The sequence below is a fragment of the Enterococcus sp. DIV1726a genome, assembly GCF_051710985.1.
Classification (GTDB): domain Bacteria; phylum Bacillota; class Bacilli; order Lactobacillales; family Enterococcaceae; genus Enterococcus_B; species Enterococcus_B hirae.
This window is the reverse complement of sequence record NZ_JBIOLS010000001.1, coordinates 1,157,402-1,388,087: the sequence shown is the minus strand read 5'-3', so window position 1 is coordinate 1,388,087 and position 230,686 is coordinate 1,157,402. Positions and strand designations below refer to the sequence as shown.

General features: G+C 36.8%; 192 protein-coding genes, 1 tRNA gene, 1 other RNA gene, 4 pseudogenes and 1 other annotated feature (2 of these 199 cut by a window edge). Of the genes and pseudogenes, 38 read left to right on the top strand and 160 right to left on the bottom strand.

Annotated features, from left to right (window positions below; genetic code table 11):
* The 6 genes and pseudogenes from IGJ27_RS06250 to IGJ27_RS06225 all read left to right on the top strand — a co-directional run.
* Nucleotides 1-785: the 3' portion of an L-lactate dehydrogenase gene (locus tag IGJ27_RS06250; RefSeq protein WP_063627106.1), read on the top strand. Its footprint begins 160 nt before the window's first position; only the last 785 of its 945 coding nucleotides appear in the window; its start codon lies beyond the left edge, outside the window; it ends in the stop codon at nt 783-785.
* 247 nt (nt 786-1,032) lie between these two features.
* A complete protein-coding gene (locus IGJ27_RS06245; protein WP_256733969.1) occupies nt 1,033-1,848 on the top strand; it encodes a hypothetical protein in 816 nt (271 codons plus the stop codon).
* Nucleotides 1,849-2,308: 460 nt separating this feature from the next.
* Nucleotides 2,309-2,422 (top strand): annotated as a pseudogene (ldh, locus tag IGJ27_RS06240) (L-lactate dehydrogenase); the annotation flags it as partial.
* A 254-nt stretch (nt 2,423-2,676) separates the two neighbouring features.
* Nucleotides 2,677-3,312 (top strand): hypothetical protein, encoded by a 636-nt coding sequence (locus IGJ27_RS06235; protein ID WP_178305968.1) that lies wholly within the window; start codon nt 2,677-2,679, stop codon nt 3,310-3,312.
* Nucleotides 3,313-3,859: 547 nt separating this feature from the next.
* On the top strand, nt 3,860-4,567 hold the full coding sequence (locus tag IGJ27_RS06230) for a hypothetical protein (protein WP_178305969.1): 708 nt from the start codon (nt 3,860-3,862) through the stop codon (nt 4,565-4,567).
* A 214-nt stretch (nt 4,568-4,781) separates the two neighbouring features.
* Entirely contained in the window at nt 4,782-4,979 is a 198-nt protein-coding gene (locus IGJ27_RS06225; protein WP_123874784.1) for a hypothetical protein, read from the top strand.
* An 810-nt stretch (nt 4,980-5,789) separates the two neighbouring features.
* Here the strand turns inward: IGJ27_RS06225 and IGJ27_RS06220 are convergent.
* From IGJ27_RS06220 to IGJ27_RS06170, 11 genes are all read right to left on the bottom strand, one after another.
* Complete coding sequence (locus tag IGJ27_RS06220; protein WP_178305970.1) at nt 5,790-6,776, bottom strand: hypothetical protein; 987 nt, start codon at nt 6,774-6,776, stop codon at nt 5,790-5,792.
* A 514-nt stretch (nt 6,777-7,290) separates the two neighbouring features.
* Complete coding sequence (locus tag IGJ27_RS06215; RefSeq protein WP_178305971.1) at nt 7,291-9,339, bottom strand: hypothetical protein; 2,049 nt, start codon at nt 9,337-9,339, stop codon at nt 7,291-7,293.
* An 88-nt stretch (nt 9,340-9,427) separates the two neighbouring features.
* Nucleotides 9,428-11,113: a hypothetical protein gene (locus tag IGJ27_RS06210; RefSeq protein ID WP_178305972.1), complete on the bottom strand. Its 1,686-nt coding sequence runs from the start codon at nt 11,111-11,113 to the stop codon at nt 9,428-9,430.
* Nucleotides 11,114-11,668: 555 nt separating this feature from the next.
* Entirely contained in the window at nt 11,669-11,953 is a 285-nt protein-coding gene (locus tag IGJ27_RS06205) for a hypothetical protein (protein WP_174270245.1), read from the bottom strand.
* Between the two features lie 114 nt (nt 11,954-12,067).
* Nucleotides 12,068-14,245, bottom strand: a complete 2,178-nt coding sequence (topB, locus tag IGJ27_RS06200) for a type IA DNA topoisomerase (RefSeq protein ID WP_178305973.1) — start codon at nt 14,243-14,245, stop codon at nt 12,068-12,070.
* A 263-nt stretch (nt 14,246-14,508) separates the two neighbouring features.
* The gene (locus tag IGJ27_RS06195; RefSeq protein ID WP_178305974.1) at nt 14,509-15,696 is read right to left on the bottom strand and encodes an LCP family protein; all 1,188 of its coding nucleotides are present in this window, start codon (nt 15,694-15,696) and stop codon (nt 14,509-14,511) included.
* A gap of 127 nt (nt 15,697-15,823) precedes the next feature.
* On the bottom strand, nt 15,824-16,687 hold the full coding sequence (locus tag IGJ27_RS06190; RefSeq protein WP_178305975.1) for a shikimate dehydrogenase: 864 nt from the start codon (nt 16,685-16,687) through the stop codon (nt 15,824-15,826).
* 266 nt (nt 16,688-16,953) lie between these two features.
* Nucleotides 16,954-17,724 carry an ABC transporter ATP-binding protein gene (locus IGJ27_RS06185; protein WP_034697918.1) on the bottom strand — a complete coding sequence of 257 codons (771 nt, stop codon included), beginning with the start codon at nt 17,722-17,724 and terminating at the stop codon, nt 16,954-16,956.
* Nucleotides 17,725-17,726: 2 nt separating this feature from the next.
* The gene (locus IGJ27_RS06180; RefSeq protein WP_178305976.1) at nt 17,727-18,608 is read right to left on the bottom strand and encodes an ABC transporter permease; all 882 of its coding nucleotides are present in this window, start codon (nt 18,606-18,608) and stop codon (nt 17,727-17,729) included.
* Nucleotides 18,605-19,645 carry a tryptophan ABC transporter substrate-binding protein gene (gene trpX / locus IGJ27_RS06175; RefSeq protein WP_373191451.1) on the bottom strand — a complete coding sequence of 347 codons (1,041 nt, stop codon included), beginning with the start codon at nt 19,643-19,645 and terminating at the stop codon, nt 18,605-18,607. The genes IGJ27_RS06180 and trpX overlap by 4 nt, the downstream gene beginning before the upstream one ends.
* 356 nt (nt 19,646-20,001) lie before the next feature.
* Nucleotides 20,002-20,646: a hypothetical protein gene (locus IGJ27_RS06170; RefSeq protein WP_178305977.1), complete on the bottom strand. Its 645-nt coding sequence runs from the start codon at nt 20,644-20,646 to the stop codon at nt 20,002-20,004.
* Nucleotides 20,647-20,848: 202 nt separating this feature from the next.
* Between IGJ27_RS06170 and efbA the strand changes: the two genes are divergently transcribed.
* Nucleotides 20,849-22,558 carry a fibronectin-binding protein EfbA gene (efbA, locus tag IGJ27_RS06165; protein ID WP_178305978.1) on the top strand — a complete coding sequence of 570 codons (1,710 nt, stop codon included), beginning with the start codon at nt 20,849-20,851 and terminating at the stop codon, nt 22,556-22,558.
* 297 nt (nt 22,559-22,855) lie between these two features.
* On the opposite strand, the gene IGJ27_RS06160 is transcribed toward efbA, so the two are convergent.
* From IGJ27_RS06160 to IGJ27_RS06035, 26 genes and pseudogenes are all read right to left on the bottom strand, one after another.
* Nucleotides 22,856-23,668 (bottom strand): MetQ/NlpA family ABC transporter substrate-binding protein, encoded by an 813-nt coding sequence (locus IGJ27_RS06160; protein WP_096710364.1) that lies wholly within the window; start codon nt 23,666-23,668, stop codon nt 22,856-22,858.
* Between the two features lie 11 nt (nt 23,669-23,679).
* On the bottom strand, nt 23,680-24,351 hold the full coding sequence (locus IGJ27_RS06155; protein ID WP_034697902.1) for a methionine ABC transporter permease: 672 nt from the start codon (nt 24,349-24,351) through the stop codon (nt 23,680-23,682).
* Nucleotides 24,348-25,070, bottom strand: a complete 723-nt coding sequence (locus tag IGJ27_RS06150) for an ATP-binding cassette domain-containing protein (RefSeq protein WP_053766050.1) — start codon at nt 25,068-25,070, stop codon at nt 24,348-24,350. The genes IGJ27_RS06155 and IGJ27_RS06150 overlap by 4 nt, the downstream gene beginning before the upstream one ends.
* 405 nt (nt 25,071-25,475) lie before the next feature.
* A pseudogene (locus IGJ27_RS06145) lies at nt 25,476-26,035 on the bottom strand (transposase); the annotation flags it as partial.
* 146 nt (nt 26,036-26,181) lie between these two features.
* Nucleotides 26,182-27,414, bottom strand: coding sequence for a hypothetical protein (locus tag IGJ27_RS06140; RefSeq protein ID WP_178305979.1), 1,233 nt, complete (start codon nt 27,412-27,414; stop codon nt 26,182-26,184).
* Between the two features lie 243 nt (nt 27,415-27,657).
* Complete coding sequence (locus IGJ27_RS06135) at nt 27,658-27,831, bottom strand: hypothetical protein (RefSeq protein ID WP_010719204.1); 174 nt, start codon at nt 27,829-27,831, stop codon at nt 27,658-27,660.
* A gap of 724 nt (nt 27,832-28,555) precedes the next feature.
* Complete coding sequence (locus IGJ27_RS06130; RefSeq protein WP_053766051.1) at nt 28,556-29,464, bottom strand: LysR family transcriptional regulator; 909 nt, start codon at nt 29,462-29,464, stop codon at nt 28,556-28,558.
* Entirely contained in the window at nt 29,461-30,165 is a 705-nt protein-coding gene (locus tag IGJ27_RS06125; protein WP_053766052.1) for a carbonic anhydrase family protein, read from the bottom strand. Before IGJ27_RS06125 ends, IGJ27_RS06130 begins: the two co-directional genes overlap by 4 nt.
* Nucleotides 30,166-30,196: 31 nt before the next feature.
* Nucleotides 30,197-30,838: a YfbR-like 5'-deoxynucleotidase gene (locus IGJ27_RS06120; RefSeq protein WP_010719207.1), complete on the bottom strand. Its 642-nt coding sequence runs from the start codon at nt 30,836-30,838 to the stop codon at nt 30,197-30,199.
* A gap of 591 nt (nt 30,839-31,429) precedes the next feature.
* Nucleotides 31,430-32,080, bottom strand: a complete 651-nt coding sequence (gene pyrE, locus IGJ27_RS06115) for an orotate phosphoribosyltransferase (RefSeq protein ID WP_178305980.1) — start codon at nt 32,078-32,080, stop codon at nt 31,430-31,432.
* Entirely contained in the window at nt 32,062-32,778 is a 717-nt protein-coding gene (pyrF, locus tag IGJ27_RS06110; RefSeq protein ID WP_010719209.1) for an orotidine-5'-phosphate decarboxylase, read from the bottom strand. Before pyrF ends, pyrE begins: the two co-directional genes overlap by 19 nt.
* Nucleotides 32,775-33,704 carry a dihydroorotate dehydrogenase gene (locus IGJ27_RS06105; RefSeq protein WP_034697879.1) on the bottom strand — a complete coding sequence of 310 codons (930 nt, stop codon included), beginning with the start codon at nt 33,702-33,704 and terminating at the stop codon, nt 32,775-32,777. The genes pyrF and IGJ27_RS06105 overlap by 4 nt, the downstream gene beginning before the upstream one ends.
* Entirely contained in the window at nt 33,701-34,477 is a 777-nt protein-coding gene (locus IGJ27_RS06100; protein ID WP_178305981.1) for a dihydroorotate dehydrogenase electron transfer subunit, read from the bottom strand. Before IGJ27_RS06100 ends, IGJ27_RS06105 begins: the two co-directional genes overlap by 4 nt.
* 178 nt (nt 34,478-34,655) lie before the next feature.
* Complete coding sequence (gene carB, locus IGJ27_RS06095; protein WP_178305982.1) at nt 34,656-37,841, bottom strand: carbamoyl-phosphate synthase large subunit; 3,186 nt, start codon at nt 37,839-37,841, stop codon at nt 34,656-34,658.
* Between the two features lie 2 nt (nt 37,842-37,843).
* On the bottom strand, nt 37,844-38,920 hold the full coding sequence (locus IGJ27_RS06090; protein WP_095454260.1) for a carbamoyl phosphate synthase small subunit: 1,077 nt from the start codon (nt 38,918-38,920) through the stop codon (nt 37,844-37,846).
* A 5-nt stretch (nt 38,921-38,925) separates the two neighbouring features.
* Nucleotides 38,926-40,206: a dihydroorotase gene (locus IGJ27_RS06085; protein ID WP_178305983.1), complete on the bottom strand. Its 1,281-nt coding sequence runs from the start codon at nt 40,204-40,206 to the stop codon at nt 38,926-38,928.
* An 18-nt stretch (nt 40,207-40,224) separates the two neighbouring features.
* Nucleotides 40,225-41,151: an aspartate carbamoyltransferase catalytic subunit gene (locus IGJ27_RS06080; RefSeq protein ID WP_010719215.1), complete on the bottom strand. Its 927-nt coding sequence runs from the start codon at nt 41,149-41,151 to the stop codon at nt 40,225-40,227.
* 12 nt (nt 41,152-41,163) lie between these two features.
* The gene (locus tag IGJ27_RS06075) at nt 41,164-42,447 is read right to left on the bottom strand and encodes a solute carrier family 23 protein (protein WP_010719216.1); all 1,284 of its coding nucleotides are present in this window, start codon (nt 42,445-42,447) and stop codon (nt 41,164-41,166) included.
* 13 nt (nt 42,448-42,460) lie between these two features.
* Nucleotides 42,461-43,000, bottom strand: coding sequence for a bifunctional pyr operon transcriptional regulator/uracil phosphoribosyltransferase PyrR (gene pyrR / locus IGJ27_RS06070; protein ID WP_010719217.1), 540 nt, complete (start codon nt 42,998-43,000; stop codon nt 42,461-42,463).
* 238 nt (nt 43,001-43,238) lie between these two features.
* A complete protein-coding gene (locus IGJ27_RS06065; RefSeq protein ID WP_178305984.1) occupies nt 43,239-44,150 on the bottom strand; it encodes an RluA family pseudouridine synthase in 912 nt (303 codons plus the stop codon).
* Nucleotides 44,147-44,611, bottom strand: a complete 465-nt coding sequence (gene lspA / locus IGJ27_RS06060; RefSeq protein ID WP_010719219.1) for a signal peptidase II — start codon at nt 44,609-44,611, stop codon at nt 44,147-44,149. The genes IGJ27_RS06065 and lspA overlap by 4 nt, the downstream gene beginning before the upstream one ends.
* Before the next feature lie 4 nt (nt 44,612-44,615).
* The gene (locus IGJ27_RS06055) at nt 44,616-45,314 is read right to left on the bottom strand and encodes a CBS domain-containing protein (RefSeq protein WP_010719220.1); all 699 of its coding nucleotides are present in this window, start codon (nt 45,312-45,314) and stop codon (nt 44,616-44,618) included.
* Nucleotides 45,301-45,687 carry a hypothetical protein gene (locus IGJ27_RS06050; RefSeq protein WP_010737532.1) on the bottom strand — a complete coding sequence of 129 codons (387 nt, stop codon included), beginning with the start codon at nt 45,685-45,687 and terminating at the stop codon, nt 45,301-45,303. The genes IGJ27_RS06055 and IGJ27_RS06050 overlap by 14 nt, the downstream gene beginning before the upstream one ends.
* Nucleotides 45,688-46,044: 357 nt before the next feature.
* Nucleotides 46,045-46,494 carry a lysostaphin resistance A-like protein gene (locus IGJ27_RS06045; protein ID WP_438791712.1) on the bottom strand — a complete coding sequence of 150 codons (450 nt, stop codon included), beginning with the start codon at nt 46,492-46,494 and terminating at the stop codon, nt 46,045-46,047.
* 146 nt (nt 46,495-46,640) lie between these two features.
* Nucleotides 46,641-47,093: an LMxysn_1693 family intestinal colonization protein gene (locus IGJ27_RS06040; RefSeq protein WP_178305985.1), complete on the bottom strand. Its 453-nt coding sequence runs from the start codon at nt 47,091-47,093 to the stop codon at nt 46,641-46,643.
* A gap of 310 nt (nt 47,094-47,403) precedes the next feature.
* Complete coding sequence (locus IGJ27_RS06035) at nt 47,404-49,074, bottom strand: formate--tetrahydrofolate ligase (protein WP_113792763.1); 1,671 nt, start codon at nt 49,072-49,074, stop codon at nt 47,404-47,406.
* Between the two features lie 182 nt (nt 49,075-49,256).
* Between IGJ27_RS06035 and IGJ27_RS06030 the strand changes: the two genes are divergently transcribed.
* Nucleotides 49,257-49,463: a cold-shock protein gene (locus IGJ27_RS06030; protein ID WP_010719225.1), complete on the top strand. Its 207-nt coding sequence runs from the start codon at nt 49,257-49,259 to the stop codon at nt 49,461-49,463.
* Between the two features lie 852 nt (nt 49,464-50,315).
* Here the strand turns inward: IGJ27_RS06030 and IGJ27_RS06025 are convergent.
* Entirely contained in the window at nt 50,316-50,546 is a 231-nt protein-coding gene (locus IGJ27_RS06025) for a hypothetical protein (protein ID WP_128448498.1), read from the bottom strand.
* 577 nt (nt 50,547-51,123) lie between these two features.
* On the bottom strand, nt 51,124-51,546 hold the full coding sequence (locus IGJ27_RS06020; protein ID WP_034697854.1) for an EbsA family protein: 423 nt from the start codon (nt 51,544-51,546) through the stop codon (nt 51,124-51,126).
* Nucleotides 51,547-51,623: 77 nt separating this feature from the next.
* On the opposite strand from IGJ27_RS06020, the gene IGJ27_RS06015 reads away from it, so the two are divergent.
* Nucleotides 51,624-52,025 (top strand): ribonuclease HI family protein, encoded by a 402-nt coding sequence (locus IGJ27_RS06015; RefSeq protein WP_096710376.1) that lies wholly within the window; start codon nt 51,624-51,626, stop codon nt 52,023-52,025.
* A gap of 51 nt (nt 52,026-52,076) precedes the next feature.
* Here the strand turns inward: IGJ27_RS06015 and IGJ27_RS06010 are convergent, their stop codons facing one another.
* From IGJ27_RS06010 to alaS, 3 genes are all read right to left on the bottom strand, one after another.
* The gene (locus tag IGJ27_RS06010; protein WP_178305986.1) at nt 52,077-53,216 is read right to left on the bottom strand and encodes a cation diffusion facilitator family transporter; all 1,140 of its coding nucleotides are present in this window, start codon (nt 53,214-53,216) and stop codon (nt 52,077-52,079) included.
* Between the two features lie 20 nt (nt 53,217-53,236).
* Nucleotides 53,237-53,833 carry an ECF transporter S component gene (locus tag IGJ27_RS06005; protein ID WP_010737525.1) on the bottom strand — a complete coding sequence of 199 codons (597 nt, stop codon included), beginning with the start codon at nt 53,831-53,833 and terminating at the stop codon, nt 53,237-53,239.
* Nucleotides 53,834-54,321: 488 nt separating this feature from the next.
* On the bottom strand, nt 54,322-56,964 hold the full coding sequence (gene alaS, locus IGJ27_RS06000; protein ID WP_178305987.1) for an alanine--tRNA ligase: 2,643 nt from the start codon (nt 56,962-56,964) through the stop codon (nt 54,322-54,324).
* Between the two features lie 366 nt (nt 56,965-57,330).
* On the opposite strand from alaS, the gene IGJ27_RS05995 reads away from it, so the two are divergent.
* A complete protein-coding gene (locus tag IGJ27_RS05995) occupies nt 57,331-57,759 on the top strand; it encodes a GNAT family N-acetyltransferase (protein WP_014834680.1) in 429 nt (142 codons plus the stop codon).
* A 130-nt stretch (nt 57,760-57,889) separates the two neighbouring features.
* Here the strand turns inward: IGJ27_RS05995 and IGJ27_RS05990 are convergent, their stop codons facing one another.
* Nucleotides 57,890-59,239, bottom strand: a complete 1,350-nt coding sequence (locus tag IGJ27_RS05990; RefSeq protein WP_123874800.1) for a DEAD/DEAH box helicase — start codon at nt 59,237-59,239, stop codon at nt 57,890-57,892.
* A gap of 100 nt (nt 59,240-59,339) precedes the next feature.
* Nucleotides 59,340-60,485 (bottom strand): VanZ family protein, encoded by a 1,146-nt coding sequence (locus tag IGJ27_RS05985; protein ID WP_034697840.1) that lies wholly within the window; start codon nt 60,483-60,485, stop codon nt 59,340-59,342.
* Nucleotides 60,486-60,616: 131 nt separating this feature from the next.
* Between IGJ27_RS05985 and IGJ27_RS05980 the strand changes: the two genes are divergently transcribed.
* On the top strand, nt 60,617-60,943 hold the full coding sequence (locus IGJ27_RS05980) for a hypothetical protein (protein WP_034697837.1): 327 nt from the start codon (nt 60,617-60,619) through the stop codon (nt 60,941-60,943).
* A 92-nt stretch (nt 60,944-61,035) separates the two neighbouring features.
* Here the strand turns inward: IGJ27_RS05980 and IGJ27_RS05975 are convergent, their stop codons facing one another.
* The 9 genes from IGJ27_RS05975 to IGJ27_RS05935 all read right to left on the bottom strand — a co-directional run bounded on the left by IGJ27_RS05975 (nt 61,036) and on the right by IGJ27_RS05935 (nt 70,835).
* Nucleotides 61,036-62,388 carry an APC family permease gene (locus tag IGJ27_RS05975; protein ID WP_178305988.1) on the bottom strand — a complete coding sequence of 451 codons (1,353 nt, stop codon included), beginning with the start codon at nt 62,386-62,388 and terminating at the stop codon, nt 61,036-61,038.
* Nucleotides 62,389-62,454: 66 nt separating this feature from the next.
* Entirely contained in the window at nt 62,455-63,408 is a 954-nt protein-coding gene (locus IGJ27_RS05970) for an L-threonine 3-dehydrogenase (protein WP_178305989.1), read from the bottom strand.
* A 190-nt stretch (nt 63,409-63,598) separates the two neighbouring features.
* A complete protein-coding gene (locus IGJ27_RS05965) occupies nt 63,599-64,789 on the bottom strand; it encodes a glycine C-acetyltransferase (RefSeq protein WP_178305990.1) in 1,191 nt (396 codons plus the stop codon).
* A 973-nt stretch (nt 64,790-65,762) separates the two neighbouring features.
* Complete coding sequence (locus tag IGJ27_RS05960; RefSeq protein WP_081129026.1) at nt 65,763-66,446, bottom strand: HD domain-containing protein; 684 nt, start codon at nt 66,444-66,446, stop codon at nt 65,763-65,765.
* Nucleotides 66,447-67,970, bottom strand: a complete 1,524-nt coding sequence (locus IGJ27_RS05955) for a carboxypeptidase M32 (protein ID WP_178305991.1) — start codon at nt 67,968-67,970, stop codon at nt 66,447-66,449.
* 30 nt (nt 67,971-68,000) lie between these two features.
* Nucleotides 68,001-69,164, bottom strand: a complete 1,164-nt coding sequence (locus tag IGJ27_RS05950) for a THUMP domain-containing class I SAM-dependent RNA methyltransferase (protein ID WP_034697820.1) — start codon at nt 69,162-69,164, stop codon at nt 68,001-68,003.
* A gap of 238 nt (nt 69,165-69,402) precedes the next feature.
* Nucleotides 69,403-69,773, bottom strand: an RNA gene (gene rnpB, locus IGJ27_RS05945) — RNase P RNA component class B.
* An 18-nt stretch (nt 69,774-69,791) separates the two neighbouring features.
* Nucleotides 69,792-70,205 (bottom strand): cell division regulator GpsB, encoded by a 414-nt coding sequence (gene gpsB / locus IGJ27_RS05940; RefSeq protein WP_010719243.1) that lies wholly within the window; start codon nt 70,203-70,205, stop codon nt 69,792-69,794.
* A gap of 90 nt (nt 70,206-70,295) precedes the next feature.
* Nucleotides 70,296-70,835, bottom strand: coding sequence for a DUF1273 domain-containing protein (locus IGJ27_RS05935; RefSeq protein ID WP_135981720.1), 540 nt, complete (start codon nt 70,833-70,835; stop codon nt 70,296-70,298).
* A 62-nt stretch (nt 70,836-70,897) separates the two neighbouring features.
* Between IGJ27_RS05935 and recU the strand changes: the two genes are divergently transcribed.
* Both recU and IGJ27_RS05925 read left to right on the top strand, forming a co-directional pair.
* The gene (gene recU, locus IGJ27_RS05930; protein WP_010737514.1) at nt 70,898-71,545 is read left to right on the top strand and encodes a Holliday junction resolvase RecU; all 648 of its coding nucleotides are present in this window, start codon (nt 70,898-70,900) and stop codon (nt 71,543-71,545) included.
* Entirely contained in the window at nt 71,535-73,916 is a 2,382-nt protein-coding gene (locus tag IGJ27_RS05925; RefSeq protein ID WP_178305992.1) for a PBP1A family penicillin-binding protein, read from the top strand. Before recU ends, IGJ27_RS05925 begins: the two co-directional genes overlap by 11 nt.
* A 45-nt stretch (nt 73,917-73,961) precedes the next feature.
* Here the strand turns inward: IGJ27_RS05925 and nth are convergent, their stop codons facing one another.
* From nth to IGJ27_RS05875, 10 genes are all read right to left on the bottom strand, one after another.
* Nucleotides 73,962-74,624 carry an endonuclease III gene (nth, locus tag IGJ27_RS05920; RefSeq protein ID WP_010737512.1) on the bottom strand — a complete coding sequence of 221 codons (663 nt, stop codon included), beginning with the start codon at nt 74,622-74,624 and terminating at the stop codon, nt 73,962-73,964.
* A 1-nt stretch (nt 74,625) separates the two neighbouring features.
* A complete protein-coding gene (locus IGJ27_RS05915; protein WP_010719248.1) occupies nt 74,626-75,327 on the bottom strand; it encodes a DnaD domain protein in 702 nt (233 codons plus the stop codon).
* A gap of 227 nt (nt 75,328-75,554) precedes the next feature.
* On the bottom strand, nt 75,555-75,842 hold the full coding sequence (locus tag IGJ27_RS05910; RefSeq protein WP_010719249.1) for a DUF5960 family protein: 288 nt from the start codon (nt 75,840-75,842) through the stop codon (nt 75,555-75,557).
* A 314-nt stretch (nt 75,843-76,156) separates the two neighbouring features.
* Nucleotides 76,157-77,365 carry a hypothetical protein gene (locus IGJ27_RS05905; RefSeq protein WP_228011853.1) on the bottom strand — a complete coding sequence of 403 codons (1,209 nt, stop codon included), beginning with the start codon at nt 77,363-77,365 and terminating at the stop codon, nt 76,157-76,159.
* 258 nt (nt 77,366-77,623) lie between these two features.
* Nucleotides 77,624-78,976 (bottom strand): NADH oxidase, encoded by a 1,353-nt coding sequence (locus tag IGJ27_RS05900; RefSeq protein WP_010737508.1) that lies wholly within the window; start codon nt 78,974-78,976, stop codon nt 77,624-77,626.
* Nucleotides 78,977-79,262: 286 nt separating this feature from the next.
* Nucleotides 79,263-79,703: a Fur family transcriptional regulator gene (locus tag IGJ27_RS05895; RefSeq protein ID WP_010719254.1), complete on the bottom strand. Its 441-nt coding sequence runs from the start codon at nt 79,701-79,703 to the stop codon at nt 79,263-79,265.
* A 164-nt stretch (nt 79,704-79,867) separates the two neighbouring features.
* Nucleotides 79,868-80,794 (bottom strand): cysteine synthase A, encoded by a 927-nt coding sequence (gene cysK / locus IGJ27_RS05890; protein WP_010719255.1) that lies wholly within the window; start codon nt 80,792-80,794, stop codon nt 79,868-79,870.
* A gap of 136 nt (nt 80,795-80,930) precedes the next feature.
* A complete protein-coding gene (locus IGJ27_RS05885; protein WP_034697803.1) occupies nt 80,931-81,791 on the bottom strand; it encodes a glucosaminidase domain-containing protein in 861 nt (286 codons plus the stop codon).
* A gap of 273 nt (nt 81,792-82,064) precedes the next feature.
* Nucleotides 82,065-84,059, bottom strand: coding sequence for a transketolase (gene tkt, locus IGJ27_RS05880; protein ID WP_178305994.1), 1,995 nt, complete (start codon nt 84,057-84,059; stop codon nt 82,065-82,067).
* A gap of 98 nt (nt 84,060-84,157) precedes the next feature.
* A complete protein-coding gene (locus tag IGJ27_RS05875; RefSeq protein WP_010719258.1) occupies nt 84,158-84,412 on the bottom strand; it encodes a DUF896 family protein in 255 nt (84 codons plus the stop codon).
* 148 nt (nt 84,413-84,560) lie between these two features.
* Between IGJ27_RS05875 and lexA the strand changes: the two genes are divergently transcribed.
* Nucleotides 84,561-85,184, top strand: a complete 624-nt coding sequence (lexA, locus tag IGJ27_RS05870; RefSeq protein ID WP_010719259.1) for a transcriptional repressor LexA — start codon at nt 84,561-84,563, stop codon at nt 85,182-85,184.
* Nucleotides 85,185-85,691: 507 nt separating this feature from the next.
* The gene (locus tag IGJ27_RS05865; protein WP_010719260.1) at nt 85,692-85,910 is read left to right on the top strand and encodes a hypothetical protein; all 219 of its coding nucleotides are present in this window, start codon (nt 85,692-85,694) and stop codon (nt 85,908-85,910) included.
* A gap of 278 nt (nt 85,911-86,188) precedes the next feature.
* On the opposite strand, the gene IGJ27_RS05860 is transcribed toward IGJ27_RS05865, so the two are convergent.
* From IGJ27_RS05860 to obgE, 7 genes are all read right to left on the bottom strand, one after another.
* Entirely contained in the window at nt 86,189-86,701 is a 513-nt protein-coding gene (locus IGJ27_RS05860) for an adenine phosphoribosyltransferase (protein WP_010719261.1), read from the bottom strand.
* A gap of 13 nt (nt 86,702-86,714) precedes the next feature.
* A complete protein-coding gene (recJ, locus tag IGJ27_RS05855) occupies nt 86,715-89,012 on the bottom strand; it encodes a single-stranded-DNA-specific exonuclease RecJ (protein ID WP_178305995.1) in 2,298 nt (765 codons plus the stop codon).
* Between the two features lie 207 nt (nt 89,013-89,219).
* Nucleotides 89,220-89,657 carry a LapA family protein gene (locus IGJ27_RS05850; protein WP_178305996.1) on the bottom strand — a complete coding sequence of 146 codons (438 nt, stop codon included), beginning with the start codon at nt 89,655-89,657 and terminating at the stop codon, nt 89,220-89,222.
* A 10-nt stretch (nt 89,658-89,667) separates the two neighbouring features.
* A complete protein-coding gene (locus IGJ27_RS05845; RefSeq protein WP_010737503.1) occupies nt 89,668-90,456 on the bottom strand; it encodes an SDR family NAD(P)-dependent oxidoreductase in 789 nt (262 codons plus the stop codon).
* On the bottom strand, nt 90,440-91,393 hold the full coding sequence (gene rnz / locus IGJ27_RS05840; protein WP_010719265.1) for a ribonuclease Z: 954 nt from the start codon (nt 91,391-91,393) through the stop codon (nt 90,440-90,442). Before rnz ends, IGJ27_RS05845 begins: the two co-directional genes overlap by 17 nt.
* Before the next feature lie 164 nt (nt 91,394-91,557).
* On the bottom strand, nt 91,558-92,109 hold the full coding sequence (locus IGJ27_RS05835) for a hypothetical protein (protein WP_010737501.1): 552 nt from the start codon (nt 92,107-92,109) through the stop codon (nt 91,558-91,560).
* A 268-nt stretch (nt 92,110-92,377) separates the two neighbouring features.
* Complete coding sequence (gene obgE, locus IGJ27_RS05830; protein WP_010719267.1) at nt 92,378-93,691, bottom strand: GTPase ObgE; 1,314 nt, start codon at nt 93,689-93,691, stop codon at nt 92,378-92,380.
* A gap of 329 nt (nt 93,692-94,020) precedes the next feature.
* On the opposite strand from obgE, the gene gap reads away from it, so the two are divergent.
* Complete coding sequence (gene gap, locus IGJ27_RS05825; RefSeq protein ID WP_010719268.1) at nt 94,021-95,031, top strand: type I glyceraldehyde-3-phosphate dehydrogenase; 1,011 nt, start codon at nt 94,021-94,023, stop codon at nt 95,029-95,031.
* Nucleotides 95,032-95,162: 131 nt separating this feature from the next.
* Here gap and IGJ27_RS05820 read toward each other — a convergent pair whose 3' ends face one another.
* The 3 genes from IGJ27_RS05820 to IGJ27_RS05810 form a co-directional block, all read right to left on the bottom strand.
* Nucleotides 95,163-97,163, bottom strand: a complete 2,001-nt coding sequence (locus tag IGJ27_RS05820) for a hypothetical protein (RefSeq protein ID WP_256733974.1) — start codon at nt 97,161-97,163, stop codon at nt 95,163-95,165.
* A gap of 355 nt (nt 97,164-97,518) precedes the next feature.
* Nucleotides 97,519-98,454 carry an alpha/beta hydrolase gene (locus IGJ27_RS05815; RefSeq protein WP_053766076.1) on the bottom strand — a complete coding sequence of 312 codons (936 nt, stop codon included), beginning with the start codon at nt 98,452-98,454 and terminating at the stop codon, nt 97,519-97,521.
* Nucleotides 98,455-98,794: 340 nt separating this feature from the next.
* A complete protein-coding gene (locus IGJ27_RS05810; protein ID WP_010719272.1) occupies nt 98,795-99,889 on the bottom strand; it encodes a DUF871 domain-containing protein in 1,095 nt (364 codons plus the stop codon).
* 184 nt (nt 99,890-100,073) lie between these two features.
* On the opposite strand from IGJ27_RS05810, the gene IGJ27_RS05805 reads away from it, so the two are divergent.
* Nucleotides 100,074-100,832 carry a peptidylprolyl isomerase gene (locus IGJ27_RS05805; protein WP_178305997.1) on the top strand — a complete coding sequence of 253 codons (759 nt, stop codon included), beginning with the start codon at nt 100,074-100,076 and terminating at the stop codon, nt 100,830-100,832.
* A gap of 127 nt (nt 100,833-100,959) precedes the next feature.
* Here IGJ27_RS05805 and fabZ read toward each other — a convergent pair whose 3' ends face one another.
* Entirely contained in the window at nt 100,960-101,400 is a 441-nt protein-coding gene (gene fabZ, locus IGJ27_RS05800; RefSeq protein WP_010719274.1) for a 3-hydroxyacyl-ACP dehydratase FabZ, read from the bottom strand.
* A 216-nt stretch (nt 101,401-101,616) separates the two neighbouring features.
* Between fabZ and fabI the strand changes: the two genes are divergently transcribed.
* On the top strand, nt 101,617-102,372 hold the full coding sequence (gene fabI, locus IGJ27_RS05795) for an enoyl-ACP reductase FabI (RefSeq protein ID WP_010719275.1): 756 nt from the start codon (nt 101,617-101,619) through the stop codon (nt 102,370-102,372).
* 452 nt (nt 102,373-102,824) lie between these two features.
* Here fabI and IGJ27_RS05790 read toward each other — a convergent pair whose 3' ends face one another.
* Complete coding sequence (locus IGJ27_RS05790) at nt 102,825-103,838, bottom strand: branched-chain amino acid aminotransferase (protein ID WP_010719277.1); 1,014 nt, start codon at nt 103,836-103,838, stop codon at nt 102,825-102,827.
* A 168-nt stretch (nt 103,839-104,006) separates the two neighbouring features.
* On the opposite strand from IGJ27_RS05790, the gene IGJ27_RS05785 reads away from it, so the two are divergent.
* Nucleotides 104,007-104,921 (top strand): mechanosensitive ion channel family protein, encoded by a 915-nt coding sequence (locus IGJ27_RS05785; protein ID WP_034697771.1) that lies wholly within the window; start codon nt 104,007-104,009, stop codon nt 104,919-104,921.
* Nucleotides 104,922-105,011: 90 nt separating this feature from the next.
* Here the strand turns inward: IGJ27_RS05785 and cbpB are convergent, their stop codons facing one another.
* From cbpB to IGJ27_RS05740, 9 genes are all read right to left on the bottom strand, one after another.
* Nucleotides 105,012-105,512: a cyclic-di-AMP-binding protein CbpB gene (cbpB, locus tag IGJ27_RS05780; protein ID WP_010719279.1), complete on the bottom strand. Its 501-nt coding sequence runs from the start codon at nt 105,510-105,512 to the stop codon at nt 105,012-105,014.
* 107 nt (nt 105,513-105,619) lie between these two features.
* Complete coding sequence (locus IGJ27_RS05775; protein WP_010719280.1) at nt 105,620-106,132, bottom strand: metallophosphoesterase; 513 nt, start codon at nt 106,130-106,132, stop codon at nt 105,620-105,622.
* A complete protein-coding gene (gene rph, locus IGJ27_RS05770; protein WP_010737495.1) occupies nt 106,129-107,478 on the bottom strand; it encodes a ribonuclease PH in 1,350 nt (449 codons plus the stop codon). The genes IGJ27_RS05775 and rph overlap by 4 nt, the downstream gene beginning before the upstream one ends.
* 3 nt (nt 107,479-107,481) lie before the next feature.
* Nucleotides 107,482-108,303 (bottom strand): glutamate racemase, encoded by an 822-nt coding sequence (racE, locus tag IGJ27_RS05765; protein WP_178306413.1) that lies wholly within the window; start codon nt 108,301-108,303, stop codon nt 107,482-107,484.
* Between the two features lie 269 nt (nt 108,304-108,572).
* Nucleotides 108,573-114,542 carry a hypothetical protein gene (locus IGJ27_RS05760; protein WP_438791697.1) on the bottom strand — a complete coding sequence of 1,990 codons (5,970 nt, stop codon included), beginning with the start codon at nt 114,540-114,542 and terminating at the stop codon, nt 108,573-108,575.
* A gap of 715 nt (nt 114,543-115,257) precedes the next feature.
* Entirely contained in the window at nt 115,258-117,699 is a 2,442-nt protein-coding gene (locus tag IGJ27_RS05755) for a hypothetical protein (RefSeq protein ID WP_256733975.1), read from the bottom strand.
* Between the two features lie 604 nt (nt 117,700-118,303).
* A complete protein-coding gene (locus IGJ27_RS05750) occupies nt 118,304-118,702 on the bottom strand; it encodes a DUF4430 domain-containing protein (protein ID WP_373191448.1) in 399 nt (132 codons plus the stop codon).
* A 110-nt stretch (nt 118,703-118,812) separates the two neighbouring features.
* A complete protein-coding gene (locus tag IGJ27_RS05745; RefSeq protein WP_063627055.1) occupies nt 118,813-119,376 on the bottom strand; it encodes a cob(I)yrinic acid a,c-diamide adenosyltransferase in 564 nt (187 codons plus the stop codon).
* Between the two features lie 22 nt (nt 119,377-119,398).
* Entirely contained in the window at nt 119,399-121,897 is a 2,499-nt protein-coding gene (locus IGJ27_RS05740) for a vitamin B12-dependent ribonucleotide reductase (protein WP_438791696.1), read from the bottom strand.
* Between the two features lie 143 nt (nt 121,898-122,040).
* On the opposite strand from IGJ27_RS05740, the gene IGJ27_RS05735 reads away from it, so the two are divergent.
* Nucleotides 122,041-122,592, top strand: a complete 552-nt coding sequence (locus IGJ27_RS05735; RefSeq protein WP_178306000.1) for a DUF6580 family putative transport protein — start codon at nt 122,041-122,043, stop codon at nt 122,590-122,592.
* 190 nt (nt 122,593-122,782) lie between these two features.
* On the opposite strand, the gene IGJ27_RS05730 is transcribed toward IGJ27_RS05735, so the two are convergent.
* Nucleotides 122,783-123,583, bottom strand: a complete 801-nt coding sequence (locus IGJ27_RS05730; protein WP_178306001.1) for a hypothetical protein — start codon at nt 123,581-123,583, stop codon at nt 122,783-122,785.
* 618 nt (nt 123,584-124,201) lie between these two features.
* Between IGJ27_RS05730 and IGJ27_RS05725 the strand changes: the two are divergent.
* Nucleotides 124,202-124,752 (top strand): annotated as a pseudogene (locus tag IGJ27_RS05725) (transposase); the annotation flags it as partial.
* A gap of 386 nt (nt 124,753-125,138) precedes the next feature.
* On the opposite strand, the gene IGJ27_RS05720 reads toward IGJ27_RS05725, so the two are convergent.
* The 7 genes from IGJ27_RS05720 to IGJ27_RS05690 all read right to left on the bottom strand — a co-directional run bounded on the left by IGJ27_RS05720 (nt 125,139) and on the right by IGJ27_RS05690 (nt 133,042).
* Nucleotides 125,139-127,856, bottom strand: coding sequence for a hypothetical protein (locus tag IGJ27_RS05720; protein WP_256733976.1), 2,718 nt, complete (start codon nt 127,854-127,856; stop codon nt 125,139-125,141).
* Between the two features lie 365 nt (nt 127,857-128,221).
* Nucleotides 128,222-129,121: a hypothetical protein gene (locus IGJ27_RS05715; protein ID WP_053766352.1), complete on the bottom strand. Its 900-nt coding sequence runs from the start codon at nt 129,119-129,121 to the stop codon at nt 128,222-128,224.
* A 513-nt stretch (nt 129,122-129,634) separates the two neighbouring features.
* Entirely contained in the window at nt 129,635-129,844 is a 210-nt protein-coding gene (locus tag IGJ27_RS05710; protein ID WP_010737487.1) for a hypothetical protein, read from the bottom strand.
* A gap of 299 nt (nt 129,845-130,143) precedes the next feature.
* The gene (locus tag IGJ27_RS05705; RefSeq protein ID WP_010737486.1) at nt 130,144-130,800 is read right to left on the bottom strand and encodes an amino acid ABC transporter permease; all 657 of its coding nucleotides are present in this window, start codon (nt 130,798-130,800) and stop codon (nt 130,144-130,146) included.
* Nucleotides 130,801-130,815: 15 nt separating this feature from the next.
* Nucleotides 130,816-131,463 carry an amino acid ABC transporter permease gene (locus IGJ27_RS05700; RefSeq protein WP_010719298.1) on the bottom strand — a complete coding sequence of 216 codons (648 nt, stop codon included), beginning with the start codon at nt 131,461-131,463 and terminating at the stop codon, nt 130,816-130,818.
* 12 nt (nt 131,464-131,475) lie between these two features.
* The gene (locus tag IGJ27_RS05695; RefSeq protein ID WP_010719299.1) at nt 131,476-132,291 is read right to left on the bottom strand and encodes a transporter substrate-binding domain-containing protein; all 816 of its coding nucleotides are present in this window, start codon (nt 132,289-132,291) and stop codon (nt 131,476-131,478) included.
* Nucleotides 132,292-132,304: 13 nt separating this feature from the next.
* Nucleotides 132,305-133,042 (bottom strand): amino acid ABC transporter ATP-binding protein, encoded by a 738-nt coding sequence (locus IGJ27_RS05690; protein WP_438791695.1) that lies wholly within the window; start codon nt 133,040-133,042, stop codon nt 132,305-132,307.
* Between the two features lie 250 nt (nt 133,043-133,292).
* Here IGJ27_RS05690 and trpS point away from each other — a divergent pair, with 250 nt between their 5' ends.
* A complete protein-coding gene (gene trpS / locus IGJ27_RS05685) occupies nt 133,293-134,303 on the top strand; it encodes a tryptophan--tRNA ligase (RefSeq protein WP_081129004.1) in 1,011 nt (336 codons plus the stop codon).
* Nucleotides 134,304-134,366: 63 nt separating this feature from the next.
* On the opposite strand, the gene pheT is transcribed toward trpS, so the two are convergent.
* The 6 genes from pheT to IGJ27_RS05655 form a co-directional block, all read right to left on the bottom strand.
* Nucleotides 134,367-136,787 carry a phenylalanine--tRNA ligase subunit beta gene (gene pheT, locus IGJ27_RS05680; protein ID WP_081129003.1) on the bottom strand — a complete coding sequence of 807 codons (2,421 nt, stop codon included), beginning with the start codon at nt 136,785-136,787 and terminating at the stop codon, nt 134,367-134,369.
* A 5-nt stretch (nt 136,788-136,792) separates the two neighbouring features.
* Nucleotides 136,793-137,836 carry a phenylalanine--tRNA ligase subunit alpha gene (gene pheS, locus IGJ27_RS05675; RefSeq protein ID WP_034699979.1) on the bottom strand — a complete coding sequence of 348 codons (1,044 nt, stop codon included), beginning with the start codon at nt 137,834-137,836 and terminating at the stop codon, nt 136,793-136,795.
* A gap of 48 nt (nt 137,837-137,884) precedes the next feature.
* Nucleotides 137,885-138,088 (bottom strand) — a binding site (T-box leader).
* 42 nt (nt 138,089-138,130) lie between these two features.
* Nucleotides 138,131-138,472: a winged helix-turn-helix transcriptional regulator gene (locus IGJ27_RS05670; protein WP_010719304.1), complete on the bottom strand. Its 342-nt coding sequence runs from the start codon at nt 138,470-138,472 to the stop codon at nt 138,131-138,133.
* 70 nt (nt 138,473-138,542) lie between these two features.
* On the bottom strand, nt 138,543-142,259 hold the full coding sequence (gene addA / locus IGJ27_RS05665; protein WP_178306002.1) for a helicase-exonuclease AddAB subunit AddA: 3,717 nt from the start codon (nt 142,257-142,259) through the stop codon (nt 138,543-138,545).
* Nucleotides 142,256-145,786: a PD-(D/E)XK nuclease family protein gene (locus tag IGJ27_RS05660; protein WP_178306003.1), complete on the bottom strand. Its 3,531-nt coding sequence runs from the start codon at nt 145,784-145,786 to the stop codon at nt 142,256-142,258. Before IGJ27_RS05660 ends, addA begins: the two co-directional genes overlap by 4 nt.
* A 276-nt stretch (nt 145,787-146,062) precedes the next feature.
* Nucleotides 146,063-147,529 (bottom strand): peptide MFS transporter, encoded by a 1,467-nt coding sequence (locus tag IGJ27_RS05655; protein ID WP_010719307.1) that lies wholly within the window; start codon nt 147,527-147,529, stop codon nt 146,063-146,065.
* Between the two features lie 364 nt (nt 147,530-147,893).
* On the opposite strand from IGJ27_RS05655, the gene IGJ27_RS05650 reads away from it, so the two are divergent.
* Nucleotides 147,894-148,490 (top strand): nitroreductase family protein, encoded by a 597-nt coding sequence (locus IGJ27_RS05650; protein ID WP_010719308.1) that lies wholly within the window; start codon nt 147,894-147,896, stop codon nt 148,488-148,490.
* A 555-nt stretch (nt 148,491-149,045) separates the two neighbouring features.
* Here IGJ27_RS05650 and IGJ27_RS05645 read toward each other — a convergent pair.
* The 3 genes from IGJ27_RS05645 to IGJ27_RS05635 form a co-directional block, all read right to left on the bottom strand.
* Nucleotides 149,046-151,502 (bottom strand): phosphatidylglycerol lysyltransferase domain-containing protein, encoded by a 2,457-nt coding sequence (locus IGJ27_RS05645; protein WP_230845949.1) that lies wholly within the window; start codon nt 151,500-151,502, stop codon nt 149,046-149,048.
* Nucleotides 151,503-151,897: 395 nt separating this feature from the next.
* Nucleotides 151,898-152,386 (bottom strand): hypothetical protein, encoded by a 489-nt coding sequence (locus IGJ27_RS05640; protein ID WP_010719310.1) that lies wholly within the window; start codon nt 152,384-152,386, stop codon nt 151,898-151,900.
* A gap of 109 nt (nt 152,387-152,495) precedes the next feature.
* On the bottom strand, nt 152,496-152,693 hold the full coding sequence (locus IGJ27_RS05635) for a hypothetical protein (RefSeq protein ID WP_010719311.1): 198 nt from the start codon (nt 152,691-152,693) through the stop codon (nt 152,496-152,498).
* A 346-nt stretch (nt 152,694-153,039) separates the two neighbouring features.
* Here IGJ27_RS05635 and IGJ27_RS05630 point away from each other — a divergent pair, with 346 nt between their 5' ends.
* The 3 genes from IGJ27_RS05630 (at nt 153,040) to IGJ27_RS05620 (ending at nt 154,367) form a co-directional block, all read left to right on the top strand.
* Nucleotides 153,040-153,771, top strand: a complete 732-nt coding sequence (locus tag IGJ27_RS05630; RefSeq protein WP_034700662.1) for a C39 family peptidase — start codon at nt 153,040-153,042, stop codon at nt 153,769-153,771.
* 58 nt (nt 153,772-153,829) lie between these two features.
* The gene (locus IGJ27_RS05625) at nt 153,830-154,249 is read left to right on the top strand and encodes a hypothetical protein (protein ID WP_126344052.1); all 420 of its coding nucleotides are present in this window, start codon (nt 153,830-153,832) and stop codon (nt 154,247-154,249) included.
* Nucleotides 154,250-154,294: 45 nt separating this feature from the next.
* A tRNA-Gln gene (locus IGJ27_RS05620) sits at nt 154,295-154,367 on the top strand.
* Between the two features lie 77 nt (nt 154,368-154,444).
* On the opposite strand, the gene IGJ27_RS05615 is transcribed toward IGJ27_RS05620, so the two are convergent.
* The 3 genes from IGJ27_RS05615 to IGJ27_RS05605 form a co-directional block, all read right to left on the bottom strand.
* Nucleotides 154,445-154,816, bottom strand: a complete 372-nt coding sequence (locus tag IGJ27_RS05615; protein WP_010737476.1) for a YxeA family protein — start codon at nt 154,814-154,816, stop codon at nt 154,445-154,447.
* 226 nt (nt 154,817-155,042) lie between these two features.
* A complete protein-coding gene (locus IGJ27_RS05610) occupies nt 155,043-155,231 on the bottom strand; it encodes a hypothetical protein (RefSeq protein WP_010719315.1) in 189 nt (62 codons plus the stop codon).
* 18 nt (nt 155,232-155,249) lie between these two features.
* Nucleotides 155,250-155,513: a hypothetical protein gene (locus tag IGJ27_RS05605; protein ID WP_010737474.1), complete on the bottom strand. Its 264-nt coding sequence runs from the start codon at nt 155,511-155,513 to the stop codon at nt 155,250-155,252.
* Nucleotides 155,514-155,676: 163 nt separating this feature from the next.
* Here IGJ27_RS05605 and IGJ27_RS05600 point away from each other — a divergent pair, with 163 nt between their 5' ends.
* Nucleotides 155,677-155,934: a hypothetical protein gene (locus IGJ27_RS05600; protein ID WP_010719317.1), complete on the top strand. Its 258-nt coding sequence runs from the start codon at nt 155,677-155,679 to the stop codon at nt 155,932-155,934.
* A gap of 80 nt (nt 155,935-156,014) precedes the next feature.
* Here the strand turns inward: IGJ27_RS05600 and IGJ27_RS05595 are convergent, their stop codons facing one another.
* The 3 genes from IGJ27_RS05595 to IGJ27_RS05585 form a co-directional block, all read right to left on the bottom strand.
* Entirely contained in the window at nt 156,015-156,206 is a 192-nt protein-coding gene (locus IGJ27_RS05595; protein ID WP_010719318.1) for a hypothetical protein, read from the bottom strand.
* Nucleotides 156,207-156,313: 107 nt separating this feature from the next.
* Nucleotides 156,314-156,616, bottom strand: a complete 303-nt coding sequence (locus tag IGJ27_RS05590; RefSeq protein ID WP_010719319.1) for a hypothetical protein — start codon at nt 156,614-156,616, stop codon at nt 156,314-156,316.
* A gap of 12 nt (nt 156,617-156,628) precedes the next feature.
* Complete coding sequence (locus IGJ27_RS05585) at nt 156,629-157,063, bottom strand: universal stress protein (RefSeq protein ID WP_010719320.1); 435 nt, start codon at nt 157,061-157,063, stop codon at nt 156,629-156,631.
* Nucleotides 157,064-157,406: 343 nt separating this feature from the next.
* Here IGJ27_RS05585 and IGJ27_RS05580 point away from each other — a divergent pair, with 343 nt between their 5' ends.
* Nucleotides 157,407-158,024 carry a LysM peptidoglycan-binding domain-containing protein gene (locus tag IGJ27_RS05580; protein WP_178306004.1) on the top strand — a complete coding sequence of 206 codons (618 nt, stop codon included), beginning with the start codon at nt 157,407-157,409 and terminating at the stop codon, nt 158,022-158,024.
* A gap of 66 nt (nt 158,025-158,090) precedes the next feature.
* On the opposite strand, the gene IGJ27_RS05575 is transcribed toward IGJ27_RS05580, so the two are convergent.
* The 6 genes from IGJ27_RS05575 to IGJ27_RS05550 all read right to left on the bottom strand — a co-directional run bounded on the left by IGJ27_RS05575 (nt 158,091) and on the right by IGJ27_RS05550 (nt 162,146).
* Complete coding sequence (locus IGJ27_RS05575; protein ID WP_178306005.1) at nt 158,091-158,627, bottom strand: ClbS/DfsB family four-helix bundle protein; 537 nt, start codon at nt 158,625-158,627, stop codon at nt 158,091-158,093.
* Between the two features lie 83 nt (nt 158,628-158,710).
* A complete protein-coding gene (locus tag IGJ27_RS05570; RefSeq protein WP_010719323.1) occupies nt 158,711-159,472 on the bottom strand; it encodes a class I SAM-dependent methyltransferase in 762 nt (253 codons plus the stop codon).
* Between the two features lie 407 nt (nt 159,473-159,879).
* On the bottom strand, nt 159,880-160,170 hold the full coding sequence (locus tag IGJ27_RS05565; protein ID WP_010719324.1) for a hypothetical protein: 291 nt from the start codon (nt 160,168-160,170) through the stop codon (nt 159,880-159,882).
* Nucleotides 160,163-160,441 (bottom strand): DUF2089 family protein, encoded by a 279-nt coding sequence (locus IGJ27_RS05560; protein WP_010737470.1) that lies wholly within the window; start codon nt 160,439-160,441, stop codon nt 160,163-160,165. The genes IGJ27_RS05565 and IGJ27_RS05560 overlap by 8 nt, the downstream gene beginning before the upstream one ends.
* Before the next feature lie 287 nt (nt 160,442-160,728).
* Nucleotides 160,729-161,073, bottom strand: a complete 345-nt coding sequence (locus IGJ27_RS05555) for a metal-sulfur cluster assembly factor (protein ID WP_010719329.1) — start codon at nt 161,071-161,073, stop codon at nt 160,729-160,731.
* Nucleotides 161,074-161,204: 131 nt separating this feature from the next.
* On the bottom strand, nt 161,205-162,146 hold the full coding sequence (locus IGJ27_RS05550; protein ID WP_010737469.1) for a YitT family protein: 942 nt from the start codon (nt 162,144-162,146) through the stop codon (nt 161,205-161,207).
* Between the two features lie 158 nt (nt 162,147-162,304).
* On the opposite strand from IGJ27_RS05550, the gene IGJ27_RS05545 reads away from it, so the two are divergent.
* Nucleotides 162,305-162,796, top strand: coding sequence for a YajQ family cyclic di-GMP-binding protein (locus IGJ27_RS05545; protein WP_010719331.1), 492 nt, complete (start codon nt 162,305-162,307; stop codon nt 162,794-162,796).
* Between the two features lie 138 nt (nt 162,797-162,934).
* Here the strand turns inward: IGJ27_RS05545 and IGJ27_RS05540 are convergent, their stop codons facing one another.
* Nucleotides 162,935-165,286, bottom strand: a complete 2,352-nt coding sequence (locus tag IGJ27_RS05540) for an ATP-dependent DNA helicase (RefSeq protein WP_178306006.1) — start codon at nt 165,284-165,286, stop codon at nt 162,935-162,937.
* Between the two features lie 638 nt (nt 165,287-165,924).
* Between IGJ27_RS05540 and IGJ27_RS05535 the strand changes: the two genes are divergently transcribed.
* The 8 genes from IGJ27_RS05535 to rpsT all read left to right on the top strand — a co-directional run bounded on the left by IGJ27_RS05535 (nt 165,925) and on the right by rpsT (nt 172,519).
* Nucleotides 165,925-166,551, top strand: coding sequence for an MBL fold metallo-hydrolase (locus tag IGJ27_RS05535; RefSeq protein WP_081129078.1), 627 nt, complete (start codon nt 165,925-165,927; stop codon nt 166,549-166,551).
* Nucleotides 166,552-166,578: 27 nt separating this feature from the next.
* Nucleotides 166,579-167,283 (top strand): histidine phosphatase family protein, encoded by a 705-nt coding sequence (locus IGJ27_RS05530; protein ID WP_053766367.1) that lies wholly within the window; start codon nt 166,579-166,581, stop codon nt 167,281-167,283.
* A 165-nt stretch (nt 167,284-167,448) separates the two neighbouring features.
* Nucleotides 167,449-168,282: an undecaprenyl-diphosphate phosphatase gene (locus IGJ27_RS05525; protein WP_010737464.1), complete on the top strand. Its 834-nt coding sequence runs from the start codon at nt 167,449-167,451 to the stop codon at nt 168,280-168,282.
* A 180-nt stretch (nt 168,283-168,462) separates the two neighbouring features.
* A complete protein-coding gene (locus tag IGJ27_RS05520; protein ID WP_081129080.1) occupies nt 168,463-170,382 on the top strand; it encodes a heavy metal translocating P-type ATPase in 1,920 nt (639 codons plus the stop codon).
* 82 nt (nt 170,383-170,464) lie between these two features.
* Entirely contained in the window at nt 170,465-170,920 is a 456-nt protein-coding gene (locus IGJ27_RS05515; RefSeq protein ID WP_081129081.1) for a DUF441 domain-containing protein, read from the top strand.
* A 77-nt stretch (nt 170,921-170,997) separates the two neighbouring features.
* Nucleotides 170,998-171,129: a hypothetical protein gene (locus IGJ27_RS05510; RefSeq protein WP_010719339.1), complete on the top strand. Its 132-nt coding sequence runs from the start codon at nt 170,998-171,000 to the stop codon at nt 171,127-171,129.
* 464 nt (nt 171,130-171,593) lie between these two features.
* Nucleotides 171,594-171,863 (top strand): hypothetical protein, encoded by a 270-nt coding sequence (locus IGJ27_RS05505; RefSeq protein WP_005878685.1) that lies wholly within the window; start codon nt 171,594-171,596, stop codon nt 171,861-171,863.
* A 401-nt stretch (nt 171,864-172,264) separates the two neighbouring features.
* Nucleotides 172,265-172,519, top strand: coding sequence for a 30S ribosomal protein S20 (gene rpsT / locus IGJ27_RS05500; protein WP_010719340.1), 255 nt, complete (start codon nt 172,265-172,267; stop codon nt 172,517-172,519).
* 212 nt (nt 172,520-172,731) lie between these two features.
* Here rpsT and holA read toward each other — a convergent pair whose 3' ends face one another.
* The 42 genes from holA to purC form a co-directional block, all read right to left on the bottom strand.
* On the bottom strand, nt 172,732-173,775 hold the full coding sequence (gene holA, locus IGJ27_RS05495; RefSeq protein WP_034700673.1) for a DNA polymerase III subunit delta: 1,044 nt from the start codon (nt 173,773-173,775) through the stop codon (nt 172,732-172,734).
* Nucleotides 173,776-173,811: 36 nt separating this feature from the next.
* Nucleotides 173,812-176,082 carry a DNA internalization-related competence protein ComEC/Rec2 gene (locus IGJ27_RS05490; RefSeq protein WP_373191437.1) on the bottom strand — a complete coding sequence of 757 codons (2,271 nt, stop codon included), beginning with the start codon at nt 176,080-176,082 and terminating at the stop codon, nt 173,812-173,814.
* Nucleotides 176,075-176,557 (bottom strand): ComE operon protein 2, encoded by a 483-nt coding sequence (locus IGJ27_RS05485; RefSeq protein WP_010719343.1) that lies wholly within the window; start codon nt 176,555-176,557, stop codon nt 176,075-176,077. Before IGJ27_RS05485 ends, IGJ27_RS05490 begins: the two co-directional genes overlap by 8 nt.
* A gap of 18 nt (nt 176,558-176,575) precedes the next feature.
* Nucleotides 176,576-177,271, bottom strand: coding sequence for a helix-hairpin-helix domain-containing protein (locus IGJ27_RS05480; RefSeq protein WP_178306007.1), 696 nt, complete (start codon nt 177,269-177,271; stop codon nt 176,576-176,578).
* A 566-nt stretch (nt 177,272-177,837) separates the two neighbouring features.
* Complete coding sequence (locus tag IGJ27_RS05475; protein ID WP_232622365.1) at nt 177,838-178,050, bottom strand: hypothetical protein; 213 nt, start codon at nt 178,048-178,050, stop codon at nt 177,838-177,840.
* 670 nt (nt 178,051-178,720) lie between these two features.
* Nucleotides 178,721-179,764 (bottom strand): SepM family pheromone-processing serine protease, encoded by a 1,044-nt coding sequence (locus IGJ27_RS05470; RefSeq protein ID WP_025480486.1) that lies wholly within the window; start codon nt 179,762-179,764, stop codon nt 178,721-178,723.
* Nucleotides 179,754-180,245 carry a pantetheine-phosphate adenylyltransferase gene (coaD, locus tag IGJ27_RS05465; RefSeq protein WP_034700679.1) on the bottom strand — a complete coding sequence of 164 codons (492 nt, stop codon included), beginning with the start codon at nt 180,243-180,245 and terminating at the stop codon, nt 179,754-179,756. The genes IGJ27_RS05470 and coaD overlap by 11 nt, the downstream gene beginning before the upstream one ends.
* Nucleotides 180,242-180,823, bottom strand: coding sequence for a 16S rRNA (guanine(966)-N(2))-methyltransferase RsmD (gene rsmD, locus IGJ27_RS05460; RefSeq protein ID WP_223603477.1), 582 nt, complete (start codon nt 180,821-180,823; stop codon nt 180,242-180,244). Before rsmD ends, coaD begins: the two co-directional genes overlap by 4 nt.
* Nucleotides 180,824-180,945: 122 nt before the next feature.
* Nucleotides 180,946-181,287, bottom strand: a complete 342-nt coding sequence (locus IGJ27_RS05455) for a YlbG family protein (protein ID WP_010719349.1) — start codon at nt 181,285-181,287, stop codon at nt 180,946-180,948.
* Nucleotides 181,280-181,708 (bottom strand): YlbF family regulator, encoded by a 429-nt coding sequence (locus IGJ27_RS05450; RefSeq protein WP_010737456.1) that lies wholly within the window; start codon nt 181,706-181,708, stop codon nt 181,280-181,282. The genes IGJ27_RS05455 and IGJ27_RS05450 overlap by 8 nt, the downstream gene beginning before the upstream one ends.
* Nucleotides 181,695-182,822, bottom strand: a complete 1,128-nt coding sequence (locus IGJ27_RS05445; RefSeq protein WP_063627027.1) for a CAP-associated domain-containing protein — start codon at nt 182,820-182,822, stop codon at nt 181,695-181,697. Before IGJ27_RS05445 ends, IGJ27_RS05450 begins: the two co-directional genes overlap by 14 nt.
* 13 nt (nt 182,823-182,835) lie before the next feature.
* On the bottom strand, nt 182,836-186,264 hold the full coding sequence (locus IGJ27_RS05440; RefSeq protein ID WP_178306008.1) for a pyruvate carboxylase: 3,429 nt from the start codon (nt 186,262-186,264) through the stop codon (nt 182,836-182,838).
* A gap of 20 nt (nt 186,265-186,284) precedes the next feature.
* Nucleotides 186,285-187,451 carry an FtsW/RodA/SpoVE family cell cycle protein gene (locus IGJ27_RS05435; protein ID WP_010719353.1) on the bottom strand — a complete coding sequence of 389 codons (1,167 nt, stop codon included), beginning with the start codon at nt 187,449-187,451 and terminating at the stop codon, nt 186,285-186,287.
* A gap of 2 nt (nt 187,452-187,453) precedes the next feature.
* Nucleotides 187,454-187,756: a DUF1507 family protein gene (locus IGJ27_RS05430; protein ID WP_010719354.1), complete on the bottom strand. Its 303-nt coding sequence runs from the start codon at nt 187,754-187,756 to the stop codon at nt 187,454-187,456.
* Between the two features lie 162 nt (nt 187,757-187,918).
* Nucleotides 187,919-189,670 carry a DNA helicase RecQ gene (recQ, locus tag IGJ27_RS05425; RefSeq protein WP_081129092.1) on the bottom strand — a complete coding sequence of 584 codons (1,752 nt, stop codon included), beginning with the start codon at nt 189,668-189,670 and terminating at the stop codon, nt 187,919-187,921.
* Nucleotides 189,671-190,587: 917 nt separating this feature from the next.
* Complete coding sequence (typA, locus tag IGJ27_RS05420; RefSeq protein ID WP_010737451.1) at nt 190,588-192,417, bottom strand: translational GTPase TypA; 1,830 nt, start codon at nt 192,415-192,417, stop codon at nt 190,588-190,590.
* Between the two features lie 151 nt (nt 192,418-192,568).
* The gene (locus tag IGJ27_RS05415; protein WP_256733980.1) at nt 192,569-193,357 is read right to left on the bottom strand and encodes an inositol monophosphatase family protein; all 789 of its coding nucleotides are present in this window, start codon (nt 193,355-193,357) and stop codon (nt 192,569-192,571) included.
* A 4-nt stretch (nt 193,358-193,361) separates the two neighbouring features.
* Nucleotides 193,362-193,637: a UPF0223 family protein gene (locus tag IGJ27_RS05410; RefSeq protein WP_010719359.1), complete on the bottom strand. Its 276-nt coding sequence runs from the start codon at nt 193,635-193,637 to the stop codon at nt 193,362-193,364.
* Between the two features lie 288 nt (nt 193,638-193,925).
* Complete coding sequence (locus tag IGJ27_RS05405) at nt 193,926-194,825, bottom strand: hypothetical protein (RefSeq protein ID WP_010719360.1); 900 nt, start codon at nt 194,823-194,825, stop codon at nt 193,926-193,928.
* 34 nt (nt 194,826-194,859) lie between these two features.
* Nucleotides 194,860-195,441, bottom strand: coding sequence for a hypothetical protein (locus IGJ27_RS05400; protein ID WP_081129095.1), 582 nt, complete (start codon nt 195,439-195,441; stop codon nt 194,860-194,862).
* 659 nt (nt 195,442-196,100) lie between these two features.
* Nucleotides 196,101-196,628, bottom strand: coding sequence for a hypothetical protein (locus IGJ27_RS05395; RefSeq protein WP_178306010.1), 528 nt, complete (start codon nt 196,626-196,628; stop codon nt 196,101-196,103).
* 471 nt (nt 196,629-197,099) lie between these two features.
* Nucleotides 197,100-198,398, bottom strand: a complete 1,299-nt coding sequence (locus tag IGJ27_RS05390; protein ID WP_178306011.1) for a hypothetical protein — start codon at nt 198,396-198,398, stop codon at nt 197,100-197,102.
* Nucleotides 198,399-198,784: 386 nt separating this feature from the next.
* Nucleotides 198,785-199,315, bottom strand: coding sequence for a hypothetical protein (locus IGJ27_RS05385; RefSeq protein ID WP_128427800.1), 531 nt, complete (start codon nt 199,313-199,315; stop codon nt 198,785-198,787).
* A 479-nt stretch (nt 199,316-199,794) separates the two neighbouring features.
* Nucleotides 199,795-201,648, bottom strand: a complete 1,854-nt coding sequence (locus IGJ27_RS05380; protein WP_081204279.1) for a helix-turn-helix domain-containing protein — start codon at nt 201,646-201,648, stop codon at nt 199,795-199,797.
* A gap of 191 nt (nt 201,649-201,839) precedes the next feature.
* Nucleotides 201,840-206,477, bottom strand: a complete 4,638-nt coding sequence (locus IGJ27_RS05375; protein WP_438791694.1) for a transposase — start codon at nt 206,475-206,477, stop codon at nt 201,840-201,842.
* A 338-nt stretch (nt 206,478-206,815) separates the two neighbouring features.
* Entirely contained in the window at nt 206,816-208,222 is a 1,407-nt protein-coding gene (lpdA, locus tag IGJ27_RS05370) for a dihydrolipoyl dehydrogenase (RefSeq protein WP_010719369.1), read from the bottom strand.
* 7 nt (nt 208,223-208,229) lie between these two features.
* Nucleotides 208,230-209,867: a dihydrolipoyllysine-residue acetyltransferase gene (locus tag IGJ27_RS05365; RefSeq protein WP_063627006.1), complete on the bottom strand. Its 1,638-nt coding sequence runs from the start codon at nt 209,865-209,867 to the stop codon at nt 208,230-208,232.
* A gap of 26 nt (nt 209,868-209,893) precedes the next feature.
* Nucleotides 209,894-210,871 carry an alpha-ketoacid dehydrogenase subunit beta gene (locus IGJ27_RS05360; protein ID WP_010737448.1) on the bottom strand — a complete coding sequence of 326 codons (978 nt, stop codon included), beginning with the start codon at nt 210,869-210,871 and terminating at the stop codon, nt 209,894-209,896.
* A gap of 2 nt (nt 210,872-210,873) precedes the next feature.
* Nucleotides 210,874-211,983, bottom strand: a complete 1,110-nt coding sequence (pdhA, locus tag IGJ27_RS05355; RefSeq protein WP_010719372.1) for a pyruvate dehydrogenase (acetyl-transferring) E1 component subunit alpha — start codon at nt 211,981-211,983, stop codon at nt 210,874-210,876.
* A 458-nt stretch (nt 211,984-212,441) separates the two neighbouring features.
* Nucleotides 212,442-213,869 (bottom strand): PLP-dependent aminotransferase family protein, encoded by a 1,428-nt coding sequence (locus tag IGJ27_RS05350; RefSeq protein WP_373191441.1) that lies wholly within the window; start codon nt 213,867-213,869, stop codon nt 212,442-212,444.
* A gap of 116 nt (nt 213,870-213,985) precedes the next feature.
* Nucleotides 213,986-214,963: a GMP reductase gene (gene guaC, locus IGJ27_RS05345; protein WP_010719374.1), complete on the bottom strand. Its 978-nt coding sequence runs from the start codon at nt 214,961-214,963 to the stop codon at nt 213,986-213,988.
* Between the two features lie 218 nt (nt 214,964-215,181).
* Nucleotides 215,182-215,697, bottom strand: a complete 516-nt coding sequence (locus IGJ27_RS05340) for a hypothetical protein (RefSeq protein ID WP_178306012.1) — start codon at nt 215,695-215,697, stop codon at nt 215,182-215,184.
* Nucleotides 215,698-215,805: 108 nt separating this feature from the next.
* Nucleotides 215,806-216,720 carry an aldo/keto reductase gene (locus IGJ27_RS05335; protein ID WP_178306013.1) on the bottom strand — a complete coding sequence of 305 codons (915 nt, stop codon included), beginning with the start codon at nt 216,718-216,720 and terminating at the stop codon, nt 215,806-215,808.
* Nucleotides 216,721-216,839: 119 nt separating this feature from the next.
* Nucleotides 216,840-218,114, bottom strand: a complete 1,275-nt coding sequence (purD, locus tag IGJ27_RS05330) for a phosphoribosylamine--glycine ligase (protein WP_178306014.1) — start codon at nt 218,112-218,114, stop codon at nt 216,840-216,842.
* 17 nt (nt 218,115-218,131) lie between these two features.
* On the bottom strand, nt 218,132-219,667 hold the full coding sequence (gene purH, locus IGJ27_RS05325) for a bifunctional phosphoribosylaminoimidazolecarboxamide formyltransferase/IMP cyclohydrolase (protein ID WP_053766390.1): 1,536 nt from the start codon (nt 219,665-219,667) through the stop codon (nt 218,132-218,134).
* Nucleotides 219,660-220,253: a phosphoribosylglycinamide formyltransferase gene (gene purN, locus IGJ27_RS05320; RefSeq protein WP_178306015.1), complete on the bottom strand. Its 594-nt coding sequence runs from the start codon at nt 220,251-220,253 to the stop codon at nt 219,660-219,662. The genes purH and purN overlap by 8 nt, the downstream gene beginning before the upstream one ends.
* The gene (gene purM, locus IGJ27_RS05315; RefSeq protein ID WP_096710420.1) at nt 220,250-221,293 is read right to left on the bottom strand and encodes a phosphoribosylformylglycinamidine cyclo-ligase; all 1,044 of its coding nucleotides are present in this window, start codon (nt 221,291-221,293) and stop codon (nt 220,250-220,252) included. Before purM ends, purN begins: the two co-directional genes overlap by 4 nt.
* Nucleotides 221,294-221,306: 13 nt before the next feature.
* Nucleotides 221,307-222,749 (bottom strand): amidophosphoribosyltransferase, encoded by a 1,443-nt coding sequence (gene purF, locus IGJ27_RS05310; protein ID WP_034700370.1) that lies wholly within the window; start codon nt 222,747-222,749, stop codon nt 221,307-221,309.
* Nucleotides 222,734-224,956, bottom strand: coding sequence for a phosphoribosylformylglycinamidine synthase subunit PurL (gene purL, locus IGJ27_RS05305; RefSeq protein ID WP_178306016.1), 2,223 nt, complete (start codon nt 224,954-224,956; stop codon nt 222,734-222,736). The genes purF and purL overlap by 16 nt, the downstream gene beginning before the upstream one ends.
* Before the next feature lies 1 nt (nt 224,957).
* A complete protein-coding gene (gene purQ / locus IGJ27_RS05300; protein WP_178306017.1) occupies nt 224,958-225,629 on the bottom strand; it encodes a phosphoribosylformylglycinamidine synthase subunit PurQ in 672 nt (223 codons plus the stop codon).
* Between the two features lies 1 nt (nt 225,630).
* Nucleotides 225,631-225,885: a phosphoribosylformylglycinamidine synthase subunit PurS gene (gene purS / locus IGJ27_RS05295; protein WP_010719384.1), complete on the bottom strand. Its 255-nt coding sequence runs from the start codon at nt 225,883-225,885 to the stop codon at nt 225,631-225,633.
* Between the two features lie 14 nt (nt 225,886-225,899).
* Nucleotides 225,900-226,616 carry a phosphoribosylaminoimidazolesuccinocarboxamide synthase gene (purC, locus tag IGJ27_RS05290; RefSeq protein WP_178306018.1) on the bottom strand — a complete coding sequence of 239 codons (717 nt, stop codon included), beginning with the start codon at nt 226,614-226,616 and terminating at the stop codon, nt 225,900-225,902.
* A 261-nt stretch (nt 226,617-226,877) separates the two neighbouring features.
* On the opposite strand from purC, the gene IGJ27_RS05285 reads away from it, so the two are divergent.
* A complete protein-coding gene (locus IGJ27_RS05285) occupies nt 226,878-227,255 on the top strand; it encodes a hypothetical protein (RefSeq protein WP_010737435.1) in 378 nt (125 codons plus the stop codon).
* Nucleotides 227,256-227,411: 156 nt separating this feature from the next.
* Here the strand turns inward: IGJ27_RS05285 and purB are convergent, their stop codons facing one another.
* The 4 genes and pseudogenes from purB to IGJ27_RS05265 all read right to left on the bottom strand — a co-directional run.
* Entirely contained in the window at nt 227,412-228,719 is a 1,308-nt protein-coding gene (purB, locus tag IGJ27_RS05280; protein WP_010737434.1) for an adenylosuccinate lyase, read from the bottom strand.
* Between the two features lie 13 nt (nt 228,720-228,732).
* Nucleotides 228,733-229,857, bottom strand: coding sequence for a 5-(carboxyamino)imidazole ribonucleotide synthase (gene purK / locus IGJ27_RS05275; RefSeq protein ID WP_172595681.1), 1,125 nt, complete (start codon nt 229,855-229,857; stop codon nt 228,733-228,735).
* Nucleotides 229,850-230,338 (bottom strand): 5-(carboxyamino)imidazole ribonucleotide mutase, encoded by a 489-nt coding sequence (gene purE, locus IGJ27_RS05270; protein ID WP_010719389.1) that lies wholly within the window; start codon nt 230,336-230,338, stop codon nt 229,850-229,852. The genes purK and purE overlap by 8 nt, the downstream gene beginning before the upstream one ends.
* A 106-nt stretch (nt 230,339-230,444) precedes the next feature.
* Nucleotides 230,445-230,686, bottom strand: a pseudogene (locus tag IGJ27_RS05265) (transposase) (its annotated part continues 644 nt past the right edge of the window); the annotation flags it as partial.

Here is a 230,686-nt window from a genome sequence, read left to right as displayed (position 1 = left end):
TGGCATGGGGCGAAGAGAATGTTGCTGTTTGGTCAGGTGATTATAGCGAATGCAGCGATGCCGATCTAGTAGTAATCACAGCAGGTATCAACCAAAAACCAGGACAAACTCGTTTAGATTTAGTGAAAACAAATGCTGGAATTATGAAGGATATTGTTCGACAAATCATGGGAGCAGGATTCAACGGAATATTAGTTGTTGCTTCTAATCCAGTAGATATTTTGACTTGCATTGCGTGGAAAGAATCAGGGTTACCTTCTTCTCGAGTAATCGGAACAGGAACAACATTAGATACAACTCGTTTTAGAAAAGAAATTGCCTTGAAACTTTCTGTCGATCCTCGTAGCGTTCACGGCTATATTTTAGGTGAACACGGCGACTCTGAAGTAGCAGCTTGGTCCCATACAACAGTTGGCGGAAAACCAATCATGGAATTTGTCGAAAAAGATCATCGAATCGAAGAAAAAGACTTAGATATCATTGCTGATAAAGTTAAAAATGCTGCCTATGAAATCATCGATCGAAAAAAAGCGACTTATTATGGAATTGGTATGAGTACAGCACGAATTGTCAAGGCTGTATTAAACAATGAACAAGCTGTATTACCAGTTTCTGCTTATTTATCTGGTCAATATGGAGTGAAAGATATCTTTACAGGTGTTCCATCCATCGTTGATGAAAAGGGTGTAAGAGAAGTTATTGAATTATCAATTACACCAGAAGAGGAACAAATGTTTAAACAATCTGTCAATGAATTAAGAAACGTATTAAACACCGTGAGATAATTGAATGAAAATAAAAAGGAGAATGAGCGTTTTGCTCGTTGTCCTTTTTATTTTTGTTTTAGAAAAAATAATTCTCTAGGAGAAAGTGAATTGTAATAAAATGATAGCATATTAGGTAAATTTTTTTGGAAATGCATTTGAAACAACAAGAAAAAAATGAAGGAGGTAATTGATTTAGAGCATAATCAGCTTAAAAAGAATAAAAGATGACTGGTAAAATTACTAAATAAACGAAAGGAGATAGTATATGGAAAAGCAGAATGCTAAGGGCTCAAGAAGCGGATTAGAAGAATCTGCAGTTCAACAAGATATTCACTCTATACATACAGAGCAAACCGTATCTGATAGACAACAAAATACTTTTGGCAAAGATCAATCGGAGATGATATATGCAGAGCTGGTAGGCTTGCCTGAAGGAAAATTCAAACAGAAACCGGAAACAACTATTTATTCAACTATCATTCAGTCTCAATTAAGCTCTTCGGAGAAACAAGAAGATCAGTCTCAGCCTCTAAATAATAAAGGAAAGTCCCTTAAAAAGAATAATTTTGACATTGATGAAGATACTGGATGGGTCACCACTTTAAGTTCTGACGATTCACAAAATGATCGCCAACATGAACGAATTAGTAAGTCAACAAAAAATGACAATGATTCATTAGAGATACAATTTGAAAAAACACAACCTAATCCTCAAACTTACAGCAATTACAAATCTTTTTTTAATGAACTTATCCGCAAGGCAGCGGAAAAAAAGAGTGAACAAAATTTAGCTACATCGTCACATTTATCTGGACATCCTATTCCAGCACCACGTTATAGTAAACTAATTATTGTTGAGAACTCCGCAGGAAGGCTGCTTGGGGTGAATGAAAATACTGGATGGGGCACTTTTTTAGGTACTAAAATTCCTCAAAACAAAAAGCCTATTCCATTACCACGTACTATTAAAAATGCACAGTGTACTTTTAAAGATTTAAAAGATAAAACGAGAAATATAAATCAAAATACTATTTCTTCTTCAAATGATTTGAATAATAGCAATAGGTCCCATGCGAGATAGATTTACTGTATAACCAAAAAATAACTGCTCAGGTTTATAGCAGAGAATTGTACAAAAGAACTAACATCTACTTATCGTTTTTTTCGTTTATAATTCAAGACATAAAAGGAAAGGAAGAAATTTAATGCCAAGAGAAAATATCTATACAGAAGATCCAACATAAAAAAAGAAAAATGCACAGTCTAAACAAGGAGTACCTGCTTCACTACATCAGGATATGGAGCCAGCTCAACCTTCACCAGTTCCACCTTCGCCATTTCGAAGTAGTGTACTTCGATATATGAAGCCAGCTCCAACTTTACCACCTCGGGCGTTTGAACAAATAAAAGATAGCGCTATGGGAGTCCCAAAACCACCTGCTCCATTGCCGCGTTCTACCCCTAATATGGATAGACCACCTAGAGCTGGAAGATAGACTTCATACATAAATAAGAAAAAAAGAAACTACTTAGCATAATATATAGAAGAGAAGGGTGTAAGAGAAGTTATTGAATTATCAATTACACCAGAAGAAGAACAAATGTTTAAACAATCTGTCAATGAATTAAGAAACGTATTAAACACCGTGAGATAATTGAATGAAAATAAAAAGGAGAATGAGCGTTTTGCTCGTTTTCCTTTTTAATTTTTTTTTAGAAAAAATAGTTCTTTAGTAGAAAGTGAATTGTAATAAAATGGTAGCATATTAGGTAAATTTTTTGGGAAATGCTTTGAAACAACAAGAAAAAAATGAAGGAGGTGATTGATTTAGAGCAGAATCAGCTTTAAAAGAATAAAAGATGACTGGTAAAATTACTAAATAAATAAATGAATGAAAGGAGATAGTATATGGAAAAGCACAATACTCAGGAGTTAAGAAGCATATCTGATGGGCAGAAAAATACTTTAGCCAAAGATCAATCGAAGATGATAGATGCAGAGCTGGTAGGCTTGCCTGAAGGAAAATTCAAACAGAAACCGGAAACAACTATTTATTCAACTATCATTCAGTCTCAATTAAGCTCTTCGGAGAAACAAGAAGATCAGTCTCAGCCTCTAAATAATAAAGGAAAGTCCCTTAAAAAGAATAATTTTGACATTGATGAAGATACTGGATGGGTCACCACTTTAAGTTCTGACGATTCACAAAATGATCGCCAACATGAACGAATTAGTAAGTCAACAAAAAATGACAATGATTCATTAGAGATACAATTTGAAAAAACACAACCTAATCCCCAAACTAACAGCCATTACAAATCTTTTTTAAATGAACTTATCCGCAAGTCAGCGGAAAGAAAGAGTGTACAAAATTTAGCAAATGTTTTAGAGACTGACAATATCTTGAGCAGCGGGAATTCTCAGTCCGTTATGATAAATAAATCTCTGTATCATTTGAATGGACGAGCAGGCATTATTACAAATGTCACGCCCGAGACAAGACACAATATTGATAAAACTACTGGATCTAATATCAATAGATAACCTGCATGGTCGGTTGATGAGATAAACAATTGAAAAAATAATGTAAAAATTTAAGAAGATGATTTAAATTTAAACGTCATCAGCGCCGTATGAATCAACCAAACGCACTTGAAGGGCGTGGGCCGGATTCTGTATCACGTTGATCATGTATCTTTGATTTTATATGAGGGGATATTACATAGAGCAGACGGTGGATATGTTTCTGGAAAAAACGAATATGAAAAAATTATAGATGAAAATGATTCTAAAAAAAGGCAGAATGTGGACGAACAACAGAGTGAATTTTTATTATGTTAAGGATCTACTTGGCATAATGTATACAATGTAATCAATTTTTAGTGACTCGCTACTTGTATAATAGTGGTGCACTGATCCCTACAGTGTATAATAGAGAAATGCTATATCAGAAATACGATACATTTTTTGTTTCATTTAGATCGGCAGGGATTTAATTTTATGTTAATTTTTCTAATTCAGGGGAAAACAAGAAACCCCATTATTGGTTTTTCTTATTTAAAATTACAAATAAAAATAAAGGAAGAAAAAAATGAAAGAATTACAACCTACAAATCCTGTTAGCGAACAAGAATCTCAAACTGCAAATCCTGTTAACGAACAAGATATCGAAAATCGTATAAATCAATTTTTGCAACAAAATGGTGGGAATCGTCCAATAGTATCAAGCAATATTTTTTCTAGAAATAAAAAAACAAACTTAGATGTCTTAAACAAGATAGAAACGCTTGGAGACGACCAACATAGTAAACGTTTAAAAATGTTGCTTCAGGAAATGAACGAAATGCACAAAAATTTAAATAAAGATAACTTTAAAGGCCTGTTTCTTAGAGATCGAAAAGAAAATTACGAAAACTTTATTAAAGAAGCAGGATCAGATGTTTCAGAAATATTATCTTCTCAAAAAAAAATTCAATATAAAGACGCTCTTAAAATAGCACTAGCAGGACTGTCTTACCAAGATAACTCAAACTCAAAAAAAGAATTGTCTAAAGAAAATAAAGCGTGGGTAAAACTTTTTTCTCTATTCAATGAAACGCAACGTGTTTGGATAAATGGACCTGGTCCAATACAACCTGATCATGACGATAACATTGAAAAAATGCGAAATCAATCAAAAAAGTTTGACGAAATCAGAGCTATGAGGAAAGTCGAGAAACTTTCCGAAAACAAACAGGATAAAGTAATCAATAAAAACCCTTCCAAAGAAAAATCAGAAGGTTCTTTCGTAGAAAGATAGAATTCATACATAAACAATAAAAAATAAAGAAAGAGCGACTAATCTGTATGTCTAGTTGCTCTTTCTTTATTTTTTCTTTTACTCTTTTTATTATTTCTTCGGTAAAACTGTCAAATTAGATTTATTCTCTAAATTAAAGTTGTCAGATGGATTTTGTTTAATAATTCTTCATTGTACAGTTCAAAATCAAAGAAATCTCTCATTGAAATTCCTAATGACGCTTTATAGAACTAAAAACTGGGTAGAAAAACAAGTATCGGTGTCATTAGCGGTCTTAGACGAGTGTTGTAATGATTCAGGTTGTTATGTCGCTGGTTTGATTGCTAACGGACGTAAACGCATGACAAAACAACACAAACAAATGATCGAGAATTATAAGAGTGCTGTTGATCTGATCGTTAGTAAGGAGTGACTTGTATGAAATTGAAATGTAAAGATTGTGATTGTAGTATGGAAAAATGTATCTCTTTGTGGAAAGATCAAAAAAGTGTTGTCCAGATTATGATTGTTTTATTGTAGAGAATGCCACATGTGAATATTGTGGAGTTTTTGTTTCTAATTTTGTAAATTATGGATATGGACTTTATAGACAGATAAAAAATTAAATCGTGTTTAAATCTTGTCAAACACGATTTAATTGATATTTTATAATACAAAATAATTTTAAAATTTTGCAGCGGTTCAAATGAGTCATTTTTTTATCTTTTTAGTTTGATTTCGGTTTGATAGGGGTTTAATTCACTTTGAATCTACTTTGTATAATATATATTATGTAAACTAAAATATAAAATTTTTATCTCCTTCCTTTAAAAATCCGCAAACCCTCTCTTCTTGCTATTTATTCTATTTCTTTTTACCAGATAGTATAAAAACGATTCTTTTCTTGTTCAACTAATCAGTTATATATATACGCATGCATAAACCATTTAGAATTAAAGCTATCTAGAAATCATTCACACCAAAAATAGATTTTGATGTGAATTTATCTATCCATATTTTGTTAGAGCAATGATTGATAGATGTATCCTAGAAAGTAGTGTTTTATCAGTTGATTAATATACCTTTAAAGTGTAAGAACGATTATATGGGGTTATAGACTGTTAAATAAGACTATGATTTATAGCAATCATTCATGCTATATTAAGAATCCATTTGCATCATTATTGTGCAACAATTCAACTTAATTTTTAAAGAAATACTATAATCGAGGAACATTAGTTTTTTATCTGTCTATATTAGTATGGTTTGCTGATGCCAAAGTTAAACTGGGAGATGTTTGTGCATATCTTGCCTTAGCTTGTTCAATATTGTTTTCTAGTTTATTTTCCAAAACTTGTTTTCTTTTAACTATATCCACTACTTTTCGAATCGATTCTAAACATTTTTCATCGACTCTTACGGCTTGATTTTCCCCACATTCTTTCGGTAAATTTTTTAGAAGTGCCACATTGTTCCATACAAAACTTCGATTAATTTCCTGCACTCCTTCAGCAATTAGGGTCGCCCGCCCCTTTTCATGATCAACCTTATATAGGTTATTGTTCCCAAAATAGAGTAATGGCTCGTCTTTGTCATAACCGCTCTTGTTTTTAGCATCTAATGGATAATATACTACCGGTTCATTTTTACTCAGCCATTCCTGAAGTTTACGTTTTGAGTGATCAGTATGTTGTACCTCTCCATCATTTTGGTGATGTTCCTGGTCTTTATCGTTTAAAGAACCAACTATATTTATTAGTTCATTTTCTTTTTCTGTTGTCACCCATATAAACCGTGATTTTTTTCTATTAAACAGTTCGTCCAGACCAAATTTAATTAAGGTTGTTTCTTGATTCTGTTGTTTATTGTCTATGACTAGTTTTCTTGAACCGTCACTAAATTTAACGTTACTCGTAATCAATTTTCCATGACAATTTAAGTAGGACTTTTTTTTATTAACAATTTCCTGGCTTGAAATGATCTTATAAAGCTTCTCCTCTTTATGATCATAATATAATAACTGATTTTTCTCGGTATTTTTCGATTTTTTGGGTAGTTTCATGTGTAGTTGTTCATGAAAGTCGTTCTCGTCTCTCTGCTCAAATTGTTGATGAAATCTTAACCCGTTGTCCTGTGTTAAATGTTGATGTTCTTGGATTTGATCAGCAGAAAATGCCAGAGATAAATATCGTTCCTCTGGTGATAGTTTATCGCTTTTCTTCATCGTCATATTCCCTCTCCTTTTATGGCCTTGTATAAAAGTTCATTTATTTACAGTCGTACTAGTTTTCTTTGCGTTTTTCAAGTAATTACTGAAACAAACAGCTTTTATCCGCTTTCCATTCTATATCTACACTTCAGCTTAAATAAAACTTTTATTTCAAAATGACAAAACAAAAAGGTCGGTGATTCTAATTTTGTTATCTGAAGATAGTCTATTCACCTACATACAAGACGTAATCACATATTTTTGAACGATCATTCGTTGAATCATTCTATATAAAAACTAATAAAAAAACATCAAAGATAGTAGCTACTACTGCCTTTGATGTCCTTAAACACGGTTAGAATATTCTATTTTCTAGTAAATAGCTCAGCATAAAAATAGCAAAAATTAAATAAATAGTAATGGAAATAAAATTCTTTGCACTGATGTTCCCCATTTTAAGGCTACCACATAACAAATAAAGCAAATAAAAATCAGTAGATCTTTTTATTTAATAAATCCGAATGCTATGATTATTTTATCTAGACAGGTCTTCATTACTACCTTTTTGAGGAGTTTGCGGTGCAGGACGCTTTTGAGCGTGTCCAAGAATGTTGCTTTGAGTATTTCTATTAAGTTTGGGTGATGCTTTTGCGGATGTTGTCAAATCAATCAAATTGCTTAATGACTTTCCATCTTGAGCAATGTTACTAGTACTTCGTTCGGGTAATAGTTGTTTGTACTTTGTCAAATCTTCTAACGACTTACTATCTTGAATGATGTGACTAGTGCCAGGTTCGTGTGATGCTTTTGCGTGTGTTGTCAAATCAATCAAATTGCTTAATGAATTTTCACCTTGAGCAATGTTACTAGTACGTCGTTCGGGTAATGGTTGTTTGTACTTTGTCAAATCTTCTAACGACTTACTATCTCGAACGATGTTACTAGCGCCAAGTTCGTGTGATGCTTTTGCGGGTGTTGTCAAATCAATCAAATTTCTACCTTGAACGAAGTTGTTTATATTTGCTATGTCTAAGAATTTCGTGGCATTTTCAGCAGAGAGACTCCATATCATGGCATCTTTATTAGACGTCTTTGGTAATTTGTCTGCAATTACTTTATCCCCTAATTTGAGCTTGCCGTCTTGAAAATGTGCATTATCAGTAATCAGGACAGCCTGTTTTCCTTTATGACTAACTAAATATAAATTGTTCTTATTCAACAAAAGTGTACACGAATTTACATTTCTGTTTTCATGCTCTCGGGGTTTATGTAAATCTCTAGGAGAACGATTTCTAGGAAAATGTTTCTTGGCCTCATTCAAATAATTGATGTTCTTTTCAACTTCTCCTTTATCTATCCATATAAATCCGTTTGACATCTTTGATTTAAGGAATAAATTTATTTTTACATTTGTATCCCAGTCTTGGACTGCAATATGTTTTGCATTTGGTGAATTATAGAGATCCTTATCAGCAAGCAAATAAGCATTTTTGATTTTCACATTCTTACCATCTTGAGATTCAATCTCTAATTTATATAGTTTATCCCTCATGGTCCCTACTTTATAATAAAATAGATCTTTCTGTTTATTGTGACTTTGATTTTTTGGTATTGATAATGATGAAAATGCTCTAACATCCACCTTAATCCATGGTTTACTCTTTATCTGTTGTCTATCTTCCATCATTTTAAACCCATTTAGTCGCTGATTAATCTCTTTTAAAGTAAGTGAATCGACGTACATCGTTGCCGTTCTATCTCTATTTTTACCCTCCCGAGTCCAACGTCTTTGAATGAAATTATTTGTATCAACCGTTGTCACATTGGAAGGCGAGAACAGATCAACTCTCAACCCTTGACTATTTCTTTTATAATATATCCCTTCTTTCTCTTCTATGTTATCTGCGAGGAGTTTCGACTTGCTGCTCTCAGTGTCCAATTGATAAAGTTTGCCTTTATGTACCATTAATTGAACATTTACACTAAGATCGGATGCCGTACGCTGCGGGATTCCTATCTTGAGATTTTCACCAATGTAAGTTGCATCTGGTTCTGTTATTGTACGTGCTGCTCTCTCGGCTTTTTTTGCTTTTTTGTATTCGTTATCCTTTTTTATAATATCGTATACTACACGTGAATGAACAAATAACGATTGAGCGTCCTTTGAGGGATTATTCTCCATTTCTACAGGTCCAATTAAATTTTGGTAGCTATTCTTTTCTTTACTTCCTTGCGTCAATTCACCATTTATATACTCTACATCTTCAGCAATTACATAAGCTTTTTTTTCTCCTTTTTGTGGATCCAAATTTTCTATGAAATAAAGTTTCCCTTGGTATAAACATAATAGTTTATCCATTGAATCACCTTGGTGAATATTATCTATTGTTTTGCTTGGTAATTTTACCTTATTGGGCAATTGGGAAAATTTATTTCTATAGGTTGAAATTATATCAACCAAAAATACATGCTCGTTCACCACAATATTTTCATATGGCTCTTTGTTTTGGTCTTCTGCGATTTGGTCCTTGGAAAAATTCAGATGATTATATAGTTCCTCTTTGCTCATGTTATTTTCTATCATAGAGACCACACCTTTCTATTTATTGTTTTTCTAAAAAGATCATTTGTTTAATATCTGCAAGAAATAATCCTTCAATAAATTTCAATAATTATCTAGATGTTCCAGGTCTTTCTCCGATTGAAACGCATGAACGAGTGTTCATCTTCTGATTCAGGAGTTCTCTTTGAGTTTGGCTTTTTTCTTTTGAGCGTTTTTGCAACTCTACTACATTATTACTTAGTTGAGGAATGTTCCTCGATTGGTTTATTTTTGCTATTTCATAAATTTTAGAAGCTTTGTATGAAGATATAGGCCATTTCATATTTTCATTAGGCGATAAGTTGGATAAGAGTATTTTATTATCTGATTTGATCTTACCATCTTCAAAATTGACATTAGCGGCAACCTTTATAGCCACTTTTGATCTATGATCAACTAAATACAAATTGGTATCTTTCAACAAAAGTGTATATACATCTTTGTTTCTATTTTTACGAGTAATCATTTTTTGGAATTCAATAAAATACGCCACTTTCTTTTCTACTTCCCCTTTTTGTGTCCACGCCAATCCGGAAAACAACTTTGGTACAGGAAATAAATTCAATTTTATATTTTTATTGATATCGTTTAATGCAAGATGGCTTTTATGAAGTTGTCTATCAAGGTGTTTATTAGTAAGCAAATAAGCTTTTTGGACTTTCCCGCGATCGTTAATCTCTAACTTATAAAGAGCACTTTTGTCGTAATCGTAATAGATTGGGTCTTTATCGTTGTGAAGGTTTGGATCTTTTACTATTGTTAACTTCTTTAACGATGATATGCTATCAACATCCACCTCAGGCCAAGGTTTACTTTCTATCTGATCCTTCTTTTCCATATTTTTAAAATATTGTAATCGCTGATTGATGTTCTCTAGGGTATCGGCGCTTACATACTTCGTTTGGGTTTTTTCTCTTTTTTCTTTAGTAAAAAATGATTTTATCAAACCTATATTGTGAGACTCTTTAAGAGTATTAGGACTGAATAGCACCATTCTTAGCCCTTGCTCATTTCTCTTATAGATTGTTCCATATTGAAATTTTACGTTATCTGCGAGTAGTTTTGACTGTTTATTTTGGCGGTCAATTTGATAGAGCTTATCTTCATGCAACATTAATTGAACTTTCATTTCCGGATCCCTAGTTCCATACTTGGGGATCCCTATCTTAAGACGCTCACCAATATATGTTGGATCTGGTTGTGCTACTGTACGAGCTATCCCCTGAGTTTCTTTTGCATTTTCAAAAATTTCATTATTCTTGATAATATTGTACACTAAACTCGGACTAGCAAGTAACGTGCGAGTACCATTTTTCTTATTTTTTGTCATCTTAGTAAAATTAATTAAGGTTTGGTTGATGTTATGCTGAATGCTCGCTTGGAACAATCGTTTTTCTCCATACCATACTTCCTCAGCAATTACATAAGCTTTTTTTTCTCCTTTTTGTGGGTCCAAATTTTCAATATAATAGAGTTTGCCTTTGTGTAAGCATAGTAGTTTATTCATTGGATTATCATCATGAATATTACGTATTTTTTCGCTTGGTATTTTTATATCATCGGGCAATTTAGAGAACTCATTTTGATGGTTTGAAATCATACCATCCAACAATATATGATCATTCACATCAATACGTTCACCTATTTTTTGTTGTTGATCTGTTTTGATTTCTTCTTCAGAAAAATTCAGATGTTCATACAGCTCCTGATCATTCGTTAACGTTGAACCCTCGATTTGATTATTTGTTTCCGGCATAATGATTGCACCTTCCTATTTATGTTATTTTTTGCATAAAAAATAATCATTTGTTTAGTTCTTAACCTTATTAAATATCTGGCATATAAGATTTTGTCGAAACAAAAGATTTTTTAATGCGCTTTTATTTTATAATTATTATTAGTGAGAAATAATCCATTAATTTCCATAAATAGAAATAAAAAGCACCACAAGAAATAACTTGTTATTCTCTAATTTTTTATGAATTGTCGTACCCACTTCTGCGAGCTTTAGCTGTTAACTTGTCTAAAACGACAATTTTCATTCTTAAACATCTAATGTTCAAATCTTATAATCACTAACAAATCAATAACCGACATATTCATTGATGTTATAAGTAAGTGAGCTTAATTCCTTGATAATAAACGGACTTAACCTAGCATTTCCAATAGAAAAAAATCTTAAAACACAAATGTGTTCTAAGATCTTTAGTTATATATTTTACTAATTTATCATGATACTTTTATGATAAAGAAATTTCAAAGTGAATCATCATGCTCTATTATAACTGTGAATGTGGTTTGTTTCCGGTAATCAACCAAAATACTGATGCCATAATTGTGTCAATACGGGTAGAAAGTAAATGATTACTAGTGCTGCGATGACCATCAGTAATTGCTTACGTTGTTTCTTTCGTTTCAACAGACTACTTGTTTTGTGTAAAAAGTATGTGGCACTTTTCGCTCCAGCTGTTAGTGTTGACAGTAGCAGTGTAGGTGAGTAAGCCGTAGGGTCTTTCGTGATAGACAATAATTTCGTACCATATTCTGGATATTTTAATAATGCTTGATAAACAGCAACGATCGTGATCGTTCCCATCAAATAATTTAACAATGAATGAACTTTTTTCAAACGCTTAAACTCCTTATTTATAAATCGTATGTTATTTTTGGATAAATAAACCAACACTTTTCGGAATAATTATTTTTCTTCTTAATTTTTTTCTCCTGATTTTTCCATCCACGGAAAAGAAAAACCGATCGAATAATCTGCTTTTAGTTCTAGTACCGCATCAAACTTCCCTTTTTTGCCAGTCAACCCTTTAACTACTTTACTAGTCTTACCTTTAGACAATAATTCCCGCATCATCGTTTTCGTCAGCTTCTTCTTTGCAATCGTTGGCCAAAGTTTAAAATCACAGGAAGCATTGGTACAAGTTGCTACTTTTGGATACAACATGACGATCCCTTGTTTACACTTTGGACATCTGCCTAGTTGATCATTTTTCTTCTCCAGCGCTTTGATTTGGCGCGTTCCAGTGATTTCTTCAGATAAATCGACTGAAGTCAGTTGTTTTGGCACGGATTCGAGTAAATGAAGGATGAATTTTTTGATATTTGCTAAAAAGACTTCGGGTGTGCCCTCATTGTTACCGATCTTTTTGAGGTATCCTTCCCACTGAGCAGTCATTTCCGCACTAGTCAACAAAGGTTCTTGAGCGACCGCTTTACAAAGAGTGATTCCTTTGGCCGTAACAGTGATTTCATTTTTAGTGACCTCGATATAGTGACGTTGCTTTAGATTTTCAATAATATTGGCTCGAGTCGCTTCTGTTCCGATTCCCTCAACTTCTTTTAAGATTTCCTGTGCTTCTTCATCATCCAATGTTTTCCCTGCCGTTTTCATCGCAGTGATTAGTGTTCCCTCGTTGTATGGTTTTGGTGGTTGGGTTTCTTTTTGAATACTTTTCAGATCAACGCCGACCACCTGACCTTTTACCACATCTGGTAATACTTGGACTTCTTTCTGCTTGCTTTTGGTTGCTAAGATCATTTGCCACCCTTTTTTGATTGGGATTTTCCCTGTACTTTTTAAGCGAAGTTCTTGGACACCAGTATAAATCGTTGTTTCTTCATATACATAATTTTCGGCAAACATTGCCATAGTCGTTTTCGCTACTTGTAAATAGATGGCTTGTTGCAGACGTGATAATTGCGCAAAACGTTCCTTGGAAGGTATCGTTTTTGTTGGAATAATTGCATGGTGTTCTTGGACTTTTGTCGCATCAACATATCTTTTTTTCGACCATGTTTCAGGAGTCTCTACGCTGCTGATCCCTAAAAAATCTTTATAACGTACTAAGTTTTTCACCAAGTAGTGATGTTCATTTTCAGTAATGTAAGTAGAATCTGTCCGAGGATAGCTTAAAAATTTCTTTTCGTAGAGCCCTTGGGCAGCATCTAATGTCGCTTTGGCACTCGCCTTCATCAATTGGTTCATTTTTGTCTGGAGACTAGATAAAGAAAATAAACGTGGACTACTTAGTTGTTTTTCTTTTTTAATGACCGATAAGATCTGTCCTGATTGCTTCCCAAGATGCGCGCCTGATTTTTCAATTGCTTGATGTAGTGCTTCGAGGGTTTTAAAATTCTGCTTGGGATCGATTTTCCCAGTAAACCGTCCATCATCACAACTGATCGTCGCTTCTACTTCAAAGTATGGTTCTTTTTTGAAGTTTTTAATTGTTTCTTGTAACTGATAGATCATATATAAGGTTGGCGTTTGGACACGTCCTAAAGAAAAGCTGCCATCGATCCCTTTTTGTTGCAGTAAGAGACTATATAATGGACTCCCGTTCATCCCGATCAACCAATCCGCATTCTGTCTAGCTTTCGCTTCTTTATATTTAGGAAAATAGCTCTCGCCTGGACGAAGGTTTTTAAAGCCTTCATAAATCGCCTCTTTTTCCAGCGAATTGATCCACAAACGTTGATACTTTTTGCTTTTGGTGAAGGCTTGTGCTTGAATGATAATCGACCAAGCAATGGCTTCTCCTTCACGGTCTCCATCTGTCGCAATAATGATCGTATCCGCTGATTGTAATTCCTTTTTGACGATTGAAAATTGTGCTTGTTTTTCTTTCGGCACTTCATAGCGGAAGGTTTCTGGGAAAATTGGTAAGTTAGCTAAGGACCATTTACTCCAGCGTTCTTCATATGCACTAGGAGGGACCATGTCCACTAAGTGACCGAATCCATAAGTAATCGTTACTTCCCCACTAAACAACGGATCAACGATCTCATAATACCCTTCGTGACGTATTCGTTTCTTAAATGTTTCAGCATAAGCTTTTGCTTGGGAAGGTTTTTCAGCCAGTATAACAGTTTTCATTTTATCCCCTCCATGATTCTCAGTCTTAGAACAGACTTCTTTATTATGGAACAAACATTCGCATATGACAACCCAAAAACTATTTTTTCAAAAGAAAAAAACGACTGAAGACCCTTGTCTAACAGTCGTTTTATGAACTTAGCTTTTACAATTGGTGAAAATCCAAAGTGTTGCATCGCCCACCTATTGCAGATGGAGGACTTTTACTAAACGAAGTGAAATAGATGATTGCAGATAGTAACTTTCTATTTCTTTTCTTCCATTTATTTACTTAAAAAATCACTGATTGCTGCGCGATTCGCGTTGTTGTCGATCACCAAAATACTTCCGGCATAACTGCTGTTTCCGAAGTTCCATGAACCTTCAACAGGCACACTTAAGCGATCCACACCACCGACACCTCGAGCAATCGACAAAAGATTTTTGATAATAAAGAATGATGAAACATCCGTTGAGGTATAACCAATGGCTTTTCCGGCAGCGTAAGGGGCACGAATCAAGTTTAGGGGATTTTTTAGCTGACTAAAAATCGTATTCATGACTTGTTGTTGCCGTCTTACTCGACCAAAATCGCCTTCTTCATCTTTTCTAAAACGTGCATACTGTAAAAGTGTATGGCCATCCATTTTTTGGACACCTTTTTTGATATCGACACCATCCAGATTCAAATCTTTCTCTGCATCGATCTTGATACCATTCATAAACAATGCATCGACCACTTTTTCAAACGATTTAAAATCGACTTTTGCGTAATACTGGCAATCAAGTCCAAAATTTTCTTTGATGGTTTGACGGACCAGATCAGCACCGCCATAAGCATAAGCTGCATTGATCTTATTTTGACCAACTCCTGGAATTGTTACAAAACTATCACGCATAAATGAGATCAATTTTGGTTTATGAGCAGGTCCATCTAACTGTAACACCATGATCGTATCTGCACGACCAGCATCCTCACCTCTAGTGTCACTACCTAATATCAGAATATTATGTGCGCCACTCGAAGACTGTACACCATCAAATGATTCCGTTGTAACACTCGGCAAACTGGTATCATGTTCTGCCATGGATTTCCCGACAAAAAAGGAAATGACTGAAAATAAGAATAAAAATAGAATAATGCCTAGAATGATTTTCCCCCACGAACGTTTCTTTTTTGGACGAACTTCTTTTGGCTCTTTCTTCCTCTTAAAAAAGCTTTTCTTCGTTTGATTAAATCCTTTTTTGTTTCCTGCTTTTGCATAGGAATAAGGGGTTTGATAGTCATTAGCTTGTCCTTCTCTGGAAGAATAAGAAGATTCCTGATCAGGTTGATAGATCCGAGTAGCTTCATCTCTTGGATTATTCAACGCTTTGTCCTTTTGACGTTCACGTCTAAAAAAACCGGTTGATTCTTTTTTTAGTGGTTTTGCTTTTTTATGGATGTTCTTATAACGATCCATCCGACTCATTTTGTTTCCTCCCTGCTATCTGTACAAGTAAATAAAGGATACGCTATCTTCGTGATAAAAACAGCTATTTGAACCACAATTTAATAAAAAATAACGAAATGAGACAAGCCATTACACGTAAAGCTCGTCACACTTCTTGTTCTAATCGTTCTCGTATGTTCTGGACTGGCATTTCTTGATGTGTCCACAGTTCAAAAGCGATTGCTCCTTGATGAATCAACATACCTAAACCATTATAGGCTTTGATTTCCATTTTTTTGGCTTCTTGGATTAATCGTGTCTCACTAGGGGAGTAGATCAAGTCAAAGACGGCTAATTGCGAATGCAACAACTTTACATCAGCAATCGGTAATTGGTCTTTCTTGCTTCCCATTCCGATATCAGTTGCGTTGATCAATAGATTCGCCTGACTTAAATCTAATGCCAGTTGACTTTCGTCCGCATAATCATGTAATCGGATGGGACAACCTGTTTTCTCAGAGACTTTCGCAAAATACTCTTTTAGTGGTAAAAAAGTGGCATTCAAACGTTTGTAGATCGTGATTTCTTGTGCGCCTTCTAGTGCCATTTGTACGACAATTGCTTTTGCTGCACCACCTGCTCCCAGAACAACGATTTTTTGATTTTTGATTGGATGCCCCGTTTCGTTGACGGAACGTACAAATCCCATACCATCTGTATTGTAGCCAATCAAACGTTGCTCCTGGTGAACGATCGTGTTGACCGCTCCGATCAATTCCGCTTCAGGGCTTAACTGATCAAGGTATGCCAAGACAGCCGTTTTATTCGGCATTGAAACATTTACGCCCAACATATCTAATGTGCGGATACTCTCAACGGCTTGTCTTAGGTTCGTTTGATCTACCTCAAAAGCCAGATAAACGGCATCAATACCCCAATGTGAAAATGCCAGATTGTGCATGAGCGGTGAAAGACTATGAGAAGCAGGCTTTGCAAAAAAGCCTGTGAGTTTTGTTTTACCAGAGATCATCTTTTTCCTCCTTAAAAAATAAAACAACCATCCAATCCTCGTAAACATGACACGAGACATCAGATGGTCGATTGTTTAGTTCTGTTTCTTGTGCTTTTTCTTATGTCTATGATTGACGAGTCTTTCTAAGTTTAAAGGAGGTATGAGAAACTTGTCAACATGATTGTCAAACAAGCGGGGCCTCTTTCTCATTCATTTAAAACAAATCAATGTACTATAGGCATACTAGGCACAAAGTAGAAGGAAAAGCAGTCAGTAATCAAAAACTAATCTAACACTTCTTCAAAAAATTGTAATAGATCCGCTAGTGACAATTGCTCTTTTTCTTCTTTAGACAAATCTTTCACGATCCGTCCTTTTTGTAAAACGATCAGACGATTCCCATAATTCAAGGCATCTTCCATCCGGTGGGTGATCATCAAGCACGTCAAGTGTTGTTCAGTAATCCTGCGATTGGTTAATTGCATCAATGATTTGGCAGTTTTAGGATCGAGCGCTGCTGTATGTTCATCTAATAGCAGCAACTCAGGCGCTTCAATTGTCGCCATCAACAAACTCAATGCTTGGCGTTGTCCTCCTGATAATTCCCCAGCTGGCGTATCTAGATGCTGCTCCAACCCATTTCCAACTTCTTGACACAATTGATAAAATGTTTCTCTTTGGTTCTTTAGGTTACGGAGACGAAGGGGTCTTTTCTTTCCTCTTTTTTGAGCCAAAAGCAAGTTCTCTGCTACTGTCATCCTTGGAGCTGTGCCCATCTTAGGATCTTGGAACACCCGAGAAAGAAAAGAAGCCCGTTTTTCTTCTGTTTCTTTCGTGATATTCCGCTCTTTAAAAGCGATCGACCCTTGACTTAATTGTAATGTTCCTGCGATCGTGTTGAACAGCGTACTTTTTCCCGCACCATTTCCACCAAGGACCGTAATAAAATCGCCTTTATTGATTGTCAAATCAATTCCATCTAATAATACTTTTTCTTCATTCATTCCATTGCTAACGACTTTTTTTCCATTTTTAATTGTGATGATCGCTGTCATGGTCAAACCTCCTTCTCAAAACCGGTTTTAAGTTTCAATGCTTGTTTTAACTGAGGAATCATCAAACAAATGGCTAATATAATAGCGGAGAAGAGTTTGAGATATGTTGTGTCAAACCCAAGTTTAATGACGATCAGGATCAATAATTGATAGATGATGCTTCCCACGACAATGGCAATCAAACGTTCTGCTAACGTTAATTCGTGGAAAATCACTTCTCCAATAATGATAGAAGCTAGCCCGATCACGATGACACCAATTCCTTTATTGACATCGGCATACCCATCATTTTGTGCAATCAATGCACCTGATAAAGCAATAACACCATTTGAAATAGTCAATCCTAAGATTTTCATTCGATCTGTTTTGATCCCTAAGGAACGAGCCATCGTTTCGTTGTCTCCTGTCGCGATATACCCTTGACCTAAATCGGTATTGAAAAAGAACAGTAAGACACCAATCAAGAGACTTAATGCAAGCAAGCCAAGTAACACGGTATCAAAATAGTCAGGTAAATGAAGACCATTGAACGTATCTTGTAAAATCGAATGATTCAATAAAGAAAGATTTGGTGTGCGCATCACGAATAAAATCACCGAGTTTAATCCAGACATGACTAAGATTCCGGCAAGGATCACTGGGATCTTTCCTTTGGTATACAACAGCCCCGTAACTAGTCCGGCAAGCATGCCTGCACCAACGCCAAGCAGTGTTGCTAAAACCGGTGAGATCCCATGAGTGATAGCTGTCACACAAACTGCTCCACCTAATGGAAATGATCCTTCAGTCGTCATATCAGGAAAATCCAAAATCCGATAAGTCATAAAGATTCCTAATCCTAAGATTGCCCATAACATCCCTTGTGAAATTGCTGATACGATCATTGTTCATCCCCCTCGTCTTTCGGTTCTTCTGAAACATTTTTAGCTTCTTGCTTTATAGAATCAGGAATCGTGATCCCTAATTTTTCCGCCTGTTTTTCATTGATGATGACATCTCCTTTATCAAAGACGTAAACAGGTGTCGTTGCTGGTTTTTCTTTTCCTATTGCAAGCATCGCAGCCATTTTCCCACTTTGAACACCTAAATCATATTGATTGATCCCAATAGTTGCCAAGCCACCTTGTTCGACCATTGAATCAACTGAAGGGATCACTGGGATCTTCGCTTTATCGGCTTCTTTTACCACTGTCTGCATAGCATTAGCAATTGTATTGTCTAAAGGAACATAAATGAAATCCACTTGTTGACTCATCACTTGGACAGTTTGGGCGATTTCATTCGTAGAAGGTACAGCATATTTTACTGAAGTTAAACCTGCTTTTTGAATCGCTTTTTCTGCTTGGCTTACTTGGTATTTTGAATTATCTTCTGAAGAAGCGTATAAAATCCCGACTTTCTTCGCATTCGGCAACAATTCAGCGCCTAACTTGATTTGCGCTTCAACAGGAGGCTGATCAGATACGCCTGTGATGTTTCCACCTGGTTCTTTTAAAGAGTTCACTAAGCCGGCACCAACTGGATCTGTGACCGCACCTAAGACTAATGGGATCGTATTCGTTACATTAGCTAAAGATTGAGCAGCCGGAGTAGCGATCCCTACTAGGACATCTGGGTCAGCTTGTACTAATTGTTGACTCATAGTAGCTAATTTACTTTGATCTGCTTGCCCGTTTTGAAAGGAGATCGTTAAATTTTTTCCTTCCTCAAGCCCTGATTGTTCGAGACCGTCTTTGATCCCACGGTAAATTTCATCTAATGCCGGATGGCTCACATATTGCAAAACCCCAACGGAAACAGTTTGATCCGTTTCTTTTGGTTTCGATTCAGTAGAAGCAGGCGTTATTTTTTCATAAATAAAGGTTCCTACTAAGTAAAGCATAATAAGTGCAACAACTGTGATCAAACGTTTATTTTTCATTTTTCTTCCCCCTCATTCCTTTAATCATCATTATTCAAGTCTGGTTTCTGACACGAACTGACAAAAAAAGACAATCACCCCAACGGTAATTGTCTTCTTACATACAAAAAACCGCATAGATCGAATCTATGCGGTAGTCAAATTTCTTGTCCAGCATAGATACAAATTTTAGATTTGTACTCTAAAAAGTTGTATCTACGGTCAAAGTTCGCCATCAATACAACTTATCTACGCCAGTTACGCCAAGCTTGAGTTGTTCCTGCTAAAAATTGGTTTGATAAGTTCATTGTGGATCACCCTTTCCTTAATAATTAATCTAAGTCTAATCGAATTTAGCATGTTCGTCAACTGTTTTTTTATTCCGTCTTATTTCCAGCATTAAGATCTGTTCCCAGTTGAGCATTAGTCGAAGTCGTTTGCGTTTCTTTCCCAAGTTCTTCTTCTAATTTTTTGATATTCGCTAATGGCAAACGATTTAATTCGGGAATCAGCTGCGTAGGGAAATCACTTAACTGATTTGCGTTATAGACTAAGCGATTGGTTTCTTTGCCATTTTGGAAAAAGATTACCGTCAAATGCTCTTGCTTTAAATCGTAGCGTTGTTCTAATTCATTGACCTGATAAACCAATGGGTAAAAATAAATAGGGCGATTCAATTCCGCCATTTTTTTTGGATCATGAAAAATGTCCATTAATGCTTGATACATTTCTCCACTTGGCACACTGAACAAAACTGAAATAGCTTTACTTTCTTCAATTGTTTGCGAGGCTTCATTGATATTCAAAGGTTTAAGCTTAGGAGAATCGATGTCTGCATAGACTAAGCTCTCCACCTGTGCTTCTCTAATATTTTTAGGAAAGACAAACATCGTGATCGTAATGACCAGTGAAACAAGGAATACGAACAATAAACGCATAAAATAGCGTTGTGGATGCGTATCGAAATCAGCCAAAAAATGATGGTATTTGACTTTGATGGTCTCACTTATCTCTTTCCACATAGCGATCACCTTCTTTTTCGTTTTCTTTTATTATACCTAAGTTTGAGGTAGATAGAAAAAAATACATTTAAAGAATATCGATTATTTTTCAATCCAGTACTTTTTTACGATCAAATCAGTTGATAACTACTTAGTAAATTGGTCTTTCTACGTTTTTTTCGTTATAATGAAACTACTTATGAAAAGAAATGAGGAATGAACCATGTCCTTTGATGGTGTCTTTACTCATGCAATGATCAATGAATTGCGTGAGACTCTATTATCTGGTCGGATTTCTAAAATCCACCAACCTTACGAAAATGAAGTCGTATTAGTGATTCGCTCACGTGGTAAAAATCAGCGTTTGCTCTTATCTGCACATCCTAGTTATGCTCGAATCCAGATCACTCAGATCGACTATCAAAATCCAGACACACCACCGAACTTTGTGATGATGTTACGCAAGCATCTTGATGGGGCAATTTTGGAGTCGATCGAACAAATCGAAAACGACCGAGTGATCCACTTTCATTTCACGAAACGAGACGAACTAGGAGATCTCCAAAATATCATTTTGATTGTGGAACTCATGGGTCGACATAGCACGATCATCTTAGTGAATAAAGAATCAGGAAAAATCTTAGATGCGATCAAGCATATTGGTAGTTCACAAAACACTTATCGTTCCCTTCTGCCTGGTGTAGACTATATTGCTCCACCTGAACAAAACCAGCTGAATCCCTTTAGTCAGGAAAAAGAAAAAGTCTTCCATCGGCTTTCTCAAATGGACTTGACACCAAAAGGAATCCAACAACAATTTCAAGGAATCGGTTTTGATACTGCGCAAGAATTGGTAGCTCGCTTAACAGAACGCCCCAATGAAAAAATGTTGGTATGGCAAGAATTCTTCACAGCAATCGACACCCAACGCTCCCCTAGCCTTTATGAAGTAGCGGAGAAAGAATATTTTACGCCGATCAACTATCGTTTCTTTGATTCAAATACGCAACAAAAAAAGATGTACCCGACTCTCAGTGCGTTATTAGATGCGTTTTATCAAGAAAAAGCAGAAAAAGACCGTGCCAAACAACAAGGTGGCGAGCTCATCCGCAAGATTGAAAACGAGCTTAAACGAAACAGAAATAAATTGAAAAAACGGGAGCAGACCTTAAAAGAATCGGAAAATGCCGAAGATTATCGTCGAGATGGCGAACTATTAACTACTTTTATGGCTCAAGTACCTCGGGGCGCAAATGAAGTAACATTGCCTAATTATTATGAAGAAGATCGGCCGATCACAATCAAGCTTGATCCAGCATTAACGCCCAATCAAAATGCCCAAAAATATTTCCATCGCTACCAAAAACTAAAAAATGCCGTCAAATTGATTGGTAAACAGATCGAAGAAGCCAAAAATGAGATCGATTATTTAGAATCTGTCTTGTCCCAATTAGAGATTGCTGGTCCTATGGATATCGAAGTGATCAAAGAAGAATTGACAGCAGAAGGTTATTTAAAAAAGAAATCTTCGAAAAAACAAAAACGCAAGAAACCTTCACAGCCAGATCAATATCTTTCTACTGATGGTACGTTGATCTTGGTAGGGAAAAACAATCTTCAAAATGATCAACTTTCCTTAAAAACGGCGAAGAAAACAGACTATTGGCTCCACGCCAAAAATATTCCTGGCTCTCATGTCATTATCAAAAGTGACCAGCCATCTGATGAAACGATAACTGAAGCCGCTGAATTAGCTGCTTATTTCTCAAAATACCGTCATTCCGCCCAAGTACCAGTGGACTTGGTTCAAGTCAAGCATTTGCGCAAACCGAATGGCGCAAAACCAGGCTATGTGATTTATGAAAATCAAAAAACGATCATTGTTACTCCGGAAGAAGAAAAGATCAACAAGATGAAACAGATAACTAACTGATATCGTGGGATTTCACCTCATCAACAGTGTTTCATCTTGCCATCGTTGATGAGTAATCACTCCCCTTTTTATTCCCTAAAATGACAAGTGCCCGTTCCAGAAAATATCGGATGATTTTTCTGGAACAGGCACTTGTTTCTATTATCTAGTCTATTGCTATCTTTGAACGGGTTCATCCAAGCACTTCACTCTTGTCTTTCATGACAGCAAAAAAAACGAGTAAGATGTCGAATGCCACCCTTACTCGTTTGTTAAAAACAGGCGTTTTGTTGATTTCTTCTCACTTTCTTTGTTCTTTTAAAAAGCTGGAATATTTGCGCCTTTAGAATTTTTCTTAATATACTCAGCGACTTCTTTCGTCGTCATTGCTTTTTTCAATACGTTGATTTTCTCGCTGTCTTTTTCCCCTTCTCTCGTTACCAATTGCAAAGCGTAATGTTTGCTGGCAGCTTCATCTTCCAGTAAAATCGCATCTTTGGTCGATAAGCCAGCTGGTTCCAAGTATGCAGGGTAACAAAAGACCATCGCAATGTCCTTTTCATCATAGGCTTTTACTAAATTCAATAAATCGATTCGTTCAAACTGAAGATTTTTAGGATTGTCAACAATATCCGCCACTGTGCCGTTGAACCCGATGTTGTCCTTTAATTTGATGACACCATTTTTATTTAAGATCGCTAATGCCCGACCTTCATTTGTTGGATCGCTTGGAATACCGACTTTAGCATTTTTGGGCAATTGATCTGCATTCTTATAGTTTTTGGAATAAAAGCCCCCTGCAAAATAATAAATGGGTTGAACGGCGACTAAATCTGCTTTTTTTTCTTGATTGAACATTGCCATAAACGGTTCATGCTGTGCAAAATTGGCATCTGCTTCATCATGTTGAACGGCATCATTATAAGCCACATTGTCACTTACTTCCATAATATCAATGGTGTAACCCTGTTTCTCCGCTTCTTTTTTGGCAATCTCCAAAATATCTTTTGATGACTCTAACTGAACAGCCACTTTGATTTCCTTTTTGTCTTTATCCGCTGAATGACCTCCACAAGCTGCTAAAGTTAAGATCGCAATCATTGCGAAACCAATCAAATAAAACTTCTTCATTCTTCTTCCTCCTATTTTCGTTTATCCAGTGTCTGAGCAACAAAGTTTCCCAGCATTTGTAAAATAAAGACTAAAACGATCATGATCACAATGGCGACATACATGACCCCATATTCATAGCGTTGATAACCGACACGAACAGCAAAATCACCAATTCCGCCACCACCAATGACTCCCATGACTGTCGAATAGGAAACCATACTGACAGTCGTCGTCGTATACGCCAAGACTAAACCACTTCTCGCTTCTACTAGTAAAAAATGCCAGATATATTGAAAGCGAGTCGTCCCTAATGAATTGGCCAATGCATAAGTTTCGTCAGAAACATCCAGCAAGACCTGTTCAACTAGCCGGGCAAAGATAGTGATCGCAATGATACTAAGTGGTACAGAAGCTGGTATAGGACCAAAGGCTTTGCCTAATACCGCGCGAGTTACTGGGATCAACGCAATTACAAATAATAGATATGGAAAAGAGCGGATCACTGTGACTAAAAAATTCAAAGTCCAATAAATCCAAGGATAACGACCACGAACTTTAGGATTCGCCAAAAACAACCCTAAACCTAGTGGCAATCCGCCAACCACACACACGCCCATCGAAATAGCCATCATGATGCCCGTTTCTTCGAGACTGGTCAGTAGCGCTGGCCAATACTCCATCATGCTTTGTGAATGAATCATTGCGCTAAGCTCCTTTTTATTTTTTCAAAATACGTCAAGTTTTCTTCCGTATAACGTTGTGGGTGATTTCTTAATTCGCCAATCAACTCGCCATTTTCCATGACCAAAATTCGTTGGCATAAGCTTTTCACGGTTTCTAATTCGTGACTAACAAAGAAAATTGTCGGCTGGAATTCTTCATGGACTTTATGCAATAAACGAATCACACTTTCCGTATTTTCTTCATCTAGTGAGCTGGTGGCTTCATCACACAATAAAATTTCTGGGTCACGTGTCAACGCCCGAGCAATCGACACTCGTTGCTTTTCACCGCCAGATAGTTTTACTGGATAAACAGCAGCTTTATGAGCCATCCCAACAAAATTTAATAAATAATCGATTTTTTCACGATTCTTTTTCTTTTGCAGCTTCAATGGTAATGCCACGTTTTCATACACCTTTAAGTTATCTAATAGATTATGGTTTTGGAAAATCATCCCCATTTTTTGTTTTTGTTGCCTTTTTTCTTTTTTGTTCAACTTTTGAACGGCCACACTATCGATTAGGATTTCCCCACTACTAGGTTCTTCCATTAAGTTCAACAAACGAAGTAACGTGGATTTACCAGAACCGCTTTTCCCAACGATTCCGATGATCTCACCTGGTTCGATTGTCAAATGAATATTCTTTACCGCTTGCGTGCCTTCATAGCTTTTAGTTACATTGATCAATTCAATCATCTGTTCCTCCAATGAAAAATAGTACACCTTATCAAACTGTTTGATAAAAATAGATAAATCAGCTTATTGGTTTTCTATTTAAATAAAAAACGCTTCCTAAATACTAACTGTTTCTATAATGGCGGAGTATTCGTAAAAAAGCAACTTTTTTACTCATCTTCTATCTGTTTTTTAACTGTATTAATAATGGTGTTTTATAAACCGATTTATCTGTATCTTTTAAGAACCCTCACTGTAACAAGCATGTATTCTATCTATTGCCATTAATCACCATAAGCTAACAACGTTGTTATTTCTTTTTTCAACAAATTCAGTTTCTTTTTCATAAAAACGAAAAATAGGAGGAAAAGAAAAAGCGGTCAAACGATCGCTGTTGCCGATCATTCAACCACTTTTTCAATGGCTCTATAATTTGAGAGCGGGACAATAGTTCTTTCTCAAAAAGAAAATAAGTTCGACTTTGATGGCTAGTGTCAAAATCGAACTTATTTTTTCTATTATGTACACTTTCCTCTCCATATATTTTCCTAATTTTCTTAAATTTAATGCCATCAGTGCCAAACCAATATCAATCGTTGCTCCTTGTTTCCCACGTAAATGGAAACGATGGAACGCCAAGTGAGTCTTTAGATGCCCGAACACTGGTTCGACCTCGATTTTCTCCTCTAAAAGCTTTTTTCTGCATTCTGCTTTGAAATAGCGCCCATTATTATTTACTTGAATTTTTCGCTTTTGTTCACTTTTCGCACGCGTACATTAACGACGGACTGGACAGTTCCGACAATCCTCACATTCATAGATTTTGAAATCTTGAATAAAGCCACCTTTATCTTTCGACTATCATTTTTGAACGGTATCGGACGATTCGCTGGGCAAATGTATTCATCTTGTTCTTCAAGGTAGTGCCAGTTTTCCACGTTAAATGGATTCTCCTTGTATTTCTTTTTGTTTTCTTTGTGATAACTTAGGATTTTTTTGATTAATCAATTAATCAACATGAAATAACAAAAAAATCTGAGACAGAATGAGGTTCATTCTGACCCAGATTTGATTTTACACCACTCATCAGTCCTTATTGACAAAGAGCCAAGGTTTACACACTTTTTGTAGACTATCTTGTCATAGATATAGTTGTATTTTGTGCAATAGGTTTCTCTGAATTATTTAAAACTATACTTTCTAGTTTTTTTGAAAGGTTCTGTTTCAATGATATGTCTCTTTTGTTTCTTTCTTTAGCAAAGTTAATATTGAGTTTATTATACTCATTAAGAAACTTTTTTGCTTCAAAAGGACTTATTTTCCCTTGGCCTTCAAGCGAATTTATATGATTTACCTCCTTAATTATTTCAGCTTGAATATGAAATTTTTCCGACTCTAATTTTGGAATTATGTTACGATTTATCTCATTAAGGTCTGCTTTTACGTCACTAATATTACGAGGATTTTCAAATTGAGTCCTATACTGATCCTGTAATAGTAAAAGTAACTCTTTTTCTTGCCTACGGAAAGCATTGATTTCTTGAGTTTTCTCGTTGAACTGGGATATAAGTTTTTTACTTCTTATTAGAATACGTTCTGTTTCTTGTAGAGAAATAGTAGGTTGCTCTGTGCGTGATGTGGTCGTAGGTTGCTCTGTGCGTGATCTTGTCGTAGGTTGCTCTGTGTGTGATGTTGTCATAGTTGATTTACTTGTACTCACAGAATGGGTTTTCTTTGATTCTATAGACTCTTGTAATTGATTTACCATGTCTTTACAATTGGATATAAGATAGTCGATATGCTTTTTATTTGTACTTAAAACTTTTATTTCTTTATAGCATTCTTTAAGCATTTTTTTGTTCTTTATTTTATGCTTTCTTAAATTTACCTTTTGCTGTGTCATTTTACCATATTCAATTACTATATCATTTCTTAGTTTACGGAATTTCGAGCAAAAATTTTGAACCCGCTGGAGATTCGTTTGTAATTGATTAACTTCTATAGAACTTTCAGTAGAAATTCCCTCTTTTAATTTTTTAAAATCTGTCTCTTCTTGCTTAATAAGATTCTTTATTTTTTTATGTAAAATTTTTTTAGCAGAATATGGCTGTCTTGAAACATCATCTTGTATTTTATCTAAATGTTTTAAGTTCCCCTTATTTCTGTGTTTTGAGTGTAGTTTTTTGTGTGGATAAGTTTTATCAGATAAACGGGTGGTTTCATTCCTGTTTTCTAAATCTAGTACTTTTCCTAATCCCCTCCCTTGATTTTGATTGTCTAAACTAGGCAGTGCCCTTGCTCCGCCTATTCCACTTGCTATGCTTAAAGCATTAATAAAAGTAACTATCATTTTGTCTAATCTCATATGCCATCAATCTCCTTTTCATTTAATGATTTTCACTTATCCTACGGAAAATAAAAACTTATACAGAAAAAATTCTGTTTCAAAAGCCATAATGCACCGATCATCAAAAGTTAGACCAAAAATCTAACGTCTGAAACTTTAATTTGCCCAAAGTCAGTTCGAGTCTTTCTAATCAAACCAACTAGTCCTTCACGTTCCTATTTTTGTACCCAACGATAGAGTGCACATAGAGACGCTTCACTTTTAATAGATATTTACCTTAGCTACTACATTTTTATCTAAAAGAGTTAATTCTTGGCTACTATCTGCCACAGTAGATGGTTCATTTATTGTAGAAGCATATCCAGAGATTGTGCTTTCAGATACGCTAATTCCAATAGTTAAAATATCTAAAGATAAGATAAACTTATTTTTCATTTTCTATTACCTCGAAATCCAAAAAAACAGAAAGCGCTTTCTGAATAAATCATAACAGAGAAATCAAATTATATATATAAAAGTCATAAAAAATAGTTTTCATGTCATAATCGTTCATTTTTTCTGTATTGTCCTTTATTTATAAAAAATTATTTCCACATCCACAGTCAATAAGAGCAACGAAATTCAATTCATTTTAGGATATAGATTAAGGTTTTGATATAAAAATTCGAAATTTTTTGCATACAAATAATTTACAATTGTTATTATATTTTATAAAGGTAATTTATAAATTTATTCATTGTTCATTTGTACAGGTTGATCGTATTTTACAAATCAATCAACTAGATAAATTACTATAAGGAGTAGCGAGAGATAATTTAGTGATAGATATCTAAAAAGATACCTTGAAAAATTGGTTTAATTAAACAATTACGGAGGAGTAAATATTAGCGATTATGACGTAAAACACATATTTTATGAAATTTTTTTACATAACTTAAAGTATATAATATATCAGAATAAGAAAGCGTTTTTTTATTGAAAGTGCTATCTAACACCTTTTAAGGAGACTTAAATAATGTGAAGAAAAAAATTTTACTTGGTATTTATTTTGTCTCATTGTCTTTCAAAACACAAAAAAATATCTGAGACAGAATGAGGTTCATTCTGACCCAGATTTGATTTTACACCACTCATCAGCCCTTATTGACAAAGAGCTTTTTCAATTTGTTTTGATTTGACTCAGTAAAACGGTTAGACTTTCCATGAATTTTTGTGCAATTTCGCTTAATTGGCGCTTAGCAGAATAAATCACATACAATTCATTTTGGGGACTATTTGCCAATGGAATCAAACGTAAATACTCTTTGATCTCACCAATGACCAGCCCAGAACCTGAAGCATAAGCATCTGTTTCTAACACGATATTCATCAATGTTCCCCGATCACTCGTATAGATAACCGTTTCTTGATCAGGACTTTCAATCAAGTCTTCATAAAAATAAGGAAAATTATTGCCATCTTGTGTAAATCTCACTTGGGGATAAGGAAGTAATTCTTCTTTAAAAATTTCTTTCTTCTCACTGAGCGGATGTCCCTGACGTAAAAAAATGTGCGTTTGAAATTCTCCTAATGAATGGGCAACAAGCTCCCCTTGCTCTAAGTAGCGCTTGATCCCTGCTTGATTGTGTTCATTCATATAAAGAATCCCAATCTCACTATGTTGATCCTTTACTTCTTCGATCACATTGGCGGTCGTTGTTTCAATGATTCGAAACTGTTTGATCTCACTTTTGAAAGAAGAGATCAACTTTGCTGTTAAAGGACCTAAGAAATCATAATGTTGCGAAGCAATTGAAAAGCTTTCACGCTTCTCATTCGTCAAATAATAATTTTCTAAAGACTCTAACTGTAAGAGAATCCGTTCCGCTCTTTTTAAAAACTCTTGTCCTTCCTCGGTCAGATACGCCCCTCGATTCGTTCGAGTGAACAGCGTGATCCCTAACTCGGTTTCTAATTCTTTGATTCCTGCGGAAAGACTTGGTTGTGCGACATAGAGTTTTTTAGCTGCTTCTCTGAAACTCCCATTGTTCGCTACAGCAATTACATATTTTAATTGTTGGAAGTTCACTGATGATCCCTCACAAAATAACTGATTGGACGATTTTTCAACGGTTGGAGCGGACGGTTGTTTGGTTGTGCATACTGTCCTTTAAAAGGAATCAAGAAATCTTTATTTAGTTTTTGCACTTGATCCATGACAAACCATTGGATTGGTCCACTCGTTGGTGGCGTAGTTAAAGAGCCGACATAATGGTAATGGCTTTTTTGTTCAGGAAAAAGAACCAATGGATTGGTCCAATGTTCATGTTTTTCTACATCCCAACTATCGCCATTGTCTCGATCATACAACCAACCTTCATCCGTCGTTAGCTGAAACATCACACCAACAACTAAATTTTCTTTTTTGGCATTCATATGAACAAAGTGGAACTCGATATCTTCTTGATTACCATTGATCAGATGTTCAGAAGGCATATGAAAATGGATATCTGTGAGATAATATTTCTGACCTTTAAATTCGACATAACTAAGCTGATCATAAGGAACCAAGTGGATCGTATTTTTAAATTCTTTATCTGTAAACCGTTGCTTCTGATAATGAAAAGCAATGGTATCTGATTGATCCTTCGCTGGTTCACAAGTGGTCAATGGAATGGGCGACTGCAATTCAAACGCCGCACCTTTAGCAAACCAGTCGCATAATTCAGCCCAATGTTCTGGTCCTCTTTCTCCCGTATATCCCCATTCAACATCCATATTCTTTTTCACTTTTATTCCTCCTGCATCTTTGCAAAATTTTCTATTGTTGACTATTTTTAACGATCGTGGAAACAGTCGCTAAAAAGTCTTCTTTCCCATAAAATTCTTGATTCAGTAATTCAGGGAAAATCTCGTTGAAGAAATACTTGACAGAAGGACGATGCTCAAACCCTTTGATCGTAGTTACCGCTTCAATAAACATCTCTTTATATACTTTTTCTGGATTGTTCTTGATGATTTCTTCAAATGATTCGTACAATAGATCGACTTTATCAGAGATTGCTAATAACTCACCTTCCACTGTGTCATCTTTTCCTTCAAACAATCGCCGGCGGTATACTTCTTGAAACTCTTCCGGAATCTCTTGGTTGATGAACTCATCCGTCATCTTTTCTTCAACTGTTTGTAACATTCCCCGTAACTCTTTATTTGCATACTTGACCGGTGTTTTGATATCCCCGATAAAACGTTCTGTGTAATCGTGATTTAACGCTTTTTCATAAAGTAATTTCCAATCGATCGCTTGACCATGAACCTCTTCAATGTCACCTAAGACTTGAGCAATCGAAGCCACTCGATAAGAATGAGCGGCTACCGTATGTTCAGTAAATTTAAAGAACCCTGGCGCTCGTGTAATTTTTTCCAAATTATTCAAACCTAAAATAAATTCATTCAATCCCATAAAATAGCCTCCCCTTTACTTTTCCGATGATTTTATCATTAAATAACTATCTTTCGCAAATATCCCGTTTGTAAATCAACGAAAAATTAATCTTTTTGATGAGAATCATGCCATTCTTGCTATAAAAAAATAGAAACCAGAAAAACAACTCTAGTTTCCATCAAAATAATCATAAGATTCAAAACCAACTCTGTGTAAGCTCCTCGCCTTAAAAACGACAAGCGAAGCACAGCAACTATTAGTTCAGAAACATTCAAAACAACATAGCTCTAAAACTTTCAGCGATAAATTTCTTACCTTGTCCGTGTTTTGGAAGCATTCAAAACAACATAGCTCTAAAACAGGTCTTAGCACCTATGATCTCTGCGCAACGTTTTGGAAGCATTCAAAACAACATAGCTCTAAAACCTCGCAGAAATTTTTTTCTTACGAAATTTCGTAATCGCGCTACTCGTCCATAGCAAAACTTTCGTCTTGGATGCTTCCTTTGTTTCATTCAGTTGTTTTGTTTGATCCTAGTATACCATGGATTTTGTTCAACGAAAGCCCTTTTTTGAGTCTTTTGTTTTTGTTCCATCTTCGTATCCTTCGTTACTGTTTTAACCAGTCCGCTGGATTCTTTTTCCATTCTTTTAACAAGGCTAATTCCGCTTCATCAATATATTTTTCGGCTAACGCTGTTTCGATCAAGACAGAATAATTCGTGAGAGTAAATAGTGGTAACTCTGCTTTGGCAAAATTTTCTTCACCTGTTGGTAGTTCATACGTAAAGATCGCTGCTACGCCTAATACATTAGCGCCTTCTCTTTTGGCTGCTTCCGTTGCTTCTAAAACGCTTTGGCCTGTCGAGATCAAATCTTCGATCACAACCATTTTTTGACCTTCAAAAATCCGTCCTTCGATTTGATTGCCTTTACCGTGATCTTTCGCTTTACTACGAATATAAACCATTGGCAAGTCCAAGATTTCTGCCACCCATGCCGCATGGGGGATTCCTGCTGTTGCTGTACCAGCAATGACTTCCACGTCAGGGAATGCTTGCTTGATTTTTTCTGCTAACCCTTGAGCAATTGCTTTTCTGACTTTTGGATAACTCATCGTGATGCGGTTGTCACAATAAATCGGGCTTTTTAGTCCACTTGCCCACGTGAATGGTTCATTTGGGCTTAAGAAAACCGCTTCAATAGCTAACAAATCTTTGGCAATGTTCTTTTCAATCGTATTCAAATTGATCGACTCCATTCTTCTTTGATTGTTTGATAGGCTTGGTAGGGATCTTTCGCTTGAGTGATTGGTCGTCCAACCACGATAAACGTTGAACCAATTCCTCGAGCTTGGGCAGGCGTGACGATCCTCGTTTGATCACCTGCGACGCTTCCTTCTGGTCTGATACCCGGAGAAAGACAAATGAAATCTTGGCGGGTGGCTGCTTTGATGCCACTCACTTCTAAGGCAGAAGAAACAACGCCATCCAGTCCAGCTGCTTCGGCACATTTCGCATAATGGATCACACTTTCTTCTAAGGGAACTTGAATCAATTGATCATGATGCATATCCGCTTCACTCGTTGAAGTAAGCTGAGTGATCGCTAACAACAATGGGCGTTTTTTGCCAGCAGGCGTTCCTTCTTCTAGCCCACGTAGTGCCGCTTGCATCATTTTGATTCCGCCAGCTGCATGGACACAAGTGATATCCACGCCTAGTTTTGCTAACCCACGCATGGCTTTTTCCACCGTATTAGGGATATCATGAAGTTTCAAGTCTAAAAATACTTCATGTCCGGCATCTTTCAACCAACGAACAATAATCGGTCCTTCCTGATAAAATAATTCCATTCCGATTTTTACAAATAATTTTTCCTCTTCAGGGAATAGTTGCATAAATTGTTCCACTTCTTGCCACGTCGAAAAGTCTAAAGCAATAATTGGTCGTTGGTTCATTTCATTCGTTCCTCTCTTACTTCTTTGATTAGTTGTTGGAGGGATTCGATCCCTAATTCTGCCATTCGTACGGGTAGTTCTTCAATCAGTTTCGGACAAATGTACGGATCCGTAAAATTAGCTGTTCCTACTGCCACGGCACTGGCTCCTGCCATGAACATCTCTAAGACATCGTCAACAGTTTGGACACCGCCCATACCAATGATCGGTAACTCGGAAACAGCGGCGACTTGATGGATCAAACGAATCGCCACTGGTTTGATCGCAGGACCAGAAAGACCGCCTGTCTGGTTGGCTAAAATAGGTTGACGTGTTTTCAGATCAATCCGCATACCAAGTAGTGTATTGATCATCGTAAAGCCATCTGCCCCTCCACTTTCGATTGCTTGTGCAATGGGCACGATATCCGTCACATTAGGGGAAAGTTTCACATAAACTGGTACACTTGCAACCTTTTTGACAGCTTGTGTCAATTGAAAGGCAACGTCTGGGTCTGTCCCAAAGGCAATGCCGCCATGTTTGACATTTGGGCAAGAAATATTCAACTCGATCGCTTTGACATTCGGCGCTTCTCCAATTTTACGACAAACCTCGACATAGTCTTCTTCACAGGCACCAGCGACATTCGCAATGATAGGTAAATCTGGATAGACAGCTAATTCTGGTAACAGTTCATTCATGACAACTTCCAGACCGGGATTTTGCAATCCGATCGCATTCAACATACCGGAGGGTGTTTCCGCCACACGTGGGGTGGGATTACCAAACCTTGCATGCGGCGTTGTCGCCTTGACCATGATCGACCCTAATTGATTCAAATCGTAATATTTCCCATATTCTTTCCCAAATCCAAAGCATCCACTGGCTGGCATGATCGGATTTTTCAATTCCAAACCCGGGAGCTTAACTGCTAAGGGATTACTCATAAGACAACCTCTCCTACTTTAAAAATTGGCCCCTCGTCACAAACCTTGACACTTTTTGTTCCAGTTTCATCATCCGGTCGATGACAAACGCACGCATAACAAGCACCGATACCACAAGCCATTCGTGATTCTAATGATAATTGGACATTTGGATGATCCGCAAAAAGTTGTTCGACTGTTTTTAAGAGACCATTCGCACCACAAGCAAAGACAGCTTTTGGTTGCTTGTGAGTACTCATTAGCAGATTTCCGACGTTTCCATGGATCCCATAGGTACCATCATCCGTCGCTACTCTGGTTTCACCTAATTCATGAAACTTTGCTTCATGGTACATGACTTCTTTTGATGCAAATCCTAAAAAATTAGTCACTTTTATGCCACGTGTAGTCAGTTGTTTGGCTAATTCATATAAAGGTGGGATGCCAATTCCTCCCCCTACGATGAACACTTCCTCTCCTGCGGACAACCCAGATAGATCAAAGCCATTGCCTAATGGCCCTAAAACGTCTAAAGAATCGCCAGCTTTCAACGTAGAAAATTCTTTCGTTCCTTCACCTTCGATTCGATAGATGATCTGGCAAGTGTAGTTTTGTTGATCAATCGAATGGATACTGATGGGGCGGCGTAAAAGCAAATCTGCTCTAGGTACTCGAATATGCAAAAACTGCCCAGGTATTGACATTTCTTTGACCAATTCTCCTTTTAAAGTCAATTCATAAATACGTGGTGCTAGTTGTGTTTGTTGAATGATTGTCATGACTTCTTGCTTCATATCTGCTCTCCTCTTTGGGATTTTTTCATTGCCAAACATCTCGACAAAAGTGATCCTTTCAGCCAATGTCAGTAACAAGGCGAACGAAAATGATCACTTTTATCTCTGTTTAGGTGCCTACAAGCTATTTTAACTATTACTTAATCATTATAGGAACTGTCATTTTAGAACATGCTGATCAAATCGCTTGTGTTGAAAAAGCTCGAGACTCCATTACCCGAATGATCGCATCCGCTGTATCTAATGAAGTAAATAAAGGAATACCATGTTCAACTGCTTCTCGGCGAATGATAAATCCGTCTTTCGAGGCATTTCCTCGATCTTTATCGATGGTATTAACAACGACCTGTGCTTTTCCTTCTCGAATCAACTCAACAACATTTTTCTCCGTTGCTTTTTCAGAGATTTTAGCAACAGGCGTGACGATCAGCCCATTTTTTTCAAAATAAGCTGCCGTATGCTTGGTAGCTAATAGGCTGTAACCAATTTCTGAAAAACGTTTAGCTAGCGCTAACGCTTCTTCTTTAGTTTCATCAGCGATCGTGAACAAGACGGCACCATAATCTGGCAGGCGTAGACCTGATGCTTCAAACGCTTTGTATAGTGCTTTATCTAAGTTTTGATCAGAGCCCATGACTTCTCCAGTAGATTTCATTTCAGGACCTAAGTAGGTATCCACTTGTTGCAATTTAGTAAACGAGAACACAGGAGCTTTCACATGGACAGCGTTTGATTCTGGATATAAGCCATTCGTAAAGCCTAAGTCACTTAACTTTTCACCTAAGATCGCTTTTGTGGCGATTTGAGCCATTGGTATTCCTGTAACTTTACTTAAAAACGGAACCGTTCGACTTGCACGAGGATTAACTTCGATCACGTAAACTTGATTGTCGTGGATCACGAATTGGATATTCATCATACCGATACAGTTTAAACCACGAGCTAAGCGAATCGTATAGTCTTCAATGGTTTGTTTGATCTCTGCTGAGAGTGCTTGTGGCGGATAAACAGCCATGGAATCCCCCGAATGGACCCCTGCACGTTCAATGTGTTCCATGATCCCAGGGATTAGAACTGTTTCCCCATCACAAATGGCATCTACTTCACATTCACTTCCAAGCAAATAACGGTCAATCAAAACAGGATGTTCTGGGGAAGCTTTCACTGCATGTTCCATATAATCTTCCAAATCTTGTTGATTTTCAACGATTTCCATTGCTCGACCGCCCAAGACATAACTTGGTCTGACAAGAACAGGATAACCGATTTTTGAAGCGATCCCTACTGCTTCTTCTTTACTAGTTGCAGTATCACCTAGTGGTTGAGGTACTTCCAGGCTTCTTAAGGCTTGTTCAAATAAATCACGGTTTTCAGCTCGATCTAGATCTTCAATTGTAGTACCTAAAATTTTGACGCCCGCTTGAACTAATGGCTCCGCTAAATTGATAGCTGTCTGACCACCAAACTGGACGATTACCCCAATCGGTTGTTCAAGTTCAATGACATTCATCACATCTTCAAAAGTCAGTGGTTCAAAGTACAGTTTATCAGAGATCGAGAAATCGGTTGAAACTGTCTCGGGATTGCTATTCATGATAATGGCTTCATAACCTGCTTGTTGGATCGCTTTAACTGAATGGACCGTTGCATAGTCAAACTCGACCCCTTGACCGATTCGAATGGGTCCAGAGCCTAAGACAAGAACAGAATCTTTTTCGGATCGTTCACTTTCATTTTCAACTTCGTATGAGCTGTAAAAATAAGGCGTCTGTGAAGCAAATTCAGCCGCACACGTATCGACCATTTTGTATACGGGTTTGATGTCGGATTTTTCACGAAGCTCTCTGATCTGCTTTGCTTCAGTTTTCCACAGTTCAGCAATCTTTTGATCCGTAAACCCGTTTTGTTTCACAGTACGTAAGACGTTTTCATCCTGCGGGTGTTCCAACAGTTCAGTTTCTAGTTCAACGATATGGAGCAACTTGTCTAAAAAGAACAAATCGATCTTTGTCAACTCCGCCAATTCTTCAATTGGATAGCCGCGGCGAATCGCCTCTGCGACATAGAATAAGCGATCATCTTGGGCACGGACGACTTTTTCGATCAATTCACTATCATCGATCATGTTTAGTTCTGGTATTTCCAAATGGTGTGTCCCGATCTCTAAAGAGCGGACAGCTTTTAATAGGGATTCTTCAATGTTACGACCAATCGCCATTACTTCGCCAGTTGCTTTCATTTGAGTTCCTAAAACTCGTTCCCCATTCTCAAATTTATCGAATGGCCAACGAGGAATCTTAGCAACGACGTAGTCCAAAGCTGGTTCAAATTCTGCATAAGTCGTTCCAGTTACCGGATTCTTCATTTCATCTAGTGTTAAACCTAAAGCGATCTTAGCCGCTAATTTTGCAATCGGGTAACCAGTTGCTTTACTTGCTAAAGCAGAAGAGCGTGAAACACGTGGGTTAACTTCGATCACATAATAATTGAAGCTATGTGGATCAAGTGCAAGTTGGACATTGCAGCCGCCTTCGATTTTCAATGCACGAATAATCGCTAATGATGCATCACGCAACAGCTGGTATTCATGATCTGAAAGGGTCTGACTTGGGGCGAAGACGATCGAATCGCCTGTGTGGATACCCACTGGGTCAAAATTTTCCATGTTACAAACAACAATGGCATTATCAGCCGAGTCACGCATAACTTCGTATTCAATTTCTTTGAATCCTGCAATACTGCGTTCGATCAAACATTGGGTCACTGGAGAAAGGCTCAGACCATTTTCTGCGATCACTCGAAGTTCTTCTTCATTTTTACACATTCCACCACCCGTTCCACCTAATGTGAAAGCGGGACGAACGATGATTGGATAGCCAATTTTATTAGCAAATTCGACCGCTTCTTCAACAGTTGTGACGATTTCAGATTCGGGGATTGGTTGATTCAGTTCTTCCATCAACTTTTTAAATAAATCACGATCCTCTGCTTGATTGATAGCAGATAATTTTGTCCCTAACAGCTCAATGCCTAGTTCATCTAAAATACCAGATTCTGCTAGTTCCATTGCCATGTTCAAGCCTGTTTGTCCGCCTAATGTCGGTAACAAAGCATCAGGACGTTCTTTTCGCAAGATCCTTGAAACAAATTCTAGTGTGATCGGTTCGATATACACTTGATCGGCAATTTCTTGATCAGTCATGATCGTTGCGGGATTGGAATTTACTAAAACGACCTCATATCCTTCTTCTTTCAAAGCAAGACAAGCTTGGGTTCCGGCATAGTCAAATTCCGCCGCTTGACCAATGATGATCGGACCTGATCCAATCACCATAATTTTTTTGATATCTGTACGTTTTGGCATGTTTATTTCTCCTCTCCTGCATCCATCATTTCCATAAATTCATCAAATAAATGAAGCGCATCATGTGGACCGGGAGCTGCATCAGGATGGAATTGGACGCTAAACGCTGGATAATGACGATGTCTAATTCCTTCCACAGTCCCATCATTTACTTCTACATGGGTGATCAGCAACTGATCTGGATCAACTGTTTTTTCATCCACAGCATAGCCGTGATTTTGAGAAGTAAAATCGATCCTTCCAGTCGCGATTTCTCGGACAGGATGATTCAAGCCACGATGACCAAATTTCATTTTATAGGTATCCGCACCATTAGCTAAGGCAAACAATTGATGCCCTAAACAGATCCCGAAAATTGGTATTTTCCCTTGGATTTCTCGAATCATTTCAATAGCTTCTGGTACGTCTTTTGGATCTCCTGGTCCATTCGTCAGCATGACGCCATCTGGTGCTAGGGAAAGAATTGTTTTTGCATCCGTATTATAAGGTAATACGGTTAAATTGCAGTTTCTTTTACTTAGTTCACGCAAAATACTATGTTTCAAACCAAAATCAATGACAGCCACATTTTTTCCAGTTCCAGGACTTGGATATGGTTTACTCGTTGAGACTTGTTGCACTTGGTTTGTAGCTAAAACGGTCGCTTTCAATTGGTCATAAGCATGTTCAAAGGAATCACCAGCATCCACGATACTCGCTTTCATCGTTCCAACTTGACGGATTTTTCGTGTCAAGGCCCGAGTATCGATCCCTGAAATTCCAGGGATACCTTTTCGTTTCAAAAACTCGTCCAATGTCATTTGACTCCGCCAATTAGAAGCCACTCTCGCATGTTCTTTGACGACTACGCCCTTGCAAGTTGGTGCGATGGATTCATAATCATCACGGTTGACACCGTAATTTCCCACCATCGGATACGTAAAGGTAATGATTTGTCCATTGAAACTTTGGTCTGTGATCGTTTCTTGATAGCCTGTCATGCTGGTAGTAAACACGATCTCGCCAAACACATTATTATTCGCTCCAAATGCTTTTCCTTTAAAAACTGTCCCATCTTCTAAAATCAATAATCGTTCCATTTGCTTCACTCCCCTTTGTGCCACGCCAATTTTCCATCAACGAATGTTCCTAATGTTTCGCCCTTGACGTTCCATCCAACAAAAGGTGTGTTTTCGCCTTTCGATAAGAAATCTTTCTTATCGATTGTACTTGAGTGTTCAATATCGAAAACAGCTACGTCAGCTGGTGCCCCAACTGTCAATGTCCCAGCCTCTAACTTGAAGATTTCCGCTGGCTTGGTAGCCATCCAGTTGATCACTTGTTCGAGTGTGAAACGATTGGTTTCAACAAAGTGCGTATAAATCAGTTGGAAAGCTGTCTCACTTCCTACGATCCCAAATGGTGATTCTAAGAAACTTTTGCTTTTTTCTTCTAATCCGTGTGGCGCGTGGTCAGTCGCAATACAATCAATCGTTCCATCAAGAAGTCCTTCGATTAACGCTTCTCGATCTTCCTTTCCTCTTAATGGGGGATTCATTTTCCAAAAGCCGAAGTCTTCGGGGATATCTTCATCAATCAAGATCAAATGATGGGGAGAAACCTCTGCTGTAACGTGGATACCCGCTTTTTTGGCATCACGAATGACCCGCACGCTTTCCTTGGTAGAAACGTGACAGACGTGATAGTGCACACCTGTTGCTTCAGCTAAAAGGAGATCCCGTGCGATTTGTGAGGATTCAGTTACACTTAAAATACCTGGCAAACCTAGTTCTTTTGCTTTATCACCAGCATGCATCACTCCACCGAATAGTAATGATTCATCTTCCGTATGTGCTACCAGTGCTTTGTTATTTTTTGCTGCTTCTTTCATGGCTTGATACATTGTTCCTGCGGTCTGAACACCCACGCCATCATTCGTAAATGCAAATGCTCCTGCTTTAATCATCGCTTCTTGATCCACTAAGACTTCACTTCGAAGATTTTCAGTGATCGGTGCATATTGCAAGACTTTGACCACAGCATCTCGTTTGATCAAGTCATAGACCTGTTCTAATTTTTCCGGGGTATCAGGTACAGGGTTCAGATTAGGCATGGCACAAACAGTTGTAAAGCCGCCTCTTGCTGCTGCTTTAGTACCAGCTGCAATCGTCTCCTTGTATGTAAATCCTGGCTCTCTTAAATGGACATGGACGTCCACTAAACCAGGTGTGATCAGTTGTCCTTTGGCATCAAACACTTCATCAAATTCAGCCTCGGAAAATCCTTCGCCGATTGCTTTGATTTTTCCGTTTTCGATCCAAATTTCTGCAGGTGTTGTTTCATTCTTTCGTGTATTGATTTGACCGTTTTTAATGAGTGTTTTCATCTTTTCTTCCTCCTAGCTTTACGCTTTTCCGTTTAGTACTGCTTCTAAGATCGCCATTCTAACAAAGACGCCATTGCTCATTTGCTGTACGATTCGTGATTGTAGTCCTTCCACAAGGGAGTCAGCTAATTCGACATCACGATTGACTGGCGCTGGGTGCATGATGATCGCATGCTTTTGTAATTTCTTCGCACGTTCGACTGTTAATCCATACTCTTGGTGATAGGCTTCTTTTGAAAAACTTTCTTTCCCATCATGACGTTCATGTTGTACGCGAAGCATCATCATGACATCCACTTGTTCTAATAATTCATCTAATGGCAGGTAGTGCCCATAGACTTCAAATTCTTCATCGTACCATTCGCGTGGACCTGAAAAGAAGACTTGTGCTCCTAATCGTTTCAGCATTTGCATGTTTGATTTTGCTACTCGTGAGTGTGTGATATCCCCAACGATTGCTACTTTCAATCCCTCAAAGTAACCAAATTCTTCGTAGATCGTCATCAAATCAAGTAAGCATTGTGTTGGATGTTGGCCACTTCCGTCACCACCATTGATAATCGAGCATTGGATCGTTTTACTTTGGATTAATTCATCATAGTAATTTTCATCTCCATGGCGGATTACTGCAACATCCACACCGAGCGCAGACATCGTCAAGACCGTATCATAAAGGGTTTCCCCTTTTTGTACAGAACTCGTACTCGCTTCAAATTCAATCACTTCTAAGCCTAGTTTCTTTTCGGCTACATCGAAGCTCTTATGCGTACGAGTACTATTTTCAAAAAACAGATTCGTCGCAAAGTATTGCGGTTTTTGTGGTGTCCAGTTTGCTCCTTGTTTAAACTCTTGACCTCGTCGGATCAAGCCCATGACTTCTTGATCCGTTAAAGCTTCCACTGTCAATAAATGTTTTAAACTAATGCGTTCTGATTTGATGATCATGATAGTTCCTCCTTATTTTTCTTCGCTACGTGAAGTTTCGGGTAAGATAAGATTCAGAATGATACCAAGTACAGTTGCTAAAGCCATTGCTGATAACGTGAAGGTGCCTACTTCAAAAACCAAGCCGCCGATTCCGACCACTAAGATCACTGAAGCAATCAACAGATTTTTCTTTTTATCAAAATCGATTTTATTTTCGATCAAAATCTTCATTCCACTCGCTGCGATCACTCCGAACAAGATAAAGCTGATTCCGGAAATTACGGGTCCGGGGATACTTAAGATCAAAGCGCTTAATTTGCCCACAAATCCTAAAATCACAGCGAAAACTGCTGCACCACCGATGACGAATACGCTGTGTACACGAGTGATTGCTAACACACCGATATTTTCCCCATAACTTGTAACTGGAGGACCACCGACGAAAGCTGCGACGATCTGCGCTAAGCCATCTCCCATCAATGTTTTGTGTAAACCTGGCTCTTCAAAGAAATTACGTTTGGTTAATTTATTCAAGACCATCAAGTGTCCAATGTGTTCCGTCATCGTAACGAAAGCGATAGGTGCCATCGTCGTGATTGCTCCTAAGTAAAGCTTGGGTTCATATTGAACAAATGGAATCTCGAAGTTTGGTAAAGCGAACCATGCAGCATCAGCGATCGGCTTTGTATCGACGATTCCGAAGAGTAAAGCAACGAGGTAGCCGCAAATGATCCCTAACAAAATTGGAATAAGTCCTAAAAATCCTTTTAGCCACATGTTGAAGAAAATCGTCAATGCTAAAGTGATCAGTGCCACGGCTATATATTTAAAATCATAGTTGCCTTGGTTATACATTGCGTTCGTTGCAGCATTCGCTGCTAACCCCAAACCGATTACCATGATCACGGGACCAACGACAATCGGTGGTAAAATTTTGTCCAACCATGCTGAACCGATCTTTTTGATGATCCATGCGACGATCAAGTAAACCAGACCAGTCGTTACGGCTCCTTGGGCGATCGCTGGGTAACCGTCAGTCTTCATCAGCATTTGCATAGCTGCGATAAAGGCAAAGCTACTACCCAAGTAGGCTGGAATCTTTCCTTTAGTAGTAAAAAGATAAACTAATGTTCCTAATCCTGAGCTGACTAAGGCAATCCCTGGATCGATCCCCACTAAAATCGGCACAAGTACAGTAGCACCAAACATCGTAAAGAGATGTTGTAAACTTAAGCCGATCCAATGTCCTGTTTTTGGGCGATCGTGGATATCTAAAACCGCATCGTGATTATGGAATTTTTTCTGTTCTGACATATCAATTGCTCCTCTATTCTTCCTCTTTCAAAATCATGATTCGATCTTTGCCGTCAAGTTCTTGCATTTCGACTAAGATTTCTTCTGTTTTTGCTGTGGGAATGTTTTTCCCAACATAGTCTGCTCGAATCGGTAACTCTCGATGTCCCCTGTCTACTAAGACAGCCAGAGAAATTTTTCTAGGACGACCATAGTCCATTACTGCGTCCATCGCTGCTCGAATCGTTCGTCCAGTGTAAAGGACGTCATCGATCAAAATCACTTCTTTTCCTTCTAGTGAAACGGGAATATCTGAAGAATGAAGTTCTGCTTCAGCTGGTGTTTCTTTTTTATCATCACGATACAATGTGATATCCAGCTCTCCGACCGGAACTTCGATGCCTTCAAGTTGCTTCAAACGATCGGCAACTCTTGATGCGATGTAAATCCCTCTTGTTTTTATCCCAATTAAGACAACATCTTGAATCGTCTGATTTCTTTCAATGATTTCATACGTGATACGTGTCAATGCCCGCTTCATGGTTACTTGATCCACAACTTCTTTTGCTTGCATGTTTGTTTCCTCCTTTTTTATACACAAAAAAACTCCTGCCCTAAGAGGACAGGAGGAATGTCTAGACTGAGTGTACATTTAGATACACTGATAGTTATACTACGTCATTGAGTAATCGATGTTATGGCGCACCATAGCTCTCTTACCCACACCCTTCTTAGCCTCACGGGACTAAACTTAAAGGAACTGATATGAAGTTTTTATGCTTTCGTTGTTAAATACTATACCGTTATCTAAATCAAAATGCAACACTTTTCCTTAGTTTTTCTAAAGTTTTTTCAAAGATTGTAGGAAGCGGTGCTTCAAAGACCATTTCCTGACCTGTGATTGGATGGGTAAAGCCTAAGAGCTTCGCATGAAGAAATTGTCCATTTCCTTTCAATGTCTTACTTGGTCCGTAAACTGGGTCTCCAGCTAAAGGATAGCCTATATATTTCATATGCACACGGATCTGATGGGTCCTACCTGTTTCTAACGTCAACTCCACCAACGTAAAATCATTGAATCGTTCCAAGACATCAAAATGGGTCACGGCTGGTTTGCCATCTTCTCTGACTGCCTGCATTTTACGGTTCACTTTTGATCGACCGATCGGTGCGTTGATCGTTCCTTTTTCATGAGGAATCACTCCATGGACTAACGCTACGTATTTACGTAAAGAAGTTTTATCTTTTAATTGCTTGGCCAAAGATTCATGTGCTAAATCATTTTTCGCTACCATCAACAAACCTGAAGTATCTTTATCGATTCGATGGACGATCCCTGGACGGATCACACCATTGATCGACGAAAGGTCTTTTACATGATACATTAAAGCATTGACCATCGTACCATTCGGATGACCTGCTGAAGGATGGACGACCATGCCTTGTGGTTTGTTGACAACAGCAACCGCTTCGTCTTCATAAACGATTTCTAATGGAATGTCTTCTGCTTCAATTGAAAGGGTCTCTGGTTCTGGCACAGCGATCACGATTTCATCATTTTTCTTCACTTTATAATTTGCTTTCACCACTTGTCCGTTGACCGAAACGGCACCATCTTTGAGCCAAAGCTGGATTTGTGAACGACTATAATCGTTGAATAAACCTGTGAGTACTTTATCGATCCGTCCTGTTTCTGTTTGAATCGTTGCGTTTAATTCTGTCATTTTTTCCCTTGTTCCTTTTCATCTAAAATAATGTATATCAAAATAAGAATCACACCACAAACAAGTGTCATATCAGCTACATTGAAGATCGGAAAATTCATAAAATCTGTTTGGAACATATCGACGACATATCCCAGTCTTACACGATCAATAAAATTCCCAATAGCTCCTGCTAAAATAAAACTTAACCCTGTCAGCAACCATCGATTGCCCTGTTTGCGATTCTTGACCATCAATGTCACAACAACAATGACAGCAACCACTGTGATTATGACGAAAAACCACATCTTCCCTTCAAGCATACTCCAAGCTGCCCCAGTATTGCGTATATGATTCAACGATAAGACGCCTGGAATCAATGTCTTCGTTTCGCCTAAAGATAAATCATTGACGATCCACCATTTGACCCACTGATCAAGAGCCACTAATAATCCACTGATCATAAAATAAATTGCTAACAAAAAATCATTCCTTTTCTATTTGTTGATAAATATCTCTAGGTCTAATGATCCCCAGTAAGTTGCCGTCAGGATGACCATCTTTGGTAATCAGGACTGCTTCTAGAGTTCCTTGTTCCCGAAACATTGTTTCCACTTCATAAACATAAGTATGTTCAGCTACAAAACGATAATTCGTATATTTGCCATCACTAAAAATCAAATCAGCCGCTTTTTTATCTGTTAAATCAATGGTCCCTTTTTGACTTTCCTTTGCTAGCCAAAAACCAATGACCCGCAATGTCACAAGCGCTACGAATTTCCCTTTATTATATAAAGGAAACTGTGAGTATCGTTTTTTGGCAACCGTTCCTAACAAATCAAGTAAAGGAAGATCTCGTTCAAAACCTGTGACATGTTTCGCAAAGCGAGGTAAAACCTTTGCTGGACGAATCAAGTCTTCTTCAATCTGCTGGATCTTATTGACTGCCCAATCATTGGGTTCAGCAATCACAAAATCCACAGCAATCCGATCGTGAACAATGGCATTTCGTAACTGCGCCAGCTGAAGCAAATCTTCTTCATATTGACGAATCACTGCTTTTTTGCGTTGGGCAAGTCGCCGAACTAACTCAGTAAATCCCATATTGCGGGCGTTACCCATTTCATCTCTCATCCATTTTTCGATCCGATTAAAACTACTTAAAAAAATATCAGAGTTTGCCATCTTTCTCCTCCTTGATTACATAGGCTTGGTTTTTGATGAAAAAAAAGAAGCCAATCATTACAAGTACCACGAACATACTATAAATTAGATTGTGTAACCACAATGCGCTTAATCCACTTCCTAAAAATAAAAAGGGATAAATCTGTAACAATAAGAGATTCATTGTAATGACGTATCCTTTGGACGGATGCGTTATTGTATACACTGGACTTTTTAACCAATAAAACGAAACTTGCATTGTAAAAGGTGCTTCTAACTTAAGTAAAACCGATTGATTATGATTCAATTGTCCTTTTTTCTTTCCATTGATCCGCAGTTGGATCGGACTACCCATGCCATAAAAACCTGTTCGTCTTGTCACTCGTACGTCCATAACGCCCCTCCTCCTGATGCTTTCTTAGTATACCGTAAAACACCCGAACAAGAAAGTAGATGTCTCAAAGTGTTTGAGTTCCCTATATTTAACTAATTTATAGACATTTTTTGCTCAAATGCAGCGAGTACAGTAAAAGTAGCCAACCAGAAAAACTATTAGAAATCTGTTGTAACATCGTTTTCACTCCTTATATATCCATTAAAGATGTTCGCTCGAAAATAAAAGGATGACACAACTATCCGTAATGAATAATTGTGTCATCCTTTTTTACTGTTTAGAAGTATTTTTTTCAACCTCACTTTTTGTAAACCTCCACTTGCTTTAACTACTTTATCGTTCATTGCTTTGCAACAACTAAGTAAAGAATAAAAAAAGAAATATACCCACACCATTATAAAAAACATGGGTCAATATGGCGTACCACACATTAGAAGTTTTTATATAAACGAATCCAAATAGAACGCCGCAGAAAAAAAGGTTGAAATTTCCTCCGTGTACGATTGAAAACAAGAATGAAGAGATTATGAGGAGAGAAGCCTTTGTTTTCCTGTCAGAATGTAAGCTGATTAGACTAAATCTAAAAATTATTTCTTCTAAAAATACACCGTACGTTGTAGCACTTATTATATATTTTTTCAATTCACTATTAGCTAAAGAATTTAGGGGTAAGCTATTTGTATCAGGCAAAGCAGTATTAATGACAATAATACTAACGATACAAAAGACTGCTATAAATATGAGTTTCAGCCATTGTATTTCTACTAATGATTGATAGAGAAGCTGGTGGAACAACACCAAAAACATAAAACTTAGGATCAACGGAAACCAAGAAATCCAATCAAATATGAAATCATATTTGATTGGGATCCCTATATTTGGGATCATAAAATAAATAATAAAGTAACTCAAGCAAAGAATGAATTTCCAATGTTTCTTAGTATTCCTATGTATCATATTGCTACATAATCAATATATTGTGTATTTGCTGTAGCAGTTTGAGTACGAATATATTTATTGTCTACTTTACGATAAACTCGGTAAGTGACCGTTATTCTTGAATTTTGACGATACTTCTTGAATTTTCCGTTTACTGAGTATTCGTTCCCGATTTTAATATTCATTCCGAAGATCGTTGCACCAATTGATAATGTGGTTTTTCTATTGTGGGTTTCTGTACCCGAATATGTACGATTTCCTTTAGAAATACGCCAACTTTGAGGTTGTGACCAAGTTTTTGTCTGAATCGATGGTTCGTCTAATACATAGTACTCATCATCACTACAAATTGCTATGCCAGAACTATTCGTTTCATCGGCTAATACTGGAACACACGGAGTTACAGCAGTTCCTAAAGTCAAAAGTGACGTAGACACCAAAATTGTTCTAAATAAATACTCTTTCAAAAATTTGCACTCCTATTTTAGTATTAAAGAAAACGTTTTCTTCACAATGATTATAAATCATTTTATTTTAGACATATGATTGCTATCATAAAAAGCTGTTTTGAACTCAAAATCATCCGTGAAACCGCCATTATTTACTTGTTGACTAACACAATATGTATAAAAACAAGTCAGCCCTTGTATGAACATATACAAGAGCTGACTTTATCCTTTTTTTGATCGAAAGGGAGCCTTTACCTAATTTTAGGTATTCTCACTAATCATTTTTGATAGATGGCTTTTTTATGGAGCACCCTATCCTCTTTCTTTTTTAGAATAATCCCAGTACTTCCCCATCACTGGTAACATCCATATTCAATGCAGCTGGCTTTTTGGGAAGTCCCGGCATAGTCATGACATCTCCTGTTAGCGCAACGATAAACCCAGCTCCTAATTTGGGAACGAACTCTCTGATGGTAATCGTAAATCCTTCAGGAGCGCCTAGAAGTGTCGGATCGTCAGAAAATGAATATTGGGTTTTCGCCATACAAATTGGCAGTTTATCCCAACCATTAAGGACAAACTCATCGATTTGTTTTTTTGCTTTTTTACTAAAATTGACACCTTTTCCACCATAAATCTCTTGGACGATCGTTGCCACTTTTTCTTCAATAGTCGCTGTCGGTTGATACAGGGGCTGATAATCTGCTTGCTGACTATCAATCGCACGAACGACCGCTTTGGCAAGTTCAATTCCACCGTCTGCGCCATGCTCCCAAACACTTGCTCGTTTTACGATCACCCCTTGATTTTCGCAAAGACGTTCTAACAAAGTAAATTCAGCTTCCGTATCTGTCACGAACTCGTTGATTGCAACAATTACTGGGATATGGTATTTCTCCATATTGTGGATATGACGTTTTAAATTACTGAATCCTTTTTCCAATGCTGCTAAATTTTCCGTTTTCAACTCTTCTTTAGTTGCACCGCCATGCATTTTCAATGCACGAACTGTTGCTACGATCACGATCGCATCAGGCGCCTTTTTCAAATTCGGAACTTTGATATCTAGGAATTTTTCTCCACCTAGATCTGCACCAAATCCAGCTTCAGTCACCACATACTCCCCTAATTTAAGAGCTGTTTGGGTAGCTAAAACACTATTACACCCGTGAGCAATATTGGCAAAAGGACCGCCATGGACAAATGCTGGCGTGCCATAAATCGTTTGTACTAAGTTTGGTTTGATCGCTTCTTTTAATAGCAGTGCCAATGCGCCTTCTGCTTTGAGATCACCAGCTGTCACTGGCTTTTGATCAAAGGTATAACCGACAACAATTCGAGCTAAACGAGCTTTTAAATCATCGATGTCTGTTGCTAAGCATAAAATCGCCATGATTTCACTTGCTACGGTGATGTCAAAGCCATCTTCTCTCGGCACACCTTGAATCGGACCGCCTAAGCCAACAATCACTTTTCGCAGTTCGCGATCATTCAAATCGACGACACGTTTCCAGATCACACGACGTGAATCGATTCTCAGTTCATTCCCTTGATGGATATGATTGTCCAAAAGTGCAGACAATGCGTTATTAGCAGACGTAATCGCATGCATATCGCCAGTAAAGTGTAAATTGATATCTTCCATTGGTAATACTTGTGCATAGCCTCCGCCGGCAGCACCACCCTTGATTCCCATGACTGGACCAAGGGAAGGTTCTCTTAACGCAATCACTGCTTTTTTACCAATTTGATTCAATGCGTCCCCAAGACCTACCGTGATGGTCGATTTACCTTCTCCAGCTGGTGTAGGATTGATGGATGTAACTAAAATCAAGTGACCATCTGGTTTTTTCTTTAATTTCTTGATGGTGGAAAAATCAATTTTCGCTTTATATTTTCCGTAAAGCTCCAGGTCATCTTGTTGGATATCCAATTTTTCCGCAATTTCAATAATCGGTTTTAACTCTGTTTCTTGTGATATTTGTAGATCGCTCTTCATCAAATTACCCCTTTACACGAACTTTATACCCAAAACAAAAGAATTTGTTCAGTTATATCTATTATACCTTTTTTTATTTTAAAACAAAATAGGCAAGATTGCTTTTTTAATTTAATTGACGTATATATAAATACTCTTTATAATGTTAGTTATGATCAGACTTTAGAAAGGTCGTGAGAGCTTTGACCACAGGAACTGTGAAATGGTTTGACAACAAAAAAGGATATGGATTTATTAGTTATGATGAAACAGAAGAAATATTCGTCCATTTTACTGCAATTGAAGAAGAAGGTTTCAAAACCCTTGAAGAAAATCAATCTGTAGAATTTGAAATAATCGAAGGAAACCGTGGGGCACAAGCCGCTCATGTCAAAAAAATGATCTTATAAGAAAGTTTCAACAATAGTAACTTCTCTTCAAAACAGAAGAGATTGCATCAAAAATATTCAATTTAAAGAAAGACCGATACTCCGCAAAATGTTCTTTGCAAAGTATCGGCTTTTTTATAATTTTATAATTGCTTGAACGATAGAAAATCAACTTATGCTGCGTCTCTTCCATACAGTACAACGTTCACTAATATTACAAAATCTCACTTTTCAATAAAAAGATACATATTTCTGTTTGTTTTCTAATCCTATCGAAAGAAGGTTATCTCGAATTTATCAGATGATTTGAAAAAGACTGCTCGACTGTATTGAAAACTTGATTTCTAGCGTTTGCTTTAATATCTTTTACAAATTTCTTTTCTTTTTTCTTCGCTATTATTTCTTATCGTTGTATCTATGCATCCTTCTCACTTATTTCCAAGTGAATGATGTCTTTCGCATCAGATTATTTTCTTTTCAACATTAATTGCCATTTTAAAAGAATCTTTCTAAATTGAGACAACGGATTTAAAGAACCGACAATCCGAGCAAGGGCTTGATTGTTATATAGCCTTGGTTGATAATCTTTTTTGATTGCTTTTATACCATTTTTTTACCGAGCTTTTCTAATAACTAGTTTCAACGATCACTTTCACTATTTATGATTCGTTCATTTATGTATCTTCTTGAACTGGTTCCTGAAGTTATTTCCTGCGAATCAAGCCCAGCCATGATATTTTTAAAGTCCTGAAGGTTATAACCCTGTGTTTTGCTGTTTTCTTTTTAAAAATTGCCAACCATTTATCCCTCCTAATTGCTCAAAACACTGAATCCAACGATTGACATCAAAACTATGTGAACCCATAGAAAGATTCATCTCGTTGAGGTGATAGATGTCTGTTGACTCCTGGAGTAGCCCTTCTGCTGATTCGCAAAATTTCTTGAAATTTGCGCATTTTTCCAACTCGCTTGATTTGTTGCACGGACAGATAGCGAACGTATTTCTTGTTTATTGTTCGAACTACCTTGTTTCACTCTTGATGTCTGTGCTTTTTTCATCTGTGTTCTTTTGCCATTTTCCTTTCTTTTATTTAGCTTTTCCAAGTGCATTCTCCGTAGTTTTGTACCTCTCGTTTTCCATATTCCTTTTATCTTCCTACCGTTCCTCCGCCATAGTCTCACTATCTTCCTACCGTTTCTCCGCCATAGTCTCGATAGCTTCGCACCTCTTTTTCTTCGTATTTCTTTTATCTTCCAAATTCGGTTGAGATCTTCTAACATTTTTTTTATTTCCACGTCCGTTTTTCTCCTTATACTTTTTCTGTAAGTTTTATTATAAATAAGAAAAAATGTTATCTTACTTCTTTTTTTCCTTTAAAAAATATTTAGTGCAATTTTTTTATAATATCCTTTATGTTATTAAGTTATATATCCCTTGGTTGAATGGTCAGGTGTCCATTACTTTATCGAAAGTTACTGGTCGAACATCATATCATCCATTATCCTAAGGTCAAGTTCATACAAACGTCAGCAAGACACAATCAAGCCGAAGAATCTCACCCTGATCATAAAATGATCTTCGGATTCTTCGACTTGTTTTCTCAGAGGTTATATATAGTTATGTTTTTCTCGCAGCTATTTTATATCTGCTGAATCAATTGGTTTAAACAAGTAAAATCAATCAGCTAGTTGTATTTACTTGGTTGTTAGTGCTTTGTTGCTCTTTACCTTCAGAATAGTAGGACAAAAAAGCTGTCTGACTTTTTTTGCGCATCAGATAGAAGGTTGGCTCAGCCTTCCCTACATATTTAATCTTTACACCTCTTTTGACCGGTGTTACAGAGTCAATATCTTGTAGCGGGATATTTTGGTCCTTCCAAAAAGCAGCATATTTAATTTTGATTGCATGGTTTTTCAAAATAAATGACCGACGATACCCAAGAAAAAGAAAAATTAAAAATAGCCCCATCACTAAGTTACTTTTCCAATAGGGTCTAGTGTTTTCAAGTGATAAAATCAAACTAAAAAATAAAATGATCAAAGATAAAGACCAATAGATGATCGTCTGCGCCCATTCCGGCTGCCAGCGAATTATTTTTTTCATTCTTTAACCTCGCATCTATTTGTAATGGTATAATTATAGCATAACACTATTTTTATAAAAAGGAGAGCTTCCTTATTATGATCAAAGTATACATTGATGCTTCCACAAAAGGCAATCCAGGACCTAGTGGTGGAGGCATTTTAATTATCCATAAAAATAAACAAGAACAGCTTACCGTCCCACTTTCGGATGGCTCCAATCATCAAGCTGAATTCGAAGTCTTTTTAAAAACTTTAGAAATTTTAAAGGAAAAAGGCTGGGTCAATGAAACAATTCTCTGTTATTCCGATAGCAAAGTACTTGTTTCTACAATCGACAAAAACCACACGAACAACGAAAGTTTCTCTTCCCTTCTATATGAGATCCAACAATTACTCGCTCAGTTCCATTTACTCATCTTACAATGGATTCCCGAGAGTAAGAATAAAGGGGCGGATAATCTGGCACGCCAAGCGCTTCAAAAACAATTAAATCCATAAAAAAAAAGACTTTTTAGCTACTTACTAAAAAGTCTTTTTAAAGTTTCTGATTTAATAGAGAAGATAATTGTGATCAAAAGTAATATCGAGTTCAAAAGAACCAACCTTTTTCTCAATAGCTTGACGAATCTTTTCTTCTAAAACATCATCTGGTAACTTGAAATTCTGAGGAACTACAATATCGAATTGCAACTCTTTCCCTTTACGTATGATCCGTAAATCGTGCAACCTCAACTCTTCCCCCAACTCTTTGATAATTTGTCTCAATTGTTTCAATATCTTACGGTATTGTTCATTATGGATTGCTACCGGATCTAGATGACAAACTAAATCTACATCCAAAGTCTTTTTAAAGTCTTTTTCGATAATATCAATGATTTTATGTGCTTCATTCAAGTTTAAACTGTCGTCAACTTCAATATGAACAGAAGCAAACTTTTTATTTGGTCCATAATTATGAACCAACAGATCATGAAAACCTAAAATCGATTTATAAGAACTTAATTGTTTTTCCATTGTTTTGATTTCTTCAGCTGTTGGACGGCTACCTAGTAATTCATAGACAAAATCACGTAACATCATGATCCCACTAAAAATAATGTACCCGGCTAAGACAAAACCAACATAGCCATCAATACGCCATCCAGTGAATCTTTCGATACCTGCAGATACTAAAACAGCTAACGTCGTGGATACATCATTGTAACTATCTTTGGCTGTCGCTTTTAGTGCTTCTGACTGAATTGTTTTTGAAAATCTAGTGTACATACGTCCTTGTAAAAGTTTTAACAGAATCGAAAATATCAGGACAAGAAACACGATCGGTGTCAGGACTAAATGTTCCGGCCGAAAAATTTTCCGTATAGAAGCGTCCAAAAATTGAAACCCTACATACGTAATGATGATTGAAACAAATAAGCCACTGATATATTCAAATCGTTCATGTCCAAATGGATGTTCTTGGTCTGCGGGTTTTGCAGCAATCTTAAACCCAACAAGCGTCAAAATGGATGAAGCTGTATCGGATAAACTATTGATAGCATCCGCCATGATCGAAACACTGCCAGAAAAAAGGCCGATCATAAACTTCGCAACAAACAATAACATATTTGAGATAAGACCTAAGATTCCAGCTATAATACCTTTTTTGGTACGTTCTTGCCCACTAATCGTTTTTTGTTCTTTTGACACTTTTTCGCTTCCTTTATTCTTTATTCTGGTTTGAGTGGCGTTGCAGCAAACAGCGCTTTAGCAATCAGTGGCGTAATGATTCCGGCACCTATCGCTTCCGGAATCCCATTGATTGCGGCAACTCCTGCCAAAGTTTTAAATAATAGATCCGCATCTACGCCATACGCATCAGCAGTTGCCCCAGTATAAAACAGTCCCATAAACCCTAGAACTAAAAGTGTATTCACGAGTGAGCCAAATACTCCTGCTAAAACCGAACCAACGACTACAGAATGATAACGTTGATAAATCCAGTGAAAAATGATTCCTGCAACTAAGCCAACTAACACTCTAGGAACAACTGAAATGATCGGATTGGTAAAGACGAGGGTATCAAATGGGGTCGTAGGCATAGCGTAAGCACGAATGATCGTGGCGATCCCCCAAAACAAACCAATGACCATGCCGTCTTTCGGTCCTAATACAACCGCAGCAACGATAACTGTTATGTGAATAATCGTCAAACTAATAAATCCTAAAGGAATAAACCCTAACCATGGAACCATTGCTTGAACGATAATGATTGCTAATAAAATCGCTCGTAAAACTAAACGAAAAGTTTTATTTTTACTATTCAATTTTACCCCCTCCTTTTTGTTCTAATCGTAAAAGGTTTTGCTTTTTTGTCAATTAATTACTCTCAAAGAAAATGCTGATTGGTTGCATTCAGTTCTCATAAAATAAACCGAATTTGTCAACGGGATTTCCGTTTCAAACAAATTCGGTAGAACTTTTCTTTAACAAATAGGAGGATTTAATGCTCCTTGAACAAAAAAGGTCGTTCTTGAGCCCTTTAGCACGTATGAAAATAAATAGTATTATCGGTGCTTCCTTAAGCAATAAGCGATCAGTGTTTAAACTATGAAAAGCTGTTTAAAAAATGACCGCTTACTCGCTTCAATGAAAGCATTCTATTCCCAATTTTTTGCTAAAACCAGGTCAAGTATTCGCTCCTTGAAATAAGTTTTTTCTCTCCCAAACATAAAATACCGTTTCAAAAGGAGGTTATTATCATCTGAGCTATTCGACGCTTTCCCATTTTATTTGGAAAAGTATTTAAAGTTGATTATTGATTAGACAACCATGTTTTAGCTTCTGATAAAGCATCTGGGATACCAGCAGGGTTTTTCCCACCTGCTTGCGCCATATCAGGGCGACCACCACCGCCACCACCAACTTTTGGTGCAATTGCTTTGATCAAGTCACCAGCTTTTAGCCCAGCATCATTTGCTTCTTTCGTCATAGCGACTAACAAACTAACTTTTCCGTCTTGTTCATTTGCCAAGACAAGAATATCGGAAATGTTTTTTTGTTTCCATTGGTCTGCTAATTGACGTAATTGGTTCATATCTTTTACTTTTACTTGTGCAGTAATCATTGAATGACCACTAACTGTTTCCACATTTTTAAAAACATCGCCTGCTTGTTGGTTCGCTAGTTTACTTGCTAATTGTTCATTTTCTTTTTGTAGTTCTTTTAGTTGTTGTTGTAATTGTTCTGTTTTTGATACAACCTCTTTTAATTGAGGTGATTTGACAATTGTGGCAACTTCTTTTAATTGTTTTTCTTCTGCTTCCAATAACTCATAAGCTTCTTTACTTGTTACAGCTTCGATCCGACGAACACCGGCACCGATTCCTGATTCAGAAACGATTTTAAAGATCCCAATATTTTCAGTATTTGCTACATGGGTTCCACCACAAAGTTCGATAGACCATCCACCAATGTTCACTACACGGACTTCTTGACCATATTTTTCACCAAATAAAGCCATAGCCCCCATATTCTTAGCGGTATCGATATCTGTTTCGATGGTTTCTACTGGGATTGCTTCCCATATCTTCTCATTAACGATTCGTTCCATTTTTACTAATTCATCAGCTGTGATTTGTCCAAAATGAGTAAAGTCAAAGCGTAAATGTCCAGGAGCAACTAAAGAACCAGCTTGGTTTGCATGTTCCCCTAAAACTTCTTTTAAAGCTTTATGCAATAAGTGAGTCGCTGTATGGTTTTTGATAATGCGATTTCTCATCGGTACATCGATCAACAAGTGGTAAACTTCGCCTTCAGTCAATGTTGAAAGCACTTCTACGGTGTGCATAAATTGTCCATTCGGTGCTTTTTGAACGTCAACAACTGTCGCAACCGTTTCTCCAGAGGCATTGATGATCCAACCTTGATCAGCCACTTGTCCACCCATTTCTGCATAAAACGGTGTTTGATCAAAAATCAATTGACCTTGTCCAGCAGACAATTCACTCACTAGTTCTTCATCTTTGATAATCACCAATAGTTTGCTGTCTGATTCAACTTGATCATAGCCAATAAATTTACTATCCACTTTGATATCTGTTAATAGGGCAGATTGGACTCCCATTGATTTTTCTGTACTACGAGCAGCACGCGCACGTTGTCTTTGTGCTTCCATTTCTTTTTCAAAGCCTTCATGATCGACTTTCAAGCCTTCATCTTCTGCCACTTCTTCGGTCAACTCCACTGGGAAACCGTAAGTATCATATAATTTGAAGATATCTTTTCCAGCAAGTGTTGTTCCATTTGCTTTTTTGACTTCAGCGATCACTTGATTCAAGATTTCAAGACCTTCGTTGATTGTTTCATTGAAACGTTCTTCTTCGGTACGAACTACTTTTTCAATAAATTCTTTTTGTTGAAGGACTTCCGGATAATAGCTAACCATGATTTCGCCAACTACTGGAACAAGATCATATAAGAAAGCTTTTTCGATCCCTAATTTTTTCCCGTGCATCACTGCTCGGCGTAATAAACGACGAAGAACATAGCCACGACCTTCATTTGAAGGAAGCGCCCCATCTCCAATCGCAAAAGATAATGCTCGGATATGATCCGCAATTACTTTATAAGAAATGTCGGTTGTCGGGTTTTCACCATATTTTACTTGGTTACTTAGTTTTTCTACCGCATGAATGATCGGTAAGAACAAGTCTGTTTCAAAGTTTGTTGGTGCGTCTTGAACGATCGAAACCATCCGTTCCAGCCCCATGCCCGTATCAATATTTTTATGTGGTAAAGGTTCAAATGTATGATCTGGTTTATGGTTGAACTCAGAAAATACTAGATTCCAAATTTCTAAATAGCGTTCGTTTTCTCCACCAGGGTAGTTTTCTGGATCATCTTCTGCGACATCATTGTATGCTTCGCCTCGATCATAGAAGATTTCTGTATCAGGACCACAAGGACCCGCACCAATATCCCAGAAATTATCTTCAACATCTACAATGTGATCAAGTGGTAAGCCGACTTCTTCATGCCAGATTCGTTTTGCTTCTGTGTCTTTTGGATAAACGGTAACATATAATTTTTCCGGATCAAATGCCATCCATTCAGGACTTGTTAAAAATTCCCATGCCCAATGGATTGCTTCATTTTTGAAATAATCACCAATAGAAAAATTCCCAAGCATTTCAAACATTGTGTGGTGCCGTGCTGTCTTCCCTACGTTTTCAATGTCATTCGTACGAATTGATTTTTGAGCGTTTGTGATGCGTGGATTTTCTGGTACGACAGAGCCGTCAAAATATTTTTTTAACGTAGCAACCCCTGAGTTGATCCATAAAAGCGTTGGATCGTTGACTGGAATTAATGATGCGCTAGGTTCAATCGTGTGTCCTTTTGATTGGAAGAAATCTAAAAACATTTGTCGAACTTGTGCACTGCTTAATTGTTTCATTTTATTACCTTCTTTCTTTATTTTAAACGACAAAAAAACACCCTCACAGCCAAGGACGAAAACTCGCGGTACCACCTTGGTTGCAATGATGTTCGATCATTACCTCTTGAACTCGATAACGCTGAGTAGCGTTGATATTTCTATCAATAAAAAAGGGAGCAATTTGTTTTTTTGACTATTCTTTTTTCAGCCTGGAAAGAATTTTCTGTAAGTCAGACTTAAACAAACCATGTCCTTTTCGTACTTTACAAGTATACGTATTCTATTTTATTCTGTCAACCGCTCTTTTCCTTCAACTCTTATTTCTTTCTAGAATATTTTTTGTTAAGCTTGAATTACGCCTATTAATCAAAAGGAGAATCGATGATGCAAGTTTATTTTGGAAACAAGTCCTGGATCAGAGGGGCGAGTTTTTATCTTCGTTATCAGGTATTTGTTCTGGAACAAGGCATTTTGCCAGAATTAGAATTTGACGAAACGGACACTTCTGATAACTACTTTCTGTTAATGGAAAACAATGTTCCAATTGCAACATTACGTTATCAAAAAAAATCGTCCACTTGTCTTAACCCCGATCGTTTTTGCGTCGCCAAAAATTATCGCCAACAAGGTTTCGGTCGTCAGCTGTTGTCCTTAGCTGAACAGAAAGCGAAAAAAGAAGGCTTGCTATCAAGTTACCTAGTAGCAGAAATGACTGCCCTTAGTTTCTATCAGCAACAAGGTTACGAGACTTGTACAGATCCTTTTATCGAGGATGGGATTACCTGCGTAGGGATGCAAAAAGAATTGATTTAAGATCTATTATCACTAGATTATCTGCTAAATGAACACTTAAAAACAGACCAAAGGAATGCAGAAGACATGCAATCCTTTGGTCTTTGAGCTTGAAGTCATGACGTCTCTTTTAAAGGGTCTGGTCATTGACTTACTTATTGGAGTTTTTCTTATTTTTTCTTGCAGTTCTAGTTTGTTGTCTGCGTTCGATTTTACGGTCTTTTTTGTTCTTTTCAGCAATTGCCCAATCGATTTTCTTTTTATATCCAGGTTTGATTTTTTTCTTTTTCTTTTTCACTAAGCCGATCAATGTAGGATCCAGTGTATCTTTGGATTTTTCCCGTTTCGTCCGACGATTGCGGTCATAAGTCTTGATGATTTCATCATTTTTGATTTCCATCGGTTCAAATGTAACACCAATTTTTTCAATACTGTCAATCGTTTGTTCATCACTTGGTGAGTACAAAGTGATCGCAGTTCCTTTTAAACCATTACGTCCAGTCCGACCTACTCGATGGATAAAGAAGTCAAGGTCTTCAGGAATTTCTGCATTGATCACATGAGAAACCCCTTCAATATCGATGCCACGTGCCGCTAGATCTGTCGCAACCACGTATTGATATTCTAAGTTTTGAACTTGGCGCATCACCCGTTTTCGTTCTCTTGGAGTGATATCTCCATGGATTTTGGCTACTTTTAAGCCTTGATTTTTCAAATAATCAGCAATTTCATCCACGTGTTGTTTCGTATTTGCAAAGACAATCGCAAGGTAAGGATGACCAATTGTTAACAATTGGTAGATCATTCGATTTTTATCTTTCCCTTTAGTAGAGATCAGCCAATTCTCGATATCTTCTGAAATAACTGCTTTCGGTTTGATTTCTTCAATGATTGGATTTTCCATGTATTTACGTAAAAATGGTCGTAATTTTTCAGGAATCGTCGCTGAGAAAACTAAAAATTGCAGTTTTTCAGGCAAGCGACTAGCAATTTGATCCACTTCATGCAAGAAGCCCATGTCCAGTGTCATATCTGCTTCATCTACAACAAATGCAAATGCTGTATGGATTTTTAATGCTTGTTCATTCATCATATCCAAGATTCTACCTGGCGTTCCCACTACGATCTGTGGTTGTTGATGTTTCAAGCGGCTCAATTGGCGTTGCTTATCCGTTCCACCTACAAAATTCGTCACTCGGATCTCTGGATCGGAAAATTTAGCGATCTGACTAGCAGCATCATAAATTTGAGTAGCTAGTTCACGACTTGGTGCAGTGATTACTACTTGTACTTCGGCTTTTTCCGCATTGATTTTTTGAAATAAAGGCAATAAAAATGTATGCGTTTTGCCCGAACCAGTTTGTGATTGACCAATGATATTTTTTCCTTTAGCGATCAAAGGAATCAAACGCTCTTGTACTTCAGTTGGTTGAGCAAAACCTTTTTCTGCTAACGCCTCATTTATATATGGTTTAAAATGAAATTGTTCAAAATTACTCATTTAAGTAAGCACCTCTTCTCTTTCTTTTTTACACGACTTTCGCATTATACCACATCCTCAAGCAATTTGCTTGATCCTTTTCAAAGTCGCTCACGATCCGCTAGTTCCCTTTTGATTGAATGGTACTAATCGTATGTGTTTGACTGGCTTTTTCATAGAACAGCACTCTTTTCTTACGAAGGAATGACAAGAAAAGATTCAGCATGAAGATAAACTGTGCAAATGCAACACCCAACACAATAAAAATCCCGCTTACCTGTAATACACCTGTCGTATGGTCAGTGATATGTTGGATCGTCTGACTAAGCCAAGCTAACCCATAAAATAAAAAGTAAAGATACCCATAACGGATAAACAGGGCTTTAAAAGAAAGTCGTTTTCCGTTATCCGAAACCACACGAATGCGTACGATTTTTTTACCTAAAGTGAGACCGTTTGTTACATACGGTATGACCATGAAATAAAGCAAGACTTCTAAAAATACCCACCAACTACTTGAAGTGATATCTCCTATTTTCAAAGACAATTGAAGAGTCACAGCAATCAGCACGGATAAAACCGATAAGAAAGCCCAATCAATGAGATAGGCAACTAATCGTCTCGTTAGAGAAACTGTTTTCCCTTTTTCGTATGACACTTCATCCATTCTTGCTCTCGTAGGCAACATGAAGGTAAAGATTGGTGTCATAATGTACCCTAACGTTCCTCCGATCGTATTCGTCAATAAGTCATTGACATCAAATAGCCGATAAGGTCGAGGATAAATAAAATACAACCCACTTAACTGTGTCAATTCAAAAAATAAGGAAAGACAAAAACTTGCAATGATGGTTTTCACAAAAGATAATCGAAAATAATATCTTAAATAGATCCCGAAAGGTAATAAAAGCAAAACATTAAATACCGGTTCTAAAAAAACGCTTTGTCGCATCGCTGGTAAATACGTACTTGGATCAGATAAAACCAAGACGGTATTCTCTCGGAAATGGACCCATGATGCAAATAAATGTAATTCCATTTTAGGTCCGGTCATTTGAGCAACGGCTTCTTTTGAAGGCAACGGTAAAATGATCAAAAAATAAGCACATAACAAATAAAAAACAAACGAATATAAGATAACCGCTCTCGAAAAAATAAACGTTCCATACTTTCGATATTCATAAATGAAAAAAACCGAAGAAATCGCTAATGCCAAAAATGGAAAAACAATAAGTGCAAAGCGAATCGGTTCAATATAACTAGCCATAAACATCCCCCTTTTTCATCTTAACTAACGGTTTCATCTTATCAGTACTCTTGTAAACTATGCAAGTTATGGGGTAATTATTTTTAAATTTATATTAATTGAAGTATCATTAACAAAAGGAGGCGATTAGCGTGCTTAATATTTATTTTGTGTTTGGCGTACCCGCTTTTTTATTGATTCTCTATCTCATTTTTGCGTATATACGTAAAAAAACGACCATCCGCTATCTTGGATTTATCTTATTAATTATTGCTAGTTTCATGCTCGTGTTTAACTTACAGACATGGCAACAAGCACTACTTGAAATGGAGCAAGCTTCCTCTCGATCTTTATCAGATCAATTAGGTTATCCGGTCTACTTGATTTGGATTCCCATTACTGTTGCTGGTTTTCTCGTCTTATTAAACCTTTTTCGTGCTTGGCGCCGACTAAAACAGTTAAGAAAAAAAACAGGATAAAAACGTGCATTCTCTTGTAGCTGGTTGGTAAAGTTAGCATTGCTTAACTTGACACGCTACAACAGAATGCACGTTTAACTATCATTAATATGTTAAACTACAGGATATTTATTTTTCAAATATAAATAAACAGGGATTCCGACTAATGTCAAAGCGATTCCGCTAAATGCTAAAAGTGTTTGTGTCAGTAACGTACTAACCACGATAAAAGCACCACCAAGAATGGCGATTAGCGGAATGATTGGGTATAGCGGAACTTTATAAGGCCTTTCAAGTTTTGGAGCTGTTTTTCTCAATATAATTACACCTACAAATACCATCGTATAAAAAATCCAAATCACAAAAACAAGCATATCCGTCAGCATATCAAATCCACCAACCATCATCATACCGATCGCAATCACTAGTTCCAAAACACCAGCAACCACTGGAATCTTCGTTCGATCGTTCAATTTTTCTAAGTGGTGACTGAAAGGTAACCGTTTTTCTTGGGCCATCACATAGGGCAGGCGCATCCCAGTAAGTGTATAGCCATTGATTGTTCCATAGACTGAAATCAAAATCCCGACAGTTACAAGTTTCCCACCTACGCCACCAAAAATCATGGTAGCCACTTCGCTAGCAGCATTACTGTTGCCACTGATTCCTCCAATCGAAGCTGTTTTTAAAAAGACAGTATTAACGAATAAATAAACAACCATAATCCCGATGATTCCTATAGAGATGGCTTTTGGTAAATCTTTTGCCGGTTTTTTTAATTCTCCTGCAATGTTTCCAACGTGAATCCAACCATCATAAGCAAACATTGTCGCTAACAAGCCCGCACCTAATGCTGAAAACAATGGCAGATCTTTTCCTGATTCTATGGGAAACAGCTGAAACTCTACTCCACCGCTGCGAAATAAGCCAAACAAGACGATGACTGCCAGTGGGATCAATTTACAGATTAAGGTAATGGATTGAAAAGTTCCACCAACTTTTGATCCTAAAAAATTGATCAGCATGATCGTCACAGCGGCTATAATAGCGATGGGGACAATCCATTGCTGTTCTAAGGCAAATAAGTTCACAAATTGTGTCCCAAAGATGATTGATAGTGCCGCTACATTTGCAGGAAAGTAAATCACAACTTGTGCCCAACCTAACAAAAAAGCAGCCGTTTGACCATAGGTTCGTTCGATATATTTGACCATACCACCTGTTTCGGGGATCGCTGCGGCAAGTTCTGCACCAGTTAAACCTGCACAGACGGAGATGATCCCTCCCAAAAACCAAGAAAGCATATGTAAACTAACTGATCCTGTAACTTCTGCGACACTCGCTGCTTTAAAGAATACTCCCGCTCCAATCACTGTTCCCATCACAGTCGATAAAGCAGTAAAAAAGCCCATCGTTCGCTTTAGTTCGACTTTGTTTTTTTCAACCGATACTTGGTTACGTTCCATCGCTTATCCTCCCTTTATCGTAAACTCCCCACCACTCGATCGGAAGTTTACGATAAACTATAGTAATTAGACTGTTGCTGTCAATTTCTCTTGCAACTTGGTCAACATATCTTGAGTCATTTTATCTAGGTCGTAACGTGGTTGAAAGCCCCACTCTTTTTGCGCACAACTAATATCTAATGAATTTGGCCAAGAGTCTGCGATCGATTGTCGCACTGGATCAACTGCATAGTCCATTTCAAAATCAGGAAACACTTTTTTGATTGACGCTTTGATTTCTTCTGGTTCAAAAGACATCGCAGAGATATTGAATGCATTGCGATGAACTAAATTTTTAGGATCAGCATTCATCAACTGAACAATCGCCTCAATGGCATCTGGCATGTACATCATGTCCATAGCTGTACCACGATCAATAAAGCACGTGTATTTTCCTTCTTTGATAGCTGAATAATAAATATCCACTGCATAGTCCGTTGTCCCACCACCAGGTAAAGTTTTATAAGAAATCAATCCTGGGAAGCGTACACCTCGTGTATCTACGCCATACTTTGTATAATAGTAGTCACACAAAAGCTCGCCTGCGACTTTTGTCACGCCATACATTGTTGTTGGTCGTTGGAGTGTATCTTGAGGAGTCTCATCTTTTGGTGTATTAGGTCCAAAAGCGCCGATTGAACTTGGCGTGAAGAATTTTAACTTAAATTCTCTTGCGACTTCCAGCGCATTGACTAACCCAACCATATTGAGGTCCCAAGCGAACTTTGGTTTTGCTTCAGCGACAGCTGATAAAAGCGCTGCTAAATGAATCAAAGTATCTACTTGATATTTTTCGACTAACGCTCGCATTTTTTCGTAATCCATGACGTCTAAAATTTCAAATAGTTCACCATCTTCTAGCTTTTCAGGCACACGAATATCCGTTGCGACAACATTTTCATTACCCAAATCTTCCCTTAAACGTAAAACTAATTCCGATCCGATTTGTCCAAGGCAGCCAGTAACTAATACTTTTTTCATACAAACACTCCTTTTTAGTTCATTTTCACTATCTATTAAAAATAAATGCTACCTACATTCCATCGACCATTCCATCGACGATCAAAATATAAAAAAAGGTAATTTTTCGATTTTCACAGAAATACAACCGAAACGCTCTATCCTGTGATCGTCTTTCTCTTAGATTTCAGGCGAGATCGTTTCTACTAAATCAAATGATGCCCATTTCATTTCCGACTTTTTGGTAAATCGCTACAGCATGATCGAGCATTTCTTTGGTATGAGCTGCAGTTGGCATATTACGAACACGACCTGTTCCCAATGGTACGGTTGGATAAACGATTGGTTTCACATATAGTCCATTTTCAATCAACTTTTTAGAAAATTGTTGTGTTAGACTCTCATCGCCAAGTATCACTGGAGTGATTGGTGTTTCCGACACGCCGATGTCATACCCGATTTTTTTCAGTTCTTCTTTGAAATAAATGGCATTTTTCCAAACTTTTTCGACTAATTCTGGATGATCTTGCATCAGTTGAATCGATGCTAGAGCAGCGCCAGCAGCACCTGGTGTAAGTGATGTTGAAAACAAGAAAGGACGTCCTCGTGATTTTAACCAGTCGATCAACGATTTAGATCCTGCGACATAGCCACCAACGACACCGATTGCTTTAGACAATGTACCCATTTGCATGTCAATTTTCTGTTGGAGACCAAAATGCTTCACTGTGCCGGCTCCTTTTCCCATCACTCCAGAACCATGGGCATCATCCACATAAGTAATCAACCCGTATTTTTCGGCAATTGGGATCATATCGGGTAAATTAGCTACATCGCCATCCATTGAAAAAACACCGTCTGTGATATACATGATTTTGTTATATTTCCCACTATTTACCGCTTCTTTTGCTTTTTCTTCTAGATCGTTCATATCTTGATGCTTAACACGAATGATTTTGGCACCAGAGAGGCGACATCCATCGATGATCGAAGCATGATTCAATTCATCTGATAAGATCGCATCCTCCTTAGTCATAATGGCTGAAATAGCTCCCATATTACAATTGAAGCCTGATTGAAAAGCAATCGCTGCTTCTGTACCTTTAAATTCTGCAATTTTATTCTCTAATTCTTGATGGATACGTAATGTGCCATTAATTGTTCGGACAGCACCTGCGCCGACACCATAGCGATTCGTTGCGTCGATACACGCTTGTTTCAGCTCCACTCGATCAGCAAACCCCAAATAATTATTCGATGCTAGATTGATCAAATTTTTCCCTGCTACCTCAATGATCGCACCATTTGCACCTTCAAGGATATCAATCGTGTTGTATAGTCCCTTTTCCTTCAATAAAGCCAGTTCCTGTTCTAAATAAGTTGACAATACTTCAGAAGACATGTCTCCACCCCCATTTTTCTAACCTTCAAGGTTGAGGAACGAATATGCAGCCTTTCGTTCCTGTTTATAAGTATACCTTTTCTGATATCGCTTACACAAATTATGAGAGTTATTTAACTGAGTATTTTCTTACATAACAAAACAATCGGTACTCCACTAACGAAATATTTTTTTACTTATTTTAGTAACTATCGTTATTTTTAAGAGGATCACATCTAGCTAATATCAACCCTTAACTTAATCAACTTTCCAATAAATATTCCATATATTCTGAATTTTCCGCCATTAGTTAGCCTTGTTTTTTGTTATGAAATAAAAAAACGAATATTCTATTTGTATATTAAATTCTTTTAATGTTTGCTTCTCTAGCTATATATTACTTGATCCAAGGCGCTTACCTGTAGCTATTTTCAGAAGTCTTTCTCCCAACACAAAAAACGTTCCCTATGGTCATCAGTTACTACTCATGACCACAAGAAGAGACTGAGACAAACCTTGCCTCAGTCTCTTCTGGTCTCTCTAAAAACGGATAAACGGCGTTCAAGAAGCAACTCCTCAACAATAAGCGATGATTTTCTAAAATATGAGGAGCTATTTTAAAAAATCCTCTCTTATTCGCTCGGAGCTAAACGCTTCTTTCACAGCCTCTTGCTAAACGGTGTTCAAAGAGCTGACCTTCGGCGATAAGTCAAAAAATCTCAAAACATGGGGAGCTGTTTCGAGATTTTCATCCTTAATGCTCCTGCGATTACTCGTCGCAGTTTTTACTTGGTGAGCGCTCAGGTCAAGGCACTCTTTTCACGACCTCTTGTTCACGGTGAGACAAAAGCAGCATCTTCGGAAAATTTGCCGAAATTTACCAAAAATTTGAGAAGCACCAAGTAGGTAACAATCAACATCAAAAACGAGTTTTTGTGTTTCTTGTCAATTTTCGGAAATTCCTTCTTATTTCTTGATGCTAAACACTTTTGTCTCAACCTCCTGTTGCCAACCAGCTTTCGGGAGTAAAATCAGGGTCTCCTACTGACCATTCATTGAAGAATTCATCAATAAATTCCCGCATAAAGGCTTCTCGTCGTTTTGCTTCCTTTATACCATATGGGGTGTTCATCCTATCTGGTAATAAGAACAATTTTTCGTAAAAATGATTGATCACAGTAGACCCTTTGCGATAATCTTTTTTATTTTGATAACTGATTGGGTGCCGACTTTCATCAAAAATGGGATGGCCATGTCCACCACCAAAATAAGCCGTACGCAAAATACCAATTGCTCCTAAGGCTTCAAGACGATCTGCATCTTGAACAATTTTTCCTTCAATAGATAATGCCATTCCTTCACCTGACAATCCTTTTGAAAAAGACAGGTTATCAATAATCAAAAAGATTGATTCAATGGTTGCATCTGATAGCTCTAAACGTTGCAAAAATTGATGTAACTCTGCTTTTGCTTTCGTTTCATCGGCTACTACTTTATCATCGATCGTATCATGCAAATAAGCAGAAGCAAGAGTAATCAATGGATCAGCTTGCGGTTCAGTTGCTAAAATTTTCTCTGCTAATTTAACGACTCGTACCGTATGATCAATCCCGTGTCCAGTTTGATCCATTGCTAATTGCTTGAAACTGTAATCAGCAATTTCCTGCAGTTTCTCCATTTATTTTCCTTCTTTCTCGCTACTGAATTCAGCTACTTGATAGACCGAAAAATAGATTTTTTTCATGTAATCGATCAAATACTGCGGATTTAGCGCCTCACCGGTTGCATCCTGAATCAATTGCGTTGGTTTTCTAGATGCACCATATTGATGGATCTTTTCTTTCATCCATTCTTTGATTGGTCGATAATCATCGGATGCTAACACTTCATCGATCGAAAGCTCTTTTTCTAATGCGTGAAGCAGTTGTGCAGCATACATATATCCTAAAGCATAAGATGGGAAGTAACCAAAACTAGCTCCTGACCAGTGGACATCTTGCAAGATTCCTTCTAAATCATTCGAAGGTCGTACTCCTAGATATTCTTCATACTTTTGATTCCAAATAGTTGGTAACTGAGCCACGTCCACGCCTTCATTGAAAATCATTTTCTCAATTTCATAACGAATAATGATATGCAATGGATAGGTTAAACTATCTGCTTCAATTCGAATCAAGCTTGCTTGGGTTTGTTTCAGCGAGCGATAAAAGTCAGTAAATGAAATATCATCGAATGTTCCTTCTGCACATTGTTGGAAAAATGGATATTGTTTTTCCCAGAAACTTCGATTGCTACCAATGATGATCTCATTGAACAGTGATTGAGATTCGTGGATGCCCATCGAAGTACCTTGGTAAATCGGAGTATAAGCAAATTTTTCGTCAATATCTTGCTCATACATTCCATGACCAGCTTCATGGATCACGCCAAAGACTGCCATTTTAAAGTCATGTTCATTCCAACGAGTCGTAATACGTGCATCATTATGATTGATCCCGATCATAAAAGGATGGATTGTGTCATCTAAACGTCCTCTTGAGAAATCATAACCTAACTGTTCAATCACGCCTGTGACAAACCTTTTTTGTTGGGCTTTAGTCATTTTTCGAGAAAGAAAAGAGGTATCTGGTTCATGCCCTTTTTCTGCTAAGGTTTTTCTAATTTCCATGATCCCTTCTTTTACTTGTTGGAAAACACGATCTAAGATTTCAACAGACATCCCTGGTTCATATTGGTTGAGTAACACATCATAATCTGTTGCTTCGTCTTTTTTCCAATAGGGGATCAACTGTTTTGTTAACTCAATATTTTTAGTCAATGCTTCTTGAAAATCCGCAAAATTTTTCGTTTCACGAGATTGCTGCCATTGCACCTGTGCGGTAGAAGTTGCTGCTGTCAATGCAGTCATCAATTCTTCAGGAACTTTATATTCAAGTTCATAGTCTTCTTTGACCTTCTCAAACACGATTTTTCCCGTTTCAGATAATTCATTGGGATGTTCAGAAAAATATTGGATGGCTTCTTTGATCTTAGGTCCAATTTTCTTTGAGAAATAAAGACTATAAAGATAACTATTGACTTCACTACGATCCTCACTCGCTTTTTCTGGCATACCCGTTTGGATATCCCAATCTAAAATGCCCAAGGTTTGTTGCAAGAGATTGATTTCTTTTAGTTCTTTCATCAATTCTTTTTCATTCATCATTTATTCCTCCATCCATCCCATATAATTTTAAATCATTTTGTCTTTTCTTGGTGGCCGCGTTCCCCAGTATTGGAAGAGATCGGTCCGTAAAGCTCCGTTATACAGTTTACGTTTTTTAGTAGCTTTTTGCCCATAATATTCTTCAAAAGTAAGATCACTTGTCAAAATGTACTTACTCCATGTCTTTAATGGACGGAAAACATCGCCCATTTCTTCATACAAGCGACGAACCGTTTCTTCTTCACCTAAACGCTCTCCATAAGGCGGATTCGCGACGATTACGCCGTATTCTTTATCCGTTTTGAAATCTTTGACTGCTTGTTGTTTAAACGTGATTGAAGAGCCTAAGCCAATTTCTTCCGCATTCGCTTTAGCAATTTCGATCATCCGCCCATTGATATCAGAACCTGTGATATCGAGTTCAATATCATAGTCTGCTTGCTCTTCTGCCAATGCTCGAACATTTTCCATAACATCTTTACTAAACCAATCCCATGATTCACAAGCAAATTCACGATTAAATCCTGGTGCAATGTTGTGTCCAATCAAGGCAGCTTCGATGCAGATCGTACCAGAACCACACACTGGATCATAAAACGGACGATCTTTTCGCCAATTTGTCAACATCACTAAAGCGGCTGCCATGTTTTCTTTCAACGGTGCGCCACCTTTTTCCAAACGATATCCCCGTTTGAACAAACTAGGACCAGTTGTGTCTAGTGTGATCATGACATGATCTTTTAGTAAAGCGACTTCTAATTGAAAATGTGCGCCAGTCTCCGTTAATGGAACAGATGCCGGACGGTGATAATACTTACGCAATCGTTCAACGATCGCTTTTTTAGTGATCGCCTGACAATCCGGTGTACTATAAAGCTTAGACTTGATTGATTTTCCTGCAACCGGAAATTCAGCATCTAAAGGTAGAAAGTCTTCCCAAGGTAATGCTTTAACTTTCTCAAATAGTTCATCAAAGGTAAACGCATCAAATTCCCCAACAACGATCTTTACCCGGTCAGCTGTTCGTAACCATAAATTTGCTGTAGCGATCGTTTCCATCGTTCCTTTGAAACGTGCCCGTCCATTTTCAACTTGACAATCAATGCCTAAGTCACGTAGTTCTTTTCCAACAAGGGCTTCTAACCCACTTGCAGCCGTTGCCACAAGATTAAATTCTCTAGTCGTATCCATACTTATCTCCTTATAAGAAAAGCTGAACGTGGTCGTCCAGCTTTTTGTAAAATCAAACCGAAAAATGAATCAGTATTTTTTTCATACTTGTCTCTAAATTGCCATTCTTCACTCGTTCATTTTTGTGTTCCTGAACAAACAAGCCATTTATTGAATGGTATAAATCAGTGGTGACACTCTAATGTTAAAAAAAACCTTCACAACATGGTTGGAAGGTATTCCCTGTTATATTGCGGTTTTCTGTAAGCCATGTTCTGTACACTACTTTTCCAGGGAGAAAAAGCAATGTGGTAACCATCTATCTGCAGTTAACCTGCCTTTTTGTCTCGTTCTTAATTCCCAACAAAAAGCGCCCCTACCATTGTTTGGGTTGCTCGCTCGAGGGGTTTACCGCGTTCCACCGAATAAGTTTCCCTATCCGCTTCGTCACTGTGGCACTTTCAAGGATACTTAAGCATAGTTAAAAACCTTAGCTTGTTTTCCTGCCGTTACTCTAATAGAGCACCTTAGCTTATTGTTTCGCTAAGCACGAACACTACAGGCATCACAGCCTGTGCGAGCATGGACTTTCCTCAGCCTGATCATGTCAGACCGCGATTACCCAAAAACCGCAATGTATCATCAATCTTAGAATTGACGTGTCTTTTCGTTATCATCGTCACTTGCATTTGTGTAGTTGTTTGGGTTAGGTTGGGAAACATTCACTGTTGATGATTGTTGATCCAATTTTTTTCCAAATACTTCACGTTCAAGATTTGACAAACGTTTCAAGATATCGAAATTTGTGACTGCTGCACTTTTCGGTGTTTCAACTTGTTGAACACGCGTTTGTGCTGCTCCTTGTGTTTTTGATAATTGTGCTACTTTGGCACTTAATTTATCATTTTCTTCTTGTAAAGCAAGGAGTTTTTTGCTGTAAGTTTCATAATCTTTGATGATATTGTCTAAGAATTCATCCACTTCGATGGGATCATAGCCACGCATCTTTGTTTTGAATTCTTGTTGTAAAATGTCTTTAGGACTATAAACCAATTCCGCCATATTTACACCTCTAGTTTTCATTTACATAATAACAGTTTCTACCTATATCATTGTATCGGAAATAACTTGATAAATCAAACACTATCTGAATTATTCACTGAAATTTTGTAAATCATCCATACTGACTAGCCGAATTTCATAAGAATGATCCTGTTGATAGGTTTGCGCCTCTTTCAGAAAATACTGGGTTTTCCCTGGAAACTCAGGATCATAAATCAGTAGACAGCCATCGGTATGGTCAAGTAAAAAACGCGTGTGGTTTCTTAATTGGCTAGGCGACTGATAGGCTTGATGGCTAACTGCTTCAACATAGTCTGCTAACTGTTCTGTCATTCTTAACTTTTCTTGATTATTCTCATTCCAATTATTTCCAAACTCTTTGAATGGATAGATGATCCCCAACTTTAACTCAGGGTATTCCTGCTTTAATTCAGCAACTACTTCCGTGACCCATGTTTCTATACCCAAGTTTCCACTAGTAAGAACCCATTCAAGTCCTTCTTCGACTAATTGGTGTATCTCTTTTTTTAAGACTTTTTTAATAACCGTTATTTTAGGGTCATTTTCCTTAAAAACCCCAAGTTCAAAACTTCGATAACCGGAAATATACATCACTTTTAATCGGTCCATTTGAGTTTCCTTTTCTTTCTTGATTCTTTTTTGCTATAATGTTGGCTAGGAGTGTGATTAAAATGGTTTTACGCTATCCAAACGGCCAACCCTATCATAAGAATGCCTCTTTAAAGGAAAAAGTTCAAGAAAAAAGAGAATCAGCCATTGAATTTGGCAATCGAGGGATGCGTTTTGAAGAAGCAATTAACGAAAGTAACCAGTATTACTTAGCGCACCAAGTAGCTGTTATCCATAAAAAACCAACCCCCATTCAAATTGTTAAAGTAGATTATCCTCGACGTAGCGCCGCTGTTATTAAGGAAGCTTATTTCTCACAGGCCTCCACAACAGATTATAACGGTGTATATCGAGGTTTCTATTTGGATTTTGAAGCGAAAGAAACAAAGAATAAGACATCTTTTCCCTTCAAAAATTTCCATGCGCATCAAATTGACCATATGGAAGCTTGTCTAAAGCAACAAGGAATTTGTTTTGTCCTATTATGGTTTTCTACGTTGAAGCGTTGCTTTTATTTAGATAGTACTTATCTGATCGATTATTGGCATGCGCAAAAGGATCAGGGGAAAAAGTCGCTTCCGCTTTCATTGATCGAAAAAATAGGGATCGAGATCCAAACAGGTTTTTCGCCACGTATCCCTTATCTAAAAGCGGTAGATCAATACTTATCAACATTAACTATCGAAGGAGATCGCAAGAATGGCAAATGAGCAAACAAGAACTTCCAGACGAAACAGTCCCTCTTCTTCTAAAAAGACGAGTCAAACAAGAAATAAAACTTCTGGCAAAGGTTCCGGGCATAAGAAGCGTGGGCTTTTCATCCGTATCATCTTGATTTTATTTTCTTTGATTTGTATCGCTTTCCTAGCCGGTGTCGGATTATTTTGGTTTTATGCAAAAGATGCTCCAAAATTAACGGACACTGCATTAGATGCGACTGTTTCTTCTAAACTTTACACACAAAATGGCGAATTATTTGAAGATTTAGGAGCAGAAAAAAGAGAAAAGATTACCGCAAACGAATTGCCGAAAACGTTAGAAAACGCCATCGTTTCTGTTGAAGATCGTCGTTTCTATAAACATATCGGGATCGACCCAGTTCGGATCGTCGGCTCTGCACTTTCTAACTTTACTTCTGGAGGACTTCAAGGTGGTAGTACATTGACCCAACAATTGATTAAGCTCTCCTACTTCTCTACCAACGCTTCAGATCAAACCTTGAAACGAAAAGCACAAGAAGCTTGGTTAGCTGTAAAATTAGAACAACAAAAATCAAAACAAGAAATATTGACTTACTATGTGAACAAAGTCTATATGTCCAACGGATTATACGGAATGGAAACGGCAGCAGAAAATTATTTTGGTAAAAGATTACCAGAACTTTCATTACCACAGACTGCTTTGTTAGCTGGAATGCCACAAGCGCCTTCTGCCTATGACCCATACCAATATCCAGAACAAGCCAAAAAACGGCGAGATACTGTTTTATATACCATGTTACAAAACAAGAAAATCTCTCAATCAGAATATGATGCCGCAGTGAATACACCAATCGATGATGGTCTTCAAGAGATGAAAAAAGAAGATGATAATTCAAAAATCGTTGATAATTATGTCAAAGAAGTCATCAATGAAGTTCAAGAAAAAACGGATAAAAATGTATTTACTGATGGATTGGATATCTATACTAACTTAGATCTAGACGCACAAAAACATCTTTATGATATTGTCAACACTGATGACTATGTCAACTATCCTGATGATGAAATGCAAGTTGCTTCTACGTTGATCGATGTCAATACTGGTCAAGTAAAAGCACAAATTGGCGGTCGCCATATTGCAGAAGATGTCACACTAGGTATGAACTTAGCTGTTAATACTTCTCGTGACTTCGGTTCGACAATGAAACCAGTCACAGATTATGGCCCAGCTTTTGAATATCTAAAATACTCTACAGGAAAAACGATCAGTGATGCTCCTTATAACTATGAAGGAACCTCAACACCAGTAGGCAACTGGGATAACCGTTTTATGGGGACGATCACCTTAAGACAAGCCTTGTATCTTTCTAGGAACGTTCCAGCTGTCAAATTGTTCAATGAAGTCGGCGCAGATAAAGTCAGCACCTTTTTAAAAGATCTTGGAATCGAATATAGTACGATCCATCAATCAAATGCGATTTCAAGTAACACAGAAAAACAAGACGGCACAAAATATGGCGCTTCTTCCTTGAAAATGGCGGCTGCCTATGCTGCTTTCGCTAATGGAGGAACGTATTATAAACCACAATATGTCAATAAGATCGTCTTCCAAGACGGCACAGAAGAAACGTTCGATCCCGATGGTAATACAGCTATGTCTCCAGAAACAGCCTATATGATCACAGATATTTTAAAAGATACATTAACAAAAGGAACTGGGACGAATGCATTGATTCCTGGATTATACCAAGCTGGGAAAACCGGGACTTCCAACTATACGGATGATGAGTACGCAAAATTAGGAACTTCTAGCGGTGTGTATCCTGATATTTTATTTGCTGGTTATACACCAAACTACGCCATCTCAGTATGGACCGGTTATAACAACAAAATGACACCTGTCACCTCCGCTTCGTCTCATGTTGCTTCTGATGTTTATCGAGAATTAATGAAATATGTATCATCCAGCGTCACAAATAGCGATTGGCAAATGCCTAGCGGACTGGTAAGATCTGGCGGTGAATTATACTTTACCGATCAACTCAAGAAAACACCAAGTACGACGATCCCTTCAACAACGGTGCCATCTTCATCAGTGACACTGGTACCTGAAAGTTCGACACCGGTATCTTCTTCGTCGGAATCGACAGAAACTTCAACAACTGAGTCATCTGCCGAATCATCGACATCGGTAGATAGTTCAAGTGAAAAAAATAATTCAAGTAGTTCAGCTGAAACGCCAGAAAATAGCAGCAGTAGTCAAAGCTCTTCATCTTCGGCAACTCCTGAGTCATCCACGACACCACCAGCGCAAACACCTCCGGAGAACAATGCACAGTCCGGACAGTCCTCTAGTCGTTCAACGTCTTCTGGCACATAACAAAAAAGGAAGTTGAGAAAAACCTCAACTTCCTTTTTTTATCTTTTATTTTACGTTCAATGTTTTTTCTTTCATTCTATTTTTTCCATCTTGACACATATCTAACAAGGGGCAAACTTCACACCGTGGACTTCTTGCCGTGCAATGATAACGACCAAAAAATATTAAAGTGTGGTGAGTCTTGACCCATAATTCTTTTGGTACTTTGCGCATCAGCGTTTCTTCTACTTCCAACACCGAGGCATTCAACTTACAAATCCTTAAACGTTTTGTTACTCTCTCGACATGAGTATCCACAGCAATTGCTGGTATACCAAAAGCATCACCTAAAACGACATTCGCTGTCTTTCGTCCAACTCCTGGAAGAGAAATCAATTCTTCTCTAGTTTGAGGAACTTGACCTGAAAAGCGATCCATCAATTGTTGGGCACATGCTTTGATATTTTTTGCTTTATTGCGGTAAAGACCAATCGTTTTGATCTTAGGGATAATGTCATCAATCGGAGCCGCAGCCAGCTTTTCAGGAGTTGGAAAAGCTTCAAAAAGAGCTGGGGTCGCTTTATTAACTGAGACATCGGTTGCTTGAGCACTGAGTATGACAGCAATCAACAGTTCATAAGGGTTTCGATGTTTTAATTCACCATGTGCTTCTGGAAACATGTCGTACATTTTTGTCAAGGCTTCCATTGTTTTTTGTTTACTTAACATATTATTCCTCCAGCCAATTTTTCAACGTAACTTTTGGCAAGGCTTCTGGTTGTGCGTTAGTGGTTTCCACTTCTTTTTGTAACATTTGTTGTTTTCGTCTTTTTTGATCTTCTTCTACTTGTTGCTTCGTCTTTAAATTTTTGCGTTCCCAAGACAACAAGATTCGATCCACATAGTTAAAACTATACGCTTGATTCAAAACAGCCTCACGTAAAGCAAGTTTCAGAATTTCCGGTTGATAATGATCTTCTTCTAACCATTGCCCGATCCGTTGAAATTCGATGGCTGACAATGGGCGACCAAATTCCTGTTCAAATAACTGATAAACAGACTGCACCATTTTTTCTTGACTTAAATCATCTTGTTTTTGATTTTGACTTTCCAAAAAATTCCCTAAAATTTCATATATAGGATATAGATTGTAACGATCAGCTTGCTTACCATCAATTGTTGCTGTTTCAATTTTAATAAACCCGTTACTGATCAAGTGATTTAAAATTTGATAGATACGCTCTTGTTTGACACCCATATCCAACGCAATCGAGTGTAAATCTGGGAAAAAGTCTCCTTCGAGTTGCGCCCTTTGCAATTGTAAAATAAATAAAAAATCTTCTGCTTGTAATCCGATACGATGATAATTTTTTAACAACAAGTTTGATATCGTTGTTTGACCCGCTTTTAAATAATTTTCTAAGTTCAACATGATTTTTCCCTCACTTCAAATCCAGTATACGGAAAAAGCTTGTTCGAGGCAAGGTAGCTTTCCTTTACTTCTATTTGTTTTTTATTTTTTGTTTCACTTTTTCACTTTTCGGAATAAATAAAATATTCGCTCTATCAAAGAGCATCTGCCATCGCAAAAAAAGCCAGGTTTCCCAATCATCAGTCGATTGAAAAACCTGAACTTTTTTTAAATGATTAGAGACCTGCTTATTTATCTTCTTCCGTTTGCAAGACGTAAGGTTCTCCTTCATAAGTATACTCCGTATTGATTGTTCCGTCGTTTTCATCTGAATAAACGCGACGACTGAATGGGAAACGATGAGAATTGCCATCTTTTGCTACTTCCCCACTCATTAGATAATAATCCTCTTGTGTTTCATTCAATTGGTTGATTACTTGATCTGCTAATTGATCGATATTGATCGTTTCATCTTTTGCTTCTTTTTTATAATCATCCAGAAATGCTGCTTGTTGTACAAAATATTCTTTTTCCATTATTTGATTGCTCCTTCGTTATCGTTTGACATGATTTTCATCATCCTATATTTATTTTGTCAGAAAACGAATTGAAAGACAACTTATAGCTTTTATGTCTAAGAATTAAAAGAATACTTTATCTCAAAATAATATTAAATTTTGTCTACTTTGTTATCTATGTGCTTATTTAGACCTAAATTTTTTCAAACTACTTCCTCACTTATCCCCTTACAAACCTAGGCATATTAAAAAGACGCTATTTTTTAAATATAGAAAACAGTAATTTTTCAAATTATTTCATTCAATTGATAGACTTGACTATCTATATACTTTCACTTGGATTTGACATCCATTTTACTGTAATAATCAATACAATCGTTTTTTTTGTTATTACTGACGCTCAGATTTTTATCATCTGATGTCAGTTGTTTTCTTGTATGTAATTCATTTTTCACACTAGCATTTATACTAGCATTTCTTGTTAAATGATGAAGATTCTTACGGATATTTTCTTCATCAAGTATTCCTTTTAAAATCTCCCCCAAGTTTGGTAATTGCCTTTTTGACGAGGTGAACACCTTAAAATTATCAAACGATTGACTTTTTTTGAAAGTAAGCGGCGAACTTGAGTCGTTGATTATACTATTGGTAAAACTTGCTGTAAATTCTCCCTGAGAGTATTCCAAAAAATAATAGGGGTTTTCAGCAATTCTTTTTTCTCGTTGTTCTTTAAGCTCTAAATAAACGTTATATAGATGAGTCAACGCACTGACTTGTTTTTTATTAAATCTCGCTTCTTTTATAAAAGCTTCAAGTAACATCTTACGATTATCTCTGGTATTTCCTACCTTTGGCTTAATTGTTCTACTTTTTAATTCTACTGGTAGTTTTTTTAACCCAGTAGCTATTGTCTCTTGAAAAATAGATTTCTGACTGTTGTAGAGAACGACTCTAAAAGTCCCAAAAAGTTCTTTAACCGTACAATTTGCCATTCCATTATATCCCCTCATACTAAGGTTGAGGTATGTAGGGTCTATTTTTTCTTCGCCTAATTGCTGAATAACTTTTGCTGTATTGCAACGACTATCTTTGTGATGTTCAAATTTTGTCTGGAAAATGATTTTACTTAAAGTACTTAATTTTTCTGGAAGAATCGTTGTGAATACACCTGATGGACGATCACTGTTCGTATCTTCCAATTTATCAATCATCGCTACTAAATAATGTCCTTCTTTTCTATAAAGGATTAATCCAAATACATGATCCTGAATTTTTTTAGTGATATATGCTGGAAAAATTATAAAATCTGTTGGATCATCTTTTTTCATGTTTTCCATCATTTGCTGTAACTCTTTGGGATTTTTCATTTCATAAAATTTAATCGTTCTTTTCAAGGAATCAATGATTGCTGGTTTTTTCTCTCGGTCAATCAATGCTTCCTGTTCATCATTTTCAAGCATTTTAATAAAAGTTGAGAATAACAATTGATAATTTTTTTTTCCTTCTTCACCGACTGCTTTAAAATCTCCTGCATCAGCCAACCCATAAGTTAGTGCCAACAACATATAAGATCGTTCAAACAAGTTCATAACATCACTCCTGATTAGAATAGTTGAATTTTATCATATAAAAAAGAAACAAAAGAATCTCTTTTTCTTATCTTTAGAAAAAAAGATTCTTTTGTTTCGATAATACCCGTTGATACCTTTATGTAAAAAAAGAGTCCAAGACGAAAATTCGTCTTAGACTCGTTGATAGCTATAAAGCGAATAAACAATGTTCAACCATTCGCTGATTGCTTATTGCGCAGTTTCGATTTCGCCCAATGCAGCTTGTGCCAATAGGTTCAAGTAGTTCCATGGACGGTCAAAATGAGGTTGGAAGAAGAAATCAGATAGCGCTAGATCTTCAACGGTCATTTTATTTTGAACAGCCAGTGACATCGTATTTGCTGATTGAGTGATATCATATTTCGACATGAATTGGGCACCGACAATGCGGTTTGTCCCTTTTTCATAAACCAATTCCATCATCACTTTTTCATTTGTTGGCATGAATTCTGGACGATAATTGTCTTCAAAGACCGTTGCTTGGACTTCTAAATTATTCATAGGTGCGCTCTCTTTTGTCACCCCTGTTGAACCAATCGTCCAACCAAATAGGTAAAGTCCAGACGTTCCTTGCGTTCCACGATACGCCATTTTATGTTCAGTCAAGTTATTTCCTACTAATAATCCTTGACGAACTGCGTTAGTTGCCAAAGGAATATAATTTTGGGTACCACTTGGGTTATAACTTACTACAGCAGAATCCCCTGCAGCAAAGATATCTGGATCACTTGTTTGCATGTATTCATTAACTTTGATGGCTCCATTAGGTAACGTATCAACTTTTCCATCAACTAATGTCGTATTTGGTCTAAAACCAACACATAAGATGACCATGTCCGCGTCAAAAGTTTCTTTAGCAGTTGCTACTTGTTTCACTTTACCCTCTTCATCCGCAATAAACTCAGAAACATTTTCACCTAATGCTAGAGTAACTCCACGGTCGACAAGTTCTTTTTCTAATACATCTGTGAATGGTTTATCAAGATATTTATTTAAAATACGATCTAAACCATCAATCAATGTAACTTGTTTACCAGATTCAACAAAAGCTTCGACTAATTCGATACCGATATAACCGCCACCTACGATGACCACCCGTTTGGCATCTTCTGCTTGTGCAATAATTTCATTTGCTTGGTTATAGTTTTTACATAACAAAATATTTTTTGATTCAATTCCTTTGATTGGCGGAATGATTGGCCAAGAGCCAGTAGTCATTACCAATTTATCATAAGAAACTGTTTCAACTTCACCAGTTTTTAGATCTTTGGCTGTCACAGTTTTCTTTTCAGTATCCACGTCAGTTACATCATGTTCCATTTTTACAGTTGCACCTAAAGAATGTAGTTCTTCAGGATTAGAATAGAATAAACCGGCTGGGTCTTTTACTACACCACCCACGTATAATGCGATCCCACATGATAAAAAGGAAATATTATCATTTCGCTCGTACACAGTAACATCCGCTTCTGGGTGATTTTTTAAGATACTTTTAACAGCTGCTGTACCCGCATGCGTGCAGCCAATTACTACAACTTTCATATGTGAATCCCTCCGATTAACGATTTGTCCTTCGACAAGTTTAAATATAGCAAAAATAAAACGGATACAACAGTTTAATGCTTGTGAATTCACAAATTCAACCTTGTTGTTTTCTGTTCATTCTCCTGCGCAATTGCTGATTACTCCACGATTTACTTGTGAAAACAAAAACATATACTATAACCTTTGTGAAAGAAAGAGAAAAAAATAAAAAAAAGTCAGTGATTTGTTTATCAAACTGACTTATTTTTTATTTTTTCATATTTTTATCAATACTTTCAGCAAACTAAATCGCTTGTTCTTTTTGACACTCAGGACAGCGACCATATAATTCCAAACGATGCTCATTGATCTCAAAGTTCGTCAATCGACCAGCTGCCATTTCGATATCCGCTAAATCAGGATAATGAAAATCGACGATCTTTCCACAATTTTCGCATATCACATGATAGTGACGTTTTGAACTAAAATCGAATCGACTAGATGAATCCCCAAATTTCATCTCTTGTACAAAGCCAATTGAAGTAAACAATCTTAAATTGTTATAAACTGTTGCCACACTCATATTCGGAAAACGATCTTCCAGAGCACGATAAATTTCGTCAGCAGTTGGATGTGAATGATGTTCAATCAGATACTCTAAAACTGCATACCTCTGAGGTGTGATCCGTATATTTTCCTTTTTCAATTTTTCGATTGTTTCTTCAACTAATAGTTTATTCTCCATTTTTAACACCCCGCGTTGTTATTCTCGTCCTATCATACTATTTTTACTTTTTAAAATCTACTTTTCATGAAAAGAAATTTCAAATTAATCATAATATTGCGAAAAAAGACGCAATTAAGGAAAAAATCTCCTTAATTACGTCTAAATGTTGTGGTAAGAATTCTTTACATTTCTTGATAAAGAGCTGTTGACAAATAACGTTCTCCGTTATCTGGGACAACCGCTAAGACTTTTTTCCCTTTACCTAATACTTTCGCTTCTGCCAAAGCAGCAGCAATCGCTGCGCCTGATGAAATGCCTACTAAGATTCCTTCTTTTTTTCCAACTTCTCTAGCAGTGGCTAACGCTTGATCCCCTGTTACAGAAACTACCCGATCATAGACGCTCGTATCCAAAGTATCTGGCACAAACCCTGTCCCAATTCCTTGAATTTTATGTGGTCCTGCTTCTTTCCCTTCTAAAATCGCTGATTCGGCTGGTTCAACTCCAATGATTTCAATTGCTGGATAGACTCGCTTCAACTCTTTACCAGCACCAGAAATCGTTCCTCCAGTGCCAATCCCTGCTACAAAAGCATCTAACCCATTCACACCAAACGCCTCTTGAATCTCATGTCCAGTTGTTTTCTCATGGATAGAAGGATTGGCTGGATTTTCAAACTGAAGCGGCAAGAAGTAGTCATTTTCCGCTGCTAAACGTTTCGCTTCTTTGATTGAGCCACTGATTCCATCCTTACCTGGCGTGAGCAGTAATTCAGCACCATAACCTTTCATCAATAAGCGTCGTTCGATACTCATCGTTTCTGGCATCACGATGATCACTTTATACCCTTTAGCTACCCCAACCATGGCTAATCCGATCCCTGTATTTCCTGAAGTCGGTTCGATGATTGTGTCTCCTGGCTTAAGAAGGCCATCCCGTTCTGCTTTTTCAATCATACTTAATGCAATCCGGTCTTTTACGCTACCACCAGGATTAAAAAATTCCAATTTCACATAAACTTCCGCTGAATCTTCTGGAACCAAATGATTAAGCTTAACGATTGGTGTCTGACCAATCAATTCTGTAATCGAATGATAAATTTGTGTCATTTTAAGTTCCTCCTTAATATTTTCTTCTATTCAATGATAATACAACTAAGAAACTTCTGGCGAATAATTCGCCTTTTCAACGTAAAAAAACAGGAAAGCTGCGAAGAGCCTTTCCCGTTTTTATCACTTAATTTAACTAAACGTTTATTTCTTGTCCGACTAATAAGGAATAGTTAGACATCGTCATCCCATTTTTAGCCATTAAGTCGTCAACTGACAAACCAAATTTCTGTGCGATATCCCACAAAGTATCACCTGAAACCACTTTATAGGTCTGGCTACCACTTGTTGAAGAGGTAGTTGACGTAGTAGTCGTTGTGGTAGTACTTGTCGTCGTTGTGGTACCAGAAGAAGGCGTATCAAATCGGGTTAAATTATACGTATTAATCAATGAGTTCAATTTTGCTCCGTAACCCGGATCTGTTGCATAACGACCAGTTAGATATGCTGTTGCATCGTAAAAACTCGTGGTATTACTTTTCCAGACACCAGCATAATGATAGTCTCCAGTTGAAAAACTAGTTGAACGCAAAACGTTGGCATGATCTTGCAGAGATTCCCAATAAGAAGAATATTTACGGAAAGGTTCATTCATCGTGACCCATTGTCCATTAAGATATTCCTTTGTAGCCATATAAACGACTTGACCACTATAACTTCCTTTAACTCCGAATAAATTATAGTTTGGCGCACTTGCCAGGCTAGATGTGCCATAAGCACTTTCTAATAAAGCTTGGGCAATCATGACCGATGCATATAAATCATTGTTTGCAGCCACTTCAGAAGCTGCCCAACCGATTTGATTGATGAAAGCTTGTGGATCTGCAGTCGTTTGTGTGACCTGCTCATCTGCTCGTACATTTTGCGGTGCTGCTGTAACCATCATTGGCCCCACTAAAAGAGTTGTCCCCATCAAAGGAGCAATCGCTTTTTTATTGATCACCATGGTTCTTTTATTCTTTTGGTGTCGGGCACTGCGGGTTTTCAGCTCTTGCATTCGAATTCCTCCTCAAAAAAATAAAAAACTCTTGATAAAGTTTCCATCTTTAAACAATCTTAATTAATTAAATTATACTTTTAATTTATGGGAAACTCAAATCAATCTTTACTATTTTTCTTTTTGTAACACGAACGTAATGTTAAAGAAACATTAAGTAATATTAAACACGAATCATTATTCTAATTTTCTACTACAAAAAAAGAACATCTGAAAATAGTCTCCTTTTTCAGATGTTCTTAAACGTTTGTCGTAAAACTTCTTTAACTCATTTTATAATTGGTTGAAAGTTGCTACAACATTTTCCACAGTGAAACCAAATTCTTCAAGAATTTTATTTCCTGGAGCAGAAGCACCAAAATGATCGATCGTGATAGTTGTTCCTTCTGTCCCAACATAGCGTTCCCAACCAAATGAAGCTGCTGCTTCAATAGCTACTCGTTTTGTTACGGCTTTTGGTAAGACGCTTTCTTTGTATTCTGCAGATTGTTTTTCAAATAAATCGAAACTTGGCATTGAAACGACTGAAACATCTTTTCCAGCTGCTGCCAATTCTTTTTGTGCTTTGACTGCTAGATCCACTTCAGAACCAGTCGCGATCAAGATACCTTCTGGTGTTTCTCCTTGAGCTGGTGATAGTACATAAGCTCCTTTTTTCACCATTTCGTCTGCCACTTCTTTCGTTGATGGCAGAACTGGAAGATTTTGACGACTTAAAACCAAGATCGTTGGTGTATCAGTCGATTCCATTGCTACTTTCCAAGCAGCGCGTGTTTCATTCCCATCGGCTGGACGAATCACGTGAACACCTGGCATACATCTTACAGACGCTAATTGTTCGATTGGCTCATGTGTTGGTCCATCTTCACCAACCGCCACTGAATCATGTGTCAACACGTAGATGACCGGTGTATTTTGAATAGCTGCTAAACGGACTGCTGGACGTAAGTAATCAACGAAAACAAAGAATGTACCGCCATAGATACGAGTTCCGCCATGAAGCTGGATACCGTTCATCGCAGCTGCCATCGCAAACTCACGAACGCCAAACCAAATATTACGACCTTCATAATGTTCTGGAGTAAAGTCTTTGTCCGCAGTGACCATCGTATTATTCGAACCTGATAAGTCCGCTGATCCGCCCCAGAAACTTGGGATTGCTTTTGATAACTCTTGAATCACTTCTTTGCTTGAAACCCGGCTAGCTTGACTTTCGCCTACTTCATAAGAAGGTAATTCAGCATCCCAGTCAGCTGGAAGTTTTCCAGCAAACGCATCTTCAAATTGTTGAGCTAATTCTGGATAAGCATGTTTATAGTTTTCAAACATTTCTTTCCATTCATTTTCAGCTTTTTGCCCTTCTTCAACCATTGTTTGGCGGAATCTTTCAGCTACTTCTTCTGGAACTGTGAAATCAGGATACTCCCAACCATACACTCCTTTAGCCATTTTAATTCCATCATCGCCAATTGGTGCCCCATGGACAGCAGAAGTTCCTTCTTTAGGAGCTCCGTAGCCGATCACTGTTTTGACTTCGATCAATGTTGGTTTTTCAGTTTCAGCTTTTGCTTCTTCGATCGCTTGATTGATGGCTTCTAAATCATTTCCATCTTTAACCAAAATATGTTGCCAACCATAAGCTTCATAACGAGCTCCTACATTTTCAGTGAAAGCTTTTGAAGTAGGACCATCTAATGAAATATCATTTGAATCATACAATACGATCAATTTACCTAATTTCATGTGAGCAGCCATTGAACTTGCTTCTTGCGAAACGCCTTCCATCAAGTCGCCGTCGCCACAAAGAGAATAAGTATAGTGATCTACCACTTTGAAGTTTTCTCTGTTATATGTTGCTGCCAAGTGAGCTTCTGCCATTGCCATACCTACAGCCATAGCGATTCCTTGTCCTAACGGTCCAGTTGTTGCTTCTACTCCGTCAGTATGATTGACCTCTGGATGTCCAGGTGTTTTTGAATCCCATTGACGGAATTGTTTTAAGTCATCGATTGTGACTTGATAACCTGATAAATGTAGTAAGCTGTATAACATTGCCGAACCATGTCCTGCGGATAAGACAAAACGGTCACGGTCAACCCAATTTTTTGAAGTCGTTGGGTTCACTTTCAAATGTTTCGTCCAGAGTGCATATGCCATTGGGGCTGCCCCCATTGGTAACCCTGGGTGTCCAGAATTTGCCTTTTGAACTGCTTCAATACTTAATGTACGGATCGTGTTAACGCCAAGTTGGTCGATTTTGTCGAACAAAATAACCCCTCCTATTAATTTAGGTTTTTTTTACCTTTATTTCTTACTTACTAATTTTATTAGATACGTCTAGAAAAAGCAATGTTTTTTAGTAATTATTACTGAAACTTATTTCCTCGACGATGTAAGCCTTTTTCACGTTGGATTTCTTTCAATTTTTCTGGAGTGACATCGTTACCTTCTGGATCAACGATTTTCATCCCTTCGATATGGTGTCGCATCCCAGAACGAAAAGCAGACAGATACTCTTCTCTTAACGCCAATTGTTCTTTTTCTTCGTCAGCTGTTAAGCCTTCTGTTTTCTTTTTTTGGGCCAGTTCGTTGATGCGGGTAATTTTTTCCGGTGATAACATAGCAAGTCCTCCTTTTTACTCTACTTCATATTATATAAAAATCACGAAAAAAACAACTAGTATAAAATATTTTAAATACGAACATTTGTTTGAAAGAAGTAGTTTTATGTGGTACTATTTAATTATTAATTGAAAGAAGGTGTACTCTGTGGCCCGACAAACCGAAACCAGACAAATCGAAGTCTTACGATATATCCACGAGCAAGTTTCCCAAAAAGGCTACCCACCAACTGTTCGGGAGATCGGAGAAGCGGTTCAGCTTTCTTCTACCTCCACAGTTCACGGTCATCTTGCACGATTGGAAAAAAAAGGATTTATTCAACGTGACCCTACGAAACCACGTGCAATCGAATTAACAAAACAAGGATTAGCCAAAATAGGGGTAAAACCTTCCACGATTCCAGTGCTTGGTGTGGTCACTGCAGGTGAACCGATTTTAGCAGTTGAAGATGCGTCCGATTTCTTTCCGATCCCTCCTAACCTTTCTTCTGAAGATGGAAGCTTGTTCATGTTGACGATCCGCGGAGAAAGTATGATCAATGCAGGAATTTTAGACGGAGATAATGTAATTGTCCGTAAACAAGAAACTGCCCAAAACGGGGATATCGTGATTGCAATGACTGCCGAAGATGAAGCGACTTGTAAACGATTCTATAAAGAAAAAAATCATTTTCGTTTACAACCGGAAAACGATCTTCTTGAACCGATCATTTTAGATCAAGTCTCTATTTTAGGTCGAGTCGTTGGGCTCTACCGCAGTCATATCTATTAAAGACGATTCTTTTGACTAGACTTAAGTGAAGGTCTTACTCGCATACTCATTTATTTGCAGTAACTGCTATATCTATCAATAAAGACTGAAAAACCCGGGGCAACGTGTCTCGGGTTCTTTAATGGGCATTAAGATGGATAAACGATGATTAAGTGTCCATAAACGGCCGGAGTTTTTTCTCTTGTGCTTTCCTCACTCCTTAAATAAAATGCACCGATCTCCTACTTTTTTGTCGATCTTTGTCGTATTTCCATTTCGATTTTTTTCATTTGGTACCACTACAATCGTCATTTACCTACCATGATCTGTGGCATGATTTAGATCAAATACCGCTAACTGCTTTGAATACGGTGAATAAGCAAATGACCTGTGCTGGTTTAAAAAAATTCTGAGTATTACACACATAGATTTCGATCTTTTTTGTTCTTCCCTCTTTACAAAACGAACAAAAGTTCGTATACTAATTATACGAACTTTTGTTCGCATAAAATAATGAGGTGAGAAATCATGAAATCAATGAGACGTCTTGGCTTAGTATTAATGGTATTATTTTTAGGCATTATTATTGGTAATTTTGGTATGCGTACAGCATTGTTGATCTTTGTTCCGTTGTTTGCTTTATGGTTTATGTTGTGGGATGAAAAGAAATACCGTCAGTCTGAACGGCGTCGGATTCATGATGACACTTTTTATCCAGACTCCTATTATCGATCGAGACACTCTTGATCTTGACCCATAAAGAATCCTGAATAACGAAATAAAAAAAAACACATATGTAAGAGTCAGAAAACGGCTCATGCACAAAAAAGTAGTCGATTGTTCCCCCCCCATCAAAAAACAATTGACTACTTTTACAAATACACCTGCACAAACTAAAAATAGTGAGCAAGCGTGCTTAGGATTGCTTCACAAAAAAGAGAGTGGGACAATTAGTCAGAAAAAATCTGATTAACGTCCCACTTCTTTTTACATTTATTTTTAATGTTTATTAAGCAAAAAATCGTTTAATATTCCATCAAGGTGATCATATCATATCCTTCGATTTTTTCACGACCATCTAAGTCCATTAGTTCGATCAAGAAAGCACAGCCAACAACGACACCGCCCAATTTTTCTACTAATTCGATCGTTGCTTTGATCGTTCCCCCTGTAGCCAATAAGTCATCACAAATCAAGACTCTTTGTCCAGGTTGGATCGCATCTTTATGGAGTGTCAATGTATCTGTACCGTATTCCAGTCCGTAAGTTACTTCGATCGTTTCACGAGGCAACTTCCCTTTTTTACGTACAGGTGCAAATCCAACTCCTAATTCGTAAGCTACAGGACAGCCAACGATGAATCCTCGCGCTTCTGGTCCTACAACCATATCGATTCTTTTTTCTTTCGCATAATCTACGATCTGTTTCGTTGCTTCTCTGTAGGCATCTCCATCAGCCATAAGGGGCGAGATGTCACGAAAAATAATTCCTTTTGCTGGATAATCAGGAATACTTGCAATATATTTTTTTAAATCCACTATTTGTCTCCTCCTAGGTTGTTAACCCTTTTTTAATAGAGGGAATATCACTTAACAATAAGAATTCCTCTACTTTGATTTTTTTTATTCGTTGCTGATAACGCACGCTATCAGTCAACGGATGACTTTTGGGATTAGCGATCTTTTGCAAAACGCCATCTTCTATTGTAACAAATTTCAATTCAAAAAACACCTGAATCATAAAAATTAATAATTTTTGTGGTATTTTTAGATATTGAGCAATTGAGCCTAATTTATAGCGAATATCTATTTTTTCTTGTGTATGGATTAGTTTGAACAATTTGGCATATTGTTCTCTTGATCCAACTCCATTCAAATAAGCTTCTTCATAAGAAATCCCTAATAAGTACATTCGATCGAAAGAACCAAAGGCAAGGATTTCTTTTAATATTTCTAAATCATTTGGACAATCAACTACCAGCAAGGAATGATATGAATTATCGTGGATCAACTGCTTGATATGTTCCACACTTTCGAACACGTGGACATTGTCTGTAGCCAGTCCAGAAATTTCTTTTAAAGAAGAGCGATCAAACACAAGATACAATGTTTGTGGATCAACCTTCGTTAACTGACGGTATCTCTTTGAACGCCAATCAAAAATTTGAAATCCATCAACAACAAAGTCTGATACCAGCAATTGCGGTTTTTTCCGACCGTTCCATTCATTGATAGCTAATTTCCCAACGATATCCACTGGATTATTTAACAGCTCAGCTTCTTGGTCACCAAAACCAAATGCTACCGCATCTAACGGACTAGCTTCTTCCATCAATGTTAACTTCAAATGTTGCTGACTCGTACCAATTCTTTTCACATTTTCAGCCAAGATTTGGCGAAACAGAAAGTGAGGTACCGCATTGTCTGTACCATATGGTGCAAGTAACTTTAATTCATTAAGCAATTCGATAGTTACATCTTTGGGTGTAAGGACTTCGTCGATCGGTAGAGCTGCGCCTTTTGTCAAATCTATTTTTTGTTCGGAAACATACTGATTCATTCGTTTTTGTAATTCTTGAAGATTATCACTAGGCATCGTTAACCCTACAGCAGCATGGTGTCCTCCAAAGAAAGTAAATAAGTCACGCATCGCATCTAACATTTCATATAGATTCAGGGCTTCGACACTTCGGCCAGATCCTTTCGCTGTACCATCTTCTTTGATCGTTAAGACGATCGTCGGTTTACCAGTGGCATTCATCAGCTTACCAGCTACGATCCCCAACACTCCCTCATGCCACCCAGGATGGGCAAGAAGGTGGATCTGATTCGTTTCATCAATCATTTCCAATGCTTCTTGGGTAATTTTTTCAACGACTGCTTTTCTTTCTTCATTGATCGTGTTGAGTTTTTTGGCATACGTGAGTGCCGCTTCCTCATCAAAGGTAGCTAGCATCTCGACAGCTGGATTAGGATCACCCATTCGGCCAATCGCGTTGAGCCGTGGGGCAATTGAAAAGCCGATGGTCGTTTCATCTGCTTCTTTCATAGAGACGCCACTTTCATTAAATAAAGCTTGTAAACCGATCCGTTCGGTTTCTTTGATCGTATCTAACCCTAAAGCAACAAGTGTGCGATTTTCGCCTGTCATTGATACCAAGTCTGCAATCGTTCCAATCGCCACTAAATCTAAAAATTCAGCAGGAGGTTCTTCTAATAATGCTGTTGCCACTTTAAAAGCTACTCCGACACCTGCTAGATCAGGAAACGGATAATTCCCTTGTGGATGTCGCGGATGTACGATAGCGTAGGCTTCAGGTAATTCACTGGGCATTTCATGGTGATCTGTGATGATTACATCAACACCTGCTTGTTGCGCATAAGCTACGGCATCGTGACCAGCCACACCATTGTCCACTGTAATGATCAATTGCGCACCTGCATCGATTTTTTCTTGATAAACGGCTTTGTTTGGTCCATAGCCATGGATAAAACGATTGGGTAAAAATGTTTCGACATTGGCGCCGAGTAGCTCCAATGTTTCTTTCATCACTGTCGTACTTGTGATCCCATCTGCATCGTAGTCACCATAAACGACTATTTTTTCACCATTGATCACCGCTTCTTGGATTCGACTGATGGCTTTATCCATGTCATGCATTAAGTAAGGATCATGCAATTCTTGATGTTTGGGATTCAAAAATTCTTTTACTTTCTCTACATCACGATAGCCTCGTTGCCAAAGTAATTTGCCAATAAAAGGCGATAGATTCTCTTGCTTTATACTTTGAAGAAACATTTCAGTCGGTTCTGATTCACTTAATTGCCAATCATAATTTGCTTGTCTCACTTGCTCACCCCTAACCTAGTTATTATAGCAAACGAAAAGTTTAAAAAAAAGAAGAAAGATAGCCACAAACACATTAAAATGGTCTTCAAAAAGTCGTTGCTCACTTTTTGAAGACCATTTGACAAACCCGAAACTCAGCCTTTAACTTCTCAGCCAAATGTAACAATGGTTCCTGCCATCTTTTATTTTGATCTCGTTCATAAAACTTTAGTCAAAATAATTATAGCTTTGCTTTGCTGAAATTTTCTGCGTATCAGATGTTGACGACTGTGCTTGTTGTAGTTGTTTTTTCGTTGCTTGTAATTCTGCCTGATAAGCAGCTTCTAATTCTGCTCGTTCATTTCGGAATGTTCGTTGTTGTTCTTCCTTTGCTTCAGCAATTTTTTTATCAAAATTTTCTTGATAATTTGATAGTTCCTGCTTTAATTGTTTGATTTGTTTTTTCTGTTGCCATAGAGTGGTTGATGCAGTAACAAAAACAATCAATGCACCAATAATCGCCGAACCAATGATAACTAAAATCAATGGTGCAGAAAATGAAGCAATCCCAAAGTTAACAGGAACATTTCTGTTGTTTAATACAGCAAATACGACAATAATCAAGACAAGCAAAAATCCAATAATCACACTACTTTGTTTTTTCATACTCTTTCACCTACTTTTTATTAAAAATCCCACTTGCGAGGTAGTCGCCAATAGTCGGAAAGAGAGTGTAAAATTTAGCCGCTATTTCAAGAAGGACAGGACGATTCACTTCACGCTTTGGATGTTCCATTGTTCGTACAATTGTTTTTGCTAGTTTCTCCGGTTCTAAAACAAGTTGACTAACTTTTTCTAAATAACTGCCGGTAGGATCAGCTTTATCAAAAAATTCAGTAGCAACCGGTCCTGGATTCACCGTAGTGACTGCCACTCCAAGTGGTCTTAATTCTAATCGTAAGGCATTAGAAAAGCCTAAGACAGCAAATTTTGTTGCTGAATAGATCGTTGATTTTGCCGTCGCCATTTTCCCAGCCATTGAAGCAATATTGATGATATGTCCTTGCCTTCTTTCAGCCATATCAATCGCAAATTTTTGAGTTAGGACCATCATTCCTAGTACATTTACTTCAAACATATCGTAAGCTTTTCCTAAATCGAAAGTTAAAAAATCTTCAAAAATGCCAAAGCCGGCATTATTGACTAACACATCTACACGTCCGACTGTTTGCATCACTTGTTCATAGAGCCGATCGACGCTGTCAGGATCACTCACATCTACTGGAAAAGCATAGGCTTCCTTTCCGCTTAATCTCTGACATTCTGCTTTAACCTCATCAATCAATTGGCTTCGTCGAGCACAAGCAATGACGATGGCACCTTTTTTTGCAGCTTCATAACAGATTTGAGCGCCCAATCCACCAGAACTACCGGTAACTAAGACAACTTTATTTTCTAAATTCATTCTTTTCCTCCTCACGAAATGGAATATCGACAGTATCAAAATCTTTCATGATCCTTGTATTTGCAAAGACCTCACGTGCCTCTTCTTCTAGTTCTTGCGCAGCTTTTCCTAAATAGCGCGCACTAATATGGGTTAATAACAAACTTTTCGCTGCTGCTTCTTTAGCTACTTCAGCCGCTTGATAAGTCGTCGAATGGAAGTAGTTCTTTGCCAACTTGGCTTCATTTTTGTTAAACGTACTTTCATGAACCAAAACATCACAGTCTTGGGCCAATACGATTGAATTTGCTGTCTTCCTCGTATCACCTAAAATCGTAACGATACGCCCTTTTTTGTCTGGCCCCACAAACTGTTTCCCGTCCACAACCCTTCCATCAGGTAATTGAACAGATTCTCCTTTTTTCAACTTTCCATATATTGGTCCAGCCGGAATATTCAGTTCTTGTAATTTTTCAACTTGAAGCTCTCCTTTATGGTCATGTTCCACAACCCGAAAGCCATAGCTGGCAATTCCATGATCTAATTTTTTAGTATAGACAGAAAAATGCTGATCTTGAAAAATCGGCTGATCTTCAACTAACTCGATGAATTTCAACGGATAGCCTAAACGTGTTTGCGAAACAGCTAACGAAGTTTTAACAAATGTTTCGATTCCTTTTGGTCCGTAGATCTCCAAGGGCGTATCTCCCCCTTGGAATGAACGACTGCTTAACAAGCCTGGCAACCCAAAGATATGGTCACCATGTAAGTGAGTAATAAATATCTTTTCAATCTTTCTTGGACGAATGTTGGTACGTAAGATTTGCATTTGCGTTCCTTCACCACAGTCAAATAACCAGACTTCATTTCTTTCATCCAAAAGTTTTAATGCAATACTGGTGACGTTTCGATGTTTGGCAGGTACCCCTGCACCAGTTCCTAAAAATTGTAATTCCATAATCTACCTGACTTTCTTTAAACTCACTATTAATTTTATGGGAAATGTGTCGGATAATCAACCGAAAGTCCGTATTGCTTCCTAAATAATTGCATTTTTATTGGTACTAAAAAAAGAAAAACGCCTTTTTCACGCGTTTCTCTTTCTTTATTCTGTTCGTCTCTTTATTGAGGATGTTTGTCTTTCCACGATTTCCGTGCCGTTTCTTGTGTTTGTTTTTCGACTTCTTTGGCAGCGTGGACGTCTTCTTCGACCTCTTCATAATCTAAGCGAGTAATTTCGCCACCTAAATCCATCATGACTAATTGGTTCAAAGGACGATTATCTTCTTCTTCAGCAATCAAAATCAAACCGGTTGCTCCTTCGCCAATTTTATTGCCCACAAAATCAAAAACTGTCTGAGCATCTTGGATTTCCTTGGCATCCTGCGTAGCACCGATCATCCCGCCAGCAAACCAGCCTAAAAGAATCCCTAGTGGGCCTCCCAAGACACCGACTAACATTCCGATTAAACCACCTTTTGAAGATTTATTGTTTCCAGTAAAATCCAAAAAATCCTCTATTTTGAATTGATGCGTTCCATTAGGATCATGACTAATCACTGCCATTTGTTCACCCTTGATGGCACGAGAAGCGTGTAATCGTTTGATTTCAGAAAATGCTTGGTAAGCTTGACTCTCTACAGGGAAATTCAAAATAATCACTCGTTTGCTCATAAAAACACTCCTCTATTCATTTTCTTTATTCTAACTTTTATTTTAAAAAAACAAAAGGAAAAACCCTTTAATAAATAACACATAAGAAATATAAATTTTTCCTATTAAAAAATCTTTCTGGATACTATTGGTGATAGCTTAAAAATTTTTACCAAAAAGACAAATCCTACCATTGCTTAAACCAACAAAGCGCCAAACCATTTTTCTGGTTTGACGCTTTGTTGATATTGAGTGTTAACATGGGCTCTTTTCATGAGCATACGTAATCTTATTCGACAAACTCAAATTCAAATTCACCAATTCTCACTAGATCGCCATCTTTTGCTCCACGGGCACGTAAAGCTTCGTCAACGCCCATTCCTCTCAACTGACGAGCAAAACGCATAACAGTTTCATCGTGATCGAAATTCGTCATTTGGAATAGTTTCTCAATTTTTTCTCCTGATAAGATCCAAGTAGCATCAGGATCGCGATCGATTTTAAATTCTGGCCCTTCTGGATTGAATCCATATTGAACTGTTTCTTCTTCGATTTCTTCATCATATAACGGAAACTCTGGTGTTACTTCTAGAAGATCCGCTGTCGCATTCAGCAATGGATCAATGCCTTTTCTTGTTACCCCTGAAACTGGAAAAATCGGCATATCGTCTGCAAATTCATCTGTTTTTTCTTTATTAAGCTGCTCTTTGAATTTTTTCAAATTTTCTTCTGCGTTTGGCATGTCCATTTTATTGGCTACAATTATTTGAGGTCGTTCCAATAAACGAAGATTATAAGTAGACAATTCATGGTTGATCGCCAAATAGTCTTCGTAAGGATCTCTGCCTTCCATTCCACTCATATCAATCACATGTAAAATAACACGAGTACGTTCGATATGACGTAAAAACTGCGTTCCTAAGCCAACACCTTGAGAAGCTCCTTCAATCAATCCAGGAAGGTCCGCTGCTGCAAAACTGCGTCCATCGCTAGTTGTTACCATACCAAGATTTGGTACTAATGTCGTGAAATGGTACGCGCCGATTTTAGGACGAGCAGAAGAAATAACTGAAAGTAGCGTTGATTTGCCTACAGATGGAAAGCCAACCAGCCCAACATCAGCCAAGACTTTTAGTTCTAATTCGATTCTGCGTTCTTGACCTGGTTCGCCGTTTTCTGCAATTTCTGGTGCTGGGTTTCGTGGAGAAGCAAAGCGGATGTTTCCTCGTCCCCCTCGACCGCCTTTAGCAACGACTAAGGTTTGACCATTTTCAATCAAATCGCCTAACAAAGCGCCTGTTTCAGCATCACGGACAGTCGTTCCTTGAGGGACTTTTACATAAGTATCTTCTGAACCCCGACCGTGCATCCCTTTACTCATTCCGTTTTCTCCTGGCTGTGCTTTAAAATGGCGATTGAAACGAAAATCCATTAATGTACGTAAACCTTCATCAACGATCAAAATGACGTCACCGCCACGACCGCCGTCACCACCAGCAGGTCCTCCATCAGGTACATATTTTTCTCTGCGAAAAGCGACCATTCCGTCGCCGCCTTTACCGGCCTTCACATCGATGGTTACTTGATCTAAAAACATGGACATCTTTAAGTCCTCCTATTTTAATTATCTATTATTCATTTGACTGCCTGAATTTCCACAATAAACAAAAGTCTTATTTATTTTATCGGTCAAAAGCTATTTTGTCTATCGTTTCAATTAAACTTTCCAGGTTTTGTTCATTTTTTCTATTCTGTCTAAGTGAATTGTTCCAAAGTTCTCCTAGTACTTTTCATCTCTTAGACCTTTTTATCACTTTACTTTTGTAAGTATCTTTTTTTGACAAATTTTGTGAACAGGAGGAAAATGACAGTGTATTAATCAAGGATGCGAAGTCTGCACCCTCAATATCACTAAAGGAGGAACTTTTGATTATGACAGTAAAAGTAGGTATTAACGGATTTGGACGTATTGGACGTTTAGCTTTCCGCCGAATCAAAGAAGTATCTGATGATATCGAAGTCGTGGCAATCAATGACTTAACTAGCCCAACAATGTTGGCACAGTTGCTACAATTTGATTCAACTCATGGAACCTATCCCGGTACAGTTACTGCAACAGAAGACTCAATCGTAGTAGATGGTGAAGAAACGCGTGTCTATGCTGAACCAGATGCAAGTAAAATCCCTTGGGTTAAAGAAAACGGGGTCGATATCGTACTGGAATGTACTGGTTTTTATACTTCGGAAGAAAAAGCACAAGCCCATTTGAACGCTGGGGTAAAACGTGTAGTGATCTCTGCTCCTGCTGGTGCAATGAAAACTATCGTATACAATGTAAATGATGATACGTTAGATGCTAATGATAAAATCATTTCGGCAGGCTCTTGTACGACAAACTGTTTAGCACCGATGGCTTATTTCTTAAATAATGAATTTGGTATCGAAGTGGGGACTATGACTACCGTTCATGCTTATACTTCTACACAAATGTTATTAGACGGACCAGTAAAAGGTGGAAATTTACGGGCAGCTCGATCAGCAGCTGACAACACGATCCCTCACTCAACAGGTGCGGCAAAAGCAATTGGCTTAGTTATTCCAGAGCTTCAAGGGAAATTGCAAGGTCACGCACAACGAGTACCTGTAGTGGATGGTTCATTAACAGAACTAGTTTCCATTTTAAAAACAAAAGTGACCGCTGAACAAGTGAACGAAGCGATCAAGAAACATACCGAAGACAATCCATCATTTGGTTACGATGATCGTCAAATCGTCTCTGGTGACGTAATCGGTACCACACAAGGTTCGATTTTCGATCCAACTCAAACAGAAGTCACAACGGCTGGCGATTACCAACTCGTAAAAACCGTTGCTTGGTATGACAATGAATATGGCTTCACTTGTCAAATGATCCGTTTGTTGGAAAAATTTGCTAATCTTTAATCACCAAAAGATCACACGTTTTCAACGATAGAAAATAGAGACCGTTTGAACGACTCGTTGAGTGGTTCAAACGGTCTCTTTGTCTCGTTCTTCTAAACTGGTTCAAAAAGAACGAGTGATGGTAAACCTTATCATCTCTCTTGATCAAAGATAGAATTTTTATAAACGTCCCTTATTTGCGAATTACTAGCTCGTGTTTTTTTCACTTTCTTTTGAGCAAAGTGTTCTGTATAAGCTATTTTCAATGCTCTTTCTTCTCCTAAATTATTCGCTAACTCTGTATTTTTTCCACTCAATTTCTCAAGATCATTAATATAAACATAACGCCCTAACTGCATTGTACTTGAAAAAATAGCAAAATCTACTGCGGCAGAAAAATGATGAAATCCCTGTTTTGATTTTAAATAAGCACTTTGATCAATGATATAATCTGTAACTTTTCCTCCATTGCTAATTAAAGATAAATCCCTTTGAAGGATAAAGTCACTTTTGTTCTTATCGTTGCTCTTATTGAGTGCTTGTGCTAGTTCTGATAGGTTAGATTTAGAAATTTCAAATTCATGTACACAAGGTAACAGACCATTTACTTGCGTTCTTTTTTGATAGTAACCTGTGGGATCAACCACTGAAACGATAAAGTTCCCGAAAGTATTTTTCCGTATCACACAACCAAGATTCTGTTTTTCATGAGGACCCTTGTCCTTCAACTTGATCTGAATATCATGAGAAGTAACTAGAAAAGAAGTTGGATCGCCTGGCATTAATCGAGAGAGTTCTTGTACAATCGAATTTTTTTCTAACTGATAATACTTACTATATTGAAGTGAACGGCTAATTGCTGCCACTTCATTTGGCAGAACAATCCCTCTTGACTGTTTTAATTGTTCTTCTGCTTTCTCAAATATTTCTTTTGGTTCCCGCAGCTCAGCTAGGTAAATCCCTCTGTCTTCTACTTCTACTGAATCTTGTCTATACGGCGATTTTCTTTGTTGAGAAGTTGTGAGTATTGTATCTTCAATTTTTGTTTTCCAATTCTTATCCATATTTTCCACTTGTTCAGTTTTATTATGTACAATAACCATCGAATGAAGAAGATCTTCCGAATATTGTAATTGGTTCATCCTCTTAAGTGCTGCGTAATGAAACTCATTCATCAAACGTTTATGATTATTTTGTTGAGTTGCTGGTGTAAGATTGAAGTAATCCATTGGGGGCTTCGTTTGTTCATCAATTGCCTTCCCCTTCTGATCTTGTATTTGACCGTTCTTTTGAACATCCTCATGAATTTGATCAATAGCATTCCCATAAAAAATGTAGTCAACAGTGTAATATAGTTGCGGAAGTAAGAAATGAAATTTTTTTGAATGTGATATATTCTTTGCCGTTTCTTTTATTTCTTGTTTATTCCTAAGATTCTCAAATTTATCCACTAGTGTAGTCTCATTCACATGGCTAGAGTGTAAAGGCGTGCCCAATAGATTGGCTAACTCTTTGGTTTTGTCTTGATCGACTGCGTATTTGCGAATCGTGAGCTCTTGGTCATTCGAGGCTACCAATGTAACGAGATATTTATTTTTTTGATTTTGGATAATTGCTCCTGTTAAACTAGTATATACAGGCTCGTTTTCTGTTGTGTCCTTAATCAACTCTTTTTCCTCTTTATGTAACGGTCTCCCACTTAGGAGTGGTAATATGAGAAAACGAGCTTCATCTCCACTTAAGTGTAAAAGTTCCTGTTCTATTTTTTGTGTCTCTTGGATAGCATCGCTACTCCGTTCGAATGAATCGTACATTGTAAACTGACCTTTTTCTTCAGCTAAACTTGTTATGTTAGGATCGTCACTCACATTGATCATATGACTCCAATTTTTCAAATACTCTTTAAACATCGCTTTCGTCTCATTCAAATCAGGAATATGCCGAATATCTCCAACTGGAAGATCAAAAAATTGTTCATACATTTTGAAATTCCCAAATTTGTCTTGCTTATTTACTTCAATCGAAGGTTTTTTTTTGAACAAACGTTTTGTACGGTTCACAATTGAATGTTTAGTATCTTTAGAGGATATTGAATTGACTAATAATCGTGCGCGCAAAGCTTGTTCTAGTTCTAGTTTATTTGCCAGTGGCATTTTTTCGCTCCCTTTCTTGAGATCATTTTTTATAATAAAAATCGTTTCGTGCGATTGATTCGCTTTTTTTCATGAAACGATTTTATATCCGCTTTTATGTCAAAAAGGATCCTAAATTCATTTTCTCTATTTTCATTCTTCACAATGTATTTTTCGATAATGACAGAAAGGTTCCTCTTTACCTATTCTTGATTTTCGTTCGTTTTTTTGTCTGATTTATGTAAAATTCTCAACTATATATGTAAGCAGTCACCCATATTTCTATTGTAAACGGATGACTGCCGGTAAATAAAAAGAATGAGTTCTCTCTATTAGAATCCTAAAATTATTTTTGTATTAGCTATTAGCAAACAACTCATTGGACATATTTTGCTAAAAACTCTTTGACGGTTTGCTGATACTTTTCTGGGTCTGCCTGATACGCTTTTGCGTGTTCGGCTCCCTTGACCACGTATTTTTCTTTTGGTCCCTTAGTTGCAGCATATACTTTTGCTAACATATTATAGGGAACGAATGTATCCGCATCACCATGGATAAATAACATTGGTTTCGTATTTTTAGTTAATTGATCAACGGCACTTGCTTCCCCAAAAAAATACCCTGCTCGAATTTTTGTAATCAAGCTAGTCACTTGGATCAATGGAAAAGAAGGTAAGTTGAACATATCTTTTAGTTGATATGCAAGTTCTTCATCAACTGACGAATACCCACAGTCTTCGATGATCGCTTTCACGTTATTTGGTAGCTTCTCACCGCTCGTCATCATCACAGTTGCAGCACCCATACTTACTCCATAAAGCACGATTTGTTGCGACTGCCCTGTTTCTGCTAAGATTTTATCGATCCATTGGACGTAATCTTTTCGCTCTGGCCAACCGAATCCGATATAATCCCCTTCACTACGCCCGTGGCCTCGAGCATCTGGAACTAACACATTGTAGCCTAAATCATGAAACATTTTTGCATAATTTGCCATTGTTTCTGCATTCCCCATATAACCATGGGCAACAATAACTGTTTTATCACTTTTCTTTTCTGCTGGCAGATAGATCGCAGACAATTTCAAATGATCTGTTGATGTTAGATGCCAGTAAGTGCGATTCTCTTTCTGATTGAACCACTTTGTCGCCTCGTTTTCTTTTGTTGTTTGAGAAGTTCCCGGCGTATCGTTTTCTAAAAAATCTTTTTCTGATGGGACAACTGCATAATTATAAAAATAGTTGCCTGCAAATAATAGAACCACTATCACGACAATAGCAATTCCGATTACTATTTTTGTCAAAAGTTTCATCGCTTTCCTTCCTTATTCCATTATTAATACTAATTCTTGATTAAGTATAAACAAAGAAGTTATTCGATGCAATCCTTCCAAGAGTAAATATAAAGCTCCACATCACCCATTTCTCTTCAAATTTAATTATAAATGGTTGTAAAAAAACCATCTTCACACAACTAATCTATCAAGATCAGTCTTGTAATCTCAGAGACATAACATCTTGACAAATTATTTAGACTAATCAATTTTTCAATCATTTTTACAAAAAAACTTCAAAACCAGTAGAATTCACCGGCTTTGAAGTTTCCCCGATGGTTCTTAGCTTTTAAACAAAAAATTTAAAAGTTAGGAACCATTATTTTTTATTTTCGATCATTTTAAAACTTGACCACGGTTTTAAGAAGTCTAATAAGAACAATTCATCTTCTGAAATACGTCCGACTACATTCACACGACCGTCATTTTTCATCTCTTTTAGCGCAATTTGAGTTTCACCTTTGTATTGGTCATACCCCACATTATCAATCAAGACATCCCCGCGAGACATGTCCCGGGTATTATGTGGTGGGAATGGTTTATCTTTATAGTAGATCCGTGTCATTGTTGAACGAAGGATATATTCTGAACGATCACCACGATAGCTGTGGAGATTATCAAACAAACAAATCCGTTCATCTTCGGTGATATCTTCTTCAACATCTACTTTCAATGTTGGATAATCTGCATTAAATGCTTCTGCCATCGCTTTTAGTTCTTCCTCGCTTGCATAAGCATTACCGATAGAAATATCATCGATCAAACCCGTAAGCATCAAGTGCTTGACTTGTGTAGAAATCTCTAAGTTTCGATGATCTTCAAGCGAACACAAACCGTCTTGCGTTGGCCATGGTCCGAAATCAGCGGTTTGAGAATTGACGAATGCCATTGTATTCAAATTATAATTTCTAAATTTTTCTGAGCAATACACAAAATGATCATAACTCAAACCAGAATAGCGATGAGGGTAAAAATTATGAGACCCTAACAAATTATTAGTATTCGGAGAATAACTCATGATGTTGTCAACATAACTAGTTCCAGAACTCATATTGATCTCAATCTTAATACCGTATGGATTACGTGTCATTTTTGCTTCTTCAGCTCCCGTAAACCCGATATCTAAACGGATGCCGTACGCTCCCATCTTATGGAAAAAGGAAAGATCATCGTAGGATATCCCTAATTGTTCAAATAATGCTGGATTGATATCTACCATAACTTCCATTCCTAATTGGTTCGCATATTCCACAACTTTAGAAAAATCAGCTAAAACCTTCTCTTTGTCATCTTCTATTTGTAATAAGCTAGTAAATACACGTTTGAATCCATATTTATGTGCTAAATCCAAATATGCTTTGTCCTTTTTGAACGTTGAACGTTCCGGATAAATCGAAATACCTAATTTTCCCATCAGTTGAATCCTCCCAAAATCTTTTTTGTATCCACTTACATTATAACAAAAGCGCTTTAAATGGTCTACACCTTTGAGAAAAGTGATCATAAACGAAGAAATTATGAGAAAAAGAATAGGTAAATTGATCATTATTTGTTATCATTATAGATAACAAACTGATTATCTTTGAAAGGAACCAAAAATGAAAACAAAAAAACTTCTTTTAAGTATGGGATTGGTTGCAACCCTACTATTTGCAGCAGGGTGTAATCAAAGTGAACCAAAAACAAACACTTCTGAAACAACAAGTTCAACAGAAAAAACAACGGAAAGCAGTACAAAAGAAAGTGTCGATTTAAACGCACTCCCTCTTCCTCAATTGAGCAATGAGGTCGCTGCCAATGAAGATCTGGTTGAGATGGTCACATCAAAAGGGACAATCAAAATGAAATTATTCCCTGAATTGGCCCCTAAAGCAGTTGAGAATTTTATGACACATGCTAAAGATGGCTATTACGATGGCTTGACTTTCCACCGAGTGATCAAAGATTTCATGATCCAAGGAGGCGATCCTAAAGGGGATGGTACTGGCGGTGAAAGTATTTGGGGCAAAGGATTTGAAACTGAAATATCTAACCAGCTTTACAACATCCGCGGAGCTTTATCCATGGCACGTGCCCAAGATCCTAACAGTAATGGGAGCCAATTCTTTATCGTCCAAAACTCAGATGATATGCATGACGGACTATTAAAAGATGATTACCCTCAAGCAATCATCAATGCGTATAAAAATGGTGGCTATCCTAATTTAGATGGTGAATATACGGTCTTTGGACAAGTCATCGAAGGAATGGACGTTGTAGATAAAATCGCAGAGGTTGAAACAGATGCCTCAGATAAACCAAAAGAAGCGGTTAAAATTGAAAAAATCAATATCTTACAGGAAGCGAAAGAATCATAAGACGAATCATTAAGTAAAAGCCGAAGAATAACGAAAGGTACTCCATTGCCCTTTGCTGTTCTTCGGCTTTTACTGATAACTGGGTCCTTGTAAATTCTGCTTTTATAATAAAAGCCGCTTTACCCAATTAAGCATCTTTGTTCACAATAAAAGTAAACTCACACTCACAAACTTTTTTATCCTCGACATAAGCCGCAGATAAAGCGGTCCCTACTGCACCCTTCATTTTTGTGATTTCAAAATGACATTTCATCACGTCACCAGGAACCACTTTCTGGCGAAATTTCGCTTTGTTAATCCCACCGATATACGCTCTTTTGCCTAAAAATTCTTCTGATTTTAAAATCAGAATCGATCCAGCTTGCGCTAAGGTTTCTAGAATCAATGCGCCAGGCATTACTGGATTATCAGGAAAGTGTCCTTGGAAGAAATCTTCATTGATCGTTACATTTTTCGTTGCGACGATTTTCTTTCCTGGTTCTAAGGTATCGACATAATCGATATAGCATATTGGATAACGATTGGGAATCAAGTCCATTACTTCAGTAGCTGATAATACGTAAGACATAATATACTCCTTCTTTTGGCTAATTGCCTTGATTATTACTTTGATTATCAAAGTATCATATTCTTAAATTTTTAGCAATCTTTTTTTATTATTAAAAAAAATAGTTTGACAATCAAAGCATTTTGACTAATAATAGAAAATCAAGAGGTTATTATTTTGCAATTATTGTTTATTATACAACCTATTAAATCTTTTTAAGATCAAAGGAGTGTCAATATGTCTTTTTTAGAAGGAAAGAAAATCGTCATTATGGGCGTCGCAAATAAGCGTAGTATTGCTTGGGGTTGTGCCGAAGCAATGATGAAACAAGGTGCTGAGATCATCTATACTTATCAAAATGAACGCATGAAAAAATCATTGCTTAAATTAGTCGGCGAAGATGCCTTTACGGTGGAATGTGATGTATCAAGTGATGAAAGTATTGAAAAAGCAATGGATGCAATCGGCGAATATGCTGGAGAAATCCACGGCCTAGTACACGCGATCGCATACGCAAACAAAGAAGAATTATCAGGAAACGTATCCGATATCTCACGTGACGGCTATCAATTAGCGCAAGATATCAGTAGCTATTCATTAATCGCTGTAACAAAATATGCACAAAAGTATCTAGCACATAACAGCGGAATTGTAAGCATGTCTTATTTAGGATCAGAACGCGCTATTCCTAACTACAACATGATGGGAATCGCAAAAGCATCTTTAGAAGCAGCCATCCGTTACTTAGCTGCAGAACTATCTCCTAAAGGCATTCGTGTCAACGGTATTTCAGCTGGAGCGATCAAAACATTAGCGGTTACTGGCGTGAAAGATTACCAAAAATTGATCCAATTATCTGAATCACGTACACCAGATCAACAAGGTGTGACGATCGAAGAAGTCGGGAATGCCTGTGCCTTTTTAATTAGCCCATTATCAAGCGGAATGATTGGCGACATCGTTTATGTAGATAAAGGCGTCCACTTATCTTAAGAGAACCCTATTTACTTTAGTCATCCCATTTAAAACAACACGAATCGCTTTTTATTTAAGTAAGATAACGGAAAAATTCGTTTAACACTAACGAACTCACCGGTTTCAAATAAACTTTAAACGACGACCTACTATTGATAGGCTTATCAATATTGGGTCGTCTTATTTTGATTGATCCCTAAAGAAAATATGAGACCCAGACGATGATACGCATGAAATATGCCTATCTAGATTATTGTGGCAGATTACAAGCCATTTGATTGTTAAAATATAAATAGTTTATATTTTAATATGAGTGAAATTGTATCTTCTATTTGGTGATGGATAAACTCTTCTAAAGTAGTATATGGCAAGAAAGCTTGTAGAACTAAATTTATAAAAAAACTAGGACAGATCGTCTTTATCTGTCCTAGAAATCGTAGCATCTCTTTTTTATTAGATTATACTGTTGTTTATTCGACTACTTCGATCCAACCCTCAGGCGCTTCTACATCGCCAAACTGGATCCCTGTCAATTCATCATACAATCGTTTAGTTACAGGACCAACTTCTGTTTCGCTATGGAAAACATGTAAGTTATTTTGATAATAGATCCCTCCGATCGGTGAGATGACCGCTGCTGTGCCACACGCTCCTGCTTCGGCAAATTGGTCTAATTGATCAATAAAGATATCCCCTTCGACAGCAGTTAAGCCTAAACGCTCTTCAGCCAATTGTAAGAGTGAATATTTCGTGATACTTGGTAAAATCGATGGCGATTGCGGTGTGATAAATTGCCCATCTTTAGTAATACCAAAGAAATTCGCTGCACCGACTTCTTCAATTTTCGTGTGAGTAGCAGGATCTAAATACACGCAGTCTGAATAATCTAATTCCTTCGCTTGTGTACCTGGCAACAGACTAGCTGCATAGTTCCCTCCTACTTTTGCTGCCCCTGTTCCATTAGGTGCTGCCCGGTCGTACTCTGATACGATAAAGTTCGTTGGTTTCAAACCACCTTTAAAGTAAGCACCAACTGGTGTACAGAAAACGACAAATAAGTACTCTGGCGCTGGGTGCACACCAATGTTTTCACCGACACCAATCAGAAAAGGACGTAAGTATAATGTTGCGCCTGTTCCATAAGGTGGTACAAATGCTTCGTTCGCTTTGACTACGTCTTTCACAGCTTCAATGAACATTTTTTCTGGTACCATCGGCATCAATAACCGTCTAGCACTTTGATTCAAACGACGGCTGTTTTGATCTGGTCGAAAAAGATTGATCTTGCCATCTTTTCTTCGGTAAGCTTTTAATCCTTCAAAGCATTGTTGTCCATAATGAAGCGCTGGAGAACCTTCATGGATTGTTAAATAGTTGTCTTCCGTCAATTCTCCTTTTTCCCATTGACCATCTTTCCACTTTGCAACGTAACGCCAAGGAGTTTTGATATATGAGAAACCTAAATTATTCCAATCCAATTGCATATTCATTCCACCTATCTTTGTTTTGTGAATATTTTAGCACTATCCTTGAGGTTTGTCATTTTATTTTTTGGAAAATTTCTGAAATTTGAAACAGTTTTGCTGATTTTCTTTTTCCCTCGTTCTTGTTACAATACAATAGTGAGTATATATTTTAGAAAAGGGGATCTTATGTTTTTACAACTAGCGACAACAGCAACCACTTCCACAGGTGAAACATTAACTGACCAAGCAGTCCACCAAGTGAATGCTTTTCAACGTTTCTGGAATACGATCGATTGGGATGCAATTTTTGCAACCTTCATCCAAAAAGGACTTTATTTAGTTTTTTTAATTCTTTTATTTGCCATACTCAACCGTGTCGGGAAATATTTAATTGATAAATCTTTTAAACAATATTCTAAGAAATCGGTTTTGAATGAAAGTCGTTTAAAAACGTTACACAGTCTGTTAAATACGATTTTCCAATACACGATGGGTTTTTTCTTTATTTATGCGATTTTATCCGTCATTGGTGTTCCGATTGGTTCATTGTTGGCAGGAGCGGGAATCGCTGGGGTAGCAATTGGATTGGGCGCACAAGGCTTTATGAGTGATGTGATTACTGGCTTTTTCATTATTATGGAACAACAAATGGATGTCGGAGATTATGTAAAATTAGCGAATCTGTCAATTGAAGGAACAGTGGCTTCTGTCGGTATTCGGACGTTACAGCTAAAAGCCGTAGACGGTACGGTCCACTTTATTCCCAATCGAAACATCACGACTATCAGCAACCTATCCAGAGCGAATATGCAAGTTCTACTTGATATTCGCATCGTGCCGGAAGAAGGCTATGATTCTATCTACGAAATCATCGATCGTGTAAATCAACGATTAGCTGAAAAATACCAAGACGACTTACAAACTGAACCAACAATTTTTGGATTAGTCGATTTAGGGAACAGTAATTTTGCGATTCGAACCATTTGTTATGCCTTGAATGGAAAACAATTTGTTTTGAAAGAAGAATTTTTGAGTTCTTATGTAAAAGAATTGACAACAGCAGGATTTACCATTCCTAACAGCCCGATCAGCTTGAAATAAAAAAGATTGAGACGATTCCTTACGCTTTCCATTAAATGACCTTAATGGAGAAATAAGTGTAATCAGTCTCAATCTTTTTTGCTTTAATCGTTAACTAACGATGTCTAACTTTTCTTTTAATTCTTCGACTTTAGGCGAAACAATGTTTCGTCGTTCCAATTCATGCACCATATAGTTGACTGCCTTTAGTAGTTCTTTTCGAGTAATGATCCCTTTAAAAACTTTGTCTTCTGTAACAACCGGTAGAAAAGGTGAATCAACTAATAAATGGAGAACTTCTTCTAGTTCCCAATTTTCATCGATCGTTGCAACATTCGTTTCCATTACATCTGCAACGGTTAATCCTTCTAATGGGTCCATACTGATCGTTTGTAGATCGATCATTTTATTGACGACATCAGATAAGCTAACTAATCCCACAAAACGGTCATCTTTTCCTAGTACAGGGATCTTCGTATAACCTACTTTCGATAAAACAAGCAAACCATGTGATAATGGATGTTGATACATGACATTCGCTACATTTTCAGCCGAGATCAAAAAAGTCTCTCGATTTTGTAGCAATAACTCTCTTACAATCGGTCCAATCATTGGAGGGCCTCCATTTCAATTTCATTTCAACATAATTATTTTACCGAAAACGGATGCAAAATTCATATAAAAAATCGAGATTTTAGTAAAAATTAGAGATTTTTTGCTTACAAGGAAAAAGTGAAAGCCAGTTCCTCGACAGGTTGATGCGCTCGATTATAATATTGAACATTGACTTGTTCTCCACTGTGTTCAATCAAGGCATAAGAAGGGATTTGGATCGGTCCTCGTGGTTGCGAAATGCTTCCAGGATTCAAATACAAGACCCCTTCTACTACCTCACAACCAATTTGATGCGTATGACCAAAAAAGACCATCGTTGCTTGGTTGGCTTGCGCTTCAAGCGCTAATTGAGTAAGACCAAAACGAACATTTGCCAAATGTCCATGAGTGATAAATATTTTATCTTTCCCAGTATCAACCCACTCTTTTTCAACAAATCCCGGTCCGAAATCACAATTTCCCTTGACTACATGGAAGTGCGTCCACAATTGATCTTCTGGCGATAATTCTGAATCGCCACAGTGAAAGAAGAAATCCACTTTCGTTTGATAACGAGCAACTAGATCAGCTAAGATTTCCCGATCACCATGGTTATCACTGACAACTAAATAATTCATTTGTTTTCACCTTCCAACCAGCTTTGCCATACTTGGCTCAATTTCTTCATTGCTTGTGCCCGGTGGCTGACTTGGTTTTTTTCTTCACTTGACATTTCGGCTGCAGTTTCAGTTGAACCGTCAGGAATAAATAGTGGATCATACCCAAAGCCGTTGTCTCCTCTTGGGATTCTTCCTACTTTTCCTGGCCATTGCGCTTCCACCACTAGACTTTCTTTATCCGGTGCAGCAAAAACCAAGGTGCAATGAAATTGCGCCGTTCTTTTCTCATCAGGAATCTCCGTCATCTCATAAAGTAATTTCGCATTGTTTCCTGCATCACTTTTGTGTTCACCGGCAAATCGTGCAGAGTAGATTCCTGGCATGCCACCTAAAGCATCTACTTTCAAACCAGAGTCATCAGCTAATACAGGTTGATTCAACAAATAAGCAATCGTTTCCGCCTTCAGACGAGCATTTTCCTCAAACGTTGAACCAGTTTCTTCTACATCAGGTAATTCAGGATAGTCAAACAATGTTTTGACTTCATAACCAGCTTTGCCAAACATCGCTTTAAATTCTTCTGCTTTCCCAGCATTTTTGGTAGCAATAACGATCGTCTTCAAATCGTCCTCTCTTTCTGCTCGTTGCTCGAACAAGACATTTTTTTGTTCAAGAATCAATTGCTCAATCGCCGTTTTCCCATAAAAGAGCAGATCGTTTAATTGTTCTCCATCAAAGGTTGCTTCTTCCCCAGTTCCTTGAATCTCGACAAATTTGCCAGATTCAGTCATGACTAGATTCATATCGACTAACGCTGCAGCATCTTCTTCATAATCTAAATCTGCCACACATGTCTGATCGGGTAAAATCCCAACACTGATAGCAGCTAAATGTTCAATAACTGGATCTTCACGTAAAACTTTTGTTTGAAGTAACTTTTCGACTGCTAATTTTAACGCAATAAAAGCTCCTGTGATGCTTGCCGTTCTTGTCCCACCATCTGCTTGCAAAACATCACAATCAATGATAATACTACGTTCGCCTAACTTTTTCAGATCAACGACCGCTCTTAACGAACGACCAATCAACCGTTGGATTTCCATTGTGCGTCCTGAAAGTTTTCCTTTGCTGCTTTCTCTTCGATTTCTAGTATGAGTCGCACGTGGCAACATGCTATATTCTGCTGTTACCCAACCAGTTCCTGTTTCTCTTAAAAATGGCGGAACGTTTTCTTCAATCGTAGCAGAACAATTGACGATCGTATCACCAAAGTGAATCATAACAGAACCTTCTGGATGTTTAAAAACATTTGTTTCAATCTTTATTTTTCTTAACTGCTGAGGTTGTCTTCCATCGTGACGCATCTGTTATTTTCCTCCTAATTCAATATGCTCAACATTCAACTGATCGAGCATCAACCAATCTTGTGCAATCTCTTTAAAAAGCTTAGCTGAACCAGTCGTATAGAATTGGCATAACGTCCGCCCCTCATTGACTGAATTGCTGATTTCAAAATAGTCCAGCAACATCGAAACTTCCCCGACAGTCTCTGCACCTGAATCGATTAATGTTACACTTTCTCCCATAACGTTTTGGATAATCGGACGTAACAAAGGGTAATGGGTACAACCCAATACTAATGTATCGATTTTCTTAGTAACCAATGGCGCTAGTGTCTGGGCAACGATTTTTTTTGCCACTGACGAATGATATTCATTACTTTCCACTACCGAAACGAATTTTGGACAAGCCAAACTAGTCACGGCAAGTTCAGGTACCTTCGTTTTCAGCGCTGTTTCATAAGCACGACTTTTGATCGTTCCGAGGGTTCCGATAATCCCTACTTGTTTATTTCTTGTTTGTTTAACAGCTGCTCTTGTCCCAGGTAAGATCACACCAATGACTGGAATAGGAAGTGTCGCCTTGATTTCTTCTAAAGCAACCGCAGTAGCAGTATTACAGGCAATCACTAACATTTTGATGTTTTGTTCCACCAAATGATTCGTCATTTCCCAAGTAAATTCGATCACTTGTTCTGCCGGTCTAGGACCATAGGGGCAACGGGCAGTATCTCCAACATATAAGATATTTTCATTTGGTAATTGTTTCAATGCTTCTTTGACCACCGTCAATCCACCAACACCTGAATCAATAAAACCAATCGGGCGATTATCAGTCAATAGTATCATCCTTTTTCTCAATAAATTCTATCTTCCTTATTGTGGACTTTTTAAGGTGATTTTTCAAGTACTACCTTTGTACTTCTATCCATAAAGCTTGAATAGCTCACACAGTCGATCTAAAGAATCACTAGTTTGACTTAATGAGCTTAAGTTAGTTGTTTTTAGCAGATGAAGATTGCTCTTTATCTACACTTATCATGAATGATTGCGATTCGTTTTAGAGATACTAGAAGAGACTGAGACAAGTTTTGTCCCAGTCTCTGAGCAATTATGGTTTATCGACTAACTTCAGCTGATCCTTGAGATAAAGAATTCATTTGTTTTATATTTTTGTTTGGTTTTGGTAGAGTACTTTGTTCCGATCCTCGATTACTTAGTCTTTGATTCAATGGTAATGGAACTTGATCTATTGGATTTGGGTTTGTTCTATCTAGTTCGGGAAGCTTACTTAGCAAAGTTGTTTTTCCATTGATTATTTCGTTAAGCTCTTTTTTATCTTCGTTAGTGAGAGTAAGCATATAAGGTATATTGCGTCTATTTATTTCATTAAGTTTTCTGCTACCAATAAATTCCGCCATCGTAGATAGCATTTTGGGTTCTACCTTTTGGTTCTCTTTAAGTGCTAATGCAGTGTTCATTGCTCGAGATAACAAAAGCGCGTTGTCATCCACTACTTCAGCTATAGTCTTCCCATTTATTTTAATGTCTGCTTCATTTTCTTGTTTTTTATCTGTTTGTTGTTTCGCTCTTTCTCTGATTATATCCCGAAGTGCTTCTTTTTCTTCTATTCTCATGACAAGATTATCAGAAAGTGTATCCATATACTTTTCATCAAGATAACTATTCTCAATGGTAATTGCTATTTCATGTAAATCCTTTGGAGAGGTAGTTTTATTCTCTGAAAGTTGATAATTTACTTTTATTGTTTCAGCCAATAGGGAGACTATCTTATTCTGTACCACAACATTTAATAGATTAATCCGGGCTGGTGCTTTTGGTAAAGTTCCTGGTTTTGGCGACGTATTTGGTTCCAAGCCAGGAGTATTCTCACTTTGATTTAGTAGAGTTCTTAAATTTGGTTTTGGTGATGTCTGTAGTGGATCCTTTGGGTTTGAATCTAAATTGTTAAGTCCTTGACTTAATGTTGAGCTTAGGTTCATTTTAGCTGGTTCTTGTGAAATTTCGAGTTCCTTATTAAGCAACGTTGTTTTTTCATTTATTATTTCACTAAGCTCTTCTTTATCTTCTTTAGTAAGAGTAAGCATATAAGGTATGTTGCGTCTATTTATTTCATTAAGTTTTCTGCTACCAATAAATTCTGCCATCATAGATAGTATTTCTGGTTCTACCTTTTTGTTCTCTTTAAGTTCTAATGCAGTGTTCATTGCTCGAGATAGCAATAGTGCGTTGTCATCTAGTACTTCAGCTATGGTCTTCCCATTTATTTTAATGTCTGCTTCATTTTCTTGTTTTTTTTCTGTTTGTTGTTTCGCTCTTTCTCTGATCATATCCCGAAGTGTCTCTTTATCTTCTCTTGTCATGACAAGAGCGTTTGGAACCGCATCCATATACTTTTTATCAAGAGAACTATTCTCAATGGTAATTGCTATATTATGTAAATCCTTTGGAGAGATAGCTTTATTCTCTGTAAGTTGGTAAGCTACTTTTATTTCTTCAGCCAATAGGGATACGATCTTATCATTTATTACACTATTTGAGAATATATTCCGAAGCTTGTCTTTGTCTGCTTGTGTCAAGGCAAGCGTACGCATGAGCTCCAGTTTCTGGTCTATATTTAGGTTTAAATTCACAACCTCATTTGCTATTCTATGTAGTTTATTCGAGGTTGCAGGTCGATCCTCTGAAAGCTGATGCTTATTTGTAATAGTAGTAGCAACAGCATTTACATTCTGCTGAAATAATTGTTCTGATTCTGTTGATTTTTTTTTGACATTATTACGTCTTTCATTCGCAATATGTTTTGCTATTTCCTTTAGATCATATTGGGCGTTAGGTTGGTATTTTTTTATAATAGCTATATTAGCAGCTTTCTTTTGTTCTTCGTATATAGATAGAAGAGTGTCTTGATCTTTTTCTGGTATTTTAAGTTCGAGAATGACCTCTCTTTTCTGTTCATCAGTAAGATCTAAATTCGCAATCTTTTTTGCTGTTTTATTTAGTTTTTCTGGGGAGTTAGATTGATCCTCTGAAAGTTCATATTTAGTTGTAATAGCTAGAGTAGCAACTTTCTTAATTACTTGTATTTTTTTTAGTTCTTTGTATATTGTCCGAAGAGTGTCTCTATCTTCTGTTTCTATTGCAAGTAGATGAATAATTTCTTCTTCCTTTTCCTGTGCTTTACTAAGATTTAAATCCATAAGCTCATTTGCTATTGCCTTTAGTTTCTCTTGAGGGATCGTTTTTTCAACTGAAAGTTGATATTTACTTGAAATAGCTGCAGCTGTAGTAACTATTTTCCAATTCAATTTCTCCTCAAATTTGTTTAAGTACATTTCTCGAAGAGTGTCTTGATCTTTTTCTGATATTTCAAGTATTCTAATAACCTCTCTTTTCTGTTCATCACTAAGATCTAATTTCATAATCTTTTTTGCTATTGTATTTAGTCTCTCTTGAGGAGTCGTTTTTTCAACTGAAAGTTGATATTTACTTGAAATATCTTTAGCAATACTAACTCTTTCCCCATTCAAGTTCTTCTCTAATTCGTCCGAGTACATTTCTCGGAGAGTGGTTTTATCTTTTTCTGGTATTTTAAGTTCGAGAATAACCTCTCTTTTCTGTTCATCACTAAGATCTAAATCCACAATCGTTTTTGCTATTTTATTTAGTTTTTCTGGGGAGTTAGATTGATCCTTTGAAAGTTCATATATATTTGTAATAGTTAGAGTAGCAGCTTTTATGTTAGCGTATTTCTGACTTTCTTGTGTTTTTTTAAGTTCGTTATATATTGTCCTAAGAGTTTTTCTATCTCTTGTTTTCATTTCAAGTAGGTGAAAAATATCCTTTCCAATTCCCTGTACTTCACTAGGATTTAAATCCATAAGCTCATGTGCTATTGCCTTTAGTTTCTCTTGAGGGGTCGTTTTTTCAATTGAAAGTAGATATTTACTTGAAATAGCTGTAGCTATACTAACTCTTTCCCAATGCAATTTCTGCAATTTCTTCTCTAATTTGTTCGAATACATCTTTCGAAGAGTGTCTTTATCTTTTTTTGGTATTTCAAGTTCGAGAATAACCTCTCTTTTCTGTTCGTCACTAAGATCTAAATCCACAATCGTTTTTGCTATTGCCTTTAAATTATTCTGGGAGTTAGATTGATCCTCTGAAAGTTTATATATATTTGTAATAGCTATAGTAATAGCTTTTATGTTAGCGTCTTTCTGACTTTCTTGTATTATTTTTAATTCTTTGTATATTGTCCCAAGAGTGTCTTTATCTTTTTTTGGTATTTCAAGTTCGAGAATAACCTCTCTTTTCTGTTCATCACTAAGATCTAAATCCACAATCGTTTTTGCTATTGCCTTTAAATTATTCTGGGAGTTAGGTTGATTCTCTGAAAGTTTATATATATTTTTAAAAGCTATAGTAACAGCTTTTACGTTAGCATCTTTCTGATTTTCTTGTATTTTTTTTAATTCTTTGTATATTGTCCGAAGGGTGTCTCTGTCTTTTGTTTCTATTTCAAGTAGGTAAATAATCTCATGTTCCTGTAATGTACTAAGATTTCGATTTATAAGCTCATTTGCTATTGCCTTTAATTTCTCTTGAGGAGTAGTTTTTTCAACTGAAAGTTCATATGTATTTATAATAGCTATAGTAGCAGCTTTTATTTCAGCGTCTTTCTGACTTTCTTGTGTTTGCAATAAGTCTCGTTTTTCTCTGTATATTTCCTCAAGAGTAGCTCGATCTTCTTTTGAGATTTCAAGTTTAGCAATAACCTCCCTTTCCTGTTCTTCACCAAGATTTAAATCCAGGATCTCAGTTGCTATTGCCTCTAGTTTCTCTTTGGGGACAGATTGGTTCTCTAAAAGTTGATATTTATTTGTAATAGCTAGAGTAGCATTATTTATTACCTGCGTTATTAATTCATTTACCTTGGGAATTTGATCATTTAGAAGCTCATATACATCATCTCTATTTATAATATGTAGATCGGAAATAAAGTTATAACACGTACTAGGTTTCAAAGGAAGATAATAGAATTTATCAAGGTCTTCAATTAGTGCAGCTTTTGTTTTTTCCGATAAAGGCGTGTTTGAATTAAGGTTATGTTGTTCATTAAGATAGTCAATAAAAAAGGTTCTATCTATGCTTTCCATTTCAATAGTTCTTTGTTGTAACAGGTTTTTCTCTTCTGGATTCAATGGAAGATTGGAGATGTTTCCTTCGCTTGAAGTTGGATCATCTTTAGAAAGATCTTTATCTAATGCTACTAGTGTTTCCATATTAGTAGATTTCTTTTTCTCTTCAGTTAGTTCATAAGCAAGAGCAGGCTGATCTTTGGGCTGTACTATTCTATTTCTTGGTTGTAACAGGTTTTTCTCTTCTGGATTCAATGGAAAATTGGAGATGTTTCCTCCGCTTGAAGTTGGATCATCTTTAGAAAGATCTTTATCTAATGCTACTAGTGTTTCCATATTAGTAGATTGCTTTTTCTCTTCAGTTAGTTCATAAGCAAGAGCAGGCTGATCTTCGGGCTGTGCTATTCTATTGCTTGGTTGTAACAGGTTTTTCTCTTCTGGATTCAATGGAAAATTGGAGATGTTTCCTCCGCTTGAAGTTGGATCATCTTTAGAAAGATCTTTATCTAATGCTACTAGTGTTTCCATATTAGTAGATTGCTTTTTCTCTTCAGTTAGTTCATAAGCAAGAGCAGGCTGATCTTTGGGCTGTGCTATTCTATTTCTTGGTTGTAACAGTTTTTTCTCTTCTGGATTCAATGGAAGAAGTAAAAGGATTCCTTCGGTTGAATTTGGATCATATTTAGAAAGTTCTTTACCTAATGCTACTAATGTTTTCACATTAGTATGTTGATGTTTTAGTTTATACTTTTTGGTTAATCTATAAGCAAGATTAGGCTGATTTTCGGGTTTTACTATTCTATTTCTTGGTTGTAACAGGTTTTTCTCTTCTGGAATCAGCGGAAGATGTAAGAGGATTCCTGCTGTTGAATCTGAATCATATTTAGAAAGTTCTCTATCTAATTTTGCGAATGTCACCGGATCAGTACGTTCCATTTTTAGGTTATACTTATCGGTTAACCTATCAGCAAGTTCAAGTCGATCTTCGGGTTTTACTATTCTATTTCTTGGTTGTAACAGGTTTTTCTCTTCTGGGATCAGCGGAAGATGTAAGAGGATTCCTTCGGTTGAATCTGGATCATATCTAGAAAGATCTTTTCCTAATGCTATGAATGTTTTTAGATTAGTATGTTGATGTTTTAGTTTATACTTTTTGGTTATTCTATAAGCAAGTTCAAGCTGATCTTCGGGCTGTACTATTCTATTTCTTGGTTGTAACTGCTTTTTCTCTTCTGGAATCAATGGAAGATGTAAGAGGATTCCTTCGGTTGAATCCGGATCATATCTAGAAAGATCTTTTCCTAATGCTGCCATTGTTTTCAGATTAGTATGTTTATTTTTTAGTTTATACTTATCGATTAATCTATCAGCAAGTTCAAGCTGATCTTCGGGCTGTACTATTCTATTTCTTGGTTGTAACAGGTCTTTCTCTTCTGGAATCAGTGGAAGATGTAACAGGATTCCTTCGATTGTAGCTGGATCATATCTAGAAAGTTCTCTACCTAATTTTGCGAATTTCTCCGGATTAGTACGTTCCATTTTTAGTTCGTACTTATTGGTTAGTCTATAAGCATGACTTTGCTGATCTTCAGGCTTTACTATTCTATTTCTTGGTTGAAACAGGTTTTTCTTTTCTGGAGTCAATGAAAGATAGAAGAGGATTCCTTCGATTGTAGCTGGGGCATATTTAGAAAGATCTTTTCCTAATGCTACTAGTGCTTTCATATCATCAGATTTATTTTTCTCAAGTTTATACTTATTAGTTAGTTCATAAGCAAGTGAAGGCTGATCTTCGGGTTGTACAATTACTTTTTTTCCGTTTTTTTTATTTAGTTTCAACCTATCCTTTAGTCTATAAAAAATACCACGCTGATTTTTGGACTGTACGCTTACTTTCTCTCCATTTTTTTTATTTAGTTTTTCCATGTTGTTTTCTCCTTTGCACTTTTATATACTGCTTTATAAATTTATCAGAAAAAAAAGGACATCAAAAACTTTTATTCCTAAATAAAGAAATTCTTGGAATTTAATACCATGGTATTTGTTCAAATTTTAGAATATTATTTTTAATTTCTGAAAATAATTAGTCAAGAATAGTGTTTTCAAAAAGATTATGCATGAATAAAGTTTTATTTGAGTCCACTTATACATAACTATTTCTTTCATAATTTTTTTCTGAATATATTTGCGTAACCACGTGTAGTGATTTGAAAAAAATAGTATTCCTGTATAAAAATATAGAAATACGTAATTTACGGATTTAATTCAATAACATCATGAAAAATAGAAACTTTTTGATTAATTAACGAACAAATGTGAGAAAACAAAAAAATCTGAGAAAGAATGGGGTACCTTCTTGCCCAGATTTGATTTTGCATCACTCATCAGTACTTATTGACGAAGAGATGAAAAATATTAACCATCCCTAAAACAGCAAGAGCCGAACAATCCCTTCTCAGAAAATGATTCAGCTTGAGCAATTATGGTTCATCGACTAAATTCATCTAAACCTTTAGATAAGTGAATCGTTGGGTTTAGTGGAGTCTGTGGTTTCGAGCTTAGACTGTTTACTCTTTTTAAAGGATTACCTTTTGATGCATTTGGTTTTAGCGATATCGGTGGTTCCGATCCTAGATTATCCTCACTTTTCTTTAGCTGATTCTTGTAAAGTTTCTACCTGGTTTAGCAACGTTGTTTTTTTATTTATTAATTCATTAAGTTTATCTCTATCTATTTCTGGTATTTCAAGTTCGAAAATGACCTCTCTTTTCTGTTGCTTATTAAGATTTAAATTCAAAATCTCATTTGCTATTGCATCTAGTTTTTTTGGGGGATTAGGTTGGTCCTCTGAAAGTTGATAGTTGGTTATAATAGTTAGAGTTGCATCATCTACTCCATGATAAAAGAACACTTCATCGTCTGTCTTATTTTTTTGTATTTTTAACAAGTCTTGTCTTTCTCTGTACATTGTCTTAAGAGCGACTCTATCCTCTTTTGATATTTCAAGTACTCTAATAACCACCCTTTTTTGTTGCTCACTAAGATTTAAATCTATAATCTCATTTACCATTTTCTCTAGTTTATCTCGGAAGGTAGGTCGGTCATTCGAAAGTTGATATTTATTTGTAATAGCTATAGTAGCATCATTTATTCCCTTAAAAAAAAATGGTGCTGCTTCGGAAAAATTTCTTCTGACAATTTGCTTCTTATTTTTATGAATCAATTGTGCCCTATCGTCACTATACCCATCTTGTGTCCGCCCATTCACTCTAGAGTCTGTCTTACTTTCTTTTATTTTTGGCAATATCTCAAGTTTTCTGTATATTCTCCAAAAAGCTTCTCTATCAGCTTCTGGTATTTCAAGACCCTTAATAACCTCTCTTTTTTGTTCATCACTAAGGTTTAAATCTATAATCTCTTTTGCTATTGCCTTTAGTTTCCTATGATGAGTAGCTTGATCTTCTGAAAGTTCATATTTATTTGTAATATAAGTAACTGAATCATGTACTAGCTGATTAAATAACTGTAATGCTTTAGCCCCTCTTATTATAACTTCTAACTTACTTTGGGGTGGTGTTGGCCATCTCTGTAATTCTTTAAATATTTCCAGAAGAACATCTTTATATTCTCTTTGTATTCCAAGATAGATAATAACCTCTTTCTTCTGTTCCTCGCTTAATTTTAAATTTAAAATCTCTTTTGCTATTTTCCTTAACTCCTCTTCGGAGACAAATAGTTGAAATTTATTTATAATGCCTATAACTGCATCACCTATTTGCTGATAAAATGATACTTTATCTTCACCTTTTGTGTTCTCATCTAATTTAGCATCTGTCTTACTTTCTTGCGCTGTTAAAAAGTCTTGTCTTTCTCTATATATTGTTTGAAGAGTGGCTCGATCTTCTTCTGATATTTTAAGCTCGAAAATAACCTCTCTTTTGTATTCTTCACTAAGATTTAAATCCATAATTTCCTTTGCTATTGCCTTTAGTTTCTCTTCAGGGACAGATTGGTTCTCTGAAAGCTGATATTTATTGATAATAGCTATAATAGCATGAATAGCAGCATTGTTTGCTTGCTGATAAAATAACTGTCCTGCTTTCATCAAATTTATTTTGTATATTTTCCAAAGAGTGGCACTATCTTCTGTTTGTAGTCCAAGTTGGAAAATAACCTCCTCTTTTTGTTCCCCACTAAGATTTAAATCCATTATCTCATCTGCTATTGCCTTTAGTTTATTTTCGGGGATAGATAGCTGATATTTATTTATGATAGCTATAGCTGCATCATCTACTTGCTGATAAAATAATATTTCATCGTCATCTTTTGTAATCTCTTTTAAATTAGCATCTGTCTTACTTTCCTGTGTTTTCAATGTGTCTTGTTTTTTTCTGTATATTTTCCGAAGAGTGGCTCGATCTTCTTTTAATAGTTCAAGTTTAGCTATAACCGCCCTTTTCATTTCCTCATCAAGATTTAAATCCATGACCTCATTTGCTATTGCCTCTAGTTTTTCTTCGGAGACAGTGTGGTTCTCTAAAAGTTGGTATTTATTTGTAATAGCTATAGTAGCATCATCTGTTAGCTGCGCTATTAATTCATTCACCTTTAGAAATTGATCATCTTTAAGCCTAGTTAATTCCCTTCTAGTTATATTCAGATCGAAAATAAAGTTATGACACGTACTAGTTTTTAAAGGAATATAATAGAATTTATCAAGGTCTTCAATTAGTGCAGCTTTCGTTTCTTCCGACAAAGGCATGTTTGAATTAAGTCTATGTTTTTCATTAAGATAGTTAATAAAAAAGGTTCTATTATTACTATTTATTTCTATATTTCTTTGTTTTAACAGATTTTTCTCTTCTAGAAGAGATTTTAGATAGGAGGGAATTTCTTCAGTTGAAGCTTGATAATCTTTAGAAAGATCTTTATCCAATGCTGCTGATGTTTCCAGATCAGTACGTTTCTTTTTCGTAAATTTATACTTATTGAATAGTCTATAAAAAAAACCACGCTGATCTTGGGACTGTATGCTAACTTTCTCTTCATTGTTTTTATTTATATTCTGTTCCTTGTCTGACATGCTGTTTTCTCCTTTGAGATTTTATATACGCTTTATAAATTTATCAGAAAAAAAAGGACATCAAAAACTTTTATTTCTAAACAAAGAAATTCTTGGGATTTAATACTATTGCATTTATTCAAAATCTAGATTATCGTTTTTAATCTCTGGGAATATTTGGTCATAAATAGTATTCTCAAAGGATTCTACATCAACAGAATTTTATTTAGGTACTGCTATACCTAACTATTTCTTTAAAAATAATTTTTTGAATATTTGGCATCCACGTGCGGTGATTTGCAAAAATAGTATTACTTTATAAAAACAGAAGAACATGTAGCCTGCAAATTCAAATCAATATCAACATGAAAATTAGAAGCTTTTTGATCAATTTATGAGACAATGTGAAAGAACAAAAAAGCTGAGATAGCATGAGGTACATTCTGACCCAGATTTAATTTTGCGCAACTTATCAGTTCTTATTGACCAAAAACCTTTTTTTAACAGATATTAAAACTAATCAAAAAAAAAAACGAAAATCAGAATAACTGCTTTTCGTTTTTTCAGCTTGTTCATACGAATACTTTGACCGCACGCTCAAGTTAATTTTTGAACTGTTACACTCTTACTTGAATGTTGCTAAATTGAACACTATCTGATCGTTAGGTGATAATTTAATATCATTTGCTCCTTTTTCCGCCATTTTGCCGTTGATTGTGAACGTCCAATATAATCCTTTATCTTTGTCTTGTGCATGCCCCTCAATTGCCGTCACAAAACCATTGTCTTCTTTCACTGAAAACTGTTTTTTTAGTAATTCCAACAAGGTCTGATTTGGTTGGTAAGTAACGTTTTTTGCCGATAGTTCTTTTCCCTCTTCTTGCAAAGTGATGGTCACTTTTTTTGTAGTGGCTTGTGATTGAGCGCTTGATTGTTCTGTCGTGGTAGGTGATTGACAACCAGTCATAACGATCATACTTGATAAAGCAGCTAATAATACTATAAATTTCTTCAAAAAAAACACTCCTATTTATTAATTTGTAAAAAGAATTAACTTAAGTTATCACTTTAAACATTATAGATATGATTCTTAGACAGTTAGATTTTAATTCAAACAGTAAGGTCTGATAATAATTAATGGAATACTTTCCCAGCTCGCTCATAGAATGGTTCTTTAATATGATAAACCACATTGACATAACGTGCCAAGACAAAAAAGAGATCCGATAACCGATTAATAAGTTTATAACTCATTTGATTCGTTTCTGTTTCTTCCAAAATCAATTGAGTGATTTCACGTTCCGCTCTTCGGGTCACTGTTCGGGCAAGATGGAAATGCCCTGCTACTGGATGTCCACCAGGCAAGATAAATTTGTCGATCACCGGTAGTTTTTCTTGATAAAAATCAATCATTTCTTCCATTTTCTCCAAATCTTTTTTAGTCACGATCCGTTCTTTGACTTCCGTTGGTGTGGCAAAATCTGTTCCGATATCAAATAGTAATCGTTGAAGTTGGATTAATTGTTCGATCAAAAGCGCAAATTTATCAGGATCTAATTCTGCAACGATCGTTCCTACCCAAGAATTGATTTCATCCACACTTCCATAAGCTCTAACACGAGAAGCTGACTTAGCTAGCCGTTGCCCTCCGATAATACTAGTCATCCCAGCATCACCACTTTTAGTATAGATTTTCATGGTACCATGCTCCTTTTTAACCTTATAATCCACACTTTAGTTGTACTTTACAATGGGTGCAAGTACTGCAACCTCCGATTTCTTCAATTGTACCTTCATGACAAATCGGACAGCGCTCTTCACTCGTTGCTGAGTCGTTTGAAGCTTCTGTTAGCAAAACATCTGGGTGTACCTCTGATGTTACTAGCTCATCGGTAAAACTATTTTCTTCCGCTGATAAAGTCAGGACTTGTGAATCTCGGCTACCGTCAACATATACCGTACCGCCTTTTGCCCCACCTTGATAAAGTCGTTCGTAAATATCAGCTACTTCTTTAACACGATATCCCTTAGGTGCGTTGACTGTTTTGGAAATGGAACTATCAACCCATCGTTGGATCGTACATTGGACATCCACGTGAGCTTCTGGTGAAAGCTCCATTGCTGAGACAAAGTATTCCGGTAACTCTGAGGCATCTGCCTCTGGATGTTTCGCTAGATATTCGTCAACGATTTCAGCGTGTACTTCAATGAATTTTCCTAAGCGACCGCTTCTAAAGTAGGAAAAAGAGAAATAAGGTTCCAATCCCGTGGAAACACCAGTCATCGTACCTGTCGAGCCAGTTGGTGCAACGGTTAATAAGTGTGAATTACGGATTCCATAAGTTAAGACACTTTGCCTAATATGTTCTGGCATCTTTTTCATATACCCAGAATGGATAAAACGCTCACGTAATTGTCGTGTTTCTTCTTCGTTCTTACCAACTAAATAAGGAAAACTTCCTTTTTCTTTTGCCAATTCGATCGACGTTTGATAAGCTGTAACGGCAATCGTTTCAAACAATTGATTGACTAACGCATTTCCTTCTTTAGAGCCATACGTTTTGCCACAATAGATCAATAAGTCGGCTAAGCCCATCACCCCTAAACCAATACGACGTTCCCCTTTTGCTTGTTGCTCATTCTTGTCAAAAAAATAAGGGGTCGCATCAATAACATTATCTTGGAAACGTACACTGGTTCTAACCACTTCTGCAACTTTTTGAAAATCGATTTCTTGGTGCTCATCTACCATATTCGCTAAATTGATAGCCGCAAGATTACATACCGCATACGGTGTCAATGGCTGTTCTCCACAAGGATTTGTTGCAACGACTTTTTGTCCATAGGCAGCAGCATTAGTCATCTCATTGGCGTTATCAATAAAAAAGATCCCTGGTTCCGCAGAATAAGTAGCACAGTAAGTGATCAATTCCCAAAGCTCTCTGGCTCGAATTGTTTGATGAACTTTCACTTTACGTCCTGTCGCTTCCCACTCACGAACATCACCGATTTCAGCCCAATGTTGATCATAATCAGCCATTTCTATTTCTGTATACTCGTCAATAGCAGGAAAACGCAAATCATAGGTCTTATCTTGTGCGACAGCTGCCATGAATTCCTTTGTCAGACAGATTGAAATATTCGCCCCTGTTAAGAAGTCAGGATCTTTGACACTATAACTTCCACCCATTTTTAATTTTTGCTTAGCCTCTTTGATGAAAGTTTGTTCTGCAAATTGCAAAAGCCCCTCTTCCTTAAGCAAGACTTCAAATAGCTCCCTTTCTTCTTGAGTTAAAGGAGAAAAAGCTAGTTTCTCACTTGCCAACTGTTTGATTAGCGGGTTTTTACTTGTAGTTATCAACTGTTGCAAGATCAATGGATTCTGGATTTTTGAAATAATAAATTCAAAAATATCTGGGTGCCAATCATTGAGCATGATCATTTGCGCCCCTCTGCGACTTCCTCCTTGTTCGACTAAATGAGTGAGATTAGCTAAATCATTGAGCCAAGAAACAGCACCAGAAGATTTTCCATTTACGCCATGTACGACAGCTGATTTTGGTCTCAAGGTTGAGCCATTCGTTCCTACTCCACCACCACGACTCATGATTTCCATGACTTCTTCTCGGTGTTTTGCTAAACCAGAACGAGAATCTTGAATAAATGGCATGACAAAACAATTAAAGTATGTGACTTCTGATTGCGTACCAGCACCATATAACACCCTTCCTGCAGGAATCAAATTTTGTTCAGTCAATTGTTTGTAAAAATCTTCAAAAAATTCAGCTTTTCTATCGCCCTCGACTTGACTAATTCCGAAAGCAACTCGAGCAGCAATTTGTTCATAATACAGCTCTAAAGGTTTTTCAACTTCACTTTTGTTTCTTTTAACGAATCCACGAGCTATTTCTTCAGGATCAGTCAAAGAGGAGCGAAATTCCTCTTCCACTTCGATCGTTAAATCGTCTCCAGAGTGCTGAATGATCGTTCCAATTCCACGAGCCGGGTATTGTGGATCCGCATGTACCGTCAAGACGACTAGATCACCTATGGTTAACGTCTGATTATGTGGATCTTTGTAAGTATATCGATCCAACATGACCAAGCGTGAAATCCCTTCAAATGTCAGTTTCATTGGTGGATCAATAGGTTTGACCTCTGGATAATTCCGTATATCCTGATTAAGTTTTTCTATATATTTTTTTGAATAAATTCCCATTCCATCGCCACCTTATCATAAAAAACACTATATATAGTGTCTGTTAATTATTATCACACTACATCATGTGTTTTTCAATCTTGTAATAAAAAAAATTTATGATATAATGAGAACTATTATCAGTGAAGGAGCAGCCTCAAAAGATGAACACATTTAAACAAAAACCTTACTTTACGATTCACAAATTTGCTTATTTGTCATTATTAATTGCTGCCTGTGTCGTAGGCAGACTTTTTTTTGCTTGGTTACCAAATATTCAACCTATGACAGCCATTCTTTTACTACTTGCGGCATTTGGTTCTTTAACAGATGCTTTAATCGTCTCCATATTGAGCTTATTCATCACTAATCTATATTTAGGATTAGGGACTTGGACAATCAGTCAAATGCTCGCCTTCAGCGGGATTGTTTTGTTTTTTCATTGGATGAATCAGTTACCTATAGTCGCTAAGCATGTGACTATTCAAGCAATTTTGAGTTTTATTTGTGGATTAATTTACGGTTTGATTGTTTCACGAATTGAAACTTTCATCTATCAACTTCCCTCTTTTTGGGCTTACTATTTTCAAGGACTTCCTTTTGATCTCGCTCATGGTATAGGTAATTTCTTTTTTTATTTGATTCTCTTTCCCGTATTCCAACGAATACTATTTCCGCTATACAGTAAGATGCTTGATGACAGATATAAAAAATAAATGACGTGAGAATCCTTATTTTATCAGCCCTCTGATTATTTTTGTCTAATTTTTTTAGGGTATAGAATCAGAAGTGATTCTTCTGTCCCAGTTTTCATTTAGCCATAAAAAGTGGGATATTAATCAAATTTTTTCTGATTAATATCCCACACTCATTTATCATGTAATCATTTTTAGAGTTTATTGATTGTTATCTATGTAACGGGTTATGCTGTAGATCTTGAGATACAGATGCTCTTTCTGGGGATGAGTTTTCTTCTTTAGATACTCTATTTAATTTTTCTTTAAGATCTTCTCCTCTACCTTTGTTCACTGGAACTTCAGAACTATTTCTAACATTATTCCCTCCCTCATACTTCCCCATTTCTTCTTCTACTCTCTGTCGGCTTATGGATGGACTTTTTGTCAACTCATTTTTAAGATACCTCAATACACTACTTCCAGTAATGTCTCTATTATTCACAACTGTTTTTATCGCTCGCTCAACCGCTTTATCCTCTTTTTTTCTATTTTTACCCTTAAATTTCTTCAATTCTTCTTCTGCTCTCTCTTTACTTATGAATGGATTATGCTCAAATCCATATGTGAGATACTTAAATATTTGGGAATGATCTTGAGTCCTGTCTGCATCCTTCATAACTGTTTTTATCTCTTGTTTAACCGCTTTATCCTCTTTTTTTCTATATAACTTCTTCAATTCTTCTTCTGCTCTCTCTTTACTTATGAATGGACTATTCTTAAATTCATATGTGAGATACTTAAATATTTGGGAATGATCTTGAATCCTGTCTGCATCCTTCATAACTTTTTTTATCACTTGTTTAACCGCTTTATCCTCTTTTTTCCTAACTTTACTCTCAAACTTCTTCAATTCTTTTGCTCTCTTTTTACTTATGAATGGACTATTCTCTTTTTCTTTAGTTGTACTCGGATTTAATTCAGTTGGTTCCTGTTGAATAGTTTTTGTCTTTTCCTGTTCCTTGTTTGGCATATTATCTTCTCCTTTAAAATTTTATATACTGCTTCATCAATTTATCAGAAAAAAAGAATACATAAAAAACTTTTATTTCCGGGAAAAGAAATTTTTGTAATTTAATACCATTTAATTGATTAAAATTCTAGGTTACTACTTTTAGTTTCTGAGAGTACAAGGTCAAGTATAGTATTTTCAAAGAATTATGCATCAAAAAATTGTATTTGAGTAGTCCTATACATAACAGTTCCTTTCATAATATTTCATTGATTCTTTAATCCTATTTTTGATTTAGCTATAAAAATCGGGTCGTTCATCCAATTTTTTCTGATTAACGACCCGAGCTCATATACTATGTAATTTGGGCTCTATATTTTTTGATGTTGGTGAAATTTACCAACATCTTTTTCATGATGTAAAAACATAGAAAAGACACCCTGAAATCCTTTAGAATTAATTTGACGAACCAATTCATAGGATAATTCAAGATGTCTTGTACTCAGCTTATCAAAGATCCCCTAAATATTCTAGACCTAACTATCTATTTTGAGGTAAATTGTTAAACCAAAGAAAGATATAAAGAGAAATTTTGCTTGATTTACAAAGGTACTCTTCAATACACGCCCGAAGAGTGTCCACATTATTCAACATATAGGAAGAACTTTTTTAAACCACCGAGTGAAGGAAACCAATGCACGACTTAAAAGTACTTCTCAATACCAACGTGGGCTTGGTAGAAAAATGAAACGTTATTGGAAACTCCTACAAAAAGAAGAAGCAAAGTTGAACTATGAAAAACGGGTTTGGTGTTCCAGTTTCAAAGATTACTTAACTGAAAGTGAGATTGTCGACCGATTGTTAGCTACTTGTCCCGATCTACGACAAGGCTATCAGTTATACCAAGATGTTCTTTATGAGTAAAGAAAAGAGATCATTCACTATTTGAGGACTGTTTATCCAGAGAAGTCAGCCAGTTACCTGAAACTTATGCGATAACTTTGCGAACATTTAGAAAGTTTCTGCCACAGATCCAAAATGTCCTCCGCTACAGTTATTCAAACGGACCACTAGAATGTTTAAACAACCATATTAAAGTATTAAAACACAATACTTATTGTTTTCGAAATTTTTATAATTTCAAACGACGGATCACAATTCGACACGATAAAACTATTTTAACCAAATAAAAAGAACTGAACTGGGACAATAGTCAGAAAAAAAATCTGATTATTGCCCCATTTTTTTGATTTTAAGGTACACAAAAAGCACGCAACCTTGTGAGATTAAAGTAACCCAACCCAATCAAAAAGGAGCATGCTTTTATGTTTAAAAATTATACCATCAATCAAACAACTTTACCACTAGATGTAGAACAATAATATATTCCAGAAACGGATGTTGCCTTTAAATAATAATTGGTGCTATTTCAAAGCAGAATGCAGGAAAAAGTGTCTAAAATAAGAAAAATCAGCCTGATTTTCTTTTTGAAAAGTATTATTGTCCCAATCTCGTCCAAATTATTCTAAGATTTCTCTTTACCAACATCATTTGATAAAGAGCCAGCAATTATTGTTCATCGACTAAATTCATCTGACTTTTTAGGTAAATGATTATTTTGTTGTACATTTTGGTCTAGTAGAGTTTTTGGTTTTAAATCTGAATTATTTAGTCTTCCACTCAATGAAACTTGATTTGTTGAGTTTAGGTTTGTTTTAGCTGGTTCTTGTGAAGTTCCGTGCGCCCTGTTCAGCAACGCTGTTTTTTCTTTCATTATTTTGATAAGGTCCTTTTTATCTTCTTTAGTAATCAAAATCTCCTCAACTAAATTGCGTTGAGAGAGTTTATCAAGGCTACTGTTAACAATAAATTCGGCCATCATAGATAGCGTTTCCGGGTCTACCTTTTTGTTCGCTTTAAGTCCCAATGCTGCGTTCATTGCATCAGATAACAATATCATGTTTTCAGTCTGCACTTGATCTATAGTCTTCCCATTTATTTTAGTGTCTGCCTTATTTTCTTGTAATTTTTTGGGTTGCTGTTTCAGGCTTTCGCTGATCATATCTCGAAGTGTTTTTTCATCTTCTCTTCTCATGCCAAGAGCTTCAGGAACTTTTTTCATATAATTTGGATCAAGTACACTATTCTCAATGGTAATGGCTATTTGATGTAAAACCTTTGGAGCTGTAAATTGACTCTTTGAAAGTTGATAATCGTCTTTTATTATTTTAACCACTAGGGGTACTGCCTTATCATTTATTGCATTACTTTGGAATATATTCCGAAGTTTGTCTCTATCTGATTTTGACATAGGAAGCGTACTTATAAGCTCTTGCTTCTGGTCTATATTAAGGTCTAAATCCACCACTTCATTTGCTATTGTATGTAGTTTTTCTGGAGCTGTCGGTTGATTCTTTGAAAGTTGATAATGTCTTTTTGCTGATTCAGCCAACATGGATACTAGCTTATCCTGTGCCGTAGCATTTATTGAATTACTTTGAACAGATACTTTTGGTTTTGGTGGAATCGGTGGTGGAGTCTTTTGTTGTACATTTTGGTTTAGTAGAGTTTTTGGTTTTAAATCTGAATTATTTAGTCTTTCACTCAATGAAACTTGATTTGTTGAGTTTAGGTTTGTTTTAGCTGGTTCTTGTGAAGTTCCATACGCCCTGTTCAGCAACGCTGTTTTTTCTTTCATTATTTTGATAAGGTCCTTTTTATCTTCTTTAGTAATAAAAATCACATCAACTACATTGCGTTGAGAGACTTTATCAAGGCTACTGTTAACAATAAATTCGGCCATCATAGATAGCATTTCTGGGTCTACCTTTTTGTTCGCTTTAAGTCCCAATGCTGTGTCCATTGCCTCACATAACAATATCATGTTTTCAGTCTGTACTTGATCTATAGTCTTCCCATTTATTTTAGTGTCTGTCTTATTTTCTTGTAATTTATTGGGTTGCTGTTTCAGGCTTTCGCTGATCATATCTCGAAGTGTTTTTTCATCTTCTCTTCTCATGCCAAGAGCTTCAGGAACTTTTTTCATATAATTTTGATCAAGTACACTATTCTCAATGGTAACGGCTATTTCATGTAAAACCTTTGGAGCTGTAAATTGACTCTTTGAAAGTTGATAATCGTTTTTTATTGTTTTAATCATCAGGGATACTGCCTTATCATTTATTGCATTACTTTGGAATATATTCCGAAGTTTGTCTCTATCTGCTTTTGACATAGGAAGCGTACTTATAAGCTCTTGTTTCTGGTCTATATTAAGGTCTAAATCCACCACTTCATTTGCTATTGTATGTAGTTTTTCTGGAGCTGTCGGTTGATTCTTTGAAAGTTGATAATGTCTTTTTGTTGATTCAGCCAACATGGATACTAGCTTATCCTGTGCCGTAGCATTTATTGAATTACTTTGAACAGATACTTTTGGTTTTGGTGGAATCGGTGGTGGAGTCTTTTGTTGTACATTTTGGTTTAGTAGAGTTTTTGGTTTTAAATCTGAATTATTTAGTCTTTCACTTAATGAAACTTGATCTGTTGCTTTTACCTTAAAATATTCTTTTTCATCATAGTTATATTCACTCTTAAACTTCTCAATTTCTTTTTCTCGTCTCTCTCGGCTTATTATTGGTCTATTCTCCAACTCATCTATGAATTGCTTTAATATGGTGGGGTTAAGTTTAGTAAAGTGTCTATTCTTCATAAAACTTGCTATCGCTTGCTTAACCGCTTCATTTTCTTTTCTTTCTTCAATTAATTTTTCCACTCTTGACGTTTGATTTCCTATAAGTTCCTTAACGTCCTGTTCAGCGTTTATTTTTAGATCATGAATAAATGCTATACACGTATCAGGAGTCAAGGGATTAAACTTAAATTTATTAAGGTCTCCAATTAGTGCATCTTTTGTTTCCTTCGGCAAACGTGTATCTGAGTGAATCTTATGCCTTGTCTTAAGGTAGTCAATATAAAAAGTTTTATTTTGGCTAGTTACTTCTATTGTATTTTGGGTCTCTATTAGGTTGTTTGGTTGTATGAGTTTGCTCTCATCTGGATGAAGTGGAAGTCGTTGGATGACCCCTTCTGCTACATCATCTTTAAGTTCAGAAAGAAATTCACCTATTGCTGCTAATGTTTCCGAACTAACAGGTTCACCCTCCTCAAGCTTACACTCTTCGATTAGTTGAAAAGCTATAGTAGCATGATTATACAAAGTATTTCGAGGTCGTTTGCTTTCATTATTTGCAATTTTTTGATTTGTTTCTTTTTTCTGTTCCATGTTTGGCATGTTATTCTCTCCTTTAAAATTTTATGTACTGCTTCATCAATTTATCAGAAAAAAGAATACATAAGAAAACTTTTATTTCCAAGAAAAGAAAATTTTGCAATTTAATACCATTTAATTGATTAAAATTCTAGGTTATTACTTTTAATTTCTGAGAATACAAGGTCAAGTATAGTATTTTCAAAGAATTATGCATCAAAAAATTGTATTTGAGTAGTCCTATACATAACAGTTCCTTTCATAATATTTCATTGATTCTTTAATCCTATTTTTGATTTAGCTATAAAAATCGGGTCGTTCATCCAATTTTTTCTGATTAACGACCCGAGCTCATAAACTATGTAATTATTCTTAGAGTTTATTGATCACTATCTTTGAAATTGATCCTTTTTGTTTAGATATGCCTGTGACTTTGGTAGTACAGATGTTTTTAATTGCTCAATTCTTTTTTTCGTAAGTCTTCCTTGCTCGGATTTTCCTTGCTCACGTTTTCTTTTATTAAGGCTTCTTTGTTCGGAGCTTCCTTTTTCAAGAAATTCTTTTACACTCATCTTGAAATATTCCTGTCTTTCATTTGGTTTACTTGGAGACTTATATTCATTTTTTAATTTCTCAATTTCTATTTTTTGCCTCTTTTTGCTTATGTATTCAGATTTTTTCAACTCGTCTTGAAATTGTACCATTAGTGTTGGAGGAATTTCAGTATAGTGTCTGTTCATCTTAAATCTTTCTTTCACTTGATCAACCGCTAAATCTTCTCTAGCCTTTTTTATTGATTTTTCTATCTTGGGCGTTTGCTTCTTTAAGAGTGTCTGAACATCTCTTCTAGCGATCACATCTAAATCATAAATAAAGGAAGTAAACCTGTTAAGGTCCAAAGAATCGAAATAGAATTTATCAAGGTCTTGAATTAGTGCATGTTTTGTTTCTTTCGACAAAACTGCTTTTTTGCTTAAATCATACTTTTGATTAAGGTAGTTAATATAAAAGGTTTTATTTTTATCATCCACTACTATTCTATCATCACTATTCATTTGGATGTTCCTTTGTCGTAACAGTTTTTTCTCTTCTGGAAGAAGCGGAAGATAAAAGATAATCCCTTCTGCAGACTCTCTCTTATAGTTAGAAAGAATTTTACCTAATGTTGCTAACTTTTCCGAACTATTAGCTTCTCCCCTCACAAGCTTATGATCCTTGATTAGTTGAAGAGCAATAGCATATTGACTTCCTGTCCGTATTACTGCTATTTTTTGTTTATCATTTGGCATGTTATTCTCTCCTTTAAAAGTTATATACTACCTTGTTAAACTATCAGAAAAAAGGAGTATCTAAGTAACTTTTATTTCTGCAGAAAGAATTTTTTGGCATCTGATATCACTAAACATGTTGTTTTTCGAGTTACTATCCGATAACCATTCTGTCAAAAAGCAGTCATCACCCACTTATAGAGAATGGATGATGACTGCCTATACTAGATTAAAATTGAAGATTCTTAATTTATCCACTTCTGTTTGTCACAAATTGTTGATTGAATGATCTATCGACCACTAGAACATCGTACTTCTACTTCACGCAAGCTCCCCTTTTTTGCTTTAGCAGTCGTTCAGAACAGTTGGTTTTCTAACCGACCAATTTGTTCATTCATTTTTGACATTTTCCTAAATAAACGAACCCTTACACAAAAAATGTACTATATTTCTAGAAAATCTTACAGAAACTTCTTTCTTTTTACCATTTCCTGTTTGTCGCAAGCAATGGATCATTCGTATACAATTAGTCAATTACATTCGATAATAGACAATGATTGCTAGTCCGATACCTGATAAAATCAGTCCCCAAAATAGTTGTCCGAACATACTGGTATCTCCCAATAGCCAACGAACGAAAAATAATTTTCTTCCAAAACAAAAAATTAACACACCTATGATAAAAATAATACATCCCGTAGAAAATATCGGGTTTGCTTGAAAAGCATTTATAATCTCTTCCATCTAACAACATCTCTTTCTCTATCCATTATAGTTACCACAAACTCTGTTAGGCATCCTCTCATTTCAATACGTTTACCTAACGACACTTAGTATACTTCCTACTGTCAAGACAGTCCATATTTTTAAATGACCTGAACGAACAAAACTGTAAGCTATGTTTTTAAGCTGATCTTTGTCTACGACTACTTTCTCTCACAATATCGTTGAAGAGAAAAACGATCTAAGTTTTACATTGACGAATCAAATAAAAATACTCGCTGAACAATTTTCATTGAACAACGAGCATGCTAAGTTTTTGACTAATAGCTGTACTTTCTTTTTTCTAAATAGGAAGAAAGTAAGGATAAAGCATAGCAGACAGCAAAATACATCAATGTCATTGCCACAAACATTGGCAATACATAATTGGTATTTTGGCCGTAAACAATTCGTGCTTGGTGAGTCAATTCAGGTAAGGAAATGATCACTGCTAATGATGTATCCTTGATCAATGAAATCAGCTGACTCACGATTGCTGGGATCATTGATTTAAATGCTTGGGGTAAAACGACGATTCTCATCGTTTCTACATAAGACAATCCTGTGGAAAGACCAGCCTCCATTTGTCCTTTAGGAACGGCATTCAACCCTGCTCGAAAAATTTCTGATAACATAGCCGATTCAAAAATCGTCAATGCTGCTACGGCTGACCAAAAAATATTCATTTGGATACCGATTTGTGGTAAGGCAAAATACGTAAAGAAAATGATCAATAACAATGGAAGATTTCTGATAATATCAATTAGTATTCCTAGTATTTTTGAAAGATAAGGTATATTGGCAAAACGAACCACACCACAAATCCCGCCAATCAAAAAACTAAAGATGATTGAAAATAATGAAACCTCCACAGTCACTTTTAATCCTTCTAATAAGAAGCGGATATTCATCCATGAAAAAGCACCACTAAAATCCATTTTGTTCTCCCCTTCCTATGAACGAACTGCCCATTTTTTCTCTAAATATGTCATCAAGTAAGACAAAGGTAATGTAATTACTAAGTAAAAAAGACCCACGATGATATAGGTATCAAAAGTGTTGAAAGTTTCACTGGCAATTAAGTCCCCTTGATACATTAAATCTAACCCAGCAACGATAGCTAAAATCGATGAATTTTTGACTAGATTAATGAATTGGTTTCCTAATGGTGGTACGACGATCTTGAAAGCCTGCGGCAAAATAATAAACCGCATCGTTTGCGCATAGGTCAAACCAGCTGATAAACCCGCTTCTGTTTGCCCTTTTGGCACTGTTTGAATCCCTGAACGAACGGTTTCTGCAATAAATGCCGAAGTATAGATCGTCAAACCGATCGTCCCTGCTTGAAAGCCGTCAAAACTAATCCAATAGATCGGAAGGACGACATAAAAGAACATCACAATAATCAACAATGGGATATTTCGAAAAAATTCCACGTACGCTTTAGCTAGTCCACTGATCACTTTGTTCGTTGACAATTGAAAAATTGCCATCAGTGTTCCAATAATCAAACTAAATAATAAAGCTAACACACTTGAATAGATAGTGATTTTAAACCCTTCTAAGAAGGTTGATCCATATGTTTGCAGCAACTCAGCCATTCTTTCCCCTCCTTAATTCACTTTTCCTTGGGTGGTATCTGGGAACCATTTTTGGTAAATCTGATCATATGTGCCGTTAGCAATGAGTTCTTTTAACGCTTGATTTACGGCATCCAAAAATTCTGTTTGTCCTTTATTGATCGCAATTCCATAAGGTTCATTGGTAAACGTCCCACCTGCTAAAGTATAGTCAGGGTTCTCGTCAGCCATTCCCAACAAAATGGCATTATCGGTCGTCATAGCATCTCCTTGCCCCGATTGTAAAGCAGTAAACGCTTCGGCATAGTTTTCTAGTTCAAGAATTTTTGCATCTGGAGCATGTTCTCGGATATTTACTGCAGAAGTTGATCCTTTGACTGCGAGCACAGTTGTTTCAGCATTTAAGTCATCTACGCTTTTAATCGGGCTTCCTTTTTTGACTAATAAAGATTGTCCGGCATCAAAATAAACATCAGAAAAATCAACTTGCTTTTTTCGTTCATCTGTAATGGTCATTGTCGCAATAATCGCATCAATATTTCCATTTTTTAATAGCGGAATCCGTGTTTTAGAGGTAACTTCCACAAATTCTGCTTTCCCATCTTTTCCAAGAATCTCTTGCGTAATCGCTTTAGCGATATCGATATCAAATCCTTGAACCGTACTACTTTTGATATCCATCATCCCAAATAAGCGAGTATCGTATTTTACACCCCACGTTATGGTGTTGTTTTGCTTACTTCGTTCCAGAATATTTTCTTCAGCGACACTTTTTCCTTTGCAGCCTGCTAATATCAAAAAGACCAGACCCAAAAGGAAAAGCAAACGAATCATTGTTTTCTTACGCATTTTATTCCTCCTATCAATGATTGATTACTTTACTAATAAATTGTTGTGCCCGAGGTTCTTTAGGGTTCTCAAAGAAGTCTTTTACATTGCGGCTATCTTCCAATACTTGGCCATCCGCCATGAAAATAACCCGATCTGCTACTTCTTTTGCAAATCCCATTTCATGGGTCACGACGATCATTGACATCTCATCACGAGCTAATTTTTTCATTACATCAAGTACATCCCCGATCATTTCCGGATCTAAAGCAGATGTAGGCTCGTCAAATAGCAGCATTTCCGGATTCATCGCCAAACCTCTGGCAATTGCCACACGCTGTTGTTGTCCTCCAGATAACATAGATGGATAAGAATCTTTTTTGTCGAGCATGTTGACTTTTTCTAAGAATTTTTCCGCGTTTTTCACTGCACTTGCTTGATCTTGCTTTAATACTTTAATCGGTGCAAGTGTAATGTTTTCTAAAACGGTTTTATTAGGATATAGATTAAAATGCTGAAAAACCATTCCAACATTTTTTCTGACTTCAGTCAATTTTGTTTTTTTGTCCTGAAGGTCGATATCATTGATTAACAATCTTCCAGAAGAGATCGTTTCTAATCCATTGATACATCGTAACATTGTACTTTTACCTGAACCTGAAGGACCAATGACAACGACGACTTCCCCTTTCTCAAACTCGAGGTTTATGTTTTTCAAAGCATGGAATTTGCCGTAGTATTTTTCCACGTTATCAAATTTAATCATTGCCATATCATTACACTCCCATTATTATTTAGTAAGAAAACATTTAAAGATATATAATAGAACATATTATATCTGAAACTTACGTATTTTGTAAAGTTTCTTTGAAACTTTCTTTCGTTATTTTTCTCCTTTGCTTCTTACATCTGCTATTTTTCTGCATTTTGTTCGTCTTTTGATTTAGAACGGTTGTTTCTTCCTCCAAAAAACGGTAAGATATTAAGTGCTTAGTCTTACAAATCGTAAAGAGGTGTTTTTTTTGAAAAATATTATTCTAACAGGTGATCGCCCGACTGGCAAGTTACATTTAGGGCATTATGTAGGATCACTCAAAACACGGGTAGAAATGCAAAAAGATGAAAACAATCAACTTTTTGTAATGATTGCAGATATGCAAGCCCTAACCGATAACGCTAAAAACCCTGAGAAGGTTTCTTCAAATGTACTTGAAGTTGCTTTAGACTATTTAGCTGTTGGATTAGATCCTACGAAATCAACGCTTTTTATCCAATCGCAAATACCAGAATTAGCTGAATTGACTATGTACTATTTAAACCTAGTCAGCGTCGGGCGTGTCCGTCGTAATCCTACAGTTAAAACAGAAATCGAACAGAAAAAATTTGGTGAAGGTGTCCCAACTGGATTCTTTATTTATCCTGTATCGCAAGCTGCTGATATCACAGCTTTCAAAGCGAATTTAGTTCCTGTTGGTGAAGATCAAAAACCAATGCTTGAACAAACGCAAGAAATAGTTCAAAGTTTCAACCACACGTATGGCGACGTCTTAGTGGAACCAAAAGGCGTTTTCCCACCAAAAGGAATGGGCCGTTTGCCTGGCATCGATGGGAATGGAAAAATGAGCAAGTCATTGGGTAATGGCATCTATATTTCTGATCCTGCTGATGTGGTCAAGAAAAAAGTAATGAGTATGTACACAGACCCAAATCACATCCACGTGGAAGATCCAGGTCAAGTCGAAGGCAATATGGTATTCACTTATCTTGATGTGTTTGGAAAAGATAAAAGCGCAATTGAAGAAATGAAAGCTCATTATCGTCGTGGTGGTCTAGGTGATGTAAAAATCAAACGCTATTTGATTGATGTTTTGGAAGAAGAGTTTGCTCCAATTCGTGCTAGAAGAGAAGAATTAGCGAAAGATCCAGCCGCTGTGATGGCGATCCTAAGAGACGGTAGTGACGCTGCTGCGAAAGTCGCTGCTCAAACTCTAGCAGAAGTCAAAACTGCAATGGGAATCAATTATTTTAACTGATTGGCTTGTTAATGAATAAAAAAAGACGTCCTCATTCTTTGTGAGGGCGTCTTTTTTTACAGTTTAACGAATATTTGCACCAACTGTTTCACTTAGTGCTTTTTCGATCTTAGTCATTGATCGGTTAATTTCTTCATCTGTCATTGTTGCTTCAGGATTCTCGAATGTCAGACTGTAAGCCATTGACTTATGTCCTTCCTCGATATTTTTCCCTTGATACACATCAAACAATTGGATGTCTGTTAAGAACTTACCTGCAGCAGACTGGATAACCGTTACGATTTCTTGATTGGTTACTGTTTCTGCAACTAACATTGCAATGTCACGAGAAACGGAAGGGAATTTTGTCACCGCATGGAAAGTCATCCCTTTTTGAGCAGCTTCGATCACTGAGCTCAAGTCAAATTCTGCAACATAGGTTTCTGGAACATCGTATTCTTTAGCTGTATTCGGATGAACCTGTCCAACAAATCCAATCACTGTTTCACCTAAATAGATTTCCGCTGTTCTTCCTGGATGCATGTCTTTCAAACTATCAGTCGCTTGATAAGAAATTTCTGTTGCTATTCCTAATTGTTCAAACAAGTTTTCTAAAAGACCTTTGATCGTATAGAAGTCAACTACTTCTGCTTGAGTTTGCCAACTTTTATCCTGCCAAGTACCTGTCAATGCAAGAGCAACATGTTTCACTTCCTGCGGCAAATGAGTCAATGGATCGTTTTCTTGATAGAAGACTCTTCCAACTTCATAAAAAGCGACATCACTATTTTTTCTAGCTACGTTATAGTTCACATTATCCAGTAACCCACTGATCAAGTTCATTCGTAAGACAGAACGGTCTTCGCTCATTGGCCAATCAAGACGTGTAACTAAGGAATCTTTGATTGTAAATTGACGAGATTTTTCTTCCGTTGTCAAAGCATAGCTGATGGCTTCATGTAAACCACTGTCTTCAAGTAATGTACGGATCTTGCGTGTTGTTGCTTGCTCTTGGGTCAAACTTCCTGCAACAGTCTCTCCACTTGGTAATGTGGAAGGCAAGCGATCATAACCATAGATACGAGCGACTTCTTCAATAATATCCGCTTCAATCTTGATATCCCAGCGACGAGGAGGAACAGTAACGGTGAACGTTTCCCCTTCACTTTGACAGCCAAAGCCAAGTGCTTCAAAAATCTCATTTACTTCCTTAACTGTTAAGTCAGTTCCTAGATAATGATTGATTCGTGAGAGGGTGATCGTTACTGTTACGTCTTCTACTTGATAAGTCGAACCAGCAACCGCACCTTGAAGAACCTCACCGCCTGCTAACGAAACGATCATTGCAGCAGCAACGTCACATGCTTCAGCGACTGTTGCTTGATTGATTCCTTTTTCAAAACGAGCAGAAGATTCACTTCTTAAATTGAATTGTTTCGCTGTTCGACGGATCGAAATTGGATCAAACAAAGCTGCTTCTAGAGCAACCGTAGTCGTTGTCTCAGTGATTTCAGAATCCAAGCCGCCCATCACACCTGCTAAAGCGACTGGTTGTTCTCCATTAGTGATCACGAGATTTTCGGGTGTTAGCTCACGTGTTTCGCCATCTAACGTAACGATTTTTTCTGTTGCTTTTGCCTGACGGACGACGATTTCTTGTGATCCTAGCCGATCATAATCAAACGCATGTAATGGTTGCCCAAACAACAGTAAGATGTAGTTTGTGATATCTACTACGTTGTTGATTGGTCGAATCCCTTCATTCATCAAGATATTTTGTAACCATTGTGGACTAGATTGGATTTTTACGCCTTCAATGATTCGAATTTGATAAGCAGGCACAGCTTCTGGATCTTCGACTGTCACCTTGATTTTGTCTTTTGCCGGACGTGCTGCTTCTACTAATTCTTCCTCTGCAAAATGAGGTGTTTGACGATAAATCGCCCCCACTTCATATGCTACTCCTCGCATAGATAAAGCATCTGCGCGATTCGGTGTAATCGATAACTCGATAATTGAATCGTCCATGTCTAAATAAGAAAAGACGGGCTCTCCATTGACTGCCTCTTGTGGAAGATAGTAGATTCCTTCAGCATATTCTTTGGAAACGACACTATCTGGATAGCCAATTTCTTGTAAGGCACAAATCATCCCATTAGAAACTTGACCACGCATTTTCCCTTTTTTGATTTTTACATTCCCTGCGATCCGTGAATTAGGTAAAGCAACGATGACTTTGATCCCTGCCTTCACGTTAGGCGCGCCACAAACGATCTGTGAAAGTTCTTCTTCACCGATATCCACTTGGCAAATCGATAAATGATCGGAATCAGGATGTGGCACACATTCCTTGACTTCGCCGACTACGATTTTTTTTAAGCCTTCTTCAGGAACCGTGATTCCTTCCACTTCGATCCCAGTCACTGACATTTTATCAGCTAGTTCTTTTGGCGTAACTGCTGACAAATCAAGATATTTATTTAACCATTTATAAGAAACTAACATGCTTTTTACTCCCCTTTGAACTGACTTAAGAAACGCAAGTCATTTTGATAGAAATTACGAATATCATTGACACCGTAACGTAGCATTGCTACTCGATCTGGGCCAAGGCCAAAAGCAAAACCAGAGTATTTTTCCGGATCGATACCTGACATTTTCAATACATTTGGATGAACCATCCCAGCTCCTAAGATTTCAATCCAACCGGTGTGCTTGCAGACATTACAGCCAGCACCACCACATTTGAAACAGCTGACATCCACTTCAACAGAAGGTTCAGTAAATGGGAAATAACTAGGACGTAGTCGAATTTCACGTTCTTCACCAAACATCTTTTTCATTACGACTTCTAACGTGCCTTTTAAGTCACCCATCGTAATATTTTCATCGATCACTAATCCTTCGATTTGATGGAATTGGTGACTATGAGTAGCATCATCTGTATCACGACGGAATACTTTCCCAGGTGAGATCATTCGAAGTGCACCTTTTGAAAAGTCATGTTTTTCCATCGTACGTGCTTGTACTGGTGAGGTATGCGTACGAATCAAGATCTCTTCTGAAATATAAAAAGTATCTTGCATATCACGAGCTGGGTGGTCTTTTGGTAAGTTCATTCGCTCAAAATTATAATGATCAGACTCCACCTCATACCCTTCAACAATTTGGTAGCCCATTCCGACAAAGATGTCTTCGATTTCTTCCATGATTTGTGTCAAGATGTGGCGGTTTCCTTGTTTGACTTGACGTCCTGGCAAGGTCACATCAATTGTTTCTTTGCTTAAAGCTGTTGCAAGTGCCGCTTCTTCTAACGCTTGCTTTTTACGTTCAATTTCTGCTGTCAACAGATCACGAATCTCATTGGCAAAACTACCAACTTTCGGACGTTCTTCAGGACTTAGATCCTTCATTCCCCGTAAAACTTCGGTGATTGGTCCTTTTTTTCCTAAAGTTTCTACACGAATTTGATTTAATTCTTTTAAATCGTGTGCTGTCGCTATTTTAACGATTGTGGCTTCTTTCAAGCTTTCTAATTGGGCTTGTAGAGACATTCCCTATTTCCTCCTTCAAATTCAAATACAAAAAAGACCTCATTCCTACAAAGGAACGAGGTCTTCGCGTTACCATCCTAATTTACGGTCAAAACCGTACACTTACTTTTTTAACGACATTTGCCGGTCTGAATAAATCAGACGAACTCAGAAAGTGAACTTCATTTTTCAAACTCAGGATCTGCTTACAGTCTATGACAGATCTCCCTGGACTGGTTTAGCCAAACTACTCTTTTTCGTCAACGTTCTTTAGCTATTCATCTAATGCCAGTTTACAAGATTTCACTTCCAAAATCAACTGCATTCTTCTTCTGTCACCCATTTTTCACTCCAAACCTGTAACTGAACAATGGCCTTTTGAAGATCCGCTCCTTTTTCAGTTAACATATATTCTGAACGGCTGGACTCTTTACATGAGAAGTTTCTGGCGATGATTTTTTCTTTTTCAAGTTCTTTTAATCGTTCAACTAAAACCCGATCACTCACCATAGGTATTTTAGCTGCGAGATCAACAAAGCGTTGCGGACCATTTTCAAGCAATACATCAATAATCAGCCCATTCCATTTTTTACCTAAAATCGAAAAGGTCTTTTCAAATTTAGGACATAAAGTGAACTCTGTCTGTGTTAGCTCCATTTTACTCACCTCTTTGCTAAGAGTATAGCATATTACTTACAAAGTGTAAGTCCTAGTTGCTCAATTATTATTATTTATTAATATTTATTATTTTCTTTGCGCTTAATAAGACAAGAAAGACATCTGTGACAGGCTTTTCTAAAGATTCTGTCAACGCCTGTTGATAGAGATTCAATTGCCCACGATATTTTTGAATGACAGCATCAATCGCTGTTTCATCGTTGCGATCTAAAATGAAATCCGTCTTAAAGTCATATAATTGAATCGTCGTGGATAATTCGATATAACCATCAACAATCCCATGGATCAGCAATTCATCTTCTTCATTTGGGTATTGTTCAAAGACCCGTTCTGCAGGTAACAGCATCGAAAACGGTTGTTCCCGTTTGACATGCGCTTTTTGCTTGATCAATTCTTTTCCTAGCTCGGTTTCAAAAAACCAAAGAATAGCAGAAAAATCAATTTTTTTGGCTACCTTTTGATCCACTAAACGCTTTTTGACTAATTCATCTAGCAATGCTTGGATCGACTCAGTAGTCGGCATTTCTAATGGCAGCAATTGCAATAAATAGTGTGTTGCAGTTCCGATTGCCGCAGCTGAAACCTGTTGCGTTTTTTGTAAGAAACGTGGTTCAGCCAATGTATCTTGCGTATAACGGAATTGGCGGTTTAACCCTCTTGTTTCATTACTTTCCCAGACAAGTTTAGCATCAAGCGTATCATCTGGATCTTCAAACAAACGTTTAATTTCAGAAACCGATTGATAACTTGTGATTTGCGTTGACTCTTTGAAAGGATAACGATAATCGAGTCGTGCTTTCAGAGCAGGTGATAGTGGTGTTTGATCCACGTCATTATTTTCAGCAGCATCGTTTTCTTGCGCTATTAAACGTTGCCTTTTTTCAAGCAGAGATTGTTGATTCATCCAAGTAATGGCAAATTGGCTATCAGAGTTTTTTAATTCTGAAAGAATGGTTGCTTCGGCAAAATAGTTTTGCATCAATGGATGACGCATCAAACTAAGACCGATCCAGCTCATCAAGCTGTTCTTCCCTTTTAATCGAGTCGTTGGCTCTAAGACTAATTTGGTTTGTTCAGAAGCTTCTGACCAATTCTTCAAGGTATCTTCTTTATTTTTATACGAGCCGATAATAAATAATTTTTGTTCCGCACGGGTCAAACCAACGTAGAGTTTACGCATCTCCTCTGACAATAACTTATTTTGTTTGGCTGATTTGATTGCTTGGTAAGGCAAAGTATCATACAACACCCGAGTATCAGGATCCATATAACGAATTCCCGCACCTAGTTTTTCTTCAAAAGCATATCGCTTTTTTAAATCTTGCAAATTGAATTGTTTGGTCATATCTAATAAAAAGACAATAGGAAATTCTAAGCCTTTACTTGCATGGATCGTCATGACTCGAACAGCATTATCACTGGATGAAATCACCGGCTCCGCTAAATCTTTGTCTTTTTCCTGCATCTTTTCGATGAAGCGAACGAATTGATACAACCCTCTAAACGAACTTTGTTCATACGCTTTCGCACGATCAGCCAACGCATAAAGGTTTGCTTGTCTTTGGGCACCAGCTGGTAAACCTGCTACATATTCTAAATAACCGGTTTGTAAATAGATCTCCCACAGCAAGTCAGTGATTGAAGACCGCCGAGCCAGTTCCCGCCACAATTCGAGTTGATTATTGAAATGGCGCAATTTATCAGCTAATTCATTCTGATTTGCTGTTTGGTAAGCCAGCACCGCATCATAATAAGTATGCGTACGATCAGCTAAACGGATCTGTGCCAGTTCTGGTTCAATCAGTCCTACGATCGGTGAACGTAAAACGGCTGCCAATGGAATATCTTGATATGGATTATCAATCAATTGGAGTAAAGAAATCATCGTACGCAACTCCGTAGATTGAAAATAATTTTGGGCATCGTTCATTTCTAAAGGAATATCTAATGTTTTAAAGATCTCTAATATCGTCAGATTATTCTTCTTTGTAGGTGTCAAAAGTACGATATCTTTATATTCGACCGGACGATTCTGTTTCATTTTTTTATCATAGATCAGGAATTTTTCATCAATCAGTTCGCGGATTTTTAAGCCCGTCATAAAGAGTTCGCCTTCTGTTTTGTCCTCTAGATTCTCATCAATTGGAAGGTCGCTGTTTGGCTCTTCTTCTTTTTCGTAAATCAATAGTTCTGGTTCAAAGCGATCGACTTCGGGGAAATCGGGAAATCCTAATCGTAATTGTGCAGCATCATCATAAGCGATTTGTCCCACAACAGGGTCCATCAATTGTTGGAACACCAGATTGGTAAATGACAGGACTTCCTTTCGGGAACGAAAGTTTTCTGCCAAAATGATCCGTCTTCCACCCTCAGCTGTTGAAAATGCTTCATATTTTTCAATAAACAAACTAGGATCAGCTAGTCGAAAAGAATAAATCGACTGTTTGACATCCCCAACCATGAATAAATTGCCATTTGTCGGATCAGGCTGTCTAAGCCAATAAAGGATAGCTTCTTGCAACTGGTTGATATCTTGGTATTCATCGACCATTACTTCTTTGAATTGCTTACGATAAAGCTTTGATGCTTCACTTGGAAGCCATGACTCTTCTGTTTGGGTCGTCAAGATTCGCAAAGCAAGATGTTCTAAATCATTGAAATCTACTACTCCCTTTTCTCTTTTTCGTTGTCTGAAACCATCCATGAAACGTTTGGTAACACTCGTGAGCTCTTCCACTAGGACAGCAGCTTTTTTCGTCCGTTCGGTCAATTGTTCAGGAGAAATCGGAAAATATGTTTTTCCAATTTTCTGAATGATTTTTTTCGCCTGATCTCTTAAATTTTTAACTTCGGCTGAACGTTCTTTCAGCTCTGCTTTGCGACTGCTTTTAAAAGTAGTAAAAGTCAATGTTTCTAAACCCGTATAGGCTTCCGGCAATTGATCTTGTAATAAGTGATCATAAATGCGTTGGACTTGTTCTTTTTCTCCTGCAACTTGTTCCAACATTTTTTCCAGACCTTCTTCTTGCGCTAATCCAACCATTTCTTCATAAAGTTGCACACTTTGTGCCATATCTGTAAGTAGAAGTGGTCGCAATTGTTCTTGGTACAATGGTGAATGAGCTAATCCATCATCTAAACGATAGTTATCCACTAATTGATCTAACCAACGTTTGGGATCAGGATTCGCTCGCGCAAATTCATAAAGAGAGAAAACCAGATTGGTCAATCCATCATCTGAACGATCATTTGAAAAATTCATTGTTAATTGGAAAAACTCTTCCCGATCTTCGCTATAACAAGCCTCGCGTAATTCATCCCAAACATCTTCTTTCATTAAGATCGTTTCTGTCTCATCCGTTAACATCCGAAAAACTGGATCAATATCGATCAAGTAGTAGAATCGGCGGATGACCGTTAAACAAAAAGCATGTAAAGTAGAAATATTAGCACTCGGCAATAAAATCAGCTGTTTCGTGAAATGTTGTTGGCGTGCCGGATCGCTTTCACTATTGACTGCCTCTTGTAAAGCTTCTTGGATCCGTTCTTTCATTTCTTTCGCTGCCGCTTCTGTAAACGTCACGATCAAAAGTTCATCAATATTGAACCCCATTTTTAGTTTTTCGATTACTCGACGGACAAGCACTGTGGTTTTTCCAGAACCAGCGGAAGCTGATACCAGCAAGTTATCTCCCTGATCAAAAATGGCTTGCCATTGTTCGTCAGTGAATCGTTCGTTTTCTGGTCTCAAAGGAATTTTGGTCATTCTTCCTCACTCCTTTTTTCTATTCTTCGCAGGGCTTCTTCCTTGTTTAATTTTTCTAAACGGTGATAATTGTTTTCTTGCAACATCACATCAAACGTACAAACACTTCTAAAAGGACACATTTGACAAGCAAGCCGCTCCTTGTCTTTGTATGCTGGATTAAGTTTGATCTCCCCTGACGTGATTTTATCCCCTGCTAAACGCATATTCGCACGATTATGCGCCATAAAAAGTTGGAGTTCCTGTTCTGTATAGAATTTTTCTTTACTAAAACTTCCCTTTTGATAGACATCTTTCGCATTTTTCTTGATCGGATAAATCAAAGAGTTCTCTTTTGCTTCCAGTGAATGATCTAATACTTCCAATAACTCAGGTTCATCGACAAAAATGCCGTCATAACTGAATTTTTTCAATGTCTCTTTTTCAATTTCATTTGCTTCAGACAAAATCGGATTATGGACATGTAAATAATAGGAACCAGCTGGTCGAACCAATGCTTTTCCAGTCAATTTGACAGCATCCATCAACGCCACGTCTAGATAGGTCAACAGTTGCATAGCCATCCCGTAGTAAGCTTCAGTGACATCAAAGGAACGTCCACTTGATTTATAATCGACAACACTAAGCCAGGTATCCGCTTGTTCAACAGCAACATCCACACGATCAATCTTCCCACGAACATGTAATTTCCCACCATTATTCAGTGGTAATTCCAACCCTGGGATACCTTGAGCGCCAGCAATTTGGCCAAACAATATTTCTGTTTGAAGGGGCTTCATCCCTGTATTTTTACTTTGCTTTTGTAATGCCCAAGCTACTTTTTGGATCGTTTGTCCTAACTGATAACGAATATAGTTCATTCGAGCTGAACTATCTAAAATTTCAAAGCGTAACTCGCCAAAGACGTCTTGCAAGACTTTTTCAGTAAACTCTTTACGTTGTGTATCGGTCATTTCTACTAGCGATATCTGATTTGAAAATAGTAATTTAAAGAAACGGTCTAATGATTCATGATAAAAATCACCTGTAGCAGCTGGCGTTAAACCATAGACCATTCGTTCTTTCAGTTTCAAACCAAATTGGACAAAATATTTATATTCACAATTATAGAAATTTTCTAATCTGGAAATAGAGGTATAAATATCTTTACCATAGAGTTCCTCTGCCATCTTTTTAGGTAATGACACCGGGACATTAAGATGTTCTTGACTTTCAAAAATGCGCAATGCAAAATTTCGCCATTGTGATTGCAAGATCTGCTCTCTTAGTTGGCGCCAATACACCGGAACTTTTTTCTTCTCTTCCTTTGCTAAACGATAGATATGATTGATTGTATTGATCCCACTACGATACGTACCGATATAACAACTCGGATCGCTGTCTAAAACCAAATGCTCTTTTCTTTCAGCTGGGATCATCAAGTATTCCATGATTCGTTTCAAATAAGGAGAGATTTTCAACGTGTTTGTATCATAACTTTGAGCGTAACTGAGGTATAGACGCTGAGTGGCTGAAGCAAACACCAAGTAGGCTTGCAATGGTTCAAAAGACAAGTTCTCTTTTGCGGGATCAAATAAAAATTTTTCTTCCGCTAAACGAGCATTCAACGTTTCCCTTTCCTCACTAGAAAGCAAGCCTTTCGTTTCGTGCCGATCAGGAAATACTTGATCATTCAAGCCAATGGCAAACGTGACTTTCGCCTGGTTTGATCGTACCAGTTCCAAGCGGTTGATGCGTACTTGGTCGATTGCTGTAGGAATCTTCCCATAACTTAAATTTTCTAACCCGCTGGTAATGATTTCCTGAAACAAATGCCAGTCAAATTCAGATTCCCCATAAATGAGCGAATACTCGTCCAGTAAATCAATCAACGCCCCCCATGTTTGCTCATGGTTTCGGGCTGCTGCTAAATTGCCTCGTTCAATTTCTTGATTTCGCCAAAAAACTAATTGTTGGTGTACGCCACTGTTCACCAAAAAACGATAAAAGACCGTCGCGCCTTCTTGTCCATTTTTACATTTTTTTATCTTGTCAAAAAATGTTGGGACTTTCTCTTTGAAGAAGTGCCGAATATCATTCGAGCGTTTTTCTAATTCTTGAACATCTTCCAGTTGTTCTGCTTCAAAATCGTAAGACACGAACTGCCAATCTTTTTCTCTCGTCCAGTATGAACCTTGATAGTTATAAGCAAGTGCTACATTTTCAGTGACATCTAATTTTGCTCGGAACTGATTTCTTTGCTCACGCCAACTGGCTAAGTCTAGTGTATCATCCGCTTCACAAATGAATAATTCAGTTTTGAAAAAACGCATGATATCATTCAAACGATAGGCATACCGATCTAAAGCGAATAAACTATTGATCCATTCGATCAATGGATGATTCTCCATCAACTGCTCTTCATCAATATAAAAAGGAATCGCCATTTCTTTGAAAACAGGTTGTAGCAAGTTACCATAAAACGCCATATCTTTCGTTAACACTTGAATGTCACGATAGCGATAATTTTCCTCGCTGACCAAACGACGGATCTCCACAGCTAGTTGTCTGACTTCTTCGGTGGCGTTCTCTGCTTCCCAAATTCTCAACGCCTCTTGTTGCCCAACCTTCAGCGGCTGGCTTTTTTTGTTGCTAGAAGTTTCTTCCCACATTTTTTGCAAGTGCATGAGTGCAAGCGGTCTTTCATGTTCTGGGGCAAATTTTTCCACTAAAACCGGCACTCTTCGTTCTTTGGCACTGTTGATCAGTTGGAAATAGAGCTTTCCTGTTTCATGAAACAATGTCAACACTTCAGGCATATCCGTGATATAAGGACGATCAAGAAGCAAATCAATCACTAGCTGTCCCTTTTCCATCATGACCTGTAACAATTGATATTCTTGCGCATTGACTCGAGTGAAACCACTAACGATAAATTTCACCTTAGACATGTCTTGCGTTTGTAAATAATTTGCCAAAATGGTCAAAGCATCTTCAGATTGCAGCGCACGTTGGACTAATTCTTCTTCAAAAGCTGTAAAAATCAATTGAAGATCTTTCATTTTCAACTGTTGATTTTCAGCTTTTACCGTATCCGCTAGTTCTGAAAAGACAAGATCTTCAGGTGAAATATTTCCAATACGTAATTCATTGTGCAATTCTTGCAGCTGGCGAATAAACCCTTTTTTATTGATTTCTCCCCGAAAAATCGTTAAATTTTCTTCATTTTTTTCTAGGATCTGTCGCAAGATCATTGCCGAACCAGATTCTGAAAGTTCATTACCAGACAATAACGTTGTTTGCTGCAACAAATACCACGCTAAACGATAAAAACTAAAGACTTGGACATTCGTTGTACTAAATGACGTTTTGCCACTTCTTTGACGCAGCTCTGTCAAGATTTCTTGTTCTTGTTCAAATTTATTATAGTTAGGTACAAGGAAAAATACCTGGTGCATGCTATCTTTTGCTAACCATTCGACTGATTCATCAATCAACGCTGTACGGTGGTCTTTTCGGGCTGTCCCGAGAATAAATTGTAAAGACATTTTCCCTCTCCTTATTCCTTAGATTCATTCCTCATTCATTATACCAAAAACAACTGAACATTTGTTCTTTCTCCTATTTTTTTTAGAAATTAATTGTTTGCGCTTATAGAGATTATTTTACCAAATCCTCTCAAAAAAAGTTTAAGACTACTTCTTGCGATTCACATCCATCAATCGCTATCCTTTACTTATTTCTTATACTTATCCATATAAAAAAAGCACCAAAGCTAGTTATTTCCACTAACTTTGATACTTTCTTTTATAACTTCATTTGGTTTAATGAATGGAACCCATCAATTTTTTGATTGGTTCTTTGATCATAAACAATACAACTGCTCCAACGATTGCTACGACACCGACAATCCCGAAATAAGCAGATTCAGTACCTGGTGTATAGAAACGCGCGATTTGTGCATTGATCGCTTGTGAAGAAGCATCTGCCAAGAACCAGATAGCAATGGTTTGTGATTCAAAAGCTTTAGGTGCTAATTTTGTTGTCGCAGACAAGCCAACTGGTGATAAGCATAATTCAGCGATTACGACAATGAAGAAGCTGCCGATCAACCACATTGGACTTACTTTACTATCTGTGCCATAAAGCATGCCTGGTAACATCATTAATAAGAAAGATAACCCAGCAAATAATAATCCTAGTGAGAATTTCACTACTGTTGATGGTTGTCGTTTTCCTAATCTCGTCCACAATGTAACAAATACTGGTGTCAAGACGAAGATGAAAATCGGATTCAATGATTGGTACCAACTAGCTGGAATATTCATACCGAACAATGTTGATTGTGTCCGTTCTTGTGCAAACAGAGCCAAGATGGAAGATCCTTGTTCTTGTAACGACCAGAAAATGATCGCTGCTAAAAATAATGGGATATACGCCCATACTTTTGGTTTTTCCTCTGCTGTAACATTTTTAGCTGTTAACATTTTAACAAAATAGTATAACGGTAAAAGAATACCTAAAACACTAATTGAATTGACAAAGAAATCAATGGTTAAATGTCCAGTGACTTGTGCGCCACCAAAGATTGCTACAATCACAACTAAAGCAATGACTAAGTTACGAATGAATTTTTTACGCTCTGCTGCTGTTAATGGGTTAGGAGCAACTGTTCCTATACCATCCAACGTTTTACGTCCTTGGATCACGTATTGTAACAGTCCAAAGAACATTCCGATTGCAGCTAATGAGAAGCCAAGATGGTAGTTGTATTCCTGTCCGATCGTTCCTACGATGATCGGTGCTAGCATCGCACCTAAGTTGATCCCCATATAAAAAATAGAGAAGCCGGCATCTCGTCTTAAATCAGTTTTTGAATAAAGATGTCCAACCATTCCGGAAACATTTGGTTTCAAAAAGGCTGTCCCAAAGATAATCAAAGCCATTGAGACGAATAAAGTGGAAACACCAAATGGCAATGCTAAGACGATATGTCCAAGCATAATAAATATTCCACCGAAGAAAACAGTTCTTTTTGCACCTAGTACACGGTCTGAAACCCAACCACCGATGATACTAGACATATAAATCAGTGAACCATAAATTGACATAATTGCTAATGCTGTTGCGGTAGGTAATCCAAGTCCACCGTTTGCTACAGTATCGTACATGTAGTAAAGCAACAGCGCACGCATACCATAATAACTAAATCGTTCCCACATCTCTGTGAAGAACAATGTTGACAACCCCTTCGGCTGACCGAAGAAGCCCTTGTCTTGTTGATTTTCCATAATCCATACCCCAATTCTTTAAATTTTCAGAAAATACTATAAATATTCACTGAAAAATTTAACTAAAAAACTTATTTAAGAAATATATACTTATTTTCTATAAAAACGAATAAAATTTAATGGGAAAACGATAATAAAAAATAAACAGATATTTAATAATTATATATTGCTATTTTAAAATGATCGAGTTTTACTTAGTTTAACAACAATGGAAACGTTAACTAAAATAACCTCTATTATTTTAATATTCATTAAAAAATTTACTTATTTTTTGTGAGCATATTATTTCACTTACTTTTTGTAAGGTGATATACTTCGTATGTACTCATAAAATATGCAGATCGCAACTAAAGGAGATTTTACCATGACAACATTTACAACAACTTTGCAAAACCGTCGTTCTATCTATGATTTAGGACGTAACGTAACACTATCAAATGAAGAATTAACAGCTTTGATCAAAGAAGCAATCAAAGAAAGTCCAACTGCATTTAATGCACAATCAACACGAGCAGTCATTCTTTTTGGAGATGCTCACGAAAAATTATGGGAAATGACCGAAGAAGCTCTTCGCCCATTGACACCTGCTGAAGCTTTTCCAAATACGCAAAATAAATTAGCGGGCTTCAAAAAAGGCTATGGAACAGTCTTGTTCTTTAAAGATACAGATATCATCAAAAATCTCCAAGAACAATTTACATTATATGCTGACAACTTCCCAGATTGGTCAGAACAATCAAATGGGATTGCTACAGCAAATACATGGGTAGCCTTAACAGAACAAGGTTTAGGAGCTAACTTGCAACATTACAATCCAGTAATTGACGAAGCTGTCGCTAAAGAATGGAACATCCCATCTAATTGGAAACTACGTTCTCAATTAGTGTTTGGCTCACCAGAAACACCAGCTGGAGAAAAAGAATATATGAACGACGAAGATCGTTTCCGTGTATTTAACTAAAACCTCTATGTAATAACCAACTTTTAGCCCAATACTTTAATGGTTGTGAATAGCGTGCTTTAACTTGAACAATAAGTGCACATTTTTAAAATAGCTTTTCAACTCCTTAAAAGTGTCTGCTTATGGTTTAATGTTCACTCTGTGATACCATTTCTGTCTATATTAAACTACTAAAGATAAAGAGCTCGGGGCGAAGGTCGCCCTGAGCTCTTTATCAATTTTCTTTTATCCTACCTTTAACCAGAAGGACTTGTTACATTAATTACATAAAAATCTTAAAATAGTCTATTCATGCGTTCTATTAGACTTGCCTATTAATAAATTCTATCAAATTTCACTAAAAAATTTAGAGATACCTTTAATGATCTTAAAAAATTAGATAATATGGATACTGGGACAAAAGTTGTCTCAGTCTCTTCTAGTATCTCTAAAACGAATAAAATGAGTTTTTGTGTTTCTTGTCAATTTTCGGAAATTCCTTCTTATTTATTGATACTAAACACTTTTGTCTCAACCTCTTCCTGATGGCTTTGTTACGACTATCATCTTTTTCTATTATTTTGAATGAATTAATTTATAACAAGCATATAAGTTTTTCAACACCCAGGTTTTATTTTCGTAAACGAGATATTTTGCAGCCCACTGAGGCTTGTATTTTTCTTTGTATTTCCTTAACCCTTTGAATGAATACAAATACTGAGTATTATTATAGACGCTGTAAATAAACGTATTCTCTAAATTAATTGTGTTTTTATAAGTAGAAGAGAACGGAGCCATTCCTAAATTGAATTTTTGATAACCTTGTTCCTTAGCCCATAGGATGGAATATAAATAAAGAGCATCCATCATTGCCACTTCTTCACTGATAGACCAACGGATCAAGTCGACTGAAATGGTCTCATTAGTATAAGTTGGCATCATGGAAACAAAGCCAACAATTTTTTGTTCTTGATTTCTTATAATACCAACTGCTGCACAATTTAAATATTCCTTCTCAAATCGTCCGACAGAAAAAGTCATCTCATTTTTTGACCTTAACCATTGATCAGATACTTCTTTCAATTCTGACAACAGTTCACGATCATGGGATAACTGTGATGTTGGTGAAAATTCCGAAGAAATTGAGCCCACGCTTTCTGATGACTCTGAAACAATTGTCGGTTCGATGATTTCAAACGTATACCCTAGTTTTTCCATTTGGTTTAATGTTGCTCTAAACCCTCTCTTCTTCTTCCCTGATAGTGAAAACTCAGATAAATCAATGACTGCTTCTTCTCCTAACTTGAAAAATTCGCAATTTAGATCATTATAAAAACTAAGGTACTGTGTGGAAGCTTGATAAAAAACAATTCGTTTGCCTAATTGATTCGCTTTAGACACCAAAGTTTTCAAAAAAGGAAAAATGGCTTCTTGTTTACCAACTGGATCACCTAAAATAAAGAGATAATGGTTATTTTCTTGATAAATCACTGCAACATCTTCCCACCACGCAACTCGGTTTTCCTTTAAAAAACCTAAATGAGCTAAGTGATTTCCACCATTTTGTTCTAAGAAATTTCGATATTCAGCATCATCTAATAGCTTTAAATCAAGCTTTAATGATTTCCTTTTTCTTCTTCGGTGTATAACTGACCAAAGCCCAGAAAGTAAAAGCAATAATAGTGTCGTTCCACTCAGAATAAAGAATGATTGTCTAGGCAATATCGGAAAAATTTCAGTTAGACTATCAAATACATAGAGACATGCTAAAGTCCAAATCAATTTTTCTAAAACACTTTGTTTGATGACTTCGACCTCTAACCATCTCCTATAAAATAGAGTATCTACAAATAATACCGTTGTTAATAAGAGGGCTGTCAAACTTTGGTCTTCCCAAAAAAGATAAAACTGACAAAGTGCTAATAACATCAGTTTGAAACGCAACATTTCCCAAGTATCGATCGCCCCTTTATAAATCCCTACAACATCTGTCAGTAATAAAATGCTCAGACATACGTAAATTGGCGCAATAAAAAAAGCCGACTTCATTCCCATATATGCATATTCAAAAAATAAAATGCATGAATCAAATAAAAATGTTAATGAACAAAATAGAAAAATGGCTGTGCTGAGCGTTCTTCCAATTTGCTTCATCTGTGCTTGCGTAATCGAAAATACTACTGTCGTAAATTCCTTCGTAAGAATCGTAAATTGATTATTGCTGATTTTTTGACTAATCAGCATTTGAACTTCACTCACACTGAACAATAAACCAAACAATAGTGGAATGAAGTAATACGCTAAACGATACAGAATCAGCGCCATCAATACTGCTTCTTTATCTATCTGCAGCTCCTGTGTAGCGCCTAAAAGGAAAATGACATCAAACGCACCAAAACCACCTGGTACCATACTAATAATTCCAGCAATCGTTGCTAAAATAAAAATACTTTCCATATCAACGAATTGAACCTGCAAGTTAAGAAAACGAAACGCGACGTACATCACAATACCAGAAGTGAGATAATCAATCGTTGATACGATCGTGAATTGTAAACCTAACCATCTCGCAGCTGGAAGTGGCGGTTTGATACTAATGTAGCCGATATATAGAGGCAACAAACAAGCACTGACAATTAAACCAATCTTGATCGTATCATTTCCCTCTAATAAATGACTTTCTGGAAAAACATTTAGCAGCACCATTGCAGATAATACGCCCACACCAGAAATAGATGAGATCAATAATAGCGAAATCGCTTTTTTTAGTTGGTTTACTCTGCTTTGGTCAATATAGTTTTTATAGAAATTATAACGTACACTGGCACCAAAAATTCCACCAAATCCCAAAACTGCATTGAATGAATTGGCAATCCAGCTGATTTTTAATAGTTTTATTTTAGAAATTTTCATCGTCTTCAGTTTTCGGATCAATGCAAAGTCGTAGAGACAAAGAATGAAAATGCCTAAAGCACCTACTAAAAACAAACTGAAAATTTTTAAGATAGATTCATTACTAATTGTTTGTAACACTTTGCTTAACCTAATGGTAGAAAGTTCACTATTTATTTTTAAAACAGAGATCGAAAAAATGAATAGTGAGAATATAATTTTGAAAAAATTGAGTTTTATCCTCTTCATTAAAATTAAAAGTCCTTTCATTATAATAGAGCTAATATATATCAAATTAGTGAAACAATTTTTTTAATGTTATTATAAAAGTGATCGCAACGATTCAAAAATAAATAAACAAACTCTTTCTCATACGAAGAATCATTTTGAAATGCTGTATAATCTAGCGTCTGCAAGGCAAAGAAAAAAGAGACCGAGCTAATACTAGCCTCAGTCTCTTATTATATATGCGACTCCGAAATAGGTTCATCCCATATATCGCTCACTATCGTTCTTTGTTCTTATTCTAAAGTAACTTACTCTTGATCAGAATCAATCATAATATCAATTTCGGCATCATCATTTAAATGCTGTGCTAAAAAAGTGACCAACTCTTCCATGGATACAGAAAATTTCAGCATGGGTCCACGCCAACCGTTACGAAAGAAATTCATTTTTATGATGGAAGATCCTTCCGGTTGATACAAAACGATTTTATTGATCTCAGAAAAAGGAACACCTTTTTTATCAAAGCTATTTAGAACAAGCCCATCTTCTGTTATACCACGACTATCTAGTAAAAAGCTGATGAAAATTAGCGCTGACAAGACCCCTTTTGCCAATTCATCTGCAGTTGGTTGACTAATCAGCGTAAACCAAAGAACTAAGATTGCCAGAAAAGGCACGACTAAGTAAACCCAGCGATTTCTAACCGTTCGATAGACGATTTCTCGACGTACCAACCATAAAAACAAACACATAACAAAGACAAATAAAAATAATAGTAAAGTAAATATACTAATCATCTAACTACACCTCTTTTCTCTTTCCAAATACTCGAAAAAGAAATAAAAATTACAAGCAAAAGGACATACAGTACCGATTTCGTTACTGTACGTCCAAAATCATTTCTTCTTATTCAAATGTTTCGTATTTTGCAACAACCATACTTGCTTTTTCTTCTAATAACTCTTGATCTTCCATTGCGCATTGAGCAACTTTGACTACGGCACAATTCGTCATTTTTGAAACAACTTCTCCGATAACTGCTTTTGTAAACCCAATCGGTTTACATGAATATTGCTCTCCTAAATTAATCATTTCTTCCGTCATCAAAATCCTCCTAAACTACCAAGCTCTTTTATAAGGTAACTGTTTTTTTCAAACAGTAATTGCTCTTTCAAATAAACATCATCTAAAAACATTTGTTATTTGACCTGCGATTTATTTCGACCTTACTGGCATTATAGCGTACTGTTTTCGTTTTCACAATTAAAAACTATCAATAAATCGAAACATTTTTTTCAATTTAAAAAAAATTATTCGGCTATTGATCCTGTGATTTTTCAGGACTTTTGTCTTTTTATTTTAAATTTGGAAAACAACATGTCAAATTTTTTATTTTATTTTTAAAAAAAAGCATTATAATATGTAAATATCAGAAAAAAGGGGAATTATTATGAAAAGATTCATTGGTAAAAAAATATTATTCTTGGCAGTCCTATTATTCGTTATTTTTTCTGCCACCACTTATTTTCACCATTCACACAATGTTGGAAAGGATACTGAAAAAGTGAGTAGTTATGCTAAAAAACAAGTTTTACTTGATGTCCCCTTGGAAAGCCAATTCACCGAGCCAGCGTTAGGAAATGGCTGTGAAGTTACTTCACTGTCCATGCTGCTTTCTTATTATGGTTACGAGACTTCTAAAAACCAGTTAGCTCAACAATTGAATTACGTTCCTGTTTTTAATGCTGACGGTACACATGGCGATCCTAATGAAGGGTTTGTTGGGGACATCAGCGGTGGAGATTGGGCAATGGGCGTCTATGTCCCGCCTATCGCTTCGTTGGCACAGACAATCGTAAAAACAGATTATCATACTCTTCCAAAAACCGATGCAACAATCAATGACATTAAGAAAGCTTTACAACAAGGAAAGCCTGTGTGGGCCTCCGTTACTTTAGATTTCCAAGTGCCTACTGATACTGATTTCGTTACTTGGCAAACAAACAATGGGCAAGTAAAAGTGACACCATTAAACCATGCCTGTGTAGTTACTGGTTATGACAATGACAATATTTATGTAAATGATCCTTATGGAGAAAAAAACAGACCCGTAGCAATCAAAGATTTTGAGGCAATTTTCACCTCAATGGGTGGTCAAATGTTGACTTTAGAGAAAAGCTAGTATTTTTATAAAAAATACATTATACTCTAGCTAAATATGATGGAAAGGATTGAGGGAAATGGAAAAAATTCATAAAAAAATAGATCCTAATGAAATTCCGATTATTTTCGTTCGTGATGTAAATGGTCATACACCAACCAAAGTTTCCGTCAAGGAATGGACGGATCGCTATAGCCCAGTTTCACTCAATGAGTTACAGATCAAACTTTATCGTCAAGCATTAGCCTATTATTCTGAGAAAGATTATGCAAAAGCGATTGATTTATTGAAATTTTTAATCTCACAAACAAACTATACACATTTTGAATACATCGAACGTTTGGCAACGATCTATCGAATCATCGATGCTCCACTAAAAGAATTTCAGTTACTTTCTAATACATTATCAATTGCCAATTTGATCCCACTTCCATCTGGTTTAATCAAGAAGTTAGAAAGACGAATGATCACTGTCAAAAAAAAGCTGGATAAAGAGTAATCTCTTGCATTTTCTTTGTGTCGTGCTATGATCAAATTGTTCGATTGGGATGTAGCCAAACTGGTAAGGCACTTGACTCTGAATCAAGCAATTGCAGGTTCGAACCCTACCATCCCAATAAAAAAACCAATCAGAAATTCAGTTTTCTGATTGGTTTTTTTATATCTTCTTTAAGTTTACATAATAAAATTATATTTATCCAATGATAGCTAATGCTTTTTTAGGTACTTCTTTTTTGTCAACTTCTTCATATGACTCGACGTGAGCACCCTTATTAATGATCTTTAAATAATGTCCTTCTTTTAAAATAGATAAACCTGTAAATTCAATCGTTCGTTCATGTCCCTTTTGATCGGCAGCTTTTTGGATATAAGTCGCTGTTCCATAGGAGTTGACTTCATCTGGTTTTTTCGTCTTGACGTATACCTCTCCTTTTGTTACCAACGGATTTAATTGGTCTACCACACCTGCCATCTCATCGTGGGAATTTTGCGTATAAAACTTCAAGCCCACTAATGCGACTCCTGCAAATAATACTGTTCCAATAACTACTTTTACTACTTTCATTTTTCTACCTCCTATTTTTATTTCATTATATCCATAAAAATAAACGGCTTCATCCGCCTCTAGTTGGAGATTTTTCTCCGACTTTGGCACAAAAGCTTTTGCTCACCCTTGTTCTAAATAATGCTCAATATTAAAAAACGCTCAAAACGGCTAAAACCATTTCAAGCGTTTTTTTTAATAATAAAATCATGAGCAACAATTTTGCCATATGATTAATTTCTTGTAATTAATACAGCCTAGTTGGATCATAATGATAAACTACATTCCCGTTCAATAATGCCTTACCTACGACATATTTACGATTCTCTAATTTTAGCCACGCTTCACGAAAAAGCATGACCTCTTCTCTTTTGACCTCAATTTTTTCAATTTTTCCGTCAATCAATTCTTGGATAAGTGCTTCGTATGGATTCATTGTTCTCCTCCGTCACAATCAATACGTAGTAAAAATTGGTTCATGATCTACTTTTGTATCTAGGTCTGTTCTGACATTTACCGTTGTATATAAAACTTTTTCAACAGGTATACTATAATAATTGTCTTCGCTACTGCTGAATTGGTGTACACCTTTTTTCGTCAGAATACCATTGATTTTATTCATCAGTACTCTTTTTTCTACACTATTACTGACCACATAGTAAATCACACGTATATTGTTTACTAAATGTAAATCGACTTCTAACATTACTTGATCCATGAAAATTTCATCCTTTCTTTCGGATCAATTATAGCAAGAAACTTCTTGTTAATCAAAAACCTTTGTATGTCCTTCTTGGTTATCAATTAAAGAAATACTTGCATCATTTGATACAAAATGTTATTTTGTATCAGATATCATTATTATTCTGGGAGGCACTCTCGTGATTGCGATTGGTCAGCTTGTTTTTTACATTCCATTTTTCATCATGCTAAGTATTCTTTTCTATTACATAAATTGGACAAAAAAGAAACTATCTGTTTTACTTGTTTCTCTTCCAAGCATCTATTTTACTTATCAAATCTTTTCTTTCCGCCATTGGGAAATCCCTTCTGTCTTAATTAGACATGTCATTAGTTTAGTTATTTCAGTCATTATACTGATACTTTGGATATTTTATTTATTAAATAAACAAGATTAGTGTGTGTATAGATTGTGAATAAACGAACAAAAAATGAGTGTGAAAAAAGTGAGCAACCACTTTTTCACACTCATTTTTGATCATTCATTTACACCAAAGAAAGATTTGAACCGTTCAAGGATTGATGCTTGTTTTAAATCAATAAACTGTTGGGCAACAGAAAATTTGTCCTCTAGCAATTCTTTATTTGATTCAATCAAAATTTTTGCTTCTTCGTACTTCTTTTCTTTACATAGTTGCTTGACTTCATTCAATACATCACCAGCACTCATCTTTTCACCTACTTCAGTTATTAGGAACCTGTTGATATAAAAGGTTGTCTCAATGTTGAATGTTTACGATTCTTTCACATAATGAACTTTCTTCCGCAGCACAAAAGCTATTCTTTTTGATCACTTGACGTGATAAACCGGATCGACTCTTGGTACTCACGATAGTCTCTACTATAAAGATCTGTTAATCGATCTGGCAAAACGAACCAAGCTGGATGGTACCCATTTACAGTGACAGGAAATCCTTTCTCTTGCAGACTATCACCATCCCAGCGTAAGGCAATCGCTGTTTTGCCTGACCATTTCACTAAAGCAACAGAATAACCTTTTTTCGTCTGCGTACCATCTTCTAAAATTTTGAGGATTTCTATTTTTTCTTTAGGAGCTGTAACCTCTTGTGGACGTACCATTCTTTCCCCTCCTTATTTGACCACTAACACACTGCAGGGCGCATGAGTAACAACATAAGATGCTGTAGAGCCGACTAAAGCTTGTTGGATTGCTCCTTTACCAGTAGCCCCCATGACAATCAAATCGATCGCTTCTTGTTGTGGAAACACCGTCCCAATCAAGTTACGTGGGTCTCCCGTTTCAACAATAGCATGGATGTCATTGATCCCATATTCTTTCGCATCATGGATCTTTTTTAGCATTTCGACTTCTATCTTCTGTTTTTCTTCTGCATAGATTTTTGAAAATGCGTAGGCGCTATGTGTCAACTCTACTTTATTGATGATCGAAACGATAAATAATTCGGCTTCATTATCTTTCGCTAAATCTAGCGCTTCCAAAAAAGCTTGTTCTGATTGCTTAGACCCATCGACAGCTACCATTATTTTTTGATATCTCTTACTCATGTTATCGCCTCCTTGTTTCTATTATTGTAACATCACATGCTAAATTTAAAAAAAATTACGCTGTTTTCAATTATTTCGTATTTATTTTCAAAAAATGTAGCTTTTTTTTACTTGTTTTTAGTGTTTATTTTTCTCATCAATTGTTCTTGTTAGTGGTTTATTTTAAACGTTTATGACGGTTTTCTCATTGTTTTTCACATTTTATGATAATCTGTTTGTTACAAAAAACGTATCTTTGTTACAAAGTGTCATAGAGCTTTTACCTATGAAATATTTTCCCATGGTAAAGTATTCCTCGTTGGACACAACAAAACTATTTTTAAATTTATGAAGGAGATCTTACATGAAATCACTTAAAACATTACTATTAGGAACAACTTTGACTGCCGGCGCACTATTCTTTATGGGAACATCTGCACATGCGGACGAAGCTTATACCGTTCAATCAGGTGATACGCTATCAACGATTTCTCAAAAATACGTTGGTGATAACTCCTTGATCCAAACTATTGCAGAAAAAAATTCAATCTCAAACATCAACTTGATTTATTCAGGTCAACAATTAACAATCCCAACAGGCGAACAAGCAGCAACAACACAAACAGCTTACCAAGCGCCTGCTCAAACAAAAACAGTGGCTGAACAACCAGTGAAGCAAGAACCAGTTCAACAAGCAGCACCTGCTCAACCAGTTGCTCAAGCAACGCAAACAGCGGCACAAGCAACACCAACGACAACAAACACAAGCTCAGCGAAAGAATGGATCGCTCAAAAAGAATCTAGCGGTTCTTATACAGCAACAAACGGTCGTTACATCGGACGTTACCAATTAGATTCTTCTTACTTAAATGGTGACTATTCAGCAGCAAACCAAGAACGAGTTGCTGAACAATACGTATCTTCTCGTTACGGCTCATGGGAAGCAGCTAAATCTTTCTGGGAAGCAAACGGTTGGTACTAATATAAAATAGCTTGTTTAAAAAGCGAAGATCCCTCTTTAGGATCTTCGCTTTTTTATTGATTCTATTCATTTATTTTTTTGAGATTGTTTTAACTTCTTGATCGCCCATTCGTAGTGACTGGCAGTTGCAGAAATGAAATAACTACCTAATGTGGTATTCCCCACCCATGCAAATTGCTTTTTCTGGAATAACTCTTCATCACTCAATGCATCTAATTTTTTCATTACTTGCTCATGGCTTTTTTTCAAATAGTTTTCAGCTTCCACTAAAGAAGTTGTTTGATGCTTTTCTACAAACTCTTCATTCATCTTCCCGTAGGTTCGCCAATTATACGGTTCAGGCAAGAAATTTCTTTCTTCTCCGTTAAAGTTGCTTTCAAGCCATCGTAACAATAGTTGATGCCATTCGTACAAATGGATCAATACATCTTTTAAGTCTTTGTCTCGTCGCCAATGTGCTTCCTTTTTTTTCGCCAAAAACTCTTCACTAAATTGAAAGGATTGCTTACGATCTTCCTCACTCATACCGTTAATTAATCTCCATAACTCATCGAATTGGCTGTTTGCTTTTTCAAGCAATTCATCTTTTGATTTTGGTCGCATATAACGCACCCCCTCTTTTTTGCTAAATCACCTGCTCACCATAAGGAATTTCAAAATGATTTGTAGTAACTTTTATGTGTTCATTATTTTGTATTACGAGCAACAAAAGCAAAACGATGTTGCAAATTATAAATCGTACCATGTCGTTTCAACTCTTCATAAAGTCCCAATAACTCTTTGAAATTTTTCTCAACTGTAAATCCTGGGTACTCCCATTCAATCGTCCGTACATAAAAGATCAAACTATCCATATCAAAGAATTGTTGATTCAAATAGGCTTCGTCACAAAACAAAAGATCAAAATGGTGCTGTTCTAGTTCTGCTTTCACTAAGGAAAGATGAAAATCAAAACATTCTTTCCTTACTTCTGGCATCAAACGAGAAGCCAAATTCAACCCGTTGAAATCTCCTACTTGTTGAGAAATAAATAACCCATCTGGTTTCAAGACACGCTTCACTTCAGCTACTGCAAAAGATTCATGAGAATTGATCACTAGATCAAATGAATCATCTGGAAAATCCAATACGTCCTCTTCCCCCACAAATTTTACTGTTACACCTTGAGGGTCAAGTGTTTGTAATAATAGCTGGTAATTAGGCGGATACCCTTCCGTTACTGCTGTCTGTTCATAAGGATGGTTAAATGTTTGTAACAATTCACCTCCACCTGTGCCCATATCTAATAGAGACATAGTTGGAGTTAAATAATTTAAAACAAGCTCTCGGTAATCCCACGGAGGCTCTTCACACGACCATTTCCCATCTAAATAGGAAAAATCCCAGCCAGTAAAATTTTTCTGTTGTTCCTCACTTTTAAGCCACTCTTTTTTTAATTGGTCCATCATCTTTTATCGCTCCAGTCATTATGATTTTATAATCGTTGACGGCGATATAGTCGATTGGATAAAGCATACTCGATATAGGTCTATCCATTCCACTATATCGAGTAGCTACCTCGTTGTTTGCTCATGTTCATTCTCCTTTTGATTGACTTAAAAACAGTATATCATGAAAACCAGGAACAGAAAACGCTTACTAAAAAACTGTTTTGTGCGTTTGCTTAGATTGTTAGATAATTTGGAAGCTATAAATTTTTTGATTTTCAACAACCTCTTTCACAATTATTTTCCTATACTGTACAATCTTTCAGTACATCAGCTATCCGAATATTTTACATAGAAAAAAACTCTTCTATGAGCATTTACTAAAAGCTGTTAAAAGAGTTTAAGTTAGTGTATCAGCCAATAACTCATTATTGATTCAAAATGTCCTTTGCTTTCATTTTTTCCATTTCTTTTATTGTCTTTTTTTTCTTTGATTCTTTTCCGCCTTCATAAATACAGATCAATGTAATCAAACCAACAATAGGCATTAATATATTTCTAAATGTTAGATTTAAATGACCTGTCAAAACGATAAAAACAACTAAACCACTGAAAATCACTGGTAAGATCGCTCCCATATATTTATTCCCTATATAACCACTTAGTGTTTGAAACCCAATCACACCTGCAATAAATAAAAGTTGTATTATATTATTCATCTATACTCTCCCTATGTTTTTTTATAATTTCTTTTGCTACGTCTAAACTTATTTTTTCGTTAATCACGAGTTGCATCATTGATACTTCAAAAGAATCTTCTTGCTTTCCATCAAAAAGTTTTATTTTTTCAATTAATCTATCTAACCTTATTCTTACTGTTGGGTAACTAACTTCATACTCTTTTGCTAACTGCTTTAAGGATCCTGATGCCAACAAAAATTTCTTAATAAATACTTGTTCCTCAGGTTCTAAATTAAAAAACCATTCCATTCATTAACCTCCCAACAAAATATAAATATAATTAAACAAATTTTAACATTGTTAAAAATAAAACACAACTTAATTTATTAAGTATGATTTATAAAGAATTTCGAGATGCGATTTGAATAGAAAAAGAGAAAGAGATAAAAGTCGTTATCATTTATTCATATTTTGACAATTTTACTTCATCCAGCATCAATTTTTACAAAACAAAAACTCCCTCACCAACTTTTTCTAAAAGTTGATAAAGGAGTTTAAAAGTTGTTTACTCGTTGAATATGAAACCCGTGTCAAAATTATCTGATACCAAGTGCAATCCGTGCATAACGACTCATCTTATCCGTCGTCCAGGCTGGATACCAAACTAGTTTGACTTCTGCCTTAGTTACTTCTGGCACTTCTTTTAAGGCGTCGTGGATGGATTCAGTTAGGATATCAGCTAACGGGCAACCCATGGTTGTTAAGGTCATTTTAATGACTGTTTCTCCGTTTTCTGGATCAAACTCGATTTCATAGATCAAGCCTAGGTTGACGATATCGATCCCTAGTTCAGGGTCGATGACCATTTCTAAGGCAGCTAAGATTCGTTCCTTGATTTCATTAACTTCTTCTGCAGACCATTTTTGGTTTGCTTCGCTCATCTTGCAGCACTCCTTCATGCAATTTTCATTTATCATACTCTTTTTTTGCTCATTTGTAAATGAGAATCGAGAGGTTCTATTCTCATTTAGCAGGTTGAAAACAGAAAATTCTTCTGACTTATTTAAATCAATTATTGTTTTTTAGTTTTTGAAGGAGTTTTCTTTATTTCGGGAAAGACACCCGTAGAACGGTAAAGATTTTGTTCGCTTTCATTAGCAAAACGGCCAAATACCGAATGCGTTGGTAAAATATTGATAAAAGCATCTTCGTCGATTTCATGGACGATTTGATCTAAATCATACATTTCATAACGAGTGATCACCATCATGATCGTTTTACCTTCTTTTTTAGAATAGCCACCGATTGATGGTAAGAGGGTCATTCCTCGAACCATATTTTGAGCGATCGCTGCGGTCACTTCATCTGGTTTAACCGTCACAATCATGGCGGTCACTTTTTGATGACTCGTATGAATCGCATCAATCACTTGAGTCATAGCATAGATAGAGATAATCGTATAGAGCGCACTCTCCCAGTTAAAAAGAAATCCCGCAATCACCACGATCAAACCATTTAACATCAGCATATAATTTCCAACGGTTTTCCCCGTAGTTTGTGAAAGGACTAAAGAAATAATATCCATTCCTCCGGTTGTAAACCCCATTTTAAGTGAGATTCCTACACCAACACCTAACAAAACACCGCCGACTAAGGCATTCATTAAAATATTGTCCGTCACCTGCCCAGTGGGAAGTAAGGTGGTTGCTACCGATACGGCTACTACATTGACAAAACTTAAAATCGTTGCTCGTCTGCCTACTTTCAAGAACCCTAGAATAAAGACAGGGATATTCAAAATAAAGATAAAGGCACCTGTGTCCACTTTTACGTGGAGCCAGTCAGATAATAACGAGGCAATGATTTGGGCAATCCCATTCATCCCTGCGGAAAAGACGTTTGCTGGAATCAAAAAATAATTTAAGGCAACCGCTGCGGTCAATCCGGTAACTAAGATAACCACAATCTTTTTTAATATTTCATTTCTTTGATACACTGTCATAATCTTACTCACAAGCACCTCTTCCTTTCAAAGTTATTCCAATTGTAAGAATAACAGGTTATGAATTAAATTAAAATACTTGAATCATAAATGAGAATAATTTTAGTAAAGCTTCAACACAATCATTTGACTATGATACAATAAAATAAAAACAAATCAGGAGGATCACTATGGCAAAAGATGCAAGTTTTGACATTGTTTCAGAGGTCACAATCGAGGAAGTCAGAAATGCGATCCAGCAAACAATAAAAGAATTAACCAACCGTTTTGATTTTAAAGATTCGACTATTGATATCAAATTTGATAACAATAAATTAACCATTCTCAGTGACGATGATTTCAAGATCGAACAAATCAAAGATGTCTTGTTCAGTAAATTAAACAAACGAAATGTTCCAATCAAAAATATCCATTTCTCTGAATCAGAGCATGCCCTTGGAGGAAAAGCACGTCAATCCGCTGAACTTATCAATGGCATTGATCGGGAAAATGCCAAGAAAATCACAACTGAGATCAAAAATTCAAAGATTAAAGTAAAAACCCAGATTCAAGAAGATCAAATTCGTGTAACTGGAAAAAACCGTGATGACCTTCAAGCGGTGATTGCTTTATTGCGAAAATTAGATCTGCCAATCGAACTTCAGTTTACTAACTATCGTTAACAGATAGCTTTACTTGTCAGACAATGAAACAATTGATCCAATACGCGCATAAGACACCTGAATCTACCAGTCGTTTGTGGTTGATTCAGGTGTTTTTAATTTTAAACTACTAGCGCTAGAGTTTTTTCGCATCTCCAATTATTTACTTTTGTGCCAAAAATCGGTGATTTCTTTTGTGAGTTCAGATAGGTTTCTGACAGTGGTCGCTGACTGCCAATGTCTTGGAAACAATTGGCGATAATCCAACCGAGTAAAACGCTGATCTGCTAACAAGACGATTCCCTGGTCACTGGCATCTCTAATGACACGCCCCGCTGCTTGTAAGACTTTATTCATGCCAGGTAATTGGTACGCATAAGCAAATCCCAGCTGATCTTTTTCGTCATAATATTCTTTGATCAACTCCTGCTCATGGTTCATTTGTGGTAACCCAACGCCAACGATCATACTGCCAATTAATCGGGTTCCTTTTAAATCGATCCCTTCTGAAAAGATTCCGCCTAACACACAAAAAGCTAGTAAGGTTTCGTCTGGATCAATTTGAAATTGCTTCAAAAATGTTTCTCTCTCAGTTTCACTCATCATGGTATCTTGAATCAGCACCTTAACATCTGGATGTTTTTCTTGAAAGGCTGTCACTGCCTGATCCAAATATTGGTAAGAGGGGAAAAATATCAAGTAATTCCCGATCTTTTCTTTTGTAAAATGTTGGATCGTTTCAATTAATCGAGGCATGTTCTCTTCTCGTTTACGATAGGTTGTTTCTAAATAATTTGTGATCAGCACTTTTTGGTTTTTTTCTGGAAAAGGACTTGGCAAGCGATAAGCTAAGCTCTCTTTTCCTCCTAGCGTTTCTTGGTAATAAGACAATGGCGAAAAACTAGCGGAAAATAAGATACTACTTCTCCCCTTAGCTAACGATTGTTCTAAAAAATCACTAGGATCGATGCAAAATGCTTTGATGATGAAATCTTGATAAGTTTTCTCTACAGTTGTTTCATAATGATCATCGTAAAATTCACTGATTTTCAAAAAGTGAAGTAAGTCAAAATAAAAGGGGAGTAACGTCTCTTGAATGGCATGTTCAGGATACTCTGCCAACCACTCTTGGATGTGCTCACTCAATTGATAACCAGCATTAACCAATGTGTCCGCGGGTGCTTTTTGATGGTGGTAGGTCCACCCATCTTCATTTGAAATTTCCTGGATCTGATCGAACGCTTTAAGTAACTTATTAAAACGTCGTCTTAACTTTTTAAATTCTTTTGGAATGAGTGCATAGACGTTTCTAGCGCTTCGATATGAAAGTTTTGCGGAGTACATCTCTCGGGAACGACTGACCAAATTATGGGCTTCATCAATCAGAAAAAGATGATCCTCATTTTTTTCGCCTTCAAAAAAACGTCGTAAATAAACAGTCGGATCAAACAAATAATTATAATCCCCAATAATCACATCACACCATAAACTCACATCTAGCGACAACTCAAAAGGACATAACGTATGTTTCTTCGCATAAGTTTCAATAACTTCTCTGGTGATTTGATTTTCATGATTCAATAAATCCCATAATCCTTCATTGATCCGGTTGTAATAACCGTTGGCATATGGACATTGATCTGGATTACATGTTGTTTCGTCTAAAAAACAAATCTTATCTTTGGCTGTCAAAGTCACACTTTTGGTCTCAGCACCCACATCTTTTAACGCCTCCAAAGCATCTTCAGCGACTTGTCTCGTGATTGTTTTAGCCGTTAAATAAAAAATGCGTTCTCCCTCTTCTTCCCCTATTGCTTTCAAAGCGGGGAACAGTGTAGAAACTGTTTTTCCAGTTCCTGTCGGTGCTTCGACGAATAATTTTTGTTTTGTACGAATCGTTTTATAGGCAGCGACTGCTAACTCTCTTTGACCTTTACGGTAGTTGTCATAGGGGAATTTCAAAGCCATCAAAGAAGCATTTCGAACGGTACGCCAATTCTCTTGAAAAATCAGCCATTCTTTATAGTCATCTGTAAGTTTTTTAAAAAACTCATTTAATTGTTCGATGGTTTGATGCTCAACTTTTCGGGTAATGATTCCTTCAGTAGTTTGATAATAAGTTAGTTGCAAATTGATTTCTTTTAAATCATGTTCATGACAATAAATATAAGCATAGGTTCTTGCTTGATGGAAAAATAATTCAATTTGTTCTTTTTCTAAGTCTTCATACCTCGGTTCCGAAGTTTTTATTTCATCAATATAATAGATGCCTTCTTTTTGGAACACGCCATCTGCTCGCCCTTCTATGATTAGCTGGTATTCCTCGAAGTGGACAGTCGTCTTTAAAAAGACTTCTTTTTCATAGTCTTCTCCAGCATCTTTTTGAAGCTTCCGATGGATCTTGGCACCTTCCAGTGCGGTATGGTTACTTTTTTTACGATTGTCGATACTGCCACGCCTTAAGATAAATTCAACAAGGTTACGTACCGATATTTTTGATTGCTTCACCACTCCCACTCCTTTGACTATAAGCTTACCTGAAAAAGAAAAGAATCGCAAAATACTAAAATCAAGCTTATCAATTTGCCGATTTATACGCCTCAACAGATGAAAGTATTACAGCTATTTAGTCACTTCTTCCTTTCACAAGTAGGATCACAAAGCTATAGATTTGTTTACATTATTCAGATATCTCTCTCCCTTTACATTCATCATCGTTCACTTGAAAGTAAAGTAAAACATCCGAAAATAGCTTTTTGCATTTTCGGATGCTTCCCTTTGTTTTTCAGAGTTGGACATCACTGTCGCAAGCTCGAATAGGATATAGAATTAGGATTTTTGGATGAGCTCACTCTAACACCAACTTATTAAAAAGAAGTGAGAATTTTCTGTCCTCTTGTTTAAAATCTCTCAATACTTTTATTTTACATCTTGTCATTGAAATAAGTGGTTCATTTAGGAAGCAAGAAAACTCGGCTACAAAAAAACATGACTCAGCTCTACTATAATAAATTAATTCAATTAATTCATTTATTATTCATACAATTCGATTTAGATTCACCGTGGACCATTCCTCAAGTAGGGTCTTTTGTTTCATCTTATCAATTGAGTTATACTAGAATTAAGTAAGCGATCAGGAGGAACTCTTTATGCATATTGAACAAATCAAAACTGGGATGATCGAAGAAAATTGTTATTTGGTTTATAACGATGAAGCGCTACTGATTATTGATCCTGGTGAAGATGCAGCAAAAATCAAAACGCAAATCGAAAAAACGCAACAACAACCCGTAGCGATTTTACTAACACATACCCACTATGACCATATCGGAGCCGTCGAAAAACTTCGTCAGTTTTATCAGATCCCTGTATATGTTAGTCCATTAGAACAAAGTTGGTTAGGCGATCCGATATTAAATCTTTCTGGTTTGGGAAGACATGATGACATTGCGAATATCATTGTTTCACCTGCTGAATATGAATTTGAAATGAAACCCTATCGTCTAGGGAATATGACATTTCGGGTCGTCCCTACACCTGGTCATTCGATTGGAAGTGTCAGCTTTATCTTTGATGATTTCGTCGTATCAGGTGATGCACTATTTAAAGGCAGTATCGGTCGAACCGATCTATATACTGGGAATCTGGAGCAGCTGCTACACAGTATTCAAACCCAGTTGTTTGTGTTGCCAGATGAATTTGCCGTTTATCCTGGGCATGGAGATGCTACGACCATTGAACATGAAAAAAGAACCAACCCTTTCTTTAATGCTTAACTAACAAATCGATTGGAGGCTGTAAATATGACTAAAACCACTCTTTACATCGTCAGACACGGAAAAACGATGTTCAATACGATTGAACGTGTCCAAGGTTGGTGTGACACACCACTCACCAAACAAGGCCAAGAAGGAATCCACTATCTTGGAAAAGGATTGAAAGACGTTGATTTTTCTTTTGCTTATTCTAGCGATAGTGGTCGTGCTATTGAAACGGCACGTATCATCCTCAGTGAACATGCCAAAGGAAAAGATATCCCTTACTTTATCGATCAAAGGATTCGTGAATGGTGTTTTGGCTCCTTAGAAGGTGGCTATGACATGGAAATGTGGGGAGTTATCCCCCGAGTATTAAACTTCAAAACTTATGATGAGATGTTCACGACGGACGTAACTTTTGAACAAATTGCTAATGCTATTTATAACCTGGATACCGCTGGCTGGGCTGAGACCTACGATACTTTAAAAAATCGTGTATGGTCAGGATTTGAAGACATTGCGCACCATTGCGAAAAAAATGGTGGTGGCAACGTCCTAGTTGTTTCTCATGGGTTGACGATTGGCTTTTTACTCAGCCTAATTGACGTACATCAACCTGTTCGAGCAGGCTTATTAAATGGCAGCGTGACAAAAGTGACATATGAAAAAGGCAATTTTTCAATTGAAGGAATCAACGATACTAGTTACATTGAGCAGGGAAAAAAACACTCGCGGGATTCTTTCTTATAATCGTTCTGTTATCAAACACTGGTTTGCGAGTACTCACTTGAGTACTCGCTTTCTTATGCCCTCTTTCTATTTCTCAAGTTTTTCTTAACATCAAGAAAGCATTTGGTTTTCATTAGAAAGAACGGTATACTTAATACTGTATTTTATTTGGGAAGGAAGGTCCGTATGTTTTTTGCAAATATCATCAAAGCAGCTATCTTAGGAATTATCGAAGGGATTACCGAGTGGTTGCCGATCAGTAGTACTGGTCACTTGATCCTAGCAGATCAGTTCATCAAGCTAGACGCTAGCACACAGTTTATGTCGATGTTCAACGTCGTTATTCAATTAGGTGCTATTTTAGCAGTCGTCGTTTTATATTTTCATAAATTAAATCCCTTTTCTCCAAGCAAAACCACTATTGAGAAAAAAGATACTTGGACATTATGGTTCAAAGTCGTAGTCGCTTGTATTCCAGCAATTATTATTGGATTACCTTTAGATGATTGGTTAGAAGAACATTTTCATAAATTTCTACCAGTTGCGATCGTCTTAATCGTTTATGGGATTGCATTCATTGTTGTGGAAAAAAGAAACAAGACAAAAACACCACGTTGGACAACCTTAAACGATTTTACTTATCAAGCGGCGTTACTGGTTGGATTATTCCAAGTATTAGCGTTAGTTCCTGGAACTTCTCGTTCAGGAGCTACGATCCTCGGAGCCATTTTGATTGGTGCTTCTCGATTTGTAGCAACAGAATTTTCATTTTTCCTTGGTATCCCAGTGATGTTTGGTGCCAGTGGTTTAAAAATCGTGAAGTATCTAGCTGAAGGAAACTCCTTTAAAATGGAAGAAACGATTATTTTACTTGTTGGAACCCTCGTATCATTTATTGTCTCCGTTTTAGCCATCAAATTCTTGTTAAGTTATTTGAAGAAAAACGACTTTACAATTTTTGGTTGGTATCGGATCATTTTAGGGATCATTTTGATTGGTTACTGGTTTATCGCAATGTAACTGAATAAAACGAAGTCAAAGCACCGTATGATTACGGTGCTTTTTTATATTTATTCTAATTATCCCCTTTCCAAAAAAGCGTTATTCTAAATGATAACTATTATCGTTCTCATTTAGCGATTTTTATTATCAATTAGAATTTTGGTGTGGTATATTGATTTTGTAAAGGAGGAAACAAATATGACTCGTTTAATACAGACATTTATCCCGACAATCGGTTGTTTATTACTTATAATCTTAGGTTTGGCTACTCAATCTTTTGTGCCTTTTCTAAGTATCATCTTTTATTTAGGCGCCATCTCATTCGGCGGTTTCAAGCAGACTCGTGAAGGGTTGACCGAACTTTGGCAGGAAAACACATTGAATGTTGACTTATTGATGGCCTTGGCAGCAATTGGCGCTTGTTTGATCGGTAATTTTTTAGAAGGTGCGATGCTTACGTTTATTTTCTGTTTAAGTGGCGCTCTCGAAGAATATACGACCAGTAAAAGTCAGCAAGAAATTACCGCTTTAATGAATCTACAGCCACGAAAAGCACAACGTTTAACTGCAAACGAAGAATTAGAAGAAATAGCTGTAACTGATCTTAAGATCAATGATCGGGTATTTGTTCCAAAAGGTGGAACGATCCCAATTGACGGCTATTTAGAAAGTCAACAAGCAACGGTTGATGAAGCAACATTGAGTGGTGAATCTGTACCAGTTGAAAAAGTCCCTCATGATGAGTTATTTGCAGGAACGATCAATCGAGGAAATCCTTTAATCTTACAGGTGACTAAAAAAAGTGATGAGACCGTTTTTGCTAAAATCATCCAGCTGGTTGAAAAAGCACAAAGCACCCCTACAAAGACCGCTTCTTTTATCTCTCGTATTGAAAATACCTACGTTAAAGGTGTGTTAGTCGTTGTTCCATTAATGATTCTTGTTTCATATTTCATTTTTGGCTGGAGTTTTCAAGAAAGTTTTTATCGGGGAATGGTTTTACTGGTTGTCGCCTCTCCTTGTGCGTTGGTTGCCTCTGCGACACCTGCAACACTAGCAGCCCTTTCTAACGCTGCCCGCAACGGTGTGCTTATCAAAGGTGGACTCCATTTAGAACAATTAGCTGATTTAAAAGCAATTGCCTTTGATAAAACCGGAACTTTAACGAAAGGTAAACCGATAGTAACTGATAGCTATTTTGTAAAAGATCAGAATCTGGCGCAACAAATCTTAGTTTCAATGGAACAAAAAACAACGCACCCCTTAGCTCAAGCAATCGTAACACATTTTGACATTGCTATACCAAAAGACATCCAAAAATTACCAATCGAAGAAATCACGGGGTTTGGTTTACGAACAGTTTACCAAGAAGCTCAGTGGATTGTAGGTAAATGGGAACCAGAAAAAACGTCGATAGCTGAAAAAGAACTTCTTGATAAAATTCATTTACTCGAACAACAGGGAAAGACAGTGATTGTTTTAACCAAAGACAATCAATTGATAGCACTCATCGGCTTATTAGATGTGCCGAAAGAAAATGCCCAACAAGTCATTGACTATTTCAATAACCAGCAAATTGATACTAGCATGATCACTGGAGATAACCAAGGGACTGCTGCAGCTATTGCAGAGAAAATTGGTGTTCAACACTTACTGGCTAACTGCACACCATCGGATAAAACACACTATGCACAACAGCAAAAAGAAAAGTACGCTGTCACAGCAATGGTTGGTGATGGTGTCAATGATGCCCCAGCTCTTGCAACTGCTTCACTAGGAGTAGCCATGGGACAAGGAACGGATGTCGCTATGGAAATCGCTGATATCGTCTTGGTAAAAAATGACTTGCAAAAATTAAGTTATGCCCACCGTCTTTCACTAAGAATGAAGAAAATCATTAAGCAAAATATTATTTTTTCTCTTACAGTGATTTGTTTACTGATCCTTTCTAACTTTCTGCAATTTTTAAATTTACCTCTTGGCGTGATTGGTCATGAAGGAAGCACGATCTTGGTTATCTTAAATGGGTTACGTTTATTGAAACCCTTACCTGAAGATACTTCCAAAAAATCACGTTGCACTGGCTGTCCCTTACAGCCGAATCACCACTCTATCTAGTTTTTCCACTCTGATGAACCTCACTTTTGTAACCGTTGAAAAAATGATATGATTGATGGCAGGAAAGTGAGGTTCTTTTTTTATGGAAAGTTGGATTTTTCTTGGATTGATCATGGTTGTTGCCCTGCTTGCTAAAAATCAAAGCTTGATCATCGCTACAGGTTTTATATTACTAGTCAAATTGATACCGACATCGAAAGTGTTTCTTACTTGGCTTCAAGGCAAAGGAATTAATCTAGGAGTCACCATCATCACAGCTGCTATTTTAGTTCCAATCGCTACTGGCGAGATTGGCTTAAAAGATTTACTAGATGCCTTTAAATCACCCATCGGTTGGATTGCTGTGTTTTGTGGTGGTCTAGTAGCCGTCCTTTCTTCCAAAGGAGTCGGTTTGATTGCTTCAGACCCGCAGATTACTGTTGCATTGGTTTTTGGAACAATTCTCGGAGTCGTTTTCTTAAAAGGGATCGCTGCTGGTCCAGTCATTGCTTCTGGTATTACCTATTGTCTCTTGCAATTATTTTCTTTAAGTAAATGAAAAAATCGAACACAGTTAAAGTGTTTTGAGTCCTCTGAATCGAATCGTTCGTGATATACTTATTCCGAGGTGATCACATGTTAGAAAAATTAAAATACTTTATCGGCACGGTTGGTTGGTTTTTATTAGCGATCGTATTGATTTTAGGACTAGCTTATCTTTTATTTCCAGATCTGATCCAAAATGTGTTCAATACCTACTTTAATTGATCGTGAAAAAAGTAAACCCGATGAGGTTGAGACAAAAGTGTTTAGCATCAAGAAATAAGAAGGAATTTCCGAAAATTGCTCCTCAAATTTTTGGTAAATTTCGGCTTATTTCCGAAGATGCTGCTTTTGTCTCACCGTTTATTCGTTTTTAGAGATACTAGAAGAGACTGAGACAAGTTTTGTCCCAGTCTCATCGGGTTTATTGCTTTTCCATTTATCCTTACTTATGGAATCTACTTGATAAAAGTTGCGTGAGTTTCATCAAGTATGTTTTTAATGTTCCTACCTCTTCCTCTTACCCCTACACCACTTACCCCCTTTTATGTTTCCTAAAATATTATTAAATAATCCTCATTTCTTTTTGGCTCCTCCTTTCATTTTTTGTTATACTAGAACACAAGATAGCATCACTTATATTTTTAATCATTCGCTATTATGCTTTATATATAGAAAGGAAAACGCTCATGGAAACCTTTGAAGGTCTTTTAATTGATACGTATGTCTTACAAGAACAACCTATGATGTTGACTGGCTTAAATCTTCAACTGGAAGATCGTGTCATTAACGGTCTGTTGAAAGATCGTTACTTGGCAAAATATATTCTTCGGCTCCCTTTAAATAAATATGTATTAGAAGTCAGTGGAAAATGGAACCGCCGCAATCAATTAGTCATCAAAAAAATGATGATCAAAAATATTGATGAATACATTAAAATTATTGGGACTCCGGAATAAATTTAGCTACACCAACGGTTAACGGTTATAAAATAACTAAAGAATGGTATCGTTATGATTGCTTAGTCTACAAGGAACGTATCCCTTTTCAAAAAAAGCTTTGCAAACGGTTCGCTTTGTTATATAATGTTCGAGTACCAAACAGTCCCATTCAAATTTTGTTTAAAAAGATAAATTTATCTGCTTTGGTTGAACGCTATTGTCTCCCACAATAGCGTTTTTTATTTGTCCATTTTCCTTCTCTTTCAATGCTAGTAGAGCCTAGAATTAAGTTTCTTTTAGTGTTAAGGAAAAAAACTTGTCATGTTCATATTGCAAAGATTACTTCATTTAGGTATAATAATGAATGTTGAATTATGCGGTAACACGCGTAAGAACTTAATTTATCGGAGGTGAAACTAATGCCAAACATTGAATCTGCAATCAAACGTGTTCGTACAAGCGAAAATGCGAACGTTAAAAATTCATCTCAAACAAGCGCTATGCGTACTGCAATCAAAAAATTTGAAGATGCTGTAGCTTCAGGTGCTGAAAACGTAGATGCGTTATATAAAGAAGCTGTTAAAGCTATTGATATGGCTGAAACAAAAGGTCTAATTCATAAAAACAAAGCTAACCGCGACAAATCTCGTTTAAGCAAAAAAATCGCTAAATAAGGAAATCGGCTACGGCCGGTTTTTTTATTTTGTCTCAAACAGTCTATTCGATCACCCTTCTGTTGGGTTTCTTTCCATTCTTTTTATTAGTAAACCAGCTGCGGCTGACTCAGCACTTCCTACTCTAAAACAATTGATGTCTAAAAAACGCTCAAAACATCATCGTTTCAAGCGTTCTTTTTGGATTTATTTCGATTGTTTTGCTCTTCTTTTTAACTCTTCAAAAGCTGACCTGTTCGTAAGACAAATAATTGAAAGCTTAATTCTTTTTCGATTTTACCACTTTTGATTTGGTAATCCATTTCAACCAGATCGTCAAATAAACGCCTTAGGATCTTTTCATCAAATTTACGTACCTCTTGCATCGCCAATTTTACACGGTAAGGATGTATCTTTAAAGTCTCAGCAATATTAGCCTGCTGATAACCGATTTTCATCAAAAACTTGGTCTGTAAAAACAAACGTATTTGTGAAAGCAAGATGGCATTGATCTTAATGGTTTCTTCTCCTTGGGTAATTAAGTCTTCAAACAACCGCAGCGCTTGTTCTGTTTTCCCGGAAAGAATATATTGTGTCATATCAAAAAGATTATGTTCCAAGGTTTTAGGGACTAACTGTTCCACTTCTTTAACAGTGATCAGTTCTTGTTGTTGCCCATACAATAGTAATTTATTCAATTCCCTCATCATTTTTGATAGATCGAGATCCGTTAACCTTAAAAACAGATCAATCGCTTTACGGTCCATTTGAAACGGTGCATTTTCCAGTGTATTCAATAAATACTGACGAACTTCTTTTTCATTCAATTGCTGAACATTGATGGTCACAGCAGCTTTTTTTAATTGTTTCGTTACTTTTTTTCGCTCATCTAATTTCTCATAGGGAGCAAAAAACACTAAAACTGTTGATTCTAAAGGTTCTTTTAAATAATCAATCAGTAGATCCGTATTTTGTTCAATCCCATTATTCACTTTTTCAGCTGTTAAAAAGTAGGGATTTTCTACAAATACTAGGCGTTGATCACCAAAAAATGGCAAAGTCTCTGCCTCAGCAACCACCTCATCAATACTAGCATTCCCCATATCAAAACTTAAGAAATTCAAGTCATCTTGACTATCGATTTGAATTTTTTTCTGGATTTCTGCTCTTACCTGATCCTGTAAATATTTTTCAGTACCTAGAATCAAATAACAAGGCGCAAGCTTTTCTTTACGGATTTTTTGTAAATCTGCTTGAATACTCATTTCGTTCACCACTTTCAAATTTATCCTACCATGAGTAGCTGGGAATTGCTAGTCTATCATTGTGTGGATCTTCCCCTCTGGATACCAAAAGGGATGCCATTTAAAAGTAATTGCGCCTTGACGGTCGGTACGCAAAGGAGTGACTTTATTCTGCTTTAACGTCGCTAGTACGTCTTCATGAGGATGACCAAATAAATTATTCACGCCACAGGATAAAACACCATAGGTTGCTTCTAATTGCGAAATGAACTGTGGATGACTAGATGTGCGGCTGCCATGATGTCCTAATTTGATCACATCCGCTGTTAAATCTGGATAAGCGTTTCCGATCTTTTCTTCTGCATGCTGATCTAAATCACCTAAAAAGAGAAAACGACAGGATTGATGAGTCACTGACAAGCCAATTGAATCTTCATTCTCCCCCTTCCCCTGGGTAATCGGAGACAACACAAAAAAATCAAAATAACCTTTGATCCAATCACCCTGCCTGACTTCACAAATAGTGGTTCCTGCTTTTTCCAATTTCTGCAACTGCGCATAAAGCCAAGCACTCCTGCCAGCTCCCCACCCAATATAAATCGTATCGATCTTGAAATGTTTTGCTAATGTTGTGATCTCTCCCACATGATCGATATCGTCATGCGTCAATATCAGTTTATTGATGCGCCGAATACCATTTCCTTTTAAAAATGGCACAAGATTAAACTCTGCAGGTGGTCTAACCCTTCGCTCTTGCCATGCTTCTTTTTGAAAACCCAATTTCCCACCAGTATCAATCATAACGATTTCTTTTAAAAACGGCGCTTTGAAAAGAATACTGTCTCCTTGCCCCACATCGTTGAAAGTGATACTACTTCCGAATTGAAGAAAACGACCAAAAATGAGAATAATGGGCACAAGGAGTGCAGCTGTCACGCATTGACAAGGTTTATGTTGTTTTTTCTCTATAAGCCATAAAAGAAAGCCTAAACTAAATATTAACAACCAGCCATTCGGTCGCCCAATCACTAGATTGGCAAATCTCAACGAATCTAGTAAGCTCTCGAAATGGACTAAAAAAGAATTAAGCAGCTCGCTAACACTTGGAGGTAATACCCTGCCAAAAACAAATAAAAACGTCAAACAAGGAAGAAATACTTTCTTAAAAACAGGAGCAAAAAGAAGAGTCAACATACTCCCTAATAGTGGCCACTCATAAAAATGCCAAGCTGTCAGTGGCATGATGCCGATACTAAATAACACGATAGTAGTGAACTTTTGAAACTTAGTGGTTGGGTGAGACAACAAAAGAAAGAAGAAGCTCATTCCTAAACTTAGCTGGCCCTCTACTTGGAAAAGACAAAGCGGCTCGATCAGCAAAAGTATCCATAAAATAATCGAATAATGATCGAAAGAAGAAAATTTGACATTGAGGAGTTTTAGCCCTAATTTCAATAAGAATGACAGCCCCGCTCTTTTCACTGACACAGAGCCCCCAGATAAGCTAAAATACCCCAAAGTCCCCCCAACTAGTGGGAGATAACTAGCAGTTAATGTCATCCCTCCTCTGCGAAACAGATAATAGAGCCAACCTAAGTAAGTTTGGATGTGCATGCCTGACAAACTGAATAAATGAAGTAAGCCAGTTTCTTTATATGTGTCTTCTGATGCTAAAAACTGACTATCTTTATAGCCAAAGATCAAAGCATTCATATAGACACTCACCTTGTGACTAAAGTGTTCTTGAATAAACGTAATAGACCTTCCTCGTGTTCTGCTCAGCATATTCTGCCAAGCATTACGATTCAAATGTTCTTTGATCTGGCGTATCTGAAAGCGTCCTTTGATCCGATGTATTTGGTCATACTTTTTTTGATCAAACCCATAAGGATTCCTTTGTTTGGAAGTTTCTTGGTAATCCCCGACTACAATTAATTCAATCGCTTCATGTCTAAGAACAAGAAAAGAATTTCTTTCTTGTTCAGATTTGGCATAATAGCTGCAAGAAATCTTTTGCTTGTCCGTTGTGTGCCCAATAAAAGTCACTAAATCTCCATTCATTTTCACTGTGTCTGAGGCGACCATGATACGTTCAAACGTCCTTTGATCATCGATTGGTTTTGTTTCTTTAAGCCAGCAAGAAAATAAAACCAGCGTACTACAAATGAGACTTAAACCAATAATTTGTTTATTTTCTTTCCGTAAAAAAAACAAAAAAAATCCAGCGAAAATCAAACGATAATGCCATCTGTCTGTATAATAAAACAAACAAATAAAAATCGAAGAAATCGCTGGAAAAATGAATCGATTCTGTGTTTGATCACAAAATCTACTAAACATGTTCTCCTGATAATTCTTTTTGGAGTTTAGAAAAGTGAGTAGAATCCAATGATACTTGATGAACAGTTGCACCTAATTGTTCGATCAATGATTGTGCATACGGATCATTTCGATAATCATGTAAATAGTTGATTTTTTTGATTCCTGCTTGTAATAAGGCTTTTGTACAAGCTAAACAAGGGAAATGAGTCACGTAAATCTCTGCGCCCTCCGTAGGTATGCCTAGTTTTGCACATTGTAATAAAGCATTCATTTCCGCATGGATCGTTCGCAAGCAATGACCATCGACGATATAACAGCCTTCATCAATGCAATGAACATCCCCACTAACAGCGCCATTGTAGCCTCCAGCAATGATCCGTTTTTCTCTTACTAAAGTTGCGCCGACTTCTAATCGTGTACAAGTACTTCTCAATGATAATAATACTGCTTGAGCCATAAAATATTGGTCCCAAGGAATCCGTTCATTGCTCATTTTAGCCACCTCTATCGTTTATTCTATAGTAATTGTAACGAAGTTTTTGATTTTTTCAACTGTCTTCTGACCAATTCCGTCTATTTCTTGAAGCTCGTCAATACTTTTGAACGATCCATTATCTTGTCTATACTGAATAATTTCTCGGGCTTTTTTTTCACCGATCCCCGGTATTTGTTGCAATTGCGAAAGATCAGCGGTATTAAGATGCACTCGATCTGGGTTTGTGTCCGCTGAATCTACCGTCGCTAGACTAGCATTTGAGCTTTCTGGAATTTCTTCGCCTACTTCAGGAACGTACAGCATTTGTTGATCCGTTATTTTTGCTGCAAAGTTGATCTGTTTCTCGTCAGCTGATTCCGTCAGCCCACCTGCTTTTTGAATGACATCAAAGACCCGATCTTCTGCCACAAAAGCGTACATTCCAGGTTGTTTTACCGCTCCTTTCACATCGACATAAATCACTGACCTAGTCGATGTACTCACCGTTTCATCAATTGGCTTCGTTTCAGAACTGTTCTTTTCCGGAGCCTCAATCGATTGGTTTGTCAAAAATAGTTGATCCTTTTTACTTGATTGACTGAAAAAATGAACCATCATTCCACCAAGGATGATGACTCCTATGACACCAAAGATCCCTCCAATCACAAATTTTGGTGAAGAAAAGTTGGTAGTATAGAAACGCTTTCGTTTGTTCTTCCATTCTTCGCTCATTGTGACTATTTTCCGATTGGCTTCCTTTCATTAAATTATGAAGAAGTTTTTTCTCTTCATGATTAAATACGTCAAACCATTTTTCTACATGAAAATAAACCTACTTTTGGGACAATTATTTTATGAAGAATGAATCTTTCATACCTTTAAACATTTCAGGAATAGGCGTTGACATAGGGTCTATATTCCTCTTTTCATTACCTAGCAAAAACCATCAAAATCACTTTTACTAACTTTGATGTTTATCTATTTTTCTATCCGTTTTTGAAAAATAGTTTCAAGTTCACACTCTTAGCGAAGCTCTTCCTTGATTTTTTTGAGCATGTACCCGACTTACCTAAGCAATCCTAAATACGATATCTTTGCCACTGTCTCTCTAGAGGCTATGTACAATTATTCTCACTATACTAAAACGCAACGCCTCGATTATATCAACTTTCCCAGTGTTCAAATCTCCTAAATAAGTCAAAGACTCGCTTCTCCTCATGAACAATCGTGAGCTAGTTTACATAGATTTTATAAGATATTTTTTTACGGACAAAATATTCCATTGTCTAAACTAGTCGTTATACCATATCCAGATAGGTAACTAGTACGATTACGAGACATGTAACGATCATGTAAATAATGTTTTCTAAGCGTCTTGTATGATTTTTTAGAATAATCCCAGGATCAGTAGAATTGAAACTAGTCCGATACTCGATTGGCACAAAATTACCGATACATATTCCGAATAACAAAAGTAAAAAAGGCCAATTTGTAATAACTCCTCTATTCATAAACGCACCTATGATTGAGCTAACATAAATCACTAATTGAATCATTATAATTACAATCGCTTTTTTTCTCATCATTAATCCTCTCCAAGTAAATTTAGAAAAACAAACAGGACTTGATCACAAAATAAAAGTGGTAGTTGGTTTTAAATAGATTTCAAGAATAAAATTCTCCAGCTCTTTCCTCTATTTTCAGAATACCCAATGAATCGGATAAATGTAAAAATCAAAAGCTGTGTGCCAACGTAGTTTTTACTAGGGAATCAGTAAAAAAACACTGACTTAGAACGATCTGATCATCTAACTGTATTCATTTTTCTGTCCTTCGATTATATCATACATCTTCACTTTATTTCCTATTTTTTCATTTCACCGAAAATTTTTCCATTATAAGTTTAAACTCTTTATCAACTGACGCAGTTAAAAATAACTTTACCTTTACTGATCCAACGAATATAAAAAGCTTACCTCATACACATAGATCCCCTCATGGCTAGTTTCTATTCATTTTAGTTTCTCTATAAAAAAGAGACAGACAAGCTTTCCGTTAAGGCTGAGTCATTGAAAACATCAATCTTAAAGGAAATTTTGTCTGTCTATTTATTCGTTCAAAGACGTTTCATGAACAATGATAAAAAAATGTTGTTGAAACAAAACGATTTATAATGAATCTTTAGTTCATCTTTTCTAAATAATCAAGGGCATCTTGGACGGTTTTCACTGGTACAATTTTCATTGAAGAGTTCAATTCTTTCGCAGCAGCTTTGGCTTCTTCGTAATTGGTTTTGATTTCTGGATGTTTCTTCTTGATTTCATCTGAGATTGGATCATCCGGTGCAAAGAATATTTCAACGCCAGCTTTGTCTGCACTAGCCACTTTTTTATCAATACCACCAATTCGCCCAACTTCACCGTCGCTATTGATCGTTCCAGTACCAGCAATTTCTTTCCCTTGACGAAGATTTTTACCGGTCAATTGTTCATAGATTTCCAGGGTAAACATCAAACCAGCAGACGGCCCTCCGATTGATCCTGAATTAATCATTACATCTGTATCCGACTTGATACTCGTATGATCGGTTAAAGTAATCCCAATCCCTGCTTTATTATCCGTTGGCAGTTCGATCAATTTACCTGAAGTTTCGTTTTCTTTGCCATCTCGGAGATAGGTGATCGTGACCGTATCGCCGACTTTTTTACTTTTGACATACTTCATAAATGCTTCTGCACTTTTAAAGGTTTGTCCATCAACTTTTGTGACTGTATCACCAACTGCTAATTTTCCATAGAAATTGGAATTCTTCTCGACACTCATGACATAGACACCTTTAAATTCCATCTGGTAAGAGCGCCCTGCCAATTTTAGTGCTTGCTCAATCGCTGCATTTTGGGAAGACTCCATATAATATTGTTGGATTTGATTGTATTCTTCGCTAGTCGCCCCGCCAGTCAACTCCTCAGCGCTAATCAAATCTTCAAACGGTGCTAGCTTGGCTTTGACTGCTGTAAAACCAGTTGCTCGACGGATGCCCACTGAAGTTAATGAAAAGGAACCTGAATCTTTGTCCTTTTTCCCATTGACGGTAATCAGCTCTTTCAAATTGATGGTTGCTCCTGGTGCTTCCACATAAAAAGGAAGTGGAATTACCACGAACCCAATAATAAATATCCCTAAAAAAATGACAAGAATTGTCTTTAACCATCTTTTAAAGTCCATCATTTTCACGCTTTCCAGCTAACGCTTCGTTGATTACTGATGGAAGATAGTCACTGACATCTCCCCCAAAGTGTAAGACTTCTTTTAATAAACTAGAACTAACGTGACTATATTCTTGTTTAGCCAATAAAAAGACCGTCTCGATTTCTTGATTTAAATGATGGTTCATTTGAGCAATATCCCGTTCATATTCAAAATCCTTTACACTACGGATACCACGAATGATGGTTTGAACAGCTAATTCATTCGCAATCTCGACTGTTAATTGATTTTCCTGGTGGTACACTTTAACATTCGGAAGATGACGAACAGCTTGAGTAATCAATGTAACTTTTTCATCAACGGTAAATAGATGTTTTTTTGACGTATTCACAAATACCCCAATGATGACCTCATCAAACATTTTTGCTGCTCGTTCGACCATATCTAAATGCCCATTCGTGAACGGATCAAAGCTGCCTGGAAACAAGGCTTTTTTCATAGGTCTTCCTCTTTTCTGTAGATAGTCACAGTTGAAATACCATACGTTTGTTTTCTGATTTGCGTAAAATCAGCAATCTTTTCTGGTAATTCCACTGTTTTATCAGTTTCACATACAATAACTGCCGAATCATTAAAAAGGTCCAGCTCCGTCATTTTGATTATTTGGTCAAGAATTTTTTGTTTGGCATATGGTGGGTCAAGAAATAAATAATCAAATTTTTGCTGATCATTTGCCAGCTTTTCGATGGCTTTGTCCGCATCAAGTTTTAACGTGGTGAATTTTTCTGGCTCTTTCGTTACTTTAATGTTTTCTTGGATTATTTTTAGCGCTTGGTAATTTTTGTCTACACAAAAGGCATGCCCACAGCCACGAGAAACTGCTTCGATAGCTAACCCGCCACTACCAGAAAATAGGTCTAAGACTGTTTCTCCGTCGAAGTAAGGACCGATCATATTGAAGATCGATTCTTTCACTTTATCTGTGGTGGGACGTGTATTAGCCCCTGCTAAACTCTTTAAGCGTCGTCCACCATATGTTCCTGATATGACTCGCATTGACTCACTCCTTTTAAAAATCGTGCTGTTACTAGTATACCAAAAAAAAAGATAAAAAAACTTGGATCGCCATTAATTTCATGCTTTCTCAAGTTATTTTTATCTTTTTTATTTAAGAGATGAATGATTTACACAAAACAGGTTTAAAAGACATGGTCTGCTAAACGAATCTTAGTGTTGATCTCCTCAATCTCAAAACCTTCTTCTTTGACTGGTTGCTTCGTACCAATCTTATCAGCAAAGTTCATTTCGACGTCTGGACGATAAGAGCGTTCAACTTTGCGAACAAAATGAAGTTTGTTGATTCGTTCTGCAGTTTGCTCAAATGTGTCTTCATTCAAATACAATACGACATATTTCATTTTACGTGAAACGTAATGAAGCAATCCAAATTTCTTCAAATTTTTTAATTGTTTCAAACTGTATACCCAGACAATCAACCCACGTCGTTTCGTTAGTTGAAATTCATTTTTTTCATCATTCATGACAGTTACCTCCACATCCACTACGCCCCTTTTGTTCAAAAAAAGGATTTCCCGCATCAATTTTAATCGTCAACGATACCGTTTCTGCTAACTGCTGGCTAATTTTATCCAATAGATCTTGCAATTGTGTTTCCATACAACGAAAATCCGCTACTTTTTCATGCAAATCAAGTTGACGTTTGGCTAACCGAACAGCTCTTTGCTTCTCTCGAAATTCTGGTGCATATTTTTGATAAGGAACAACTTTTTCAAACTGTTCTTTTTTTATTGAGAAATCATTAATCAATAAATTGACATCCGCTGATTGTTCCATCACTTTTTTAGCTTTTAAATATTTTTTCATCGTCTCGCTTTTTTTGATACAATCGGATAAGCTCTGACATTGATCTTCTAAGGCAAATAATTCCTCATTGATTATCACTGCTATCGGTACTCTCCTTACCTTCTTCTTGCATTAAGACTAACATATTTTCTTTTGAAAAAGCAATTCCTAATAGATCGGAAGTGTTAACTAAAAAGCGGTCGTGATAGTACGGATCACTATACAAAAATAAAAATGTAAACGTTGGATCAATCACTGGATGTGTAAAGACACCGGTCGATTGGGGAAGCTTTCTTTTTGCGACTAACGAATCAATTTCATCAGTAGTCAATGAAAACTTAGCAGTTGCGTTTGTACTACCCGCTATTTGTTGCCATTCTGCTAATCGTTCTTTCGTCAAAATATCTTCTGGTCTATTAAGATAATCACTTAAAAGCAATTTCGTTTGAGTAGAAAAACCGGTCGTCTGCTTATAAAGTGGTAAGCGATCCAATTGCCTTAACTGATTCAACAATCGAACACTATGACCTTCTTTTGCTTGATTGATTTCAGCCCAATCTACTTGATCGTCTATTTTATATTGCGGTAAGTCTGAACCAAATACTTGATAGGGATGAAGTTTCAACAAACTAGCTTTATCCAAATAAACGATCGAAAACAGTCCATTACTACTTTGGTCGAAGAATAAAATAGCAAACGTATCATTATCAAACGCAATCAACGGTCGATAATTCATATCTTCTTCCATCAATTCGATCCCGACATCTGTTCCATTGTATTGAAAATTAAAATTCGTATAGATCGTGGTGATCTCAGTTAGATCTTGCATTGTCATCCCTAAGTAAAAAGGAGCAATCGTTGAGTTGTCCGTATTTAATACTTTAATCGTGGAAACTTTATCTTTTGTGATATTCGCTTCAAAGGATAAGTGATTGATTTGATCATGGTAATATCTTGTTTCAAAACCAAACCCACTCGTCAAGCGTTCATAGGGATCACCAAAACGTTGCTCTAATTCATCAACTGATTGACCAACATACGTGGAAAAGCCAGATGTTTCCAACTTCTGGTATTTCCACGTAGTCATTTGATTTTGAGTGATTTGCTCTGAGTTTTTTTTTACTTCAAGTTTAGGAGGAAACAACACCGGCTGCATGTAAAATGCAATGATCACTGATAACAATATCGCACCAAATAACCCTAGCCGTTTCATCTTTTTCCCACCTTTATTTTTCAGTTACTTCAATCAATAAATCACCAGAAGCGATCGCATCGCCATCTGTTACATAGACATGCGCAATTTCACCATCAAAACGAGCTTCAATTGCCGTTTCCATTTTCATTGCTTCCGTGATCATCAATGTATCGCCTTTTTTGACATGATCGCCTTTTTTGACTAATACATCTAATACAGAACCAGACATCGTTGCACCGATATGTTCACGATTTGTTGGTTCAGCTTTCACACGTGTTTGTACAGTACTGATGATCGAATGGTCGTTCACTGTGATTTCACGACGTTGCCCATTCAAATTAAAGAATAAGACACGATTTCCTTCAATATCTGGTTCACCGATTTCATCCAAGCGAATAATCAAAATCTTGCCTTTTTCAATTTGAACATTCACCGTTTCTCCTAAGCGAATCCCTTGGAAGAATGTTGGTGTATCAAGTAATGTCACATCACCAAATTGATTATAGGCCGCTTGATAATCTAAAAAGACTTGCGGATACATCAAGTAGCTCAGTACTTCTTCTTGTTTAGGTTCATAGCCGATTTTTTCAGCTAATTCTGCTTTGACTTGTTGGAAATCAACTGGTTTAGCTAAAGCTCCAGGACGTTCAGTAATCGCTTCTCGTCCTTTAAGGATGATCTTTTGTAATTTTTCCGGGAATCCTCCAACCGGTTGTCCTAGCTCTCCTTGGAAGAAAGTAATGACAGATTCAGGGAAACTCATTGTTTCACCTTTTTCATAGATATCTTCCTCCGTTAAATCATTTTGAACCATGAACAAGGCCATGTCTCCTACAACTTTTGATGAAGGGGTAACTTTCACGATATCACCAAACATCAGGTTCACTGTATGGTACATCTGTTTGATGTCATCCCATTTATTTCCTAAACCAACTGCTTTGGCTTGTTGTTGGAGATTAGAGTATTGTCCACCAGGCATTTCATGCATATATACTTCTGTTTCTGGTGCATTCAAACCGTTCTCAAATGGTTTGTAATACATACGGACATCTTCCCAGTAATGATTCAATTGTTGTGCATTTTGAATATTGATCTCTGGCAACCGTGGACCGTTGACCAAAGCATAATACAAACTGCTCATACTTGGTTGACTTGTATTCCCACTCATCGCACTCATCGCCACATCGACGATATCTACCCCAGCCTTTGAAGCTGCAGAATAGGTAATGATTCCATTTCCACTCGTATCATGTGTATGAAGGTGGATTGGCAAATCAGTAGTCTCTTTTAATTCACTAATCAAGCGATAAGCAGCTTGTGGTTTCAGCAAGCCAGCCATATCTTTGATCGCAATGATATGCGCCCCAAGTTGTTCTAGTTCTTTCGCCATGTCCTTGTAATATTGGACATTATATTTTGCACGACTAGGATCATTGATATCTCCGGTATAGCAGATCGCAGCTTCTGCAATCTTACCTGTGTCTCGAACCGCTTGGATACTTTTTTCCATTTGCGGTACCCAGTTCAAACTGTCAAAGATTCGAAACACATCAATTCCTTGAGCCGCTGCTTCTTTCACAAATTCTACTAAGACGTTATCCGGATAATTGGAATAACCGACTGCATTTGAACCTCTGAACAACATTTGTAACAGCGTATTTGGCATCAATGCTCGGATCTTTCTTAATCTTTGCCAAGGATCTTCATTCAAGAAGCGATAAGCGACGTCAAAGGTTGCTCCTCCCCACATCTCACTTGAGAATAGTTCAGGTAATCCTTCACCGGTCAATTGAGCAATCTCTTTAAAGTCTTTCGTACGAACACGAGTTGCTAATAAGCTTTGATGAGCATCTCTAAATGTCGTATCAGTCAATAACAAGTTTTCTTGCGATTTGATCCATTGGACTAACGCATCCGAACCATCAGAATCTAAAACATTTTTTGCTGTCAGATAATCTGGGCGTTTAATCAAATCTTTCGGTACCCGAGGAGATTCATAAAATGGTTTTTCACCATTTTTGATTCCCGGGAAGCCATTCACGGTAATTTCACCGATGTATTTCATTGTTTTATTTCCACGGTCGCGTAAACGAGGGAACTCAAACAATTCTTTTGTATTATCGATAAATGTCGTTTTAGCGTTTCCCGATTGAAATTCAGGATGGGAAATCACATTCAACATAAATGGGATATTGGTTTTGACTCCACGAATCCGAAATTCTTTTAAGCAACGTTCCATTTTTTGGATTGCCGTATCAAAATCTGCCGCATGCGTACAAACTTTGACTAAAAGTGAATCAAAGTATGGGGTAACCACATATCCTGCATAAGCATTACCGACATCTAAACGCACTCCGAAACCACCAGGTGAACGGTAAGTATCGATTTTCCCTGTATCAGGAAGAAAATGATTCAACGGGTCTTCTGTAGTGATCCGACATTGAATCGCAGAACCATTTAGTTTGATATCTGCTTGTTGCGGCAGACCAATTTCACTGTGTAAATCTTTCCCTTGGGCAATCAATAATTGAGTAGTCACGATGTCCACATCGGTAATCATCTCTGTAATCGTATGTTCCACTTGGACTCGAGGGTTGACTTCGATAAAATAAAAGTCATTTCCTTCAACTAAAAATTCAACCGTCCCAGCATTGACATAACCAACGTGTTTCATTAATTGAACGGCTGCTTGACAGATGCGTTCGCGTTGTTCAGTCGACATGGAGACACAAGGGGCTACCTCTACTACCTTTTGGTGACGTCTTTGTACAGAGCAGTCTCTTTCAAATAAATGGATCACATTTCCATGTTTATCGCCCAAAATTTGGACTTCGATGTGTTTAGGATTTGCAATATATTTTTCAACATACACTTCATCGCTGCCAAAAGCCGCTTTTGCTTCACTTTTCGCGCGATCATAGCCTTCTCGAGCGCTTTTTTCATCATGGGCGACACGCATTCCTCGTCCCCCACCACCTAGAGCGGCTTTAATCATAATCGGATAACCGTACGTTTCAGCAAAAGACAAAGCATCTTCGACCTTTTCAATCGGTCCATCAGTCCCAGGAATCGAAGCAATTCCAGCTGCGATAGCTGCTGCTTTTGCTTTGATCTTGTCACCAAAGATATCCAAATGATGTAAGTCTGGTCCTACAAAAGTGATGCCTTCTTCCTTGCATCGTTTTGCAAAACTTAGATTTTCAGATAACAACCCATAGCCTGGATGGATCGCATCCGCTCCACAGGCTTTCGCAATGGCAATAATCCCTTCAATATCTAAGTAAGCATCAATCGGTTTTTTCCCTTCGCCAACTAGATATGCTTCATCTGCTTTAAACCGGTGCACGGAATACTCATCTTCTTTTGCGTAGATACCTACAGTTTTAATTCCTAATTCTGTACATGCTCGAAACACTCGTACAGCAATTTCTCCTCTGTTAGCAACTAAAACTTTTTCCATCAAACCACTCCTACATCTTTTTAGTATAAACCTAAACTTTTTCGTTTTTCATCTGCACTGATATTCAAGACGAAGCCAACACAAATGGATAACATCAATAAACTAGATCCTCCCTGACTCAAAAATGGGAAAGTGATCCCAGTTAACGGAATAACGCCTGTTATCCCTCCCAAATTGATAAATATTTGGATCATGAACATGGCACCAATCCCAATACATAATAGAGAATTAAATGGATCTTTTGAGCGAATCCCCACCAAAAAGATCCGAACAATCATGAAAAACAGTAAAGCAAGAATCAAGATCCCCATGATCACGCCTAACTCTTCTACCACAATGGCATAAATAAAGTCCGTCTGCGCTTCATTTAAAAAACCTTTTTTCTGGATACTATTTCCAAGACCTCGACCAAAAAGCCCTCCATTGAACATCGCATAATAACCATTAGCTAATTGATGACCTTTGTTCAACTCGTCAGAAAAAGGATTTTGATAAATGGCAAATCGGTTATAGATATATTGTAAACGTCCGGGAAATATTTTCCCGTGGGTGATATTGATCAACCAGATTGCTAAAGCACTCAAGCCAACCCCACCGACCCCAACGATCAACGTATAAACGTAGTTGATACCACTAGCCAAAAGTAAGACTAAGATAATTAAAAAAATGACAGTTGCATTACCAAAATCGGGTAAAATAGCAACTAGCGCTGTTAGTGCCAACACTAACAGTAACGGTCTTTTAACAGTAGAAACAAAATCTTTTTGAACGCTTCTTTGTCTTTTAGATAACGTTAATGCTAAGTACCAAATCACAATGATCTTTAAGTATTCAGCTGGCTGGAGAGAGAATCCAGCGATTTGAAGCCATCCTTTCGCTCCATTGATCTCTTTCCCGAAGAATAAAACGATCAATAGCAAGATCGTCAGTACAGCAATAGCTGCCATAATCAGTCGTTGATTTTTTAATACGGATGTTTTCATTTTATATAAAAGTCCAATAGCTACTAAGCTAACGCCCCAAAACAAACTTTGGTTAAAAAAAGAGGCGGAAGGACTGCTTCCATTTTCTAGCAATAAATAAGATGATGAACTATAGACCATGATTAAACCTAAAATACATAGAATCAAGTAAGGAATCAAAATACTATAGTTTAATAAATGCCTTTTTTTTACTTTCTTAGGCAAGTTTACTCCTCCTTGCCAATTTCTTTTTTATCGTAATTTTCTTGGTAAACCTCACTATATAATCGGTTCAGTTCACGCTCTAGCTCACTCAGCAACAATTGACCTTCCGTTTTATCGATGATGCCTACACGAACGGCAAATCCGACTTGTTGTGAGAAGCCATACATTTGCGTATCTACTACTTCTTCAAATGCCTTACATTGTGAGATACACAGGCTATTTTTTTGATTTTTGATCAAGCGTTTGATTCGTTCTGATTCATCTTTAAGCACTTGAACTGCAAATTCATTTGATAGAGAATCCATCTAAGCCTACCCCCATTCTAAGTTTATTTATTATAACATACTTAAAATTCTAACGGGGAAAAATCCCAGTTTTCGCTCAGGGATTTTCTTCTTTTTTTACTATTTGCTAGCCTATCATGAGCAAAAACAATAGATGTACTAATTTTACAAACGATACACTACTTAACTAGAAAGTATCAGTGCTAAAAAAGCGTCCCCGTATTTGTCTAACTTGCTTTGTCCTACCCCTTTTATCTGCAATAAAGAAAGTCGATCTTTTGGACGTTGTCGACTCATTTCTTTTAAAGTCGCATCTGAAAAAACCACATAAGGCGGCACGCCTGCTTCAGAAGCTAAGTCAGTTCGTAACTCTCTTAGCGTTTCAAATAAGGTGTCAGCTTCTTCATCAGAAAGTTGTTGGACTTTTTCAGCTTCTTTTTTAAATACTTTTTGTTTCCCTTTTAACACTTCGATTCCTAGTTCCGTTACTTTCAACGTGGGGTATTCACCGTTCATTGAATACAGATAACCACCAGAAATAAGATACTCGATCAACTGAAGAATATCTTTTTGTGCCCATTTTTTTAATAAGCCGTAAGTTGATAACGCTTGAAAACCTAGCATCTTGACTTTTTGTTCTTTCGAACCAGCTAATACCTTCATCAACAATTGTTTCCCATAATTTTCACCCATGCGTTTCAAGCAAGACAACACCATCTGTGTTTCAGTCGTTACATCGACTAGTTCACGTTCATCTAAACAGTTACCACATCTTCCACATGGGATACTTTTTTCGCCAAAATAAGTAAGAATATATTGTTGCAGACAGGATTCGATGTAGACGTATTCCGTCATTGCTTTTAATTTTTCGTATTCTTTTTGTTTTTGTGACTCTTCTCGTTGGGATTGTTGGATAAAAAATTTTTGGACCTGGATATCTTGGGGAGCAAACAACAAGACAGCCTCACTTAAGAGCCCATCACGACCTGCTCTTCCCGCCTCCTGATAGTAAGCTTCTAAAGAACCAGGAATCTGATAATGAATGACGAAGCGGATGTTACTCTTATTGATCCCCATGCCAAAAGCATTCGTTGCAACTAATAATTCTGTACGGTCATATAAAAAGTCTTCTTGGATTTCTGTTCGTTGGCTTTCACTCATCCCACCATGATATCTGCCAACACTGAAATCAAATTTCTTTAACAAATGATAGATTCGATCAACTTCTTTGCGGGTAGCGGCATAAATGATCCCTGATTGCTTTTTATTGATACGCAGATACTCAATTAAGTACTGCTCTTTTTTTTGATCTTTTACTACTTGTAAACGTAGATTTTCTCGTGCAAAACCCGTTTGAATATGATTATCCATTGGTATCTTTAAAAGTCTTTTAATATCTTCTGCTACTTGCTTTGTTGCAGTAGCAGTCAATGCCACAATGATCGGTCGTTGATTAAACGTGTTTAATGTTTCTGCCATATGAAGATAGCTTGGACGAAAATCATGTCCCCATTGTGAGATACAATGCGCTTCATCAATCGCTATCAGTTGCACGTGCCAACGTTTCATTGATTGGATAAAATCTGGCATGATAAACCGTTCTGGCGCAACATATAATAATTGGATTTGTTGCTGTTCGAGTAATCGAAACCGAGAAGCAGTCTCATAACTATCCAATGAACTATTGATAAATGTCGCTGAAATGCCTAACTGATTGGCAGCATCTACTTGATCTTTCATCAGAGAGATCAAAGGAGAAATGACTACAGTCAAGCCATCCAGCATCAATGCTGGCAATTGATAACAAATGGACTTCCCACTTCCTGTAGGCATGATCCCTAGGACGTCTTCATGATCAAGGACCTTTTGGATAATTTCTTTTTGTCCAGGGCGAAATACTTCATAACCAAAGTATTGTTTTAATATATCATTCATTTTATCCCTACTTTTTAGTTGATTTAAGAGGTTGTGAAAGAAGCGATCAGCTCCGAGCGAATAAGAGAGGATTTTTTAAAATAGCTTCTCATATTTTAGAAAATCATCGCTTATTGCTGAGGAGTTGCTTCTTGAACACCGTGAATAAGAGGTTGTGAAAGCATCGGGAAGCTCCGATGACAATAAGAAAGAATTTTTTAAAACAGCTTCTCATGTTTTGAAAAATTCAGGCTTATTTCAAGGAGCTGATGCTTGAACACCGTGAATAAGAGGTTGTGAAAAGGGCGCTTTGACCTGAGCGCTCACCAAGTAAAAACTGCGCCGAGTAATCGCAAGAGCATTAAGGATGATAATCTCGAAACAGCTCCCCATGTTTTACGAAACTCAGCTTTATGTCAAAAAACTGCCGCTCGTCCACGGTTTAGTTGTTTTTTATTTATAAAAAGCCTAGAGCAACCTTTTATTATTGACCCTTCTATCGCCCCTCTATAACTATAATACGTCAATTATATTTTACTTCTCCAAGCAATCAAGTACAATATGCTTTTTGTGAAACTTTCGCTTTTCGTGAAACAAAAAACGAGGTAATCAAAGATTTTAAAAAGACTTTTAATAAACTTTTAGCGTACTTATTGAATTTTTCTTTTAATTTTTATTAACTTCTCCACAGATAACAATTTTAGAAAAAGGAAAAATAATTCTCTCCTTTTAATTTCAAACAATTGAATACGTTCTAAAAAATTGAGAAGCAAAATTTGCCGACAGTATTTTTCTTTTCAACCACTTTAATGCTGATTTACCAGTCGTCTGAACAAAAATAAACCGAAGATGCCCGAAAATAGTTACTCCTATTTTTGGACTTCTTCGGTTTATTTCTCAAAGCTAAACATCACTGTATCAACAAGGTGAACAAATGATTATTTTTTCTTTTTAGAAGCTTTTTCACGTGCATTTTTGTTTAAGATTTGTTTTCTTAAACGGATACTTTCTGGTGTTACTTCACAATATTCATCGTCATTCAAGAATTCTAACGATTCTTCTAACGTCAATTGTTTTGGTTTTTTGATAACAGATGTTTGGTCCTTGGTAGCAGAACGAACGTTAGTCATTTGTTTTGCCTTCGTGATGTTAACAGTCAAGTCATTGTCACGACTATTTTCACCAATGATCATACCTTCATAAACTTCTGTACCTGGTTCAACAAAAACAGTTCCACGTTCTTCGATACTCATGATGGAATAAGTTGTTGCTTTTCCAGTATCAATCGATACTAACGCACCTTGGTGTCGTCCACCGATTTGACCTGGTAACATTGGTAGGTATTGATCAAATGTGTGGTTCATGATGCCGTAGCCACGAGTCATTGAAAGAAATTCAGTTGAATAACCGATCAAGCCACGAGCTGGTGTTAAAAATGTCAAACGGATTTGTCCATTACCAGTATGGATCATGTCTTGCATTTCACCTTTACGTAAGCTTAATGATTCGATTACGCTACCCATGTATTCTTCAGGTGTGTCGATTTGAACACGTTCAAAAGGTTCACATTTCACGCCATCAATTTCTTTTTCGATAACTTCAGGACGAGATACTTGTAGTTCATAACCTTCACGACGCATGTTTTCGATCAAGATTGACAAATGAAGTTCTCCACGACCAGAAACAGTCCAAGCATCTGGAGAATTTGTTGGTTCAACACGCAATGAAACATCCGTTTGCAACTCAGCCATCAGGCGTTCTTCAATTTTACGAGCAGTGACATATTTTCCTTCACGGCCAGCAAATGGTGAATTATTCACTAAGAAAGTCATTTGCAGTGTTGGTTCGTCAATGTGTAGAATTGGCAGAGCATCTTGATGGTCCACAGGTGTCACTGTTTCCCCAACGAAAATATCTTCCATTCCTGATACGGCAATTAGATCTCCAGCTTTTGCTTCGTCAATTTCTAAACGTTTCAAGCCGAAGAAACCAAATAATTTAGTTACACGGAATTTTTTAACTGAACCGTCTAATTTTAGTAAGGCAACTTGGTCCCCTACTTTGATCGTTCCACGGAAGACACGACCAATCCCGATACGTCCAACATAGTCGTTATAATCAAGCAATGATACTTGGAATTGTAATGGTTCATCGCTATTGTCTACTGGCGCAGGGATTTTTTCAACGATTGTATCAAAGATCGGTGCCATTGTTGGTTCTTGATCAGCTGGATCATCAGACAAGCTAGATGTTCCGTTTAATGCTGAAGCATAGATAACTGGGAAATCTAATTGATCATCATCTGCACCTAGTTCAATAAATAATTCTAATACTTCATCAACAACAAACTCAGGTCGTGCAGAAGGTTTATCAATTTTATTCACAACTACGATCGGTGTAATATGTTGTTCTAGCGCTTTTTTCAAAACAAAACGAGTTTGTGGCATCGTTCCTTCATAAGCATCAACTACTAAGACAACGCCGTCAACCATTTTCATGATTCGTTCAACTTCGCCACCAAAGTCCGCATGCCCAGGTGTATCCATGATATTGACACGAATCCCTTTATAATCAACTGCGGTATTTTTTGCTAAAATCGTGATTCCACGTTCTTTTTCTAAAGCATTTGAATCCATCGCACGTTCTTGTAATTGTGTGTGTGCGTCTAATGTATCTGATTGTTTCAATAATTCATCAACCAATGTGGTTTTTCCGTGGTCAACGTGGGCGATGATCGCTACGTTACGGATATCATTTCTATAGTTCAATGTAACTAACTCCTTCTCGGTTCTTTATGACAGTGCAATTTTACTCGACTGTTTATTATAGCAAACTTTTTTCATGAAATATAGTAAAATGTTTTCATTTTTTCGAGAAAATTAATATTTTAGCCATATTTTTCTTAATTATGCGGTTTTTTTACTTATTTAGCGAATCAGCCGCAGCAATAAGTGCCCGAATTTCATCATAGGCTTGAGGTGTAGCCGCAATATAATATTCTCTTCCTCGAAATTTTAGCTTTTCTCCTGAGATACCGCTATATTTCATTCCAAATTCAGCGAGTAAAACATTCCCTGCGCCATAGTCCCACGGGCTCAAATTTGCAATATAACCAATATGTTTCCCTTTTAAAAGTGCAATCATTTCTAGTCCTGCACATCCATAAATACGAACACCCATACTTTGTTCACCAATTGTTCGGACATTCCACCGATTATGACTAAAAAGATAACCGTTCAAACCAATAAGTCCATCTTTTAAACGAAGGTCTTCTGGCTTAGTTAACGGATGGTCATTCATATAAACACCTAAATCTTTTCCACCCCAATACAGCGCTTCTTTCATCACGTCATAAATAAAACCAAGTTGTCCAACACCATCTTGATAAACGCCTAACATAATACAAAAATTCTCTTGTTCAAGTACGAAGTTCATGGTTCCATCAATTGGATCAATAACAAATACTTGCCCTTCAAAGCTTTCTAACTCACTGTAACCTTCTTCTTCTGCGAGAATCTTTGCTTCTGGATTATACGCCTGAATCTTTTCAATCAAAAAAGCTTGGACTTCACGATCCATATTGGTAACCAGATCTTTTCGATTGGTTTTTTGATCAACTTTAAGCGTCTTGATTTGTACCGCACGAATTTTCTCAGTTGCTTCTTCAAGCCAGATTTTGATCTGAGGGATCAATTCTTGTTTATTCATGTTCTCACCCATTCATTTTTAGGATTTTTTTCTGATTCTTTTTTGCTGCTTGAACTGTTCGATACAATGAATAACCTGATACTTTTTCAAATTCTTTTCCTAATTTTTTTTCTTCTCCAATAGATGGAATAACCGTTTTGAATTGTTGGTATGATTTTAGAAACCGAGCATTATCGATGCCCTTTTCATTCGCTAACTCTAAATCCTCCCACATCTTCATCACAATGACCATTTCCTCGGTGGTCCAGTCTAAATCAAGCGGGTATTGATAATCTTGCATACTTCATTCTCCTATTTCCTATAGTCAAAATCAGTGTATCATAAGAATAAGTACATAACCAAATAGTTTCGATTTTCTAGTTTACATAATTAATTTATAGTTGAATAACTATTTTATATCGCTAGCTAAGAAAAATAAGTAATAGTCTATAAAAATTCACACGTTCATACAAAGAACCGTCACTAACAAAATAGAGAAAATAAATTCTGTCGGTGACGTAGGTTTATTTATTAAGATAAGAGGAAAAGATCTAACATTTTTACTTTTCCTAAGGGATTTCATATGAAACTAACGTCCTTCATGTTCAGGTATGTTTAACGAGCTCATAGACGCTTCATTAGCAAAACTATGATTTATCCGATATTGTTCATTTATTTTAGTGGCAGTGTATGTTTCATCTTTTGAAATTAATTTAAACATCCCCTTCTGTAGCTCAGCAAATTTAGAATTCCCTTCATTTTCTAAAAAAATCTTATAGAACCAATTTTGAGAGGATAAAGACGAATTTTTAATATAATGACAATGTGGCAATGCTTTGACAACAACTTCAATAAGTACTTCTGTATCGACCTTAGGCCTATATGATTCATTATCCTTTCTACTTAAATAATGAAGTAAGGTGCTTTTAACATCTCGTTTAGTAATGATATTTCCTCCATTAACAGCTAGTTCATTGTATTTTTGAATCGTTTTGTTTAGTTCAAAATTTATTATATTATCGCTAAGTATCTCTTCTGATGATATAGTACTTGGAATCTCTGCTGCATTAATATACATCGTAAATTCAGACGAAGAAACATATTTTTCTAAATTTTCAGAAAAACTCTCCAAACTTATTGGATTTTCTAAAATTGCTTTGGGTAAAATTTCACTGAACTGAGATTGTTCAGAAATTCCTATTTTATTCATAATAATGCTTATTTCCCTATTGGCCTCTTCACTGAGAGGAACAACTTTACCAAACTCTGAATGTTCACTCAAAATTTTTTCAACGATACAATGATAGCTTGATTTTTCTAATAGCTCTGGTAAATAATCGTTTAATTTTTCCCATGGAAATTTTAGCTTTTCTTCTAATATTTGTTTCATACTTTTGGTACTAATCTTATTTGAATGTGCAAAAGTTTGAAGATCTTTGTCTGGCCTAAGTAAAAAAGATTTTGTTAGTTTATTATCTTCTTTATTCATCTGTTGACTACCTCCTACAAAATATTAATAATTGCTATCTATTTAGTTCTACATTAAGTATAGACTGAGAGATGCTCCGAGTATCAATTACATTTATTTTCTTATTATGAGATAAACCTTTATGTATCGCGTTCAATCGCTTTACTTCTATTCTTTTTTTTTCTCTTTGTTCGAATGCTTCTTTTTCTCTGCGATTATTTTCGCCTATTAGACGACTAAAATCAGGGAATGTCGTTTCTACAATATCATTCCCATTTTTATAATAATTGGCAATAATTTCCATTCTAGATTCTTTTTGGCATTCTATAAACAACGCACTGATGACACTTTTTCTAAAACCTTCATTTGCACATAATAATTCACTGCGTTGGAACCCTTTTCCTTCTCTTTTTAGCGCATCTAATAAAGAAGGACCTTCGATTTTATATTTTTCATATATAATATTTTCAATTTCAGCATACCTCAATGGTTCTCTCTCAAATAAATCTGTTAAATGAACATAATAATTGTATGCACTTTTCTCAAATATACGTTGGATTGTTCGATAGTCATTATGTCGATTCACATTGCCAACATTTGGATTTACATGAATTTTTTGTATTTGAGTAAACTTCATCTTTTTACCCCATTTCTTTTTTTACATAACTCTCTAACGTCCCTCTCAATACTTTTTACTTTTATATCATTTTTTATTTGTGGTTTGTAGAGCATCGCTCATCTGATTGATTTGAATTTTCTGTGTTGTAACCGAGATCTTATCATTCAAACTAGATAAGTGCGTGTGCAAATTGTTTTGATATTTTCTCTTTTTTCTCCAATTTTCATATTCTATCACCGTAGTCTAAAATTATTGCCAATTAAGCTAGATAAGTTCATTAACTTTTTTATAAAAAAAGCTTATCATGAAATCGATTACAAGGAGGACCCTTTTATTTTTTTTTTTTGAAAATTATGTTCATATTACAACACTGTATATGAAAAATTTTTAGTATAATGGAGTGTTGTAGGTTATTATGCGGAATTTTTTATAGCACTATTCAACAGCAAATGAAGTCGTGGATCATTTACTTTCCCCATGAATTTCAGCTTATTGTTACCACAAAGAGATACCAACTAACTATGATTGAGAAAACGCTACTTTTTCCTAGTTACTACAAGAAATGATGAAAGAACATACTTTAATGTGAAGCAAAAAACATCAAAACTAGTTGAAGTTACTAATTTTGATGTTTATTAGAAATCTTATTAGATTTGATAAAGAACTAAGAGCTATAATTATCTCGATTTCTCTTCTGTTTTTACACGTTGTTCTTCTGTATGAGATGCTACGAAACCCTTCTGCAAACGTTCTCTTATTGCCATTAAATCATGTTTTTCTTCTTTATCACAAAGTGTTTGACTAATATATTGACCAGTAATTTCAGCATTTTTATGCCCATTTTGATGGTATTTCTCATTCAATTGAATGAACGCCTGTTGTCTACATTCCTTCATTAATCTTGCGATCATAAAATCTCGAATATTTTTCAATGGCGGATAAAATAATTCGCTGAAAGCAAGCCCTTTTCCTTCTCGCTTTAACAAAAGCAATAAAGAAATACCTTTAATTTCGTATTTATCCATAATGGTCTTTTCAATTTCAAAATACGCTAACGGATTTTTTTCAAAGAGAGCTGATAGATGGTTGAAATAGTTCATTTGATTCTTTTTGATAATTTTCATAATATCGTTCCGTTGTGGAAGACGATTGATATCGTCTATATTAGGAGGTACCTGAGTGCCTTCTTCTCTTTGACTCATCATTTCCGACCATTCTTTTTATTATATTTGACTTGATTCATTTTTATTGAATCTTTTTCTAACGAATAAATTCAAGTCATTATTATTGGCAATAAATCTTCATTCATTATTTTGGCTGCTGTATCTTTAGTATGTTTCGTTAATAAATAAGTTTACTGTTTTTGTAAGATTCTGTTCAACAGCACTTGCTCAGATCATTTTATTCAATTATCAGAAACACTACCACTTATGTACAAACGTCTATACATCCACTCTCAGGCATTTCACTTATTTTCCATAATCAATTCCTTTTTAATACATTTATTGTTTCTCTATTTTAACATCGAATGTTCTAACAAATAATTCACTTTTTTTCTTTTTAGAAAAAAATGTTCGATCAAAATCAAATTCTTGGTCTTTTTCTGAATAATTTTTTGTTTTATTTTTTTCTAAGGTTTATTCGATTTTACTAATGATTATCCTGTTAGAATTTTATTACGTCCTTCCGCCAAAAATTAAATTTGGACTCGTATCTTGTTTATGTTCTATCCTTATATTACTTTCTGTAGCCGTAATTTTAGCATTTCCAATACTTGCTGAAAAAGTTTGAAGTCCGTGTGATTTTATTTCTATTTCTTTTAGTAAAAGATCATAATTTTTAGTCCAATTATCCAACGTTTTCGGAACCAAACGATAGTATTTACATAATTGCTTTTTAGTCATTTTTTTATTCTTAAGTAAACGAACGCATGCTACTTTAACTTCAGCTAGACAAGACAACTTTCCTGGCAGTAGCTCCCTATTTTTTAATTCTTCGAGAGTTGTTATTATGTTTTTATTTCCAAGCGCCTGATCGTATCTATAATTCCATCTTCTTAAATTCCCATCAGAAATGTTCAATTTGTCACACAATTCTTTCTGCATTAATCGTTCACTTCTCCATAAAAGTACACAAGCTTCCTTAACCTTATTAGTACAATTCAGATTCTCCTCAGTTTTTTCCCTACTCCTCAACTCTTCGATAGTCGATATTATTTTATGAGTTAACTTCTCTTTTTTATCTATATGTTCTGATTCACTATTGGCTGACTGATCGGGGACAACCTCTTCATATTCAAGCAACTTTTGAAATGTATCAATTGATAATTCCAATATGTCACAAAATGTCTCTCTTGTGATAACTGATTGAATGGATTGATATAGTTGAACGTAATCCACTTTAGGATATGCTTTATTGACTTTTTTTGGTAGAGCAAGCTCAAGAGAGTGCGCCGTTTGAGAAATAGGCTGCTTATCAATTTGTTTGATTGCCTGAGCCACTGGGATGTTTTTGGAACTTTTCGTACGCTTATCTTGTATTTCCTTTTCTGTAAAGTCACTTATATTTCGATTATGAGGATCAGATTGTTCTTGATGTTCATTTGATTTCGCCTCATCAGATATTCGTATTCTTTTTGGTTCATATATATCACCTAACACTTTCACTGCTTGCTCTATCGTATAATTGCCATTTAACAGCGGATTATATAATTCGTCCCATCCTTGAAGATTAACTGATTCCTGCTCATCAAACATTTGTTTTCTTTTTGTGTGAACTGTATTGTCTGACACTTCCACTGTTTGAGCTATCGGAAGTTTATCCTTTAATATAGGGTTGAATAAATTGCCCGAGTCTTGGTGAAGCAAACGATGATCTTCATTTGCCTCGTTTAAATCATTCGAACCTTTTATTTCCTCATTCTCATCACCTACATGATAGCTCTCTTGAGGGATTACAATCGTTTCATTTTTCATAGGGTCACTCTCCTTTAAAGTAATTTAACATTAAATTAGTAAATAACTACTTCCGCTAAACAATCAAATAATTGATATCGAAATGTGTCGATCCAATTGCTTTTTTATTTTTCAGAAAAAAAGGTAAAAATAAGAAAAGACACCTCGAAACCATTTAGAATGAATTTGACTGACCAAGTCAAAAAAGGATTCAAGCTGTCTTATACTCAACTTATCAAAGATACCTTAAATACTCTAGACCTAACAATCTATAGCTAATAAAAAGAACAAAAAGGAATTTTTCTTCTTTCTGTCCTAATTATTCTAAGATTTCTCTTTACCAACATTAGTTGTAAAAAGCCTAATTTTGATATGTATTAACTAACCTCATCCGGCTGGACAAAGAGCTAAAAGCGATTATCTCGATTCTCCTCTATTTTTACACTTTGTTCTTCTTTAGGATATTTTGCGAACTCCTTCTTCAGATGTTCTCTTATCCCCACTAGATCACGTTTTTCTTCTTTATTGTCAGATGATATAAAGTATGGGTCTGTAATTTCAACAATTCTATGCCCATTTTGTTGGTATTTTTCATTCAATTGAATGAATGCCTGTTGTCTACATTCCTTCATTAATCCTTTTATCATAATCTCTCGAATATTTTTTAATGGTGGATAAAATAATTCGCTGGATGCCAGACCTTTTCCTTCCCTTTTTAACAAAACCAATAAAGAGATACCTTTAATATTCTGTTTATCCATCATTTTTTTTTCAATTTCAAAATAAATTAACGGCTTTTTTTCAAAGAGTTTTGATAGATGATTGAAATAGTTCATTTGATTCTTGTTGATGATTTTTCTAATATCGTCCCATTGAGAATGGCACCTGACATCTTTTGTATGAGGGTCAACATAAACCCCTTCTTCTCTTTTACTCATCATTCCCGACCTTTCTTTCTAACGTATCTGACTTGATTCATTTTATATATTTTTTTCAGCAAATAAATTTAAGTCAGTCACGTTGCTAATAGAGCTTCAATTATTATTTTTGCTGCTAAATCTTTGTTGTATTCAATATTTATAAAACAAGTTTACCGTTTTTGTGAGTTTCTGTTTAATAACAACTTAACTATAGCTTTTGTCCAGCCGCTAAAAATACTATCAGGGACTTATAAACGTTCATATAATGCAATCTAAGGAATTTGACTTCTTTTCCATAATCATTTCCTTTTTTATTCATTTATTATTTATCTATTTTAACATCGAATGTTCTAACAAATAGTTTACTTTTTCTTCTTTTGAGAAAAAAATGTTCGACCAAGATTAATCCATTGGACTTGGTCAACATAATTTGTCGGTTTATTTTCATTGTATCTAATGTTCATTCCAATTTTACTTGTGATTAACTGGCTAGAATTTTATTGAATCCTTTGATTACCCAAGACTAAATTTGGACTCTTATTTTGCTCATGGATTAACCTCGCATTATTTTCTGCTGCTGTAATTTTAGCATTCCCGACATTGGTTGAAAAAGTTTGGCGTTCTTGGGATGTTCTTTCTGAATTTTGGAGTAATCGGTCATAGTTCTTGATCCAGTTATAAACCGTTTTCGGATTCAAATGATAAATCTTACATAATTGCTTCACGGACATTTCTCGATTCTTATATAAAAGAACTAATTTTATTTTAACTTCATTCGTACAACACAGCTTTCCTGAATTTAGCTTCCTTTCTTTTAATTCTGTAAGAGTCGTTATTATATTCTTCTGCTGATTTCTATGTGCTTGATTGTATTTATCCATCCAAGCTCTTAAAACCCCATCAGTGATGTTCAATTTGTCACATAATTCAGTCTTAGTCTTTGAGCAACCTCTCCTTAAAAGTACACAGGTCTCCTTCACTTTATCAGTACAATCCAGATACCCATCAGTTTGTTTGCTACTTATTAATTCTTCGATAGTCGATATTGATTCACGAGTTAATTTCCCCTCTGTATACTCTTTGAGCCAATTTAGAAAGGGCATATAGGGTAAATTTTTCTTATAACAAAAATAAGTGATAGAATGGTAAGAATGTTTAGAATTAAGATATAATTTAACATTTTCCAATTTGTATTCTTTCGGGAAAACTATTCTTTTATCCCTTGGATATCTTATTTCACTATTGGTTGACTCATCTGGAACAGCTTCTTTAAGCAACCCTTGAAATATATCTTCTGACAATTCCATTATGTCACAAAATGTCTCTATTTTGATGGTCGACTGAATGGATTGATACAGTTGGATATATTCTAAATAATCATTCTTAGTGTCTGATTGATTGGCTTTTTGTGGAAGAACTAGGTCAAGAGAGTGCCTCGTTTGAGGATTAAGCTGCTTATCGGTTTGTTTGGTTGTTTGACTTTCTAAGTGCTGTATACTATGTAGACCCTCAGATAAATGAGCAGTAGCTCTTTTTGGATGTCTTTCTTTGTCAAGCACCGTTTCCTGATTCTGATTCACTGGGGTGCTTTCTGAATTTTTCGTACTCTTGTCTTGTATGTTCTTTTGTGTAAAGTCACTTGTGTCCCTATCATTATGTACGCTATGCGGATTCTGGAGATGTTTTTCTTCATCAATCGAAGATTCCGAATTTTGGCCCACTACAGAGTTCATTCGATTATTTTCCAGATCAAACATATTTCCAGTTTCTATTTCTTGTCCCTCTGTTTGTCCTTTCCTCTCCTCGGCTATCCTTTGCTCTTTTGTTTCATGATTAGAAAAAAGAGTATCGGCTAATTCTAATTCTTGACGAGTCAGAGGACCCAGTTCGAACACGTAGCGTACTAGGTCTTCTTCTGGACTGGGCTTATTGACCGATTCTCTTGTCGTTTGAGGTGGGAATTGTGAATCATTTATGGTGTCTCGCTCATTAAATAAATGGTTATTTGCGCCTTTTAGCCTTTTTGGATATCCCACGTTTTCGTCTGATCTAGGGTGCACTCGCTTATTTCCTGAATCAAACATATTGACATCTTTTATTCCTTGTTCCTCTATTTGCCCTATCCTTTGCTCCTTTGGTTCAAGATTAGAAAAAAGAGTATACGCCGCTTCTAATTCTTGAATAGTTGGAGGACCTTGGTTGATTATGTGACTTACTAGCTCCTCCTCCGGACTGGACTCATTAACCAGATGATTATCTTGTCCTAGCTCACCATATGACTGTTGCCCATTTCCATTGGAACCTATTACATTCTTTGTTATGTATCGTTGTTCCGTCCATTCATTTTCCATAGTAATTTCCTTTTCTAATTATTTATCTATTTTAATATCAAATTTTCTAGCAAATAGTTTATTCTTTCTCCTTTTTAGAAAAAAATGTTCGATCAAGATCCAACTATTGTTTTTTTTCAAAGTAATTGTTTAATTTATTTCAATTATATTTAACGTTCATTCCACTTTACCTATAATTAACTTATTAGAATTTATTGGATCTTTTGATTACCCAAGAATAAATTTGGACTCTTATTTTGCTCATTGGCTAACCTCGCATTATTGTCTGCTGCTGTAATTTTAGCATTCCCGACATTGGTTGAAAAAGTTTGGCGTTCTTTTGAATCTTTTTCTGCACCATTAAGTAGTGGTTTATATTTATTGTACCAATTATAAAATGTTTTAACGTTCAAATGATACTTTTGACATATTCGTCCCTTGGTATTTTTTGTATCATTTAATAAAAGAATACATTCTTTTTTGACTTTCTCCGTACAACTCAAATACCTGAACTTTAAATCCCTATTTTCTAATTCTGAGAGAGTTGTTATTATTTTCTTCTGCTCATTTCCATGTGCCCGGTTGTACCTATCTTCCCAAGTTCTTACAACCATATCATTGATGTTCAATTTGTTACTTAATTCAGTCTTAGTCATTGAGCAACCTCTCCATAAAAGTACACAGGCTTCCTTAACCTTAGCGGTACAATCCAGATTTCTCCCATTTCGTTCCCTACTGATCAATTCTTCGATAGTAGAGATTGATTTACGAGTTAAATTCCCCTTTTTATGTTCCTTTATCCAAGAACTAAAGGAACTATAGTCTAAATTGTTCTTATCACAAAACTGCCGTTTAGATTCGTAAGAATGTTGAGAATTGAGATATAAATTGATCTTTTCTAATTTATATTCTCTCGGTATAATTTCCCTTTTATTCTCTATATATCCTAATTCACTATTAGTTGACTCAGCTGGAACAGCTTCTTTAAGCAACTCTTGAAATGTATCTTGTGACAATTCCATTATGTCACAAAATGTCTCTATTTTGATGGTCGTTTGAATGGATTGGTATAGTTGAATATATTTTAAATAATCATTTTTAGTGTATGATTGATTGACTTTTTGTGGAAGAACAGGGTCAAGAGAGTGCCTCGCTGAAGGATTAAGCTGCTTATCCGTTTGTTTGGTTGTTTGATCCCCTAGGTTACTTTCTAAGTTTTGTATACTATGTTGCATCCTTTGATTGCCTTGACTCTTACCTTGTTCATGAGCTAACCTCGCATTATTGTCTGCTGTTGTAAATTTAGCATTCCCGACATTAGTTGAAAAAGTTTGGCGTGCTTGGGATGTTCTTTCTGAATTTTGGAGTAATCGGTCATATTCTTCGATCCAAGCATTAACCATATTCGGAGTCAAATGATAAATCTTACATAATTGCTTTATGGACATTTCTTGATTCTTATATAAAAGAACACATTCTCTTTTAACTTCCTCCGTACAACACAGCTTTCCTAGCTTTAACTTCCTTTCTTTTAATTCTGTGAGAGTTGTTATTAACTCCTGCTTCTTACCACGTGCCTGGTCGTATCTATTATTCCAAGTTCTTAAAGTCGCATCAGAAATGTTCAATTTTTTACACAATACCTTGTGTGCTATTCGCTTACTTCTCCATAAAAGTACACAGGCTTTCTTAACCTTAGCAGTACAATACAGATTTCTCCCATCTTGTTCCCTACTGATCAATTCTTCAATAGTCGATATTGATTGACGAGGTAATTCCCCCTTTTTATGTTCCCTTATCCAAGATCTAAAGGAATCATAGTCTAAATTGTTCTTATCACAAAACTGCCGTTTAGATTCGTAAGAATGTTGAGAATTGAGATATAAATTGATCTTTTCTAATTTATATTCTCTCGGTATAATTTCCCTTTTATTCTCTATATATCCTAATTCACTATTAGTTGACTCAGCTGGAACAGCTTCTTTAAGCAACTCTTGAAATGTATCTTGTGACAATTCCATTATGTCACAAAATGTCTCTATTTTGATGGTCGACTGAATAGATTGATATAGTTGAATATATTCTAAATAATTATTCTTAGTGACATTTTGTGGAAGAACAGGATCAAGAATATACCCCGTTTGAGGAATAGTCTGCTTATCGGTTTGTTTGGTTGTTTGATGCCCTAGGTTACTTTCTAAGTTTTGTATACTATGTAGATTCTCAGATAAATGAGCAGCAGCTCTTTTTGGATGTCTTTCTTCATCAAGCGCCGTTTCCTGATTCTGATTCACTGGGGTGTTTTCTGAATTTTTTATACTCTTATCCTGTTTCTTTTGTATAAACTCACCTGTGCCCCTATCATTATGTATGTTATGCGGATTCTGGGGATGTTTTTCTTCATCAATCAGATATTCCTGATTCTTATCCTCTATAAAGTTTACTTGATTATTTTCCGAACCAGGCTGATTAACTGCTTTTCCTGCCATTGTTTGTTCCATTATAGGATATTCTACCTGTTGACTATTTGACGATTCATCGAATAATTTGTTCGATTCTTGACGTTCACTTAATTCCGTTACATACTTCATTGGTTTTTTTCCTGAGTTTAATGTCTCATCAAATCTCATTAATATTTCCGTTATTTCTTCTGTCATGAGATTATCATTTGATGAATCATCGAATAAATCATTATTAGATTGTTTTGGAAGTTCATTCGATCCGTTCACATAATCCACTAGATTTTTTGCTGGGTCTAACGTCTCATCAATTTCCATTAACGCTTCCACTATTTCGTCTGTCGTGAGACTATCATTTGATAAATCTTCGAATAAATCATTATTAGATTGTTTTGCAAGTTCATTCGATCCGTTCACATAGTCCACTAGATTTTTTGCTGAGTCTAACGTCTCATCAACTTCCACTAACGCTTCCACTATTTCGTCTGTCATGAGATTATCATTTGATGAATCATCGAATAAATCATTATTAGATTGTTTTGGAAGTTCATTCGATCCGTTCACATAATCCACTAGATTTTTTGCTGGGTCTAACGTCTCATCAATTTCCATTAACGCTTCCACTATTTCGTCTGTCGTGAGACTATCATTTGATAAATCTTCGAATAAATCATTATTAGATTGTTTTGGAAGTTCATTCGATCCGTTCACATAATCCACTAGATTTTTTGCTGGGTCTAACGTCTCATCAATTTCCATTAACGCTTCCACTATTTCGTCTGTCGTGAGACTATCATTTGATAAATCTTCGAATAAATCATTATTAGATTGTTTTGGAAGTTCATTCGATCCGTTCACATAGTCCACTAGATTTTTTCCTGAGTCTAACGTCTCATCAACTTCCGTTAACGCTTCCACTATTTCGTCTGTCGTGAGACTATCATTTGATGAATCATCGAATAAATCGTTATTAGATTGTTTTGGGAGTTCATTCGATCCGTTCACATAGTCCACTAGATTTTTTCCTGAGTCTAACGTCTCATCAATTTCCATTAACGCTTCCACTATTTCGTCTGTCGTGAGACTATCATTTGATAAATCTTCGAATAAATCATTATTAGATTGTTTTGGAAGTTCATTCGATCCGTTCACATAGTCCACTAGATTTTTTGCTGAGTCTAACGTCTCGTCAAATTCCATTAATGCTTCCACTATTTCGTCTGTCGTGAGATTATGATTTGACAATTCATCGGATAAATTTGCTAACTTTTGAAAAAACGAACGTTCTTCATTGGACTCATTTGAATAGTCAAAATCAGATAAACTATCGAACAAGCTATTTCCAAATTCACCTTCTGTCTCTGATAAAATTGGATGTTCCTCTTGATTTTCTCTTAGATGACTTCCAGTTACTTGCACTTGTTTGCTATTGAAGATATGATTCTCACTACTTGTTGCTTCCTCCAATTTATTTGGTAAAGGAAGTGATAAAGAAAAGTTTTTATTTTGTTGAGGACCGATGCCTTGAAGTTTATCCTGTTGGTTCTCATCAATTAAATGCTCATTCTCTGTTGTATGTATTTGTTTGCTTATTTGTGATAGTTTGGGTGAATATTCTTCTACTTCATGAAGTACATGAGATTTCTTTGGCTTCTTAGGTTTCACACTCGATGTTTTCAAACTATTTTTATCAATTGGGAACGCCGATAGTGAAAACTTTTCTGGGTCCTTATTTTCTTGCATCTTTCTTTTTCTGCTTGAACTGTCATTGAGATTGTATTTTTTTGACTGGCTGTCATGATCAACACTTTTTTGTTTTCTTAATGAAGCGACTTTGTCCTCTAAAGGCCTTGGCTGAGCAGGATGTACCTGTTCCAGCTCATCTTTTAGAAGAACTTCTGAAATCAGCTCTTGTTGCTTCACTAACTCTTCCCTTTGCTCAAAACTATTTCTATCTAACTGTAAAATTTCATTTTCTGACGATGTTTTATATTGCATCTCTTCCTTCTGTTCTCTTGCTTTCTTTATTTTCATCAAAATGGTTCTCGCTGATCCGTTAAATTTATTAACAAGTTTACTTACCCACAAGTCTCCTGCTAAATGTGCTTCGATATTTTGATTATTGCTCTCTTCCTTTTCTTTAGTTGTCTCATTCGTTAAGCTTTGCTGTTGCAGATTTTGCTCTTTTAGACTGTGTGTTACATTTCCAATGGTTCTCTTTGATACTCCAAATCGCTCAGCAAGTCCTGCTATCGATGTATTTTCTGTTTGGTATGCTTCTATAATCCTTTCATTTCTCTTTTTAATTGAATTGTTAGGACCGCCAATTTCATTATTCTTTTCATTCTCATGACAGTCTCCTTGAAGTGTTTTAATCGTTTCTTTTCTCACAAAGTCAATCTCCTTTAAAGTGATTAAAAATTAATTAGTAAACAACTAGTTCCGCTAGTTAAATCATTGATATAGAAATATGCTGACCTGATTGCTTTTACCACATTTATTCTAACACCCTCTTTCAAAAAGCTTGACTTTCTTTTTTCTTTTTTCAGAAAAAGAGGTTTTGAAAAGACCACAAAAAAAACATCAAAGCTAGCAGTTTTTGCTAACTTTGATGTTTCATCGATCATGTATCAATTCAATTTGTCAAAAAGATGTTTTTAACCTGGCAACTATCGCCAGCATCCATACTTTTTTTGAAACAGTTCGGATAAAATATCCCAATTGCTAAATTAAATATGGATTGGTAAACCTAAAGCGAGTTCAGCAGCATCCATCGTAATTTCACCTAGCGATGGATGTGGATGGATCGTTAACGCAATATCTTCGGCATTCATTCCTGATTCAATGGCTAAAGCAAGCTCAGAAACCATATCACTAGCACCTACACCACCGATTTGCGCTCCAATGATGACATTGTCTTCATTGGTCGTCACTAAACGGATAAAACCTTCTGTTTTTGCAAGCGATAACGCCCGTCCATTTCCTGAAAACGGAAATTTATATGCAGTAGCTTCAATACCAGCTTCTTTTGCTTCTTTGATCGTCATCCCAACAGAAGCTAATTCTGGATCTGTAAAGGCAACCGCAGGCATTGCTTTATAGTCAACTGCTACTTTCTTACCTGAGATAGCTTCTGCAGCAATTTTTGCTTCATAACTTGCTTTATGCGCTAAAGCAGCACCTGGTACGATATCCCCAATTGCAAAAATGTTTGGCACATTCGTACGCCCTTGTTGATCCACTGGAATCAATCCACGTTCACCGACTTCGACACCTGCTTGTTCTAATCCCATATCGTCAGTATTTGGACGACGACCAACTGTTACCATGACATAATCTGCTGTCACTGTTTCTTCTTTACCGTCTACAGTATATTTGACTGTCACACTGTCCCCATTATCAACAGCTTCTTTCGCCATTGCATTGGTTACGATTGTCACACCTTTTTTCTTGAAGTCGTCTTCCACTAATTTCACCATATCTTTTTCATAGGTAGGTAAAATTTGAGGAGAACCTTCAAGAATCGTTACCTCAGCACCTAAGTTAGCATAGGCTCCACCTAATTCTGCTCCAATAACTCCGCCACCAATAATGACGAATTTTTTTGGTACTTCTTTTAGAGCTAAGCCGCCTGTTGAGTCAAGTACACGTCCGCCAAACTTAAATCCTGGGATTTCGATCGGACGGGAGCCAGTGGCAATGATTGCGTTATTGAAAGAATACGTTTGAGCAGAATCGGGATGGATCACACGCAATGTATGATCATCGACGAAGAATGCTTCGCCTTCGATTGTTTCTACCTTGTGTTTTTTCAATAAGAAGCCAACACCAGAAGTCAGTGTTTTCACTACTTTATTTTCTTTCCAGTCTTGTGTTTTTGCAAAATCAAGTGTGACATTTTCACTCGTGACACCGAATAAAGTTGAATCAAGAGATTCTTGATAATGATGTCCTGCAGCAATCAGCGCTTTTGAAGGAATACAACCAACGTTTAAACAAACACCACCGATGTATTCTCTTTCAATGATTGCCACTTTTTGTCCCATTTCAGCAGCACGGATGGCAGCAACATAGCCACCAGGTCCCGCACCGATTACAACTGTGTCTAATTCTACAGCAAAATCTCCAACTACCATTTGTTTATCATCCTTCCATCATCAATAACTCAGGATCAGCTAAAAGTCGTTTGATATTGTTCATTGCTTGTTGAGCTGTTGCTCCGTCTACGATACGGTGATCAAAGCTTAAGGAAAGTTTCATCACTCGTCCAACAACGATTTCACCTTCACCATTAACGATCGGTTGTTGTGCAATTGTTCCCACACCTAAAATTGCTACTTCAGGGTAGTTGATTACTGGTGTAAACCAGCCACCACCTACAGAACCAATATTACTGATCGTAATAGTGCCATTTCGCATATCTTCAGCTGCTAATTTACCTTCATGAGCTAGTTTTGCTTTTTCATTGATTTCGTCCGCAATCGCAAACATCCCTTTACGGTCTGCATCTTTTACATTTGGTACATACAAGCCATGATCTGTATCAGTTGCGATTCCGATGTTATAGTAATTTTTATAAACGATTTCTTGGTTCGCATCATCAATTGACGCATTCAAAATAGGGAATTTCTTCACAGTAGCAGTTAATGCTTTTACCACGTATGGCAAGAAAGTCAATTTTGTCCCATTCGCAGCTGCCACTTCTTTAAATCTCTTACGATTATCCCAAAGTTTAGAAACCTCTACTTCGTCATGTAAAGTAACATGTGGCGCTGTTTGCTTGCTATTGACCATTGCTTTAGCAATCGCTTTACGTGTCGGTGTCATTGCTACACGTTCTTCCAATTCACCTAAATTAGATTTGAACGCTTTTGCTGGTGCTGCTGGCTTGCTTTCAGCTTTCGCTTCAACCGCTTTTTCTGTCGCAGGTGCAGCTGGTTCAGCTGATGCTGTTTGACTCGCATGCCCACCTGATAGATAGCTTTCAATATCTTCTTTTGTCACACGTCCACCTTTACCAGTTGCAGTGACTTGTGTGATATCCACGTCTTTTTCACGAGCAAATTGTCGAACTGATGGCATAGCCAAAACACGTTTGTTAGGATCAGCTGCCTCAGCTACTGATGCTGAACCAGAAGTTTCTACTTTAGCATCAGTTGATTCAGCTGTTTTTTCTGATGTAGTAGAAGGCGCACTATTATGTCCTGGTGCATCGATTTCTACTAATACATCACCAACAGTTGCAACTGTTCCTTCTGATACCAAGATGTTTTTAACCGTTCCAGTCACTGGTGACGGGATTTCTTCTACCGATTTATCGTTTTGTACTTCTAACAATGTGTCATCTTCATTGATGGTATCGCCTGGTTTCACAAACCATTTAACGATTTCACCTTCTGCGATTCCTTCACCAATATCGGGTAATTTAAATTCAAAGACCCCACCATCGGCACTAGCTTCAGTTGGTTCAGCAGCTGGATGTTCAGGTGTTTGCTCTTTCGCTGCTACTCCAGCATCGCCACTTGTTTCATTGTCTTCATGTCCTGGTGCATCGATTTCTACCAGTACATCGCCAACATTCGCGACTGTTCCTTCAGGTACGATGACGTTTTTCACTGTCCCAGTAACTGGGGATGGAATTTCTTCTACTGATTTATCATTTTGAACTTCTAATAACGTATCATCCTCATTGATGGTATCGCCTGGCTTGACAAACCATTTGACGATTTCGCCTTCTGCGATTCCTTCACCAATGTCAGGTAATTTAAATTGGTATGCCATGATTTACTTACGTCCCTTCTTATTTCTTAGAATTCTGCAATTTCTTTGACTTTTGCTTCAATATCAGCCGCATTTGGTAACCAGATGTTTTCAGCTTGTCCAAATGGAAAAACAGTATCTGGTGCTGCTACACGTCCAATTGGTGCTTCTAATGAAAGGATCGCACGTTCTGAGATTTCAGCAATCACTTGGGCACTTACACCTGCTTGTCGTTGCGCTTCTTGAACGACTACCACACGACCAGTTTTCTCAACTGATTGAATGATTGTGTCAATATCTAGCGGTGCGACTGTTCTTAGGTCAACGACTTCTACTGAAATATCCTCTTTCGCAAGATTGTCAGCTGCTTTGATCGCTTCACGAACCATTGCGCCATAGGTAATGATTGAAACGTCTGTTCCTTCACGAGTAATTGCCGCTTTGTCCAATGGTACTTCATAAGCTTCATCTGGAACTTCTTCACGGAATGAACGATAAAGTTTCATATGTTCCAAAAATACAACTGGGTCATTGCTGCGGATAGAAGAGATCAATAATCCTTTTGCATCATAAGGATTTGATGGAATGACTACGCGAATTCCTGGAGATTGAGCAATCAATCCTTCTAAGTTATCTGAATGAAGTTCTGGTGTGTGAACCCCACCACCAAATGGTGAACGAATCGTGATCGGTAGATTTCTAGTCCCACCCATTCGATATCTTGTACGTGCCATTTGTGCGACTACTTCATCCATGGCTTCAAAAATAAATCCAAAGAACTGAATTTCAGGTACTGGACGAAAACCTTCTAAAGCTAACCCAAAACTCATACCAGCAATCCCTGATTCAGCTAATGGGGTATCGAAAACGCGTTCTTCGCCAAATTTTTCTTGCAATCCTTCCGTTGCACGGAAAACTCCACCGTTTTTCCCAACATCTTCACCAAAAACGATTACGTTCTCATCATTTTCAAGTTCAAGTGCTAGGGCATCTGTGATTGCTTGAATCATTGTTTTTTGTGCCATGATTATTTCGACTCCTTCGCTTCATAGATTGCAATTTGCTCTTTAATTGATTGTGGTGCCACTTCAAACATATTTTTTAAGAAATCAGAAACTTTTTGTTTTGGAATCTTATCTGCTTCAGCAATCGCTGCTTTGATTTCCTCTTTTGTTTGTTCAATTACTTGTTCTTCTTTTTCTTCTGACCATAGACCTTTTTCTGTTAGGTAGTTACGGAAACGGATCAATGGATCTTTTTTCTGCCATTCGTCATCTGTTTCTTTTGAACGGTAACGAGTTGGGTCATCTCCTGATAAAGTATGCGGACCATAACGGTAAGTCAATGTTTCAATCAAGACTGGACCATTCCCGTTGATTGCCCAATCACGTGCCATTTTAGATACTGTATAAACTGCTAATGGATCCATACCATCTACTTGGATCCCTGGAATCCCAGCTGCCACAGCTTTTTGCGCTAATGTTTTAGCAGCTGTTTGTTTTTCACGAGGTGTTGAGATCGCAAAGCCATTGTTTTGGATATAAAATACAGCATTTGCATGATAAGCTCCAGCAAAGTTGATTGCTTCATAAAAATCACCTTGAGAAGAGCCGCCGTCACCTGTATAAGTGAAGACCACATTTTTTTTGTTTCGTTTTTTCAATCCTAAAGCCACACCAGCCGCTTGGATGTACTGCGCACCAATAATGATTTGTGGTGGTAGAGCTTTCAATTCTTCTGGATAAAAATTCCCTGCCGCATGTCCTCGTGACCATAAGAAAGCTTGTGCTAAAGGCAATCCATGTTTTACTAATTGGGGGACATCACGGTAACCAGGAAGTAATACGTCTTCTTTTTCAAAAGCAAATGCACTTGCAAGTTGGCTAGCTTCTTGACCAGCTGTTGGTGCAAAGAATCCTAGACGTCCTTGACGGTTTAAAGCTGTTGAGCGTTGGTCTAATACACGAGACCAAACCATGCTAGTCATTAATTCTACTAATTGTTCATCTGATAAATCAGGAACAAGATCAGGGTTTACTACTTTACCATTTTGGTCAAGCGCTTGGTATACTGGAAAATCTGAATTGACTTCATCTAATAACGCATTAAAGTCTAGTGGTAATTTCTTTTTTGCCATTTGTACACATTCCTCTCTCATCATATAAGAAAATCTCATCTTTCTGCGATTGAAACAGATATATAAACTGTATCAATATCCAACCGTCTTCTTTTATAAATTATCATGGATCATTAAGAAATACAAGCTAAAAGCAAAAAAATTCACGTTTTTAAAAATTTGTAATAATCCGCTTAACCACGCAAATAGTGAACAACATCACAATCAAGAAAGCGGTTTACATCTTTTGTACAAAATTAGTCCTGATTTTCTATCTACTCCTCTCTACTGTTATCATTGAATCCGCACATTGTTATACCTTATTCCAACAAACAGAAAAATTTTTTTATTAATTAGTGATTTTCTTTACAATCATCCCTCTTTTAATTTTCTACTATATGTGTATTTTTTTCAATTAAAAAGCAACAGCAAGGAATCTCCTTAACTGTTGCACATGAACCTGCTCTTTTGATCATGAATTAAACGGATAAACGTTTTGCTAATTTTGCCATTTCCGCTTGAAAAAATGGCAGCCTTTCTTCAGTTAAACGACTAAAATTGATACGCAACCCGTTGGTCTCTTCTCCAAACAAAAAACTTGGTGCAATGCCTAACCCTGAGCGGATCAATTCTTCCGCAATATCTCTTGTCAATTGTTGTCCTTTCCACGTAATCCACGCATAGTACCCACCATAAATGGGCCAGACTTCAAAAAAGTTTTGCGTTTTTTCCCATTCAACCAGCGTCAAACTTCTTTTGTATAATCCTTCCCTCACAATGGCGATCTTTGTGCTATAACTTTCTTCAAATACAGTCATCGCCACATTTTGGGGAAAGATGCTCATCGAAAATTCCATCATTTCCTGAGCTTTCGCTAAGCGGTCGATAAAGGAACGCAGCCCAACGATCCAACCTATCTTGGTCGTTTGTCCTAATACCCTAGATAATGAACCGACATATAAGACATTTTCCGGATCAATTGAATGGATCGCAGTTGGTTTATGCTTTTCACTATCATGAAAGGATAAGTCACTAAAAACGTCGTCTTCAATGATCGGTAATTGATAGTTGCGACAAAGGGTCACTAATGCTTCGCGACGTTTTTGGGACATCACTTTCCCTGTTGGATTTTGAAAGTTTGGATTGACTAAGACAGCTTTCAATTTATTTTTCTTGATCAACACTTCTAGCTTATCCAGCTCAATACCTTCGCTATCCATGGGTACACCAAATAGACGAATCCCTGTCGCTTTAAATAAGGACAAACGATAAAAAAACGAAGGCGCTTCTACCGCAATAGCATCACCACTAGATAAAATCGTCTGTAAAATTAGAAAAATAGCCTGTTGACCCCCACTCGTAACTAATAATTGCGTTTTAGTAAAATCAAAATAAAATTTTTCGATCAAGTAATTTTTTATTTTTGCTACTAATGGAAGATAACCTAGACAGGTGATTTGTTGCTCTTTTTCAATAATCTCATTCATTGAGTATGCTGGAAATTGAACGTTTGGTAATAAGTCTGTAGGCATCTCGCTCGAAAATAAATCGAGAAAATAAGGGTTCAGTTTTCCTACTTCGATCATTTTTTCATAACTATCATCGATTTGTTCATAGCGTTGAGAAAATAATTCGCGCCAATTCACTCTCGGGACAGAATACCGCCCCCATTCGGTTTGATTCACAAAGCGTCCACTGCCTCGGCGACTGATAAGAACGCCAAGATCTCGTAATTCATCCAACGCTCGAACCACAGTGGTGCGATTTGTTTGAAAAATAACTGCCAATTTCCTTTCAGAGGGCAAGGGTACGTTGGGATCTAAATTCCCATTTTCAATATTTTTCATCACCTGATCCATAATTTGTCGATAAATTGGTCTTTGTTTCTTATCTATGACTTCCCACATGTTCTTCTCCATTCCTCTTTCTTCTACTGCCTATTTTATCTTATAAAAAAGGGATCGAAAAGCAAAGAAAAAGCAAAGCATGATGCGAGAGCATCTACTTTGCTTTTTAATAGCTATTAAATGGTATCTCCGTTAAAAATGGAGTTTTTAACAATCACATAATCTACTTTGCGAATAGCTTCAATATCTTTCCCACCCGCATAAGAAATAGAAGATTGTAAATCTTGTTGCATTTCAACCAACGTGTCTTTCAAAGACCCTTTATGTTGGATCCAAATTTTCTTACCTTCTACATTTTTCTTTTCACCTTTTTGAAACTCGGAGGCAGAGCCGAAGTATTCTTTGTACACTACGCCATTTTCCACCATTGTCTCACCAGGCGATTCTTCATGTCCGGCAAATAGCGAACCGATCATAACCATTGTTGCGCCAAAACGAACGGATTTTGCAATATCACCATGGGTACGAATACCCCCATCAGCAATAATCGGTTTTCTGGCAGCTTTCGCACACCATCTTAAGGCAGCAAGTTGCCAACCACCGGTACCAAAACCGGTTTTGATTTTTGTGATACAAACTTTACCAGGTCCAATTCCAACCTTTGTTGCATCAGCTCCGGCATTTTCTAATTCCCGAACAGCTTCTGGTGTCCCAACGTTTCCTGCAATAACGAACGTTTCTGGTAAATGTTTTTTGATATGTTGGATCATTTCAATCACCGCATTTGAATGACCGTGCGCAATATCAATCGTGATATAATCAGGAACTAAATTTAACTGTGCTAATTCTTCAACAAATGAATATTCTTCTTGTTTTACGCCAACACTGATTGAAGTAATCAATTGTTGCTCCTTCATTTTTTGCACAAAGGGGATTCTTGCTGCTTCATCAAATCGATGCATAATATAGAAGTAACCATTTTCTGCTAAAAATTGTGCAATTGACTCATCGATGATCGTTTGCATATTCGCAGGGACAACAGGCATTTTAAAAGTATGCTTTCCTAGTGTCACTGTCGTGTTACATTCTGAACGGCTACTTACAATACATTTATTAGGAATGAGTTGGATATCTTCGTAATCAAACACTTTCATGGACATGATCCTCCTGATGTTCGAATTCAGTAAAACACGAACATTATTTGCTTTTTGGGTGTTTATTTTTAGCACCTTATGTAATTTACCGTATTTAAACTAAAAAATCAAGGGGAATATAAACAAAAAAATAAAAAACTCCTTAATCTGAAATAACACTGTCTAGCCATCAAACTTTTCGACAAATAAACAATCAGCTGTTTGTCGCTTATAGCTACTCAATCTCTACCAGGTGGTTCATTCTTTTGTTGATTTCCAGCTTCTTTTGATTGGTTTGTTTTCTCTTGATCGTTTTTATTCAGAGTTCCGGTTTGAACGAGTGTCTGTTTAGCGCCAGTGATAATGGCATTCAACCTTTTATAAACTTGATTTTGATTATCAGGGTTTTCTTTATCTTTAGATAACTTTGTTTGCGAAATGTTCGAACTTTTTTCTAGCTCTTTTTCTCTATCCTTTTTGAATTTCTCCATACCAGCAAGTACTTTAGGGCTAAAATAGCTTTGCGCTATTTCTTGGATCATTCCAAGTAGAGCTCTATTAGGTTTATTTGATTTTGCAGATTTCGTTTTATTTATTGCGTGTGTCATTACTCCAAGACTATAGCGTTGGGGGTCTAGTTTTAGATTGCCTTTCGCTTCTTTACCATCACTGACATTTTCATACGCTGCTCTATGAGCGTTTAGCTCACTTTCTGGCATTGACGAATTATTGTCCCATTTATTTAGATATCCCATTTTACTCCCCTTTTCGTAGATTCTTAGTGACGTTCCTCGCATCAATATATGTAGAAGTCATTAGCGAACAAGCAACTAATGACTGTTTCATTCAATGTTTTTTCATGTCTATGGTAGGATATTGCCAGCTTCGCGATACAGCGCATACCAGTCTTCACGACTCAGTTCAACGTCTGATGCTTGTGCAATTTCCTTGATTCGCCCTACATTCATCGTTCCTGCAATCACTTGGATATTTGCAGGATGGCGTAAAATCCAAGCTGAAGCTAAACCTGTTGGCGTTGTATGATATTTTTCAGCAAGTTCTGCTAATTTTTGATTCAATTTAGGAAACTTTTCGTTACCGATAAATACCCCTTCAAAAAAACCATATTGATAAGGCGACCATGCTTGGATCGTCATTTCATTCAAACGTGAATAATCCAAGACACTACCATCGTGGTCAACGCTAGCTTCATCTGTCATATTCACATGGATCCCTTGATCAATCATTCCAGAATGTTTCAATCCAAATTGCAATTGGTTGATCAACAAAGGTTGTTTGACGTATTTCTTTAGCAATTCGACTTGCATTGGTTTCTGATTACTTACACCGAAATAACGTACTTTACCTGACTTTTCTAATTCATCGAATGCCTCTGCCACTTCCTCAGGTTCAACTAAGGTATCGGGACGATGTAATAGCAACGCATCAACATAATCCATTTTTAACCGTTTGAGGCTACCTTCTACTGATTCAATGATGTGCTTTTTGGAAAAGTCAAACATCACACCGGGAACAATCCCACATTTTGTTTGAATAAATAGCTCTTCTCTCTTTATTGAAGTTTTTGCTAACGCACTAGCAAAGATGGTTTCACATTCTCCACCACCATAGATATCCGCATGGTCATAAAAATTGATACCGTTATCAAAAGCAGTTTCAATAATACGTTCTGGATGTTCAGCGCCATTAATCCTCATACATCCGAGAATGACCGATGACACCTTTTGATTTGAAGTTCCCAATTGAATCTGTTTCATTAAAATCATTCCTTTCTTTCCCATTAGATTTTAACACATTTACTTCAAAAAGGGGGCAAAAAGAGGCATGCCACTTTTTTCTCAAAAAAGAAAAAAATGTTATCCCCCTTTTTGTTGCGCTAGTGATTCTTAGAAAAAACGTTGATTGCTTTCATTCCAATATCTTTCCGATAAAATGTCCCCTTTGTATCTTTTGATTCTAACACGTTGTATACTTTTTCCCTCGCTTCTTCAATTGTTTCCCCATAGGACTCCACTAAGTAGATTCGACCACCAGAACCTTTTAAATTTCCTTTTTCCTCTTGAACACCCGCATAATAGACAGTTGCCTCCTCTTCAGGAAAATCGGGCAAATCCATAGCAGTTAAATACTGATTAGGATAACCTTCTGCTGCAACTACAACCCCTAAACGATATCCAGTTTCCTCCCAAATTAAATGAACCGGCTTATGGTCTAACAAATCAGTGATCACTTGCGCCAAGTCACTCTTCAATCGAGGTAAAATGACTTGTGTCTCAGGATCGCCAAATCTCGCATTAAATTCAATCACTTTCGGTCCATCTGAAGTGGCGATCAATCCTGCATACAATACACCGATAAACGGACGACCAATTTCGCTCATCCCCTTAGCTGCAGGTTTTATTACTTTTTCGATCCCCGCTTCAATGATTGCTTCAGAAATGTGAGGTACTGGAGAATAGGCGCCCATCCCTCCAGTATTCGGTCCTTGATCTCCATCATACGCTCGTTTATGATCTTGTGAGATTTCCATTGGATAAACTGCTTCGCCATCCACAAACGCTAACAAAGAGAACTCTTCTCCTTCTAAAAATTCTTCCACAACGATTTGATGTCCACTTTGTCCAAAACGATGTTTTTCCAGCATATCGCTGGCTGCCTGTAACGCTTCGGCTTTTGTCATCGCTACGACCACGCCTTTGCCAGCAGCTAAACCGTCCGCTTTGATCACAATTGGGGCACCCTTCTCTTCGATGTACCATTTGGCTTCAAGATAGTTGGTAAAAGTTTTAGATTCAGCAGTTGGAATCTGACAACGCTCCATCAATTCTTTGGCGAAACTCTTAGATCCTTCAATCAATGCACCAGCTTTCGTCGGACCAAATATTTTTAATTCCGCTTGCTTGAAATCATCCACGATCCCGTTTAACAAAGGAATTTCTGGGCCAACAAAACTCCAAGTAATCGACGCTTCCTTAGCAAACTCGATCAATCCTTGATGATCAGTTTCTTTAATATCAACGATTTTGACCCCATCACGTGTCATGCCAGGATTCCCCGGTGCACAATAAACGTTTTCGACTAGCGGACTTTGTAAGATTTTACTAGCAATCGCATGTTCACGCCCACCAGATCCTATGATCAATATATTCATTTCTTACTCCCTCTATCTTAATGTCTAAAATGACGGACGTTCGTAAAGACCATGGCAATTCCATGTTTATTAGCCATATCAATCGACGCTTGGTCCTTGATACTTCCACCAGGCTGAATGATCGCCTTGATTCCGTGTTTAGCTGCATATTCCACCGAATCATCCATTGGGAAATAAGCATCGCTTGCCAAAACAGCTGCTTGTGCTTTTTCTCCAGCTTGTTCAATCGCAAGTTTGACAGAACCGACACGATTCATTTGTCCTGCACCAATCCCTAGCGTCTGATACCGATTACTTACAACGATCGCATTTGATTTGACGTGCTTAACAGCTTTCCAAGCAAATGCTAATGCAGCCATTTCATCAGATGTTGGCTGACGATCGGTTACTACTTGCCATGTAGTTGGTTCTTCCATTGCTGTATCTTTTTCTTGGACGAGTAAACCTCCAAGAACTGAAACAATTTCATTAGATGCTTTTGTTAATTGCGAGTTAAAGTCAACCGTTAATAATCGTAAATTCTTCTTGGCTTTTAAAACTTCTAGACTTTCTGGTGTATAAGACGGTGCAATGATAATTTCTAAAAAGAGTTTATGCATTTCTTGAGCTGTTGCTAAATCGACTTCCCGATTCAATACCACAATCCCACCAAAAATCGAAACAGGATCTGCTTCATAAGCTGCTAGCCAAGCATCGAAAATCGTGTGAGCTGAGCCAATACCACAAGGATTCATGTGTTTGAGTGCTACGACTGTTGGTTCTTGGTATTCACTCATGATCCGCAAAGCAGCATCTGCATCACGAATATTATTAAAAGATAGTTCTTTTCCATGAAGCTGTTTTGCTTGAGCAATCGAATAACGTTCTGGTAGAGCAGATTGATAAAAGACAGCTTGCTGATGACTATTCTCGCCATAGCGGAGGTCTTGCTTGCGTTCAAAAGTAAGAGTCAATTTTTCCGTCTTTTCTTCCTTCACTTGCTCCGTTAAATATTGAGCAATCAATGCATCATAGGCTGCTGTGTGACGAAATACTTTCGCTGCCAGTTTCTGACGTGTCGCTAGAGAAGTAGTCCCTTGATTTCTCAGTTCATCTAAAACAATTGGATAATCGTTCGGATCAACGATCGCCGTGACAAATTCATGGTTTTTGGCAGCACTACGCAACATACTTGGTCCACCAATATCAATATTTTCAATGGCTTCTTTTTCACTAACATCCGGTTTCATGATTGTTTCTTTGAAAGGATACAAATTGACGCAAACAAAATCAATCGGCAAAATCTCAGAAGCTGCCATTGCATCTCTGTGACTAGCAAGATCACGACGTGCTAATAATCCCCCATGAATCTTAGGATGCAAAGTTTTGACACGTCCGTCCATCATCTCAGGAAAGCCAGTGACATCTTCGATTGCGATGGTTAAGATTCCCGCTTCATCAAGTGCTTTTTTGGTGCCCCCAGTTGAAATAATCTCAATTTCCAAAGCTTGTAATCCCTTGGCAAATTCAACAATTCCTTTTTTATCCGATACACTTAACAATGCTCTAGTCATTTTTTTCTTCCTCCACTTTTTGCATTTCTTTGATGACTGCTTCGATTATTTTAGGATAGGTCTGATGTTCGATTTGATGAATCTTTGCTTCTAAGCTATCCAATGTGTCTTCTTTCGTGATCTCTATGGTTTCTTGGTGAATGATTGGTCCTGTATCTACCCCTTTATCAATGTAATGAATCGTTATACCTGTTTCTTTGACTTTCGCAGCAAACGCATCACGAATCCCATGTAAGCCAGGAAAATCAGGTAAAAGAGAGGGGTGGATATTAATGATCCTTGACTCATAAGCATTCAATAAAGTCGGACCAATAATCCGCATGTATCCTGCTAATACAATGAGTTCAATTTCTTTTTCCACTAGGATCTCTAAAATTTTTTCTTCATATTCTCTTTTAGATGAAAATTCTTTTGGTGAAAAAAAATGAAATGGTACATGTAACTTTTCTGCCCGTTCTAAGACAAAAGCATTCGGCTGGTCACAAAAAAGCCATTCAAAGGTATCTGGCAACTTATTTTCCCGAAAATAGTCAACTAAAGCTTGAAAGTTGCTGCCATTTCCTGAAGCAAATACGGCAATCTTCATTTTTCTTCCTCATCAAACAACACTGCTTTATTTTTTAAGGGAACTACTTCACCGATTCGATAAACCGCTTCTCCTTGCTCATTGATTTTTTCAATGACTTCATCGACTTGAGAGGCTGCTACTGCTACAACCATTCCAATACCCATATTAAAAATCTCAAACATCTCTTGTTCAGGGATTTCACCTAAACGTTGGAGACAATCAAAAATCGGCAAGCTAGGCCATGAACCTAATTGAATTTGCGCGGCCGTTCCTTCCGGCAACATCCGAGGAATATTTTCTACGAATCCACCACCAGTGATATGTGCCGCACCTTTGATCTTTTGTTCTTTTATGATTGGCAGCAAAGCTGATACATAGATTTTTGTCGGCTTTAACAATTCTCGGTCCAGTGTTTCAGACAGACCCTCTATCTGATCGGTTAATGTGTAACTATTTTGTTCAAAAAACACTTTCCGAACCAATGAATAGCCGTTTGAATGAATCCCGCTAGAAGGTAAGCCTAACAGAACATCACCAACTTCGATTTCACTTCCTGTGATCAATTGCGACTTTTCTGCAACCCCAACTGCAAAACCAGCAAGATCATACTCATTTTCCGCGTACATCCCTGGCATCTCTGCGGTTTCGCCACCGATCAACGCAAGATTACCTGCTACACAACCATCCGCCACGCCAGCGACGACTTTTTCTAATTTTTGTGGATCATTTTTTCCAGTAGCTAAATAGTCTAAGAAATATAAAGGTTCCGCACCTTGAGCTAAAATATCATTGACACACATCGCCACACAATCGATTCCGATTGTTTCATGTTGATCCGCTTCGATGGCTACTAACAATTTTGTTCCTACCCCATCTGTCCCTGATACCAAAACTGGTTCTTTTAATTGGTAAGAACTTAAATCAAAACAGCCACCAAAACCGCCTAAAGCACCCATTACCCCTAGTCGCTCTGTTTTTTTTACGTGTTTCTTGATTCGTTCTACTACTTCATAGCCAGCTTCTACATCCACACCAGCATTCGCATAGGCATTGCTCATGTTACTTCCTCCTTTATTGAAAAAAAGATACTTTTTCTTTCAATGATTCACGGTATTTTTCTTCATAGTCGTATAAAGGCGTCGGATAATCACCATTAAAATAAGCCATACATAACCCAGAATAAGGAGCTGCTTCTTTTAATCCGATTGCTTGGATCAACCCATCCTCACTTAAAAATTCCAATGAATCTGCTTCAATACATTGTCTGATTTCTTCGATACTATGATTCGCTGCAATTAGTTCTTTTCTCGTTTGAATATCAATGCCGTAAAAACAAGGATATTTTAACGGTGGTGAAGCAATTCGTACATGAACCTCTTTTGCTCCTGCCTCTTTTAATAGACGTACGATTCGCCGGCTCGTTGTTCCTCTAACGATTGAATCATCCACCATCACGATTCGTTTCCCTTCAACAACTCCTCTGACAGCCGAAAGTTTCATCCTGACACCCTGTTCCCTTAATGCTGGTGTAGGTTGAATAAAGGTTCTGGCAATGTATTGATTTTTTACTAGTCCAATCTCATAAGGGATGCCACTAGCTTCGGCATAGCCACTGGCTGCTGATAGCGAAGAATTTGGAACACCTACAACCATGTCAGCATCAATTGGCGCTTCCTGTGCTAAATTTCTCCCCATATTTTTACGAGCAGTGTGTACATTGACACCAGCGATATTTGAATCTGGTCGTGCAAAGTAGATATATTCCATGGAACAAATCGCTAACTGGGTTTCGGTTGTATAAGTATCGATCGTATAGCCCGAGTCATCAATGATCACTACTTCCCCTGGACGAACATCTCGAATAAACCGCGCACCTATGACTTCCAGTGCACAAGTTTCAGAAGCAATCACATATGCACCATTTTTCATTTGACCGATTGCCAAAGGTCGAAAACCATTCGGATCAAGAGCGGCGATCATGGCATCTTCTGTTAAAAGCAAATAGGCAAAACCGCCTTTCACTTCATTTAATGCTTCTTTTAAACGATCGAGTAATGTTGTTTTTTTACTTCGACGAATCAAATGCATCAAAATCTCTGTATCTGAATTGGAATGGAAAATCGCACCGTCTTTTTCTAACGACGTTCTCAATGAACGGGCATTCGTAAGATTACCATTGTGAGCTAGACCGATTGACTGATCATAAAATTTAAATAAAAAGGGTTGGATATTGTCCACACTACCATTACCTGCTGTAGCATAACGCACATGTCCAATCGCTGCTTGTCCAGAGAGTGCAGCTAGCTTTCTTTGATCTTTGAAAACTTCTGAGAGTAAACCTAGATCCCGGTGTCCTAATAGTTTCCCTTGATCATTTGAAACGATCCCAGCACCTTCTTGACCACGGTGCTGAAGACTATGAAGCCCAAAATACGTTACGCTAGATGCTTCTTGATGTCCCCAGACACCAAACACCCCACATTCTTCATTTAAACTTTTTACTTCATAAGACATTCGATTGCGTCCTCCCAGCATTTTTTAGCTGTTGTAACAGCTAGATGGATTTCCCCATCACTTGCTTGGATCACGATATTACTTGACTCAGTCACTTTACCGATACAACTTGCTTTTTCGCCCATCAAACGTTCAAATTCCTCACGATCTTCTGGAAGGATGGTGACCACAAATCTTGATTGTGTCTCTGAAAAAAGTTGTGCTGTCGTCAGATTTACTGTGACATCTAATCCCAATTGGGTACCAAAAGTTGCTTCAGCCAACGCCACAGCCAAACCGCCTTCCGAACAATCATGCGCACTGGTTACCACTCCTGCTTGAATAGCCGCCAGTAGACTTTCTTGGTTTTGTTGTTCCGTCAATAGATCAAAATGCTCGATGTCCCCTTCAATTTTTCCTAATTGCATTTTTTGCAATTCACTACCATTGAAATCGTCATAAGTTTCACCAACAAGATAAATCAAATCATCCGCCATTTTGAAAGATTGAGTGGTGATGTGTTGGTGGTCTTCGATCAATCCGACCATGCCGATCATCGGGGTAGGATAAATCGCTTTGCCATCCGTTTCATTGTATAAAGAAACATTCCCGGAGATCACAGGTGTCGCAAAGACTTCACATGCTTTGGCAATCCCGTCTGCTGATTTGACCAGTTCCCAAAACACTTCTGGTTTATCAGGAGAACCATAATTCAAGCAGTCTGTGATCGCCAATGGACGTCCGCCACTAGCTACAATGTTTCTGGCAGCCTCTGCAACAGCAATTTGGCCACCTATCTCGGGGTTTAAGTAAAGGTAGCGGGCATTACAGTCAGTCGTCATAGCAATTGCTTTTTCCGTTCCACGAATACGCAATACGGCAGCATCACTTCCAGGGGAAACTACTGTATTGGTTTGTACTTGAGAATCATAGGTTTCATAAATCGCATGTTTTGAAGCTATTGTCGGTTGTTTCAATAAATCTAGCAATAATTGATTCGCATCTTCAATGATTGGTTGATATTGCCCTAACTGTTTAAATTTTTCGATTCGAGCGGGTTCTTGCACTGCCTTTTCATAAACAGGTGCATCTTCGGCTAAGGCATCAACTGGTAAGTTAGCCACTTCTTCCCCATGATGGTACAAGCGATACAAGCCATCATCGGTGACTTCTCCAATCGTAACAGCATCCAAATCATATTTTTTAAATAATTCTTTGACTCTTTCCTCTGCCCCAGCTTTTACACAAATCAACATTCGTTCCTGTGATTCTGAAAGCATCATTTCGTAAGGAGTCATATTTGTTTCTCGTTGTGGCACATCGTCTAATGTCAAAATCAAACCAGATCCAGCTTTTGATGCCATTTCTGAACTTGAAGAAACCAATCCAGCAGCGCCCATGTCTTGGATTCCTACTAAAATGTCCGCATGTTCCAGGATCAATTCTAAGCAAGCTTCAAGTAATAGTTTTTCCATAAAAGGATCGCCTACTTGGACTGCGGAACGTTGCTGTTCTTCTTCTTGACTGAACTCTTCTGAAGCAAAAGTCGCACCGTGAATGCCGTCGCGTCCTGTTTTCGCACCGACATACATGATCGAATTACCCACACCAGAAGCTTGCCCTTTTTGAATGTCTTTGTGATCGATCAACCCTACGCACATGGCATTAACTAACGGATTCCCTTCATAACAAGGATCAAACGCTACTTCTCCTCCAACCGTCGGTATTCCGATACAATTACCATACCCAGAAATCCCTGCGACTACTTCTTCCAATAAGTACTTGGTTCGTGGTTGGTCTAACTCGCCAAAACGTAAGGAGTCAAGTAAAGCAATCGGACGTGCACCCATACTGAAAATATCACGGATGATCCCACCAACACCGGTTGCCGCTCCTTCATAAGGTTCTACTGCTGAAGGGTGATTATGACTTTCCGCTTTAAACACAACTGCTTGACCATCACCGATATCCACGATACCAGCGCCTTCTCCTGGACCTTGAAGAACATGCGGTCCACTTGTTGGGAACTTTCGTAAAATCGGTTTAGAATTTTTGTAAGAACAATGCTCGCTCCACATGACTGAAAACAAACCTGTTTCGGTGTAATTGGGCATTCTCCCCAAAATATCTTCTTCGATCATTCGATATTCTTCGTCTGTCAATCCCCATTCAGCATAAATTTTCTTTTCTTTGATCTCTAAGGGACTTGGTTCATTCCGTGTTTTCATCTTAGACAGTCACCTTTCCAAAATTTTTTAACATCGATGCAAAAAATCGTTTTCCGTCTTCTGATCCTAGTAACGCCTCCATTGCCCGTTCTGGATGAGGCATCATTCCCAACACATTTCCTGCTTTATTGGTGATCCCTGCAATATTTGCGACACTACCATTGATATTCTCAGCGTAAGTAAAAACGATTTGATTATTGGCTTTTAATTCTTGCAACGTTTGATCATCGCAAAAATAATTTCCTTCGCCATGAGCGACAGGCAGTTGAATGATCTCATCGGTTTCATACTCCGAAGTAAAGGCTGTCTGGTTGTTAACTTTCAAAGGAACAGTTTTGCAAATGAAGCGCAAAGAATCATTTTTTCTTAACACGCCTGGAAGAAGACCCGCTTCTGTAAGGATCTGAAACCCATTACATGTACCAAAGACTGGTTTTCCTTCCTCCGCAAAACGAACAACTTCTTTCATGATAGCTGAAAAACGCGCAATGGCTCCACAGCGTAAGTAATCGCCATAAGAAAAACCGCCAGGAAGCAATACGCCGTCATAGCCTTGTAGAGAGGTTTCATCGTAACGAACATACTCAGCTTCTACTTCCATAATGTCACGAATTGCCCACAACATATCTGCATCACAGTTCGAACCAGGAAAGACAATCACTGCAAATTTCATGCTAGATTTCCTCCAATTGTTCAATTTCATAACGATACGTTTCCATGTTGACGTTAGCTAATAGTTTGTCACAAATCCCTTCAATCGTTTCCTCTACTGCGCTAGCTTCTGCTGAAACTTGGATCTCAAAATATTTACCGATTCGGATATCTTCAACAGTTTCATATCCCAAACGATGGACCGCATTTTTCACTGCTTCTCCTTGAGGATCTAATACAGAATCTTTATAGGTGACATAAACTTTTACAAAATACATTTCATTTTCTCCTCTCATAAACCAACTTGTGTTAAACGTGTCAAAACTTCTTGATATACTGGGACAATTTCCCCAATTTTTCGTCGATAAACATCTTTGTCCATGTGTTCGTTTGTTTTCAGATCCCATAATCGACAAGTGTCAGGCGAAATTTCATCTCCTAATACGATTTCGCCCGTAGCTGTTTTCCCAAATTCCAGTTTGAAATCAATTAACTGTAAATCGATTTTCTCAAATAGTTGGATTAACAAATGATTGATTTTTCTAGCCTGTTTCTTTAATTCAGTAATTTCAGCTTCATCTGCAATTTGTAAAAACAGCACATGTTCATCATTGATAAATGGATCATCTAATTGATCGTCTTTGTAATAAAACTCGACAATTGGTGTGGGTAATTTTTGTCCTTCAGGAATTGCCAACCGTTTTGAAAAACTACCAGCTGCACTATTTCTGACTACCACTTCTAAGGGAAGAATATTTAATTTTTTCACTAATTGTTCGTCTTTTCCGATTTGTTGGATAAAGTGATTGGCAATCCCTTGTTCGGATAAATAATGGAAGACTTTACTTGTGATTTGATTGTTCAGTTCCCCTTTTCCATTTACTTGGTCTTTCATCAAGCCATTCAAAGCCGTAGCTTGGTCCAAGTATTCCACCCAAATCACCTGTTCATCTGAAGTATGGTACATTTTTTTGGCTTTTCCTTCATACAGCAAATCTTTCTGTTCCATTTCGACATCTCCTTAAATTCTTGACGATCACAACAAACATTATTTTTTTGTTCGTCTTTTCACTTTAAATTTTAACAAGTGTTTTTATCCTGTTCAATAAAAACATGTACATTTATAGCATTAAAATTGTCTAATGTTCGTGTTTAATCCAAAAATTCTTCCCTGGAAAAATAATAAGCGTTTACACCTATAATAATTGATGCTATAGTAGGATTAGAATGATTCTGGATATTTATTCAAGGAATTCAAGGAGGTAGCGAAATGGAAGAGGCCGCAGTTTGTGCCCAATGTTTTTTAATGGATTTATCGCCCGAGGAAACGTCACGTTTATATAATGACCTGTTGTCTATCAAAGATGTCTACTTATGTAATAAAGATACGAGTTTTTATACCTTCAGAAAAATCCGTCGTGCGGCAAAGCGCCATACTGAGTGTCGAAAGCGCACATTTGAATATCAAACATTTTCTGAACATCAACTCGTGATCAGTCAGATACACGAACAAAAATTATTCAAAAATCATTATCGTATCCAAGTCACTTATGATCAGCAAGAATTTGATTATACTTTTATCGAAGAATTATTGAGTTTGCTTCATACTAAACATTTTAACTATTCCGCTCAAGCCCTTTACGGATAGTTTTCTCATGCTATTATCAAGCAACATCATGAAATGAATCAAAATAGCTAAAAAGAACCCCGACCAGTTGAGTTATTTGTGTCAAGGTTCTTTTTTATTACATTTCAGTAAAAGAGTGGCTGCTTCTAGCAATCCGAAGCAAGCCACTCATTTTGATTATTTGTCTTTTTCTCCTAAACCAACACGGTCAAAGATCACATCCACATTTTTCAAGTGATGATGGTAGTCAAATGCGTCATCGATCTCTTCTTTTGTTAAAACAGAAGTAACCGTTGGATCCTCTTCAAGTAAAGGTCTAAATTGAACTTGATGATCCCATGCATAAGCTGTTTTAGGTTGAACCAAGTCGTAAGCTTCTTCTCTTGTCATACCTTTGTCAATCAGTTTCAACATCACACGTTGACTATAGATCAAGCCAAAAGTAGCTTCCATGTTACGTTTCATATTCTCAGGAAAGACCGTCAGATTTTTTACGATATTTCCAAAACGATTCAACATATAGTCCAATAAAATTGTTGTATCAGGTAAAATGATTCGTTCTGCTGACGAATGAGAGATATCTCTTTCATGCCACAACGAAACATTTTCATAGGCTGTGACCATATGACCACGAATCACTCGAGCAAGTCCAGCCATGTTTTCTGAACCGATCGGGTTTCGTTTATGAGGCATTGCTGAAGACCCTTTTTGTCCTTTAGCGAAGAACTCTTCTACTTCTCTCGTTTCTGATTTTTGCAAACCACGGATTTCTGTTGCAAAACGTTCGATGCTGGTAGCAATCAATGCCATAGTCGCAAAGTACTCTGCGTGGAGATCACGTGGGAGCACTTGCGTAGAGATCTCTTGCGGACGAATCCCTAATTTTTCACACACATATTCTTCAATAAATGGCGGAATGTTCGCAAATGTTCCTACCGCTCCTGATATCTTACCTGCTTCAACACCTTTGGCTGCATGCTCAAAACGTTCAATATTTCGTTTCATTTCTGAATACCAAGTAGCTAATTTCAAGCCAAATGTCGTTGGTTCAGCATGAACGCCATGCGTTCTTCCCATCATCACTGTGTACTTATGTTCTTTAGCTTTTTCACCAATAATTGCCGTAAAACGTTTCAAATCATCTCGTAAAAGATCATTTGCTTGTTTGATTTGATAGCCATAAGCTGTATCCACGACATCAGTACTCGTTAAGCCGTAGTGGACCCACTTACGTTCTTCGCCTAATGTTTCAGAAACTGCTCGAGTAAAGGCAACAACGTCGTGACGTGTTTCCTTTTCAATTTCCAAAATACGTTCAATATCAAAAGATGCATGTTCACGAATTTTTTTGACATCTTCTTTAGGAATTTCTCCTAATTCTGCCCATGCTTCGTCAGCTAAAATTTCTACCTCCAGCCAAGCTTGGTATTTGTTTTGTTCTGTCCAGATATTGCCCATTTCAGGTCGTGTATAACGTTCTAACATCAATTTTTCTCCTTTAATCCCAAATATTGGTTTTCTTTATTTCATCCAAAGTTTGTTGAATGTCTTCAGTTACGATAGTAATATGCCCCATTTTACGACCCTTTTTCGCTTGTGCTTTCCCATAAAAATGAAATTGCCAATCTGGTTTTTTATCGATCAAATGATAGCTTTCTAATAACTGCTCGCCCAATACATTGACCATCACTGCCTCACTCAATAAACGGACTTTTTTACTTAATGGCCAACCACATATTCCCCGAATATGGGCATCAAATTGACTCATCGAGCATGCTTCAATGGAGTAATGTCCCGAGTTGTGAGGTCGTGGTGCTAATTCATTCACATATAAACCACCAGTTTTTGTTAAAAACATTTCAATGCAAAGTACGCCAGATAAGCTCATTCCTTCAGCGATGACTCGAGCAATCCGCTCTGCTTCTTCAACAACCTCATCAGCGATTGCTGCTGGTGCAATCGTTTCATGTAAAATGTTGTTACGGTGGATATTTTCAACCACTGGAAATGTACTATAATCCCCTTGTCCGTTTCCAGCAACTAAGATCGAGATTTCTTTTTCAAAGGGAATCCATGCTTCCAATACACAGGTCCCTTCCCTTAGTAAATCCATTGCTGGCGCAAGGTCTGCCCGACTTTTCAAGACGTATTGTCCCTTGCCGTCATATCCACCTCGTGTCGTTTTCAACACACAAGGATAACCAATACCATCAATGGCATCTTGAATATCGGTTGGACTTACAATTGTCGCATAAGGGGCAATAACGATATTATTCGTTTCTAAAAAAGATTTTTCTAAAAGACGATCTTGGGTGATCGCTAATAAATCAGTTCCTTGAGGAATAAACGACATAGAGGAAATGGCATTTAATGCTTCCACACTGACGTTTTCAAATTCATACGTGATAACATCTGTTCGTCTAGCAAGTTCTTCCAATGCAAAAGTATCATCGTATGTTCCTTGAATATACCAATCAGCTACTTGAGCTGCTGGACAATTCGTTACAGGATCAAGAACCCCGACTTTAAAGCCCATTTCTTTTGCACTGATCGCCATCATCCGTCCTAATTGTCCGCCACCGACAATTCCGATCGTTGATCCAGGCAACAAAGGTTTAACCAAGTTGATCACTACTTTCTATCACAGTTTCAGCTAACATTAACCGTCTTTTCGCTAACTTAGCCTCCAACTTTAAATCATACATTGAAAGCATCTCAACCGCAAGTAGTCCAGCGTTAATTGCCCCCGCTTTTCCAATCGCCGTCGTTGCCACAGGAACACCACCAGGCATCTGGACAATAGATAATAGCGAATCTAATCCGTTCAATGTTCGTGTTTGTACCGGAACGCCAATTACTGGTAAGGTTGTTTGAGAAGCCACCATTCCTGGCAGATGAGCGGCTCCACCTGCTCCAGCAATGATCACTTTGATTCCCCTTGCTCGTGCTTCTTTGGCATACTGAAACATCAAATCAGGTGTACGATGCGCAGAGACGACTTTCTTTTCATAAGCCACCTCAAACTCTTCTAGAATCTCGCAAGTATTTTTCATCGTTTCCCAATCAGATGTACTCCCCATAATTACCGCAACCTTGATTGTCATACATTTCTCCTTTCTCTACTTTCACATTCATATTTTAGCAATCGTTTTTTTGGATGTCAAAGAATTTTCGAATATTATAAAGATTTTCAGCTTTAATGTTCGGTATTTATATCAGCGGAAAAATGAGAGTGAGACAATAGTTCTTTCTCAAAAAGAAAATAAGTTCGATTTTGATGTTTATTGTCAAAATCGAACTTATTTTTTGTTATGCGCACTTTCCTCTCCATATATTTTCCTAATTTTCTTAAATTTAATGCCATCAGTGCCAAACCAATACCAATCGTTGCTCCTTGTTTTCCACGTAAATGGAAACGATGGAACACCAAGCTAGCCTTTAGATATCCGAAC

What these genes read in the sequence shown, in the direction of transcription:
- IGJ27_RS06245 (WP_256733969.1), top strand. Translation starts at nt 1,033, where the DNA reads ATGGAAAAGCAGAATGCTAAGGGCTCAAGAAGCGGATTAGAAGAATCT.
- IGJ27_RS06235 (WP_178305968.1), top strand. Translation starts at nt 2,677, where the DNA reads ATGGAAAAGCACAATACTCAGGAGTTAAGAAGCATATCTGATGGGCAG.
- IGJ27_RS06230 (WP_178305969.1), top strand. Translation starts at nt 3,860, where the DNA reads ATGAAAGAATTACAACCTACAAATCCTGTTAGCGAACAAGAATCTCAA.
- IGJ27_RS06225 (WP_123874784.1), top strand. Translation starts at nt 4,782, where the DNA reads ATGACGCTTTATAGAACTAAAAACTGGGTAGAAAAACAAGTATCGGTG.
- IGJ27_RS06220 (WP_178305970.1), bottom strand. Translation starts at nt 6,776, where the DNA reads ATGACGATGAAGAAAAGCGATAAACTATCACCAGAGGAACGATATTTA.
- IGJ27_RS06215 (WP_178305971.1), bottom strand. Translation starts at nt 9,339, where the DNA reads ATGATAGAAAATAACATGAGCAAAGAGGAACTATATAATCATCTGAAT.
- IGJ27_RS06210 (WP_178305972.1), bottom strand. Translation starts at nt 11,113, where the DNA reads ATGCCGGAAACAAATAATCAAATCGAGGGTTCAACGTTAACGAATGAT.
- IGJ27_RS06205 (WP_174270245.1), bottom strand. Translation starts at nt 11,953, where the DNA reads ATGGGAACGATCACGATCGTTGCTGTTTATCAAGCATTATTAAAATAT.
- topB (WP_178305973.1), bottom strand. Translation starts at nt 14,245, where the DNA reads ATGAAAACTGTTATACTGGCTGAAAAACCTTCCCAAGCAAAAGCTTAT.
- IGJ27_RS06195 (WP_178305974.1), bottom strand. Translation starts at nt 15,696, where the DNA reads ATGAGTCGGATGGATCGTTATAAGAACATCCATAAAAAAGCAAAACCA.
- IGJ27_RS06190 (WP_178305975.1), bottom strand. Translation starts at nt 16,687, where the DNA reads ATGATCTCTGGTAAAACAAAACTCACAGGCTTTTTTGCAAAGCCTGCT.
- IGJ27_RS06185 (WP_034697918.1), bottom strand. Translation starts at nt 17,724, where the DNA reads ATGACAGCGATCATCACAATTAAAAATGGAAAAAAAGTCGTTAGCAAT.
- IGJ27_RS06180 (WP_178305976.1), bottom strand. Translation starts at nt 18,608, where the DNA reads ATGATCGTATCAGCAATTTCACAAGGGATGTTATGGGCAATCTTAGGA.
- trpX (WP_373191451.1), bottom strand. Translation starts at nt 19,645, where the DNA reads ATGAAAAATAAACGTTTGATCACAGTTGTTGCACTTATTATGCTTTAC.
- IGJ27_RS06170 (WP_178305977.1), bottom strand. Translation starts at nt 20,646, where the DNA reads ATGTGGAAAGAGATAAGTGAGACCATCAAAGTCAAATACCATCATTTT.
- efbA (WP_178305978.1), top strand. Translation starts at nt 20,849, where the DNA reads ATGTCCTTTGATGGTGTCTTTACTCATGCAATGATCAATGAATTGCGT.
- IGJ27_RS06160 (WP_096710364.1), bottom strand. Translation starts at nt 23,668, where the DNA reads ATGAAGAAGTTTTATTTGATTGGTTTCGCAATGATTGCGATCTTAACT.
- IGJ27_RS06155 (WP_034697902.1), bottom strand. Translation starts at nt 24,351, where the DNA reads ATGATTCATTCACAAAGCATGATGGAGTATTGGCCAGCGCTACTGACC.
- IGJ27_RS06150 (WP_053766050.1), bottom strand. Translation starts at nt 25,070, where the DNA reads ATGATTGAATTGATCAATGTAACTAAAAGCTATGAAGGCACGCAAGCG.
- IGJ27_RS06140 (WP_178305979.1), bottom strand. Translation starts at nt 27,414, where the DNA reads ATGAGATTAGACAAAATGATAGTTACTTTTATTAATGCTTTAAGCATA.
- IGJ27_RS06135 (WP_010719204.1), bottom strand. Translation starts at nt 27,831, where the DNA reads ATGAAAAATAAGTTTATCTTATCTTTAGATATTTTAACTATTGGAATT.
- IGJ27_RS06120 (WP_010719207.1), bottom strand. Translation starts at nt 30,838, where the DNA reads ATGGGATTGAATGAATTTATTTTAGGTTTGAATAATTTGGAAAAAATT.
- pyrE (WP_178305980.1), bottom strand. Translation starts at nt 32,080, where the DNA reads ATGGAGTCGATCAATTTGAATACGATTGAAAAGAACATTGCCAAAGAT.
- pyrF (WP_010719209.1), bottom strand. Translation starts at nt 32,778, where the DNA reads ATGAACCAACGACCAATTATTGCTTTAGACTTTTCGACGTGGCAAGAA.
- IGJ27_RS06105 (WP_034697879.1), bottom strand. Translation starts at nt 33,704, where the DNA reads ATGAGTAATCCCTTAGCAGTTAAGCTCCCGGGTTTGGAATTGAAAAAT.
- IGJ27_RS06100 (WP_178305981.1), bottom strand. Translation starts at nt 34,477, where the DNA reads ATGAAGCAAGAAGTCATGACAATCATTCAACAAACACAACTAGCACCA.
- carB (WP_178305982.1), bottom strand. Translation starts at nt 37,841, where the DNA reads ATGCCAAAACGTACAGATATCAAAAAAATTATGGTGATTGGATCAGGT.
- IGJ27_RS06090 (WP_095454260.1), bottom strand. Translation starts at nt 38,920, where the DNA reads ATGGAACGATTATTGATTTTAGAAGATGGGACAGTTTTTAAAGGAAAA.
- IGJ27_RS06085 (WP_178305983.1), bottom strand. Translation starts at nt 40,206, where the DNA reads ATGAAAACACTCATTAAAAACGGTCAAATCAATACACGAAAGAATGAA.
- IGJ27_RS06080 (WP_010719215.1), bottom strand. Translation starts at nt 41,151, where the DNA reads ATGATCATCAAATCAGAACGCATTAGTTTAAAACATTTATTGACAGTG.
- IGJ27_RS06075 (WP_010719216.1), bottom strand. Translation starts at nt 42,447, where the DNA reads ATGTCAGAACAGAAAAAATTCCATAATCACGATGCGGTTTTAGATATC.
- pyrR (WP_010719217.1), bottom strand. Translation starts at nt 43,000, where the DNA reads ATGCAAGCAAAAGAAGTTGTGGATCAAGTAACCATGAAGCGGGCATTG.
- IGJ27_RS06065 (WP_178305984.1), bottom strand. Translation starts at nt 44,150, where the DNA reads ATGACAGAATTAAACGCAACGATTCAAACAGAAACAGGACGGATCGAT.
- IGJ27_RS06055 (WP_010719220.1), bottom strand. Translation starts at nt 45,314, where the DNA reads ATGGCAAACTCTGATATTTTTTTAAGTAGTTTTAATCGGATCGAAAAA.
- IGJ27_RS06050 (WP_010737532.1), bottom strand. Translation starts at nt 45,687, where the DNA reads ATGGACGTACGAGTGACAAGACGAACAGGTTTTTATGGCATGGGTAGT.
- IGJ27_RS06045 (WP_438791712.1), bottom strand. Translation starts at nt 46,494, where the DNA reads ATGTTTTTGGTGTTGTTCCACCAGCTTCTCTATCAATCATTAGTAGAA.
- IGJ27_RS06035 (WP_113792763.1), bottom strand. Translation starts at nt 49,074, where the DNA reads ATGAAGAGCGATCTACAAATATCACAAGAAACAGAGTTAAAACCGATT.
- IGJ27_RS06020 (WP_034697854.1), bottom strand. Translation starts at nt 51,546, where the DNA reads ATGAAAAAAATAATTCGCTGGCAGCCGGAATGGGCGCAGACGATCATC.
- IGJ27_RS06015 (WP_096710376.1), top strand. Translation starts at nt 51,624, where the DNA reads ATGATCAAAGTATACATTGATGCTTCCACAAAAGGCAATCCAGGACCT.
- alaS (WP_178305987.1), bottom strand. Translation starts at nt 56,964, where the DNA reads ATGAAACAATTAAGCAGTGCACAAGTTCGACAAATGTTTTTAGATTTC.
- IGJ27_RS05995 (WP_014834680.1), top strand. Translation starts at nt 57,331, where the DNA reads ATGCAAGTTTATTTTGGAAACAAGTCCTGGATCAGAGGGGCGAGTTTT.
- IGJ27_RS05990 (WP_123874800.1), bottom strand. Translation starts at nt 59,239, where the DNA reads ATGAGTAATTTTGAACAATTTCATTTTAAACCATATATAAATGAGGCG.
- IGJ27_RS05985 (WP_034697840.1), bottom strand. Translation starts at nt 60,485, where the DNA reads ATGGCTAGTTATATTGAACCGATTCGCTTTGCACTTATTGTTTTTCCA.
- IGJ27_RS05975 (WP_178305988.1), bottom strand. Translation starts at nt 62,388, where the DNA reads ATGGAACGTAACCAAGTATCGGTTGAAAAAAACAAAGTCGAACTAAAG.
- IGJ27_RS05970 (WP_178305989.1), bottom strand. Translation starts at nt 63,408, where the DNA reads ATGAAAAAAGTATTAGTTACTGGCTGCCTTGGACAAATCGGATCGGAA.
- IGJ27_RS05965 (WP_178305990.1), bottom strand. Translation starts at nt 64,789, where the DNA reads ATGTCTTCTGAAGTATTGTCAACTTATTTAGAACAGGAACTGGCTTTA.
- IGJ27_RS05960 (WP_081129026.1), bottom strand. Translation starts at nt 66,446, where the DNA reads ATGGAGAAACTGCAGGAAATTGCTGATTACAGTTTCAAGCAATTAGCA.
- IGJ27_RS05955 (WP_178305991.1), bottom strand. Translation starts at nt 67,970, where the DNA reads ATGAATGAAAAAGAATTGATGAAAGAACTAAAAGAAATCAATCTCTTG.
- IGJ27_RS05950 (WP_034697820.1), bottom strand. Translation starts at nt 69,164, where the DNA reads ATGGATACGACTAGAGAATTTAATCTTGTGGCAACGGCTGCAAGTGGG.
- gpsB (WP_010719243.1), bottom strand. Translation starts at nt 70,205, where the DNA reads ATGGCGGAATTGGTTTATAGTCCTAAAGACATTTTACAACAAGAATTC.
- IGJ27_RS05935 (WP_135981720.1), bottom strand. Translation starts at nt 70,835, where the DNA reads ATGGACCGATTAAAAGTGATGTATATTTCCGGTTATCGAAGTTTTGAA.
- recU (WP_010737514.1), top strand. Translation starts at nt 70,898, where the DNA reads ATGGTTTTACGCTATCCAAACGGCCAACCCTATCATAAGAATGCCTCT.
- IGJ27_RS05925 (WP_178305992.1), top strand. Translation starts at nt 71,535, where the DNA reads ATGGCAAATGAGCAAACAAGAACTTCCAGACGAAACAGTCCCTCTTCT.
- nth (WP_010737512.1), bottom strand. Translation starts at nt 74,624, where the DNA reads ATGTTAAGTAAACAAAAAACAATGGAAGCCTTGACAAAAATGTACGAC.
- IGJ27_RS05915 (WP_010719248.1), bottom strand. Translation starts at nt 75,327, where the DNA reads ATGTTGAACTTAGAAAATTATTTAAAAGCGGGTCAAACAACGATATCA.
- IGJ27_RS05910 (WP_010719249.1), bottom strand. Translation starts at nt 75,842, where the DNA reads ATGGAAAAAGAATATTTTGTACAACAAGCAGCATTTCTGGATGATTAT.
- IGJ27_RS05900 (WP_010737508.1), bottom strand. Translation starts at nt 78,976, where the DNA reads ATGAAAGTTGTAGTAATTGGCTGCACGCATGCGGGTACAGCAGCTGTT.
- IGJ27_RS05895 (WP_010719254.1), bottom strand. Translation starts at nt 79,703, where the DNA reads ATGGAGAATAAACTATTAGTTGAAGAAACAATCGAAAAATTGAAAAAG.
- cysK (WP_010719255.1), bottom strand. Translation starts at nt 80,794, where the DNA reads ATGACACAAATTTATCATTCGATTACAGAATTGATTGGTCAGACACCA.
- IGJ27_RS05885 (WP_034697803.1), bottom strand. Translation starts at nt 81,791, where the DNA reads ATGCAAGAGCTGAAAACCCGCAGTGCCCGACACCAAAAGAATAAAAGA.
- IGJ27_RS05875 (WP_010719258.1), bottom strand. Translation starts at nt 84,412, where the DNA reads ATGTTATCACCGGAAAAAATTACCCGCATCAACGAACTGGCCCAAAAA.
- IGJ27_RS05865 (WP_010719260.1), top strand. Translation starts at nt 85,692, where the DNA reads ATGAAATCAATGAGACGTCTTGGCTTAGTATTAATGGTATTATTTTTA.
- IGJ27_RS05850 (WP_178305996.1), bottom strand. Translation starts at nt 89,657, where the DNA reads ATGAAAAAACAAAGTAGTGTGATTATTGGATTTTTGCTTGTCTTGATT.
- IGJ27_RS05845 (WP_010737503.1), bottom strand. Translation starts at nt 90,456, where the DNA reads ATGAATTTAGAAAATAAAGTTGTCTTAGTTACCGGTAGTTCTGGTGGA.
- rnz (WP_010719265.1), bottom strand. Translation starts at nt 91,393, where the DNA reads ATGGAATTACAATTTTTAGGAACTGGTGCAGGGGTACCTGCCAAACAT.
- IGJ27_RS05835 (WP_010737501.1), bottom strand. Translation starts at nt 92,109, where the DNA reads ATGAGCAAACGAGTGATTATTTTGAATTTCCCTGTAGAGAGTCAAGCT.
- obgE (WP_010719267.1), bottom strand. Translation starts at nt 93,691, where the DNA reads ATGTCCATGTTTTTAGATCAAGTAACCATCGATGTGAAGGCCGGTAAA.
- gap (WP_010719268.1), top strand. Translation starts at nt 94,021, where the DNA reads ATGACAGTAAAAGTAGGTATTAACGGATTTGGACGTATTGGACGTTTA.
- IGJ27_RS05820 (WP_256733974.1), bottom strand. Translation starts at nt 97,163, where the DNA reads ATGCCACTGGCAAATAAACTAGAACTAGAACAAGCTTTGCGCGCACGA.
- IGJ27_RS05815 (WP_053766076.1), bottom strand. Translation starts at nt 98,454, where the DNA reads ATGAAACTTTTGACAAAAATAGTAATCGGAATTGCTATTGTCGTGATA.
- IGJ27_RS05810 (WP_010719272.1), bottom strand. Translation starts at nt 99,889, where the DNA reads ATGGGAAAATTAGGTATTTCGATTTATCCGGAACGTTCAACGTTCAAA.
- IGJ27_RS05805 (WP_178305997.1), top strand. Translation starts at nt 100,074, where the DNA reads ATGAAAACAAAAAAACTTCTTTTAAGTATGGGATTGGTTGCAACCCTA.
- fabZ (WP_010719274.1), bottom strand. Translation starts at nt 101,400, where the DNA reads ATGTCTTACGTATTATCAGCTACTGAAGTAATGGACTTGATTCCCAAT.
- fabI (WP_010719275.1), top strand. Translation starts at nt 101,617, where the DNA reads ATGTCTTTTTTAGAAGGAAAGAAAATCGTCATTATGGGCGTCGCAAAT.
- IGJ27_RS05790 (WP_010719277.1), bottom strand. Translation starts at nt 103,838, where the DNA reads ATGCAATTGGATTGGAATAATTTAGGTTTCTCATATATCAAAACTCCT.
- IGJ27_RS05785 (WP_034697771.1), top strand. Translation starts at nt 104,007, where the DNA reads ATGTTTTTACAACTAGCGACAACAGCAACCACTTCCACAGGTGAAACA.
- cbpB (WP_010719279.1), bottom strand. Translation starts at nt 105,512, where the DNA reads ATGATTGGACCGATTGTAAGAGAGTTATTGCTACAAAATCGAGAGACT.
- IGJ27_RS05775 (WP_010719280.1), bottom strand. Translation starts at nt 106,132, where the DNA reads ATGAATTATTTAGTTGTCAGTGATAACCATGGTGATCGGGAAATCTTA.
- rph (WP_010737495.1), bottom strand. Translation starts at nt 107,478, where the DNA reads ATGCGTCACGATGGAAGACAACCTCAGCAGTTAAGAAAAATAAAGATT.
- racE (WP_178306413.1), bottom strand. Translation starts at nt 108,303, where the DNA reads ATGATACTATTGACTGATAATCGCCCGATTGGTTTTATTGATTCAGGT.
- IGJ27_RS05760 (WP_438791697.1), bottom strand. Translation starts at nt 114,542, where the DNA reads ATGGAAAAACTAAATAAAAAAAATGGAGAGAAAGTAAGCGTACAGTCC.
- IGJ27_RS05755 (WP_256733975.1), bottom strand. Translation starts at nt 117,699, where the DNA reads ATGTCAGACAAGGAACAGAATATAAATAAAAACAATGAAGAGAAAGTT.
- IGJ27_RS05745 (WP_063627055.1), bottom strand. Translation starts at nt 119,376, where the DNA reads ATGAAAATCTATACTAAAAGTGGTGATGCTGGGATGACTAGTATTATC.
- IGJ27_RS05740 (WP_438791696.1), bottom strand. Translation starts at nt 121,897, where the DNA reads ATGGGAATTTATTCAAAAAAATATATAGAAAAACTTAATCAGGATATA.
- IGJ27_RS05735 (WP_178306000.1), top strand. Translation starts at nt 122,041, where the DNA reads ATGAACACATTTAAACAAAAACCTTACTTTACGATTCACAAATTTGCT.
- IGJ27_RS05730 (WP_178306001.1), bottom strand. Translation starts at nt 123,583, where the DNA reads ATGCCAAACAAGGAACAGGAAAAGACAAAAACTATTCAACAGGAACCA.
- IGJ27_RS05720 (WP_256733976.1), bottom strand. Translation starts at nt 127,856, where the DNA reads ATGCCAAACATGGAACAGAAAAAAGAAACAAATCAAAAAATTGCAAAT.
- IGJ27_RS05715 (WP_053766352.1), bottom strand. Translation starts at nt 129,121, where the DNA reads ATGCCAAATGATAAACAAAAAATAGCAGTAATACGGACAGGAAGTCAA.
- IGJ27_RS05710 (WP_010737487.1), bottom strand. Translation starts at nt 129,844, where the DNA reads ATGGAAGAGATTATAAATGCTTTTCAAGCAAACCCGATATTTTCTACG.
- IGJ27_RS05705 (WP_010737486.1), bottom strand. Translation starts at nt 130,800, where the DNA reads ATGGATTTTAGTGGTGCTTTTTCATGGATGAATATCCGCTTCTTATTA.
- IGJ27_RS05700 (WP_010719298.1), bottom strand. Translation starts at nt 131,463, where the DNA reads ATGGCTGAGTTGCTGCAAACATATGGATCAACCTTCTTAGAAGGGTTT.
- IGJ27_RS05695 (WP_010719299.1), bottom strand. Translation starts at nt 132,291, where the DNA reads ATGCGTAAGAAAACAATGATTCGTTTGCTTTTCCTTTTGGGTCTGGTC.
- IGJ27_RS05690 (WP_438791695.1), bottom strand. Translation starts at nt 133,042, where the DNA reads ATGGCAATGATTAAATTTGATAACGTGGAAAAATACTACGGCAAATTC.
- pheT (WP_081129003.1), bottom strand. Translation starts at nt 136,787, where the DNA reads ATGTTAGTTTCTTATAAATGGTTAAATAAATATCTTGATTTGTCAGCA.
- pheS (WP_034699979.1), bottom strand. Translation starts at nt 137,836, where the DNA reads ATGTCTCTACAAGCCCAATTAGAAAGCTTGAAAGAAGCCACAATCGTT.
- IGJ27_RS05670 (WP_010719304.1), bottom strand. Translation starts at nt 138,472, where the DNA reads ATGGAGCTAACACAGACAGAGTTCACTTTATGTCCTAAATTTGAAAAG.
- addA (WP_178306002.1), bottom strand. Translation starts at nt 142,259, where the DNA reads ATGACCAAAATTCCTTTGAGACCAGAAAACGAACGATTCACTGACGAA.
- IGJ27_RS05660 (WP_178306003.1), bottom strand. Translation starts at nt 145,786, where the DNA reads ATGTCTTTACAATTTATTCTCGGGACAGCCCGAAAAGACCACCGTACA.
- IGJ27_RS05655 (WP_010719307.1), bottom strand. Translation starts at nt 147,529, where the DNA reads ATGGAAAATCAACAAGACAAGGGCTTCTTCGGTCAGCCGAAGGGGTTG.
- IGJ27_RS05650 (WP_010719308.1), top strand. Translation starts at nt 147,894, where the DNA reads ATGACAACATTTACAACAACTTTGCAAAACCGTCGTTCTATCTATGAT.
- IGJ27_RS05640 (WP_010719310.1), bottom strand. Translation starts at nt 152,386, where the DNA reads ATGATTAGTATATTTACTTTACTATTATTTTTATTTGTCTTTGTTATG.
- IGJ27_RS05635 (WP_010719311.1), bottom strand. Translation starts at nt 152,693, where the DNA reads ATGACGGAAGAAATGATTAATTTAGGAGAGCAATATTCATGTAAACCG.
- IGJ27_RS05630 (WP_034700662.1), top strand. Translation starts at nt 153,040, where the DNA reads ATGAAAAGATTCATTGGTAAAAAAATATTATTCTTGGCAGTCCTATTA.
- IGJ27_RS05625 (WP_126344052.1), top strand. Translation starts at nt 153,830, where the DNA reads ATGGAAAAAATTCATAAAAAAATAGATCCTAATGAAATTCCGATTATT.
- IGJ27_RS05615 (WP_010737476.1), bottom strand. Translation starts at nt 154,816, where the DNA reads ATGAAAGTAGTAAAAGTAGTTATTGGAACAGTATTATTTGCAGGAGTC.
- IGJ27_RS05610 (WP_010719315.1), bottom strand. Translation starts at nt 155,231, where the DNA reads ATGAATCCATACGAAGCACTTATCCAAGAATTGATTGACGGAAAAATT.
- IGJ27_RS05605 (WP_010737474.1), bottom strand. Translation starts at nt 155,513, where the DNA reads ATGGATCAAGTAATGTTAGAAGTCGATTTACATTTAGTAAACAATATA.
- IGJ27_RS05595 (WP_010719318.1), bottom strand. Translation starts at nt 156,206, where the DNA reads ATGAGTGCTGGTGATGTATTGAATGAAGTCAAGCAACTATGTAAAGAA.
- IGJ27_RS05590 (WP_010719319.1), bottom strand. Translation starts at nt 156,616, where the DNA reads ATGGTACGTCCACAAGAGGTTACAGCTCCTAAAGAAAAAATAGAAATC.
- IGJ27_RS05585 (WP_010719320.1), bottom strand. Translation starts at nt 157,063, where the DNA reads ATGAGTAAGAGATATCAAAAAATAATGGTAGCTGTCGATGGGTCTAAG.
- IGJ27_RS05580 (WP_178306004.1), top strand. Translation starts at nt 157,407, where the DNA reads ATGAAATCACTTAAAACATTACTATTAGGAACAACTTTGACTGCCGGC.
- IGJ27_RS05575 (WP_178306005.1), bottom strand. Translation starts at nt 158,627, where the DNA reads ATGCGACCAAAATCAAAAGATGAATTGCTTGAAAAAGCAAACAGCCAA.
- IGJ27_RS05570 (WP_010719323.1), bottom strand. Translation starts at nt 159,472, where the DNA reads ATGATGGACCAATTAAAAAAAGAGTGGCTTAAAAGTGAGGAACAACAG.
- IGJ27_RS05565 (WP_010719324.1), bottom strand. Translation starts at nt 160,170, where the DNA reads ATGAATAATATAATACAACTTTTATTTATTGCAGGTGTGATTGGGTTT.
- IGJ27_RS05560 (WP_010737470.1), bottom strand. Translation starts at nt 160,441, where the DNA reads ATGGAATGGTTTTTTAATTTAGAACCTGAGGAACAAGTATTTATTAAG.
- IGJ27_RS05555 (WP_010719329.1), bottom strand. Translation starts at nt 161,073, where the DNA reads ATGAGCGAAGCAAACCAAAAATGGTCTGCAGAAGAAGTTAATGAAATC.
- IGJ27_RS05545 (WP_010719331.1), top strand. Translation starts at nt 162,305, where the DNA reads ATGGCAAAAGATGCAAGTTTTGACATTGTTTCAGAGGTCACAATCGAG.
- IGJ27_RS05535 (WP_081129078.1), top strand. Translation starts at nt 165,925, where the DNA reads ATGCATATTGAACAAATCAAAACTGGGATGATCGAAGAAAATTGTTAT.
- IGJ27_RS05530 (WP_053766367.1), top strand. Translation starts at nt 166,579, where the DNA reads ATGACTAAAACCACTCTTTACATCGTCAGACACGGAAAAACGATGTTC.
- IGJ27_RS05525 (WP_010737464.1), top strand. Translation starts at nt 167,449, where the DNA reads ATGTTTTTTGCAAATATCATCAAAGCAGCTATCTTAGGAATTATCGAA.
- IGJ27_RS05520 (WP_081129080.1), top strand. Translation starts at nt 168,463, where the DNA reads ATGACTCGTTTAATACAGACATTTATCCCGACAATCGGTTGTTTATTA.
- IGJ27_RS05515 (WP_081129081.1), top strand. Translation starts at nt 170,465, where the DNA reads ATGGAAAGTTGGATTTTTCTTGGATTGATCATGGTTGTTGCCCTGCTT.
- IGJ27_RS05510 (WP_010719339.1), top strand. Translation starts at nt 170,998, where the DNA reads ATGTTAGAAAAATTAAAATACTTTATCGGCACGGTTGGTTGGTTTTTA.
- IGJ27_RS05505 (WP_005878685.1), top strand. Translation starts at nt 171,594, where the DNA reads ATGGAAACCTTTGAAGGTCTTTTAATTGATACGTATGTCTTACAAGAA.
- rpsT (WP_010719340.1), top strand. Translation starts at nt 172,265, where the DNA reads ATGCCAAACATTGAATCTGCAATCAAACGTGTTCGTACAAGCGAAAAT.
- IGJ27_RS05490 (WP_373191437.1), bottom strand. Translation starts at nt 176,082, where the DNA reads ATGTTTAGTAGATTTTGTGATCAAACACAGAATCGATTCATTTTTCCA.
- IGJ27_RS05485 (WP_010719343.1), bottom strand. Translation starts at nt 176,557, where the DNA reads ATGAGCAATGAACGGATTCCTTGGGACCAATATTTTATGGCTCAAGCA.
- IGJ27_RS05480 (WP_178306007.1), bottom strand. Translation starts at nt 177,271, where the DNA reads ATGAGCGAAGAATGGAAGAACAAACGAAAGCGTTTCTATACTACCAAC.
- IGJ27_RS05475 (WP_232622365.1), bottom strand. Translation starts at nt 178,050, where the DNA reads ATGAATAGAGGAGTTATTACAAATTGGCCTTTTTTACTTTTGTTATTC.
- IGJ27_RS05470 (WP_025480486.1), bottom strand. Translation starts at nt 179,764, where the DNA reads ATGGACTTTAAAAGATGGTTAAAGACAATTCTTGTCATTTTTTTAGGG.
- coaD (WP_034700679.1), bottom strand. Translation starts at nt 180,245, where the DNA reads ATGAAAAAAGCCTTGTTTCCAGGCAGCTTTGATCCGTTCACGAATGGG.
- IGJ27_RS05455 (WP_010719349.1), bottom strand. Translation starts at nt 181,287, where the DNA reads ATGAATGATGAAAAAAATGAATTTCAACTAACGAAACGACGTGGGTTG.
- IGJ27_RS05445 (WP_063627027.1), bottom strand. Translation starts at nt 182,822, where the DNA reads ATGAAACGGCTAGGGTTATTTGGTGCGATATTGTTATCAGTGATCATT.
- IGJ27_RS05440 (WP_178306008.1), bottom strand. Translation starts at nt 186,264, where the DNA reads ATGGAAAAAGTTTTAGTTGCTAACAGAGGAGAAATTGCTGTACGAGTG.
- IGJ27_RS05430 (WP_010719354.1), bottom strand. Translation starts at nt 187,756, where the DNA reads ATGGATTCTCTATCAAATGAATTTGCAGTTCAAGTGCTTAAAGATGAA.
- recQ (WP_081129092.1), bottom strand. Translation starts at nt 189,670, where the DNA reads ATGAATGATATATTAAAACAATACTTTGGTTATGAAGTATTTCGCCCT.
- IGJ27_RS05415 (WP_256733980.1), bottom strand. Translation starts at nt 193,357, where the DNA reads ATGAATAAACAAGAATTGATCCCTCAGATCAAAATCTGGCTTGAAGAA.
- IGJ27_RS05410 (WP_010719359.1), bottom strand. Translation starts at nt 193,637, where the DNA reads ATGCAAGATTATCAATACCCGCTTGATTTAGACTGGACCACCGAGGAA.
- IGJ27_RS05405 (WP_010719360.1), bottom strand. Translation starts at nt 194,825, where the DNA reads ATGAATAAAGAAGATAATAAACTAACAAAATCTTTTTTACTTAGGCCA.
- IGJ27_RS05400 (WP_081129095.1), bottom strand. Translation starts at nt 195,441, where the DNA reads ATGAAGTTTACTCAAATACAAAAAATTCATGTAAATCCAAATGTTGGC.
- IGJ27_RS05395 (WP_178306010.1), bottom strand. Translation starts at nt 196,628, where the DNA reads ATGATGAGTCAAAGAGAAGAAGGCACTCAGGTACCTCCTAATATAGAC.
- IGJ27_RS05390 (WP_178306011.1), bottom strand. Translation starts at nt 198,398, where the DNA reads ATGAAAAATGAAACGATTGTAATCCCTCAAGAGAGCTATCATGTAGGT.
- IGJ27_RS05385 (WP_128427800.1), bottom strand. Translation starts at nt 199,315, where the DNA reads ATGAGTAAAAGAGAAGAAGGGGTTTATGTTGACCCTCATACAAAAGAT.
- IGJ27_RS05380 (WP_081204279.1), bottom strand. Translation starts at nt 201,648, where the DNA reads ATGGAAAATGAATGGACGGAACAACGATACATAACAAAGAATGTAATA.
- lpdA (WP_010719369.1), bottom strand. Translation starts at nt 208,222, where the DNA reads ATGGTAGTTGGAGATTTTGCTGTAGAATTAGACACAGTTGTAATCGGT.
- IGJ27_RS05365 (WP_063627006.1), bottom strand. Translation starts at nt 209,867, where the DNA reads ATGGCATACCAATTTAAATTACCTGACATTGGTGAAGGAATCGCAGAA.
- IGJ27_RS05360 (WP_010737448.1), bottom strand. Translation starts at nt 210,871, where the DNA reads ATGGCACAAAAAACAATGATTCAAGCAATCACAGATGCCCTAGCACTT.
- pdhA (WP_010719372.1), bottom strand. Translation starts at nt 211,983, where the DNA reads ATGGCAAAAAAGAAATTACCACTAGACTTTAATGCGTTATTAGATGAA.
- IGJ27_RS05350 (WP_373191441.1), bottom strand. Translation starts at nt 213,869, where the DNA reads ATGTGGGAAGTCATAGATAAGAAACAAAGACCAATTTATCGACAAATT.
- guaC (WP_010719374.1), bottom strand. Translation starts at nt 214,963, where the DNA reads ATGAAAGTGTTTGATTACGAAGATATCCAACTCATTCCTAATAAATGT.
- IGJ27_RS05340 (WP_178306012.1), bottom strand. Translation starts at nt 215,697, where the DNA reads ATGGGATATCTAAATAAATGGGACAATAATTCGTCAATGCCAGAAAGT.
- IGJ27_RS05335 (WP_178306013.1), bottom strand. Translation starts at nt 216,720, where the DNA reads ATGAAACAGATTCAATTGGGAACTTCAAATCAAAAGGTGTCATCGGTC.
- purD (WP_178306014.1), bottom strand. Translation starts at nt 218,114, where the DNA reads ATGAATATATTGATCATAGGATCTGGTGGGCGTGAACATGCGATTGCT.
- purH (WP_053766390.1), bottom strand. Translation starts at nt 219,667, where the DNA reads ATGACTAGAGCATTGTTAAGTGTATCGGATAAAAAAGGAATTGTTGAA.
- purN (WP_178306015.1), bottom strand. Translation starts at nt 220,253, where the DNA reads ATGAAGATTGCCGTATTTGCTTCAGGAAATGGCAGCAACTTTCAAGCT.
- purM (WP_096710420.1), bottom strand. Translation starts at nt 221,293, where the DNA reads ATGAGCAATGCCTATGCGAATGCTGGTGTGGATGTAGAAGCTGGCTAT.
- purF (WP_034700370.1), bottom strand. Translation starts at nt 222,749, where the DNA reads ATGTCTTATGAAGTAAAAAGTTTAAATGAAGAATGTGGGGTGTTTGGT.
- purL (WP_178306016.1), bottom strand. Translation starts at nt 224,956, where the DNA reads ATGAAAACACGGAATGAACCAAGTCCCTTAGAGATCAAAGAAAAGAAA.
- purQ (WP_178306017.1), bottom strand. Translation starts at nt 225,629, where the DNA reads ATGAAATTTGCAGTGATTGTCTTTCCTGGTTCGAACTGTGATGCAGAT.
- purS (WP_010719384.1), bottom strand. Translation starts at nt 225,885, where the DNA reads ATGTATTTTGTAAAAGTTTATGTCACCTATAAAGATTCTGTATTAGAT.
- purC (WP_178306018.1), bottom strand. Translation starts at nt 226,616, where the DNA reads ATGGAACAGAAAGATTTGCTGTATGAAGGAAAAGCCAAAAAAATGTAC.
- IGJ27_RS05285 (WP_010737435.1), top strand. Translation starts at nt 226,878, where the DNA reads ATGGAAGAGGCCGCAGTTTGTGCCCAATGTTTTTTAATGGATTTATCG.
- purB (WP_010737434.1), bottom strand. Translation starts at nt 228,719, where the DNA reads ATGTTAGAACGTTATACACGACCTGAAATGGGCAATATCTGGACAGAA.
- purE (WP_010719389.1), bottom strand. Translation starts at nt 230,338, where the DNA reads ATGACAATCAAGGTTGCGGTAATTATGGGGAGTACATCTGATTGGGAA.